The sequence below is a fragment of the Sedimentitalea nanhaiensis DSM 24252 genome, assembly GCF_000473225.1.
In the GTDB taxonomy this organism is placed as follows: Bacteria; Pseudomonadota; Alphaproteobacteria; order Rhodobacterales; family Rhodobacteraceae; genus Sedimentitalea; species Sedimentitalea nanhaiensis.
The window spans coordinates 2605936-2808767 of the sequence record NZ_KI421509.1 but is presented as its reverse complement, the minus strand read 5'-3'; the positions used below and the strand labels follow the sequence as shown (position 1 = coordinate 2808767).

Sequence of the window (202832 nt, the reverse complement as noted above, 5' to 3'; positions counted from 1 at the left end):
GTGTTTTGCGCTGCTCAGACAGCAACCAAGCTGTCAGCTTCTCAGCATACGGATCCAGCTTGCTCGGCCGGTCCGGTCTCTGGAATTCGGGTTCGACAATCCCGGCCCGCAGATATTTCTTGATCGTGTTGCGAGACACGCCTGTTCGCCGCGCAATCTCGCGAATGGGCATCTTGTCTCGCAGCGCCCATTTCCGAATGACCCTCAAAAATCCCATGTCTACCACTCCAATAGCCCCCAGCTGAATCAAGCAGGGGCAAGGTTGCACATGGGTCAATTCTCAATGACAATTTCTGCAGTTGCCGGGTCAGTTCTCAGTGACAATCAACAGGCGGGGGTTTTGCTGGACGATCTCCTGCGGCTTGAAGACCGGCCGTTGACGCTGTTCGATGTGCAGAACCCAAAATCTCAAGCTCTTATGACCGCGCTCGATCAGGTGAACCGCCGCTTCGGGAAAAAAACGATGGTGCTGGCGAGTGAGGGTATGAAGCGCCCCTGGAGCTTACGATCGGATCATAGAAGCCCGCGATACACCACGCGGCTGTCCGATCTGCCAGTCGTCAGATAAAAAGACTCGGCGCATAGCGCGCGCCGCTTGATAGGCCTTGCACGGCGGATATACCATCCGCCCGACGCGCCAATCTTGCCAGAAATTCGCTTGTAGCTCCCATACATAATCCCCCTTCAAACCAAAGAAGCCTCTGAATCGCAGATCAGGCGTCATGCCGTAAGTGGCGGCGTGGTGCACCGCTTAACCATTGAGGACCTGAGCGAGGCCCTGGTCTGCTGGGTTGTGGATGTTTACCACCGCCGCCCCCACGTCGGGCTTGATGGCAAAACTCCGCGCAATTGCTGACACAGGTTGGTTGCGAAATATGGTGTTGCGCCCATGCCGTCCGTGGAACCGCAGCGCAAGGCGCTCGGCACGCGGTGGGAGAAAACGGTCACGAAGAAGGGGATCACCGTGCTGGGCATTCGTTACCATTCGGAGGTACTCGCCCGCTGGTTCATGCATGCGAGGTCAAAGAAAGTGCGGATCCGCTTTTATTCCGAGGATATTGGCGCCCTTGCCGTGGAACTGGATGGCAAGTGGATCGAACTGCCTTCGGTGACCAGCATTGACGATGACATTGGCCATCCGGCTGCAGGACGAAGAAGATTTCTGGTGAAATGTCCGACACGAGCCGCGCCCCGGCACTCAATACTGTATGGCTACTCGCCACGCTCTGAAGGCCACCATCAGAAACATGCCGTTTGCGGGCTGTAAAAAAATCTCTTCCGGCTCCGCATCATCACTCCCATATATCCGACAGGACGGACGCACAGCACGTGTCGGCCTTCTTGGAATTCAATTTTGCATACGGAAAGGAGGCAAGCTAAGCCGGTCGGTCATGATTGATTAACCCGGCGCAAAGACATTCGATGATCATCGCTGACAAACAGCGCGCTGTGGGGACTGATCATTCCCTCGATGCGATGATCTCCATGCCCAGTGGGCTGGAAGTCGAAATTCCAAGTGGAACCGAACCCGCTCAAATCCATCCCAGGAGGCTGACCATGGCAGACTCCGCCCCTTCAATCATCCACGAAGCAGCCAGATTTACACACAGTGGTGGCCTTCGACAGATAAAAGAGCAAAGCGGACCCGGAAACTTCCGAAATCCAAATATAACCTCGTCCGCGAAGCGAACGGCGACTCAAGTCAATGCCTTGGCGCAGGGCTAAGCATGCTATCGGTGTCGAGCGACAGCGCCGATTGCCATAGCGGAGTCTTGAAGCACCTGTGTGCTGCCCGCCCCTTTTCGGTTGCCTCATGGATGGACAACAATCCAGCCCATTCGAGTGGCTTCAGCACGCATTGAGAGACTGCGGCCATCTCCCGCCAGCCATCATTGTCCCAACCGGAACTCCGGCCGTAAAATGCATCAAAAAGGCCGCGCTCGCTGGCCCGATTTTCAACTTCGACATTCAAGACATTCAGCCAGACGTCCCAGTCACCAATGGGACGATCCTGGAAGCACCCATACCGCCGCGGATATTCCCCCCATGCCCATATACGACAAACACCATTGAAAGCCTCAACCGCGTGATCCGCAAACCGATCAAGACACGGGGCTCGTTCCCGACGGACGACGCGGCCGCAAAGCTGATCTACCTCGCAATCCGTAATTTTGAAAAGGATGGACGGAATCTCCGAGAGTGGTATGCCGCCCGCAACCAATTTGCTATCATGTTCGAGGAGCGCTTCAATGCGTGACCGTATCAGAAACCGGCATGGGCTGGGCCAGATACACAGGCTTCATGACACTCCCCGGAAAACGGTCCTTCGCTGCGATGCATGCGAATGGCCGCTTCCGCAGCAAGTTCAACAATCGACCTCGGAACCGGCGGCGCGACGCTCGAAGCGACTTATCATGGTGGTAATGTCGGCATCGCCAAGGCGGGCCTCTGCGGCCTTCAGCTCATCCATCGCAGCGTCGAAAAAGCTGTATGACCCCGTGCGACGAAGATATTCCAAACCCAATTCTGCATAAGCGGAAAGGATACTTTTGTTGTTTGGGAACCTGGCAACACCTGTGGAAGCAAGCTCCTGAGCCTGCTCAAGAATCGCAATTCTATCCTCATCAAGTAGACCGGGAGCGCGCGCCGCCCGTGCAACCATAAGTTTTATCTTGTAGCGATGAACAGGCCCATCAGAGCCGAAGTCGTAATTGAAAACACGGATTTCAGTTTCAGCCTTTTCGAACTCTCCTTGATCGATGAGATTTCGTATCAGTCGATGACGTGGAACCCGTTCGCCCGGCGCCATGGATATCATGCGTCTCAACAATCGGTTTTGCTCTTTCTTTTCAGGAATCCTTGATAGTCCGCCATCGAGATTGCAAAGCTCACGTAGTGTCCTGACCTCGATGTCATATGATGGAGATATATTGTCGATTACTCGGTCGAGGAGAGCGATGATCTGCTCAAGATCGCCAAACTTATACCGCGTAACGATCTCCGAAATCACGCCATGTCTGCATTTCCAGCCGAAAATGCCATGGCGCTTTTCGATGGGATACTCCTCTACGATGTCATCGAGAGATTCCAAAATGCTTGCGATTCTGCTTGGTTCAATCTTTAGCATTCGTATGGCAAGTTGCCGATGAACGCGGACACCCAGTGTTTCCATTGCGGCGACGTGCTTATAAATATCTTGGGGGCCGCCATCAAGGCCGGCGAACTCCCGAAGAATAATATCGTCGAAAGATTCCGAGGCAAAAATATTTTTCAAGCAAACAAACATGTCTGCCTCACACCTATGTACTAAACGGCGTCTACGTTCCGCCTTGTTGAAGCCGCTAAAGGAATCTTCGACGAGTTCACGGATGCGAGGTTGTCGATCGATTAAGTTAAGGAGCCGATCAATTTCCTCACTCGAAAGCTTTGAGAGCCAAAAGTCTTTCCCGCAACGGTTAAAATTCGGCGTTCTGCTCCGAGGGATCCAATTATTCTTCGTCGAAACCGCCAAAATTTTGAGATGAGGATTATCATCTGCTACAAGTAGATCCATCAGCTCATTTAGCTGGTGCAAGTGCGAGTGGGCTTCGTCGACTAATAGGACGCCGACGAGTTCATGCTCCTTGAGATTGGCAGCGATCTTTCTCCAGTTGGACACACTTAATGTGTGTTCATTTATGTGCTCCCAAGCCCTGAAGCCGGCTCTACGAAGAAGCTGGAGTGCTTGCCGCGCTGCTGTCGACTTCCCGACACCGGCAGCGCCAAGAACTACCCCGGAAAGGATACCCGGCTCTTCAAAGTGCTTCGCAATCTCACGTGAAATGTCTCTTTCGAAGGTCAGTCCCGCTTCGATCTCCATGTGAGACGCGGGCCAGCCATTGAACATGGAGCTCACATCCGCTTCGGCGCCATTCGAAACTTCCGAAACCTCAACTACAGAATTAAGGATATGGGTGCCGGTCAGGACGTCGTCACTTTGCAAAGCAAGTGACGAAACAACTTTCGGCGGTCTCTTGGCGAGCTCCGAGAAGAAGTCATCTACGCCGCCAAATACAACACGCAAACCTTTTCTCTCTTGAAGCTGAGCCCGGCTCTGATTCTCGGTGTAAATCAGCAGTGTAATCTGTCCAGGCGAGAGACAGTTGGCATTGATTTTCGCTGCACGCTTTACCAAGGCATCCATGTCTGGATCGGATAGTGATTGCCCGATTATCACGAGATCGGCACCAGCAAGGTCTCCTCGCATCCGATCGTAGAGTTGCTCACGAAAATCTTCGGTCTGATCGTAGTCATCAACCGTTAGGATAATCCTACTTTGATTGCCGTCTGACACATCCTTATCTATTGTGCCGTGAATCTTGAAAAACTCGCAATGGAACTCTTCCTCATCAATGTGGAAGTCAAAATTGGAAGAGTACACTCTGCATTTTTTGTTCGCGCGCTCGAACGCTTGCTCTACTAAGGTATCGTAATTTGTTGTATAAATACCCTTCCATCTCCACCGCGGGATTTTCAGGAGCCCACCTTTTGGCTTCACGTGTGGGAAAAACCGTCTTAGGTCAGTTATAACTTTTCGTCTGCTGGTTTTCTTTTCAGCCAAAAATGTTATTTCAGCTAAGTCCAGTTCATGGTCTAAATCATACTTATCGGCGAAGTGCTTGACCAAAGCATCAACGCCTGGTGCTCCTGATGGGATGGATGCGCCCGCTCCAAAAAGAAGAACGGTCTTCTCAGGGTCAACTTGACCAATGAATTCTTTCATTGAGACTGGCAATGCTATGGTACCCTACATTTGTATTTTTCCCTGCGCGGGTCAGTCAACAAGAAAGGCGTGAAGGGTGCAAGCCTTGAACATCACCACCTTCACTGAAAAGCTAACGAGTGACATGGGACTGGGACAGACCTCCGGTCCTACGTGGCTGGCGGATAGATCCGAACGAAGCTACCCTTCGTCAAATTTTCTTGGGCGTCTCACCACCTTCTCGAAAACCTCCTTTCCTGACCATACCAAGCAACGCACAAAACCGACGTTCGGCTGGTTGCTTGGCATTGTCGGCTCAGGGCCGGTTGCAGACCGAGGCGGTTGGTAAAGAGATGAACCCTGAGGTAGTTCCAACTTGATGGCATGATCGGCCTCGCATGAGATGAGCTTGATCAAGACCAAGGCCCGGCTCGTCCGCGATTTTTGGTATTGGGAATACGACTGCCAGACATCTGCCGACCGGCGGTGCCCGAAGATCGCCCGCGTTGCGGTGCCATAGCACGCAGCGCAGCCACCCGATTCTCGGTCGCGGGATGTGTCGCAAAGAGACTGTCGTGTTTATGCGCGTGCAGCGGGTTGATGATGAACATATGCGCGGTCGCGGGGTTGCGCTCGGCGGCGTGGTTGTCGATCCGCGCCGCGCCCATGGCGATCTTTTCCAATGCCGAGGCCAGCCAGAGCGGCTCGCCGCAGATCTCGGCTCCGGCCTTGTCGGCAGCATATTCCCGCGTCCGGCTGATCGCCATCTGCACCAGCGCCGCCGCCATCGGCGCAAGGAACATCATCAGCAGCGTGCCGATCAGCCCCATCCGTTCGCGCGAGCCACCGAAGAAGAGCGCGAAGTTGGCCAGCATCGAAATCGCCCCGGCGAAGGTCGCGGTGACGGTCATGATCGCGGTGTCGTAGTTGCGGATATGTGCCAGCTCGTGGGCGATCACGCCGGCCAGCTCCTCCCGCGACAGGCTGCGCAGCAGGCCCGAGGTCACCGCAACCGCCGCGTTCGCGGGGTTGCGACCGGTGGCAAACGCGTTGGGCTGCGGCGTGTCGATCAGGTAGACCTTTGGCTCGGGCAGGCCCGCGTTCCGCGAAAGCTCGGCGGTCAGGGCATATAGGCCCATCCGATCGCCTGGGGGCACCGGCTGGGCGTTGTGCATACGCAGGACCATGCGGTCCGAGTTCCACCAGGTGAAGGCGTTCATCGCCGCTGCGACGACAAGCGCGATCAGCGCACCACCCGATCCGCCGATGAGGTAGCCCACACCCATGAAAAGCGCAGTCATCGCGGCCATCAGCATTGCTGTCTTTACATAGCCCATATTGGTCTTCCGAACTTCGAATTGAGGTAGTGAAGGAAATATGGGGAGGTTCCCGAACCGTGCAAGCATGGGCGCCAGACCGGACCTTCTTTCGGACGTGACTGGAATGACCAGTCCGGGCCGTTTGGAACTGGAGCTTGGGAATGACTTCAGTGGCGCCCAAACGATAGGCAGCATCACGTTTCCGGGCTACATATGGTAGATGTGAGTGAGACTGAGACGGATTGCGCCATGACGACGCTACCGGCCCTCGCAAACCAACCTTGGCGAATTGACACTATTAGGATGTGTTTAATCATTAAAACTACCTCCAGGATGGCCGAACTGCCAATGTGAAACGCAATCTGGCGTTGTCATGCCCTCTTCTTGTAGAGATGATTACGACAAACGGTGGCGAGGTAGTCCTTTGGAACGTATCGGAAATCTGGAACGACGGTTGTGGAGCTCAGCAGATGTGCTGCGGTCCACGTCGAATTTTGCGAGCAACGAGTATTTCATGCCCGTCATGGGCCTGATCTTCCTGCGCCATGCATATTCGCGCTTTCTGCGAGTCCGCGATGAGATCGCGCCGACCCTACCAACCCGGGGCGGTAAAACGCGTGATCTGACGAAGGCCGATTTTTCCAGCAGAAGCTCCATCTTCCTGCGGCCCGAGGCGCAGTTCGACTATCTGATCAGCTTGCCTGAAGATCAAAGCCCCTCGACGGCCGTCATTCACGCGATGGAGACCATCGAGGAAGATTATGAGAGCCTGACAGGTCTGCTGCCCAAGCAGGAATACGAGGAACTGGACGACGACGCCCTGCGCCAGGTTCTTCGCATCTTCAATGACCCGGCGCTGCAAAAGGCCGATGGCGATGTCTTTGGGCGCATCTATGAATACTTCCTCACCCAGTTTGCCGACCAAAAGGCGCACGACAACGGCGAATTCTTCACGCCAGTCAGCATCGTCGAAACCATCGTGAACGTGATCGAACCCACACGCGGCAAGGTCATCGACCCAGCCTGTGGCTCGGGCGGCATGTTTGTGCAATCGGCGCATTTCGTCGAAGCGATGCAGGCCAATCCAAACGAACAACTGACCTTTTACGGGATGGAAAAGAACCCGACCACGATCCGCCTCGCCAAGATGAACCTCGCTGTTCACGGGCTGGAGGGGGATATCCAGAAGGCGATCAGCTATTACGAAGACCCGCACAAGGATCAGGGGCCGTTCGACTATGTAATGGCCAATCCGCCCTTCAACGTGGATGAGATCGACGCCGAAAAGATGAAGGACGACAAGCGTCTGTCCTTTGGCCTGCCGGGTGTGAACAAGGCCGGCAAGGTCTCCAACGGCAACTATATCTGGATGTCCTTCTTCCATTCCTACCTGTCGGATCGGGGTAGGGCTGGCATCGTCATGTCGTCGCAGGCGTCTTCGGCTGGTGGGCAGGAGGCCAAGGTGCGCGAGGCCATGGTCAAGACCGGCGACATCGACATCATGTGCGCGATCCGGGGCAACTTCTTCTACACCCGCACGGTGCCTTGTGAGATCTGGTTCATGGACAAGGGCAAGCCCGAGCATCTGCGCGACAAGGTGCTGATGCTGGATGCGCGGCATGTGTTCCGCAAGGTGACGCGCAAGATCTTTGATTTCTCGCCCGAGCAGATGAAGAACCTCACGTCCATCGTCTGGCTCTATCGCGGGCAGGAAGGGCGGTTCGCGGGGCTGGTGCAGGAGTATCTGAACACCGCACGGGCCGAGGCGCAGGCGGCGGATTTTGCCGATCTTCTGGCAAGCTTTGACGTCGCGAACAGCCACTTTGCCAAGCACAGCGACACCGCGGACCTCAAGGCCGGTATCGCCAAGTTTCGGTCCGATGCCGAGGGCTTCATCGCGACCGCCGCTGCGCTGCCCGAGGTGGCGGCGGAGATCACTGCGCTAACGGCGGCGCAGGCGGCGATGCAGCCCATGGCGGATCAGGCCAAGGCACTGATCAGGGAAATCGACCATCTGGGCAAGCTGGCGCAAAAGGCGCAGGACGCGACGGTTGCGGGTGGTGCGAAGGCGGCAGAGGGTAAAAAACTGCTCACCACCATCGCCGAGGCCCGCGTGGCGCTGACCGGCGATCCGGAGGTGCATCTGACGGTAACTGGGGCGTTGAAGCGCGCGCGGTATTTCGAGGCGCAGGCCGAGTGGCTGCTGTCGCGCTTTCCCGAAGGGCGGCTGCGCGATGTGGAGGGGCTGGTCAAACTGGTGGACAGGGAGGAATTGGCCGCCAATGACTACTCCCTGACGCCGGGGCGCTATGTGGGCGTGGCGCCGGAAGTGGAGGATGAGGATTTTGATTTCGACGCGACGATCAAGGAAATCCATCTGGAACTGGAGACTCTGAACGCAGAGGCGGCGGAGCTGGCCGAGTTGATCGCGGCGAATTTTGAAGAGTTGATTGTATGAGTTGGGAAACAGTACCTCTTGGAGAGCTTATCGCGCCCAAGAAGGGATCGCTTGTTTCAGGGCCGTTCGGCTCAAATATTGGGTCACGTTTTTTCGTAGCGGAAGGCGTGCCAGTAATTCGCGGAAACAATATTACAAAAGGGGCGCAGAAGTTTATTGAGGAGGGATTTGTATACCTCACCGAAGAAAAAGCCTCAGAGTTTCCAAACTGTGTGGCTACAGAAGACGACATCATCTTCACCGCCGCTGGTTCGATCGGCCAAGTTGGCCTCATTCCTAAAGAGCGAAGATACAAAAACTACATAATCTCAAACAAACAGATAAGAGCACGGTTAGATACCGAAAAAGCCGACCCACTTTTTGTATACTACTGGCTTTCTTCCAAACGAATGGTCTCGTATATCGAATCCCAGAATAACGGAGGTGCGGTTCCACTATTGAACCTTGGTATTGTGCGGCGACTACCAGTGCCCCTTCCATCCAAGAACACCCAAGAGCGGATTGCGGCGATCCTCTCGGCCTATGACGACCTGATCGAGAACAACCGGCGGCGGATTGCGCTGTTGGAGCAGGCCGCAAGGCTGCTCTACCGCGAATGGTTCGTCCACTTCCGCTTCTCCGGCCATGAGACAGCGTCCTTCAAGGATGGGCTGCCGGAGAGGTGGGAAGTCAAGCAGGTCAAAGATCTATTGTTGAAGGTTAAAGCCAAACCCAAAGTCCGAAAAGATGAATACGAACAAGTTGGTTCATATCCTTGCGTCGACCAAGGGCAGTCATTCGTCGGTGGTTTCACCAACAATAGTGAAGCGATTTATAGGGATGAACTGCCACTTATAGTTTTCGGAGATCACACCCGAGCGCTGAAGTATGTCGATTTTCCCTTTGCAAGAGGTGCTGATGGCACGCAGATCATTAAATCAAACGACGATAGGCTATCACAGATTCAGTTTTACTTCGCATTGATCAACGTTGATCTTTCAAACTATGCTTATGCTCGCCACTTTAAGTTTCTGAAGGATCAAGAGATTATTCTTCCCGATGAGGGAACGGGTTCTCACTTTACCGAAATAGTGCAAACCTGGTTTATTCAAATGCAAAACCTTCGCGATCAGAACGCCCAACTCACCGCTGCCCGCGATCTTCTCCTCCCGCGTCTCATGGATGGACGTATTCCTGTTTCCATGTAGCCTTGCCCCCATGAGTGCAGACCGATGAATGATTATACCGAAGACAATCTTGTCCAGAAAACCATGGCCGATTACCTCGCCGAGACCCACGGCTGGCGCTCGGTCATGGCCTGGAACCGCGAGAGTTTCGGCCCCGAGGGCACGCTGGGCCGCCGCTCGGACAAGGAGGTGGTGCTGACGCGCTATCTGGGCGAGGCGCTGGTGCGGCTCAACCCCGGCCTGCCCGATGTGGCCTATCAGCACGCGCTGCGCGAGATCACCGACATCTTCGGCTCGCAATCGCTGATCCGCATCAATCAGGACAAATACGCCCTGATCCGCGATGGGGTGAAGGTGAAGTTCCGCCAGGACGGCGAGCAACTGATCGAACGGCTGCGGGTGTTTGATTATGACACCCCCGAAAACAACGATTTTCTCTGCGTGCGGGAAATGTGGATACGCGGCTATGCCCACCGGCGGCGGGCCGATATCGTCGGTTTCGTCAATGGCCTGCCGCTGATGTTCTGCGAGCTGAAGCGCCCCGACCGCGACCTGCGCCGCGCCTATAACGAGAACCTGTCGGATTACAAAGACACCGTCCCGCATCTGTTCCACTTCAACGCCTTTGTCATTCTGGGCAATGGCGAGCAGGCGAAAATGGGGTCAATCACCGCGGATTATGAGCATTTCGCCGATTGGCTGAAGGTGGATGAGAGCGACAGGCGCGACGCCATGCTGCCGATGGAGGCGTTGCTGAAAATCGTCTGCGACAAGCGGCGGTTGCTGGACCTGTTCGAGAATTTCATCCTGTTCGCGGATACGGCGGATGGCCCGGCAAAGATCCTGGCCAAGAACCACCAATATCTGGGCGTGAACCGGGCTGTTGATGCCGTGGAGCGGCGTGAGATTCTGGACCGCAAGCTGGGAGTGTTTTGGCATACCCAGGGGTCGGGCAAATCGTTCTCGATGGCGCTGTTCACCCAAAAGGTGCATCGCAAGCTGGGCGGCGATTATACCTTCCTCGTGCTGACGGACCGCACCGACCTGGACAACCAGATCTACAAGACCTTCGCCTCTGTCGGGCTGGCGAACAACGACAAGGACCCCTGCCGGGCTGGATCGGCCAAAGGTCTGCGGGGGTTGCTTGGCCAGCAGAAGAAGGTCGTCTTTGCGATGATCCAGAAGTTCACCGACACAGAGGCCGAGGGCGGGGTCTACTCGGAGCGGGACAACGTGATCGTCGTGACAGACGAGGCGCACCGCACCCAATACGGCACCCTGGCGCTCAACATGCGCAAGGGGTTGCCCAATGCCAGCTTTATAGGCTTCACCGGCACGCCCCTGTTCGCCAATGACGAGATCACCAAACAGGTGTTTGGGGCGTATCTGTCGACCTACGATTTTCAGGATGCCATTGCCGATGGTGCAACTCTGCCGCTGTTCTATGATGCGCGGGGGGACAAACTCCAGGTTTCCGGTAATGGCCTGAACGAAAAACTCGCCGAGGCAATCGCTGAGGCAGAAATCGACGACCCTGATGTGGCGGCCAAACTCTCAGACGAGCTGAAGCGTGAATACCATGTGGTGACTGCCGAACCCCGGCTTCGCCATGTGGCGCAGGATTTTGCATGGCATTTCTCGACCAATTGGGAAAGCGGCAAGGCCATGTTCGTGGCCATCGACAAGGTCACAGCCGTGCGCATGCACAACTACATTCAGGAGGCTTGGCAGGCCAGAATTGAGGCGCTTGAAGGCGAGCTGAAGGCGATTGCCGATGATCAGGAACGGGTCATTCGATTGCAGCAGATAGAGTGGATGCGCGAGACCCAAATGGCTGTCGTCGTCAGCGACGAACAAGGTGAAATCAAGAAGTTCAAAGACTGGGGCTTGGACATCATCCCACATCGAAAAAGGATGAAAGACGGGTTCACGGTCAAGGAAATAGTTGGAGGGCGCGAGGTTGAAAAGCGTCTGGATGTGGACAGCGCCTTCAAACGTGAAGATCACCCATTCCGCATCGTGATCGTCTGCGCCATGTGGCTGACCGGGTTTGATGTTCCTTCTCTCTCCACGCTCTATCTCGACAAGCCATTGCAGGCACATACGCTAATGCAGGCCATTGCCCGCGCCAACCGCGTTAAGGAAGGCAAGAACAATGGCCTGATCGTTGACTACTGCGGTATTTTGAAGAACCTGCGGAAGGCGCTCGCGACGTTCGCAGGGCATACCGGCGGGGGGGCGATGGGCGGCGATGATGGTGAAAGCCCCGAGGTCGATCCTCTCAATCCTGAGGAAAAACTGCTCGGTGAGCTTGCTGAGGCCATCGGACTGGTTCGGGAACGCCTTCGAGATGACGGCTACGATCTCGATCGAATGAAGACCGCCGCTGGGTTCGACAAGCTGAAAGCGCTCAAGGACGCGAAAGAGCTTATTAACACCAACGACGAGACCCGAAAAGGTTTCGAAATAGGCGCGCGCGCCGTGTTCCGCAAATACAAGGCGTGTCTGACCTTCGCGAAGGTGGAGATCTACAAGCCAGACCACCAAGCGATCAATTACATCTACAGCTCGTTGCAAGAGGACAAGGCCGCCGCTGACACATCGGCCATAATCCAGAAGCTGAACGCGATCGTTGCCGGAGCTATAGACATCCAACCTGACGGTGAAGAAAACCGGATATTCGACATATCCAAGGTCAATTTCGAGTTGTTGCGCAGAGAATTTGCCAAAAGTGAGCGCAAAGCCAGTGATCTGCAGGATCTGCGAAGTGTCTTACAAAAACGGCTCGCAAAAATGCTTGCTGATAATCCGACGCTGAATGATTTCCGCGAACGGTTCGACAAAATAGTCTCTGAGTATAACAAGGAGAAGGACAAGAATACCATCGAGGCAACCTTCGAAGCATTGATGCGCCTTACGGCCGAGATGGAAGCAGCGGCCCAGGCGCATGTGGCACTTGGCCTGACAGCGGAGCAAAAACCGGTTTTCGATTTACTGGTTCGCGCGGACCTGACGAAGGCCGAGATTCGTCAGATAAAATCGGCGTCAACAAGTCTCCTGATGGCGATCCGGAAAAAGATTGAGGAGGTTCAGGACATATTTCAAAAGCAGAGTACGAGAGACGGTCTTAGACAGGAAATTTATGACCTGCTCTATGATGAAAATACCGGCTTACCGGCAACAAAATACGACGATGACGCGTTAGATACTAAAACAGACGTGTTGTTTCAATTTTTCGAAACTCAATACAACATGAGCGATAGACCGTATGTATAGCTCGTCGGTGTGATTTGCGGTCCGGTCCTTCCTCGCGCCCCTGCGCTGGTGATTGATACCCTATAATCTTCTATGCGTTTCATCTGGAGCTAAAAACCATGGGTGACTGCGGTCAGGCATCGTTGGGGGGCTGCGGGTTTACTCGATGATCTCATGTGCGCCGCAGTGACGGCGGTCGCGACGCAATCAAGGGGAATTCTTAGATGCGAGCAACCGTGCTTCCCCCACCGCGATCAGACTTCGATTTATTGATCTAAAATTTCCTTATTCGTCAACGCCTTGCAGATATAGTTCCATTTTTGTTGCCTTTTTAGCCCCTTCTTGCTTCTGCAAATCCCAGTTCGACCAATTTCCTCCTTGAACCGGGCGCCCTTGTGATGGGGCCCGGAACAGAAGAGGAGCGAAGAATTGGAAGACCCCCTGAACGAAGCCGGCTTCGACTGGAGCCAAGCAGGCGATGGCAGTTCGCTGGCGGAGCTGATTGCCGCTGCCGCCAACGCGGACCCGGACGCCCTGCTGCCCGCCCGCCCTGTAACCGGGCGCAAGCCAGCCGTCGGCGCTAAGAAGCACTTCTCCTGCGCCTTTGTATATGGGTCGGATGCCGGGCGCGTGATGCACACCGAAAGCCTGACAGAAAAGCATGTGGCATTTGCACTGCTCGCCCGTCCCGATGTCGTGGAACTGAAGAACCAGGTATTGTTCACTTGGGATGCGGAGGACGGCTCCAAGAAGTGGCATCACTTCGACCTTTTCATTACGAAAACGGACGGCAGCCGGGTCGCGATCATGGTCAAATACGACGAGAAGCTCTCGTTCAAAGAGTTCCAGGCCGAGATCGTGGATATCGCGTCCCATGTGACCGCCGAGTTCGCGGATCGCGTGACGATCATGACCGAAAAACATCTCGACCCCGTCGATCTTCACAATGCGAAGCTCTTCAAGGCCGTTCGTCGGCGCGACCCCGAAGTGGACATGGCCATGCTGGATGCGGTCTCGGACCTGGTCGGCGCGGCGAAGATCGGCGATCTGGTCGCGCATACTGGCCTTGGCGGCCGCGGATTTCGGTCAATCGCCCGCCTCATCGGGGCCCGTGAACTCGAACTCCAGCGCCCGATGCGAATTGATTACGACACCCACATCATACGGAGGGCCGCCTGATGCTCGATATTCAACCCAGCCCGACCCTGCCCCGCTTCGCCTTCGGACAGTATGACGAGGTGATCATGGAGGGTATCTCCTACCGCGCCATCGATAGCACCGAGGATGGATACGTGTTCGCCCGCACAGATGGCACCGGCGTCTCGGAATCCTTTCCCCATGCGGTTCTGTCGCAACGCGTCACGCTTGGCGGGCTCGAACACCGCCGCGATGCCTTTCTTCCGGAGAGCGCGAAGCGGCGGCTGCGGGCTCCGGCACAAGAGCTTTCCACCCTGGCGCCGAAGCAACAGCAAAAAGCCAAGTACCATGAATCCCTTGTGCGCGCGTTTTTCGAAATGGAGGCCGAGGGGAAGGTCAAGCGCACGGAAACATCGGTAAAGTCCGCCTTGCCCGAGATTATGTTCAAGGCCGGGAAGTACCTGTCGGTTCCGAGTGAAGGCGATGTGATCGAGGCTGGCGGCAACAAGATGATCGTGCCGACCAAGATCAGCGCCAGCCGGCTTCTGAAACGCGTCGCCGCGTTCAGCCGCGATGGGATGGCGGCCCTCTATGGTCGCGGGTCAGGTAGTAGCCGCCCCCGCCGCATCGGACCCGACGAGTTAGCGCTCGTGTCCAAGACTGTCCGGAATTACCTGGTCATGGAACAACCCTCAATAGCCCAGGTGGTCGAAGATGTACGCGACGCCTTCATCGCCGAGAACCTTCGACGAGAGGAACTCCGCGAGAAAGGTGAGAAAGCCAAATCACCGCTGGTCATGCCATCGCGTGAAACCATCCGCCTCGAGGTGAAGAAACTCGATCCGTTCATCACCGACATTGCCCGCTTCGGGCTCGACGAGGCGCGCAAGCGCAATGCGCCTGCCGGCAAGGGTCTCGAACTGACCCGCCCGCTCGAGCGGGTCGAGATGGATGAGTGGAAGGTCGATCTCATGTCGCTTCTTGCGACATCCGGAATCTGGTCAATCCTCAGCGACGAGGAAAAAGCCAGCCTGGGCCTCGAAGACAGCAAGAAAACGCGCTGGTATCTGACCGCAGCGATCTGCACAACCACCCGCTGTATTCTCGCGATGAAACTCTCGAGGTCACCAAGCAGGCGCAGCGCGATGCAGACCATCGACATGATCGTGCGTGACAAAGGAGTCTGGGCCGATGCCGTAGGCGCACTGACCCCTTGGAACATGTCGGGCACCCCAGAACTCATCGTCACCGATTGCGGGTCCGCATTCATCGATTTCGACACCCGAATCGGCGCGACCGACCTCGGCATCGACATTGATCATGGGCCTGCCGGGATGCCCGAATTTCGGGCAAGGATCGAGCGCATATTCGGCACGATGTCGAAAAACCTCATCGGACGCTTTACCGGGTACACCTTCAGCAACACTGTCGTCAAAGGCGACTACGATGCCGAAGCGCGCGCCGCCCTGACCACCGAGGATCTGAGCGAAGCGCTGGTCCGCTGGGTTGTCGATGTCTACCACCGCCGTCCCCATGCCGGGCTTGATGGCGAGACCCCGCGCAATTGCTGGAACAGGTTGGTTGCGAAATATGGTGTCGCGCCCATGCCGCTCGTGGAACTGCGGCGCAAGGCGCTCGGGACGCGCCTGAAACGCACCGTCTCGAAAAAGGGGATCACCGTGATGGGTATTCGTTACCATTCGGAGGTGCTTGCCCGCTGGTTCATGCATGCCACGTCAAAGGAAGTGCGGGTCCGCTTTTATTCCGAGGATATCGGCGCCATTGCCGTGGAACTGAACAACCAATGGATCGAGGTGCCGTCGGTGTTCGAATGCTACCGCGGTGAACGCGCCCAAACCTGGATCCTGGCCGCGCAAGATATCCGCGCGTCGGTCGCCGCCCAGAAAAAGGTCGACGAGATGGTCATCTTCCAGGCGATGACCCGTATTCGGGAGATCAATGCCAACGCCCTGGCGCGGCAGGGGCTGCTGGTCGACGACTATTCGCAGGAGCGCATCGCGAAACTCGAGGACCAGATGCTGATCGGATTCGAGGTGGACGAAACACCGCATGAGGCTCGGATGCCTCCCGCTACGGACGGCCTCGGTCTGGAACTTCAGACCGCGTCGTCCCGCCCGGCTCAGACTGCAACGTCGCCGGAAACTCCTGGCGATACGGATGTCACCTGGTCCTTCGGCGAAAAGTAGCACCAAGGGTCCTGAACACGCACAGCCCCCGCAGTCAGTCGCGACTGCGGGGGCTTTTTTCTTTTCGCCGCCACCAGCCCTGTCATGAAGGTCGGGCTCGCGGATGGGTCAAAGCCAGCACAATCGGCGCGCCCCCCACCGAATGCATCCCGTCGGCTCCCCAATCCTCGTCCTTCCCCGGTGTGATGGAACCGAGGAAGGACAAGGATCTTCGGGGGTCATTTTACCCAAAAAAATTTCTTCGTGTTGGAGTAGATCGGCCAATATCAGAATCGACACGCCAGAAACACGGGCCGTGCAGCCCGGAAAGAACTGAAGGAGATCATCGAAACAACCATCTGCAGGCAATCTTGATGCTGCCACGAATGGCAGACGCGCAACAAAAAGGAGGACCAATATGCTGCGAAAGATTCCAACCCAAACCCTGTCTGCAGACCCACAACTCGCGACTGTCCGCGCTCACTTCGACGAGCACGGCACAGCGCTTTGCAACGCTGCTGCCCTGATCGGCGGAGGTGCCGGTATAGCACGCGCCCTGCGCCTGATGTCGGCGCTTCGCGAGGCCTCAAGGCTCGATCGGACAACGCGGCACAGGCTGGTCGATCTGCACCGGCTTCTCTCGCTCGATCCTGTCATGGATGGTTTTGAGCCGGACCTGACATCCTGGGTCCTGCTCGACCCTGCCAGCGCGGAAGTCGAGCAGATCTGCCTTCTCACCGATCAGCTCCACGCTCTGCTGGTGGAGATCGGAGAACGGGATGAACAGCAGGACGCGCTTGCGCTCGAGCCATGGTCGCAGACCGCAGCCTGAGATGACATGCCCACCCTGCGCTGCCGTCATGCCGCCAGGCCATTCCGCGTCACGAAACGAGAGGAAATTGCGATGAAATATTACGATCAGCTTACGCTCACAGAGCTCTGGACATGCGCGCTTCACGAACTCGACACCCTGCACGAAGAGGCCCAGCGCACGGATGTCGGCTTGTCCGCAACCGACACAATCACCCTGTCGCGGGCGCTCGCCGCCCTGCGCCAAGAGGGGCCGCTTTCAAGCTCCGCCATCGATAGCATCGGCTGGATCCAAGCGTTTCTCGACGCGGCCATCGCCCGCGAAACCCTCGGCCATCAGAACGTGTTCGACGGCAAAAATGATCCCGAACTCGGCGCGATCGGCCGGATAAGATCGGCACCCATCCTGTCGGAAAACGGGCGCGGCCTCGATCTGCTCCTGCAGCGTTTCAAAAAGGTTCTCGCGATGCGCGACCTCCTCGCCGCCCGCGTCGATGCCGAGCTTCAGATCGCCCGCCTGAAAGCCGCCTGACGCCTCGCAACCCGGTTGGCACCGACCACCGAACCACCAGTCACAAAAAGCAGAAGGCCGCGGAATTGCCCGCGGCCTTTGTCCTTTGCGGCATCTTCGCCAGGTATCGACAGACGTCAGAAACTCCTCCAACCCTCACAAAAATCTGCGCTCATCCTATGGCGAAAATCTTTGAGAAAACTTCAGTTTCCATTTCCGTTGACTGGCACCGGGACCCATGTTCCAATCAGGAAGCCAACTTTGGGCCGAAATCGCGAAGAGCAGTGAAAATCACGCTGCGAACGCGATTTCCCTCAATGGCCGTCCTTAACTTGTAGAATGGCCATTTTTTTCCGAAAATGGCCAAAATTAGCTTGTCGACATAACAAACTCGAAAAATACGTCGTCAACCACACTTGGAATGTCCGCAGCTACCGCAGGTCATGCAGCCTTCGATCATTCGCATCTCGAATTGGCCGCAACTGGGACAGGCGCGACCGCGCGGGCCGTCCATGTTCACCACCTGCGCTTGCGGGTCCGATTTCAGCCCCATGCCCTCGCCTTCGAGAAAGCCGATCGAGATCATGTGCCGTTCGATCACACCGCCGATCGCCGCCAGGATCGAGGGGATATACTTGCCCTGCACCCAGGCCCCGCCTCGCGGGTCAAACACCGCCTTCAACTCTTCGACCACAAAACTGACATCGCCGCCGCGCCGGAACACCGCGCTGATCATCCGGGTCAGCGCCACGGTCCAGGCGAAATGCTCCATGTTTTTCGAGTTGATGAAAACCTCGAACGGGCGACGGCGACCATTGATAACGATGTCGTTCACCGTAATGTACAGCGCATGCTCGCTATCGGGCCATTTCAGCTTGTAGGTGCTGCCCCCCAATTCGCCGGGACGGTCCAGCGGATCGGACATATAGATCACGTCGCCATGGGGGGTTTGGGGTTCGGCATCGGATTGGGCGACGATTTCGGGGGCGGATTCAGCCTTTCCAAATAGAAGCCATCCGGCCGGAACATTGAGAGCCTTGGCTGCTTTGACGGCAATCTCCTTTGAGAGATCACGTTTATTGTTGAGGATTAGGTTGAGCACTTGTTCTGACGCGCCTACGGCTTCGGCCAAAGCGCGCTTTGTCGGAAGTCCCGCGTATTCTCTGGCCCAATCCAAACGAGCAGCAACAGACGGAAGTTGTGGAAGTTCCTTCTTCTCCTCCGAAACACTCAACACAGACCCCGTCACATCGTTCGGCCGATAGGTGGTGCAGCCCTTGCAGCCCATATCCCAGGCCTGGACATACACATCCTTGAACGCGTCAAAATCGATGTCCTCGGGACAGTTGATGGTCTTGGAGATCGACGAATCCACCCATTTCTGCGCCGCCGCCTGCATCCGCACATGCTCGACCGGTGTCAGGGTCTGGGCGTTCACAAAATAGTCGGGCAAATCCACTTCGCCGAATTTATCGCGCCACATCTGCACCGCATAGTCGACCACTTCCTCCTCGGTGCGGCTGCCATCTTTCTGCAATACCTTGCGGCTGTAGGCATAGGCAAAAACCGGTTCGATCCCAGACGACACGTTGCCGGCATAGAGACTTATGGTACCGGTCGGCGCGATGCTGGTCAGCAATGCGTTGCGAATGCCATGCTCCCGGATCGCCTCGCGTACGTCCTCGTCCATCTGCTGCATCGTACCGCTAGCCAGATATTTCTCAGCATCGAACAGGGGGAACGCCCCTTTTTCCTTGGCCAATTGCACCGACGCCAGATACGCGGCGCGGGCGATCGCGTGCAACCAGCGTTCGGTCTGACGCGCCGCTTCCTCGGATCCATAGCGCAGCCCCAGCATCAAGAGCGCATCGGCCAGCCCGGTGACGCCCAGCCCGATCCGGCGCTTGTTGCGGGCCTCCTCGGCCTGTTGGGGCAGCGGGAATTTGGAGACGTCCACGACATTGTCCATCATCCGCACCGCAGTCGCGACCAATTCGCTCAGCGCGTCCTGATCCAGATGCGCATCGGCCTCGAACGGGGCCGCCACCAGCTGTGCCAGGTTAATCGACCCGAGCAAACAGGCACCATAGGGCGGCAGCGGCTGTTCGCCACACGGGTTGGTCGCGGCAATCGTCTCGCAATAGGCCAGGTTGTTGGCGGCGTTTATGCGGTCGATAAAAATTACACCCGGTTCGGCATAGTCATAGGTTGCGCGCATCATCTTGTTCCACAGGTCGCGCGCCTGCACCGTGTGATAGATCTTGCCGTCGAATTGCAGATCCCAGGGCGCGTCATCCTTGACTGCCTGCATGAAATCATCCGTCACCAGCACCGACAGGTTGAACATGCGCAGCCGGGCGGAATCGGATTTCGCCGTGATGAACTGCTCAACATCAGGGTGATCGCACCGCATGGTCGCCATCATCGCGCCCCTACGACTGCCGGCGGACATGATCGTCCGGCACATGGCATCCCACACGTCCATAAAGGACAGCGGGCCGCTGGCATCCGCCGCAACGCCTTTGACATCCGCACCCTTGGGTCGGATGGTGCTGAAATCATAGCCGATACCGCCGCCCTGCTGCATGGTCAGCGCCGCCTCTTTGAGCATCTCAAAAATGCCACCCATGCTATCTGGAACCGTGCCCATTACGAAACAGTTGAACAGGGTCACCTGCCGCGCGGTGCCTGCCCCTGCGGTGATACGCCCGGCGGGCAGATATTTGAAATCCTCCAGCGCGCCATAGAACCGGTCCTCCCAAATCTTGGGGTCCTGCTCGCCCTTGGCCAGGTCGCGGGCAATCCGTCGCCAGGTGTCCTCGACACTCTGGTCGATGGGCGTCCCATCCGCATTCTTAAAGCGGTATTTCATATCCCAGATCTGGTCTGCGATAGGGGCGGCAAAACGGCTCATCGGGTGATTCCTGATTTTTCTGAAGGCTCTCCAGACTAACCAAATCCTGCAGAACCTACAACAGTTGGCCTTCGTGAAGGAACGGCCTACAATATGGGCCAAACTCTGGGGACGACTCTGTGGATAAGACCATCAATCTGATCAAGCTGTCGGTCGGCACCGAAACGGTAGAGGGGCTGGCCGCGTGGCAACAGGATGCACGTGCGCGGGGCAAGGACGGTCTGCCGCGCCATATCACCCGCATGTGGCCCAAACGCGAGGCCAAGCTTCTGAATGGCGGTTCGATCTATTGGGTGATCAAGGGGCTGGTTCAATGCCGCCAGAAGATCCTGCGCCTGGATGAAGTGATCGGCGGCGATGGTATCCGGCGCTGCGCCATCGTCCTGCAACACGACGTGCACCGAACCCAGTCGGTGTTGCGAAGGCCCTTCCAGGGCTGGCGCTATCTGGCCGCCGAAGATGCGCCGCCCGATCTGCCCCATGGGCGCGATGACGAGGATGCCCTGCCTGCCGACCTGAACAGGGCGCTGGCCGAGATCGGGGTGCTGTAAACGCAAAAGGGTGAAATGCACCTGTCGCGACCGGGTTTTCTCGGCTAACATCAGTCCAAGTGCCAAAGGGCACGCCGGGCAAAGACCCGCATCGAGCAGGAGAGGAATATGCGCAAAGTGCTTCAGGCCATGCTGGCGATTGCTTTTCTGGCCAGTTGCGGCGGCGGTGTCGAACGTCGCCCCCCGGTGGTCCCGGCAACGGTGGACCCGGAAACCAATCTGCTGGTTTATCCCCGCTACGGCGATTCCAAACCGCACCCATGGGCGGGGCGTGCGCCCTATTCCTATCCGATCCACGGTATCGATGTGTCGCGATATCAGGGCGACATCGATTGGCGGCAAGTGAAATCCGCCGGGATCAACTTTGCATTTATCAAAGCCACCGAGGGCGGGGATTTCATCGATCCGATGTTCAAGGATCACTGGGCCGGGGCAAGACGGGCCGGCGTGCGCTACGGGGCCTATCATTTCTACTATTTCTGCCGTCCCGCCCATGAACAGGCGCGATGGTTCATTCAGAACGTGCCGCGCGGCACGTCCGATCTGCCCCATGTGCTGGACATGGAGTGGAACCATCAATCGCGCACCTGCCGCCTGCGTCCGGACGGCGACACCATCCGCGCCGAGGCCGAGATGTTTCTGGACATGCTCGAGGCACATTACGGCCGCCGTCCGGTGGTCTATACGACTGTCGACTTCTTTGCCCACAGCGGTATAGACCGGCTCAGGAATACCGAATTCTGGCTGCGCTCGGTCGCCGGACACCCGCGGCAGGTCTATCCCGGCGCGTTCTGGACCTTCTGGCAATATACCGGCACCGGCATTGTGCCCGGGGTCACTGGCCCGGTGGACCTGAACGTGTTCCGCGCCTCACCCGAGATCTGGCAACGCTGGGCAAGGTGAGCGCGCCATCACTCGACACGTTCGATCAACGCTTCGACGGTCCGTTTTTCCGCCGCCGTCACCGGTGCCGACCGGCTGCGCCACAGGGTCGCCTGGCTGCGCAGGATCGGGCTGTCGCTCAGCGGTTTCAGATGGTTGGCGCGCAGGGTTTCACCGCTCGAGGTGATATCCGCGATGGCCTCGGCGGTTTCGTTCATCACCGTACCTTCGGTGGCACCCTGGCTGTCGACCAGTTGATAATCCGCCACCCCGGCATCACGCAGAAAATCGCGCACCAGACGGTGGTATTTTGTAGCAATGCGCAGGCGGTGACCGTGAACGGCACGAAAGGCGGTCGCGACGGCATCCAGATCGTCCAGCGTGTCCACGTCGACCCAGCATTTGGGCACCGCCAGGATCAGGTCCGCATGACCGAAACCAAGCGGGGCGATTTCTTGCAGCTGCTGTTCCCACAGCGGCAATTTCTCAAGCACCAGATCGGTGCCGGTAACACCCAGATGGATACGCCCTGCGGCCAGTTCGCGGGGGATTTCCCCGGCGGACAACAGCACCAGATCGACCCCGTCGATACCGGTCACCGCACCGGCATACTCCCGGTCCGACCCGGTTCTGGCAAGCGAGATGCCGCGCTTTTCAAACCATTGGAACGTCTTGTCCATCAGCCGCCCCTTGGACGGCACGCCCAGTTTCACGCTCATGCCCCGGCCTCCGACAGTTCCAGCATCAAGCCCGGGCGCAATACGCCACCAACAGCGGGGATCTCGGCCCCACGCCCCAATTGCCGGGTCAACGCGTCATAGCGCCCTCCGGTTGCGATGGGCGGCAGGTCCGGGCGACGCTCGGCATAAAAACCAAAAACAAACCCGTCGTAATATTCCATCGAGGTCCGGCCATAACTGGCTTCAAAATCCAAGTTCTCGACGTCGATACCGCGCGCCTCCAACGCCACCATACGTGCCTCAAGCAAATAAAGCGCGGGGGTGATCGCCGGGAGATCCACGGCGATGTCGCGCAGATGCGCCAGCGCATAGGGCGCGGTTTCACGCACCGACAGCAATCCATCGAGCGCCGACATCTCGGTGGCGGACAGTGGCGGCACCGCGGCGTCTTCCTCCAGGGCGGCAACGCGGGCGGCGATTTCGGCGGGGCGACGGCGTCCGATCTGGGGCGCGGTGCAGTTCATCGGGTCGTCTGACGCCAGCAGCGCGGCGCGGCTGGGGGGCACAGGAAGCCGACCGGAAAAGCGATCCAGAAGCGCGCGAAACCGGCGCGGTCGCCAGATATGGCGCATCAGCGCCGCCTTGCGCCGCTCGGTCGTGCGCAGGCCCAGAACAGCAGCCATCAGAATGCCGATATCGCCGGTGGCGGCGCGCAATTGCAGCCCGGACAGAGCCTGCGCGATCAGGGCAAAGACTTCGGCATCCGCAGAGGCCGCGTTGTACCGGTCGAACACCTCGTATCCGACCTGGATGAATTCGCTGGACCGGTCAGGGTCATGCTCCTGACGGCGAAACACTTCGCCCGCATAGGTATAGCGTGCCGGTTCGGCCCCGTGTGCCATGTGCATCTGAACCACCGGAACGGTGAAATCCGGGCGCAGCATCTGTTCGCCCCGCAGCGCGTCGCTGGTGACATAGGCCCGCGCGCGGATGTCTTCGCCGTACAGATCCAGCAAGGTTTCCGCCGGTTGCAGGATCGGAGTTTCGATCGGCTGCGCACCGGCGGCTTCGAACTGGGCACGCAGGCGCGCGGCCTGCGCCAGGGTTTCGGCGCGGGTGGGCATCAGTCCTGTCCGATGCCGTGGCCGGCCAGGATCTCGCGCACCTTGGCAACCAGGTCGCCACGCGGAATTTCCACCTGGCTGGGGCGGTCTTTCCATTCTTCGAGCGTGGCGTTTTGCGCGATCTGCGCCCCCAGGATCAGATCCTTGACCTGCACGACACCACGGTCCTTTTCGTCGCCGCCTTCGATGATGGCGACAGGGCTGTTGCGGCGGTCGGCGTATTTCAGTTGGTTGCCAAAGTTCTTCGGGTTACCGAGATAAACCTCGGCCCTGAGACCCGCGCCGCGCAGTTCGGCCACCATCGACTGATAGTCGGCCATGCGGTCGCGATCCATCACCGTGATCACCACAGGGCCGTGCTCCGTGGCCGTGATACGCCCTTTTTCACGCAGAGCGGCCAGCAGGCGGTCGACACCGATCGAGATGCCGGTGGCGGGGACTTCCTGACCGGTAAAGCGTTTCACCAGATCGTCATAGCGCCCACCGCCCGCGACGCTGCCGAACTGACGCTTGCGACCCTTTTCATCGAAGATGTCAAAGGTCAGTTCCGCTTCATAGACCGGGCCGGTGTAATAGCCGAGGCCTCTGACAACAGAGGGGTCGATGACGATGCGGTCGGGGCCGTAGCCTTGTGCGGCAAGGAGCTTTGCGATCTGGCGAAGTTCTTCGATACCTTCGGCTCCAATTGCGGATTGACCGACTGCAGCCGTCAGGTTCTCGAGCGTTTGCTCGTTGTTGCCCCCCTTTGATGTTAAGAAAGCCAGAACGGGCGCGACATCTTCCATTTCTAGTCCAACACCGTCGATGAATGCACCCGACTCGTCTTTTCGACCCGTAGTCAGAAGCTCTCGGACGCCTACTTCTCCAACCTTATCGAACTTGTCGATCGTGCGCAGGACAGCATCTCGGTAAACTACTTCAACCGCATGAACGACCGCGTCCCTTCTGCTGGGTGAATTCGCCTCACGAACCCTTGGTTCCTCCATTTTGGCGAGTTCCATCATTTCCAGCACACCATTTAAAACTTTGCGGTTGTTGATGCGGATCACGTAATCGCCGCGCGCAATGCCAACCGCCTCAAGTGTGTCGCTCAGCATGGCGCAGATCTCGGCATCGGCGGCCATGCTGGCGCTGCCCACCGTATCGGCATCGCATTGATAGAACTGTCGGAACCGTCCCGGTCCCGGCTTTTCGTTACGCCACACCGGCCCCATCGCATAGCGGCGATAGGGGGTCGGCAGATCGTTGCGGTTCTGGGCATAGACCCGCGCCAGCGGCGCGGTCAAATCGTAGCGCAGCGCCAGCCAGTCGCCCGGCTTGTCGGCCTCGGCGTCCTCTTGCCAGGCAAACACGCCTTCGTTCGGGCGGTCCACATCGGGCAGGAATTTGCCCAGGGCTTCGACCGTTTCCACCGCCGATGATTCCAGCGCGTCGAACCCATAGCGATGATAGACACCGGCAATCTGCTGCAACATCTCGGTGCGCTGGGTGACTTCGGCACCGAAATAGTCGCGGAATCCCTTGGGCGTCTGGGCCTTGGGGCGGGGCTGTTTGCGGGTCTTGGCCATTTGGGGCGTCCTTGGGCAATCCGGTTGCCGCGCGGTCTAGCCCAAGGGCTGCACAGGGGCAAGGCAAGCCGATCCGGCATCGATGTCGCCGAAACGGCCGATACCGCGGACACCCGCACCCTTCAAGGTGATTGACCTGACCCTGGGCGACTGTATGACGGGCTGCAACGTTGGAGAGAAACACACCATGCAGCAGCTGGAAGAAAAAGTCGCCCATCTGATCCGCGCGGTGGACGAGCTGAGCGATATTGTCACCGCGCAGCAGGCCGAGATCGACCGCTTGACGAGACGGGTGGAAATGCTGATGCGGCGCGAAGGCGAACGCGAAGCGCAGAGCGGCGGTGGCGTCGTGCTGGGCGACGAGCGGCCACCGCATTACTGACCCAAAGACGCACCTGTGCTGCGCAGCAGCGCCCGCGAACCGACTGACAACGGCAGTCGGCCAAAACCAGGATTGTCGTCAGCGGCCCCCCAGGTTGCTGAAAACCGATAGCCTTCAGGCCAGGGGTCGGATGGGTCGAGCATATGTTGGTAGATGCCCGCGATCCATCCCCGGCCCGAAAGCGCCGTTCCGGTCGGAGACCGGTCCACTTTGCCGTGCCGATGGTGACGGCGGCCCTCTGCCTCGGGGTGTTTTGGCGGCACCAGCAGGTTCACGTGTCGAAAACCCCGCCGCGCGGCTCGTTCAGGACAAAATGCCGGAGCGCCTGATCATGGCGATCCAGCGTTTCCGCTCCCAGATCGTATCGCCGGGAGGTGGCGGAACGCCGCCAATAATCACGTCGCCTGCGGCAGGGGCGGAAATCACGCGGACCGTCTTCGTGGACCGCATTCAGAGCGCCTTTACCAGCCGCAGGGCATCGTAAACCGCAGCGTGGGTATTGCGGGCGGCGATGGCATCACCGATGCGAAAGAGTTGATAGGCCCCTTCTGGATTGCGGACGACATCCTGTGCCCGGCCTTCGATCAACGCTTCGTAATCGACCTCGCCCCGGTTCGTCGCGCCATCCAGCAGCTCGAAGTAGAGGTGGTCCAGCGGTCGCGTTCCGTGATTGATCACAACCTGATCGACCCGCCTTTCACGTGTGACCCCGCCATAGTCGCTGCCGATTGTGGCGACAAGCTCATTGCCATCGCGACGCACCGCGTCGAGCTTCCAGGTCACGGTGAAAGTAACGTCGCGCTGTTGCAATTCACGCATGGCGGGGGTGAGCGACATCGCCATGACCTCTGGTGCAAAGCTGCGGTCGCGGGTCATGATCTCGACCGACGCACCGGTTTCGGCAATCTTCTCGGCGGCCTGCAATCCTGCATAATCGCCCGCGTCGTCATAGATCAACACGTTGGAACCGGGGCGCACATCTCCCGAAAGGATGTCCCAGGTCGACACCGCAAGCGCATTGCCCACTTCGCACACTTCGGTGTGTGGCAGGCCTCCGGTGGCCACGATCACGACGTCCGGCGTGTCCGCCAGAATCATCTCCGCGTCCGCCAAGCTGTTAAAGTGAAAAGCCACGCCCATTCTGGTGCATTCCTCGAACCGCCACTGGATGAGCTGGATCATTTCCGCCCGTCGCGGGGTCTGAGCGGTCAGGCGGACCTGTCCGCCCGGATCGTTGGCGGCCTCGTGGACGATAACCTGATGGCCGCGCTCGGCAGCGACGCGCGCCGCTTCCAGGCCCGCAGGTCCGGCACCGACGATTACCAGCCGACGACGGGTGTCCGCTCTTGCGGCCACATGCGGTTCGGTCAGCTCGCGCCCTGTTGCGGGGTTGTGCAGGCAGAGGGCCATGCCCCCCTGATAGATGCGATCAAGACAGTAATTTGCACCGACACAGGGTCTGATGCGATCTTCCTCGCCACGCAGGATTTTGGCGACGATATGCGGATCGGCGATATGCGCGCGGGTCATGCCCACCATGTCGAGCTTGCCGCTGGCGATGGCGTGGCGTGCGGTCGCCACATCCTGGATCTTTGCGGCATGAAAGGTCGGGAATTTCGTCGCGGCGCGGATTTCACCGGCAAAGTCCAGATGCGGACTGGACCGCATTCCCTGCACCGGGATCACATTCGTCATCGCGGCATCGCTGTCGATATGTCCGCGGATCACATTCAGGAAGTCGACGAGCCCGCTGGCCTTGAGACGGTGCGATATCTCCAGGCCTTCCTCTTTTGTGATGCCACCGGCCATGTCCTCATCCGCGACATAGCGGATGCCGACGATGAACTCTGGGCCAACCCGATCGCGGATGGCCTGCAACACCTCCATCGAGAACCGCATCCGGTTTTCCAGACTGCCACCATATGCATCCTGCATAGAATTGGTCGCGGGCGACCAGAATTGGTCCAGCAGATGGCCATAGGATTGCAGCTCGATCCCGTCGAGCCCCGCCGCCTGCATGCGTTCGGCAGCATCGGCATAGTCCGCAGTAATCCGCTCGATGTCCCAAAACTCGGCCCGTTTGGGAAAGGCGCGGTGCGCCGGTTCGCGTTCATGACCGGCCGAGACCACCGGCAGCCAATCGGCCTTATCCCAGCGGGTGCGGCGGCCAAGATGGGTGAGTTGGATCATGACCGCGCAGTCATGATCGTGGCATTCATCGGCGAGCTTTTTCATCCAGCCGACCACCTCATCCTTCCAGACCAGGATGTTGTTGAAGACCGGCGGGCTGTCGCGGGCAACCGAGGCCGAACCTGCCGTCATCGTCATTGCAACACCGGCCCGGGCCCGTTCGACGTGATAGGCACGATAACGGTCCTTTGGCATGCCATCTTCGGGATAGGCCGGTTCGTGGCTGGTAATCATCAACCGGTTCTTCAGCGTCAGGTGTTTCAGCTTGTACGGCTGAAGAAGAGGATCGTTCGACATGGCACACCTCCGTTACGGTCCCACGAACATTTGCGATAATGTTCACTTATGTCAAGTCAAAGAGCATAGCTGCATATTCTTATTGCCGCTTATGGTGAGTAACCTTATGATTCAGCGCATGAGCACCGCACAGGACACCCAACCGCAAAAGACTTCGGGCTGGCGAGGCTCGCGCGAACTGTGGCTTGGAGCGGCAAAGCAGGCCTTCCTCGATACCGGGCTCAATGCGGTGAAAATCCAGCCTCTGGCGACACGCCTGGACATCTCGCGCACCAGTTTCTACTGGTTTTTCAAAGACCGGGATGCTCTGCTTGATGCGCTGCTCGAGGATTGGGATGCAAAGAACACGGGGGCCTTTGTCACAGCCTGCCATGGTTATGCCGAGACGATCGCGGAGGCACTCCTGAATCTGATTACGGTCTTTCACGACGAGAGTCGGTTTGAACCACAACTCGATTTTGCCGTTCGAGGATGGGCCCATCAGTCCGATCACGTCATGGCACGTGTCAATGCGGCAGACGCGCAACGGCTTGCGGCCATACAGGCGATGTTCGAACGCTTCGGCTTTGCCGTTGGAGATGCCGACGTGCGGGCGCGCACAGTCTATCTTGTGCAAATCGGCTATATCTCGATGCAGGTTCGCGAAGACCAGGCGACCCGCATGAAACGTGTGCCCGCCTATGTGAAAACCTTTTGCGGCGAAACCCCGACGGAAAGCGAGCTCGCCCGGTTTCACGCCGGGCTGGGGTTTATCCCCACCTAAAGCAATTCGCAAAATATCTGGCGTCAAAACAGGAGAGAGCCAGCCTGGTCTCAGAATGAAAGCCAGCGACAGGCCTCGTCAGGTCCCGGTGCGGCAATCTCTCAGACAGGCGACTTCCTCAAGCACCCGGTCCAGCACCGTCAGGAACATATCGACGTCTTCTGACTCGATGGTCAGAGGGGGACGAACCTTGAGGATGTTGTCAAAGGGGCCTTCGCACCCAATCAGGATACGGGTATCGCGCATACGGTTCTTGACGTATTCCGCGATCTCGGTTCCCGGTGTGCGCGCGACGGGGTCGGACACCAGATCGACCCCGAGAAAAAGACCATAGCCGCGCACATCTCCGATGATTTCGTATTTCTTTTGCAGATCCGTCAGACCTGCCTGCAACCGATCCCCCATGACACGGGCGTTTTCCATCAGCCCTTCGTCGTCAACGATATCCAGTACTTCTTTGCCCATACGGCAGGAAAGGGTCGAACCGCCAAAGGTCGAAAAATACTCGGGGCCCTCGGCAAAGCGATCCGCAATCTCTCGGGTGGTGACCACCACGCCCAGCGGGTGACCGTTGCCGATGGGTTTTCCCAGAACGACGATATCGGGGACCGCATCCTGCTGTTCAAAGCCGAAATAATATTCGCCCAACCGCCCCAGTCCGGTTTGCACCTCGTCCGCGATACAGATCCCCCCGGCACCCCGGATGCGGCGATACACAGCGTCCAGATACCCTTTTGGCGGAATGATCTGCCCGCCAACACTGGGAAAGGTTTCGGCGATGAACCCGGCCAGTTTGCCCCCGCGTGCCGCGATGGCGTCCAGCGCCGCATCAACCTGCGCGGCATATTTCTCGGCCCGGTCGGGATCATCGCGCCTGTGCCGCCCCCGGTAGTCGTCCGCCACTTCGATCAGATGGACCCAATCGGGCTGCCCGGTGCCGCCCTCGGCGTTGAATTTATAGGCCGAGATGTCGATCGCTCCGGTGGTGTTGCCATGATACCCGTGATCCGGTGTGATCATGTCCTTGCCACCCGTGGCCGCGCGGGCCAGCCGCAGCGCCAGTTCGTTGGCTTCGGATCCCGAATTGACAAAGAAACACACCGACAGCCTCTCGGGCAGCTTTGATACGATTTTCTGCGCGAATGCGTTTTGCGCCGGATGCAGATAGCGGGTATTGGAATTCATCCGCTTCAACTGATCGCTCGCGACCGCCTGGATGCGCGGATGGGCGTGACCGACATGTGGGACGTTGTTGTAGGCGTCCAGATACGGGCGTCCCCATTGGTCAAACAGATGATGCCGCCATCCGCGCACCAGCAGGACCGGATCGGCATAACTGAGCTTGAGATTGTGTCCGAACAGGCGTTCGCGGTCAGACCGCACAGCACTTTTGGAGGCCGGAGCATAAGCGACCTTGGTGTCGGGCAAATTCATCAGTGCCGCCGGATTTGGACAGATGGCACCCCAAAGGTACATCTCGTCAGGGTCGGCGGCACCGGGCCAATCCTCGCCCATTCCATCGGTGGTGAGAGCCAGCTGAAAATGGACATGCGGCGCCCAACCTCCCGACTGGGCGACATCGCCCAACCGCGCAAAGGCTTCGCCGCGGGCAAGGGTCTGGCCAACGCTCAAGCGGTCACAAACCTCTGGGTTCAAATGACCATAGAGGGTAAAAAACACATCGCCGTCAGGAGTTTCGTGCTGCAGGATGACAAGGCCACCATAATCCAGATGGCTGGTGCGGTTCTCGACTGTGTGGACTGTCGCTTCAAGCGGCGCGTGCAGCATCGTCTGCGACGGCGCAAAGGCATCAACCGCCAGATGGACGGTCCGCCGGTTTGAGGCCTTCCAAGGCCCGCGCCGAAATGCTGGAGCGGTGTAGATCAGGCGCGGTTCATTGTAATATCCCAGCCAGATGCGACCGTTGTCGTCGAACTCCTCTCCGATACGGGCCGCCTCTTTGGGTGGCAGATCGAACGGGTTCTGGGGGCAGGTCGCGTTTTCGACCGACAGAGACCCCATCCGTGCATCGCCCAGATCGGTCCCCATGATCGGGGCAAAACGGCCCCGCTGGCCATCCAGCCAGCCCAGAATGCGGGGAGCGGCCTCGGTCACCGGCAGACCGCAGGCGGCACGCAGCCGGGCATTGATCAGCCCGGCATTGACGCGCTCTTCTTCGAGAAAGGCCCAGGCCGGTTTCTGCGAGATCACCACATAGGGATCGTCGGGGTTTTCCACGGCCATCTCGGTCGAATTGACCACGCTGACCGCCAGCCGCATCCGCAGCAGCGGCCAGATCAGATCGACTTCGGTCGTGGTCAGCGGATGCGCCGAATGGTACCCGGCAACAACGGCCGCCAGAACCGCTTCAGGATCCTTCTGATCCAGAACCATGTAGGCGCAGGAAATCGCCAGATCGCAGATGCGCGGGCTGGCGCACATGTCGCCAAGGTCGATCAGCCCGGTCACATGCGGCGGCGTCGTCAAACATCCGTCGACTATGATATTGTAATCGTTCACATCGTTGTGGATCGCGACATCGGGAAGATCTGCAAGGACCGGCTTGATCGCGATAAAATCGGTAACGATATCCTGGATCAATGCACGGCGGTCCGGTTCGGCAATCACCTCAAGCCGCCCGGCGATCCAGTCCCCTTGCGGCAGGTTCCATTTGAAGTCGCGTGCCAGCGCGGGATGGGTAAAATCCGCCAAAGCCCTGTCCATCGCCCCGACAGCATGACCAACACCGGCCAACAAGTCCGGCGTATGGGGTTTGAAATTCGCGAAGGTCCGACCTTTGACCTTTTCCAGCACCCAAACCAACCGCTCCGCGCCGGTTTCGTCGGGAACCAGGGCATATAAATCCCCGCTGCTGGTTTTCACGATCCCCGGCACCGTAACCTCGGGCGCATGGGTGGCGACATGCTCAAAGGCACGGCATTGCAGGTCGATGAACGCGGTCTCGCACCCCGGGCGCATGACCTTGAGCACGTGGCCCGGCACACCGGACGCCAGAAAGTTCAGGTCATACTCGCCGTCAAGCGGCGACAGCTCTGCCGCGATACCCCAAAGATCCTGCAAGACCTTCTGCCAATGCGTTACCATGCGCGTTTCTCCGATGGTTTTCAGGTACGATCCGCCGCTGCCGTCAGTCGGCGGTCGGTCATCGGCCCCAAGAGTTTTGACAGATCAGATATCGAAGGAAACTCCCTGCGCCAACGGCAGTTCCGCGGAATAGTTGATGGTGTTGGTCGCGCGCCGCATATAGCCCTTCCAGGCGTCCGAACCGCTTTCACGTCCGCCTCCGGTTTCCTTTTCACCACCAAAGGCTCCGCCGATTTCCGCGCCGGATGTTGCGATATTGACGTTGGCAATTCCGCAATCTGATCCAGCGGCGCTGATAAAGGTCTCGGCCTCGCGCATGTCCATGGTAAAGATACAGGAAGACAGCCCCGCCCCGACGGCGTTGTGCCGTGCGATTGCGTCGTTCAATTCGGTGTACTTCATCACATACAGGATCGGGGCAAAGGTTTCCTCGCAGACCACCCCGGACTGCTGCGGCATCTCGACCAGCGCCGGACGGGCGTAATATCCGTCCTCTGCCCCGGCCACACTGACGCGTTCGCCGCCGGTCACTACACCGCCCAATTCACGCGCCGCCACCAACGCGGCCTGCATCGCCTCAAACGCCCCGGCATCGATCAGGGGCCCGACCAGCGCGTCGCTGTCCAGCGGGTTGCCGACCGAAACGCTTTCATAGGCAGCCCTGAGCGCCGGAACCAACTGGGCGTATACGGTTTCATGGACGAACAGGCGCCGCAGGGTGGTGCAGCGCTGACCAGCCGTGCCCATCGCGCCAAAGGCAACCGCGCGCAGCGTCATGTCCAGATCGGCACTGGGCGTGACGATCCCGGCATTGTTGCCCCCCAGTTCAAGGATCGAGCGCCCGAAACGTTCGGCGACTTTGGGTCCGACGATCCGGCCCATCCGGGTCGATCCGGTGGCCGAAATCAGCGCCACATCGCGGTTTTCCACCAGCGCCGCTCCGACATCGCCGCACCCGTTGATCAGCGAGACCAGCCCCTCGGGCGCATCGCCAAACCGGTCCAAAGCCCGTTTCAGAATTGCCATCGACCCCATCGCGGTCAGCGGAGATTTCTCGGATGGTTTCCAGATCACCGGATTGCCGCAAACGAGCGCCAGCGCCGCGTTCCAGGACCAGACGGCGACGGGGAAGTTAAAGGCCGAGATCACCCCGACCACCCCCAGCGGGTGCCATTGCTCCATCATCCGATGCCCCGGACGCTCGGTCGCTATGGTCAAGCCATAAAGCTGCCGCGACAGACCGACCGCGAAGTCGCAGATATCGATCATCTCTTGCACTTCGCCCTGCCCTTCGGACACGGATTTGCCTGCTTCGATCGACACAAGCCGACCCAGATCTTCCTTGGACGCGCGCAATTCCTCTCCCAGAAGGCGGATCAATTCACCCCGGCGCGGAGCCGGAACCTGGCGCCATGTGTCAAAGGCAGCCTTGGCCGCGGCCACCGCTCTGGCAACATCATCGGCAGAGTTTGCTTTAACCTGCGCGATCCGCTCGCCCGTCACAGGGCTGTCGATTGCAAGATCTCCCGCAGACCACGCCGCCTTGTCGACGCCCAGTCGGTTCAGGGTAGTTTCGGTCAGTGTCAACACGTTCATTGCAAACCTCATATCGATTACAGATGCTTAGCCACCGCCGGAACGGGCGTCATCGGGGACCAAGATGCCCCATGTTGAACCGGGAAAAAATCATTCAAACCGAATGAACGAATTCCCTGATGGAATGAATCACTCGCGGCCCACACAATGTTGCATCCACGCACAAAACCGCGCGACATGGGCGTTCTCGGTATTTGCGGGGGTAACAAGATAGTAATTGTTGCCAGTCGTGACCGTCGCCTGGTCAAGGGCAACCAGACTGCCGTCGGCCAACTCCCGTTCGATCAGGTAGGTCGGCAACAGGGCCGCGCCCAACGATGCGACGGCACCGGCGATGACCAGCGTGAATTGATCGAAATACTTGCCGCGACCGGCCGTCCGAGTGCCGACGCCTGCCTGTGCAAAATACGCCTGCCAGACCCCCGGACGGGTCTCAAGATGCAACAAAGGCACCTGCACCAGATCAGCTACGGTGCCAATGCCGTGGTGGGCGATGAACGCGGGCGAAGCGACCGCAATCATCGTTTCCGAGCACAACAGATCCATATCCGTGCCGGGCCAGTCCTGCTTGCCGAAGTGGATCGCCAGATCGAAATGTTCGCGATTCATGTCGAACGGCTCCAGCCGGGTGGCAAAGCTGATTTCGATATCCGCGTGTTGCGCCATGAACCCGGACAGCCGTGGAATCAGCCATCGGCTGGCAAAGGCGGGCAAGGTTGCCACGCGGATCGCAGCCCCGGTTGCACCCGCAGATATCGCCCGCATTACGGTTTGCCGGATGTTTTCCAGATCTATGGACAACTCGCTGACAAAATTCTTCCCTGCCGGCGTCAGAGCGACCCGCCGTCCGACCCGGCGAAACAGGGCTGTCCCGATGATGTCTTCCAACTCTTTGATCTGTCGGCTCACCGCGCTTTGGGTCAGGTGCAGTTCTTCTGCTGCAAGGGTGAAACTTTCATGCCGCGCCGCGCATTCAAAGCTGCGCAACACCGCATGAGACGGCAAGAACCGCCGCTGCAAGGCGGGATTTGGATTTGGCATTGTCATCCAGACTGTATCCAAAACAGGCACGTAAACAGATCGAGATCCTGCCTGCTACTTAGCGCCCGCCACAGTCCGGTTGCAACTCGCAACCCATGCATTCAACTCATCAAGCTATACCAAAAAACTGATTTTTTTGACTGCGTGACGCCTGTATGGCTTTTCTATTGCAGATCGGCAGAAGGATACGGGGCATGAAAGACGCAGCACCCAATATGGATTTCAAACGCGCTGATCGCATCGCGAACATTACCTTTTCCCAAATTGCACAGATTTCCGAGGCGGCAGCCCAGATGCGTGCCCAAGGTCAGGATGTGCTTGCCCTGGCAACGGGCGAGCCCGATTTTGCCACACCGGCCCATGTCTGCGACGCCGCTACTGCCGCCATGGCTGCGGGGCAGACCCGCTATACTCCCACGGCGGGCACACCGGCCCTGCGGGACGCCGTTGCCGAACGGGCCGGGGTCGATCGCGACAATGTCCTGATATCCACGGGCGCAAAGCAGGTGTTGTCAAACCTGTTTCTTGCCAGTCTCGATCCCGGTGACGAAGTCATCTGCCCGACACCGTGCTGGACCAGCTATCCCGATATCATTCGATTTGCCGGGGGCGTCGTGCGCGAGATTTGCTGCGGCGCCGATCAGGGCTACAAGATCACGGCGGCACAGCTCGAAGCGGCCATTACGCCCCGCACCCGTTGGGTGCTGCTGAACTCGCCCTCAAACCCCACCGGAGCGATGTATTCGCAATCCGAAATCCAGGCCCTGGGTGCCGTGCTGCGACGCCATCCACATGTCTGGATCGCTTCGGACGAGATCTATCAGCACATTGCCTATGCAACCTTTACTTCGGTACGCGACGCCCTGCCCGATCTGGTCGGGCGCACGGTGGTGATCAACGGCGTGTCCAAGGCCTATTCGATGACCGGATGGCGTATCGGCTGGGCAGTCGGCCCCCAAGCGGCGATCCTGGCGATGCGGGATGTGCAGGGTCAAAGCACCTCCGGGGCCTGTTCGATTGCCCAGGCCGCTGCCTGCGCAGCCTTGCTGGGCAACCAGGCCCTGCTCGCCGAGCGCGCCGCGATCTTTCGCAACCGCCGGGACCGGGTTGTTTCTGCGATCAATGCGACCCCCCTCCTGAGTTGTACGGTACCCGACGGGGCATTTTATGTCTTCGCCTCATGTCAGGCCACGCTGGGTCGGGTAACACCCACCGGGGATCGCATCGAAACCGATGTCGATTTCTGCCGCTTTGTTCTGGCCGATCAGGGTCTGGCGCTGGTGCCCGGCAGTGCCTTTTCGCTTCAAGATCACTTTCGCCTGTCCTATGCCTGTTCCGACGCAGACCTGACCGATGGCATGGCGCGTTTGCGCCGGGCAACCGAAAAACTGATACCACCTGCAGCGTGATCCGGCTTCGACCACCCTTGCCCTGACAGAAAAGACCCGAAACATGGACCGCGCCCAGATCGTTCACGAAAATTTCCTTCGCCGGGTCGCTCAGGCGGACTTGCCACAAGGCAAACCTGCGGCGCAGGGGCTGTCCGATCCTGCTGCGGTTGGCCTGTTTCGCAGCCAGTGCCTGAGCCGGGCACTGGACCGCCGCAGCCGCGCCATGCAGGCGGCGGGTCAGGGATTCTATACCATCGGATCATCGGGGCACGAAGGCATGGCGGCCATCGCGGCAGCGCTGCGCCCCACTGACATGGCGCTGTTGCACTACCGCGATGCCGCGTTCCAGATTCAGCGTGCCGAACAAGTCCCCGGCCAATCCGTCGCATGGGATATGCTGCTGTCGTTTGCCTGCTCAAGCGAGGATCCGATTTCTGGCGGCCGGCACAAGGTGCTGGGATCCGCCGCGTTGAATATTCCGCCGCAAACGTCGACCATCGCCAGCCACCTGCCCAAAGCGGTCGGGATTGCCTATTCTGTGGGCCTGGCACGACGGCATCCGCCCGAGTTTCGGCGTCTGCCCGACGACTCGATCGTGATGTGTTCCTTTGGCGATGCCTCGGCCAATCACTCGACCGCGCAGGGCGCGTTCAACACCGCCCAATGGACCGCCTTTCAGTCCGTGCCTCTGCCGTTGCTGTTCGTTTGCGAGGACAACGGCATCGGCATCTCGACCCGCACACCAAAAGGGTGGATCGGTGCCACCTTCGCAAATCGCGCCGGTTTGCGCTATTTCAGCTGCGATGGGCTGGACATCTACGATACATACCGCGCCGCGACCAAGGCCGCCGATTTTGTGCGCCATCAGCGCAAACCGGCGTTTTTGCATGTGCGGACCGTGCGGCTGTATGGTCATGCAGGGGCGGATATGCCCACCACCTATCTGCCCCGCACAGAGGTCGAGGCGGACGAGGCAAACGACCCGCTGCTGCACTCCGTGCGCTTGCTCGGTGAAGCCGGTGCGTTGGACCCGAAACAGGCGCTGTCCATTTACAACGAGACCAGCGAGCGCGTGGCGCGTATCGCCGAAAAGGTCACGCAACGCCCGCGCCTGACGACCGCGACCGACGTCATGGCCAGCCTGATACCTCCCCCCCGCGCGTGTAAGCCGACAAACGGTCCCAGCCCCACAGCCCGCGCGCAGGCGTTTGGTGGCGACCTTCGCGCGATGGACGAACCGCAGATCATGTCGCGCCTGATCAACTGGGCGCTGACCGACCTGATGCTTGAACATGGTGAAATCGTCATGATGGGCGAGGATGTCGGTCGCAAGGGCGGAGTCTATGGGGTGACCCAAAAGCTTCAGTCCCGATTCGGTCCGGACCGGATGATCGACACGCTGCTGGATGAGCAGTCGATTCTGGGGCTGGCCATCGGCATGGCCCACAACGGATTTGTTCCGATCCCGGAAATCCAGTTCCTGGCCTATCTGCACAACGCCGAGGATCAACTGCGCGGCGAGGCGGCCACCCTGCCGTTTTTCTCATGCGGGCAATACACCAACCCGATGGTGCTGCGCATTGCCGGGCTGGGGTATCAGAAAGGGTTCGGCGGGCATTTTCACAATGACAACTCGGTGGCGGTGCTGCGCGACATTCCCGGCCTGATACTGGCCTGTCCCAGCAACGGCAGCGACGCCGCGCAGATGCTGCGCGAATGTGTGCGCCTGGCGCGCGAGGAACAGCGGCTGGTGGTGTTCCTGGAACCCATCGCTCTGTACCCGATGCGCGACCTGCACGAGACCGGCGACAATGGCTGGATGCAGCGCTACCCCGATCCGACAGAGCGCATTGCGTTCGGCGAGGTCGGACAGGTCGGTACGGGCCGCGATGTCGCAATCGTCACCTTTGGCAACGGCACCTATCTGTCCTGTCAGGCACAAAAGACACTGGCGGAACAAGGAGTCGCGGCGCGCATCGTCGATCTGCGCTGGCTGTCGCCTTTGCCGGAACAGGCGATCCTGGACGCCATATGCGATTGCGGCGCTGTGCTGGTAGTGGATGAAACCCGCAAGACCGGTGGGCTGGCCGATGCGCTGGTGGCTCTGATCGCGGAACGTACCGCCCTGCCCCATGCCCGTTTGAGTGCCGAGGACAGTTTCATTGCAACCGGACCGGCCTATGCCGCCACCATGCCGTCGGCATCTGGTATCGTTCAGGCCGCCCGCGATCTGGTGGAGGCACAGAAATGACAACAGCCGTCGTCATTTGCCCGGGACGGGGCACCTACAACCGGGGCGAACTGGGCTATCTTGCGCGTCATTTTCCCGATCCGTCGCTGCTGGATGCCTTTGATGCACACCGCGCCGCTACCGGACAGGATGGCCTGCGCGCGCTGGACGGCCGTGACAGGTTTTCGGCTGCAACCCATACGCGCGGTGACAACGCGGCCGGGTTAATCTATGCCGCGACCCTGGGCGATTTCCTGTCGATCAAAAGGGACGAAATCGAGATCGTCGCGGTGACCGGCAATTCCATGGGCTGGTATTCGGCGCTGGCCTGCGGCGGAGCGCTGTCAGCACAGGACGGGTTCCAGGTTGCCAACACCATGGGCACGCTGATGCATCGTGCCATGATCGGCGGACAGCTGATACACCCATGGGTCGATGCAGACTGGCACCCCCACCCGGCCCGCAAGGCCGAGTTGATGGCGCTGGTCGGCACGATCAACCGCCGGGACGGGCACGATCTGTTCCTGTCCATCGATCTGGGCGGCATGCTGGTGCTGGCCGGAAACGAGCCGGGTCTCACCGCTTTCGAAGCCGCGGTAGAGCCGGAACAGGACCGCTTTCCAATGCGGCTGGCCCATCACGCAGCATTTCATACGCCGTTGCAGGCCCCGGTTGCGCAGCAGGGACGCGCGCACCTTCCGTCAGGGTTTTTCCGTCAACCGACCTTGCCCCTGATCGACGGGCGCGGCACGATCTGGTGGCCCGGAGCCAGCGACACCGAGGCACTATGGGACTATACATTGGGCGCGCAGGTGGTTCAGCCCTATGATTTCAGCCGTGCCATCACCATCGCCGCGCGCGAATTTGCGCCCGATCTGTTCCTCATTACCGGCCCTGGCACCACCTTGGGCAGCGCGGTGGCTCAGTCCCTGATCCTGGCGAATTGGCAAGGTTTGACCGACAAGTCGTCATTCCAGACCCTGCAGAACACAACGCCCGTCCTGTCATCCATGGGGCGTGACGATCAACGCGGATTGGTATGCATCTGACAACCCTCAGGCCTTGGCCAGTTCAGCGACCAGGGCATCGGTTGTCCTCTGGCGGCAATAACCGTTGATCGTGGAAATCGAATTCTCCTGTCGTGCCGGGCTATAGGTCAGGCAGGCATCCGTCACCTGCGTCACCAGATATCCCAGATCACAAGCATCCCGAATGGCGCTTTCGACACATTGGTCTGTGATCAGCCCGCTGATCACCAGTTGCTTGACCCCCAGGTTGCGCAGCACATAGTCGATATGGGTCGAGACAAAGACCGAGGACGAGGATTTCGGCAGAACGATTTCATCCTCATCGGGCTTCAGCGCGTCGATCACCTTGCCGTCCCAGGATCCTTTCGGCACATTGAAGCCCGTGATCTTGTAATCCAGGCTGCGGTCGCGCCCGTCCAGCGTCAGGCTTTCGATGGTGGTGTACATCACTTCAAGGCCGGCGGCGCGACAAGCGGTCTGAAGCCGCTGCATATTCGGGATCACCCGGTTGTCCAGTTCGTCGAAATACCAGCCGTATTTTTCGGTCATCTCGGCGTCGGACAGGTTTGCAAACTCGGCGCCCTTTCGGTCGGCGCTAAAGTTCTGCACATCGATGAACAGCAGCGCCGTGTGTTTCGGATCAAGCGGAATTTCCCGGCTGAGGGCCATGGTCGTCATCCTTTCAAAAGGTCGTCGATCGCAGCGCGCAACAGGTTGGCCCAGCGGGCCTGACCCTGGCGGTCGGCGATCAGATCATTGCGAATTTCGATCAGGCTGTGGGGCAGCCCGCTGGGTTCGCCGTGGCGGGGCACGAACCAGTCCGAGGCATCCTCGATTTGATAGGGCTGGTTCATCCCGATGGTCAGCCCGGGATCCAGCGCCAGCAGCGCCCTGCGCAGATGCGCGGGGGTTTGCGCATCGCCGCGAAACAGAAACGCCACATCCCATGGCCGCACCACACCGGCGAGCGTGGGTGTGAAACTGTGGATCGAAATAACGGCACGGCGCGCAGGATGCGCCAACGCGTGGGTGACGGCCGCCTGATAGGGCGCGAATATCTCGGCAATGCGGCGGTCGCGATCTTGCGCCGACAGGTGCCCGTTGCCTGGAACGGGGATTTCGTCACTGACGCCAGGCATTGCGTCCGGCGCGTCAGGGGGACGGTTGCAATCGATCACCAGACGGCTGTAATTCTGCAAGACCGCTGGCGCGCCCATCGCCCGCGCCATCAGGCAGGTCACCGCTGCGGCGCCGATATCCCAGCCGATATGCCGGTCCAGATCGCCCGGTGCCAATCCAAGACCGGCAAGCGCACGCGGAACCGCCTGTCCCGCATGTTCACAAACCAACAGAACCGGATGTTCGCTGGCTGCATTCACGACCGTGACGGGTGCCGGGTCATCGGCTGACAGCATCATGCTGTGTGTGGAGCTGACGGCCTGCCGGGTCACACTTTTTCCGCCTTCAATGCCGCCGAGGGGATGAGCCCGTTGGGTCTGAACAACAATACGATCACAACCAGACACAGCCCGATCGGATCTCGGAATTCCTGCAATTCCTGTGGCAGAAACGCCGCCAGATAGATTTCGATAGCCCCCAGAAGAAAGCCTCCTGCAACCGCCCCGCGCAGCGACCCCAACCCGCCCAGGATGGCGGCAATAAAGGCTTTCAGAACCGGGGTGAAGCCCATCAACGGATCGACCGATGCCCGTTGGCTCACCCAAAGAACCGCCGCCACCCCTGCCAACAGGCCAGACAGCGCAAACGCCCCTGCGATTACAGTATTTGCGCGAATGCCCATCAGCCGCGCAACCGAAAAATCCTCAGCCGAGGCCCGCATCGCGATGCCGGCCTTCTGGTGTTTCATGAACCAATCAAGAAAAATCAGCATCACAACCGTGGTGACAATCGCCCCGATCTTGTTGATTCCAATGATCAGCCCGCCGAACCGGATGCTGTCGGATAGGAACTGCGGCAGCAGAACCGCCTGCGACCGCGCCGAAATCAGGTTCTGAAACAGCACCTGAAGGATCATTGCCACGGCGAAGCTGGTCACCAACATGGTTGCGCCCGAGGCGTTGCGCACCGGACGAAAGGCGATGCGCTCCATCAATACGGCGGCAACGACTGCGGCGCTGATCGCCAGTGCAACCGAAATCGCAAAAGGCAACCCAGCCAGCCCGCAATACATCAGTACATAGCCGGAAATCGTCATCAATTCGCCATGGGCGAAATTGATCAGCCCCATGATCGAAAACACCACCGCCAGGCCAAGTGCCAACAACGCATAGGTTCCCCCCAGCGCAAAGGCATTCACGGTTTGCTGCAGAAACAGGTCCATATCAATCGGCTCCCAGGTATGCGGAATGAAGCGCATCGGAGTGCGCTAACTCGCCTGTCGTGCCCGAGACGACGAACTGACCGCCAGCCATCAGATAGCCACGGTCAGCAACCTCCAACGCCATGGCGACATTCTGCTCGACCACTGCCAGCGTCACCCCCTGATCGCGCAGCAGCAGGATCAATTCGAACACCTGCTCGACGATCTTCGGCGCCAGCCCCAGTGACGGTTCGTCCAGCAACAACAACCGGGGACCGCTCATCAGCGCGCGCGCGACCGCAAGCATCTGCTGCTGTCCCCCCGACAGGGTTCCGGCAAACTGGTCGCGGCGCTCGTGCAGGATCGGGAACAGGGAATACACCCGGTCCCATGCCGCCGCAATTGCCGTCTTATCTCGGATGCCATAGGCGCCCATCATGAGGTTTTCCGCCACACTCAGCGTCCCAAACACCCTGCGCCCTTCGGGTGAAAGGGTCAGGCCCGCAGGTGCCAGCGTTTCCGGAGCGTTGTGCGTGATGTCCCGGCCATCGAACACGACCTTGCCGCTGGCCACCGGGACAAGCCCCACCAATGCGTTCATGGTCGAGGACTTGCCCGCCCCATTGGCCCCCAGAAGGGCGATGATCTCGCCCTCCCGGATCTCGAAGTCGATGCCGCGCACCGCCTGGACCGGACCGTAATGGACATGAAACGACTGTACAGACAAAAGCGGTGCCACGGCGTCAATCCTTACTGCATGCGCGGCGCTGGGATCAGCGCGGCGTCCGGAGAAGGTTGACCCAGCAATTCGCGGTCGCCGTCCTTGACCCGGATCAGCGACACCTGACGCACAGGCATGCCATCGGTGCCCTTGTAGGTGATCAGGCTGGTGGCCCCCTGGACATTCTCGAGATTGGCGATGGCGTCGCGCAAAGCCGTCGGTTCGGTCGAACCGTCAACCGCCAGAACTGCAGCTTCAAGCACTTTGATCAGATCATATCCCACGGCGCTGAAAACCGTTTCAGGCGACTCGCCCCTGGCCGCCTCATAGGCCGTGTTAAAGGTTTCCAAAGAGCTGCCTGGCGTGGGATGGCCTGCCGTGGTGAAGACAAGTCCTTCGGCCACATCTCCGAGCGAAAACGTGGTCGGGCTGTCGATACCGTCCGAACCGATGATCTGGCCGGTCACGCCCGCCGCGCGCAGGGCCTTGATCATCGATGGGAAATCCGGCTCATATGCCGAGGTCATGATCACATCAGGCTGCGGATCCAGCGCCGCAACGGTCGTCGCAATCGCGGAAAAGTCCTGTTGCCCAATCGTATTTGTTGCCTGCCCCGCCATCGCGCCGCCCAGCTTTTCGAAAACCTCGGCAAAATACAGTGGCATGGTGGTGTACTGGGTGTCCGGCGAATAGATGATATAGGCGCTGCGGTGCCCCTGATCCCAGGCCCATTGCGCCGACACGGTGGCCTGTACATTGTCGCCGGGGAAGTTCGAGAACATGTACTCGCCGCCGATCATCGGCAAGGTGGGCGAAGACGCACAGGTTGAGATGGCCGGGATTTGGGCTGACGAAATTACGCCGATGGCAGCCAACGCCGGATCGGAATCGCAGGGTAACACAATCACCGAAACGCCCTGATCCACAAGCTCCTGTGTCGCGATCGACGTCTGCGCCGCGTCCGAACGCACGTCCTTTTCGATCAGTTCGATCGTCACCTTGCCGCCGATCCCGCCAGCGGCATTGATCTCATCGACCGCCAAATGCATGCCCACCGAAACCGGCACATCCGCATAGGCCAGCGCCCCGGTCTGGGCCGTAGCCACGCCGACGCGCAGTGTATCCGCAACCGCCGGCAGCGCCGCAAGCGTCGCTGCAATGGTGGTTGAAAGAAGAAGTTTTCTCATGGGTCGTCCTCCGTCTGTTGTCTGAACTGTCGGCTGGTGTCAGCCGGCCAGTTCGGTTGCAGGTCCGGGTTCATCCCGGTTCTTTGGTTTGGTTTTCTTGCCCGGCTTGCCGCGACCGAGATAGGCCTCGATCACCGCAGGGTCCTGACGTATATCGTCCGGCGTACCTTCGGCGATCAGACGGCCTTCGTTCAGTACGATGATGCGATCGCACAACTGGTTGATCAGGGTCAGATCGTGGTCAACCAGCAAGATCCCGATGCCCAGATCACGTGTCAGACCACGCAGGGTGTCCATCAAGGCATCGGTTTCCAGGCGGTTCATGCCCGCCGCAGGTTCATCCAGAAACAGCAGGCTGGGCCGGCAGGCCAGCGCGCGCGCGATTTCGACACGGCGCTGATCGCCATAGGACAGCGTGCCAGCACTCTCTCCGGCCAGTTGCGCGACATTCAACCGGGCCAGCGCCGCCCGCGCCCGGGAATCCGCATCCTCGCCGCCATGTGTCGAGAGGGCGGCGACAAGCACGTTCTGATGCACTGACAAATCCGGGAACAGGCGAATGTTCTGAAATGTACGCGCGATCCCGTGTTCGACGATCTTATGGGCGGGCACCCCGTTAAGTTTGTTTTGCCCCCGGATCGCGGCGCCCTTGCTGGGCCGCAACACGCCCGAAAGCATGTTCAGCAACGTCGTTTTTCCCGACCCGTTCGGTCCGATCAGGCCCAGGATCTCACCCGGCGTCAAGGTCAGGGAAACGTCGTTCACGGCCACCAATCCACCAAACTGCATAGTCATGTTGCTGGCTGTCAGACTGTCGCTAACGTGCACCTCTTGCAGCGCAGGTGCGGACCCGGAGGGCGGGCGCTTGGGGAACACACGTTCCTCCCATTCCTTAAGCCCCGCCAGACCGTCGGCCTTTCGAAACATAGCATACAGGATGATCAGGCCAATCCCGATCTGCGTGGTGCCAAATACCGAAGGAACATCAAAACCGGCGATCGAAAACCCGCCCTCCAACCGGCGCAGAAACTCTGTCACCAGCGTGATGACCACCGCTCCTGTCACCGCACCGGTGATCGTGGTCATGCCACCGACGATCAGCATCGCCAGCAACAGGAACGTGTCGTTGAAAAAAAACTTCTTGGGGCTGAAAGCCCCCAGGAAATGGCCCAGAAGCGCCCCGGCCAGCGCCATGACCGCGCCCGCCAGAACAAACGAAATCAATCGCTCTCGCGGGATGTTCACCCCCACCGCCGTCGCCGCAATTGCGTTTTCGCGCCCCGCCCTCAGGCGCAGCCCAGACCGCGAGTCCCGATACAAACGGGCCAGCACAAGCGCCAGGATCACACCGATCACGGCCGCCCAGATGCCGGTTTCGCGCGGAACGCCAAAGAACGACTGCGCACCGCGCGTCACATCTCGCCACCCGATGATGACCCCATGCACGATGATCAGCAGGCCAAGTGTTGAAATTGTGGCCGCCGACCCTTCGAGCCGCCCGATTGCCGCCCCGACCAACAGCGCAACCAGCGCCGTGACCCCCATCGCAATGACGGTGGCAGGCAGCAATCCCATCTCGGTCGTCGCCAGCCAGTCAGGCAGCTTGGGCAAAGTTGCGACCTTTAGTTGGGCAGGCAAGGTCAGCAAGGCCGAGACATAGGCCCCGATGCCCATGAACGCGACATGGCCAAAGCTGAGAATACCACTGTTGCCGCTGTAGATCCCGATGCCAACCACTCCGACGAGCGTAATGAAGAAAACGGTCAGAATACGCTCGGCCGCGGCTCCGAACATCGATGCGATCAAGGCAGCGCCAACGACGCCAACGACGATGGCCGAAATCGCGGCAAAGATCTGCAGACGTGGCGACGTGATCATGGGCAACCCTCGGATGAAGCCTCTTACAAATCTGATAGTATTTTTTCAAAGTCAATGTTTTTTTAAATATTGACTTTTTTCTTTCATCGTCGTTTCTGATGCCATGGATCAAAATCTGCCAGTCAAGGCACGTCTCGAGGCGATGTCGGATACGCTCACCGCAACCGAGCGCAAGCTGTGCACGGCGCTGTTGTTGGACTATCCATTTGCCGGCCTGGACCCCATCCAGATCCTGGCGAAAAAAACCAAGACCTCGCCGCCTTCGATTTCCCGGTTTGTCAGCAAGCTGGGTTTCTCGGGGTATCACGATTTTCAGCGTCAACTGATTGACGAGCTGAAAGACGGAAATCGTTCGCCGCTGGACCTGCATCAAAACAACCGCGCCTTGAAAGGTGCGTTCCTGGAAGATTTCGTGACCCGCGCCACAACCTTGCTGGCTGACTCGACATCGGCGATCACCCAGGTTCAGTTCGAACGGGTTTGCGCCCTGTTCGCCGATGAAAAACGCAACATCTATGTGATCGGCGGGCGCATAAGTGACGCCATCGCCCTTTATCTGTCGCGGCATCTGCGCCAGATACGCGGCAACGTTTTCCATTTGCCCGCGGACCCGGAAATCTGGCCCGAGTATCTGTTGCGGATGAAACCGCGCGACGTATTGTTCATTGTAGATTTTCGCCGATATCAGCCGAGTCTTGAAAAGCTGGCCGAGCGGGCGACGACCCGGCAGGGCGCGCAGGTGGTTGTGCTGACCGACAAATGGCTGTCGCCGGTGGCCCGGACTGCAAGCGAGGTGATCGCCACCCCAATTGAAAGCGGCACGGTCTGGGACAGCTATGCCGGGGCGCTTGTGTTGTTAGAGGCGGTCGTGACACGGATCGCAGAGGGCAACTGGGACAAGGCCAGAAAGAGAATTGAGCGCTGGGACGCCCTGCGTCTGGATCTTGGAGAAATGACCGATGATCAATAACCCGCTGGTATTCGTCGCAACGTCGGATTTTGCCGGAAAGCTGCGTGGAAAAAGCTTTCCGCTGCCGGACCTTGCAAAACGGTCGCAAAACGGTGTCGGGTGGACACCGACCAATGTGCAGATCACCTGTTTTGACAGGATCGCGGAAACTCCGTTCGGCTCACTGGGAGATCTGCTGCTTGTGCCGGATCCGGAAACGCTGGTGGATATAGACTATGCCGATGGTCATCTGTCGGATCGGTTTGTGTTGGGAGACATACTCGAACTGGATAGGACCCCCTGGAGCTGCTGCACCCGGTCGATCCTGAAACAGGCGCTGGCTCGGCTGGAACACGTGGGCGGTGTCAGCCTGGTGGCGTCATTCGAGCACGAGTTTCAGTTGCAAACCGAAACGCCAACCTTTGGCGAAGCGTATACCCACGCCGGATTTCACGCTCAGCGCAGGTTGGGGGAAACCCTGATGGCGGCGCTGAATGCCGCAGGAATGTCACCTGACACCTTCATGAACGAATACGGACCGGACCAATTTGAAGTGACGATTGACCCCGACGAGGCCTTGCGCGCCGCAGACAGCGCCGTAGCCCTGCGGGAGATCACACGCTCGGTTGCCCAAAGGCTGGGGGAACGCGCCAGCTTCACCCCGATCCGCGACCCTGAAAACGTCGGAAACGGTGTCCACATTCATATGAGCTTTACCGACACCCAGGGCGTTCCACTCACCTATGACGCAAATGGACCGGCGGGCATGTCAAAACTGACAGGTGCCTTTGTCGCCGGCATCCTGAAATATCTAGACAGCATGATTGCGCTGACGGCCCCGAGCGATGTGTCCTATCTCAGGTTGACGCCGCACCGGTGGAGCGCGGCCTACAACAATCTCGGCTTGCGTGACCGCGAGGCATCGCTGCGCATATGCCCGACGTCCGCGCAGGACGAAGCCGGCATTGCACGGCAATACAACTTCGAATTCCGCGCTGCGGATGCCGCTGCTTCGCCATATCTGGCGCTGGCAGCCATCGTCAACGCCGGTGTGCAGGGGATAGAGGAAGGGCTGGCTCCGCCGCCTGTAACGCAGGAAGACCTGTCGCTTCTGTCTGCAAAGGATCTGAGCGCCAAAGGGTTTGTCCGGCTGCCGCAAACCCTGCCCGAGGCCCTGGCGCGGTTCGAGAACAATCCAACTGTACGCGGCTGGTTTCCGGACGGGTTTGCAGAAATTTACCTGGCACATAAGCGCGGTGAACTGGCCTATCTCGGAACTATGACCGATAAAGAACGGTGCGCCGCATATGCCGGGGTCTATTGAACCGCTCGCCAGGCAGGAGCCATACTGAAAGGGGTGTATCCCCTTGAGATACGTTTCACTCGCAACTTAAGCCGGACCGGCGAGCCGCCCTGTTGTTTGGAAATGCCGCCCGGGAACCCGAACGCAAACAAGCGCCGCGATGCATTTGTTCGGCGTCGACATGCCAACGCCCAAATCATCCGCAACTTGCCTGCGTGCAAGCCCGCTGACCAGTCCGACCCGCCCCGCATCCTGGCGGAATTCATCCGTCGGTTTCAGCCCCATAGTTCGCGCATCTGCTGCAATAACTGTTTTCAAAAGAGCGGCAGCAAGCCGCGGCAGATCCAGATGGATGTTTCGGAAATAGTGCGCGCATCGTCATCCCTGAAGAACGGCTTGACCAAATCATCGCTACGGGTGACTGCTTGCTACCCATGTCCAGAGCATTCCGGCTTACATCTGAATCGTCTATCACTGCCTGAAATCAGGGACTACAACACGATAGATGAGAGCTGATGTCTCAGGTTAAAGGCCAAATGCCATCGACCACCCGCGACTGTGCCACGCAGGACGGGCAGAAAGGATACCAATGACCTATTCGCTTGCCATTCATGGCGGTGCCGGAACCATCCTGAGATCCGCCATGACGCCGCAAAAAGAAGCCGCCTTTCACGTCGCCCTGGCCACCGCCCTGGAGGCCGGTGAAGCTGTTCTGCGCGAGGATGGCAGCGCGATGGATGCGGTTGTGGCCGCCGTTTGCGTGCTGGAGAACGAACCGCTGTTCAATGCCGGGCGCGGTGCGGTTTTTACCGCGGAAGGCAAGCAAGAGATGGACGCGGCAGTGATGGACGGCCGCGATCGCCGCGCGGGGTCGGTCGCGGGCGTCTTTGGGCCGAAGAATCCGGTCCGCCTGGCCCGAGCAGTGATGGAACGTACCGAGCATGTGACGCTGATCGGCACAAACGCGCTGAAATTGGCGCAAGCGGCCGGATTGCCTTTTGGCGACAACGAGTATTTCTTTACCCAGACCCGATGGGATGCCCTGCAGGAAACCCTGCAATTGCGCGAGCGTGGAGAAGTCCCGGACGACCCCGCCCGGCGGCACGGCACCGTAGGGGCGGTAGCGCGGGACAGCCAGGGAAATGTGGCGGCGGCCACCTCGACCGGGGGAATGACCGCCAAGGCACCGGGCCGTGTTGGCGACACCCCGATGATCGGTGCCGGAACCTTTGCCGACAACGCCACCTGTGCGGTCTCGGCAACGGGCCACGGCGAGGTGTTCATCCGCTGGACCGCCGCCTCCGAGATCGCCGCCCGGATACGCCATGCGGGCGAGACCCTGCAGCACGCCGCGGATCATGTGGTGATGCAGGATCTGGCGCAAAACGATGGATCGGGCGGCGTCATCGCGGTGGATCGTCACGGCCATATCGCGATGCCGTTCAATTGCGAGGGCATGTATCGCGGTTGGGTGCAAAAAGGCGCGGATCCGGAAACGCGGATCTATTAAGTCACCCGTTTACAAGGCAGACTTAGCGCCCCTTGCCGACAGGGCACTGCGAACTGTTCTGTCATACAAGGCCCACGCGTTGGGACGACCCATACGATACGGGGCCAGGTCACTGTGCCCGATCAGGTGGACTTGCGTATGTCGCCCGCATCCAGAACCGGCGATGCGTCGATGTCTTCGGCATCCATCATCGTGGCCACACGTTCCAGAGAAGCCAGGATCATGGCCTGCTCCCAATCCTCGAGTGCTGCAAATTTGCGGACATACCTTTGCTGCAGGGGGTCGGGCGCGTCTTCGATCGTCTTGCGCCCCTGGTCGGTGATAACGATGTTCGTTTGACGGCGATCCGCCTCGGACTTTTCCCGCACGACCATGCCGGATTTCACCAACTTATCGACAAGCGACGTTACGGTGGCCTGCGACACCCGCATGCGCTGTGAAATGGCCGTAGACGTACAGTGCCCGGACTCCGCCACGACCTGCAGGACGCGGAACTGAACGGCCGTCAATCCGGCGGCTTGCGCAAGCTTTCGTCCGAACAGTTCGGTAGCGCGAATAATTCTGCGGAGAGCGATCAGGCTGCCATCAATCCGGTCCATACGGTTCCTTGCTCTGGTTGTGCGATGCACTCTACGCCGGAACCTGTGGAACGCGCAAACACAGCCTGCCGACCCAAACTAAGCTTATCTAAATATTATTTGCACTGCGACGCTTCAATATAATCTATATTTTTTAAGCATATGCACCCATATATAGCAAATCCCAATCACCAGTTGAAGTTTCTTGACTGATGCTTTACTTAGCCAAACGAAGCAAAAGGAGATTGTTGTCGAATGAAACACGCACTCGATCTGCACGGAAAGCCCTTGCCTGTTGTTCGCACCCCTCGGGCCGAAGACGGGGCGGCGATCTGGGAACTCGTGCGCGCGTGCAAACCGCTGGACGAGAACTCAATGTATTGCAACCTCATCCAATGCGACCACTTTCGCGAAACCTGTGTCGTGGCCGAACTTGGCCGCACCATCGCCGGCTGGGTTTCTGCCTACGTGCTGCCGGACGACCCGGCCACACTGTTTGTCTGGCAGGTCGCCGTATCACCGAATGCGCGCGGCCGCGGGTTGGGTTCGCTTATGCTGAACGGCCTGCTGCAACGCGATGCCTGCGCAGATATCGCCCGGATTCAGACGACGATCACGGCCGACAACGATGCCTCGTGGTCGCTGTTCCGGCGATTTGCAAACCGACGCGGTGTCAGGCTGGACGCCAAAGCCTATTACACCCAGGCGCTGCATTTCCGTGACCGGCACGAAACCGAACACATGGTTACGATCAACCTCAAAGAAAGCATGGAAAAGGCCGCCTAGACGCCTGTAGCGCCGCCGCTTTCCCGTCTCATACCCGAAGGACACCAAATGCCGACCGCCAAGTCAGCCGAAATTTCCGTATTCAAACGCCGTGAATCCGAGGCCCGTAGTTATTGCCGTGGCTTCGATACGGTTTTCACCCGGGCCTCGGGGTCGGAAATGACCGATATCAACGGGCGGGATTATATCGATTTCCTCGCAGGTTGTTCATCCTTGAACTATGGCCACAACGATGCCGACATGAAGGCAGCCCTGATCGAACATATCAGCGCCGATGGCATGGCACATGCGCTCGATTTGCACACGGATACCAAAGCCGCGTTTTTGGACGCTTTCGAGACGCATATCCTTGAACCGCGCGACATGGATCATCGCGTGATGTTCACCGGGCCGACGGGCGCGAATGCGGTTGAAGCCGCGATGAAAATCGCCCGCAAGGTCACAGGGCGCACCAACATCATCGCCTTCACAAACGGGTTTCACGGCGTCACTGCCGGGGCGCTGGCGGCCACAGGAAACAACTATCATCGCGGCGCGGCCGGGGTAACGCTGAACGGTGTGACGCGCATGCCATATGACAATTTCATCGGCAGCGAGATCGATACGGCGGACTATCTCGATGCGATGCTGACAGACCGCTCCAGCGGTGTCGACGCCCCCGCCGCGATCATCCTTGAAACCGTTCAGGGCGAAGGCGGGCTGAATGCCGCCAGCCCCGAATGGCTCCGGCAGGTGGCCGATGTCGCCAAACGACACGGTGCCCTGCTGATCGTCGATGACATCCAGGCCGGTTGCGGTCGATGCGGCACGTTCTTTTCGTTCGAGGATATGGGCATCGTGCCCGACATTGTCACTCTGGCCAAATCGATCTCGGGTTTCGGCCTGCCGATGGCGTTGATGCTGGTCCGCCCGCAGCACGATGTATTCGGCCCGGCAGAACACAATGGCACCTTCCGTGGCAACACCCATGCCTTTGTCACGGCGAAGGTCACGATCGAGAAATTCTGGAGCGATGACACCTTTCAAGAGGGATTAGGCAAGAAGGCCGAGATCCTGACAGAGGCCCTGCGCAACCTGGTCGACCTGGTTCCCGGCGCGCGGTTGAAGGGGCGCGGTCTGATGCTGGGGGTCGACGTGGGATGCGGCCACTTGGCCGGCGAGATCTGCGCACGGGCGTTCCGCAAGGGATTGATCATTGAGACCTCTGGCTCTGAAGGTCAGGTCGTCAAGGTTCTGGCGCCATTGACCACGCCGGAACAGCAGTTCCGCAAGGGGCTGAACATCCTGCTCGACGCAGCACGCGACGTGACCCAATCTACCAGATTTGCGGCGGAGTAAGACCATGATCGTCAGAGATTTCAACAAGATCATCAAGACCGAGCGCAACAGGGTTGTGTCGGATGCCAAATGGTCCTCGGTCCGGATGCTTCTGGCCGAAGACGGGATGGGATTTTCGTTCCACATCACGTTCCTGGATGCCGGATCCGAACACACGTTCGAATACAAGAACCATTTCGAGAGCGTGTATTGCATTCAGGGCACCGGATCGATCACCGACCTTGCGACAGGCAGGACACATCACATTCAACCCGGCGTCATGTACGCGCTGAACGACCATGACCGTCACACGCTGCGCGCCGAGGAAGATCTGGTCATGGCCTGTGTCTTTAACCCGCCAGTGACCGGCAGCGAAGTCCATCAGGCCGACGGATCCTACGCTCTGGAAGACAGTTGAAAAAGGCTTCGGCGCTGATGTCGGGCAGATACTTGTGACATTTCCAAAACATACCGTCGAGAAAATTGGCGGCACCTCGACGAGCCGCATCCGCGACCTATGCGACACCCTGCTGATTGGGGACCGTTCTGGATCCGGGCTCTATCATCGGATCTTTGTGTTTCCGCATTTGGCGGGATCACCAACCTGCTGCTTGAACACAAGAAATCCGGGCAACCGGGTGTCTATGCCCTGTTTTCAAATGACCACAACGATCATGGCTGGCTGAATGCGCTGACCAATGTCGCAACGGGCATGGCCGATGAATTCGTCCGCGAGCGGATCGAGGGCACCCGATCCTGTCTTTTCGATCTGCAGCGCTTGTGTTCCTACGGTCATTTTCGGCTGTCCGACCATATGGCCGTAACCCGCGAGCTTCTGTCTGGTCTGGGCGAGGCACACTCGGCCTTTGTCACAACGCTGCTGCAGCGCGCAGGGGTCAACGCCCGGTTCGTCGATCTCAGCGGCTGGCGCGGCGCACGCGAATGCACCCTGCCTCAACGCATTTCTCGCGGGCTGGACGGAGTGGATCTGGAAACAGAACTGCCCATCGTCACCGGATATGCCCAGTGCAGCGAGGGCCTGATGCAGAAATATGATCGCGGCTATTCCGAGGTCACCTTTTGTAACATCGCGGCCTATACCGGCGCGACCGAGGCCATCATCCACAAGGAATTCCACCTGTCTTCCGCCGACCCTAATCTGGTCGGGTCAACCAATGTCGGAAAGCTTGGCCATACCGACTATGATGTGGCCGATCAGCAGCTCAACATGGGCATTCCAACCTTCTCAGGGAAATTTCCGACACGAGCAGAAGCCAGCAACTGTATTTCTTAGGCAACCTGATTGGCAGGCACCCCACGCATCGGCGGACCGTCAATCGTGATTTCGCCCCGTCGGGGTCAGGCCCAGATCCTTGATCGCGACAAAACCGCCAAAACGTTTTTCAACGCCGCCGAGCGTAATGATCGGCTTATCTGTCATGGTGTTCCCCGGTCTGTGCGGCGGCAGAAGGACACGGCCCGCAAAAGCGGCCCGGCCGAGAACAGTGGCAATATGGAGCCCAACGCCAGGGTATTGGGAAACTTGGCGGGAAAGCGGATCTGGCTCCGGATATGGACCGGCAGCGCAGGCGGCTTTCTCGAGCAATTGATCGAATACCTCAAAAGCAGATTTCATGGTCAACACCGCGAATGGGATCGCCAGGAACACATGCCCCGGGATCGCGGTGCTCAGCAAGGATTTCAAACCTGCGCTGAGAAACGTCACCTGCATCGACGACGCAACGATGATGCACGGAATCGACAACGGCAGGGTGACCCGCAGGAAACTGCGCAGGCCGGTTGCGGCCTCCAGCAACAGCGGTCGACTGTCTGCGGCGAGACATACAGCGGCAAAATAGCGATCTCTGCCCAGGCATGGGCCAGCATCGGCACTACGGCAAACTGAGTGGAAAGCAGGAACGAAACGGGCTCGTGGATCGACCCAAGACCCATCGGGGCCGGTTTCAGAACCCCGTTAAAGCCAAGGATTGCTTCCACGAAAAAACCGCAGCAGATATCTGCTCCAGAAAGGGATGGCGATCGGCAGCAGCCAGAACGGCTTTTTCCCGGTTCGAAACGCGATGAAATGGGCGATCGGATAGGCCAGCGCCATTCAGGCAAGCCGTATTCTGCCGCGAAGCGCGCAATCGCACCGGGATTGGCCGCTATTCGGACACGCGCAACGACAGGGTGAGGGGCCCGATACTGGCCGCCTTCGAAAGCATTGCGCAGCAGATCGATCTCCCGAAGCCCCAGATCGCTGCAAGGGACGCGACCCACGGCATAATGGCACTGCTCGAAGGCATGTGGACGGATTATTTGCTCAAGCCGGGATCGTTCAATCGCACATCGGCAAAGCGCATCATTTTCCGTTTTTTGGGATCGCTTTTTCCGTTGAGCTTCTCGGAAAATACCCGCACCGGTTCAGCACGCCTGCAGACAGGCATCCATCGGGGCATGGTCGGCCACCCGCAGGGGGAGGTCCGCGATAATCTGCGATACAACATGCCAAGGTTTCTCTTGGCGCGGGCCATTGGCTTGGCTATGTCAGATGTCCCGGCCATCGACAGGAGGCGTCATTGAACACCGCTCAGCGCATCGTACGAACCATCGCGACCGAGATTGCAGCCCGCCCCGAACAGGTCCAGGCCGCAATTGCCCTGCTGGACGACGGTGCGACAGTGCCTTTTGTGGCCCGCTATCGCAAGGAAGCCACCGGCGGGTTGGACGACACCCAACTGCGCAACCTTGCCGAGCGGATGGGCTATCTGCGCGAACTCGAAGCGCGGCGCAGCACGATCCTTGACTCAATCCGCTCGCAGGACAAGCTGACCGATGATCTGGCCCGCGCGATTGCCGGGGCCGACACCAAGGCCGCGCTGGAAGATATTTATCTGCCCTACAAACCGAAACGCCGCACCAAGGCGATGATTGCGCGCGAAAAAGGGTTGGAGCCGCTGCTTGAATCGATCCTTGCAGACCGCAACGCAGATCCGGAAACCCTGGCCGCCGCCTATCTGAGCGAGGCGGTGCAGGATACCAAATCGGCATTGACCGGTGCGCGTGACATCCTGGCCGAACGTCTGTGCGAAGACGCCGAACTGTTGGGGGCCCTGCGCAATTTCATGCATCAGGATGCCGTGCTCAGTGCCACGGTGATTCCCGGACAGGAAGACAAGGGCGCCAAATTCTCGGACTATTTCCATCATCGCGAACCCTGGTCCAAGGTGCCGTCCCACCGGGCGCTTGCCATGCTGCGCGCGTCCAAAGAAGGGGTTGTGACGGTGGATATCGCCCCCGACACCGGTGCCGCACGGGCCGAAGCCATTGTCGCACGCCGCCTCAACCCCGCCGGTTCGGGTGCCGGCGATGTCTGGCTGCGGGCGGCGGCGGGCTGGACATGGCGGGTCAAGCTGGCGACGACCATGATGATGGACCTGTTCAGCGACCTGCGCAGCCGCGCCCATGACGAGGCGATTGCCGTCTTTGCCCGCAACCTCAAGGATCTGTTGCTGGCCGCACCTGCGGGGCCGCGCGCGACACTGGGGCTCGATCCGGGTATCCGCACCGGGGTCAAGGCTGCGGTGGTGGATGACACCGGCAAGGTGGTCGCGACCGAAACGCTGTATCCGTTCCAGCCCAGGAATGACCTGCGTGGCGCACAGTCCGCGATCTTGCGGCTGGTCCGGCAGCATGGGGTCGAACTGATCGCCATCGGCAACGGCACCGCCAGCCGCGAAACCGAGCGGATGGTCGCCGACACGCTGGCCCTGTTGCCCAAGGAACAAAAAGCCCCCAGCAAGGTCGTGGTCAGCGAGGCGGGGGCCTCGGTCTATTCTGCCTCGGAACTGGCCGCGCGCGAGTTTCCCGATCTGGATGTCTCGCTGCGCGGCGCGGTGTCGATTGCCCGTCGCTTGCAGGACCCGCTGGCGGAACTGGTCAAGATCGAGCCCAAATCCATCGGTGTCGGGCAGTATCAGCACGATGTCGATCAGCACCGGCTGGACAAATCCCTTGCCGCTGTGGTCGAGGATGCGGTGAACGCAGTGGGCGTGGATCTGAATACCGCCTCCGCGCCCCTGTTGGCGCATGTCTCCGGATTGGGTCCGGGCCTGGCCGAGGCCGTCGTCGCACATCGCGACGCAAAGGGCGCGTTCCGGTCGCGCAAGGATTTGCTCAAGGTTGCCCGGCTGGGGCCGCGCGCGTTTGAGCAATGCGCGGGTTTCCTGCGCATCCGCGATGGCCAGGAACCGCTGGATTCCTCGTCCGTGCACCCCGAGGCCTATGGCTTGGCGCGGCGTATCGTTGCCGCCTGTGGGCGCGATCTGCGCGCCGTGATGGCAGATCCGGCCGCGTTGCGGCGGCTGCGCCCCGAAGATTTTGTCGATGACAGCTTTGGCCTGCCCACCGTCCGCGACATCCTGGGCGAGTTGGAAAAACCCGGCCGCGATCCCCGTCCGGCCTTTAAAACGGCGGTGTTTGCCGATGGGGTCGAAGACATCAAGGATCTGAAACCGGGAATGCGGCTTGAAGGGACGGTGACCAACGTGGCCGCCTTTGGTGCCTTTGTCGATGTCGGCGTACATCAGGACGGGCTGGTCCATGTTAGCCAACTGGCCGACCGGTTCGTCAAGGACCCGCACGAGGTGGTCAAGGCCGGTGACGTGGTGCAGGTGCGTGTGACCGAAGTCGATATTCCACGCAATCGCATCGGGTTAAGCATGCGCAAAGACGGCGGTGCCACGGCTCGTCAAGACCGGGCCGAACGGGGCAACGCCCCCAGGGGCAAACCGCCGGCACGCGGCACCGGCAAGGCGCAACCGCCCTCCAAACCCGCGAGTCAGACCGGATCTCTGGGTTCGGCCCTGCTGGACGCGATGAAACAACGATAGGCGAAGCGTCAGGTCGGCGGAAACTGCCGCGCAACGGCATCCAGACCCTGTTGTGTCGCCACCAAGGCGCGTTCGATGTCGTCTTCTGTATGTGCGGCCGACAGAAACATGTTGTGCCATGGGTGCAGATACACGCCATGGCGCAGGGCGGTTACCGCGAACAGATTGCCCTTGGCAAAATCGGGATCGTCGTCAAACAGCATCAGCGGCATCTGTGGCGGCCCGCTTTGCCGCAGTCCCAGCCCCAGATCGTCGGCCTGTGCCTGAACGCCCGCCCGCAACATCCCGCCAAGACGGACCATATGGCGGATCGCATCGATCCTGCGCAATTTTTGCACTGTCGCCAGGGCCGCCGCCATTGCCCCCGCCCCGCACCAGAACGACCCGGTCACGAAGACCTGGCGCGCCGCATCGCGAAATCTGTCATTACCGGTGACCGCCGCGATCGGATGGCCATTGCCCAGCGCCTTGCTCCATGCGGACAGATCGGGCCGGACGCCCAATGGCTCCCAACTGCCTCCAAGGTCGATACGAAACCCCGCGCGCACATCGTCCAATATCAACGCCGCGCCGGCCGCATCGGCCAACCGCCGCATGGCACGCGCAAATTCGGGTGTCGGCATTTCCTGATCCCGGCGGATATCATGGCGAAAAGCCGATGTAACGATCCCAGCCAGATCCGGTCCGGCCCGTTCCATCGCCCGGTTCAGGGACTCCATATCGTTATAGTCGTAGTGAATCAGATGTGCCCGGTCCTCAAGGGTTGTCCCGGCGGGACGTGGCGTACACCAGGGCGCGGCCCCGTGATAGGCCCCGTTGGCCACCAGAATCTTGGATCGCCCGGTTTGCGCCCGCGCGATCGTCACACAGGCGGTGGTGGCATCGGTGCCATTCTTTGAAAACATCGCCCAATCCGCCGCCGGGATCAGCTCGACCAGCGTTTCGGCCAGATCCACCGTCACTTCGGCCGGTCCGTTTGCAATCTCCAGCGCCGCATGCTGAAGCCGGAACGCTGCTTCGACCTCGGGATCGTTATACCCCAGGATCATCGGCCCGTAGCCGCACATGAAATCGATATATTCGTTGCCGTCCACATCCCGCACCCGCGCGCCATCGGCAGAGGCAAAGAACTGCGGATAGCCCGCCGGCAGGGCGGCAACGTCCATGTGACCCCACATGCCCCCCGGGATCACCGCCTTTGCCCGGGCCCGGATTGCCTTGTCCCGGCTCATTCGAAGGTGACAAAGGATTTGGCGGTGTCGCGGCTGTACTGGCCACTGGCCGACAACAATTGCCGGGTATAGTCCTGCGTCGGCGTCCCGGACCGCAACTGTGCCGTGGTCAGTTCTTCAATGAACTGCCCCCGGTTCATCACCGCAACACGCTCGCACATATGCGCGACGACGGCCAGGTTGTGACTGACCATCAGATAGGTCAGGCCGCGCTCGCGTTGCAGCGTTTTCAACAAGTTCAGGATTTCCGCCTGCACCGAGACATCCAATGCCGAGGTCGGCTCGTCCAGCAACAAAATCTCGGGCTCAAGGATCAATGCCCGGGCAATGGCGATGCGTTGACGTTGACCGCCCGAGATCTGATAGGGATAGCGAAATCGCATCTCGATGCCCAGCCCGACCTCGTCCAGCGCCTGCAAAACCCGCGCCCCGCGCCGGTCCATGCGGTGAATCTCCAGCGGCTCCATAAGGATGTCGTTGATCGTATGGCGCGGATGCAGTGACCCGTACGGGTCTTGAAACACCATCTGCATCTGCCGGGCAGTCGTCCGGTCACGGCGGCGCCCCAATTCCGCGCCATCAATCCGGACCGTCCCGGTCCAGTTCCCGCTCAAACGCGAAATCGCCCGCAGGACGGTGGATTTGCCCGACCCGGACTCGCCCACCAAGCCAAAGGATTCGCCACGGGCAATGTCAAACGACACGTCCCGCACGGCGTGCAGCTCGGTGCGGCCCTGACCAAAGGTCACGTTGAGGTTCTGCACCTCGATCATCGGCCCCGCCGCGCTCATCCGGTCAACCAGGCTGGATCGCGCTGCAACACGGGCAGCATATCCTGCGGATGGTCAAGTTCGGGCACACAACTCAGCAGGCCACGGGTATAGGGATGCTGCGCGTTCTGCAGTTTGCCCGCCTCGATCACCTCCATCACCTGCCCGGCGTACATCACCAGCACCCGGTCGCAGAAGGACGCGACAAGGTTCAGATCGTGACTGATCAGGATCAGACCCATGCCGCGGTCGCGCACCATGTCGTCCAGCAGCGCCAGAACCTGCATCTGCACCGTCACATCCAGCGCCGAGGTCGGTTCGTCCGCGATGATGATATCCGGGTTCGGTATCAGCATCATCGCAATCATCACCCGCTGGCCCATGCCGCCGGACACCTGATGCGGGTACATCTGATACACCTTTTCCGGCTCGCGGATCTGCACCGTTTCCAACATCTCCAACGCTCGTGCGCGGGCCTGGCGTTTGTCGGCGGTCGAATGGATGCGAAAGGCCTCTGCGATCTGGTCCCCGACCTTCATCACCGGGTTCAGCGAATAGCGCGGGTCCTGCATGATCATTGAAATCCGTGCGCCCCGGATGGCGCGCAGGGTCCGCTCTGAGGCTGTCATCAGATCAATCCCGTCGAATTCCATCCGTTTCGCCGTGACCCGACCGTTGGCGGCGGACAGGCGCAACAAGGCGCGCCCGGTCTGGGATTTTCCAGAGCCGGATTCACCGACGATCCCCAACCGCTCGCGCCCCAGGTCAAAGGATACCCCACGCACCGCCTCGACCGGCCCGCGATGGGTGTCGAACGTGACCCGCAGATCCTGAACGGACAACAGCGGGCTCATGTGTCGGAACTCTTGGGGTCGAGCACGTCGCGCAGACCGTCACCCAACAGGCAAAAACCCAGGCTGACCAGAAAGATCGCGATGCCCGGCACTGTGGGCACCCACCATTGATCCAGCAGCAATTGCCGCCCCGTGGAAATCATCGCCCCCCATTCCGGGCTGGGGGGTTGCGCGCCCAGCCCCAAAAAGCCCAGACCCGCCGCGGTCAGGATGATCCCGGCCATGTCCAGCGTCAGGCGGATGATGACCGAAGCCAGGCACATGGGTACGATGTGGCGCCGCAGAATGCGAAAGGTCGACGCGCCCTGCGCCTGTGCCGCCATGATATATTCGGAATTGCGGATGGTCAGCACCTCGGCCCGCGCGATCCGGGCATAGGGCGACCAGGTGGTCAGCGCGATGGCCAGAACCGCGTTCTCCAGCCCCGGCCCCAGCGCCGCAACCAGTGCCAGCGCCAGGATAAGCCGGGGAAACGCCAGGAAAATATCGGTGAACCGCATCAGGGCATTGTCAACCCAGCCGCCCATATAGCCCGCGATGGTCCCGATCGCGAGACCGATAGGCACCACAATGACCGATACCAGCCCGACAATATACAGCGTGATCCGCGAGCCCCAGACAATGCGGTCATAGATGTCGCGGCCCAGCTGGTCGGTGCCCAGCCAGTGCTCGGCGCTGAACGGTTGCAGGCGGTTCGGCAGATCCGGCTTCAGCCCGTTGGTTGCGGTCAGCAGCGGCGCAAAGATCGCCATGAACACCAGCGTGCCAACGATGAACAGGCCGGTCATGGCAATCGGATTGGACCGCAGCGCCAGCCAGCCCAGATAGGCGCGCTGGCACCGCGCCTGCAGGGTCGAGCCGGGCGACGGCGACAGCAGCCAGCCGCGCAATCCGGCGGCGCCGGAAGTTGGTGTCGTTTCACTCATGTCCGCGCCCTTGGATCGACCAGTTTGTACAAAAGATCCGACAGCATGTTGATGCCCACAAAGCAGGTTCCGACCACGACCGTGCCGCCCAGAACCGCACTCATGTCGGCGTTGAACAGCGAGGTGGTGATATATTGCCCGATGCCCGGCCAGGAAAACACCGTTTCGGTCAGAACCGACCCTTCCAGCAGCGAGGCATAGGTCAGCCCGATGATGGTGATCAGCTGCACCAGAACATTGCGAAAGGCGTGACGCCAGACCACCCCCGGTTCGCTGACACCTTTGACGCGGGCCGTCAGGATGTATTCCTGGTTCAGCTGGTCGAGCATGAAACTGCGCGTCATTCGTGCGATATAGGCCAGCGCAAAGGCCCCCAGGATCGAGGCCGGCAAGATCAGGTGCGACACCGCGTTGTCGAATATGTCCCATTCGCCGGCCATCGCGGCGTCGATCAGGATGAATCCTGTCACCGGCTCGACCACCCCGTCGAAATACACGTCCAGCCGCCCCGGTCCGGCAACCCAGCCCAGGTTGCCGTAAAAGATCAGCAGGGCCACCATGCCCAGCCAGAACACCGGCACCGAATAGCCGATCAGCCCCAGCACCCGAACCACATGGTCGATCAGCCTGCCCTGATTGACCGCCGCCCAGACCCCCATCGGCACACCGATCAAAACCCCCATCAACGTTGCGATGGTGGCCAGTTCCAGCGTGGCGGGAAAGAACCGTTTGATGTCCTCGATCACCGGGCGCGATGTCATCACCGAGGTGCCCAGATCGCCCTGGGCCAATTCGACCAGATAGCGCCCGTATTGCGCATAGATCGGGCGGTCCAGCCCCATCTCGGTGTAGACCTTGTCATACGCCTCTTGCGAGGCCCGGTCGCCGACAATGGCCAGCACCGGATCGGCGGGCATCACCCGCCCGATGGTAAAGGTCACCGCAGTCAGCCCGACAAAGGTCAGAACCAGCGTCAGCAGCATGTTCAGGATCGACTTGACGGGTCCTGGCAGCGACAGGAAAGGCCCCGTCGCTGCCCGAGATGTGGTATTTGCCAAGGCCCGCGCCTACTTGGTGATCCCGCGATAATAGATCATGTCGAAGGTCGCGCCTGATACATAGCCTTCGACCTCTTTGCGGATCGCCGATTGCTCGGTCTGCTGGAACAGGATCGCATAGGGCGAATTCATCTGCAGATCGTGCTGAATTTCCTGATACAGCGCCTCGCGCTTGTCCAGATCCAACTCGTTGCGGGCCGCGACAACCTTGGCATTGGTGGCTTCGTCCGCCCAGGCATTGCGCCAGGCCAGAACACCGGTCAGCTTGGCTTCGGGGCGGTTGTCCGGGTTATGCGCAAAGGCATCCAGATTGGAATGCGGGTCGGTGTAATCCGGCGACCATTGCGCCAGGATCAACTGGTGCTTTTGCGCGCGGTACATCGGCCACAGGGTCTTGCCCTCGGCGGTTGTGATGCTGGCCCTGATCCCGGCCTGCGCCAGTGTCGCCTGAACCGATTGGGCGATCTGCGGATAGGGCGAACTGTTCAGCGTATCGATCTTGATTTCAAAGCCATCGGGATATCCCGCCTCTGCCAGCAACGCCTTGGCCTTTTCAACATCAAGGGTGAACGGGGTTTCGTCATAGGCCCCCCACAGACCACCGGGCCACGCCGCCTGATGCACTTTGAACTGCCCTTGCAGGAAGCTGTTGGCCATGCCTTGATAATCGACCAGATAGCGCAGTGCCTCGACCACCTTCGGGTTGCCCAGTATCGGGTCGCTGGCATTGGCCGCCAGATAAATCAGCGCGCCCTTGGGGTCGGCCTGAATTTTCAGATCTTCATTGCTGGAAATGCCCTCGATCTGGTCCGGTGTCAGGTCACGCGCCAGATCGACATCGCCTTTTTCAATCATCAGCCGCTGGGCCGACGGTTCGGCGATATGGCGGATGATCACCCGCTTCACGCCCGGCGCACCATGGCGATAGTCGGGGAAGGCTTCGAGCGAGACCAGTTCGTTGGCCTTCCACGATTTCAGCATGAACGGGCCGGATCCGGCGCTGTTGTTCTTGAGCCAGCCATAGCCCATGTCGCCATCGACCTCATGCGCCATGACCTCTTTCATGTCGACAATCGAGGCGATGCCCGCCGACAGCGCGTTCAGCACCAGCGCGGGCGAGAATTCTTCGGTGATGGTGATCTTGGCCTTGTCGCCATCCACGACAATCAGCTCGTCCACATTTTCCGGGGTCCAGCCGAACTGGGTGATGATGAACGACGGTGTCTTGCCCAGCTTGACCACCCGGCGCAGCGAATACACCACGTCTTCGGCGGTGACCGGGTTGCCGGAATGAAAGGTCATGTCGGGCCGAATGGCAAAGGCGATGGTCTTGCCATCCTCGCTGATGTCCCAACTCTCAGCCACGCCGCCGACCAGCTTGGTCAGGTTTTCCGGCTCGAACATCATCAGCTTGTCATAGATGTTGGCGATCATTTCGCCGCCGGAAAACTCGAAAACCTCGGCCGGATCCAGTGTTATGATATCGCTGATATCCTTGGCCATCACAAAGGTATCCTTGGGCGGCGCAGCCTGCGCCGACGTACCAATGGCAAGGGCGGTCGCAATAGCCAGGGGCCAGGCGAGCAGATGCCGTCTTGAAATTTTCATGTTTGAATCTCCCTTTGATCCCGCTGTTTGTCACGGACCGGGTCCGGTGCGGGCGCTTTGTATGGCCTTGAAAGCCGGCCTGCCTTTAACCTTGAAGAAAATTCGCCTTCGGTCAACTCTTGTGTTCCTGGCCCGCGCCCGGGCCGTCGCGCAGGAAAGGGTTCGTTTTCATTTGCCCAAGAGCGCCGGTTTCCACTCCGGCGGATCCTCGCCATAGGGGCTTCTCATTTGGAGTGCCTTGGCCCAGAGTGCGCCGATAGACCCGTGCGGCGACAGTGCCGGCGCTTGCAATTAATTCAGTCAGGAGCCCTGAATGCACGAGAAAATCACCGTGTTCGATGGTCACAATGATTCCATTCTCAAACTGGAAATCGCGGCGCGGACCGGCACAGCGCTGGACTTTTCCGGTCCCGACCCGGCCCTGCACATCGACATTTCCAGCGCACGCAAGGCGGGGTTTTCAGGCGGGTTGTTCGCGATGTTCACCCCCTCGCAACCGGACCGGCTGGGCCAGGAGTTCGACCCCGGCGACCCGGCGAATTTCGCCCCGCTCGATCAGCCCACCGCGCTAAAATTCACTTTGGCGATGTTTTCGCGATTGCGCCGCCTGGCCCGAGACAAGCCCGAAGATCTGGCCCTTTGCACCGATAGCGGGCAGGCACGGGCCGCCATGGGCACGGACAGGATCGCCATCGTGCCCCATATCGAAGGGGCCGAGTGCATAGATACCGATTTCAATGCGCTTGAAATTCTGCATGCCGCCGGTTTGCGATCTCTGGGACCGGTGTGGTCGCGCGACAACGTCTTTGGCCATGGCGCGCCGATGGCCCGCCAGCCCGATCTGGATCCGGGCAAGGGTCTGACACCGGCTGGCGTCGAACTGGTGCGCGAATGCAACCGGCTTGGTATCCTGGTCGACCTGTCGCATCTGACCGAGGCCGGGTTCTGGGACGTTGCGAAATCGACCTCGCGGCCTCTGGTCGCCTCGCATTCCAATGCGCATGCGATTTCGCCCAGCGCGCGCAACCTGACCGACCGGCAACTGGCCGCCGTCGCCGAATCCGGCGGGTTGGTCGGACTCAATTTTCACGTCGCCTTTCTGCGCCCCGATTGCCGCCACGACCGGAACACACCGCTGGACCTGATGATCCGGCATCTCAGCCATATGCTGTCGATTCTGGGCGAGGACGGAGTCGCACTGGGGTCCGATTTCGATGGGTGTATGCTGCCCGATGCAATTGGCGGGGTCGGAGGGCTGCCCGATCTGATCGATGCCATGCAAAAGGCGCAGTTCGGCCAACAACTGATCAGAAAAATCTGTTTTGAGAATTGGCTGGTGGCGCTGGATCGCGCGGCGGCCTGATCGATCCGCCGTCGACGTCAGATGCTCTGTCGCTGCGGACGATTCCGGCCGGTGATGGCGAATGTCATGCAACTCAGCAGGGCTGTGGTCGTTCCCATGCCGGTATAGGCCAGCATCGATTCCAGAACCGAACCGCCTGTGTACAGCGTCGTGGTCCCCGCAATCAGGCCGCCCAAGGCCCCCAAAATGACAAATGCAACGATCACGCCGACCAGGCTCCCTTAGGTTGCGAATGCTTCAGTTCTTGCACTCTACTCAAGATTGCACCGCCGCCAAATCCTTTGGCATCTCGTAAGCCAATTTTCACCGAATCCCTGAACCCTATAGGCGGATCCCTGCCGTCGGCGCCCGGCCACGCGATCTGTTGCAGGATCGGCACGCACCGGCTTTCGTTTGGCAATCGCACCAAGCCAAACCGTGAAATGCCTTCCGAACGGTTGTAAAACCGCGTAAAACGCCGCAGGGGCGCTGAGAATTGACCACATAGAGAAAGCCCAACATGAAACGGTTTCTATTACTTTTGACTTCCCTGCTGATCGTGCCGCTGGCCGCCACGCAGGTGTTGGCGCAGGACACTTACCGGATCAAATCGGGCGATGTTCTGCGAATCGAGGTTCTGGAAGACTCCAGCCTCAACCGCGAATCGCTTGTTCTGCCGGACGGCCGGGTTTCGGTTCCGATGGTTGGCAGCGTTCGGGTCGGCGGGCGCAGCGTTGACGAGGTCCGCGCCGACATCATTGCACAGCTGCGGCCAAACTTTGCCTCTGACCCGACCGTGTTCGTGTCGTTGGCGCAGCTGGCACCGCCACGTCCCAGCGGCGGCGGATCGGGTACCGTCAGCGGCGTTACGGTCTATATGCTCGGCGAAGTCGCGACACCTGGCGCGATGGAGGTCAAGCGGGGCACCACGTTTCTGCAGGCCTTGGCCCAGGGCGGGGGAGTGACCCGGTTTGGCGCCACCAAGCGTCTGCAATTGCGTCGCGCCGGGGCGAATGGCCAGCAACAGATCTATACCTACAACGTCAAGGATATTATTGACGGAAAATCCAGCATCCGCACGCCGGTGCTGCAAGAAGGCGATGTAATCATCGTGCCGCAACGACGGCTGTTCGAATAACATCCCGGGCAAGGGGGCAGTGGTGAACAAGGGACTGATCGCAAGCGCCGCCTTGGCTGGTGGCGTCCTCGTGGCATTGAGCCCTGCGCTGGCGCAGGACGAAGAGGAATTCGGCACCCTGCGCCAGAGGCTGCGGGTCGAACAGGAATTCGGCGTCGGCGAAAACCTCGGTCTGGAGGTTCCCAGCGAAGGCAGCACCTCGCTGTCGACCACGCGTCTGACCTATGGTCTGGAAACCAAGACCCGCATTCAGGAACTCGCCCTGACCGTTGGTGGCGCGCTGCGCTTTGGCAGCGTGGCCGAAGGCAACACGTTGCAAACCGGGTTCACCGATCCCCTGATCGGACTGCGCTATCTGCGCGACACCGGCAACGCCGATTTTTCGGTGGATCTGGATTATCGCCAATCCGATATTTCGCTGACGGCACCGTTGTGGACGTTTCTGGATCAGGACGGCATCATCCGTCCGCCGCGGGATTTCGGCAATATCCGGGGATCAGGGGAACGGCGCGCCTATAATGTCGACACTCAGCTTGAACTCGGCAAAAATGCCCCGGTTGGCCTTCGGTTCACGGCGGGAACCAATGGCGTCAACTATATCGATGCGACCGACACATCGCTGACCGACTCCGACTACAATAACCTGGGGCTTTCGGCATTATTCCGTTTCAACCCGGTCACGACCGGATATATAGACCTGTATTACCAGACCTATAAAAACAAGGACACTCTGAGCACCGATCGGGTGACTGAAACAGTACAGGCCGGCTTCGACCGCGTGCTGTCGGCGCGTTCATCTCTCGGCTTTCGCTTCGGCTATACCGATGTTGACACCACCACGACCAACCCGTTCACCGGCATCGACTCGCTGGCAAAACAGTCCGGTCCCAGCGGCAATATCAGCTATGTCACCGAATTGCCCAATGGTGACTTTGCCACCACCTTCGACCTGAGCCAGAATTCCGAAGGCCAGCGCGGCACCTTGCGCTTCTCACGCAGCATGGCTCTGCCGACCGGCAGCCTGTCCGCCAATGTCGGCCTGACCAGCTTTGACAGCTCGGACCCGCAAGTCATTGGCGGTATCACCTGGCTGCACGAAATGCCCAGAAGCTCGTTCAACCTCCGCCTAAACCGCGACGTGTACACAGACGAAAATGACGAGGACCGGTTCAGCAACTACCTGGTGGCCGGATACAAGCATGACATCAACGCGGTCTCGTACCTGACCGCCGACCTGTCGCTGAGCTATAACGAATCCACCGCATCGCAAGAGGCGACCCATCGTGCGACCGCCGTTCTGGTCTATAATCACACCCTCACACGGGACTGGAGCATGAACGCCGGCATCGAATACAACATGCTCGACGAAGACCCCCAGGGACGCGCGGATTCCACCGCCGTGTTTTTTGGCATCGCACGCAACTTCGACCTGAGCAACTGACGCCGCACTGCTACGGAGCGGCGAGATCTTTCAGGATCGGGCAGTCCGGGCGGCGGTCCCCGGCGCAGGCGGACACCAGCCGCGACAGGGTATCGCGCATGCCCTGCAATTCCGACAGCTTGCGGTCGATCTGGTCCAACTGTGCGAGCGCAACGCGTTTGACATCGGCGCTGGCCCGGCTGTCGTCTTCGTACAGGGCCAGCAGGGTGCGGCAATCCTGAATCGAGAATCCCAGTGCCCGCGCCCGCCCGACAAAGGCCAGCTTGTGGCAATCGGTATCGTCAAAGGCGCGATAGCCATTGGTGTCGCGTGCGGGGCGGATCAGGCCGATGTCCTCGTAATAGCGGATGGTTTTCGCCGGAAGACCTGTCTTGCTCGCAACCTCTCCGATATTCATGCGCGTCTCCTAATATGCATATGCCGCCACCGGGCGTGGATTCGGCGCAACCAGCGCCGCGCCACGCGCAAAATATGCACCCCATTCACCCCGCGGCCAGATCGCCCGAGACCGGCATCACATCGGCGCTTTCGATGGCAACGCATGATCATCGCCACCCGCACGGGCGCATATTGGCGTCTTGCGGCCTGTGCCGCGGCGCTCAGCGCTCGGACGGGTCGGTCTTGTCCAGCTCGTTCAACAGGTCCAGCAGCATCTCGTAGCGGTCCGAACCGATCTGCTCGCGCACATTTTCGAGCAAGGCGAGGCTTGTGGTCAAATGCTCTTCGATCAACGCGGTGCCCAAGACGGTGATCTGGACAATCTGCTTGCGCCGATCCACTTCATCCCGCCTGCGGTCGATGAACCCTTTGTCTTGCAGCTTTTGCAGGATTCGGGTCAGGCTGGGCAGAAGCAGACAGGCCTTTTCCGAGATCCGTGTCGGCTCCATCGGGCCTTCTTCTTCCAGAACCCGCAGCACACGCCATTGCTGTTCGGTGATACCCACGCCGGACAACATCTCACGGATTGGCCCCATCACCCGTTCGCGGGCACGCAGCAGGGCGATTGGCAAGGATCGCGATGTTCGCAGTCGGGATTTGCTCATATAACTTTTGTGCCCTGCTATTCTCCAAAGCGCAATTGCATCAACTGCAATCCTTGTCCAGTGTGGCAGTCCTGTTGCAAAGCGCCGCAAAATTGATAACCCTTTTAACAAAGCAACCACTCGAGACACCCGCGCTCCGGAAACGCCGGTTTGGCCGAGCATTTTCCAGATCCCGGCCAGCCATCCGGCACCCAAAGGAAATTGACATGAACTGGAGCGAATTTGGGACCTGGGGCCGTCGCGTTGCCGATTGGGCACAGAATTACCACCTGACCGTCGGCACCCGGCCGGTGCGGGCCAAAACCAAACCGGGCGACATCCTGAACGCCCTGCCGGTCATGCCACCGGAAACGCCCGAGGATATGGAGCAGGTGTTCCAGGATTTTGAGCGGATCGTCATGCCCGGCATCACCCATTGGCAGCATCCACGATTCTTTGCCTATTTCAACGCAAATGCCGCCGCGCCGTCGGTTCTGGCCGAATTCCTGGTCTCCGCCATCGCACCGCAATGCATGCTGTGGCAAACCTCGCCTGCGGCTACCGAGATGGAAACCCGGATGATGGACTGGCTGCGCCAATCTCTGGGCCTGCCCGACGGGTTTTGCGGGGTGATCCAGGACAGTGCCAGCAGCGCCACCCTGGCCGCCGTGCTGACGATGCGCGAAAAGGCGCTGAACTGGACCGGAAACAGCGCCGGGCTGGCCGGGAATGCGCACTTGCGGATCTATTGCTCCTCCGAGGTTCATACCTCGGTCGACCGGGCGATCTGGGTGTCTGGTATCGGCCAGGACAACCTTGTGCGCGTGCCCGTACAGGGCGATTGGCGCGGGATGGACCCCGCCGCGCTTGAGGCCGCGATTCAGGCCGACATCGCCGCCGGGCTGAGACCTGCCGGCGTGATCCTCTGCGTTGGCGGCACCAGCGTCGGGGCAACCGATCCAATCGCTGCCTGTCTGGACGTGGCCGCGCGCCATGACCTGTATACACATGTGGACGCGGCCTGGGCCGGATCGGCGATGATCTGCCCCGAATTCCGCGACTATTGGCCCGGCATCGAGGGCGCCGACAGCATCGTGTTCAACCCGCACAAATGGTTGGGGGCTCAATTCGACTGTTCCGCGCATTTCCTGCGCAACCCTGACGATCTGGTACGCACGCTGGCGATCAGCCCGGAATACCTTAAAACCCACGGCCATGACGGTGTCATCAACTATTCCGAATGGTCGGTGCCGTTGGGCCGACGGTTCCGGGCGTTGAAAATCTGGTTCCTGATCCGCGCCTATGGGCTGGAAGGGCTGCGCACCCGCATCCGCAACCATGTCGCGTGGTCGCGTGCCCTGCATGACCGGCTGGCGGCGACGCCCGGTTTCGAAATCGTGACCCCGCCGATGTGGTCGCTGTTCACCTTCCGATATGCACCGGCCGACACATCGGATCTGGACGATCTGAATCTGCGGCTGGTCAACGCAATCAACGACGATGGCCGCATCTACCTGACCCAGACTCGGGTCGATGGCGAACTGGCGATCCGGTTCCAGGCCGGACAGTTCGAGACCACGCAACAGGATGTCATGATGGCCCATGACGTGATCACGGAAATCGCGGACCGGCTGGCGCGCGACAAGCCCCTGACTTAATAGTCCCAGACAAAGGAACGCACCATGCCCGCCCCCACCAACACTCTCAAACAACGGTTCAAGGCCGGCGACACGACTTTTGGCTGCTGGCTCAGCTTTGCCGAGGCCGCCCCGACCGAGGTCGTCGGCACTGCCGGCTTCGACTGGCTTGTGATCGACGGCGAGCATGCCGCCAACGATATCCGCTCGATTCGCGATCAGTTGATGGCGCTTCAATCCAGCCCGTCACAGGTCATCGTACGCATCCCGGTGGGCGAGCCGTGGATCGTCAAACAGGTGCTGGATGTGGGCGCTCAGACGATTCTGGTGCCGATGGTGGAAAGCGGTGCGCAGGCGCAACAGATGGTGCGGGCCTGCACCTATCCGCCGCACGGTATTCGCGGTGTTGGTGCCACCGCCACGCGGTCGTCGCGCTTTTCGACCCTCACCGACTATACCCGGACGGCCGACGACCAGATCAGCCTGATCGTACAGGTGGAAAACCGTGCAGGGCTGGCCGCGCTGGATGACATTCTGGCGGTCGAGGGCATCGATTGCGTGTTCATCGGCCCCGCCGATCTGGCCGCCGACATGGGTCACCCGGGCGACATGACGCATCCAAAAGTGCATGCTGCGATCGTCGATACGTTGGGGCGCATTCGCGATGCGGGCAAGGTGCCGGGCATCCTGTCCCTGTCTGACGAGTCGATCGAGGCCTATCTGGATGCAGGCGCACGGTTTGTCGCCGTGGGGATCGACGTCATCACCCTGGCGCAGGCCGCCCGCGCCACGGCGGACCGCTGGATCAAATCGCAGCGCCCTTGATCTGCGCCGCTGCCCGGGTATAGCCACCCGAGGCCCCGTCGATCAGGTGGATATGGTTATCCTGCGTGATCGACGGCACGAAACAGGTGATCAGCGCCTCGTCCTGCGCAAACAGGCCGAATTGCAGGATACCATCGCGACGCGCACGCTCCAGGATCTGCTCGATCCGGCGCTGGGTGACGGCATCGCAATCCAGAGTCATCTTCAACCCGTCGTCGAACTTGCGATAATCCGCATTGCTGCTGACAGTCGCGGCATAATGCACGGGATCGAACTCGCCCGCCTTGAGGCCGGTCTTGAAAAATACCCACGCGATCAACGTGTCCCTGAGCAATTGCATCTTGCGCCGCACCAGCGACATCCGCCCCCGCGAGGCATGGGCCTCGAGCGTCAGGCCCGGCGGTGGCCACCGCAGTCTTGGCCCCTCCGGCGGCACAGGATGCCCCGCCCGTCGCAGCTGTTCGGCGACCGCCACGACCTGCCGCGCCACGTTGGCAAAGGCCCGCGGCGCCGCACCGGGCGCAGGCTCCACCACCACCGACAGGATGGTGCCATTCTGTGCCTTTGCATTGCTCCAGCGGCACGACAGGCCGGTCAGATCCGGAACCGCCCCCGGCGCGGCGGCGGGGATGCCGAAAGCCCCCTGCTTCATCCGCGCTTCGGACCACGACAGCCCGCCCCCGCCGAACATGGCGTAATCCACCCCGGACGCAGCCTGAAAGCGCGCCACGGACACATCGTGCCCGGCGGCGCGGATATCGGCCAGCGGCACCTGGGCAACCCGCAGTTCCATGCCGAATTCCTCGGCCGCCCAGCGTTTCATCACCCCCAAAATCCGCGCCGATCGCGCGGCCTGGCCGGGACCGCAGGCAAAGGTCGTGCCATCGCCACCGAACACATAGGGAAAGGCCTGCCCGTCGCTGGCGTTGATCTGCGACGATATCACCGCCGCGCCGATCATGTTAACGGTCTTGTATCGCCCTGCCGCAATATGGCCGGTCGAGCCAACAATGTCTGCGGTTCCGATCGCCCAGCCATCGGGCAGCGGTGTATAGCTGTCCGGATCCGACATCGCGCCAAACGACGCGATGCGCGGCAAGGTACAGTAAAACGCATCGCTGTCGGATCCCTGATTCATCCCGCACCCTAGCATCGGCGTTGCGTCGTTGGATACACGTCACCGCGGAATCCCCGCTTGCACCGGCCCGCACCCCGTGTCACCCAGTCGCAACTGCGATGAGAGGGTTCATGCGGACCGGATTGATCATGCTTTGCCTGGCCTATGTGCTCAGCCAGTTTTTCCGCGCCTTCCTGGCCGTGCTCAGCGGTGCCCTGGCACGGGATATCGGCACCGGCCCGGACGATCTGGCCACGGCCTCGGGCCTGTGGTTCCTGGCCTTTGCGGCGATGCAGCTGCCCGTGGGCTGGGCATTGGACCGAATCGGGCCACGGCGCACGGCAGCCACTTTGCTGCTGCTGGGCGGCGGCGGGGGCGCGGCCCTGTTTGCGCTGGCAACCTCGCCCCTGCATATCAAGCTGGCCATGCTGCTGATCGGCATCGGCTGTTCGCCGGTGCTGATGGCCTCGTACTATATCTTTGCCCGCGAATTCCCCCCTGCGCGCTTTGCCACTCTGGCGGCGCTGATGCTGGGGGTGGGATCGGTCGGCAATCTGGTGGCGTCCTATCCCACCGCGCTGGCCGTCGATCTGATCGGATGGCGCGGCTCGCTGGCGGCCTTGTCCGGCCTGTCCATCGCCGTGGCGGCCGGAATCCTGCTGACGGTGCGCGATCCGGTCACCATTCACCATGACCACAAGGGATCGGTGTTCGAATTGCTGAAACTGCCGGTGATGTGGGCGATCCTGCCGATGATGGCGGTCAACTATGCCCCCGCCGGGGCGCTGCGCGGGCTGTGGGCCGGCCCCTATCTGAACGATGTATTCGCAATGAACGCGGTTCAGGTCGGTCAGGCCACCCTGATCATGGGCGTGGCGATGATCGCCGGCACGCTGTGCTACGGCCCCATGGACAGGATCTTTGGCACCCGCAAATGGGTGGTTTTCTTTGGCAATATCGGCTGTTTTGCCGCCCTTGCGGCGCTGATCCTGTTGATTTCCGATAACGTCGTGCTGTCCATCGCGTTGATTGCGCTGATCGGATTTCTGGGAGCCTCGTTCCCGCTGATCATCGCCCACGGGCGCGGTTTTTTTCCCGACCATCTGGTCGGGCGCGGCGTGACGCTGATGAATCTGTTTGGCATCGGCGGTGTCGGGCTGATGCAATTTGCCTCGGGGCGCATTCACCAGGACATGGTCGGCACATCGCCCACCGCCCCTTATACGGCCATCTTCGGCTTTTTCGCCGTGGCCCTATTGGCCGGAACGCTGATCTATCTGTTCAGCCGCGACAGCGCGAACTGATCTGCCCCCCCTTTTCCCCGGACCACTTTACGGCTATGACGCCGCAGCCGGTCCTGCGCCGGCACAAATCTGGAGAAAGAAAATGGGTTACCGCGTCGCCGTCGTCGGCGCCACAGGCAATGTGGGCCGCGAAATGCTGAACATCCTGGCCGAGCGTCAGTTCCCGGTCGATGAGATCGCCGTTCTGGCGAGCCGAAAATCGATGGGTTCCGAGGTGAGCTTTGGCGACAAGACCCTGAAAACCAAGGATCTGGACACGTTCGATTTCACTGGCTGGGACATGGCGCTGTTTGCTGTGGGGTCCGAAGCGACCAGTATCTATGCCCCCAAGGCCGCCGCCGCCGGGTGCATCGTGATCGACAACAGCTCGCTCTATCGCTACGATCCCGACGTTCCGCTGATTGTGCCCGAGGTCAACCCCGAGGCCATCACCGGCTATTCCAAGAAAAACATCATCGCCAACCCGAACTGTTCGACCGCGCAGATGGTTGTGGCACTCAAGCCGCTACATGACCGCGCGCGGATCAAGCGGGTTGTCGTCAGCACCTATCAGTCCGTGTCGGGCGCGGGCAAAGAGGGTATCGACGAGCTGTGGGATCAGACCAAGAGCATCTATAATCCGGTCGATGACAAGCCTGCAAAAAAGTTCACCAAGCAGATCGCCTTTAACGTGATTCCGCACATCGACGTGTTCATGGACGACGGGTCGACCAAGGAAGAATGGAAAATGGTCGCCGAGACCAAAAAGATCGTCGACAAGGCCATCAAGGTCACCGCAACCTGCGTGCGGGTGCCGGTGTTTGTCGGCCATTCCGAGGCGATCAACATCGAGTTCGAGGATTTCCTCGACGAGGACGAAGCCCGTGACATCCTGCGCGAGGCCCCCGGCGTCATGGTGATCGACAAGCGCGAAGACGGTGGCTACGTCACGCCGGTGGAATGCGTCGGCGATTATGCCACATTCATCAGCCGCATCCGCCAGGACAGCACCATCGACAACGGGCTGAACCTGTGGTGCGTCTCTGACAACCTGCGCAAGGGCGCGGCGCTGAACGCGGTTCAGATCGCCGAAACCCTGGGCACGCGGGTTCTGAAAAAAGGCTGATCCCTCGGCCCGCCGCATGACCCATGTGGCGGGCGCGTCCCCTATCGGTTATGGGTCAGACCGGCAGGAATTTCTGCGCCGCTGGGTCATAACATTCCAACCCGCCTTCACCGATGTCGGTCCACAGCCCGTGCAGGCTCAGCTCGCCGCTCTCGACGGCACTGGCGACAAAGGGAAAGCTCATCAGGTTCTCAAGCGAGATGACCACCGAGTGCCTTTCCAACTGCCGCGCCTGAGCCTCTGAATCGTCGATATCGGCCACAAGGTCGTATTTGGGTCGCAGGATATCCATCCAGCGCCCGACAAAACTCTCCTTGGCCTCCATTTCGGGCGCGTTCCCCTTGCACATGTCGATACATCCCGCCACGCCGCCGCATTGCGAATGGCCCAACACGATCAGATGCGCGACCTTCAGCACATTCACCGCATATTCCACCGTGGCACTGGTCCCGTGGTGATCGCCATCCGGCTCGAACGGCGGCACCAGGTTGGCGATATTGCGATGGATAAAGAACTCGCCTTGGTCGGCACCAAAGATCGACGTGACATGCACGCGGCTGTCACAGCACGAAATCACCATGGCGCGCGGGCGCTGGCCCTCGTTGGCCAACCGTCGGTACCAGCCGCGATTCTCCTGATACGAAGTGGCCTTCCAACCGTGATAGCGTTGCACGAGATAGGCGGGCAATGGCTTGGCTGATTTCATCTCGGTGTCCCTGTACGTCGCTGTGGGCTTCGCCCCTACTAGCCCCTTGCTTAGCCGGAATTCTACCAAAATTCGAGCCATTCCCGCCGTCAGTCGAAACCTTTTGCAAACCTGTGTCGGCCAGAGTGTAGACAGCCGTGGGGGCGAAATAACTTTTGGGTGAAAACTTATGACTCTTGTAGCGACGCTTGTTCAGACGGAAACGGTCCGGCTCAATCAGGATCAGTTGGCCGCGCTGTACCAGCAATTGGGCCATACCGGGGCCGAAGATGTGGTTTGCCGCGCCATCGAGGAATTGGCCGTGCGGCTGTCCCATTGCGAACGGCTCTGGCGCGAAAAGGACAACGCGGCCCTGCGCAAAAGCGCGCGATCCCTGATCGCGATTTCCGAACAGATCGGCATGAACACCTTGGCGCGCGTCGCAGGGGATGTCACCGGTGCCGTGGATGCCGGTGATTCGGCCGCCGTGGCCGCGACCCTGTTCCGCCTGATCCGGATCGGCGAACGCTCGTTGACCGCGGTTTGGGATCTACAGGATCTTTCGGTCTGAGGGGGCTTGCAGGTCGCCGCAGTGTGGCTAGGCTGCGGCCCAGTTTCCTTGACCCGAGAGTGACCGATGCCCGCCAGTTTTTCCGACTCCGATACAGACGCGATTGCGTTGCACATCATCGAATCCACTGCATTGGAGCAGTGGTTGCAAAACCAGGAGTCGACCGTCGCAACCTGGGTCGCCAGAAACGGCTTTGCGGCCAATCTCGGCGAGACGCTGCTGATTCCCGCCGACAATGGACAGGTGCGGATGGCCGTCACCGGCTATGGCACCGCAGCCAAACGCGCGCGGGTGCATTTTCCGCTGGCGCATGGCGCGGTGAACCTGCCTGCCGGCACCTATCGAATCGCATCCGGCCTGCCTGCGGATGTGGCGGAAACCGAATGTCTGGGCTGGCTGCTGTCGGGCTATCGCTTTGACCGTTACAAGGCCCAGACCGGCAAAGACCGACAGCTGGTCGTACCAGAGGGGGTCGACCGGGCGCGCGTCGAAATCCTGGCGCGGGCAGAATGTCTGATCCGCGATCTGGTCAACACGCCAACCTCGGACATGGGTCCTGACAATCTGGCGGATGCCGCCGAAACACTGGCCCGCGCCCATGGGGCAACCATCCAGACCATCGTCGGCGACGATCTGCTGGCACAGAACTTTCCACTGATCCACACGGTCGGGCGCGCGTCGACCACCGCACCACGGCTGATCGACCTGCACTGGGGCACATCGGGTCCGAAACTGACGCTGGTGGGCAAGGGCGTGTGTTTTGACACCGGCGGGCTGAACATCAAGCCCGGATCCAGCATGGGATTGATGAAAAAAGACATGGGCGGTGCGGCCACGGTACTGGGGCTGGCCCAGATGATCATGGAACTGAACCTGCCCCTGCAGCTGCGGGTGCTGGTCCCGGCGGTCGAGAACGCAATCGCGGGCAACGCCTTTCGGCCCGGCGATGTGCTGACCTCGCGCAAGGGGCTGACGGTGGAAAACAACAACACCGATGCCGAAGGTCGGCTGGTGCTGGCCGATGCCCTGGCTCTGGCGGACGAAGGCACGCCGGACCTGATCGTGTCGATGGCGACCCTGACCGGTGCCGCCCGCGTTGCCGTGGGCCCGGACCTCGCGCCGTTCTACACCGATCAGGACGCCGCTGCGGCGGCATTGTCCAGGGCCGCGGGCCAGGTGGACGATCCGGTCTGGCGGATGCCGTTTCATGCGGCCTATGAGGCCAGGATCGAACCGGCGATTGCCGATCTGGACAATGCGCCCAGCGGCGGTTTTGCCGGGTCGATCACCGCCGCGCTGTTCCTGCGCCGCTTTGTGACGGACGCACCCTATATGCATTTCGACATCTACGCCTGGCAACCCGACAATGCCCCCGCCCGGCCCAAGGGCGGTATCGGTATGGGCGCGCGCGCACTGCTACAGGCGCTGCCCGACCTGCTCCGGCTGTGAGCGATCCGCGCATAACCCCGGTCAACGCCCGCGTGGCCGCCGCGCATCTGCCGGGCGCGGCACCGAACCTGCGCCGCGTGACGCCAGAGCCGCTGCGGGTGACGCGCCCGGTTGTCGACCTGCTGCGTGCCCCCGGCGGCGCGCGCGACCGTCAGCTGCTGTGGGGCGAAGCGGTGGACAGGTATGAAGACCATCAGGGCATCAGTTTTGTTCAGGCGCGCAGGGATGGTTATGTCGGCTATCTGTCCAGCGACGCGCTGGGGCCGGAACGGGCCGCGACCCATTGGGTCAGCGCACCCGCAACCCATGCCTATGCGGCGGCGGACATCAAATCGCCCGACCGCCACATGCTCAGTTTCGGCAGCCGGCTGACCGCGTTGTCGGAAACCGAAAAATTCATCGAAACCGATGCCGGGTTTGTGCCGCGCGCCCACCTGCATCCGATCAATGGCCGCCTGGACGACCCAGTTGCCGTCGCCGAACTGTTCATCGGCACCCCGTATCTGTGGGGTGGCAACAGCCGGTCTGGCATCGACTGTTCCGGTCTGGTGCAGGCGGCGCTGCTGGCCTGCGCTCACCCTTGCCCCGGCGATACCGACATGCAGGAAACCGAGGTGGGGCATCGGGCCAACGAAAGCCCGCAGCGCGGCGATCTGCTGTTCTGGAAAGGTCACGTGGCGTTGGTGGTCGATGTGGATACGATCCTGCATGCCAACGCGTTTCACATGGCCGTCAGCTACGAGCCGATGCGGGCCGCCATCGCCCGCATTCAGGATCAGGGCGACGGCGCGGTGACGGCGCACAAGCGGTTATAGCCGTTATTCGACCGCACGGATCAGCTTGCGTTCCAGCACCCGCAACACATTTTTCAGATCCGGACCCCGTTTCAGGATCTGCCCGTCCATCCCGACCACCGCATACATGCCCTGCCGATGACGCAGCTTGGGGCGTTTTTCAATCCGGTACAGCGGGTTTTCCGCAGTCCGGCGAAACACCGAAAACACCGCCACCTCGCGCAGACAGGAAATGCCGTAATCGCGCCAGTCCCCGGCGGCGACCATACGGCCATACAACGCCAGGATCACGGCCAGCTCGCGCCGGTCAAAGGCCACCTGGACCGGAATCGGACGCGGGGGAAACGGATTGGGGGGTTGGACCGTCATGACGACAGGTTTGCCTCAAAATGAGGTCAAATCAAGCCTTTCGAGAGGCGCGAAACCGATTATCGGCATCGATTGTGGCTTTTGGCATCGGTTTCTGCCCCCCGATTTCACTGTCCAGCCAGGCTTCGGCCAGCGGGGTCAGCGCGGCATAGGCCCGCGCGACTGCGGCGCGCGGATCTCTCAGCGGGGCATCTTTAGGCAGCAATTCCACAGCCAGATCCGGAAACCGCAGCACGATGCGCCGCCAGCGATGGATCAGCAGAAGACGTGCCGCCGCCGCATCCAGCGGAGCAATGACCGGTTTGTCCAGAGCCCGCAGATCCAGGGCCAAAGCCGCCAGAGAAGCCCGATGCGCCGGATCCAGCATAGCGCTGCGAAACCGGTCCGACACGGTCGTCAGCTCGCCCACAACCCGGCAATCCCCCGCCTCGTCCACCTCGTCCGCAGGGCAAATGCGGACCGACTGCGCGCCGGAACCCGTCAGGGTCATGATCGCGGCCCATTGCGTGACCGGTCCCTCACGCGGGGGGGCATAGATGCGGGTCGTGGCCGGGGCAAACCGCGCAAGACCATGCGCGCTCAGCCGATATTGGCTGGTGCGGCCCATACGTTCGCTGGTGACCCAGCCATCGCTACCCAGGCGCGACAGGGCGGTGCGCAGCGCGCCCTGCTCGACCCCGACACGCCCCAACAGCGCGCGCAACCGGGCCGTGGACACCTGCCCGCCGCGATGCTGCACCAGATCGCCGAAAATCGTGATCACCAGCGACCACACCCGCAGGCGGCCTTCGGCGTGCAGGGCGTTGATCAGAGGCGCAAGCGGGTCCATCCGCAAGGCTACCGCGTATAGGCCACCATGGTCAAAAGCTCGTATTGCGCCACCTGTTCGCCCTCCGGATTGGTCAGGGTCACGTTCCACGCGACTTCGCCATAGCTGCCGGTGCGCCGGGTCTTGCGTTTGCAGGTCAGGCGCACCTTGATGCTGTCGCCGGGGCTGACCGGTTTCTGAAAACTCAGCTCGTTCAGCCCGGTATTGGCCAGCACCGGCCCCGGATCGGGCTGTACGAACAGCCCGGCGGCAAAAGACAGCAACAGATAACCATGCGCCACCCGTCCCGGAAAGAACGGGTTCGCCCTGGCAGCATCCTCATCCATGTGGGCATAGAACGTATCGCCGGTGAATTCGGCGAAATGCGCGATATCCTCCAGCGTCACCTCGCGGGGTTTTGTATGCAGGGTTTCGCCGATTTCAATCTCGTTGAACGTGCGCTGAAACGGGTGTTGCGGTCCTTTGATCTCGGTCGCGCCCGGCTGCCATTGCCCGGTGATTGCGGCAATCACATCGGGGCTGCCCTGCACGGCGGTGCGTTGCATGTAATGCAGCACCCCGCGCACGCCGCCCAGTTCTTCGCCGCCCCCGGCGCGGCCGGGACCGCCATGCACCATATGCGGCAGCGGCGCGCCGTGGCCGGTGGCCTCGACGGCGCTGCTGGCCCCGTTGATATACAGCCGCCCGTGCCAGGCAGCACTGGCCAGCGTCACCTGACGCGCCACCTGCGGATCGTCGGTGACCAGCGACGCCACCAACGAGCCGCCGCCACGATTGGCCAGCGCCGCTGCATGATCCGTGTCGCGATAGGGCATCAGGGTCGACACCGGGCCAAAAGCTTCGAGTTCATGCACTGCGCGGGCCGCGTCGGGATCGTCGCAGCACAGCAGGGTTGGCGCCAGAAACGCGCCATCCGGCCCCGCGCCAATCAGATCGACCGCTTCGGGATTGCCGGTCAACCGTCGGGTTTCGCCCGCCAATGCCGCCAGCTTGTCCAGCACATCGGCCTTCTGCGCCGCGCTGGCCAGCGCCCCCATGCGCACGCCTTCGGCCGCCGGGTCGCCCACTGTGGTGGCCGCCAGCCGCGCCATCAGCGCCTCGCTGACCGCATCCATCGCCGATTGCGGTACGATAATGCGCCGGATGGCGGTGCATTTCTGACCCGCCTTGGTGGTGATCTCGTTCGCCGCCTCCTTGATAAAGGCCTCAAAGGCCACCGATCCCGCGCGGACATCGGGGCCAAGGATGGTGGCATTCAGACTGTCCTGTTCGGCATGAAATCGGACGGAATTGCGCATCAAAGCCGGGTTGGTCCGCAGATGCAGCGCGGTCTCTGCCGAGCCGGTAAAGCTGACCACATCCTGCGCGCCAAGCCGGTCCAGCATGTCGCCGGTGCCACCGATCACCAGCTGCACCGCCCCCTCGGGCAGGATGCCCGATTCGACGATCATGCGAAAACAGGCCTCGGTCAAATAACAGGTCTGCGTGGCCGGTTTCACGATCACCGGCATCCCCGCCAGAATCGCCGGGGCGAGTTTTTCCAACATGCCCCAGACCGGAAAGTTGAAGGCATTGATCAGCACCGCAACCCCCTGAAGCGGCACCGCGATATGCTGACCGATGAATGTGCCGCCGCGCGACAACCCCTCGGCGGGGCCATCCACATAGACCTGTCCATCGGGCATTTCGCGCCGCCCCTTGCTGGCGATCACCATCATGGTACCGATGCCGCCGTCAATATCGATGCCCCCGTCGCGCCGGGTGGCTCCGGTCAGCGGGTTGATCGCATACAGTTCCTCCTTGCGCGCGCCCAGATAGACCGCCAGCGCCTTGATCAACCGGGCGCGGTCATGAAACCCCATCGCCCGCAGCGCCGGGCCGCCCACGGTGCGCGCCCAGTCCAGCATGCCCTGAACATCCAGCGGCGCGCCGCCCGCCCGGGCAATCAACGCGCCGGTCACCGGCCCGTGCACCGCCCGCGCATCGGCACCCGGTTCGATCCATTTGGCCATCCCATAGCTCGCCGGTCTCAACATCGAAGTTCTCCCCATCGGTTCTCCGCCATCATGCCCTGCCTCGGGCGCCAAATCAACACTATTGACCGCTTGGTCGGTTTTGTGCAGTGTAAGCACACCCTGGGAGGAGGTTCAAATGACGCCGCAACAACGTGCCGAACGCAGCGCCGCCGCCATGTGGGCCACCGATTCGGCCTCGCAATGGCTGGGCATGTCGCTGGACGCGGTCGGACCCGGCACCGCCACCATGTCATTCACGGTACAGGACCATCATCTGAACGGCCACCGCATCTGTCACGGCGGATATATCTTTACCCTGGCGGACAGCGCCTTTGCCTTTGCCTGCAACAGCTACAATCAGGTCACCGTGGCGCAGGAAAATTCGATCACCTACCTGACGCCGGGCCAACCGGGCGAGCGGCTGACCGCCACAGCGGTCGAATCGGCCCGAACCGGACGTTCAGGCGTCTACGATATCACCGTCACGGGGGCGGATGGCCGCAAGGTCGCCCTGTTCCGTGGCCTGTCCCGGACCATCAAGGGACAGAATTTCCAAGAGGAGACCCCATGAGTCACGCTTTTCTCTGCGACGGGCTGCGCACGCCCATCGGCCGCTATGGCGGTGCCCTTTCATCGGTGCGCCCCGATGATATGCTGGCGCATGTGATCCGGCAGTTGGTCGCCCCCCATGACGGGCTGCGGATCGACGAGGTTCTGGCCGGTTGCGCCAATCAGGCCGGCGAAGACAACCGCAACGTGGCGCGCATGTCCGCCCTGCTGGCCGGTCTGCCCGACACCGTGCCCGGCGGCACCATCAACCGGCTGTGCGGCTCGGGTCTGGACGCGATCGGCTCCGCCGCCCGCGCCGTGCGCTGTGGAGAGGCCGACGTGGTCATTGCCTGCGGTGTCGAAAGCATGAGCCGCGCGCCGCTGGTGATGCCCAAGCCCGACGCGGCCTTTTCCCGCAAGGCCGAGATCTATGACACCACCATCGGCTGGCGCTTTGTCAACCACGAGATGCACAAGCATTTCGGCACCGATTCGATGCCCGAAACCGCCGAGAACGTGGCATCCGACTACACTATCGAACGCGCGGCGCAGGACGCCTTTGCCCTGCGCTCGCAGGACCGCGCGGCGGCGGCCATCGCCAACGGCCGGCTGGCGCAGGAAATCACCCCGGTCAGCATTCCCCAACGCAAGGGCGATCCCAAAATCGTGGACACGGATGAACATCCGCGCCAGACCACGCTGGAAAAGCTCGCCAGCCTGCCAACCCCGTTCCGCGCGGGCGGATCGGTCACGGCGGGCAATGCCAGCGGCGTCAACGACGGGGCTGCGGCGGTGATCGTCGCCTCGCAGGCCGCGGTTGAAAAATACGGCCTCACGCCCCGCGCGCGGATCGGCGGCATGACCACTGTCGGCGTGCCGCCCCGCATCATGGGTATCGGCCCCGCCCCCGCCACCGAACGGCTGATGGCGCGGCACGGTCTGAGCATCGGCGACATCGACACCATCGAGCTGAACGAGGCCTTTGCCGCCCAGGGTCTGGCCGTGATGCGCCAGCTGGGCCTGCCCGACGATGCCGACCATGTGAACCCCAACGGCGGCGCGATTGCCCTGGGGCACCCGCTGGGCATGTCCGGCACCCGTCTGGCCCTGACCGCCTCGCTGAACATGGTGAACAACGACCTGAACCGCGCCATCTGCACCATGTGCATCGGCGTCGGGCAGGGCATCGCCCTCTTGTTGGAGAAAGCCTGATGAAAGACCTGTCCCCGCGTCCCGGCGATCTGGACCCGATCGAAATCGCCAGCCGCGATGAAATCACCGCCCTGCAGGTCAAGCGCCTGAAGTGGTCGCTGAACCACGCCTATGACAACGTGCCCTTCTACAAGGCCAGCTTTGACGCCGCCGGGGTGCACCCGGACGATGTGAACACGATGCAGGATCTGGCCCGCTTCCCGTTCACCGTCAAACAGGATCTGCGCGACAACTATCCGTTCAACATGTTCGCCGTGCCGCGCGAGAAACTGCGCCGGGTGCATGCGTCGTCCGGCACCACCGGGCAACCCACCGTCGTCGGCTATACCCAGGGCGATCTGGACGTCTGGGGCGGCGTCGTGGCGCGCAGCCTGCGTGCCGCCGGTCTGCGCAGCGGCGACATGCTGCACAACGCCTATGGCTATGGGCTGTTCACCGGCGGGCTGGGCATCCATCTGGGCGCGGATTCGCTGGGTCTCTCCACGGTGCCGGTGTCGGGCGGCATGACCGAACGGCAGGTGCGCCTGATCCGCGATTTCACCCCCAAGGGCATCACCGTCACCCCGTCCTATGCGCTGTCGATTCTGGATGAATTCGCCCGCGAAGGGCTGGATCCCCGCGACTGTTCGCTGCAGGTCGGCATATTCGGCGCCGAGCCCTGGACCAACGCAATGCGCCAGGAAATCGAAGCCGCGTTCGACATGCATGCGGTCGATATCTACGGGCTGTCCGAGGTCATGGGTCCGGGCGTGTCGATGGAATGCGTCGAAACCAAGGACGGGCTGCATATCTGGGAGGACCACTTCTATCCCGAGATCATCCACCCCGAGACCGGCGAACTGGTGGCGGATGGCGAGCAGGGCGAACTGGTCTTCACTTCGCTGACCAAAGAGGCGTTTCCGATCATCCGCTACCGCACCCGTGACCTGACCCGGCTGCTGCCCGGCACCGCCCGCAGCATGCGGCGAATGGAAAAGGTCACCGGGCGTTCCGACGATATGATCATCCTGCGCGGCGTCAACGTGTTTCCGACCCAGATCGAAGAACAGCTGATGACCGTGCATGGCCTCTCGCCGCATTTCCAGATCGTGCTCTCGCGCCCCGACCGGCTCGACGAAATGCAGATCCTGGTCGAAGCCGCCGAAGGTTTCACCAGCGACGAGTCACGGGTGCATGCGGCCGCCGATCTGAGGGCCAAGATCAAACGCAACGTCGGCGTGACGGTCAAGGTCGAACTGGCCGAACCGGGCGGTGTCGTGCGCAGTCAGGGCAAGGCGGTGCGCATCATCGACAACCGCCCCAAAGCCTGATGCCGCGCGGAATCGCCAGGGATCACGACAAGAAACGCGCCGCTCTGCGGCGCGGCGCGGCGCGGTACTTTGCCCAAAACGGCTATGACCGCGCCTCGATGACCGGCGCGGCGCGGCAATGCGGTGTCTCCAAGGCGCTGATCTATCATTATTACGACAGCAAGGAGGCGCTGTTGTCGGACATCCTGCAGGCGCATCTGTCCGATCTCGTGCAGGATGTCGAAGCCGCCGGTGCCAAAGGGCTGCCGGGTCTGATCCACGCCATCCTGTCGGCCTATGCCGATGCGGATGCCGAACACAAACTGCAACTGGATGCGCTCTCCACCCTGCCGCCCGAGATGCAACGACCGCTGATCGACCTGCAACGGCGGCTGGTGACCATCATGTCCGATGTCATCGCCGCCGAGAACCCGAACCTGGGCGGCGATCGCCTGCGGGCGGTCACCATGTCGGTCTTTGGAATCCTCAACTGGTTCTACATGTGGAACCGCCCGGGCAAGGGGCTCAGCCGCGCGGAATACGCCGATCTGGCTGCCGATTTCGTGCGTGGCGGACTGACCGCGGTCTGATCCTCTTCTCCCGAAGGTCCCGGCCCCAAAAAGTGGGGATTCGATATATTGAAATCCCGTTGGCAGCCAAATGTTCACTATTTGCCTCCTACAATCTGCGCGTCGGACATGTCGAGTGGATTGCGGGGCAGACGGAATGAAACATGTGCATCACCCGCAACGCCTGAGCTTCGGGGCCGTTCTGATCGCTCTGGTCGTGGCCACGGCGGCCCTGGCCCAGACCGGGCAGATCAGCCAGGTCGAGAATCGCGGCGTGCAGAAACGCATGGCCCTGATGAATATCAACAACACGGCCCTTGGCACGCTGACGGACATGATGGGCGGGCGGGCGTTTTTCGACAAGGCCCGCGCCCGCGCGGCGCGCCGGTCCCTGATCTCGGCCACCGGCGACATCCCCTCGGTGTTTCGCAAGCAGCATACTGACCCGTTGTCCCGTGCCCGCCCCGAAGTCTGGCTGCACTGGCGCGACTTCAAGGATCACGCCAAGGCTGCCCAACGTGCCGCGCGCAGGCTGGACATCGATTCGCTGCCCGATCTGCGCCAGACCCTGCCCTCGCTGATTTCGGCCTGCCTGCAATGCCACCGCAGCTATCGCAAACCGATGTGATCGTGGTCCGGCATCGCAACGGGGCTTGAAATCCGGCCTCCTCTGGATCAGGTTCCGCCGCGTAACAGCAAAGGAAAACAAGATGCGGACGCGAGCAGCGGTGGCGGTTGAGGCCGGCAAACCACTTGAGATCATGGAAGTAAATCTGGACGGCCCGCGCGCGGGCGAGGTTCTGGTCGAGATCAAGGCCACCGGCCTGTGCCACACCGACGAATTCACCCGCTCGGGCGACGACCCCGAGGGGATCTTTCCCGCCATCCTGGGCCACGAGGGCGCCGGCGTCGTGATCGAGATCGGCGAGGGCGTCACCACGCTTGAGGTCGGCGACCACGTCATCCCGCTCTACACGCCGGAATGCCGCGAATGCGAATATTGCCTGAACCCGAAAACCAACCTGTGCCAGGCGATCCGCAGCACCCAGGGCGCGGGGCTTTTGCCCGACGGCTCGACCCGGTTCTCGATGCTGGACGGCACCCCGATCCACCACTACATGGGCTGCTCGACCTTTGCCAACCACACGGTTGTGCCGGAAATCGCGCTGGCCAAGGTGCGCCGCGACGCGCCGTTCGACAAAATCTGTTACATCGGCTGCGGCGTGACCACCGGCATTGGCGCCGTGATCAACACCGCCAAGGTAGAGATCGGGTCGCGCGCCATCGTGTTCGGCCTTGGCGGCATCGGTCTGAACGTGATCCAGGGCCTGCGGCTGGCGGGGGCGGACCAGATCGTCGGCGTCGACCTGAACGACGGCAAGGTCGATATGGCCACGCGGTTCGGCATGACCGATTTCGTCAACCCGTCCAAGGTCGATGGCGATCTGGTGGCGCATCTGGTCGAGCTGACCAGGGGCGGCGCGGATTACACCTTTGACGCCACCGGCAACGTCGGCGTGATGCGCACTGCGCTCGAGGCCGCACACAAGGGATGGGGTGAAAGCATCATCATCGGCGTCGCCCCCGCAGGCGCGGAAATCTCTACCCGTCCGTTCCAGCTGGTCACCGGACGGTCCTGGCGCGGCACCGCGTTTGGCGGCGCGCGCGGCCGCACCGATGTCCCCCGGATCGTGGACTGGTACATGGACGGCAAGATCGAAATCGACCCGATGATCACCCACAAACTCTCGCTGGATCAGATCAACGAAGGCTTCGAGCTCATGCACCAGGGCAAATCCATCCGCGCCGTCGTCGAGTATTGAGCGTGGCGGGCGCACTCACCCTGCGCCCGGTCACATCCGGCGATGAAAACGCCCTGTGGGCCATGCTCCGCCCGGTGTTCCGGGCGGGCGACACCTATGCGGTCGATCCCGGCATCAGCCGCGCGGATGCCCTGGCCTATTGGACCGGGGCGGATCGCGGCACATGGCTGGCGCAGGCCGATGGGCAGCCACTGGGCAGCTATTACCTGAAAACCAACCACCCCGGCGGCGGCGCGCATGTCTGCAACTGCGGCTTTGTCACCGCCCCGGCGGCCCGCGGTCTGGGCATTGCGCGGCAGATGCTGGATCATGCATTGAACCGGGCCCGCAGCGCCGGATTTCTGGCAATGCAGTTCAATTTTGTCGTCGCGACCAACACCCGCGCCATCGACATCTGGACCCGCGCCGGGTTCGATACCGTCGGCCGCCTGCCAGCTGCCTTTCGTCATCCGCAACAGGGACTGGTTGACGCGCTTGTAATGTATCGCCAGTTGTGAGCCGACCCTCCCTGCGATAGGCAACATCATGGCAAACCCAAACAAACCCCCGCTTCTGGCCGTTCTGATCGACGCCGACAACATTTCGGCCAAATATGCCGAGGCCATGTTCGAGGAAATCGCATCCTTGGGCGAGGCCAGCATCCGTCGCATCTATGGCGATTTTGCCGGCGGTGGGCCGCAGGGCTGGAGCAAGGACAAACTGGCCGCGATGGCCATCGTGCCGCACCAGCAATTTGCCAATACCACGGGCAAGAACGCCAGCGATATCGCCCTGGTGATTGATGCCATGGACATCCTGCATTCAGGACGGTTCGACGGCTTTGTTCTGATCTCGTCGGACAGCGATTTCACCCGTCTGGCCAGCCGTATCCGCGAACAGGGGCTGGACGTGTTCGGCATGGGCATGCGCAAGACCCCGGCGGCGTTTGTGAAGGCCTGCAAGCGGTTCATCTATGTCGAGAACCTGATTTCGGAACCCGCCAAGGCCAAGCCGAAACCACCAAAGGTCGAAGACGTCAGCCAGGCCCCGGCCCAGCTGGAAGACCCGACCAAGCTTGTGATTCGGGCGATGGACGCGATCAATCAGGACGATGAATGGTTCACCCTGGGCCAGATCGGTCAGTTCATCAGCGCCGCCAACCCGGATTTCGACACCCGCAGCTATGGCAAACGCAAGCTGAGCGACCTGATCGCGACACTCAGGATCTTTGAAACCAAACCCGGCGAAGGCAATCAGATCCTGGTACGCCGCATCGACTGAACATACTGGACGAATACAGCTGACAAACAGAGTAAAGCGAGAGCTGAACCGGACCGAGGTGACCGGAAAGACCTTCAGCGCGCTCCTCTGGCTCGGCGTGGAAACACGCCACGACGCAGAAGACAACGGCATCTTCTTCTCTGACCTCTACGTGCCCAGCCACACCCTTTCTTCAGAGATCCAACGAGAGGCCCGCAAGCACGGTATGCCCGCCTACACGGAACTCGGTTGCGGTCAGGAACTTAATGGCAAACCGGTCTGCGCAAATGGTGCAATTCCGCCGGTCTGACAGCCTGCGCATCGCACGGTTTGCGAAAAGCTTGCGCCACACGTTTGGCTGAGGCTGGCGCATCGGAACGTGAAATCATGGCGTGGACGGGTCGTACATCGCCGCAGATGGTTCAGGTTTACGCGGGCAAGGCGGCGTGGCCTTATGGCGGATCAAGGTTTTGCCAAGCTGCGTCAGAACGAAACGGGTTCGAAACTTGACGAACCCAAAGAAGAGGATTCGACAAAACGACAAATACTCTAAGCGAAAACAATCGCTTGGTTGATGTAGAACGACACGTAGTTTGGCACCTCTAGCAACTGTATTGTTCATTCTGGATGAGGCGTCCATTTTTGCCCTGATTTGACGAGGGCATTTGCGATGGTCACAAGCTTTCGGGCGACGGCGACAATGACGACCTTGTGTGGTTTACCTGCGGCACGCAGACGATCCGCGAAGGTTTTCAGGACCTGATTGTGGTGGCTGGCAACGAGGGCCGCCTGGAATATTACGTGCCTGAGCAGTCGTCGCCCTCCGCCGATAGCGCGCTTACCACGCATCGCTCCGCTGTCGTGTGCAATCGGTGCGAGGCCCGCGAGCGCGGCGGCCTGCTCGCCTGTGATCTGACCAAGTTCTGGCATCTCGGCGATCAACATCGAGCTGGCAACCGGGCCGACCCCGGGGACGGACCGCAGGATACCGGCAGTTGCGGCCAGTTCATCGTCTGCAGCGATGGTCTGTTCAATCCGCGCCTCCAGATCCGCGATTTGGCGGTCGAGAAGCGTGCGCCGCTGGTCGTCCATACTCGCGAACATCTCGGCAGATCCCAGTTTCCCATGCGCCTTTATCTGTGCCAGAAGGCGTTTTCTGCTCTCAACGAGCTGCCCGCGCTTTGACGTCAAGGCTCTGAGAACCCGCAGCTTTTCATGTGGCAGACTGCGCCCGGCACCGGGCCGGAACATCATGAACCGGGCGATGAGTTCCGCATCTATCCGATCCGTTTTGGCCCGTGTGCCCCGGCTTGCGGCGAAGGCCTTGATTTGCGCTGGCGGCAATTGTCGCGTCGCCACGCTGGCGGCCTCCAGCGCCGCCCATAAACGCCATTCCTGGCCTCCGGTTGCCTCGAAGCAGACCAGGCCGTTGACGTCCCGAGCCAACCGCACCAGCTGTTCGTGCCCCTCATCCGCGTTCGGCAATCTCAACCACTTGCCATCCGGCAGGCAATGAATGTCCAGCCAATCCCGCGAGACATCTATGCCGATGATCCGGTCGTGTGCTACCGTTTCCATGCTCTCTTCCTTCTGCTTCGTGGTCCTGATCGGCCACATTCAACTGTTCGAGACGATGAAGAGAGACGGTGCTGGCTCGCTAGCAAACGTGGTCAGGCCACAAGGCTCAGACGCCATACACCGTCCCACCACCGGCCTCGGCCAAGGTCGGTGGTGGGAGGAGATTAGCAAAGCGCAGATACAGAAGGGTCAGGACTCGTTCTTGTTTCATAGCCAGAACATGACGATGGCTGCGAGAGCGATGGCGGAGAGGAAGACCTTCGGGCATCTATCATATCGTGTTGCCACACGCCGCCAATCCTTGTGGCTGCCGAACATGATCTCGATCCGGTTTTGGCGCTTGTAGCGGCGCTTGTCGTATTTCACCGGTTTCTTCCGCTGATCCCGACCGGGGATGCAGGCGCGTATGCCTTTGTCTTTCAACACTTCTCGGAACCAATCCGCATCGTAACCTCGATCTCCGAGCAACCGATCCACGTTCGGCAGGCTGCCCAGCAATGCTCGCGCACCGATGTAGTCCCTGACATGTCCGGCGGTGACGAACAGGTTGATCGGGCGCCCCTGGCTGTCGCAGAGGGCGTGCGGTTTGGTGTTCATGCCGCTCTTTTTGCGCCCGATCAGGCGTCCACGCGCCCCTTTTTCACGCCCGTGCTGCTCGCGGTTCTGTGGCACTTGAGATAGGTTGCGTCGATCGTGACGGCCTTCGTCTCGCCGTGCTCGGCGGCCAAACCAGCCATCATCCGGGCGAAGACGCCCTTGTCGCGCCACCGATTCCAGCGATTGTAGAGCGTCTTGTGCGGGCCGTATTCCTTGGGCGCATCGCGCCACCTTAAGCCATTGCGATCGATGAAGATAATCCCACTCGACACGCGCCGGTCGCCAACGCGCGGTTTGCCGTGAGGCTTCGGGAAGTATGGTTTGAGACGTGCCATTTGCGCGTCGCTCAGCCAGAAAAGATCAGACATGTTCACCGCTCGTTTTCAGACCGTGAATCACGCAGCCAGGCGGAAATCAATGGGTCCTGACCCTTCTGTATCTGCGCTTTGCTAATCTCCTCCCACCACCGACCTTGGCCGAGGCCGGTGGTGGGACGGTGTATGGCGTCTGAGCCTTGTGGCCTGACCACGTTTGCTAGCGAGCCAGCACCGTCTCTCTTCATCGTCTCGAACAGTTGAATGTGGCCGATCAGGACCACGAAGCAGAAGGAAGAGAGCATGGAAACGGTAGCACACGACCGGATCATCGGCATAGATGTCTCGCGGGATTGGCTGGACATTCATTGCCTGCCGGATGGCAAGTGGTTGAGATTGCCGAACGCGGATGAGGGGCACGAACAGCTGGTGCGGTTGGCTCGGGACGTCAACGGCCTGGTCTGCTTCGAGGCAACCGGAGGCCAGGAATGGCGTTTATGGGCGGCGCTGGAGGCCGCCAGCGTGGCGACGCGACAATTGCCGCCAGCGCAAATCAAGGCCTTCGCCGCAAGCCGGGGCACACGGGCCAAAACGGATCGGATAGATGCGGAACTCATCGCCCGGTTCATGATGTTCCGGCCCGGTGCCGGGCGCAGTCTGCCACATGAAAAGCTGCGGGTTCTCAGAGCCTTGACGTCAAAGCGCGGGCAGCTCGTTGAGAGCAGAAAACGCCTTCTGGCACAGATAAAGGCGCATGGGAAACTGGGATCTGCCGAGATGTTCGCGAGTATGGACGACCAGCGGCGCACGCTTCTCGACCGCCAAATCGCGGATCTGGAGGCGCGGATTGAACAGACCATCGCTGCAGACGATGAACTGGCCGCAACTGCCGGTATCCTGCGGTCCGTCCCCGGGGTCGGCCCGGTTGCCAGCTCGATGTTGATCGCCGAGATGCCAGAACTTGGTCAGATCACAGGCGAGCAGGCCGCCGCGCTCGCGGGCCTCGCACCGATTGCACACGACAGCAGAGCGATGCGTGGTAAGCGCGCTATCGGCGGAGGGCGACGACTGCTCAGGCACGTAATATTCCAGGCGGCCCTCGTTGCCAGCCACCACAATCAGGTCCTGAAAACCTTCGCGGATCGTCTGCGTGCCGCAGGTAAACCACACAAGGTCGTCATTGTCGCCGTCGCCCGAAAGCTTGTGACCATCGCAAATGCCCTCGTCAAATCAGGGCAAAAATGGACGCCTCATCCAGAATGAACAATACAGTTGCTAGTTCCCCGCACATGGGGGCGCTGAACTATTGAAATCGCGGCGTCTATTTCGGCGTCCTTCGCTCATCTACCTTTTCTTCACAAGGCAAGACATCTCGTGAGGAAAAGAAATGGCACAGCAGGCACCACAAACCCCCGACCTGAATACCTTGGTTGACGAACGCGAAGCGGCGTCGATCCTTTGCTATTCGGTGCGGGCATTGCAGAATTGGCGGCATCGCGGTGGCGGGCCGGACTTTGTTCGGGTTTCGTCCAGGTCGATCCGGTATCGCCGCGCCGATCTGTTCGCATGGATCGCACAGCGCACGGTTTCGAACACCTCGCAACCCATCTGACATTCAGTTTTGCCCCAAGGCGGTTGGTAGCAGCCTTGGGGATTTTGGGGCCGGACGGCCTTCAAACGGGGCGCGGTGCAAATGCGTGTCGCGCCCCATCATGGCTGCCGCTCAAACTGAAAGGAAAATCACATGAGCACCCAACCCGCATACAAGGTCAGGCTTGGCCTTATCACCGCAACCGTCTGGGACAATGACGGCTTCTATTCCGTCGATATTGCCCGGTCCTACAAGAACAACGAAGGCCAATGGCAAAGCACATCCAGCTATTCGCATTCCGACCTGCTCAATGTCGCAAAATGCGCTGAGCGGGCGGAAATCTGGATCGGGAGGAAGATCAATGCAGCCTGATTGCATCAACGCCGGACGACCCGTCCGGCCCCAAAACAAAAGCTACCCCGCCGGAGGCATCCACCGGCGGCAATCCGCACCTGCGTCGGCGCTGGATCGCGGGCAAAGGGGGGTGATTGTAGCACCCCCCTCTGGAAATACACCGCCCCCTGAAACCGCAGAATATCAGGTTCTGCACAAGGGGTTTGACACCTTCGCCGTATCCATTCAGGCCAACATCCCGTCCGATCTGTTCGACCATCTGGAAGGCGAAAAGGAACGCGCCGACAAGGACCGCCAAGACGTTCTGGTAGACTACAACGGCGTTCAACTGCACCTGAAAGCACATGGCGGCAACGGCTATCGGTTCATCGCCAGCGGCGGCCCCTATGGCGCGACCTGGTTCTTCAAGAAACCCAACACCCGTGACAAATGGGGCATTCGCGTATCTTTCGGATCGTTCTATCTGGCGTTCTTCGGCATCGCCGCCGCGCGGCAACATCTGGACGACACTTTGGCCCGGTTGGGCGTTCGGTTCACCGACGACGATGTGAGCATTTCGCGGGTCGATTTCTGCGTCGATGTGCTGGCCCCCGGTTTCGACCTGGCCCCGGAACAGTTCGTCATGCACTCGGGTGCCAACCGGCGGGACTATGTGACCGGGTTCGACAAGAGCGTGAACGGCAAATCCGGTCGCGTCACATCCGTGACCATCGGCGGGCCGCGCAATCGGCAGGTCATCATCTATGACAAACGCCGTGAAATCATCGCATCCGGCAAGGATCACTGGTGGACGATCTGGAACCATAGCCTGAAACGCCAAGGGTTGCCTCCGCTCGATCCGAACGCGCCTGAAAACAGCATCTGGCGGGTCGAATTCCGGGCGGGCAAGGATTTGCTGAAAGATACATGGAACATCCGCACATGGGCGCAATTTTACGACCGGTTCGGGGATTTGTGCCGCCATTCGGGCGAAGTTGTGCGCTATGCGACACCCAGCCCCACCGATCCGAACCGGGCCAGATGGCCCAATCATCCGCTTTGGGAAACGGTATGTGCCGACATGAATGACGATCTGTGCGACATGCGGTCAGGCTGTGATCCGAACCCGATGAAAGAGGTTCATCGCGAACAGCACATTTCCGTGCTGACCCGCAACATTCTGGGCAGCACCATCACCTTGGCGGCTTTGCGCGGTATTGGGCAGGAAGGGTTGGAAACGTTCTTTTCCGTCACCGCCAAGGATTTGTCGGGCATGGTCAGAAAAAGCCCGGAAAAGACGGCAAAACAGTTGGAAAACGCCAAAAACCGCTATGTGTTTCTGGATGCCCGGTAATGCAGCGGAATGCCATGAAAAGTAACGAAAAGGCATGGGTATTCCATGTCTTTTCATGACCTTCTCGGAACCGCGAAAGCACAGGAATGTACGGGAAAGCCCGGTTTTGCACATGATTTGCCATGACAGTTCAGTTCATGTTCGGATCCAATCGCTATCCCAGCAACATCCGGTCGAAGACAAATGACAGCAGTGCGGACAGGCTGTGTGAAAACTCGGGGCAGGAATTTCTGTCGTCGCACTGGTATCGGCGAAGTGTAGAAAAGCCCGTCCAGTTGGACGAGAGAATGACGTTATCAGGAGTTCTCGACCGCTCGCAGTCGACCGGCGGAGTTTTCAAACAGCCTCCGGAAATTCCTGACGTTCACCACGTCTACGCTGACGGTGATCCCATTGTTGCCCGCCGCCGCCAATACGCGGTACTGCACAACCCCTTTTCCGGCAGCCCTTGACGTGGATCAAGGTGATCTGGCCACGCGCGACCCAGACTTTGTTGATAGTTCCGGCTTTGCGGTCTGACATCTTTCCAATTAGCGGAGACGCCAATTGAAGCTTATGAGTTCTGAACGACATCACAGGCCGCACGGTGCTGAGACGTTCGATGGCAAATGGGAAGGAACACATATGTTGCTCAATCGTGTTATTTCGACCGTTCTGGTGAGCTTTGCTGTTGGTGGACTGGCTGAACCGGTCTTTGCGCAAAGCACATCTGGAGTTCCAAACGCGACCAGAACGATAAACGGGCTGCAATTGCCGCCTCCGCCTGTTCAGTTCGGCGGCGAGATTGGAACTCTGGCACGGGATTCGACCCAGTGGTGGACCCCGCGCGTCGTTCCGCCGGAAGACGCGCCGAACGTGTTACTAATTATTACCGACGATTCCGGCTGGGGTATCCCAAGCACCTTTGGCGGCATTATTCCTCATCCGACGATGGACGCGCTCGCCGCTGACGGGCTTTCTTTCACGAGTATCCATTCGACAGCACTCTGTTCGCCGACACGGGCGGCGCTGCTTACCGGACGCAACCATCACAACGCTGGGTTTGGGGTGATCTCGGAGCAGTCGACCGGTTACCCCGGCTACAACAGCATCATCGCTGAAGACAAGACGACGGTCGGGCGCATCCTGCTCGACAATGGCTACAATACTTCGTGGTTCGGCAAGAACCACAACACGCCTGCATTCGAGGCAAGCCAGAGCGGCCCGTTTGACCAATGGCCGACGGGCATGGGTTTCGAGTATTTTTATGGCTTTGTCGGCGGCGACGCCAATCAGTGGCAGCCAAATCTCTTCCGCAATACCACGCAAATCTATCCGTTCGAGGGCAAGCCCGGGTGGAACCTCATGACCGGCATGGCAGACGACGCCATCGACTGGATCAGGCGGATGCACCAAACAAACCCGTCCAAACCGTTTCTGGTCAAGTTTGCGCCCGGTGCCACTCATGCGCCGCACCATCCGACACAGGAATGGGTCGACAAGATCAGCGCAATGCATCTCTTCGACGAGGGCTGGAACAAAGTGCAAGAGGCCATCTTTGACAGGCAGAAAGAGATGGGCTTCTTCCCCGAGGATGCCAAGATCACGCCTTGGCCCACCGACTACATCAAGGAATGGGACAAGCTCACGGATGTCGAGAAAAAACTGTTCATTCGCCAGGTGGACGTTTTTGCCGCGTACTCCGCATATATGGACGATGAGATCGGACGGGTCGTCCAGGCGCTCAAGGATATCGGCGAATACGACAACACGCTGATCATCTACATCAATGGCGATAACGGTACGAGCGCCGAAGGCGGACTTCTTGGCACCCCGAACGAAGTCGCATGGTTCAATGGCGTGAACGCGATCCCCGCAGAAGAGCAGATGAAGTGGTATGATGTTTGGGGAACCGAGCACACTTACAACCATATGGCTGTGGGCTGGGTCTGGGCCTTCGACACTCCTTATCCTTGGATGAAGCAGATTGCGTCGAAACTCGGCGGAGTCAGGCAGAACATGACGGTCACCTGGCCCGCAAAGATCACTGACAAGGGCGGCAAGCGCGACCAGTTCCTGCACGTGATTGATGTGATGCCGACAATCCTGGAAGCAGTCGGAATCACGGCTCCGCAATCCGTTGACGGGATCACGCAGGCCCCGATAGACGGCAAAAGCTTTGCCTATCTTTTCGATGCCAAGAACGCCGATGCGCCACCACCGCGAGATACTCAGTATTTTGAAATGATGGGGCAATGGGGACTGTGGCACGATGGCTGGTTCCTCGGAACCAAAGTGAACCGGGCACCATGGGAAGGCTTTGCGACGCCCAATCCCGATCCATTGAACAACCAGGTGTTCGAGCTTTACAATCTGAAGGACGACCCGACGCAGAGCACGGATATTGCGGCGGCTCACCCGGACATGGTGCAAAAACTGAGGGAGACTTTTATCCGGGAGGCCACGAAGTACCAGGTCTTCCCTCTGGACGCTTCGGTCGCCGCACGGATGGCGGCACCGCGTCCGAACATCACCGCCGGTCGCGACGAGTTTGTCTATACAAGCCCGATGGTCGGGCTGCCTCAGGGCGACTCCCCGTTGCTGCTCAATACGTCCTATACGATTACCGCTGAACTTGATGTGCCTCAAAGTGGCGCCGAAGGCATGATTCTGACGTCCGGCGGGCGGTTCGCGGGGTACGGCTTCTACCTTCTGGAAGGCAAGCCGGTGTTCCTGTGGAACATGCTCGACCTCAACCGTATCAAATGGGAGGGCAAGGAGGCGCTAAGCCCGGGCAAGCACACCGTCGAGTTTGATTTCGTCTATGACGGGATCGGCAATGGGACACTCGCCTACAACAACCTCAGCGGGGTCGGTCAACCGGGAACCGGAACCCTCAAGGTGGATGGCGACGTGGTCGACACCAAAAAGATGGACAAGACCATTCCGATCATCCTCCAATGGGACGAGTCGTTCGACATCGGTTCGGACACGCTGACGGGTGTGAACGATGCCGACTACAAACCACCCTTTAGCCTGACTGCCAAGCTCGAAAAGCTGACCGTAAGAGTAGACCGGCCCCAGCTTTCCGATGCCGACAAGGTGAAACTGCAGGCAGCACTGCAGAAGGCCAGTGATTGAACATCAAGACCGCTAAGTTGCGGAATTCGGTCTCCGGCGCCCCTTGGGTCGGTCGGGGACCAAGCATGACCGGTGGATCGCCGAGGCTCTATGTGATCATCCGGGATGGAACAATTAAGTAAGTCCGCTTCCGGATAATGCGCCCCTCGCTCTTGCACCTGCAGCGAATTCACACTTTCCGCCCTTTGCGTGGCGGCGACCCCACTCCGTCATAGCTGAAAGGTCAATCCGGGTCGGCGGCGGTGGGGCATATGCTCTGCGGCCATAGGGCGGTCCTTCTGAGTTTAGGAAAGATTGGCAAGGCCGTCACTCTTAGGCAGCCCACTCCGCGAGAATGTCAGCCTGGCTTGTAATGAAGCAATATGGACCACGGCCACGATTGAACTGGAACAGAATCCAGAGCGTTGCGAGAATGCATCTGTTCGGGGCAACTCATTTCTTCTGCACCGTGGTTCCGTATTGCTTCCAGCGAACCGAAACACGCGATGGTCCATATTTGGACATCGCGCAATCAGTTGAACTCAAAGAAAAAAGTGGTGAGCCGTGCAGGATTCGAACCTGCGACCCACTGATTAAAAGTCAGTTGCTCTACCAACTGAGCTAACGGCCCACTCTTTGCGGTAACGGTTTCCCGATCCCTTGGCGCTCTCTATGCCAATTGGTCCAACGGGATCAACCACCAAAATCGCGTCATTCCGTCCAAATCGCAATTTCTTGGACCCGAACATGGCGGCCTTCCTAGAAAAGTCATCGGGCGGGGTCAAGCCCCTGTTACAAGTTTCGCAATGATACTCTGGATTCGCTGCCCCGGCGGCGCTATATCCGCGCTATGCAGGACCTTCAGAACAGCGGTTTGCCCTTCATGAAAATGCACGGGCTGGGAAATGACTTTGTCGTTGTGGACGCGCGCGCCCATGCGCATCAGGTGACCCCGGCCCTGGCGCAGGCCGTGGCCGACCGCCATTGCGGCATCGGTTTCGATCAGCTTGCCGTCATCACACCGGGCACGGGAGATGCCCATCTGACCTTTTACAATGCCGACGGCTCGACCTCGGCGGCCTGTGGCAATGCCACCCGCTGCATCGCGCGCATGCTGATCGTGCAAACCGGGAAAACCGAACTGACCCTGACCACCGACCGCGGCACGCTCTTGGCATGCGATGCGGGCGACGGGCTGACCTCGGTCAACATGGGTCAGCCGCAGCTGGACTGGCGCGACATTCCGCTGGCCGAGGAAATGGACACGCTGGAACTGCCGATCGAGGGCGGCCCCACCGCCACCGGCATGGGCAACCCCCACTGCACCTTTTTTGTACCCGACGCCGAGGCGATCCCGCTGTCCGAGTTCGGCGCGCGCTATGAACATCACCCGCTGTATCCACAGCGCACCAACGTGCAGGTGGCCCAGATCATCGGCCCCGACCACATCCGCATGCGGGTATGGGAGCGCGGCGTCGGCATCACGCTGGCCTCGGGCTCGTCGTCCTGTGCCACCGCCGTGGCCGCCGCCCGACGCGGGCTGACCGGGCGCGCGGTGCGTATCGACCTGGACGGCGGCACGCTGAACATCGACTGGCGCGACGACGGCGTCTGGATGACCGGCCCCACGATGCATGTCGCCTCGGGCACCCTGACGCCCGAATTCCTGGCCAGCCTCGCATGAGCGCACCCAAATTCACCACGCTGGGCTGCCGCCTGAACGCCTATGAAACCGAGGCGATGAAGGATCTGACCGCGCAGGCCGGGCTGGAAAACGCCGTCATCGTCAACACCTGCGCCGTCACCGCCGAGGCGGTGCGCAAGGCGCGTCAGGAAATCCGCAAGCTGCGGCGCGAAAACCCGCAGGCGCAGATCATCGTCACCGGCTGCGCGGCCCAGACCGAACCCGACACCTTTGCCGCCATGGCCGAAGTCAACGCCGTCATCGGCAACACCGAGAAAATGCAACCCGCCACCTGGGCGGGCCTTGCCGGGGACTTCGGCACCGAGCCGGTGCAGGTCGACGATATCATGTCGGTGACTGAAACCGCCGGCCATCTGATCGACGGCTTCGGCACCCGCAGCCGCGCCTATGTGCAGGTCCAGAACGGCTGCGATCACCGCTGCACCTTCTGCATCATCCCCTATGGGCGGGGCAATTCACGCAGCGTCCCCGCCGGTGTGGTGGTGGACCAGATCAAACGCCTGGTAGAGCGCGGCTATAACGAGGTGGTACTGACCGGTGTCGACCTGACCAGCTGGGGGGCCGACCTGCCCGCACAGCCGCGCCTGGGCGATCTGGTGCTGCGCATCCTGCGGCTGGTGCCCGACCTGCCCCGCCTGCGCATCAGCAGCATCGACAGCATCGAGGTCGACGACAATCTGATGGCCGCCATCGCCACCGAACCGCGCCTGATGCCGCACCTGCACCTGTCGCTGCAGCATGGCGACGACCTGATCCTGAAACGGATGAAACGCCGCCATCTGCGCGACGACGCCATCCGCTTTGCCGAAACCGCCCGCGCCCTGCGCCCGGACATGACATTCGGGGCCGACATCATCGCCGGTTTCCCAACCGAGACCGACGCACATTTCGAAAATTCCCTGAAACTGGTAACAGACTGCGACCTGACCTGGCTGCATGTCTTTCCCTATTCCCGCCGCGACGGCACCCCCGCCGCGCGCATTCCCAATCAGGTCGACGGCAAGACCATCAAGGCCCGCGCCGCCCGCCTGCGCGCCGCCGGCGACGCCCAGGTCACCCGCCACCTTACGGCCCAGATCGGCCTGACCCACCGCATCCTGATGGAAAACCCCCACATGGGCCGCACCGAACAATTCACCGAAGTCACCTTTGCCGCGCCCCAGCCCGAGGGCCAGATCGTCACCGCGACGATCACGGGCACCAGCGACCGCCAGCTGACGGCGTGATCCGCGCGCCCTGAAGCACAGCAGCGGCAACGACAGCCATGGCAAGAAACCGGCCTTCGCGGCGACGGGACCCTAAGTCAAAAAAGCGGACTTTACCAACCTATGCATCAGAACTCCCAAAGTCCGCTGTTGGAGGGCGTTAATATAGCGATCATTCTTCCAGTTCAGCATTCAATTTAGCAGCTAAGTTAAAGAATCTTCGCCTCACATCTTCGGCGTACGGGTTCGCTTTTTCAATAGCTTCGAAGACTTCCGGAGCATCGTTCTGGACCATAGAAATCCCCTCGCTGAGTAAGTCGAAGCTCTTTGTCGTCATGCGTGACGGCAACGGTTCCATGCTCAGCAAGACTTTTGCAATGAGATGTGTGAGGCCCTGCACAATGGCTGCGTCCCGATCATGCTCGTCGGGCGTCGTTATGATGACCTCTAGCCCAAGTTCCTTGCGAAGAAATGCTGCAAATCGGGAATGGAGCTTCCCCTGGATGGGACAAATGGCAATCTTGAGACCTCGTACACCGTCTTTTGCGCTTTGCGGGCCGAACAACGGATGCGTTGCTATGATGTTAACATCGTCAGGCAACAACCGTTTCATGATCTCAGAAGGTTGCGTTTTGACTGACCCAACATCGACTATGATAGCCCCGGGGCGACAGACCGCGGCAATCGACGTCACGACGCGTTCAAAAGTTGCAACCGGTGATGCGATAACAACGATATCGCTTTGCGACACCACATTGAGAGGTCCCGAGGAAACTCCAAATTCCGCGGCAACATCCGCAGGAATTGGTGACGGATCATACGCAATCAACTCGAAGTACGCATGCAAATGCAGGCCGATCAGCTGACCAAATGCCCCGAATCCAATGATTCCGAGGGTCTTTCGAGTTTTTCTGGTATTCTGTCTATTCATGTCCATGACCTCTTAAGTTGCCACCCGGCAGAAGGTCATGCTTTGTGAAGACCGCTGTCAGAGCAGCGGAAATTTCACGATGAAGTGCCCGCAGCTATCCAAGCCGGAGGTAATAGTCCTGCATTGAAAAAAACGGTTTCATCATGCGCAACGGTGTAGAGTAGCAAGAAGGGCCAGGTCAACCAATTGCACTTATCGGTCGTTCGAAACGGGCGCAGCATTTGGAGCTCTGGGCTCGTTCCCGCCTTCCGCCATAAATTTCCCCGAGGTCCGGACAGAACCCCTTCCGACGGTGGGTGCGGGCGCGTCTTCCGGTCACCGCCTTTGACACCTGCCTCCGGCTCTTAGCGCTCGGGCAGGATTCTGGTCCGCACGGTGGGTTAACCGACTGATTCCGCCCAAATCCGCCCGCTGCGTATGTACCCGGTATGTACGCCTGCCATACTCGTCATCCTCAGCAAAACAAGGGGGGTTAACGCCGGAATCCGGCGATCTTCTGTTGCGTCCGCTCCGCGCAAACGAAAACCCCCGCGCCGGGGCACGGGGGTCAACACGTCAGAAAGGTCGATGCGATCAGCTGGTCTTCTTGCCCTTGATCGGCGCCCAGATCCGCTTGTTGGTCAGGTACAGCAGTACCGACAGAACCGTCAGAAACAGCACCCCGACAAAGCCCGCCTGTTTGCGCGCCATCATCTTGGGTTCGGCGGCCCACATCAGGAACGCGGCCACGTCCTGCGCCTCGTTGCGCAGATCGTTGCTGTGCCCATCGGCAAATTCGACATCCTCACCCGCCAGCGGCGGTGCCATGCTGATCCAGCCGCCGGGAAAGGCAGTGTTTTCATACAGGATCGAACCCGCTTCTTCCTTCTCCTCGCCGGTGTAGCCGTTCAGCAGCGAGGCAATGTATTCCGCGCCGCCCATGCCCTTGAACAGCTGGTTCATCCCCAGCCCGTAGGGGCCGTGAAACCCGGCACGGGCCTTGGCCATCATGCTCAGATCCGGCGCCCCCGCAGCGGTGTTGGCCGGGAAATGATCCACCGGGATAGCCGGGCGGTCGTCTTCCAGTTCCGGGTCATAAACCGAGAAATTCTCAGCCGCATAGGCACGGACCTGATCGGCAGGCAGCTGTGGCCCGCCTTCGTCGCCCAGGGTCCGCAGCGGCACGTATTTCAGACCGTGGCAGGCCGCGCAGACCTCGGTATAGATCTGTAGACCGCGCTGCAGCTGGTTCTGGTCGTAGGTGCCGAACGGGCCTTCGAACGAGAACGCGAAATCCTCGATATGCTGTTCGCCACCTGCCGCCATGGCGGCAGGTGCAAGCGCGACGGCAAAGGCGGCACTGATTGCAAGTTTCTTGAACATCTGTCCCGATCCTTTTCTTACTCGGCGGGCGCTGCGGCGGCGTCGCTGCCAGCCTCAGCCTTCTTGCCGTAATGCGCCTCGAAATCCTCTTCGATGGTCGCAGGCGGCGTGTCCGGCTTTTCGATCACACCCAGCAGCGGCAGGATCACCAGGAAGTAGGCGAACCAATAGGCCGACGCGATCAATGCAAAGCTGGCATAGGGTTCCTCGGCGGGCATTGCCCCCAGCCACATCAGCGCGACAAAGTCGATCACCAGCAGCCAGAACCACCACTTGAACATCGGACGATAGCGGCCCGACCGCACGCTGGACGTATCCAGCCACGGTACCAGCGCCATCACCGCAATCGCACCGAACATGGCCAGCACGCCGAAGAACTTGGCGTCAACGATACCGCCGGTCACGAAGGACGCGATCTGAACGACCCAGACTTCCGAAGTAAAGGCCCGCAGAATGGCATAGAACGGCAGGTAGTACCATTCCGGAACAATATGCGCAGGGGTCACCAGCGGGTTGGCTTCGATATAGTTGTCCGGGTGGCCAAGATAGTTCGGCATGAACCCGACCACAGCCCAGAAGATCGCCAGAATCACCGCCAGGGCGAACAGATCCTTGATCACGAAATAGGGCCAGAACGGAACCGTGTCCTTTTCCGCCTCGGCTTTGGATCCACGGCGCACCTCGACCCCGGTGGGGTTGTTGTTGCCGGTGGTATGGAAGGCCCAGATATGCACCGCGACCAGCGCGGCGATCACAAAGGGCAGCAGGTAGTGCAGGCTGAAAAAGCGGTTCAGCGTGGCATTGTCGACAGCCGGTCCGCCCAGCAGCCAGGTTTGCAACGGCTCGCCGATAAAGGGGATGGCGCCAAACAGGCCGGTGATCACGGTTGCACCCCAGAACGACATCTGACCCCAGGGCAGAACATAGCCCAAGAAGCCGGTCGCCATCATCGCCAGATAGATCAGCATACCGATGATCCAGGTGATTTCGCGCGGGGATTTGTAGGACCCGTAATACAGGCCACGGAAAATGTGGATGTAGACGGCCACAAAGAACAGCGATGCACCGTTGGCATGCAGATACCGAAGCATATAGCCGCCGTTCACATTGCGCATGATGTGTTCGATGCTGGCAAATGCCATGTCCACATGCGGCGTATAATGCATCACCAGAACGATGCCGGTGATGATCTGCAGCACCAGACAGAAGGTCAGGATGATGCCCCAGATCCACATCCAGTTCAGGTTCTTGGGCGTGGGGATCATGATCGTGTCATACAACAGACCCACGATAGGCAGGCGGCTATGCAGCCACTTTTCACCACCGGTCTTGGGTTCGTAATGATCGTGCGGAATTCCGGCCATTTTATGTTTCCTTATCCCAGTTTGATCATGGTGTCGTCAGAGAACGACGCGACCGGAATGTGCAGGTTTTGCGGTGCCGGTCCTTTGCGGATGCGGCCAGCCGTATCATAGTGCGATCCGTGGCAGGGGCAGAACCAGCCTCCGAAATCGCCCGATCCCTCACCGATGGGAACACAGCCCAGGTGGGTACAGACACCGATCATCACCAGCCACTCTTCGCGGTCGCCGATAACACGGTTACCGTCAGACGCGTCGGTGCCCGGCTTGTTCGGGTTTTCCGAGGTGGTATCGATCAGCTCGTCAATTGGGACGGCCTTGGCGGCGTCAATCTCTTCCTGTGTGCGGTGCCGGATAAAGACCGGCTTGCCCAGGTATTTCACGGTCAGCTGAGTTCCGACATCGACATCCGAGATGTCGACGAGAATCGAGGACAAGGCCTGTACATCTGCGGACGGGTTCATCTGGTTGACCAGCGGCCAGACGGCGGCCCCTGTTGCGACAACTCCGGCGCCAGCGGTGGCATAGTAGAGGAAGTCTCTCCGGGTGCCTTCGTGATCTTCTGCGTGGGACACGAGGTTTACTCCAATTCCTGGGCCCTGAGACGGGCAAACGTGCATAAGGGCCGCAGACTGGTGCGGCTTCTCATGGCGGGTATTACCGAGGTCGATTTGGTTCGTCCAGCGGTCATAGGCGCGCAGGAGCTCGCTACTGTGCGCCTGTGTCGCAACTGCGTCGCTTTAAATACACTCATGCCGTCCCCAAATACCTCCGATGGCGTATTTTTCGCCCCTGTCATGCCACCGGCGGGCGGGTGGCCTGCATGCTCGGACGTGATTCGAACCCGGCGAACCACTCTGCCAGCCCCGCATTGTCCTTGCGCCAATCCCGCTGTGGATGGCGAAAATCGACATAGGCCAGCGCACAGGCAACCGAGATATGGCCCATGTCCAGGGCACCGGACAGGTGGCTGATCCAGCGCCCGTTCAGGACCGAAACCGCCCGCGCGATCTTGGCCCATTGCGCTTCGATCCATTGGCTCGATTGCTGCTCGGGCGGGCGCAGGCGGGTTTCATAGGTCATCGACACCGCGCACTCCATGATGCCGTCGCCGGTGGCCTCGAGTGTCAGAGCCTCCCAGCGGCGCGCGCCCGACGGGTACAGCGCCCCGGCGAACCGGTCGTCGAGATAGGCACAGATCACCCGGCTGTCATAGAGTGTCGGGCCGTCCGACCGCTCCAGAGCCGGAATCTTGCCCAGCGGATTGCTCGCGATCAGGACTTCGGACGAGTCGAATGCCGTGGTTGCCACCGGTTCGAGCGCAACCGCGTCGGTTTTCTGCAATTCATGCAGAAGGACACACACCTTGCGGACAAAGGGCGATGCGGGCGAGTGGTACAGTTTCATGGAGCGTTCCCGTGCAGTGACCGCGTGACCCTAGCACGGATGTCAGCCCTGTCCACCGGCCCCACGCATGAGCGCCGCCAACAGGCGCGGCTCGGCCCCGATGCCATGTGCCTCGACCTGATCCGCCGCCGCCTGACGTACTGCGTCGGGCTTGTTCTGACTCAGCTTCCAGGTGCCATCCACATCCGTGACCTGCATTCGGCACGGCACGATCAACCGCATCATCCGCTCCAGCGCGGTTTCGTCCATCTTGCCGGTGGTCCATGGCGGCTTGGGTGCAAGCCGATCCTCAAACAGCGCCGATTGCCGGTCCAGCAGATCGCGCAATTCCGTTTGCGGACGCCGTTCCAGCACCCCGGTCAGATGCACGGCGATATAGTTCCATGTCGGCACCTGATCCACGATCCCGTACCAGTCCGGCGAGACATAGGCATCCGGCCCGCTGACCGCGATCCTTGCCGCCAACGGGGTATCCAGCGCGCGCGCCATCGGATTGCTGCGCACCAGATGCAGGTCCACAGTCGTCCCCTCCAGCAGAAAGGGCACATGCGACAGCATGGGCGCGCCGTCGCCTTGGACTGACAGCACGCCAAATGCCCGTTCTCGTGCAAAGGCCAGGTTGCCTTTTGCCTCTGCCGTATGAAAAACCGGGTTAGGATGCATTGCGTCTCTCCATCGCTTCTACAGGCTCTTGCAGAAACCTGAGGATATTGGCAAGACTGACACCGTTCTCAGGGCGGGGCGAAACTCCCCACCGGCGGTATGCAGATCCGATCTGCGAGCCCGCGAGCGCAACGGGGTTCGTACTGGAAATCCGTTGGTCAGCAGATCTGGTGAGACGCCAGAGCCGACGGTTACAGTCCGGATGAAAGAGGACGAGCATGCGTGCCGCGCCAGCGGTACGAATGCCCGTGATCGCCTTGGGTGAACGTGTCGCAACCAAAGGAGATCACCGATGACACTCACCCGCTATGCCTTTGCCAAGGCCCAATGGCATGCCGATATCGTCGACCGCGCGCTGACCGGGTTTTGCGACCTCATCCCCGCCGCGCAGGTCGATGTCTTCGACGTGCCAGGCGCATTTGAGCTGCCGCTGATGGCACGCGACCTGGCAATGACCGGGCGCTATGGTGCCGTCGCCTGTGCCGCGTTTGTGGTCGATGGCGGCATCTATCGTCACGACTTTGTCGCCCAGGCGGTTGTCGATGGCCTGATGCGCGCGGGGCTGGACAGCGGGGTGCCGGTTCTGTCCGTGTCCCTGACCCCGCACCACTATCAGGACACCGACCATCACAACGCGATCTACCGGGCACATTTTGTCGAAAAGGGACGCGAAGCCGCCCGCGCCGCACTGGCCATCACAGAATCGCGCGCGCAAATCGCGGCCTAACCCAGATAGTCGCGCAACGCCGGGGGCGGGTTGTCCAACAGCCCGCCCGTTTCCTGCGGCGGATGCGCCATCCCGCCTTCGACCAGGACCACCTGATCGGCAATACGGCGGGCATCTTCGGGGGCGTGGCTGACCATCAACAGGGTCGCACCGCTTTCGCGCACCAGCTCATCCACCAGATCCAGCATCTCGTTCTTCAACGCCGGCCCCAGCGCGGCAAAGGGTTCGTCCAGCAACAACAGCGGCCGCGCCTGCACCAGAACCCGCGCCAGCGCCGCGCGGCTTTGTTGCCCCCCCGACAACTCGGCCGGTTTGCGATCTGCCATCGAGGCCAACCCGACCCGCGAAATTGCATTTGACACCTGTTCAGACTGTGCGGCAGTCAGCCGCAGATCCGGGTTCAGCCCCAGACCGACATTCTGCGCCACGCTCAGATGCGGGAACAGATTGCCGTCCTGAAACAGCATCGCGACCGGTCGCTTGCCCGGTTCAACGGCGTTCAGCACGTCGCCGCGCCACACCAATCGTCCGCGCACCACCGGGTGAAATCCCGCAATCGCACCGATCAGGGTCGACTTCCCGGCACCGGACGGTCCGATCACAGCGATTTTCCGCTCCGCGGGCACCACGAAATCCGCACGCATCAGAAAGCCACCATTGTCGATTTCGAGCTGTTCAAGCTTCAGCATGCCACCGCCCTCCGCGATCCAGACTCCAGAACAACGCCATCGACAGCATCAGCAGCAACAACGCCGCACCGGCGGCCGCCTGCATCTGATAGGCCCCCATCAATCGATACACCTGCAATGGCAGCGTCGCCCGCTCGGGGTCGGCGAACAGCGCGATCACGCCCAGATCGCCCATCGACAACGCCGCCGACAGCCCTGCTGCAAAGCCGATCTGCGCTCGCATCCGGGGCAACAGGACGCGGCGCAGGAACGGTCCACCCGCCATGTCCAAAGACAGCGCCAGCGGCCCATACCGCGTCACAACCTGCCGCGCACGCGGCACCAGAATACGCAGCGCAAAGGGCAAGGCCATCACCGCATTGACCAATGCCGTCACCGGCAGGGCCAGCGCAAACGGGTCGGCCAACGGGTACAGGATCACGAACAGCCCGGTCCCGATGACCAGCGGCGACGCAGCCAGGCCCAACAGCCCGGCCAGTTCCACCAACCGTGCCCGCCCCAATGCGACGGCAATCGCCATCGGGATCGCAAGCGCCAGGGTCGCACCTGTGCTGAGCACGGCAACCAACAGCGAATTCATCGTCGCCACAAAAACCGACCCGGGCAAAAGAGCAAGGCCCGGCACGCCAGCCATCACAATGGCCGCCAAGGGCATCAACAGGAACAGCGTCACCGTTCCGATGATGCCACCATCCATCAACCGCGCACCGGTGCTGTTCGCATCCCACCGCTGAACCGGGCGATCCAGTCCGCTGCCGAACCCTTCGCCCTGCGCCGCCCGCAACGCAATGAGCGCGGCGCATCCGGTCAGTACAATCTGAACACAGGACAACATCGCCGCCCGGGCCAGATCGAAATCGAACCGGAAAGCCTGATAGATCGCCAACTCGATGGTCGTCGCCTTGGGGCCTCCGCCAAGCGTCAGAGCCACCGCAAAGCTGGTCAGACAAATCGCAAAGATCACCGCCAGCACGCTGGGCACGATACGCAGCAGCATCGGCCACTCCAGCAACCGCCATATGGCCCGCGACCCCGCGCCCAGCTGTGCCGCCAATCGAAACCGTTCCGCCGGAATTTCCTGCCAGCCCTGCAAAATCAGCCGGGTCGCCAGCGGCAGGTTAAAAAACACATGCGCCACCACAACCCCGTGCAACCCATAGATCGACACCGGCGGCAACCCGACCCATCCCAGCGCCATGCTGATCCAGCCATTGCGCCCGAACACGGCCAGCAGCCCCAGCACCGCAACAATCACCGGCAAGATAAACGGCGCGCCCAGCAGCGCGATCAACAGACGCCGTCCCATGAAACGCCGCCGCGCCAGGGCGCGGGCCAGCGGAACCGCCAGCGCCACACTGAACAGGGCCGACAACGCCGCCTGCCCCGCCGTGAACCGCACTGCCGCCCAGTCTGACGCTCCCATCCCGCGCCCGCTCTCGGCGCGCAAGGCAACGGCAAGCAAAGCGCCCAGGATCAGCGCAGCCACCAGAGCCGCCGCACCAAGTCCGGAGCCGGACGTTATTGGCTGAGCGCGCTCAGCCATTCCGCCAGTGCCTCATCGCGCAGGCCCGCAGCCTCGGCAGCGGGGACCAGCAGCGCCTTGTCGGGCTGCACCAGCGTTTCGAATCCATCCGGCAGCCCCCCCGCCGGCGTGACCGCCGGGTACATCCAGTTGGTGGTCGGAATTACAGACTGGAACGCATCGGAAACGACAAATTGCAGAAACGCTTCGGCCAGTTCGGGTTGATCGCTGTTGGCCAACCGCGCGGCGACCTCGATCTGCAGGTAATGCCCCTCGTCAAACTCCGCGGCCGCCTTGCCATCGTCCCCTTCGGCGATCAGGTGATAGGCGGGCGAGGTGGTATAGGATAACACCATGTCTGCCTCGCCATCCAGAAACAGGCCGTAGGATTCGCTCCAACCCTTGGTCACGGTAACGATATTGTCGGCCAGATCCGCCCAGATTTCCGGAGCCTCGTCGCCATAGGCCGATTTGACCCACAACAACAGCCCCAGACCGGGCGTCGAGGATCGCGGATCCTGAATGACGATCTTGGTATCGCTGGCCGCAAGCGCCTTGAAATCGCCCGGCACGTCCGTGTCGGCATTGTGGACAAAAGCAAAATAACCCCAGTCATAAGGTACAAACGTGCCGTCCGACCACGCCAGTGGCAAATCGTAATCTGCGGTCACACCACTAGGCGCGAACAGCCCGGTGTCCTGTGCCGCCTGCGTCAGGTTGGTGTCCAGCCCCAGCACGATATCGGCATCGCTGCGCGCGCCCTCCAGCCTGAGCCGCGCCAGCAGAGCCGCACCGTCCCCTGCACCGACCAGTTTCACGTCGCAGCCACAGGTTTCCTCGAACGCTTTCTCGATCACCGGGCCGGGACCCCATTCGGAAACAAAGCTGTCATAGGTATAAACGGTCAGTTCCGGTGTCTCGGCGTTGGCCGCCGTGGCACAGAAAACGCCCGCTGCAATCGCAAGATACTTCATGGCATCCTCCTATTGCGGCGACAGGGCAAGGATGGAGGCTGATCCAGACCTTCCCTACGCCGGTGTTAGCCGGGTCAGGTTCAACGGGTCCGCGTCAGCGTCTCAGCCAATCAAGGCTCCCCGAGGTGGGACGACACCTAGTTCGCGCCACTTGGTTTGACAAGTACCCACCTCTTCCTCTTGCCCGAAATACTCCGGGGGAGTCGCCCGCAGGGCGGCGGGGGCAGCGCCCCACTTCGCGACAATCGCTTGCGGCATATCCATCCCGCCGCTAAGCACAGGCGCAAAAGGAGTTCTCCCATGTCGATCAACAGTTTTGGCCACCTGTTTCGCGTCACCACATGGGGCGAAAGCCATGGTCCTGCCATCGGGGCCACCGTTGACGGTTGCCCGCCGGGCGTTGCAGTTGACGAAGCGATGATCCAGCATTGGCTGGACCGGCGCAAACCGGGCCAGAACAAATACACCACTCAGCGCCGTGAACCGGACCAAGTCCGCATTCTGTCCGGCGTGTTTGAAGGAATCACCACCGGCACTCCGGTGCAGCTAATGATCGAGAACACCGACCAGCGCAGCAAGGATTACGGCGATATCAAGGATAAGTTCCGCCCCGGTCACGCCGATATCACATACTACCAGAAATACGGCATCCGGGACTATCGCGGCGGCGGACGCTCCTCGGCCCGTGAAACGGCTTCGCGCGTCGCTGCCGGCGGCTTGGCACGCGAGGCGATCAAGACCCTGGCCCCCGACCTCCGGATTACCGGTTACATGGTTCAGATGGGGCCGCATCAGATCGACCGCGACCGGTTCGACTGGAACCAGATCGAACAAAACCCGTTCTGGGTGCCGGATGCCAATGCGGCGATGAAATGGGCCGATTACCTCGACAGCCTGCGCAAATCCGGCAGCTCGGTCGGTGCCGTCGTCGAAGTCACCGCCCGCAACGTCCCGCCGGGATTGGGCGCGCCGGTTTATGGCAAGCTGGACACCGATCTTGCCGCCGCCATGATGAGCATCAACGCCGTCAAAGGTGTCGAGATCGGCGAAGGCATGTCCGCCGCAATGCTGACCGGCGAAGCGAATGCCGACGAAATCTTTATGGGCAATGACGGCAAGCCGGCCTATTCCAGCAACCACGCGGGCGGAATTCTGGGTGGTATCAGCACCGGGCAGGACGTTGTGGTGCGTTTTGCCGTCAAGCCGACAAGTTCCATCCTGACCCCGCGCAAGACAATCACCAAGGCGGGGGCCGAAACCGAAATCATCACCAAAGGCCGCCATGATCCCTGCGTGGGCATCCGCGCGGTGCCGGTTGGCGAAGCGATGATGGCCTGTGTGCTTCTGGACCACATGCTGTTGCATCGCGGTCAGGTCGGCAAGAATCGCGGCCGGGTCGGCTGAAACACATCCTTCCGGCGCATCTGTTCCCGGCCTCTTCAACATATCGCGCGACACCATGAATCCTCCTCCGGCACGCCGGAGGAGAAAACTGGATGCGCGGGTCCGGCTGAAATCTGGCCGGGCCCCGGGAATACAGAGACAGGCGCATCGTTTCTGAGTGCTGAGCCTCCTATCGGAGCGGCGTGGACCGGAAAATAGCTGGAGGCACCTGGCACCCACGCCTCCGATGGAAAGCCGATGAACGTCGTCCAATGGGTTGCCTGCTCGGAACAGGAGTACCAAAAAGTCGTTACACCGAGTCCGGCGGAAGCATGGGACGGCGCGATCCCACATTATGAGCGGGTGACAAACGGTATGAAATACAAGGCTCGATGCTCACTCGAGGCTGATCTACCGACCCATGCTCTCTGAGCGGCTTGCTCGGATTGGTCCAAACGAGATTGAACCGTCGCCGCCCATTGCGGCGGCTTGTCTTTTGCCGGGCAAAGGCGCAAACCACTGTGCATGGTGAAAACCTTAACATCGCATCGACCCGGACTCGCTGTCGTGCTGAAACTCAGCGCGATCTTTCTGTTCACAATCATGTCCGCGCTGATCAAGGCCACTGCGGATGACGTGCCACCGGGCGAGGCCGTGTTTTTTCGCTCGTTTTTTGCCATTCCGGTGATTCTGATCTGGTTGATTGCACAAGGGCAACTGCGCCAGGGATTGCTGACCAAAAATCCGATGGGGCATTTCTGGCGCGGTCTTCTGGGCACCTGCGCGATGGCCATGACATTTGCCGGTCTGGGGCTTTTGCCCCTGCCCGAAGTTACCGCCATCGGCTATGCCACCCCGATTTTCACCGTGATCCTGGCCGCCGTGATGCTGGGTGAAACGATCCGGCTGATCCGGATTTCGGCGGTTCTCGTCGGCCTGGTTGGCGTACTGATCATGGTCTGGCCCCGCCTGGGCGGCGATGCAGGCCTGGCGGATGGGGCACCACTGGGGGCAATGTTGATCCTGGGCGCGACCATGGCGCGCGCGCTGGTACAAATCCACATCCGACAACTGGTGCAAACAGAACACACAGCCGCCATCGTTTTTTATTTCTCGGCCATTGCTTCGGCGATCTCGCTGCTGACCCTTCCCTTTGGTTGGGCCATACCGGATGCGGGCACCCTTGCGTTGCTGGTGTCGGCAGGGTTGATCGGCGGGGTGGCCCAAATCCTCGTTACATCCTCCTATCGCTTTGGCCCCGCATCGATGCTCGCCCCCTATGACTATGCCTCGATGATCTTTGCCATCGTCATCGGCTATGTCTGGTTCGGAGAATTGCCGACCACGGTCATGCTGATCGGTGCCGCGCTGGTGATTGGGGGCAATATCCTGGTGATCTGGCGCGAGCATCAACTCGGGCTGGAACGCGGCAAGGCCCGTTCGGTTACGGATCCCAAAAGCTGACACGAATCCATGGCCCCATGGGTGCAGAAAGACCCCGGAACATTTCCGGGGCCTTTCTGTCTGCGACTGTGATCGGTCGGTCAGAACGCGGCAGAGACCGGATCCAGGGTTACGGACCACAGTTCGGTATCCGCGCGGTCCATCAGCCGCACTGTCATCTGTTGCGTCGCTCCGTCGATGTCCACGATACCAAAGAACTGCAGACCGGCGCTGGGGGGCAGGTTCACGCCCTGCTCCTCGGTTGGGGCCTTGACGTATTTCACCTCCGGACCAAAGGTCGCGTCCAGCGCGTTAGGGCCGAACGTGCCCGCATGCAGCGGACCGGATACGAACTCCCAAAACGGTTCGAAATCCTGGAACTGGGCCTTGTTGGGGTCATAGTAATGGGCCGCAGTATAGTGCACGTCGGCGGTAAACCAGACCGTATTGGTGATGCCGGCGGACTTGATGAACCGCAGCAATTCAGCGATTTCCATCTCGCGCCCCTTGGCCGCCCCATCGTCGGCATTGGCAACGGCTTCGAACTTGGTGTCGCCATCGCGCACCACCAGGCCAATAGGCATATCCGACGCGATCACCTTCCAGGTGGCGCGGGACTGGGCCAGTTCGCGCTTGAGCCAGGCCATCTGTTCCTGTCCCAGTATCCGGGTGGCGTCGGACATTTCAGTCTGGAGATTTTCGGTGTTGCCGCCGCGATAGCTGCGCAGGTCCAGAAAGAAAACGTCCAGCGTCGGACCATAGGCGATCTTGCGATAGACCCGGCCCGGCTCTTGCGGAGTAAAGCGGATCGGGGTCATTTCGTGAAAGGCACGGGCCGCGCGCGATTGCAGCACGAAGGCCGATTTTTCAGTATATCGGTCATCCGCCGTCAGATCCTTGGTGGACGACCAGTTGTTGACCACCTCGTGATCATCCCACTGAAAATAGGTCGGCACGATGGCGTTCAGCGCACGCACGTGTTCGTCCATCATGTTGTATTTCCACTGACCCCGGAATTCATCCAGGGTTTCGGCAACCTTGCGCTTTTCGTCGATCAGAACCGTGTTGTTCCAGGTCGTGCCATCGGCCAGGTCGACCTGGTCCTGCATCGCGCCGTCGGCATAGATCGTGTCGCCCGAGTGGATGAAGAAATCCGGCTGGTGGCGGGCCATGGTCGCATAGGTTGCCATGCCATCCTCATCAATACCCCAGCCCTGACCGGCAGTATCCCCGGACCAGACGAACCGCACATCACGGCGCGCGGACGGCGCGGTGCGGAAGCGCCCGACAAGAGGTTCGCTTACCGCGTTGATGTCGTTCAGATCGGCAGCGGTAAAGCGATAGAAGATATCCTGATCCGAAGGCAGCCCGTCCACCAGCCGCTTGACGGTCATGTCGCTGGTCGGAATCGCATCCAGCGACGCCAGGCGGCGCACGTTTTCAAAGCTCTCGGTGGTCGAGACCTCCATCGTCACACGGGCGGGACGATCGGTGCGGGTCCATATCATGCCGCTGGACATGTCGACATCGCCGGACTGAACGCCGTGGGTAAAGACCGGGCGCGCCGCGGCACGGCTGATCGCGGGCAGGGCCAGGCTGGCGGCAAACGCGGTGCCACCGGCCAGGACGGCGCGGCGAGAAGGACGGATGAGTTTTGTCATGGCTGCTATCCTTGCTTGACAGTATAGCCCGGCAAGAACAGCAGCCATGTAATACTTTGTCGGCGGCCGCATGAAAGATTTGCAACATTCGAAACGCGACGCAGCCACCTGACGATCAGGCGCGCACCAGCTTTTCGTATCCCAGCGCGATGTCGCGGGTCAGCGCGCCAACTTCAAAATTGTAATCGCCGATCTGACCCACCGGTGTGACCTCGGCGGCCGTACCCGTCAGCCAGCATTGCTCAAAGCCTTCCAGCTCTTCCGGCATGATATGGCGCTCGTGCACTTTGATCTGGCGATCCTTCAACATGCCAATCACGGTCTGCCGGGTAATGCCGTTCAGGAAACAATCGGGATCCGGTGTGTGCACCTCGCCATCCTTGACAAAGAATATGTTTGCCCCGGTCGCCTCGGCGACATATCCGCGATAGTCGAACATCATCGCATCCGAGCATCCCTTGGCTTCGGCCGCGTGTTTGGACATGGTGCAGATCATATACAGACCGGCTGCTTTGGCATGGCTGGGAATGGTTTCCGGACTGGGACGTTTCCATTTCGAAATATCAAGCTTGGCGCCCTTCATCTTGGCATCGCCGTAATAGGCACCCCATTCCCAGGCTGCGATCGCCATACGTACCGGATTGCGCGCGCTGGCAACTCCCATGTCTTCGCCAACGCCGCGCCACGCAACGGCGCGAACATAGGCATCGGTCAGCCCGCTGGCAGCCAGAACCTCGACCTTGGCGGCTTCGATCTCGTCAACGGTATAGGGAATCTCGAAATCGATCAGATTGGCCGATCTGCGCAGACGTTCGGAATGTTGGCGCGATTTGAAGATCTTGCCATTGTAGGCCCGCTCACCTTCGAACACCGAACTGGCATAGTGCATGGCATGGGTCAGGATGTGCACGTTCGCATCCCGCCAGTTGATCATTTGCCCATCCATCCAGATTTGGCCGTCACGGTCGTCATATCCCGACATCATTCTTACTCCTGCGAAGCTAGAGATTTTCATTTATTGCGGTATTATGTCCACTTCGGACATAATATTACGCCAAAACTGCAATTCGATACCGCTTCGCCCTTGGAATGTCAACAAGGCTGACGTATGCTGAAACAAACTAGGGATGAGGTCGACAATGTCCGACGGACGCGCTGCGCAGATCTATGGCGGTGAAAGCCTGCTGTTTCTGACAGACGAACAATTGCGGCAGGGCATCGAAGCCATGTTCTTTGCCTATCGCGGCTTTACCGCCGATCCCGACCGTATTTTGGCGGATATGGCCTATGGGCGGGCGCATCACCGCGCGATACACTTCATTAACCGCGCCCCCGGCACGACAGTCAACAACCTGCTCGCCATTCTGGGGGTGACCAAGCAATCGCTGAACCGGGTGCTGCGCACACTCGTGGCCGATGGGCTGGTGGAAAGCCGCGTCGGGACCAGCGACAAACGCGAACGTCATCTGTTCCTGACCGAAGCCGGCCAGTCACTTGAGAGCCAACTGAGCGATGCGCAGCGCGCCCGCATGCGGGCCGCCTTTCGCGATGCTGGTCCCGAAGCCGTGGCCGGTTTCAAACAGGTGCTCGAAGCGATGATGGACACCGACATGCGGCGCGCCTATGTCAAACTGCGGGATGGTTCGTGATGGCTGACCTCGATGCGCATCTTCTGATCGTCGACGATGACGAACGCATTCGCGAACTGCTCAAGAAATTCCTGATGCGACATGGGTTTCTGGTGACGGCCGCACGCGATGCCGCCCATGCCAGGCGGGTTCTGGCCGGGCTGGATTTTGACCTGATCGTGATGGATGTGATGATGCCGGGCGAAGACGGTGTCAGCCTGACACGCAGTCTTCGTGAAACCCACACGACCCCGATCCTGTTGTTGACGGCGCGCGGCGAGATCGAGAACCGGATTGCCGGGCTTGAAGCGGGGGCGGACGACTATCTGCCCAAGCCGTTCGAACCCAAGGAACTGCTGCTGCGGATCAATGCGATCCTGCGGCGCATGCCGGAAACGCCGGTCCAGGACACCGTACCAAAAATTCTACACCTGGGATCGATCCGCTATGATATCGAACGCGGCGAGATGTGGCAGGGCGACGAGCTGGTGCGACTGACCGCAACCGAAAGCCAATTGATGCGGATCTTTTCCGCCTGCCCGGGCGAACCGGTTACCCGCAACAAGCTGGTCGAGGATCTGGGCCGCGACCGCGGTCAGGCGCAAGAGCGGGCAGTGGACGTGCAAATCACCCGCCTGCGGCGCAAGATCGAAGTCGACCCCAAACAGCCGCGCTATTTGCAGACGGTGCGCGGTGCCGGCTATATGCTGGCGCCGGACTGACAGGCCAGTGCCGCCTTCGGCGAGAGTATTTTTGGCAAGAGGAAAACAGTCGTGACATCGAAAACCGCTTTGCTCACCCATGCCGATTGTCTGGCCCACGTGACCCCCGATGGACATCCCGAACAGGTGGCCCGGCTGGAGCATGTGCTGTACGCTCTGCAACCCCTTGAAGTGGCGCGCATCACTGCGCCACTGGCCGCAGACGACGATATCCTGCGCATTCACCCTGCAAGCTATCTGGCCGAGTTGCGCCGCGCATCTCCAAGCGAAGGACACCGGGCACTGGATGCCGACACATGGATGTCGCCGGGGTCGCTGGATGCGGCGTTTCGCGGCGCAGGTGCGATGGTGCGCGCGGTGGACATGGTACTGGGCGGTGAGGCCCCCAACGCCTTTGCCGCTGTTCGCCCGCCGGGCCACCACGCGGAAACGGACACGCCGATGGGGTTCTGCCTGTTCGGCAATGCGGCTCTGGGGGTCAAGCACGCGCTGGATCATCATGGGCTGAACCGCGTGGCGGTGGTGGATTTCGATGTGCATCACGGCAATGGCACTCAGGATCTGTTATGGGACGAGCCGCGCGCCCTATTGATCAGCAGCCAACAGATCCCGCTGTTCCCCGGCACCGGCCGCGCCAGTGAAACCGGGGCCCATGACAATATCCTCAATCTGCCGCTGCCACCCGAATCAGGCGGCGCGCATATGCGACGCGAATACCAGCACAAGGCCCTGCCGCGACTGCGCGACTTTGCGCCCCAGTTGATCATTATTTCTGCCGGGTTCGACGCCCATGCCGACGATCCTCTGGCGCAGCTGAATTGGAGCACCGAGGACTTTGCCTGGCTCACCGCCGAGATCTGCGAGATTGCAGCAGATGTTTGTCAGGGCCGGGTGGTCTCGACTTTGGAGGGAGGCTATGATTTGAACGCGCTGTCCGCATCCGTTCGGGCACATGTACAAGAACTGATGAAGGCCGCGACATGACCGACACCCCCGTATCCGAAATGAGCTTTGAACAAGCGATGAAAGAGTTGGAAACGGTGGTCGACCAGTTGGAACGCGGCGACGTGGCGCTGGACGCATCAATCACGCTGTATGAACGCGGGGCTGCGCTGAAGAAGCGCTGCGAAGACGAATTGAAGCGGGCCGAGGAAAAAGTTGCGGCGATCACGCTGGACGGCGACGGCAACCCGGTTGGAACCACGCCCGTCGAAGGGTTGTAAATGTTCCGCCACAGACTGGCCGATGCCGCAGGGCGGATCGAGGCACAATTTGCCCATGTTCTTGGCAAACTCGATCCCGTGCCGGTGGTGCAGGCGATGGGCTATGCGATGCGGGGCGGCAAGGGGTTGCGCGGATTTCTGGTGCTGGAAAGCGCGCGGTTGCATGGTATCGAAGCCGATCGGGCGATCTGGCCCGCCACGGCAATTGAGGCGTTGCACGCCTATTCTCTGGTACATGACGACCTGCCCTGCATGGATGACGACGACCTGCGCCGCGGCCAGGCGACGGTGCATGTCAAATGGGACGAAAGCACAGCGGTTCTGACGGGCGATGCCCTGCATAGCCTGGCCTTTGAACTGGTCAGCCATCCGAACTGTGGCCCCGCAGCGGTTCGGGCGGAGCTGACGCACAGTCTGGCCAGGGCCAGCGGCGCACAGGGCATGGTGCTGGGCCAGGCGTTGGATATCGCGGCTGAAACGGCCGATATCCCTCTTTCGCTAGACCAGATCACTGCGCTGCAATCGGGCAAGACCGGAGCACTTATTGAATGGTCGGCCTGCGCGGGCGCGCTGTTGGCACAGGCCGATCCGGAATTGCTGCGCCGATATGCGCAGGCCATGGGGCTTGCCTTTCAGATCGCCGATGACATTCTGGATGTCGAGGGTGACGCCGAAAAGGCCGGGAAACGCCTGCAAAAAGACGCCCGGGCGGGCAAGGCGACCTTTGTGTCACTGCTGGGTCTCGAGGGAGCACGAAGCCGGGCCACCGATCTGGTGGATCAGGCTTGCGATACGCTGGCACCATATGGCGCTCAGGCGGAAACCTTGCGCGACGCCGCCCGTTTCGTTATTGCGCGCGACAACTGACGCAGCCCCGCAAGGAGGCACCAATGTCCGATACACCTCAGACACCCCTGCTTGACCAGGTGGACCGGCCCGCCGACCTCAAACGGTTCAGCGATGCGCAACTGATCCAGTTGGCGGGCGAATTGCGCGCTGAAACTGTATCGGCCGTGTCGGTGACCGGTGGTCATCTTGGTGCCGGGTTGGGCGTTGTCGAGCTGACCGTGGCCCTGCATGCCGTTTTTGACGCCCCGCGCGACAAGATCATCTGGGACGTCAGCCACCAGTGTTACCCCCACAAAATCCTGACCGGACGCCGCAACCGCATTCGCACCCTGCGGATGAAAGACGGGCTGAGCGGCTTCACAAAGCGCAGCGAATCTCCTTATGACCCCTTCGGTGCCGCCCATTCCAGCACATCGATCAGCGCCGCGCTGGGGTTTTCCGTGGCGCGCGACCTCGGCGGAATGACGCCCGAAGGGTTGGGCGACGCGATTGCCGTGATCGGCGACGGCGCCATGAGCGCGGGCATGGCGTTTGAGGCAATGAACAACGCCGGGCACCTGAACAAGCGGCTGATCGTGATCCTGAACGACAACGAGATGAGCATCGCCCCCCCGGTCGGCGCCTTGTCCTCGTATCTGTCGCGGCTCTATGCCGAGGAACCGTTTCAGGACTTCAAAGCCGCCGCCAAGGGGGCGGTATCGTTGTTGCCCGAACCCTTCCGCGAAGGCGCGAAACGCGCCAAGGACATGCTCAAAGGGCTGGCCGTAGGCGGCACCCTGTTCGAAAAACTGGGATTTTCCTATGTTGGCCCGATCGACGGGCATGACATGAACCAGCTGTTGCCGGTTTTGCGCACCGTAAAGGCCCGCGCGCAGGGGCCGATCCTGATCCATGTTCTGACAAAAAAAGGCAAGGGCTACGCGCCCGCCGAACAGGCCCGCGACAAGGGTCATGCCACAGCCAAGTTCGATGTGATCACCGGCAAACAGAAAACGACTCCCAGCAATGCGCCCAGCTATACCAGCGTATTCGGTAAAACCCTCACGCAATTGGCAGGCCAGGATGACCGGATCGTCGCCGTCACCGCTGCGATGCCCGATGGCACCGGCCTGAACCTTTTCGCCGAACGCTTTCCCAGCCGCTGTTTCGATGTCGGCATCGCCGAGCAACATGGCGTGACCTTTTCTGCCGCGCTGGCGGCTGGCGGGCTGCGGCCATTCTGCACGATGTATTCCACCTTTCTGCAGCGCGGCTATGATCAGGTCGTTCACGATGTGGCCATTCAACGTCTGCCTGTGAGATTTGCGATCGACCGGGCCGGGTTGGTCGGCGCGGATGGCGCAACCCACGCCGGCAGCTATGACATTGCCTATCTGGCGAACCTGCCGGGGTTTGTGGTGATGGCAGCGGCCGATGAAGCTGAACTGATGCACATGGTCGCCACGGCGGCGGCCCATGACGACAGCCCCATCGCATTTCGATATCCCCGCGGTGAAGGCGTTGGCGTCGAATTGCCCGAACAGGGCGAGGTCCTCGCAATCGGCAAGGGTCGGATGATTCAACAGGGCAAGCGGGTTGCACTCCTGAGCTTTGGCACCCGTTTGGCCGAGATCCAGAAAGCCGCCGAAGCGCTGGCGGCGCGGGGCATCACACCCACCATAGCCGATGCCCGATTTGCCAAGCCGCTGGATCGCGACCTTATCCTGTCGCTTGCCTCCGACCACGAGGCACTGATTACCGTTGAGGAGGGTGCCGTCGGCGGATTCGGCAGCCATGTGGCCCAGCTGCTGGCCGAGGAGGGCGTGTTCGATACCGGGTTGAAATTCCGCTCGATGGTTCTGCCTGACACGTTCATTGATCAGGCCAGCCCTGCCGATATGTACGCGGTTGCCGGTATGAATGCGGCGCAAATCGAAGCCAGGGTCCTCGCGGTGTTGGGCGTGGCCACCATCGGCGAGAAACGCGCCTAGAGCGCTTCGTGCCAGACCTCGGGCTGTTGCGCATACGCGATATAGAGGGGATGTTTCGGGTGTCCTGCCTTGCTGAGACCGAGGTGGTACAAGGATTTACCGCTGCCGCGCAGCAGGGTTTCGACCTGGGGGCCACGCGCCAGATGGGCACCGTGGGTCCCCCAGGCGGCGATCACCTGATCGGCCCAATGTGCACCGGTCAAGATTGCAGCGTCATTTTCGGGACCGACTGGATCGGCAACAGCGCGCATCTTGCGTGGATCGGTATCGCGCCAGGCAAATATATTGGTCACCTGAAATGCCCCGAACCCCAGCGCGCGCGCGCGCCGTTCGCACCGTTCGACCGTCGGATCGTTTTGCACTTCGGTCGCCGTTGACGGGTTCAACATCACAAACAGGGCACGGCGGCCATCCGCATCCCAGATCCGGGTCAGGCTGTACCGGTAGCGTTCGCAGTCGGAATAGATCGCCGTCGACGGGGCGTCACCCTTGGTATGGGTTCGGGTGATCATTTCAATGCTCTGCCTCGCTCCCGGCCCATGTTCTACATGCCATCCCCGCCCCTGGCGTTGAAAACCCGGTTGGGGTGCAATTCGCCCGCCTTGTAGACCCCCACGGCCACCGCGCGACCGTCCTGCGACGCCCAGCATTCATCGCCATAGTCCACATCGGCCGCAAAAACCATACCGGGGTTGCCGTTGCGCAAACGTGCGGCCCCTTCGGGGGTACAACGCAGCTCGGGCAGGTCTGTCAGCCCCTCTTCCAATGGGCGCAGATACTGATCCAGTTTCTCGGTTCGCGCCATGGCTTCGATCTGTTCGATGCTCAGTGCATCGGCGGCGTCAAACGGACCCGACCAGACCCGGCGCAGGGACTGGACATGCCCATAACACCCCAACGCCTGCCCCAGATCGCGTGCGATGCTGCGCACATAGCCGCCTTTGCCGCAGGTCATTTCCAACGTCACGTGATCGGCATCGGGGCGATCCACCAGGATCAGCTCCTCGACCCAAAGCGGACGCGCCGCCAGTTCCATTTCTTCACCACTGCGGGCGCGTTTATAGGCCCGTTCGCCGTCGATCTTGACGGCCGAGAATTGCGGCGGCACCTGCTGGATCTCGCCGATGAAGCGGCTCAATTCTTCTTTGATCGCGGCGTCATCCGGGCGCAGATCGCTCTGCGCGATAATCTTGCCCTCCGCATCGTCGGTGTTGGTCGCCTGCCCCAGCCGGATGGTAAAGCGATAGGCCTTGAGCGCATCGGTGATATAGGGAACCGTTTTGGTCGCCTCCCCCAAGGCGATGGCCAGAACGCCCGTGGCGTCAGGGTCCAGCGTACCCGCATGCCCGGCCTTTTGCGCGTTCATCGCCCAGCGGACCTTGTTGACCACAGCGGTCGAGGTCGGACCCGCGGGTTTGTCGATCACCAGCCAGCCGGAAATATCGCGGCCTTTGCGTTTACGTCCCATGATGCCTCGTGTCTCTTGTGAAGGCGGCGGCCTATCGCACGCCGCAGAGCCTGTCAAATGCCCTGACGCCTATTGCGCGTCCACCACCACACCGACCATCGGTCCCATGCGGAACCCGGCATCGTTTCGCCCCAACTGCGGCGCATACAAGCGCGAGATGTTGCCATCGAAATACAGCGCATTGGGAAGGCCTAGCAGGTCCCGGAAAAAGCTGCCAAATTCGTGAAACGTCACCCGGCCGCGCGACATGACGAACACCGCGCGCGATCCGTCGGCGCTGGTGCCAACGCCATTGCGCACATAGCGCGACGTGCTGTCGGCCAGAAACCGGGGATGCAATTCTCCGTCGATCACCAGCATCGGACCCGATTGGCTGGCATAAACGCAGGCGGGGGCCGCCCCTAGAAATGCGTGGGTCTCGATCACGTCGGCCCTCCCCTGACGCAGGCAGAACACACCGTTGGGCACCAGCCCAAAATTTCCGGGTCCTGGGTTGGGCACGACGTGCATGACCTCGGTCCCGTTTTCGAGGTAATATCCGACCGGAGACCGATCATCGTGATACATCCCCGCATTCATCGCGAAACTCAGCCGCTTGCCTTGCTCGGCCAGCATCGTGTCAATCGCGCCGAACTGTCCCAACAGCGCCCCGTCGGCGTCGTTCAGAAACAGCCGCAGATCTGCCGTGGTGGCGTCCACCTCGCACATGGTGAACCCGTTGCCATTGAATTCAACATCGCTGCACTCCTGCGCCATGAGTGGCGTAGCTGCAAAGGCCCACAGCAACAGGAGCGCGCGGCGGATCACTCGTCCAGATCCCGCCGCACCGCATCCTGATCCAGCATCCGGCGCGTATCGTCCATCCGATCAAAAGTTTCATCGAGCTGGAACCGCAGATCCGGTGCGAATTTAAGAGCCAGTTTCTTTGACACCATCCGGCGCAGTTCGCCCTTGTTGCGTGCAAGCAGTTTCAGCACATCCTCTTGCCCCTGCCCGCCCAGCGGCAGAACATAGGCCGTCGCGACCCGCAGGTCCGGCGAAGTGCGCACTTCACCCACGGTGATCGACAGGCGGTTCAGATCGGGGTCATGCACATCGCCGCGCATCAAAACCTCGGACAAGGACCGGCGAATCAACTCACCGACGCGAAGCTGGCGTTGCGAGGGACCGGGTCCGTCATGGAATTTGTTCTTTGCCATATCCCTGATCTAGGCTGAATGGCGGGCTTTGCCAAGCGGGTCGCGAACAGGTAACCAGCACGGGAACACAGGAGAGACTTGCCAATGACACACAAGCCGGGAATCGTGGTGACCGGGGCGTCGGGCCGGATGGGCCAGATGCTGATCCGTACCATTACCGAAAGCGACAGGGCCCATCTGGTCGGTGCGGTCGAACGCAAGGGGCATGCCTGGGTTGGCCAGGATGTCGGTAAGGCCATGGGCGGAGCCGACCTGGATGTGGTCGTGACCGATGATCCGCTCGAAGCATTTGCCCGCGCACAGGCGGTGATCGACTTTACCGCCCCTGCAGCGACGCTGGAATTTTCAACACTCGCCGCGCAAGCCCGTCTGGTCCATGTGATCGGCACCACCGGGCTCAGCGAAGAGCAGATCGAACAGTTGCAGCCCGCGGCGCGCCACGCGGTGATCGTGCGCGCCGGAAATATGAGCTTGGGCGTGAACCTGCTGACCCGGTTGACCGAAAAGGTCGCGGCGGCGCTGGACACGGATTTCGACATCGAGATCGTCGAGTCCCACCACCATCACAAGGTCGATGCCCCCTCGGGCACCGCCCTGATGCTGGGCGAAGCCGCTGCGCGGGGCCGGGGCGTATCCTTGTCCGATGTCGCGGATCGCGGCCGCGACGGAATGACCGGCGCACGCAAGAAAGGCGATATCGGGTTTGCGGCGATCCGTGGCGGCGACATTGTCGGCGAACACGACGTTCTGTTTGCGGCTCCCGGAGAACGCATCGTTCTGCGTCACATCGCGACAGATCGGGCGGTCTTTGCACGCGGTGCGCTGACAGCGGCGCTCTGGGGTCAGGGAAAGGCGCCGGGCGCCTATAATATGGTTGACGTGCTGGGTCTCTGACCTGCACGCCACCCTGCTCTGACCGAAACGGCCCGCGTGTCTGCGTTCAGGCCGAGCGCAGCAACACCTTGCTGGACCCAAGCGCATCGGCAATGCGGCTGTATTGCAACGCCTTGCTCTCCGAGCTTTCGGCACTGCGCAGCAGCAGGGTCTGGGTGTTGTCCAGAATTGCCCTGGCTTGTCTGTTGACATCGGGCAACGACGACGGCTTGACGGGATTCAGCGGTCGTGACGTGGAAACCGGAATCTCGCCCTTGCTGACCGCCCGCCCACGTACCTGATTCGGATCGCGGTTTGCCTTGGCCAGATCGGACAGCTGTTTAGACGTGTCTGCGAGAATCTGCCGAACCTCTGCATAGTCGCTGTCCTTGGGGATCTCCTTGGCAATCTCGCCCAACCGCTCGGCCAGACAATCGACCTTGTAGGAATCGTTGTCGATCTCGGCGCAGAACGCCTGAGCGGCGGCTATATTGCTCGTAACTACTTCGGTATAGTTTTTCGAGCCGAATTCGCCCGCAGGCAGAATTACCGTGTACAGCGCCTGGGCTGAAACCGCCCCCCCCGACAACGAAAGCGAACCAGCGGCGACAGCGATACACAGACCGTGCAATACGATTTTCATGAAATGGTCTCCTGTTGCAAAATACTTAGCGTCACGCGTCACGTTGCCCAAGACGACAGTTCGCGCTATTGTGCCTTGTATTGTAACAGGATTCGATTGTGGGGCCATGGGCAAAATTCTGAGATTGATCGTAGCGGGCGCAATGGTGGCAGGATCTACTGCCCAGGTAAGCGCTCAGGGCGTTGGAACGGCTGCATCCGAAGCGCGGGTCAGGCTGGCCTGCGGCACCGGACGGGTTGTCAGCGCAGAGACGCTTGCCAACGGGTCCATTAAGGTGACATGCGAACAGCAAGCCCGGCTGCCCAGCCAGTTGGGGCTGGCCGGCCTGACACCGGAAGCAACCGCCGCGATCATTGCAACCGTGGTTCTGTTGCCTCTCATTCTGAATGACGACGATGATGGCACCAACGTCACAACAACCTCGACGACGCCCGGCGAAGGTCCATAAACGCTTTCTGAAGAGTGAGTGAACGCGCCGCCCCGCCTGGGGCGGTCACCTGACTTGCAGCACCTTCCAGACCGAAACAGGCCCACGGGCTGGGCCGATCCGGTGCGCAATATGCATTAGAAGTCGATCGCCAGGCCCTTTTTTTCCCAATCGCCGTAGCGGACCGGGTCCGGACCGTCGCGCCCACCCAATTCTTTGGGCAGCGAACCGGCATTTTCGGCCGCCTTGCGCCGTTCTTCGGCCTCGGCCAATGCCCGCTGTGCTGCGGGCGGGAGATCGTGCCGGTCAATCTGGGTCATCGCGGGTTCCTTTGTGCCACAAGCGTGATATACGCCCCCCGCCACCTCATGCAAGTGATGTGGACCCCCGGAACAAGGACAATACGGATGACGGATACAGGTCTGAGCGCGCGGCGCAGTGCGGTTCACCTGCTGGATCAGGTTCTGGGCGAGAACCGCCTTATGGCCGAATGCCTGTCCGCCGGAGCTCTGGATCATCTGCCCGCCGACGACCGTGCCCGTGCGCAGCGGCTGGCACTGGAAACCCTGCGCGGACTGGAGCGGGCCGACCGTCTGCTGCAAAAACACCTGCGCAAGCCCCCGGCGCTGCATATCCGCAACGCCTTGCGGCTGGGCACCGTCGAATTGTGTCACGGTGCCGCCGCGCATGGTGTGGTCAATGCGATGGTCCAGATCGTAAGCGCGCACAAACGTCACGGTCCGCTCAAGGGGCTGGTCAATGCGGTTCTGCGCAAGATCGCGGCGGATGAACCCGAACAGGCCTGGAGCCATCTGCGTGCGCCGCGCCTGCCGAAATGGCTGCGCGCGCCGCTGGTTCAGGCCTGGGGCAGCGAAGCGGTCAGCGCAATGGAGCTTGCCCATCTCGCGGGTGCCCCGCTGGACATCACTGGCAAACCGGGTGCGGACCTGGGCACATTGGGGGGCACCAAATTGCCCACCGGTTCGGTGCGGCTGACCAATCCGGGGCAGGTGACGGCCTTGCCCGGATATGATGACGGACGCTGGTGGGTCCAGGACGCCGCCGCCGCGCTGCCGGGCCGCATCCTGAACCCCGAACCCGGAATGACCGTGCTGGACCTGTGCGCCGCCCCTGGCGGCAAAACGCTGCAACTGGCGGCGGCTGGTGCCATCGTCACCGCTGTGGACAGCTCGGAACAGCGGATGAAACGGCTGCGTGAAAACCTGGCCCGCACCGGGCTGACCGCCGACTTGCGGGTTCAGGACGCACTGCAGACCGAGGGCACGTATGATGCTATTTTGCTGGACGCCCCCTGTTCAGCCACCGGCACCATCCGCCGCCATCCCGATCTCCCTCATGCCAAGGACGGCTCGGAATTTGGCGACCTGATCGCGCTACAGGCACACATGCTGGCCCATGCCTGGACGCTGCTGCGTCCCGGCGGGCGAATGGTGTTCTGCACCTGTTCGCTGCTGCCGGACGAAGGCGAAGTGCAGATCGACGAGGCCCTTGGCGCCCATCCGGACATGACGGTGGACCGCGATGCGCTGGCACGACCCGGGGTTGACGCGGCCTGGATCACCGAAGAGGGCGGATTGCGCCTGCGTCCGGACTACTGGCCAGATCTGGGCGGTATGGATGGCTTTTATATCGCATGCCTGCGCAAAGACGCATGAGCCCATTGTTTCGACGGTGACTTGCCGGATCACGCGACTTATCATCTCTGCAAACGCCTAAAGAGCGTAGAGGCAGAGCGCATGTCGACCCCGGAAACACTCGCGAACCGACGTGACCGGTTTCTGAACCGTCTGTATGCCCGGCTGTCCACCCGGCAGTCCGCCGCGATCGGCTTTGTCTCGCAACCCGAACCCCGCACCATCGGCACTCTGGCACGAGGCCGTCAGTTGATCGCCGGCAACCTGATGTTCGCCGGCTACCTGATTCAGGCCCCGGACTCGAACCTGTGGGAAGAACCCGCGCCCGATCTGTCCTATGACGCAGAACGCCACGGCTTTGCCTGGCTGGACGATCTGGCCGCAGTTGGCGACACAAAGGCGCGCGATCTGGCGCAAACCTGGCTAAGGAGCTGGATAGACAACTTTGATCGCGGTCAGGGGCCAGGCTGGACGCCGGACCTGACGGGTCGGCGCATAATCCGGTGGATCAATCACGCAATTTTTCTGCTGCGAGGTCAGGACAAGACCACCAGCGATGCATTTTACCGGTCGTTGGCCCGGCAGAGCTGGTTCCTGTCGCGGCGCTGGCATAGCGCTGCGCCGGGTTTGCCCCGGTTCGAGGCGCTGACCGGACTGATCTATGCCGGTCTGTCGCTTGAGGGGAAAGAGGCGCTGGCAGATCCGGCCGTGCGGGCGCTGGCCCATGAATGCGAAACCCAGATCGATGCCCAAGGCGGTTTGCCCACCCGCAACCCCGAGGAATTGCTCGAGGTTTTCACCCTGCTAACCTGGGCCGCTGCCGCCCTGCACGAGGCAGGGCGCGGCGCACCCCATGCCCATTCGGCCGCGATCGAGCGCATCGCCCCCACCCTGCGCACCCTGCGCCATGCGGATGGCGGTTTGGCCCGGTTTCACGGCGGCGGGCGCGGGCTCGAGGGGCGGCTGGATCATGCGTTGGCGGCCAGCCACGTCAAACCTCAACACTCTCTCGCCCCCGCCATGGGGTACGTACGGCTGTCTGCCCGCCGTACCAGCATCATCATCGATGCCGCGGCGCCACCAATCCGCTCTGCATCATTCAACGCCCATGCCTCGACCTTGGCGTTCGAGTTGACTTCGGGCCGCCGTCCCCTGGTGGTCAACTGCGGCTCGGGCGCGTCCTTTGGCCGCGAGTGGCGCCGCGCCGGGCGTGCCACCCCGTCCCATTCCACCCTGTGCCTGAGCGGGTATTCCTGTGCACGACTGGCCGAACCGACCCGTGGAACCGGACACGAAGCATTGATAGATGGTCCGAGTTGTGTGCCCATCGAAATCTCGGAACAGGCGGATGGCATCAGCTTTCAGGGCGGGCACGACGGATATGCGCAGCATTTCGGTCTGACCCACGCACGCACACTGGATCTGACCTTTGACGGGCGCGGCCTGGCGGGCGAGGATCTGTTGCTAGCGATGGACGCCGCCGCCAAACGACAGTTTGACATGGCGATGGACCGGGCCAACCTGGCCGGAATTGCCTTTGATATCAGGCTGCATCTGCATCCCGACGTCGACGCGACGCTGGACCTGAGCGGCACGGCGGTCTCGATGTCGCTGAAAAGCGGCGAGGTCTGGGTGTTCCGCCATGACGGGCAGTCCCGGCTGGCCCTGGACGCCAGCGTCTATCTGGAAAAGGGCCGCCTGAAACCACGCGCAGCCAGGCAGATCGTGCTGTCGGGGCGGGCGGTTGATTATTCCACCCGCATACGCTGGTCCCTGTCCAAAGCACAGGAAACGGCGGTCGCGGTGCGCGATCTGGTGCGCGACGAGGTGGAATTCGAGACCTGAACCGGCCAGCGGCCACGATTTGCACCCATCGCGACAAAACGGGCGGTTCTATCCAGCTCGGAATTGGACTATGCCGCGCCCATCTGCTGTATCACCAAGGATCCATCATGACCGACTCGCGCCCCATCCGCCGCGCCCTGCTTTCTGTCTCGGACAAGACCGGGCTTGTCGAACTGGGCCAGGCCCTGTCGACGCGCGGCGTCGAATTGCTCAGCACCGGGGGCACCGCGACCGCCCTGCGCGACGCCGGGCTCGACGTGATCGATGTGGCCGAGGTCACAGGATTTCCGGAAATGATGGACGGGCGGGTCAAGACCCTGCACCCGATGGTGCATGGCGGTCTGCTGGCATTGCGCGACAACCCGGCGCACCAGGCCGCGATGGAGCAGCACCGGATCGGCGAAATCGACCTGCTTGTGGTCAACCTCTATCCGTTCGAAGCAACAGTGGCGGCCGGGGCCGACTATGATACCTGCATCGAGAATATCGACATCGGTGGCCCGGCGATGATCCGCGCCGCGGCCAAGAACCACGCCTTTGTCAGCGTTGTCGTCGATACCCAGGACTACAATGCGCTGCTTGCCGACATGGATCAGAACAACGGTGGCACCAGCGCCGAATTCCGCCGCCAGTTGGCACAGACGGCCTATGCCCGCACTGCCTCGTATGATGCTGCAGTCAGCACCTGGATGGCCGATGCCATCGGTGCCACCACACCAAGACGGCGTGCGATCAAGGGAACGCTGGCCCAGACCCTGCGCTATGGCGAAAACCCACACCAGCAAGCGGCATTCTACACCGATGGCAGCGACCGCCCCGGCGTGGCCACCGCAACCCAGCATCAGGGCAAGGATCTGAGCTATAACAATATCAACGACACTGACGCGGCATTCGAACTTGTCAGCGAGTTCGCCCCCGAAACGGGGCCGGCCTGTGCGATCATTAAGCATGCCAACCCATGTGGCGTGGCGCGCGGGACCTCGTTGAAACAGGCCTATCAACGCGCATTCGATTGCGACCGGACCAGCGCATTTGGCGGAATCATCGCCCTGAATCAGCCGCTGGACAAGGAAACCGCCGAAGAGATCACCGGTATCTTCACCGAAGTTGTCATCGCGCCCGATGCAGACGCCGACGCGCGCGCGGTGTTCGCCGCCAAAAAGAACCTGCGCCTGCTAACCACCGGCGGGCTGGCCGATCCGCGCGCCGCAGCCCTGACCGTGCGGCAGGTGTCGGGCGGGTTTCTGGTCCAGGACAAGGACACCGGTTTCGTCACGTCAGACGATCTGAAAGTTGTCACCAAGCGCGCACCAACCGAACAGGAATTGGTCGACCTGATGTTTGCCTGGACCGTCGCCAAACACGTCAAGTCCAACGCCATCATCTATGTCAAGGACGGTGCCACGGTCGGCGTCGGGGCGGGCCAGATGAGCCGGGTGGACAGCACCCGCATCGCCGCGCGCAAGGCGGTTGACATGGCGGACGCGCTGGGGCTGGCGGCACCGCTGACCCAGGGATCTGTCGTGGCATCGGATGCGTTCTTTCCCTTTGCCGATGGGCTGGTAACCGCGGCCGAGGCCGGGGCCACCGCGCTGATCCAGCCGGGTGGGTCGATGCGCGACGACGAGGTGATCGCCGCTGCGGACGAGGCCGGACTCGCAATGATCTTCACCGGCATGCGCCACTTCCGACACTAGGAGGTCCAATGACACGCACAGCTCTGGTTTGGGCGGCACTTGCGGCCTTTCTGGTAGATCAGGCCAGCAAATACGTGGTGATCCACATCATGAGCCTTTGGCGTCTGCTGTCGATCGACATTCTGCCCCCGCTGCTGAATTTTCGCTATGGCGAAAACCGGGGAATCAACTTTGGCCTTCTGGATGGCGATTCGGACCTGACGCGATGGCTGTTGATCGGCTTTTCGCTGATCGTGATTTTCGCGGTATGGATTTGGGTGCGCCGCGCACATGCGGCTTCGGTTCCCATGCAGATTTGTGCAGGTTTTCTGATCGGCGGTGCCCTTGGCAATGTGGTCGATCGGCTGCTGTATGGCTATGTTCTGGATTTCCTGAACATGTCCTGTTGCAACATCAACAACCCTTTCGTGTTCAACATGGCGGATGTGTTCGTTTTTGCCGGGGCCATTGGGCTGGTTGTCTTTGAGCCTGCCAGCCGCGCCCAGAACGCGTGATGACAGCGCCAAGACACGCAAAAAGGTGTCGTGACGCCGCCGACCGAATAGGATAGAAGCCAATCAAACAGGCAGGAGACGAACCGTGCGACTAGCGCTGGGTCTGATGATTTTGGGAATTGGCGTGGCACTTGGCGGATGCGGCAAGAAGCCATTGCACAACCTGCGCACAAATTCGCAGGGTCCGGACGAATTCATGGTTCTTCCGGTCAAACCGCTGACCGCACCGCGGGACTATGCCGTGCTGCCTGCCCCCACACCGGGTGGAACGAACCTTGTCGACCAAAACCCCAAGGCGGATGCGGTCGCGGCCTTGGGCGGGCGACCTTCTGCGCTGGATGCCAACGGGGTGCCCTCATCGGACAGTGCGCTGGTCGCCACGACCAGCCGCTATGGGGTCCCCTCGAATACACGCGCCGCACTGGCTCAGGCCGACCAAGAATTCCTCAAACGACAAGGCCGGTTGAGCGGGTTCAAACTGTTCCCGGTCGATCGCTACAGCCAGATTTACAAACGCGAGTCGCTGGAACCCTTCTATGTCAATGAACGCTTTCGGCGCTCGGGCTTTGGAACCCCCACATCTCCACCTGCCAATCAGTGAATCCGCTCACGTTTTTGCCATGCCTGCTTGAACCGCGCGAACGGGTGCGTAGGTTGTTGCCAAAATAGACGGAGGAAGCCTCATGGCTCGCGTTCATTCCCTTGTGGCGGCGGTTTGCCTGCTCGCATTGCCGCTCTCGGCTGAAAGCATCAATGACGCCGTGACCAGTTTTGAGCTGGACAATGGCATGCAGGTCGTCGTGGTGGAAGATCACCGCGCTCCGGTGGTGCAGCAGATGGTCTGGTACAAGGCCGGCTCTGCCGATGAACCGATCGGATCCTCGGGTGTGGCGCATTTCCTGGAACACTTGCTGTTCAAAGCCACCGACACGCTGGACTCCGGCGAATTTTCGGCCACTGTCGCGGCCAATGGCGGGCAGGACAACGCCTTTACCAGCTACGACTATACCGCTTATTTCCAACGGGTTGCGGCGGACCGTCTGGAACTGATGATGCAGATGGAAGCAGACCGGATGGTCAACCTCCGCCTCACCGAAGACAATATCGCAACCGAGCGGGACGTGATCCTGGAAGAACGCAATATGCGGGTCGAGAACAATCCCCGCTCGCTGTTCAACGAACAGCTCAACGCGGTGCAATATTACAACCACCGCTACGGCGTGCCCATCATCGGCTGGAAGCACGAAATGGAAACGCTCAGCCTTGAGAATGCACTGGCGTTCTATCGCACCTATTACGCACCCAACAACGCCATCCTGGTGGTATCGGGCGACGTGGATCCCAACCAGGTGCGGCGCATGGCCGAGGCGACCTATGGCCTGGTCCCGGCCAATCCGGATCTTCCGGACCGTTTACGCACGCAGGAGCCACCGCAATCTGCGGAACGCCGGTTGATTTACAAGGATCCAAGGGTCGCCCAGCCTTATATCAGCCGGTCGTACCTAGCACCGGAACGCAACAGTGGCGCACAGGAAAAAGCCGCCGCGCTGGAGCTTCTGGCCACGATTCTGGGTCATGGCACCACGTCCTTTTTGACCGAAAAACTGCAGTTCGAACAGCCTGTGGCAGTTTACACAGCGGCGTTCTACAGCGGTACGTCGCTGGATGAAACCACGTTCGATTTTCTGGTCGTCCCCAGCGAGGGCGTGTCAATGGGCGATGCCGAAGCGGCGCTTGACGTGGCCCTGAACAAATTCCTGCGCACTGGCGTGGATGCCGAGCAGTTGGAGAGGATCAAGATGCAGATGCGCGCCGCTCAGATCTATGCCCGCGACAATGTGGATGGCGTCGCCAATCGATACGGCCGGGCCCTGACCACCGGGTTGACGGTCGAGGACGTACAGGCCTGGCCCGAAATCCTGCAAGCCGTGACCGCCGAGCAGATCATGGCCGTAGCACGCGAGGTTCTGCGCCCCGAAAGCTCGGTTACCGGCTGGCTCATGAGCGACGACGAGGTAACACAATGAAACTGGTATGCGCCGCTCTGGCATGGCTGGCCCTGTCGCTTCCTGCGTTGGCCGAGGTCAAAATTCAAGACATCACCACCCCCGCGGGAATCGACGCCTGGCTGGTCGAGGAACATTCTATTCCGTTCACCGCGCTGGAGCTTCGCTTTCGAGGCGGCACCACGCTGGATGCCCCTGGAAAGCGTGGCGCGGTCTATCTGATGACCGCTCTGCTGGAGGAAGGCGCCTCGGAACTGGATTCGCGCGAATTCGCCCGCGCTCTGGAATCGCTGGCCGCCTCTTTCAGTTTTGATGCCAGCGACGATTCCGTATCGATTTCGGCCCGTTTCCTGACCGAGAACCGCGATCAGGTGTTGGCGTTGCTGCGTGATGCGATCCATTCGCCCCGGTTCGATCCGGACGCCGTCGAACGGGTCCGGGCGCAGGTGATCGCGTCGCTGCAGAACGATACCAAGAACCCTGACAGCATTGCGCGCCAGACTTTCTCCAAACGCGCCTTCGGTGACCACCCCTATGGCTCGGACGGCGAAGGTACGATCGAGTCGGTTTCGGCCCTGACGCGCGAGGATCTGCAGCAGGCGCATCGTGACGTGTTTGCCCGTGACCGTCTGTATATCGGCGCGGTGGGTGACATCACGCCCGAGGAATTGGGGGCGCTGATCGACAAACTTCTGGGCGATCTTCCGGCCACCGGCCGCGCGATCCCCGGCGCTGCCGATGTTCAGCTGACCGGCGGCGTCACCATTGTCGATTTTGACACACCGCAATCCGTCGCCATTTTTGGCCAACGCGGTATCGAGCGGAAGAACCCGGATTTTTTCGCGGCATATGTACTCAATCAGGTGCTGGGCGGCGGCTCGTTCGAAAGCCGGCTGATGAACGAGGTGCGCGAAAAGCGCGGGCTGACCTATGGCGTCTATTCCTATCTCGCCCCCAAAGATCTTGCAGCGGTCTACCTTGGCAGCGTGGCCTCGGCCAATGACCGGATCGGCGAGGCGATGAGCGTGATCCGACAAGAGTGGATCAAGGCCGCAACCCAAGGCGTGACCGAGGAAGAAGTCGAAGCCGCCAAGACCTATCTGACCGGTGCCTATCCGCTGCGTTTTGACGGCAACGGACAGATTGCCAGCATTCTGGCCGGGATGCAGATGGACGGCCTGCCCATCGACTATATCGCGACACGCAACGATCAGATTGATGCGGTGACGGTCGAAGATGTGAACCGCGTGGCTGCCGAGTTGCTCGACCCTGACGGGCTACGGTTTGTCGTGGTCGGTCAGCCTGTCGGCATCGAGGAAACCACCAACTGAGACAGGTGCCAGATCAGTCGGTGCAAGTGTCCGGCATCGCGCACGGCATGTCGCCCATATGCCTGCCCAGCCAGCCCGCGCCACGTTCGCTGAGCGCGCCATCGACCGGCAGCACTGCGCCGCAGACATAGGCCGCCATGTTCAGGCGGGAAACTTGTCCGCAGCACAGGAGAGACCAGAACATCGAAGTCGCCCGGGGCGGCGTGAAATTAGGTCAGTCCGGCGGTCAGGTGGATGCGTCGCCACATCAAAGTTCGTGCCAATGGCCTCGGGTGCGCCGGCGGTTTTCAGGACTGCAACCGTGACATTCACCTTGCCCCGACTGCGGCTGGCGGCGCTGTCTGGTCCGCAAAGTCCATTGTCAGGGTCGCCTACCCCTCACATTCATTCGCCGTAAGGCACCCAGATGGTCTTGATCTCGGTTGCCTGGGCCAGGAATTGCGCGGTTCGGGGTTTGAACCAGTCCACAGCCTGCCCGTTGTTCACCCAGGTCCGTTTCAGATTGCCCGCGCTTGCCCGTTCGATGTCCGCCGACAGGTCGGTCGAGGAAAAGCTCCAGACTGCATCCACGTTCAGGTGCGCGGCCAGCGTCGGGGCCAGATCCGCATGTGCGCCAGTCAGGATGTTGACGACGCCACCCGGTACGTCAGAAGTGTCCAGAACCTGATAGAAATCCGTCGCCGCCAATGGGTATGGCTCGCTGGCCGCCAGAACCACACGGTTACCCATGGCGATGGCCGGGGCCATCACCGAAACCAGACCCAGCAGCGGGGCCTCGTCCGCGCAAAGCGCACCGATGATACCCACCGGCTCTTTCATGGCCAGCGCGACACCGCGGATCGGCACCGAATGCACCTGACCATCGTATTTGTCGGCCCAGGCCGCAGCGGAAAACAGGCGCTGAATGCTGGCCTCAACCTCTTTTGCGCCCTGCCGTCCGCCTTTCATCGCGTCGATACGACTGGCGAATTCATCGGCCCGCGCCGCAAGGTTCTCGGCGATGTAATACAGGATCTGCGCCCGCAGGTGACCGGTGTTCCCGCCCCACCCCGCTGCGCCTTGCGCCGCTTCGACGGCATTGCGCACATCCTTGCGGCTACCTTGCCCGACATGGCCCAACAACGCGCCGGACTTGCCGAAAACCGCGCTGGAATACCCGCTGTCGGGGCGGGCCTGCTTGCCGCCAACATACATCTTGGCGGTGCGGTCAATGATATCCTGCGCGGCACCCGCACCGTTAAGGGGGGCGATCCGGGTCAGCGCCCTGGTCTTGTCCTTGGTGCGGGTATAGGCGCGCAGCCCTTCCCATCCGCCTTCTCGGCCAAAACCGCTTTCGCGCACACCCCCGAACCCGGCCGCCGCGTCGAACAGGTTCGTTGCGTTGACCCACACCACCCCGGCCACCAGTTTCGGTGCGATGTCCAGCGCCAGATTGACGTTTTCCGTCCATAGCGTCGCGGCCAGCCCATAGCGCGTGTTGTTGGCCAGCGCCACGGCTTCTTCGGGCGTGCGAAAGGTGCAACTGACCAGAACCGGGCCAAAGATCTCTTCCTGCATCAGCGGGTCGGCTGGCCCCAGCCCCGAGATCAGCGTGGGCGGATAGAAACACCCCTTTTCGGGCAACGGTACCGCCGCGACATGGCGGTGACCGGCTGTATTTTCCGCAACCATCTGCGTGATCGTGTCCAGTTGCACCGGATCAACCACCGCACCGACGTCGATACATTTGTCCAAAGGATCGCCAATGCGCAGCTTGTCCATGCGGGTGCGCAGGCGTTTGTGGAACTCTTCGGCGATGCTTTCCTGCACCAACAGGCGCGATCCGGCACAGCAGACCTGACCCTGATTGAACCAGATCGCATCGACCAACCCCTCGATGGCGCTGTCGATATCCGCGTCATCAAACACGATATACGGGCTCTTGCCACCCAGTTCGAGCGTCAGCGCCTTGCCACTGCCCGCAGTCGCCTCTCGGATCTTGCGCCCGACCGAGGTCGAGCCGGTAAAGGCGATCTTGTCCACATCGGAGGCCACGATCATTTCGCCCACCGCCCCGTCGCCGGTGACGATATTGACCACGCCCTTTGGCAGGCCCGCCTGCTGACAGATCTCGGCAAACAGCAATGCGGTCAACGAAGTGTATTCCGCCGGTTTCAACACCACCGTATTGCCCATCGCCAGCGCCGGGGTGATTTTCCAGGACAGCATCAGCAAGGGAAAGTTCCACGGGATGATCTGTCCGCAGACGCCCAGCGGTTGGGCAGCGGGCAGGGCCTCTTCCATCAACTGCGCCATGCCGGCGTGGTAATAGAAATGCCGCTGCGCCAGGGGGATGTCGATGTCGCGGCTTTCCCGGATCGGCTTGCCATTGTCCAGCGTTTCCAGAACCGCGAACAGGCGGCTGTGTTTCTGCAACAAGCGCGCGATGGCGTACAGGTACCGCGCCCGACCGTGCCCACCCAAAGCGGCCCATTTGCCTTGCGCACGCCGCGCAGCAACGACCGCCGCGTCCACATCGGCCTGTGTGGCCTGGGTCAACGTTGCCAATACCTCGCCGGTGGCCGGGTTGCGACTTTCCAAGCCGTCGCCAGGCACGGTAAAGGCACCGTCGATGAAATGCCCGAACTGGCCCTTTTTCGCCAGCCAACTCATGGCCTCGGATGCGCTTTCGGGTGCCGGGCCATAGTCCATGGTTTCAAAGATGTCTTTCACACTCATGGCGTCATCCGGGTCCTAATTTGTCAAAATCCAGCATTCCGCGCGCAAGCTAACCCATTGCATGGCGGTAACTCGCCGAATAGGTGCCGGTCACGTAATGCTCCAATTGGCGCTCGATGTCGCCCAGTAGCGACGAGGCCCCAAAACGAAACAGATCCGGTTGCAGCCAGCGATCGCCCAACTCGTCCTTGATCAGGGTCAGATAGACCAGTGCATCCTTGGATTTGGATATTCCGCCCGCAGGTTTATAGCCAATGCGAAAACCGGTGCGATCATAGTACTCGCGGATCGCCCGGATCATCACCAAGGTCACCGGCAAGGTCGCATTCTCGCTTTCCTTGCCGGTCGAGGTCTTGATGAAATCCGCCCCGGCCATCATGCAGACCAGACTGGCCCGCGCCACATTGCGCAATGTGCCCAACTCACCCGTGGCCAGGATCGCCTTGACATGCGCCTCGCCACAGGCGTGACGGAACGCACGCATTTCATCATACAGCGCCTGCCAATTGCCCGACAGCACGTGGCGGCGCGAAATCACGATGTCGATCTCATCCGCCCCCGCGGCCACGCTTTCACCGATCTCGGCCAGCCGAAGGTGAAAGGGCGACAGACCGGCGGGAAAACCGGTGCTGACCGCAGCGACCGGAATACCCGACCCCTGCAGACTGGCTACGGCGGTTTCGATCATGTCGTGATAGACACAGATTGCCCCGACCGTCAGTCCCTGCATGTCCAGAGCCGACAGGATATCGGCCCGCACCGGTTGCCGCCCCTTGGCGCACAGGCGGCGCACCCGCTCGGCCGTGTCATCCCCGGACAGGGTCGTCAGGTCGACGCAACTGATAGCACGCAATAACCACGCGGCCTGATAGTCCTTTTTGACCGACCGCCGCCCCGGCAGGGTGGCGGCACGGCGTTCGATGGCAGAGGTATTGGCCTGCACCGCCCGCACCCATTGCATGTCCAGATCGATGCCAGGATTGCGGGGTTCGATCACCTGCGGCAAATGCGTGGTCGTCTGGGTCTGCATCGCGGTTCCTCGAAAGCAATAGGCCAGCAAAATCGCACGGGCATCCGCACTTGGCAAGCACGACGGATCAGGATGGTTGGGCCGCGCCCCCCTCCAGCAGTTGAAAAACCGCATCCCGTTCCGCCAAAACCAGCAACAACGCCAAATCGCCGGGTTGCAACTGTTGCAAGATGAGTTTCACCCCCTCCAAGGGCGAGCGAGCCCGCAAAACCTGCGCGCACGTCATCCCGGCATTCAGCGCGGATGTTTCGATCAGATCGGGCACTTCGCCCAACTCGCGCCCGCGCAGATAGCCGGCCAGTTCCGCCGCCACCACGACATCGGGATGGAATTTCAAAGCGGTGGCGGTCATATCGCGGATGTCGGAATCCGAGCGATCCCCGGCATGGCTGAGCAGGATGAACCGCCGTCCCGACTCCAGCGGCGATAGCGCTTTGCAGACCGCAGCGACCGAATGAGGGTTATGCGCAAAATCCACGAACACCCGCGCGCCGCCATGGGCAAATTCGTTGCAGCGGCCCGGATTGTCGCGGGCGTCGGGCTGAAACCCGGCAAGACCCGACCGGATCGCCGCACCTTCCATCCCCAGCGCCTTGCTCGCACAGAGAGCGGCCAGCGCGTTCTGCACGTTATACTGCGCCGCACCGTTCAGGGTGATCGGCACCTGCTGCACCGACGTGATTGTTTCCGCCGCCTTACCATCAAAGAATATCAGGTCGGTGCCATCCAGATAGGCACAGGGCCGACCTGAAGCGCACGCGCCCGCGATTTGTGGATTGTCTGGCGACAAGGCGAACCAGCAGATTGTCCTGTCGACATTGGCGGCCTCGGCGACCACATGGGCGTCATCCGCATTCAGCACCAGTACGCCGTTTTCGCCCAACGTCCGATGCACCGCAAACTTGGCCTGCGCCAATTCCGGAACGGTGTTCACCCCGTATTGGCCCAGATGATCGGCGGCGACATTGGTGACCACGGCCACACGCGCCCGCCGGGTTGGCAACCCACGCCGCAGGATGCCACCGCGCGCCACTTCCAGACAGGCGATCTGAACCCGCCGGTCGCGCAACAACATGCGCGCACCACCGGGGCCGGAATAGTCACCGCGATCCAGAATGTCATCGCCGACCCGCACCATATCGGTCGAAGTCAGCCCCGCGACCTTGCCCGCCGCCGTTGCAATGGCGGTACACAGCCGCGTCGTGGTGGTCTTGCCATTGGTGCCGGTGATAAAGGCCACCGGAACGTCATGAAGGGTCGGCCAATCGACTTGATCCGGCTCGGGCAATCCATCAACAGACCAGACCCGCGACCCGGTGCCGTGACCCAACGAGATCTCGTCATCATCACACAGAATGTCGATGCCATGCTCATCCGCCGCCCCGATCAGCCGGATCAGCGCAGGATTGGCCTCTTGTGCCATCACCCTGCGGATATCGGCAATCATTGTCTCAAAAGGGTCCGGCTCGGCCCCCAGCAGCTCGGCGGCACAGAAATGCCAGGCACCCTGGACGGCAAAAATGGCCGAATAAAGCTGATCCATCGGCGCGGAAATCGCCAGGTTGCTTCCGCCCTGGAAATGGCGGTGTATGACATGCTCGCCCTGCCAGCCCAACGCATCCAGCACCCGCCGCGCGTGTCGGTGCCACAGATCCGCCACGGTTTCTGGATCGATCTCGTCAAAAAACACATCCATCACGGCGCCGGGATAATCCCACAGCAGTCCGGGACCGGTCAGGCGGCGGACATCTTCCACCCGGATTGTATCGGTCTGCGCACTTGTGATCTGCAGCGCGTTCTCAAGCTGTTCGATTCGATCCATCGGCACACCCGATCAATCGGCGTTTTCGCTGACGTCACGGGCCAACCGAACGCCGCGTTCATCACGCACCAGAGCCTGATCGGCTTCGAACATCTCTTCGAAAGGCACCGGCACAGTTTGCGCTGCGGGCTCTGCTGCGGCTTTCTTCTGATTGGCGGCGTTGAAATAGATGATCTGCTTCCAGCACCGTGGGCTGTCATCGCCAAAGATCATCAGAAGATCGCCGGGTTCAGCCATTTCGAGTGCGGTTGCGACCGCTGACACTTCGTCTGGTATGACTGTGATCGCGTCCTCGGAAACCCCGTTGGCGATCAGTTCCCGCCGCAGCATCTGCGGGATCTCGTCCTCGCCGCGCCCGCGACGGTTGTCATCAGCCTTGCAAATATACCGATCGAAATGCCCCGCAAGAATCCGCGCCGCGTCGGCCACATCCTGGTCACGGCGGTCGCCGGGCACGGAAACCACAACCATCCGGCGCCCCGCCACATCCATCCGCTCGACCATATCGGCCATTACACCAAAGGCAGCTGGGTTGTGCGCATAGTCCAGGATCACCTTGAACGGATGCTCATCAAACACATTGGTCCGGCCCGGAGCCTGGAAATAGCTGGTGTCGAATGTGCGCAACCCGTGTCGGATGTTGTCCAGATCGACACCGAAACTATAGGCCATGGCGGCGGCGAACATGGCGTTTTGCACATTGTGCATCGCCTTGCCTTCCAGAGTGGACGGCATCAGATGCGACCACAGCACCGGCATGTGCAGTCCCTTGTCATAGATCGTCAGCATGTCGCCGTTCATGCCCTGTTCAAGCACGATCGCCTTGCCGCCCGTCTTGATGTGCTCCTTGACCAGACTGTGAGCCGCGTTCAGCGTGACATAAAAGATCGAGTCCACATCCGCGTAATCCGCCATTTTCAGACAGTTGATGTCATCGGCGTTCAACACGGCGGTCTCCGTGGCGCTTTCCACCACCACGCGCTTGACCACGGCCAGTTCCTCGACGGTTTCGATCCCGCCCAGACCCAGGTGATCGGCAGACACGTTCAGACAGGCCGCCACGTTCGAGCGCTGATACCCCAACCCGCTGCGCACCAGCCCCCCGCGCGCGGTTTCCATCACGGCAAAATCCACCGCCGGATCGCGCAGTACGATCTGGGCCGATTTCGGCCCGGTCATGTCGCCCTTCACGCTCAGCTTGCCGTCGACATAGACCCCGTCGGTCGAGGTCATTCCGACGATCTTGCCGCCGGCCTTCATGATATGGGCCAACATGCGCGACGTCGTGGTCTTGCCGTTGGTGCCCGTGATCGCGGCAATCGGGATGCGGGTCTGCCGCCCCGGCGGGAACAGCATGTCGATTACCGCACCCGAAACATCGCGCGGCTGGCCCTCGGACGGGGCGACATGCATACGAAATCCAGGCGCAGCGTTCACCTCGACGATGGCGCCGCCGATATCCTTGTAGGATTCGGTGATATCGTCGATCAGAAAGTCGACTCCGCCGACGTCCAATCCAACCGCCATGATCGCCCGTTCGGCCATATCGCGGTTGTCCGGATGCACCACATCGGTCAGATCGATCGCTGTCCCCCCGGTGGACAGGTTCGCTGTCGAGCGCAGATAGAAGACTTCGCCATCCGGCAGAACCGAGTCCGTCGTCAGACCCGCCTCATCGATCAGCCGCTTGGCCTGATTGTCGATCTCCAGCATGGTCAGCACCTTTTCGTGTCCGATGCCGCGCCTAGGGTCCTGGTTCACGATATCGACCAGCTCGGAAATCGTATGCGTGCCATCGCCGACCACATGGCCGGGCACCCTCTTGGCCACGGCGACCAGTTTATTGTTCACCACCAGCATGCGGTGATCGAACCCGGTGACAAAGCTCTCGACCAGAATGGCACGGCTGCGCGAATGCTCTTTGGCTTCGGCGAAACCGGCTTCGACCTCTTCGTCGGTGTTCAGATTGATCGACACGCCACGGCCGTGGTTGGCATCCAGCGGCTTGATCACAACCGGGTGCCCGATCCGTCGCGCGGCCCGAACCGCTTCGCTGGCGGAATAGACCATGCGTTGCTGGGGCACCGGCAGGCCGAGATCGTTCAACAGGTTGTGGGTATCTTCCTTGTCGCAGGAAATTTCGACCGCGATGTGTTTGGTTTCCGAAGTGATCGTGGCCTGGATGCGCTGCTGGTATTTGCCGTGACCAAATTGCACCAGAGAGCCTTCGTTCAGCCGGATCCAGGGAATGTCGCGATCCACGGCAGCCTTGACCAGCGATCCGGTCGAAGGGCCGAATTCCTTGCGCTGCGCCCGCAGTACAAAGCTGCGCAGTTCATCCTCCCAATCGAAATCAGAATCAAAGTCATATTCGACCTGTTGCCTGATCGCCGGTGGCAGCAGATGCATGAGCAGCCGCATCGCCAGCTTGCCCGCTTCCAGGCCAACATCGCGCTGCCGATACGCGTAGACCATGTTGTATTGCCCAGGCACGCCGGTGCCGCGGGTCCGCCCAAAGGTCACCTCTGTACCGGCGGCATTCTGCACTTCGATAGCGCAATGCTCAAGCACATGGCCCAGCCAGGTGCCTTCGTCTTCTCGCAGCCGGCGGATGAAACCACCGGGTTCGCGATAGGAACACCCATGTTCAGCCAGGCCGGGAAGAGCCGCGACCAGGGCGTCGATATAGTCTGAACCAATCTTCGCCGAAGGCCAGTCTTCCAGCGCGCCCAAATCGATGACATGCCGGATAACCGGGAAACTCGCCCAGACATTCGGGCCGACAAAAACATTGGTAGAGACGATTTTCATGCAGGTTCCCCGTTCAGTTTTCAGGACCCTGCCTATGCGGTGTTATCACCGTCTGTCACTGGCAGGGCACACAGTGCCAGGTGCTCATCCGGCGGATAAGCCATGTGGGCCGTCAGGTCATAACGGCATCCCTCGTTCAGAACGTCAAGGCGAAGACCCAACAGGCTGAGCGCTTCGCCCGGGCGCGCATCCCACATCGAAGAGTGCGTCAGCTGACTGGCATCCACCACGGTCACAGTACCGCTGCCGACAACTTCCAGCACATTTTCCGGTCCGATAAAGGCTGCAGTGTCTTCATCGATGCCCAGCCCGATCAGGAAAGGGTTGTAGGACGAAGCAGTTAGCAGGCGACCCAGCCGATTTCGCTGGGTAAAATGCTGGTCGATGATGACGGCATTCGTCAGCCCGATTCCCGGTGCCAAGGTCACGTTACCCTCAGCTGGCGCCGTGCTGCCGCTGCCGCCCGCGACCATGTGTTCAGACATGATCGACGCCCCCGCGGACGTACCCGCCACCGGAACCCCGGCGGCATTTCGACGGCGAATCCGCTGCGCCACAAGCGTGCCGCCCAGAATTGCAGACAGGCGCAGCTGATTCCCACCGGTGATGAAAATACCGGTGGCATTGTCCAGCATTTCGGAAAATTCGGGGTTGTCGCAGTCGGAGCGTTGCGCAATCGGCAGGAATTCCACCTTGCCCGCGCCCAGTTCGGAAAAGATCCGGTGATAGTCGGGACCGGTTTCTTCCAGCATCGAGGCGGTCGGAATGACAACGATATCCGCATCCGGCCCACCTGAAAGCTCTACAAACTTGCGGTGGATTGCCATTTCCTTGACCCGGTCTTCACCGCCGCCAATCGGGATGATGAACCCGCGTTTACCGTCGTCTTCTATGGGTGCTGGGCACATGCCGTTTCGCTGTCCTCTGATAATCCGCGCTGCGGTGTCCATTCGTATCTGCCCGCCAGGGCGACGTTACTGCCGCCAAGCCCCACGAGCCATCGCCCCAATGATACGAGACCGGCTTGCCGCAAACGGTGGCGGTTCACCGAACCCATATCACAAAGGCAGGGCTCACGGCATTCTGGATCAAGGCTGTGAAAGGGCGCATCCGGCAACCGATTGTTCCGCTGCATTAACGGGAAATGCATCCATGTTCAAACATCATCCGAGATAACTTGCCCGGTAAAATGGTGGGTGATAAGAGATTTGAACTCCTGACATCTTCGATGTGAACGAAGCGCTCTACCACTGAGCTAATCACCCGTGCAGCGGCCTTCTAGCGTCACTTTTGCACCTCTGCAAGGGGCAACCCCACGTTCTTGCCGCGCACTGTCGAGCCATTGACCGGCGGTCGATTGCCTTGCACGGCATGGATCGCGTATGCCTTTGAGGTCAGACCCGACCGGAGCCTTACCCGATGATCACAACCCGCCTGCACGGGCGACTGGGCAACCAGATGTTTCAATACGCCGCTGCGCGCGGGCTGGCGACACGGCTGGGCACACAGGTTGCGCTGGATGCGCGACTGGCGCAATCGCGCGGCGAAGGCGTACTGACCCGGGTATTCGATCTGCCGCTGGTGCAACCGCAGACGCTGCCGCCGCTGAAACAGGACACGCCCCTGCGCTATGGCCTGTGGCGGCTGACCAGTCGGCGGTTTCAGCGCGAACAGGGTCTGGGATATAATGCTGGGTTCGAACGTTTCCCCGATGGCAGCTATCTGCACGGCTATTGGCAGTGCGAACGCTATTTCTCCGATGCTGCCGATCAGATCCGGCAGGATTTTCGGTTTCCCGAATTTTCCTCGACCGCGAATGCCGAAATGGCGGCGCGGATCGGCGGCGGCCTTGCCGTATCGCTGCATGTCCGGCGAGGCGATTATGTGACGCTAGGGGCGCATGTGCTTTGCGATCAGTCCTATTACGATGCCGCCCTGTCACAAGTCCTGAGCGGCCTGGACGGCGATCCGACGGTGTTTGTTTTCTCCGATGATCCGGAGTGGGCCAGGGAAAACCTGCCCCTGCCCTGCGCCAAGACGGTCGTGGATTTCAACGGACCGGACCATGATTTCGAGGACATGCGCCTGATGTCGCTGTGCGATCACAACATCATCGGAAATTCCTCGTTTTCATGGTGGGGGGCCTGGCTGAATGCCAATCCGGGAAAACGCGTCGCCGGTCCGGCAAAATGGTTCGGCGATCCGAAACTGGCGAATCCGGACATCCTGCCACCCGACTGGCTGCGAATCGACGTCTGACCGGTCTCTGCTCCGCGCCCGCGACCTAGAAGTCGGCAGCGAATCGCAGCTTTACCGACGCGCCGCTGTCCGGGTGCTTGATCCGCAATTCCTCGGAATGCAGCATCATCCGGTCATGTTCGGCATCAATGCCTTGCGCATACAGCGGATCGCCCAGGATGGGATGGCCCAGCGCCGCCATATGGACCCGCAATTGATGCGTCCGACCGGTTTTTGGCCCAAGCCGTATCCGGGTTGTGCCGTCCTGATACCGCAGCACCCGCCAATCGGTCACGGACGGCTTGCCGGTGTCATGGCACACCTTCTGGCGCGGGCGATTGGGCCAGTCCACGATCAGCGGCAGATCCACGGTTCCGGTTTTGGGCGTCAATTCCCCAGCCAACCGCGCCACATAGATCTTGCGCGCCTGCCGCTTTTCGAACTGTTGGCCCAGGTGACGCTGTGCATGGGGCGTCAGGGCAAAGACCATCACCCCGGATGTGTCCCTGTCCAGCCGATGCACCAGCAGAACATCGGGAAACACGGCCTGCAGCCGCGACAACAAACAGTCGGCCAGATGCGCGCCGCGCCCCGGAACACTGAGCAGCCCCGCAGGTTTGTTCACCGCGATGATCTGGGCATCGTCGTGCAGAATGTCCAGCGGACCGTCGGGCGGGGAATAGTCAGAGGATACCGTCATCGCGCCTGCCTATCGCCAAGCCAGCCTGCCGGCAAGTTCACGTGACGTCGCGCTTGCCGCCCGCAGGTCACAGACGCAACTGTGGTGCAACGAAACCGTGAAAGGATCCAGGGCATGCACCCCACCATCACCAGGATGCAAGAGGTCGTCGCCAAAGGGGACGACACCAAGATCGCAGAGATATTGGCCGAAGATGTGACGTTTATGCCGCCGACCTATTTCGCGACCTGGATAGGGCGGGCACCGGTGGCGGCGGTGCTGGGCCATGTCGGACAGGTGTTCAGCGATTTCAAATATCGCCGGGTAATGGGCGACGGCCACGACTGGGCGTTGGAATTCCAGTGCAAGATCGGTGATCTGGATGCGGTCGGTGTGGACCTGATCACGCTGAACGACGACGGGTTGATCCAAAAATTCGAAGTGGTCATGCGCCCCTACAAGACCATCGGCGCGCTGCGCGACGCCATGATGACCCCGCATTTCCACCGATCCGCGTTTCCAAGAGTACCGCAAAGCGCTGGCATGACCACGCCTGATTGCATCCTGGGTGCCGGACCGGATGACACCCAGGATGCAATCAGACGAGCCTAGCTGCGCGCCCGTTCGGCTTTGGGGTCATACATCGGTTTCAACGACGCCTCTGCCGCAACCCGAACCCCGGCCACATCGATCTGATAGGACGAGGCCAGAACCTGCGCGGTCGTTTCGCCCTTACATGGCACGTACCCCATCCCGATCGCCGCCCCCAGATGGTGCCCATAGGCCCCAGAGGACAGATAGCCGACGATCTCGCCATCGCGCAGGATCGGTTCGTTATGGTACAACAGAGGCTCGGCATCGCGCAGCTTGAACTGCACCATTCGTGCATCCAGCCCGCTTTCCTTTTTCGCCAGCACCGCCTCGCGCCCGATAAAGTCCGGTTTGTCGGTCTTGACCGCGAACCCCAGACCGGCCTCGAGCACGTGATCCTGACAGGTGATGTCGTGGCCAAAGTGACGAAACCCCTTTTCGATCCGGCAGGTATCCATCATGTGCATGCCACACAGCTTCAGCCCCATGTCCCGACCGGCGGCATACAAGGTCTCAAAGGCATGTTGCGCCATGTCGGATGAGACATAGATCTCCCACCCCAGTTCGCCCACATATGTGACCCGGTGCACGCGGGCCAGCCCCATGCCCAGTTCAATGTCCTGCGCAGTACCAAACGGATTGACTGCATTGCAAAAGTCATTGGGCGATACCGCCTGCATCAGCTTGCGGGCGTTGGGCCCCATGACGGCCAATACACCTTCGCCAGCGGTAACGTCGGTCAGGACAATATTGAAATCACCCTTGTGGCGCTGCATCCAGACCTGATCGGCCTGTCGTGTCGCCGCCGGGGTCACCACCAGATAGGCGGTTTCGGACAGGCGGGTCACGGTCACGTCCGCCTCGATTCCGGCCCGGTCATTCAGAAACTGGGTATAGACGATCTTGCCCACGGGTACGTCATATTCACCGCCGCCGACATAGTTCAGAAACGCGCAGGCATCCGGCCCCTCGACGCGGATCTTTCCGAACGAGGACATGTCGTACATCCCGACATTCTCGCGCACCGCACGATGTTCGGCGGCGACATTGTCAAAGAAATTCTGCCGCTTCCAGGAATAGGCATAAGACGCTTCCTGCCCCGGATTCGCGTACCAATTGGCGCGTTCCCATCCGGCCAATTCGCCCATGACCGCGCCGTTTTCCAGCAGTTGATGATGGAACGGCGTGCGCCGCACGCCTCGCGCGGTGGCCTTTTGCCGATAAGGGAAATGGTCGGCATAGAGCAGGCCCAGCGTTTCGGTCGAGCGATCTGCCAGATAGGTCTTGTTACCCTGAAACGGCTGCATCCTGGAAATATCCACATCGCCCAGGTCAAAGGGCTTCTGCCCGTCCTCCATCCATTGCGCCAACGCCATACCCGCGCCGCCGGCGGACTGAATTCCGATCGAATTGAACCCGGCGGCGACCCAGACATTGTCCATCTCGGGTGCCAGCCCCAGGTGATAGGCATCGTCGGGGGTAAAGCTTTCCGGCCCGTTAAAAAACGTGTGGATCCCGGCATCTGCCAGCATCGGCAACCGGTTCACCGCATGTTCAAGGATCGGCTCGAAGTGGTCGAAATCTTCGGGCAGCTGATCGAACTCAAAGTCTTCAGGAATCGGCCCCCATGGTTTTGACACCGGCTCGAACGCACCCAGCATCATCTTGCCGGCATCTTCCTTGTAATAGGCGCATTCGTCCGGCACCCGCAATACCGGCATCTGGGTCAGCCCGGCGATAGGTTCGGACACGATATAAAAATGCTCGCACGCCTGCAGTGGCACATTGGTGCCCAGCATGCGCCCGACCTGATGGCCCCACATGCCTGCACAGTTGACGACCTGTTCGCAGGCAATGTGCCCCGGCCCATCGGGTCCGTCATAGGACACACCGGTGATGCGACGCCCCTCGCGCGTGATCCCGGTGACCTTGGTGCGTTCAGCGACCACCGCGCCCCGCTGGCGCGCGCCCTTGGCCATCGCCAGTGCAATATTGGCCGGATCGCCCTGCCCATCCGTGGGCAGCCATACCCCCGCCTTGACGCCATCGAGGTTGATATGCCCGTAACGCTCTTTGACCTCGGCGGGCGAGATTTCCTCGACCGGCACCCCAAAGGCCCGTGCCATGGCCGCATTGCGAAACAACTCTTCCTTGCGCTCGGCCGTCAACGCAACGGAAACCGACCCGACCTGGCGCAGCCCCGTCGCCACGCCGGTTTCCGCCTCCAGCCCCGCATACAGTTCGGCGGAATAGCGCGCCAGCTTGGTCATATTGGACGAGGCCCGCAGTTGCCCGATCAACCCGGCCGCATGCCACGTCGTGCCGCTGGTCAGTTGCTTGCGTTCCAGCAGAACCACATCCTGCCACCCCAGCTTGGTCAGGTGATAGGCCACCGAACATCCAATGACACCGCCGCCAATGATTACCACGCGAGCCCGGCTGGGAATTTCCGTCATTTCACTTTTCTCCTGTCGTCGCAAAGACGCGCATTGGTTTCAAACAATTTTGTGTCCGGCCGCGCGCAGTTGGCGCGCCAGTTCAGCGATATGATCCGGGCCAACCTCGCAGCACCCCCCGACAATGGTGGCCCCCTGTTTCACCCAACCCATCGCGTGTTCTGCATAGGGTTCAGGCGCCAGATCAACACGGCGTTCCAGACTGTCCACAGTCGGGGCATCCTTGAGAAATTCGTCGGCAATCCCGGCGAAACCGTTGGCATATGCCCCAAAAGGCCAGCCGAAATCCGTGACGATGTCCAACCCCTGGCTCACCGCTTCGGGGCGCGAACAGTTCAGGAGCACGGCGTCTGGGTTGAATCGGTGCAGCATAGGCACGATCTGGGTCAGCAACTCGCCGGATCGCAAGCGCGTGCCATCATCATCCTGAACCGTCAATGCCAACCAGACCGGCTTGCCGCAATCCTCGGTGGCGCGCAATGCACCTTCGGCCTCTTGTATGGACGACACGGTTTCGATCAGGAATAGATCGACGCGGGGCCGCATCAATCGCACCAGTTCGCCGAATTTCAGCTCGGCCTCTTCGGGGTCGGGGTTCAGGTCGGGCCGATAAGACGCAAACAGCGGCCCCAGCGATCCTGCGATCCGCCCGCCGCTAAAGCGCTCGCGCGCCATTTCGGCCTGCGTGAGCGCCGTGTCGGTCAGGGCGGGCACCCGATCTTCCAGCCCGACACGCGCCAGACGGCTGCGATGGACCGCATAGGTGTTGGTGGTTGCCACTGTAGCGCCGACCGCAAAGTAGTCCGAATGTAGCGCCCCGACCAGGTCGGGATCGTCCATCATCACCCGCGTCGACCACAGCGGCGTCGCCCGGGTGCCGCTGCGCCTCACGAGTTCCTGCCCGATCGAGCCATCCAGCAGGGTCACATCGGTCATGCCCTGAGCCTTTCGTTCTCGGGATCCCACAGAGGGCGGTCGGGCTGAACGATGGCGCGGCAACGGGTGCCGTAAATCTCGACTTCAATTTCGGTGCCCGGAGCCGCCAGATCTGTCCTTAACATCCCAAGCGCAACGGAACCGTTGACCCGATATCCCCAGGCACCCGATGTGGTTTCGCCCACAACCTGACCATCATGCCACAGGGTCGACATATACGGTGCATCGGCTTCGTCCGCGTCCACCACGAGGGTGACAAAGCGTTTTGGGCTGCCCTGTTGGCGTTCGTGCAGCAAAGCGGCCTTGCCCGGAAAATCCTGTGGCTTGTCGAATTTGACAAACCGCTCCAACCCGCCTTCGAGCAAGGTGTAATCGGTCGACAAATCGCCTTTCCACGCGCGGTATCCTTTCTCGATCCGCAGCGAATTCAACGCCCACATGCCAAAGGGTGTGGCCCCTGCCGACAGTACAGCATCGTAAATTGCGGGCATATCGGCATTGGCGGCATGGATTTCCCATCCCAACTCGCCGGCAAAGCTGACCCGTGCGAGGGCTGCGTTATGTCCGGCGACCTGCGCGGCCTGATGCGACAGCCATGGCAATGTCAGGTCGGCCTGTGGCGAAAGGGTTTCAAACAACGCACGCGATTTCGGGCCGGTGACGATCAGCGTCGAATAGTCGGCGGTGTGATCGGTCAGGCTCAGATGATCGGGCAACGCGCCCATCAGCACATCGCGGTCATGCCATTGCGCAGTCGCGGCGGTAATCAGGGTGAACATATCCTCGCGATGCCGCAGCACGCTCATCTCGGTCAGGATGCGTCCGCGATTGTCGGCGAAATAGGCCAGGTTCATCCGTCCGATCCTGGGCAAGCCGCCGGCGATACGTTCGCGCAGCCATTCCGCCGCACCATCGCCCGACAGGTTGAACCGCGAGAATCCCGGCAGATCCAGCACACCGACGCCATCGCGCACCGCCAGGCACTCCGCGCGAATGCGGGCCTCCCAGGGGCCCGAGCGTTCCCAAGTGCGGGTGCTGTCTTCCGAGGTGTCGTCGCCAGGCTGCGCGAACCAGTTGGCCCGTTCCCACCCGTTGTAAGCCCCCATGACGCCGCCCAACTTCTTGACCTTGTCATGCACCGGCGACAGCTTCTTGTCGCGCCCGGCGGGCCATTCGTGCCACGGAAAATGCATGGCATATTCGTGACCATAGGTCTCCATGCCCTTGGCGATACAATAATCGGTGTCGGTGTAATCGGTATAGCGGCGTGGATCGACTGCCCACATGTCCCATTCGGTCGCGCCTTCGGTGATCCATTCGGCCAGCACCTTGCCTGCACCACCGGCCTGGGCGATGCCAAAGGTGAACACACAGGCTTCGAATGCATTTGGCACGCCGGGCATTGGTCCGATCAGCGGCAAGCCGTCGGGCGCATAGGGGATCGGGCCGTTGATGACCTTGTTGATCCCCGCCTGCCCCAAAAGCGGCACCCGCGCCATCGCGTCCTCGATATACCATTCCAACCGTTCCAGATCGTCAGGGTACAGCTGAAAGCTGAAATCCTGCGGCATCGGGTCGTCGGGCGCGATCCAATGCGCCTTGCAGTTACGCTCGTACGGGCCGAGGTTCAGACCGGCCTTTTCCTGCCGCAGGTAGTACGAGGTATCGACATCGCGCAGCAGGGGCAGCTTGCCGTGTTCCCTGGTATAGGCTTCGATTTCCGGAATCTCGTCGGTGAGCATATACTGGTGGCTCATTACCATCATCGGCACTGTGCGCCCGCCAAAGGGCCTGAACCACTCGCCGACCCGCTGGGCATAATATCCGGCGGCGTTGACCACGTATTCGCAGCGAATATCGCCCTTGTCGGTCTGCACGATCCATTCGCCGTTTTCACGGCTGACACCGGTGGCGGGACAGAACCGCTCGATCCGCGCACCCAAATCGCGGGCTCCCTTGGCCAGGGCCTGGGTCAGCTGACTGGGGTCGATGTCACCGTCATGGGGGTCGTACAGAACCCCCTGCAAATCATGCAGTTCCATGAAAGGATAGAGGTCCTGCGCCTCTTTGGGCGACATCATTTCGATATCCATGCCCTGATAGCGCCCCATACCCTTGGCGCGTTCGAATTCCTGCACTCGCTCCTTGCTATGCGCCAGACGGATCGAGCCGGTGACATGATAGTTCATCGGGTAATCGACCGCTGCGGCCAGACCGCGATACAGCTCGGTCGAATACCGCTGCATGTTCATGATCGACCAGCTGGTGGAAAATGTCGGTACATTGCCTGCGGCATGCCATGTGGACCCGGCGGTCAATTCGTTCTTTTCCAGCAAGACGCAATCCGCCCAGCCCGCCTTGGCCAGATGATACAGCGATGACGCACCAATCGCGCCGCCGCCGATAATGACCACACGGGCCGTGGTTGGAAAATCCGCCATATCTGTATCTCCCTATTGCGCGTTTTGCGGCAACTCGTCTGTTATGTCGTAGTAATCGCCCTTGTCGGCGACAAAGATATGGCGGGCGAGCCGCAGTTCGGTGGGGGCCTCAAGCGCTCCCATCGCGACCGAAATCGTATCTTCGTCGTTATGTTGCCAGAACAGGAACGCCCCGCAGGTGCCACAAAATCCGCGCCGGGCCGTATCACTGGCGCTGTACCAGCGCAGACTGTCCTGCGCGGTCAGGCGCAGGTCGGCCTGATGTGTGACTGCCGACGCCCAGACGTGACCCGATTGCTTGCGGCACTGGCCGCAGTGGCAGACGCTGGGCGGTTGCAGGGGCTCGGCGATCTGAAAAGCGACGCCGCCGCAGTTGCAGGATCCTTTTTGCATGGTCATCTCCCGGTTTGGGGCGCGGCGCTGGTGCCCAGCAGCACACCATAAGTGATGAAACACACCGCCATCACCCGGCGCACCCAGACATTGAACACCGCCCCCAAAGCGGCACGACCAAGAACCGCGCCCAATATCGTAAAACCGGTATAGCTGAGCGCGGTAATGATCAGCGCAGTCGGCATGATCACCACCATCTGGTTCCAGATTGGCACGTCGGGCTGCACGAATTGCGAGAATGCGGCCAGGTATCCCGCAACGCTTTTGGGATTTATCGTGGCGATCGCCAGCGCGTGCAGATAGACATGCCGCGCAGGGCGTGCATCGGCCAGAACCGGTGTCTTTGCGCGAATCCAGCCACGAATCCCCAACCAGATCAGAAACCCGGCACCGATCAGCTTGGCGAAAAAGAACCCGGTCGGCGAAGTGGCGATAAGCGCGGTCACCCCCAGCGCCGACAGGATCAGAAACAGGCTGGCCTGGGTCAGGATCGCCGACACCCCGACCATGGCGCGGCCAAACGGCAGGCTCATGCCATTGGTGATGCAGTTCACTGCGTTCGGCCCCGGTGTGGTCACGAAAACCACCCAGAATAGCGCAAATATGGTCCAGGCCTGAAAACTCATCGCGTCAATACACCGGAGGGGCGATCACCCAGATTGCGACGGCGGGTGCATCATGGGGATTCATCCAGCGATGCGGCTCGCCGCGAATACGAAAGCTGTCGCCCGGCAGGATAGTGAAACGCCGCGCGCCGATCTCCAGGATCAGCTTGCCCGACAACAGATACCCGACCTCTTGTGTCGGACGCGTGGTCACGGCCTCGATTTCGCTGTGTGGCTCAAAGGTCGAATGGACCATCTCGAAATCATCGGTCAGATCCGGCGACAGCAATTCCTCGACCAGACCTGCGGCACCGCTGCCAATCTTGCGTCGCGCCGCTTTGCGCACCACGTACCCGGCCTCGTCGGCAGGGGCAGTGGCCTGTCCGAACAGCATCGACAAGGGCACGGCCAGTTGTTTGGCAATCTGGCGCAGATCCGCAATGGACGGTTCGGAGAGGTCGCGCTCGACCTGGCTGAGCCAGCCCACCGATCGTCCAAGCGCCTCGGCCATTTCCGCCAGCGTCAGCCCGCGCGACTTGCGCAGGGCACGCAGATCCGCGCCCAGTGTCGCGCTGTGGGTGGGGTCGGAATACAGCATGACGCGCCCGTGAATTAATTGCCTGTTTTTTCACGTTGCCGCGAGTCGGTGAAATTTTCAAGAAAAATTTCACCGGATTTAACCTCAGCGCGCGAATACCGATGCCAGGATCGTCGCCAGCTGGTCCGCGTCGGTTTGGGTGAACGCATCCGGCTGATCGCTATCGATATCGAAAACCGCGATCAGATCGCCGCCGGCGTCATGCACTGGCAAAACCAGCTCCGAGCATGTCGAGCTGGCACAGGCGATATGATCGGGGATCGCATCCACATCCGGCACCAGCTGCACTTGGCCGGTGCGCGCAGCGGCACCACAAACCCCGCGCGAAAACGGAATAGTCAAACAGCCATGCCCGCCCTGATAGGGTCCGATCTTGAGCAGTTCCGGCCCGACAACCCGGTAAAACCCGGTCCAGTCGAACCGCTCGTCCGCATGATGCACCTCGCAAACGACGGTGGCCATCAACGCAATCCGATCGCTTTCGCCCTCGGTCAGCGCAGCAATACTCTGGGCAAGGGCGTGATAGTCGGCCATCGGGCAGGGCATCCTTTGTCGACCGGCTGGCGCAAGCCAGACCGGTTTTGGCTTGTCTCGAAACAGGATCAGATCCGCTCGATCGCGATAGCCGTCCCTTCGCCGCCGCCGATACAGATGGCCGCGACACCGCGTTTCAGCCCACGCTTTTCCAGCGCATTCAGCAGCGTCACCATAATCCGTGCCCCCGATGCGCCAATCGGATGCCCCAGCGCACAAGCGCCGCCATTAATATTCACGATGTCACGAGACAGCCCCATTTCATGCATGAAAGCCATGGGCACCACGGCAAATGCCTCGTTGATCTCCCACAGATCGACATCGTCCTTGCTCCACCCGATCCTGGCCAGCAGCTTCTGCGCCGCCGGCACCGGTGCCGTGGTAAACAACCCCGGTGCCTGTGCATGGCTGGCGTGACCCAGTATGCGGGCCCGCACGGTCAAATTCTGCGCTTCGGCGGCTTCGGCCGAGGCGAGAACCAGGGCAGCTGCGCCGTCCGAGATTGACGAGGAGTTGGCCGCCGTGACCGTCCCGTCCTTGCGGAACGCGGGCTTCAGCATCGGAATCTTTTCAGGACGCGCCTTGCCCGGCTGCTCGTCGGTGGTGATCACCGCCTCGCCCGACCGCGAATGCAGGGTGACCGGGGCGATCTCGTCGGAAAAGGCACCGCTGCGCTCGGCCTCCAACGCGTTGGACAATGACGCCAAAGCGTACTGATCTTGCGCTTCGCGGGTGAACTGGAACGCCTCGGCGCAATCTTCGGCAAAGGTCCCCATCAGGCGGCCTTTATCATAGGCATCTTCCAGACCGTCCAGAAACATATGGTCGATGACCTGGGCGTGACCGATCCGCGCGCCGCCACGCATCTTGGGCAGAAGATAGGGTGCGCCCGACATGCTTTCCATGCCACCGACAGCCATCACATCTGTCTGACCCAGAGCGATCTGATCGAAGCCGATCATCGCGGCTTTCATCCCCGAGCCGCACATCTTGTTCAGGGTGGTGGCGGGCACCTTTTCGTCCAGCCCGGCCGCAAACCCGGCCTGACGCGCCGGAGCCTGCCCTTGGCCAGCTGGCAGAACGCAGCCCATCAGAACCTCGTCGACAGTTTTGGCACCGGCACCGTTCAGCGCCGCTCTCAGAGCAACACCCCCCAGCGCGGCGGCAGTCACAGTGTCGAACACGCCCTGAAAGCCCCCCATCGGCGTCCTTGCCGCACCTGCGATGATTACGTCTTTCATAGCCAGCCCTCCATGCTTTGACGCATGCATACCGAATGGTAAGGATTAACGTCTAGCTTCGGCGTGTAAAAAAGTGCCGTCGAAAGGAATAATCCCGTGAGCTTGACCAGTACCGTAACTGATTCGGCCCAAATCGTGACAGTCAACACCGACCGTATCGATGCCGCCATGGCGATCCAGTTCAAGGAAGAGATGCGCGCGCAGACCAGCGCTGGACCCCAGCGCGTGATTCTGGACCTGTCCACCGTGGATTTTATTGATTCCAGCGGTCTTGGGGCGATTGTGGCAGCAATGAAACAGTTGGGCGAAGGCCGGAGGCTGGACCTTGCCGGACTGACACCAACCGTCAGCAAAGTGTTCCGTCTGACCCGAATGGATACGGTTTTTAAACTGTTTCCGTCTCTGGATGATGCGGTGACGACGAAGGTCGGCTGACAGGGACCAACCCCGGGGATGACTTGATGTGACCGACACGCCAAGCAGTTTCACACATTCGTTCACCGCGAGCGAACTGGGCACGCGAAATGCCCTCTACGAGATCATGACCCGGATCCGCAAGCTGGGCGTGGCCGAAGATCAGGTCGGTGGGGTCGAGATCGCCCTCGCCGAAGCCGTCAACAACGTGGTCGAACACGCATATGCGAACATGGAGGCTGGCGACATCCTGATTCGCGGGCAATTGGACAAGCACGCCCTCAGGTTGCGGGTGACCGATCATGGCCGCCCCTTGCCCGACGGGGAATTGCCAAAGGGCAATCCAGCCGACATTGGCGGACCGCGCTCAGATCTGCCCGAAGGCGGCTTTGGCTGGTTCATGATCCGGACCCTGGCCCGTGACATCCGGTACATGCGCGAAAACGGCAGCAATCACCTACAACTGACCTTTGATCTGATCCCCCCAGCCCGCTAGGCGCGCCATGCCGCAAAACTGCCTCAATCCGTCCAAATTGCTGACGAATTGACAGCGCATACACAGGCTGTAGCTGCACAAAGCTTCCCTCGGCGTCGCGTGTCATTGCCCCCACCCAGTTCGCGGCGCCGAGGACCTTCCCCTGATCTTGTCCCCGTCTTGGCATTTCCTCGTGTGCCTCTTACATTCATCCGGCAAGGACTAGGGGAAGATGCAATGCGGGATTTTCAGGCGCCGGGCCGTTCGGCCGTATTGGCCACTAACGGGATGTGCGCGACGTCGCACCCTTTGGCGGCACAAGCGGCCATCGACATTCTGAAACGCGGCGGCAACGCCATGGATGCCGCCATCGCAGGTGCCGTACTTCTGGGTATTTGCGAACCGCAGATGACCGGGATCGGCGGCGACTGTTTCGTTCTCTATTCGCCACCTGGCAGCGAAGATATCAAGGCAATCAATGGATCGGGGCGCGCACCCGCGCTGGCGGATGCGGACAAACTGCGCTCCCAGGGTGTGACGGAGATTCAGCAGACCAGCCCAGACGCGGTGACAATTCCCGCCGCTATTGATGCGTTCTGCCATTTGGCGGACACAGTCGGTAACATCGGGCTGGATGCGATCCTGCAGCCCGCGATCCACTATGCCGACGCCGGTGTACCCGTGGCACCACGCGTGGCTTTTGACTGGTCCAAGGACGCCCCGGCCCTGAACCCACGAGCCCGCGAAATCTATCTGCTGGATGGCAAGCCCCCCCAACCGGGTCAGATCTTTCGCGCGCCCGGGCAAGCCGAAGTACTGCGACGCATGGCACAACATGGGCCCGAGGCGTTTTATTCCGGCGAAGTTGCCGAAGACATGGTCGCAACCCTGAACCGACTGGGCGGTGTGCACACTTTGGAAGATTTTGCCGCAGCCCGATGCACGGAAACGACTCCGGTCAGCGGAGCCTACAAGGGCATCGAGCTGGTCGAGCATCCACCCAACGGGCAGGGGGCAACCGCAATCCTGATGCTGAATATCCTGTCCCATTTCGACATTGCCGGGATGGATCCCTTCGCTGCACAGCGCGCCCATATCGAGGCCGAGGCCGCCAAATTGGCATATGACGCGCGTAATCGATTCATCGCAGATGCGGACCATACTGATCGGCTGGATCACATGCTGGCCCCGGAAACTGCCGCAAAACTGGCCGCGTTGATCGACCCCAACCGGGCCATGGCCGCACCAGCGCCCATTAGCGAGGCGGTGCACAAGGACACGATCTATATCACCGTGGTCGACAAGGACCGCATGGCGGTATCGCTGATCTATTCGATCTTCCACGGCTTTGGGTCAGGCATCGCAAGTGATCGGTTCGGTATTCTGTTGCAAAACCGCGGGCAGGGATTCACCTTGGAAAAGGGTCATCCCAATGAACTGGGCGGCGGCAAACGGCCGATGCACACCATCATTCCGGGAATGCTTCGGGAAAATGGTCGCGTCGCCATGCCATTTGGGGTGATGGGCGGGGCCTATCAACCCTATGGCCACGCGCGCGTGCTCAGCAACCTGTGCGACTTTGACATGGAGCCGCAGGCGGCACTGGATGGGCCGCGTTGTTTTTCGGACAACGGCGACATGAAGGTCGAGCGCGGCTATTCCGACACGGTGCGACAGCAACTTTCAGACATGGGCCACAATGTTTCGGTGCCCGATACCGCCATCGGCGGAGCCCAGGCGATCCGAATTCGCGAGGATGGCGTGCTGGAAGGTGCGAGCGACCCACGCAAAGACGGCTGTGCGCTGGGGTACTAGTGCGTATTGCGGCTGACCCGGTTCTCTGGGCCTGGCACCGCAGCGCAAGTCAGTTGAGTTGAAAATGCAAGGGATAGGCACCGTCCTGAAACGGGCCGAACATATCGGGGATGTCGGGATGATCCACCGGCTCGCCGGAGTAATCGGCAACCAGGTTCTGCTCGGACACATAGGCGACATAGTAGGATTGATCGTTTTCCGCCAGCAGGTGGTAAAACGGTTGCTCACGCGCAGGACGACTGTCCTCGGGAATAGCCTGATACCATTCCTCGGTATTGGAGAACTCGGGATCGACATCAAAGATCACACCGCGAAACGGGTGTTTCTTGTGCCGGACGACCTGTCCCAAATGATATTTAGCGCGTATTTTCAGCATTTTCTTGCAGCCCCTACCCTCCAATATTAGCCGCTGCAAGGCCTTGTTGTCCAACGGTCTCGCGGAATTTCCAGGAAACAGTCTGTGAACAGGGATTAACAGTGCATCTATCCGCCCCTGCCCGGGCGCCGAAACCGGATCTGTAGGACCGTCGCAACACACTCGGTGGGAACTCTGAACAGGTCGCGTGGATGAGGCAAATGTGATTCCATCCCAGCCCAAGTTGCGCTAGAGTTCGGAAAAAATATGCGAGAGGCAAATGAGCAGAACTCTTCGCGCAATGTTGTTGATGCTGTTGCTGGCATCCTGTGGCGGCGGCTCGCACACACCGCCACGCAACCTGAACGATGCATGCAGCATCGCTCAGCAGCGCCCGAAATACGTCAAGGCCTTTAAGGCAACCGAGCGTCGCTGGGGTGTCCCTGTGCACGTGCAGATGGCAACGATCTATCAGGAAAGCAAGTTTCGCGGTGATGCGCGAACGCCCAACAACTATGTGCTGGGCGTCATTCCGATGGGCCGCCAAAGCAGCGCCTACGGTTACAGCCAGGCGCTGGACGGGACCTGGGACGAATATCGTAAGGACACCGGGCGACGCAGTGCCAAGCGGGACCGGATGCAGGACGCAAGCGATTTCATGGGGTGGTATATGAACCAGAGCCGGGAAAGGAACGGGATTTCACTGAGCGATGCGCGCAACCAGTATCTGGCCTATCACGAGGGCCAATCCGGATATGCACGTGGGAGCCATAACAGTAAGAGCTGGCTGCTGCGGGTTGCCGGGCAGGTCGACGCACGGGCAAACCTGTATCAAGCGCAACTGGCCAACTGCCGCGCCTTCCGCCGTTAATGCAGCAATGCCCTAGCGGTTGGTTCCGCGCCCGCTTCCACCGCCCTGATGGCTGAACAGGTTGCTGCTCAGCCGCCCGCCCTTGTCCAAGGCACCCAGAACCACAGTGGTCTGCCCGCCGCCGTTATCGTGGATCACCCACTTTCGCAGCTCGATCGGATCACCGCCGAACAACAGATCTATACGGCCATATTCCGGATTCTCGGGATCCTGGGCGCTTACAACGGTCGATGTTCCGTCAAAGCTGTGGCCAACCACCATGTTGGCGCGACTCAGGTTCACATTGCGATCCAGAATCAGCGACAGGGGCGTGCGCTTGAGCGGATAGCTTTCCGGCGGCTGGTTGGACTTCGGATCGTGGATCACCACCGCACCGGCCCCTGCCACCACGGTTGCCGCATCGGGCGGGTCGTATTCGAACCGCATCCGCCCGGGGCGGTGCAGATACACTGTTCCTGTCGAACGCGATCCGTCGTCGTTATATTGGGTGAACGGCGCCACCACCGTGCTCAGTCCGTTCAGATAGGACGAGATTTCAGGCAGTGACAGTTTGCCGCCCGCCCACGAGGCAGTGGCGGCCAGACTTAGCGCTAGGGCACAGATAAAAGGTCTCATACTGGGTACATAGGCGTTTGCGCGGCAATGTGAAGTCACGCCCGTTACTGTTCCGGCACAAGAATTTCACGTTTGCCTACGTGATTGGCCGGCGAAACCAGCCCTTCGTCCTCCATCTGCTCGACCAGACGGGCGGCCTTGTTGTAGCCAATGGCCAGTTTGCGCTGAATATAGCTGGTCGAGCACTTTCGATCCTGGATCACCACCTGAACCGCCTGGTCATACAACGCGTCCTCGCCAGTGGTGTTTCCGCCCAGACCCAGAACCAGATCGATGTTGCTTTCCTTCTCCTCATCCGGACCTTCGACCACGCCGCTCATATATGCGGGCGGGCCAAATCCCTTGAGGTGATTGACGACTTCTTCGACTTCCTCATCCGAGACAAACGGGCCATGACAGCGGGTGATCTTGGCTCCCCCGGCCATATACAGCATATCGCCCATCCCCAGCAGTTGCTCGGCACCCATTTCTCCCAGAATTGTGCGGCTGTCGATTTTCGATGTCACCTGGAACGAAATCCGGGTTGGAAAATTGGCCTTGATCGTGCCGGTGATCACGTCGACCGACGGGCGCTGGGTGGCCATGATCAGATGGATACCGCTGGCCCGCGCCATCTGCGCCAGCCGCTGGATGCAGGCTTCGATTTCTTTTCCCGCGACCATCATCAGGTCGGCCATCTCGTCGACAATGACCACGATAAAGGGCATAGCTTCGGGCGCGAATTCTTCGGTTTCGAACACCGGATCTCCGGTTTCGTCGTCGAACCCGGTCTGCACCGTGCGGCTGAACATCTCGCCCTTGGCGAGCGCCTCGCGAACACGGCCATTGTAGCCTTCGATGTTGCGCACCCCCATCTTGGACATCTTGCGATAACGGTCTTCCATTTCGCCCACGGTCCACTTCAGCGCAACAACCGCCTTTTTCGGGTCGGTCACAACCGGCGACAGCAGATGCGGGATGCCATCATAGACAGACAGTTCCAGCATCTTCGGGTCGATCATGATCAGGCGGCATTCCTCGGGGGTCAGCTTGTACAGCAAGCTCAGGATCATTGTATTGATCGCGACCGATTTACCCGACCCCGTGGTCCCGGCAATCAACAAGTGGGGCATCTTGGCCAGGTTGGCGACCATGCTGTCGCCACCGATATCCTTGCCCAGGGCCAGCGGCAGACTCATGGTGCTGTCTCCGAAATCCCGGCTGGCCAGGATCTCGCGCAGAACCACCTTTTCGCGACTCTCGTTGGGCAGTTCGATGCCGATGACCGACCGGCCCGGCACTGTCGAAACCCGTGCCGACAGCGCCATCATTGAGCGGGCGATATCGTCCGCCAGGCCGATCACGCGCGACGCCTTCAAACCCGGCGCAGGCTCCAGTTCATACATGGTAACAACCGGACCCGGACGCACGCTGACGATTTCGCCCTTGACGCCATAGTCGTCCAGCACGCTTTCCAGCATCCTTGCATTCTCTTCCAGAGCCTCATCACTCAGCACAAGCCTTTGAATCGAAGACGGGTTCGTCAGCAGATTCAGCGGCGGCAGCTCGAATGCCGAATCTTCCTCTTCGAAAGCCAGCGCCGGCTGTGCCTCGGCCTCGGCACGCCGAGACGGGGCCACGGCCTTGCGGGGCAGGTTTTTTACAACCTTGCGTGGTTCCAGCGCCGGGATAATCGGCGCGGCGGGCTTTGGTTCGACCAGGGGCAGTGTATCGTCAGCTTCATGCTCTTCCAGAACCTCACTCTGAAATTCCATCATGACCGGCGGGCCCTCGGGTGCGACATGGGCAGAGGTCAACGGCGGTTCTGGCCGCAACCCGGCGGTATCCAGCACCAGCGGATCCGGGCCACGCCCCCTGCCCCGCGTCAACGGTCGGCTGGGGTCTTCCTTGGGCTCGTCCGGGCGAATACGGGCCCGCACTGCGTCGGCGATCCGGGCGCGAATGCGGTCGTCTCCGGGCATGTCGTCATACCCTTCGATCTCTTCAGGATCGACCAGCTCCGCCTGCGGCATCGCTTCGGGGCGGCGGATCAACGATGGCATCCGGGACAGGAACCCACTGCGTTCCCCGGTGTCTTCAATCTGCTCACCGATTTCAGACTGCGCGAAATCAGCAGGTGCCGATACGGCCAGCGCATCGTTTGTCGCCTGATACGCCATTGCCGCCTCGGCGCGGACCTGACGGGCCTCATCGCGGCGTTCCTGCAATTGCGCATGCTTGTCGCGCGCCCGTTCCATCACTGTACTAGCGCCTCGGCCCAGCAGCGTCGCCAGCGCGCCGTAAGCCATGACCAACCCGATCAGCGTTGCGCGGATGCCGCGCCCGATGTCGGCCCGGGTAAACCCAAGAACAAACGCTGCCAAAACCACCATGCCCACCGCCGTTAACAGCGACAGCAGCTTTAGCGCCAGATGCGAGCCAATGGGCAGCAACGTCAGCAGCGCGCCCATCACGGTGTCGCCAAACAACCCGCCCAGCCCAAAGCTGTGGGTCGCGCGCCATGTGGCATCCGGAACCAGCGTCGCGGCATAGATCGACGCGACGGCAATGGCGATCGGGGCAAAGATCAGCCGCCCGACGGCGCGCTCTTCGCCGCGATGAAAAGCAAAACGCACGCCCCAGACCAGGCAAACCAGAGCGATGCCCCAGCTGCCCCAGCCGACGATCATGAACAGCGGCGCCGCGACCGAGGCACCGATGCGCCCCATCCAGTTCTGCACCGGGGCGTCCGTCGATACCATCCAGTTGGGATCGTCCGGTGTATAGGACGCAATCATCGCTGCAGCCGCCAGACCCAGACAGATCAGTACGATGCCGATCAATTCCTTGCCGCGTTTCTCGATGGCCGCCTGCATGTTGCTGTCGAGCAACGGATCGCGGCTGCGTGAATGATATGCCATGCCTACCCTCGGTCTACCTGTACAAGCAGTCGCGCAGCCTTGTCAGCCCGTCCTGCATTTCTGTTTTTGGGGCCACCATCGCGACCCTGATATATCCTTCTCCGGGGTTTTGACCCGGTCCGCCCTGCGCCAGATAGGCACCCGGCAATACCCGCACCCCGGTCTCTTGCCACAATTTCAACGCCGCAGCCGTGCCATCCTCGACAGGCAGCCACAAAAAGAAACCCGCTTCGGGCGGCTGATAGCCCTGCACTGCCCCCATCACCTGGTCCGCAACCGCATATTTCTCACGATACAGCGTCCGGTTCTCGACGACATGCGCCTCGTCCGCCCAGACTGCGGCGGCGGCGGCCTGCAACGGTCCCGGCAGAGGTGCGCCCGCATAGTTGCGCAATTGCTTGATCTGTCGGATCGTCTCGGGTCCACCCGCCACAAAACCCGACCGCAGCCCCGGCAGGTTCGATCGTTTGGACAGCGAATGAAAGATCGTCACCCGCTCCGGATCGGCCCCGACGTCACGGGCCACCTGCAACGCGCCAACGGGCGGAGTATCGCGGTAGATTTCCGAATAACACTCGTCCGCGAAAATGCGGAAATCATAGTGTTCGGCCAGCGCAATCAGATCGGCCCAATAGTCGCGCGTGGCCACCGCGCCCTGCGGATTGGCGGGCGAGCAGACATAGACAATAGCGGTGCGGTTCAGCACCTCTGCCCCGACCGACGCAAAATCCGGCAAATGTCCTGTGGCGGCTGTGGCGGAAACAAACACCGGTTCGGCTCCAACCGAAAGCGCCGCGACCATATAGACCTGATAGAACGGATTTGGCGTCAGGATGGCGGGTTTCTGGCCGTCCTTCTCTTCGGGGCACAGGGCCATTGCAGCATTGTACAGCCCTTCACGCGTTCCGTTCAGCGCCATGACCTGTGTGCCTGCATCCAGCGAAACGTCGTACCGACGCTGGACCCAATCGGCTATCGCACTGCGCAATTCGTCGGTGCCATCATTCTGCGGATAGGAATTGAACCCTGCCGCGTTCTTTACGATCACGTCCGTGACCCAGGCCGGAAACGCATGTTTCGGCTCGCCAATGGTCATGTGAACCACGTCGCCGCCGGGCGCGTGCACATCCAGCAACCCACGCAGACGCGGAAAAGCATATTCCGGCAGGTTCAAGAACCGATCGGGTAAAATCATACTGCAGCCTCAAGTCGGGATCATTTTTGCCCCGTTAGGCAACAGGTTACAGAGGAGCCCCTGTCCCGTCCAGAGAAACAGGACCAAGCGGAGCAAGTTGTGTCTTTCAGGCCAACGCTCGTTCCGCTGCGGCCCCAAGGCGCAACAACGCCTCTTCGCCGTCCGGTGCGCCCATCAGGGAAATGCCGCAACTGGGCGTCCCGGTCGGAAGCGTCAGGGAACAAAGCCCCATCAGGTTGCCGATGCGGGTGTTGCGCAGGGTCAGCAGGTTCTCGGTCACGTAATACTCGCGATCCTCGTGCAGCCGCTGAACATTGGGCGGCAGGTTCGGCGCTGTCGGGCACAGCACCGCGTCATATCGTGCAGTCGCCTGATCCCACGCCATGCGCACCGACCGCAGTTTCGCCCACGCGGCAACATAATCCGGCCCCGAGAACTGCGCCCCGGCGCGAAACCGTTCCAGAATGGGTTCGTACATCAGCTGCGGGTTGGCCTCGATCACATCGCGCCACAGCCCATAGGCTTCGGCGGTGTAGAGCACCCCGCTCAGGGGCATTGCCTCGTCCAACTCGGGCACCTCGATGGGCGCGATGATGGCCCCGGCATCGGCCAGCCTGTCCACCGCCCGGTCAAATGCCGCGCGCGGTTCCGGCCGGACATCCTGCAACGCGGCGGTCTGCAGCACCGCAAGCCGGCGGCCTTGCAGCGATGCGCCGCGCAGATCGACAGGCTGTCCGCCCTCAAGCGCCGCCAGCATCAGCGCCGCATCCTCTACCGTGCGGGTCAGCGGGCCAATGGTGTCAAATTCCAGACACAGCGGCACCACACCTTCCAGGCTGATCCGCCCCGAGGTGGTTTTTAGCCCCACCAGGTCATTCCAGGCCGCCGGGATCCGGACCGATCCGCCGGTATCCGACCCGATGCCGCACGCCGCGAGGTCAAATGCGACCGAAGTCGCAGCCCCCGAAGACGATCCGCCCGGCACCGCATGAGTATCGTTGACACAGGGCGGGGTCGCGGTGATCGGGTTCAAACCCAAACCGGAAAAGGCCAGCTCGCTCATGTGGGTCTTGCCCAGACAGACGGTGCCCATGCCGGTGGCATTGCGCAGCACCAGCGCATCGTCCGCAGGCACCCGGTCTTTCAACAGGGCGGAACCGGCTTCGGTTTGCACGTCGGCGGAATCGACCAGATCCTTCCAACTGATTGGCACGCCGTCCAGTGGGGACAACCGCCGCCCGACCTGTGCGCGGTGGCGGGCGGCTTCGGCCTCGGCCAAGGCGCGGTCCTGGGTGACCCGGGCATAGATTCGGTCGCGCAGAGGGTGGGACTCAATCGCCGCCAGATAGGTCCGGGTCAGTTCGACCGGGTCGATTTCGCCCGCGGCAATCCCGCGCCCCAGATCCGCCGCGCTCGTTTTCAACCAGTCCTGCATCCTGCTCTCCGTTTCTGGAATGGCCAGACCCTAGCGACAGCACCGCGCATGGACAATCCCGCCAAGCCGACCATATTGCGTGTCATGACACCGGATTCCGATATTATCATCGTGGGCGGCGGGCTGAATGGCCCGGCCCTGGCGCTGGCGCTGGCACAAACCGGCCAGCGCGTCACCGTCATCGACACGCTGCCCGCTGCGACGCGCAAGGATGCAGATTTTGACGGACGCGGCTATGCGCTGGCCCTGACGTCGCAACGCCTGTTGTCGGCGATCGACGTTTGGCCGCTGGTTGCCGACAAGGCCCAGCCAATGCTGGAAATCACCGTGACCGACGGACATGCGGGCAGCGGGTCCTCACCGCTGTTTCTGCATTTCGATCATGCCGAGATCGAAGAAGGCCCGATGGGATACATGGTCGAAGACCGCCATTTGCGCCCCGCCTTTCTGGACGCGATGCAGGCCGCGCCTCTGATCACCCAGATCAACGGCAAGACCGTGGTCGATCAATCGGTCGGCCCAACGGGCGCAATGGTGACCTTGGATGACGGCAAGACGATAAGCGGTCGTTTGCTGGTGGGATCGGACGGGCGCAACAGTGGCACCGCCCGCCGCGCCGGGATCAAACGCACCGGATGGGATTATGGCCAGACCGCTCTGGTTTGTGCCATCGCGCATGAAAAGCCGCATCATGGCATCGCGCATCAGTTCTTTATGCCACCCGGTCCGCTGGCGATCTTGCCGCTGACCGGCAATCGCAGTTCAATTGTCTGGAGCGAACGTACCGAAACTGCGTTGTGGATCAACACATTGGACGATGCCGGATACATGGCGGAGCTGCGCCCGCGATTCGGCGATTTCCTTGGCGAGCTGGAACTGGCGGGCCGACGATTCACCTATCCGTTGAATCTGACCATCGCCAACAGTTTCATAGCCGAGCGCCTTGCGCTGGTCGGGGATGCGGCACATGGCGTTCACCCGATTGCCGGGCAAGGGCTGAATGCCGGATTGCGCGATGTTGCCGCTCTGGCCGAAACCGTGACGCTGGCCGCGCGCCGTGGCGAAGACATCGGCGCACAGACAGCCTTGCGGCAGTATCAACAATGGCGGCGTTTTGACACGGCCACGCTGGCGTTGGCGACGGATACGTTCAACCGGCTGTTTTCCAATGATAACCCTTTGTTGCGCCTGGGCCGGGACCTGGGCTTGGGGCTCGTGAATGCGATGCCGGGACTGCGCCGCAGCTTTATTCGCGAGGCCGCAGGATTGACGGGCGATCTGCCGCGACTGCTGCAGGGCAAAGCGATCTGAGGCAGGATCAGTCGAGCGCGCGCGCTTCGTCGATCAGCATCACCGGAATACCGTTGCGGATCGGAAAAGCCAGCCCGGCGGCCTTGGATACCAGCTCCTTGCGCTCGGCATCATAGCTGAGCGTGGTTTGAGTCTGGGGACAGATCAACGCTTCGAGCATGCGTCGGTCGAAATCCGGTCGGGCATCCATCATTGCAGGGTATCCTCGTTTTTGCCGCCGCGCAGGCCGTATTCGATCAGCGTCACAAGTGTCTCGCGTCGCGTTGTAAGGCAGGGCGCTTCCAGCAGAGCCTGTTTGTCTTCGAGGCCAAAGTCCAGAAGCATGGACAGCGAATTGATCAATAATTCGTCCTCTGCATCCTTGATCGAGTCCCAGTCGGTAGACAAGTGTTGCGCCGAAAAATAGCGGTCCAGCAGATTCATGAAAGCCCGACGGTCAAAGCGGGGGTCGGTTTCCGTTCGCCCAAGGTCGCGGCCAAAGCCGTCCCAGCTGACATCGCAGCGGCGATAGGGCTGGAATCCCTCGCTCTCGTTCAGGATGCGAAATCGCGAGATACCGCACAGGGTAATCATATAGCGACCGTCTTCGGTCTCGGAGAACTGGGTGATCCGGCCCGCGCAGCCAATGCTGTGCAGCCGGTCCTCGCGGCCCAGCATCGGATCTGGCTGCACCATGCCGATCAGCCGCTGCGAGGTTTTCAGCGCATCTTCGAACATCTGCAGATAACGTGGCTCAAAAATATGGAGGGGCAACCGTGATCGGGGCAGCAACAATGCCGACGGAAGCGGAAATACCGAGATCGTATCCGGCAGGTCTGGAGTATGCATCATGCAAACAAACCTAGCCTTGATTGTCGGCTAGGCAAATATCATCGAACTCAGCTTGCGCCGACCATTCAGAACCACCGGGTCATTGGGCTTGAGCGCGTCGAAAATGGTAAACAGTTGCGTCTTTGCCGCGCCCTCGTTCCACTCTCGGTCGCGGCGGAATATATCCAGCAACTGGTCTACGGCCTCTTGAACCTGTCCGTTGGCATGCAGCGCCAGCGCCAGATCGAACCGGGTCTGATGATTGTCCGGCTCAGCGTCCACCGCCGCAATCAGATCGGCCACCGGACCGGCATCGGCGGCCTGGCGGGCCAACTCCAACTGGGCATGCGCGGCTTCCAGTTCTGCGCTTTTTAAGATTTCAGCGGGGGCACCATTCAGGATCGCCTCCGCCTGGTCCAGATCGTCCATCGCAATATGAGAGCGCACAAGGCCACCATAGGCCCCGGCATGATTCGGATCTTCGGCAAGAATGGCGGCAAAGGTCTGAGCCGCGTCCACAGCGGCACCTTCGTTCAGCATCTCTTCGGCGGCCGCAACGGCATCGTTCAACGTATCACCGGGTGCATCGCCGCCTGCCGCCGAAATGACCCGATCTACAAATGCCTTGATCTCGGACTCAGGCAGCGCCCCCTGAAACCCATCCACCGGCTGGCCCTTTAAAAAGGCATAGACCGTGGGGATCGACTGGATCTGCAACTGACCCGCGATCATCTGTGCCTCGTCGATGTTGACCTTGACCATCCTGACCGCGCCCTTGGCCGCCGTGACGGCTTTTTCAAGCATCGGGCCAAGCGTCTTGCACGGGCCGCACCACGGCGCCCAGAAATCCACGATGACCGGGATCTCGTTGGAAGCCTCGACAACGTCGGCCATGAAAGTGGCCTCTGTCGCGTCCTTGATCAGGTCTGCGGGAACTGCGGTTGCGGTGGACAGTTCAATCATCGAGTCATCTCCTTACGGCTTGGCGCTCTATATGGAAGCAGACGCGACGGAAACCAAGAGCAGAGTTTAGAAAACCCGATCTAGAGATCAAAGCAGGCAAAGACCGGAGCGTGATCGCTGGGCTTTTCCCAACCGCGCGCATCGCGCAAGACCCGGCTGGAATGCGCCGCGTTACTGATGTCAGGTGTGGCCCAGACATGGTCCAACCGCCGTCCCTTATCCGCCGCAGACCAGTCCCGCGCACGATAGGACCACCAGCTGAACAGGGGTCCGTCGGGAATATCCTGCCGGGTGACGTCAACCCATCCGCCCGCATCCTGAGTTTCGGCCAGATGCGCGACTTCGGTGGGGGTATGGCTGACGATCTTGAGAAGTTGCTTGTGGTTCCACACATCGTCTTCGCGCGGGGCAATGTTCAAGTCGCCCACAAGGATGGATTTCCGCGGACGCTCAGCGCGAAACCAGTCGCGCATTTCGGTCAGGTAATCCAGTTTCTGGCCAAATTTTTCGTTGACTTGCCGGTCCGGCACATCGCCGCCTGCGGGTACGTAAAAATTGTGGATGGTAACCCCGTTGTCCAACCGCCCAGCGATGTGGCGGGCATGTCCCAGCGCGGCAAAATCCTCGGACCCAACCTCCTCTATAGGCATGCGCGACAGGATCGCGACGCCGTTGTATCCCTTTTGCCCACGCGCAATCATGTGGGTATAGCCAAGCGCGGCAAAACCTTCGGTCGGAATCTTGTCGACCGGGGACTTGCACTCCTGCAAACACAGCACGTCGGGTGTCTGTTCCTGCAGCAGCTTCAGAACGATGGGTTCGCGCAAGCGAACCGAATTGATGTTCCAGGTCGCAAGGGAAAAGGTCATGGCATTCTCAAAGGTTTGGGACGATGCGCCGACCCTATTCATGCGCGCGCGTCTTTGCCAGAGCCGATTCCCGCTTCTCTGGCTCGGAAATCCGCTGGCTGTCCATACTTGCCACAGACGCCGGTCCAGGGCCGCTGTCCCGCCCGAGGTTTCGTCAGTGTTGCCCTATCGGAACGCCAGGAAGCGAAATCCACACGCTGCGGACAAAAACTTCGGAGACGGGCCCCAGAAATGCCCACTGCACGCGCTTATGCGCCAAACCCCCGCCATCGGTGCCTGCTCCTACGGTTCGGATCCGGCCCGTGTACAAGTGCAACAATGGCCAAACAGCACTGAAATCTCTAGGCGCGCGCCGGAACATTAACCGTCAAATCACCTTGGACAAAAAAAGGCCGGGCATTTGCCCGGCCAAGTCCAACAGGGAGGTGTATGTCATAACCCGGACATACGCGGGGTAGGTTTATTATTCAGGCAATCCGCGAGTACGTCTTCGATTCAGATCACTTTTATCAACCATAACGTGTGCAGCTTAACTTGTAAATCTTAACCTTCACGCCACCAGTCGATAGCCTCCGGATTCCGTGACCAAAAGACGGGCGTTGGACGGATCTGGCTCGATCTTCTGCCGCAACCGATAGATATGGGTTTCCAGGGTGTGGGTCGTCACACCGGCGTTGTATCCCCAAACTTCGTGCAACAGAACGTCACGCGGCACCACACCGTCGGTCGAACGGTACAGGAACTTGAGAATGTTGGTTTCCTTTTCGGTCAAGCGGATCTTGCGCTCGTCCTCGGTGATCAACATCTTCATCGCGGGTTTGAATGTATAGGGTCCAAGGGCGAAAACCGCGTCTTCGGATTGCTCGTGCTGGCGCAGCTGGGCGCGAATCCGGGCCAGAAGAACCGGGAACTTGAACGGTTTGGTGACGTAATCATTGGCCCCGGAATCCAGCCCCAGAATGGTATCCGCATCGCTGTCCTGCCCCGTCAGCATAAGGATAGGAGCCTTCACGCCTTGCTTGCGCATCAGACGGCACAATTCGCGTCCATCTGTGTCCGGCAGCCCCACATCCATGATGATCAGATCGTACAGTGCCTCTTTCGCACGCTCCATCGCGCCCTGTCCGTCACCGGCCTCGAACACGTCAAAATCTTCGGTCATGATCAACTGTTCGCTCAGCGCCTCGCGCAGATCCTCGTCATCGTCAACCAGCAATATCTTTTTCAACTGCGCCATGGGCATACTCTCCTGTCGTGTCATTCACAGATGTGTGTGCAATCGTGTCCGCACAAGGAATGCTGCATTGGTTCACACGGTCGTGTCCACGGCAGGGGAAATGTTTCACATTCCGGTAAAGAGCACTTAGGTAGAAGCCAAATCTGAGCAGGAAGACGAAAATGAGCCTAGTGCCGAACATAACCGAATTGTTGGCCCGGGCGCGGGCCGATCTGCGGATGGGTGTTCCTGTCGTGCTGACCGACTCCGACGGGGCTATCTTGGCCATGGCCGCCGAAACCCTGAACGCGGAACGTCTGTCCGATCTTCGAGCGGTAGATCCGGCACCGTTGATCGCCATCACCGTGCGCCGGGCTGAAACGCTCAAGGCGCGAGCCTATGACGGCGACCTGGCACGGGTGGAAATCCCCCGCGATGCCGACCCGGCCTGGGTGCGTGCCATTGCCGATCCGGCAAACGATTTGATTGCGCCGATGAAAGGCCCGCTGGCAACCCGGCGGGGTGGCCCAACCTTGTTGCACAGAACCGCGCTTGCCCTGACCAAGGCCGCCCGCCTGCTTCCTGCCGTGGTTACCGTCGCGCTGCGTGACGGTACGGGTTTCACCAATGACCACGGCCTGACCCGGATCGATGCGATGCTGGCGGCTCCGCATCTGGCCGACCGAAGCCCTCTGTTTTCAGTTGTCAGCGCCCGTCTGCCAATGCAGGTCTCAGAAGCAGGCCGGGTGCATGTGTTCCGCCCCGAGGACGGCGGCGAAGAGCATTATGCGGTCGAGATCGGCCGCCCCGACCGGCAAAAGCCAGTATTGGCGCGACTGCATTCCGCCTGTTTCACCGGCGATCTTCTCGGCAGCCTGAAATGCGATTGCGGCCCGCAGCTGCGCGCCGCTCTGGCGCAGATGGGCCAGCAGGGAGCGGGCGTGTTGCTGTATCTGAACCAGGAAGGGCGCGGAATTGGGCTGGCCAACAAGATGCGCGCCTATTCCCTGCAGGATCAGGGGTTTGACACGGTTCAGGCCAATCACCGTCTGGGTTTTGAGGATGACGAGCGGGATTTCAGGCTGGGTGCGGACATCCTGAAATCGATGGGGTTCTCGGCCGTCAAATTGCTGACCAACAACCCGGCCAAGATCGCAATGATGGAAAAGTCCGGCGTTCAGGTAACCGAACGTGTGCCGCTGAAAGTGGGCGAAACTGCGCATAACCGTGGGTATCTGGCGACCAAGGCCGCCAAGTCCGGGCATATGCTTTGACCCCAGCAGACATGGTTCTGACGCCGCGCGGCCTGCGATTTCGCGGCCAGCTGTACCCCTGCAGCATCGGGCGCGGCGGCGTATCGGCGACCAAATCCGAAGGCGACGGAGCAACCCCGACGGGGACACATCGCATCACCGGCTTGCTGTATCGCCCGGACCGTTTGGCGCAGCCAGCCCCTTGGGCGCGCGCCATTCGGCCTACGGACCTGTGGTCGGACGATGTGGATGATCCGTACTATAACCAACTGGTGCACGCACCACACAGGTACAGCCACGAGCACCTGCGGCGCGCCGATCCGCTGTACGATCTGGTGCTGCTGACCGACTGGAACTGGCCGGATGCGCAACCGGGCCGCGGTTCGGCCATCTTCGTGCATCAGTGGCGCCGTCCCGGATATCCGACCGAGGGTTGTATCGCCTTGGCCCGCCCGATTTTGCGCCGGATTGCCCGTCTGGCCCCGCCGGGCACCCGTCTCACCGTCCCGCTGATATCTTTCCGGTCCTGACCCCCGGCGTTTCAGCCCACCGGAGCCGCGGCTCGTTCGCCAAATATCGCAGAACCGACCCGAATATGGGTCGCACCCAAAGCAATCGCGGTTTCGAAATCCGAACTCATGCCCATCGAAAGGCCGGACAGCCCATTGCGTTCGGCGATCTTGGCCAGCAGGGCAAAATGCAGCGCCGGTTCCTCATCGACAGGAGGAATACACATCAGACCACGCACCGGAAGATCCAGGGCCAGACAATCGGCGACGAATTCATCGGCCTGGGATGGTAACACCCCCGCCTTCTGCGCCTCTTCGCCGGTGTTGACCTGGATGAACAGGTCGGGGCTGCTGCCGCGTTCTTGCGCCAGCCGGGCCAGCGTATTCGCCAGTTTTGGACGGTCCAGCGTATGGATTGCATCGCACAGTTCAACCGCCTGGCGGGCCTTGTTGGTTTGCAGCGGCCCAATCAGATGCAATGCGACCCCGTCGAACCGCTGACGAAAGGTCGGCCATTTGCTGGCCGCCTCTTGCACCCGGTTTTCACCAAAACAACGATGCCCTTGTTCCAGGACCGCCTGAACCCGGTCGTTGGGCTGCACCTTGGATACCGCGATCAATACCGTCGAGCCGGGGGCACATCCGGCGGCGGCTTCTGCGGCAGAAATGCGGGTTTGGATGTCTTGCAACGGCATCGGATCCTCTTTGGCAGCTTGTGCACCAGAAACACCAGACCGGCGCAAAAGAAAAGGGCGGGCCACAAAGGCCCGCCCGAATTTCAGGTCAAACGTGTTTCAGCTTAGAAGCTGAAGTACACACCGGCCTGGAACTGGCTGTTGTTGCTGTCAGCAGCCGATTGAGCGTAACCCGCAACGAATGTGCTGCCGCCACCCAGGTCGTACTGATAGTTGATGCCGAACGCGGTACCGTCCACCTGTCCCACGGCATTAGCAAAGCCGACAATGCTTTCATTATTTGCATCAAGCAGAGCACCATCTACGTCAGTGCTGTTGACCCAGGCCAGGAGGTTGCTGGCGGCACCAATGTCCATGTTGCCTTCCAGCGTCCAGGAGTCGGCCACATCGTTGGAACCGTAGGCCAGCTTGGCACCGAACTGGCCCCAATCAGCACCAGCAGCCAAGAAGTACATTCCGTCTTCTTGATCATAGGCCCGGCCGTTGACGTCGGTGTAAACGAGCGGATTGTTATCAACAGACTGGTACGCACCGGTGACATAGTAGTCACCGAAGCTGTAAGTCAGCATGATGGCCAGACGGTCTTCACCGGTAACGCCGGGGCCGTAGTCATTGTCTTGGCTGAACGAGACATGGCCAGTGAACCCACCGACAGTGTACAGTGCTTCAACACCATTTGCACCAGCGCTAGTCGAGCTGTACGCATCCCAGCCGAACGTTGTGCCAGGTGTCAGGAAGTTGCTCGAAGTCGGGTCGACGTTGATACCCTTGATCGGCAGCGACATGAAGTCCATGCCGTCAATACCAGTGCCGGCCGAACGGGTGCCGGTGGTGTACAGGCCGGGTGCGTTTTCAACCGCGCCGATGATGTTGCCGACGTTGACGATCAGGCCGCCATAGGTCACGCCAAAGCGTGCGCCGTTGAACACTGCGCCGCCTGCGCTACCGTCACGGCTTTCAGCCTGGGCCCGGAAGCGCGCGTTAAAACCAACACCGCCGTCGGTTTCAGTCGACATATCCACCTGCAGACGCAGACGCGATGTGATGTTGGTTTCAGAGACCCCGTTGTAGTTGGGGTTGTTGCCATTGTTGTAGTCAGAATCATTGGCTTGGTTAAAGTCCAAACCAAAACGGCCGTAACCGCTCAGGCGAACGTCTGCTGCTGCCATGCTGCCCAGAGCGATCAGCGCAGTCGTCGCGAAGAGAACTTTTTTCATCGTTTTTCCCTCGGTTTTCAAATCATACGCCCAAACCGGGGAATCCGGCGTGGGTATGGAGAGGGGTTTCGCTCTTTCCGGCCCATTTTGGCAAGTGCTCGCAGTTGGGTGGCCGCAAAGTCGTATAAATTGGTGCAGCTTTGCCACAGTCCCGTTTTCCAAACTTCCCGCGACCCGACCCTGGTTCGCCTCGCAGCACCGGCATCCGCTCAGGCCTGTCTGACTAAGCTCTTGCCCCACATTGCTTGCTTGGGTAGGAACCTGTGCAACTGTTTATCGGGATTTGGTGATGGCGCTGCATAACGGACTGAAGGTTATACTGGTCGTATCGATCTGTCTGGGGCTGACGGCCTGCGGCAATCGGCGTTCCGCTGACGGCGGAGCACCGGTGAGCCCGCCACTCTCGGATTTCGAAAGCAACAACCGCGAATCGGCGGGCTTTACCGGGGCAGGCGGCTCGACGATCTGGGACGCATTCGGACCGAACAAGACGGAACAGACAGTCAATGTGAACCGGTATCTCTGGGCCGCCTCGCTGGATGTGCTCAACTTTCTGCCGATAACGGATGTCGATCCTTTCACCGGCGTCATTATCACAGGATACGGAACCCCGCCGGGCGGTGGCCGCAGTTATCGCGCCACGGTGCATATCAAGGACCCGGCGCTGGACGCGCGGTCGCTGACGGTCGCGCTGCAAACCAAGGGCGGCCCGGTCAGTGCCGGAACCACCCGCGCAGTCGAGGATGCAATTCTGTCGCGCGCCCGGCAGATGCGGGTCAACGACAGCCGTCTCTGAAACGCCGGACGCCACCATAACAAATACGCGCCGGGTCCTTGCCCGGCGTTTTCAGTCAAAGGACCGTTTTCATGTCGCGATACAGCGCCGCCGAAATCGAAGCGAAATGGCAGAACGCCTGGGATCGGGCGGGGATTTTCAAAGCGACCCGAACCGCAGATCGCCCCAAGTACTATGTGCTTGAAATGTTTCCATACCCCTCGGGCCGCATTCACATGGGCCATGTGCGTAACTATACCATGGGCGACGTGATCGCACGCTACAAGATCGCGACCGGGCACAACGTGTTGCATCCGATGGGGTGGGATGCCTTTGGGATGCCGGCCGAAAACGCCGCAATGGCCATCGGCGGTCATCCCAAGACCTGGACCTATGATAATATCGCCGACATGCGCGCGCAGATGAAACCGCTGGGCCTGTCCATCGACTGGTCCCGTGAATTCGCCACCTGTGACCCGGAATATTACGGCCAACAACAGGCGCTGTTCCTGGACATGCTGCAGGCCGGGCTGGTCTATCGCAAGAACGCGGTGGTCAACTGGGATCCGGTCGACATGACGGTGCTGGCCAATGAACAGGTGATAGACGGCAAAGGCTGGCGCTCGGGCGCCGATGTGGAACGGCGCGAGTTGACGCAGTGGTTCTTCAAGATTTCAGACATGGCCGAAGAACTGCTCGAGGCGCTGGACGGGCTGGACAACTGGCCTGCAAAGGTGCGGCTGATGCAGGAAAACTGGATCGGCAAGTCGCGCGGGTTGGAGTTTTCGTTCGAGCGTACCGATGGCGGTGATCCAATCACGGTCTACACGACCCGCCCCGATACATTGATGGGGGCGTCTTTCGTCGGTATATCGCCCGACCACCCTATCGCTCACCAACTTGAGGCTCAAAACCCAGAAGTCGCAGATTTCGTTGCCAAATGCCGCAAGGGCGCCACCACTGAGGAGGCGTTGGAAAAGGCCGAGAAACTGGGCTTTGACACCGGTCTGACGGTGAAGCACCCGCTTGATCCAAACTGGGAACTGCCGGTCTGGATCGCCAATTTCATCCTCATGGATTATGGAAGCGGCGCGATCTTTGCATGCCCCGCCCATGACCAGCGCGACCTCGATTTCTGCCGCAAATACGACCTACCGGTGATCGAAACCTTTCGCGATTTGGGGGCACGGCAACAATCGGACCATGAGCTAAGCTCTTTTCCTTCGGAGGAATTCTTTGAAAATAGTCCCGTCTTCACAGACTACGAGAACCGGTTTGGTGACGAAGACAAGAAGATACAGAAATTTCAGAAGGTGACAGTCACTGCGTATGTGCCCCCAAAGACAGAAAAAGTTGCTTACCTGAGCAATCCCTTTGGATTGGGAACCACAACCGGTCAAGAGGCTGTCGACACCACCATCGACCTTGCCGAACAACAGGGCTGGGGCAAAAGCAAAACCCAGTATCGGCTGCGCGACTGGGGGCTTTCCCGTCAGCGCTATTGGGGCTGCCCGATTCCGGTGGTGCATTGCGACAGCTGCGGTGTCGTGCCGGAAAAGAAAGAGAACCTGCCGATCCGACTGCCCGACGACGTGACGTTCGACGTGCCCGGCAATCCGCTGGACCGGCACCCCACCTGGCGCGACTGCGCCTGCCCGTCCTGCGGCAACGCGGCAAAACGCGAAACCGACACCATGGACACCTTTGTGGACAGTTCGTGGTATTTCGCCCGCTTTACCGCCCCGGATGCGGATACGCCGACCCGGATGGAGGACGCCGAATACTGGATGAATGTGGATCAGTATATCGGCGGTATCGAACACGCGATCCTGCACCTGCTGTATTCGCGGTTCTTCGCCCGCGCCATGCAGATCACCGGCCATTTGCCGAAAAAGGCGATCGAGCCGTTCGATGCCCTGTTCACTCAGGGTATGGTCACGCATGAAATCTATGTCACGCGCGACGACCGCGATCGTCCGGTCTATCACCTGCCCGAAGACATCGAATGGCACGAAAGCGGCGCGCGACTGGGCGCGACCGGTAAGCCGGTGACCGTGATTCCATCGGCCAAGATGTCGAAATCCAAGAAAAACGTGGTGGACCCGATCAATATCATCAGCGCCTATGGCGCGGACACCGCGCGCTGGTTCGTGCTGTCCGACAGCCCCCCCGAGCGGGATGTGGAATGGACGGCATCAGGTGCCGAGGCCGCGTTCAAGCATCTGAACCGTGTCTGGTCGCTGTCCGAACGCATCGCCGAAATGGACGACGATGCAAAGGGCGACGGAGACGACGATCTGTTGCGCGCCATGCACAAGGCGACCTTTGACGTGACACAGGGCATAGAGAGCTTTGGGTTTAATGCCGCCATCGCCAAACTCTACGCCTTTGCCAATACGCTGGCCAAATCCAGGGCCGGAAAGGCAGCGCAACAACAGGCTGTCAAGACTCTGGCACAGCTGATGTCACCGATGACCCCCCACCTGGCCGAGGACATCTGGGCCCGTCAAGGCGATGCGGGTCTGGTGGCCACCGCCCCCTGGCCAGTGGCAGACGAAGCGTTTCTGGTCGAGGATTCGGTGACCTTGCCGATCCAGATCAATGGCAAGCGCCGGGCCGAAATCAACGTGCCGCGCGACATGACCAAGGACGAGGTCGAAAAATCCGTCCTGGGCATGGATGCGGTACAAAGGGCGCTGAACGGGTCGGCACCGAAAAAGGTGATCGTGGTGCCCGGCCGGATCGTAAATGTCGTTGTTTGACCGCCGCTCTGTCCTGTTCCTGCCGCTGGCGCTGGCCGCCTGCGGGTTTGAACCGGTCTATGCTCCGGGTGGCGCGGCCAATGCGTTATACGGCAAGATTCGGGTGGATGCCCCCGAAGGCGTGAATACCTATCTGCTGGTCCGACGCCTGGAAGAGCAACTGGGGCGCGCGCAGGTGCCGGATTATCGCCTGTCGATCGTGCTGGAAACCGGGATCCAGGGCCAGGCGATCACGGCCTCGGGCGACATCACCTTTTACAGTGTTCTCGGGTCCGCCCGGTACCGGCTGCTGCGGATCGACACCGAAGAGTTGGTTGCCACGGGATCGGTGGACAATTTCACCGGCTACTCCGCCACTGGCAACACCGCCGAAACACTGGCCGCTCAGCGTGACGCCCGCGAGCGTCTGATGGTGATCCTGGCCGACCAGCTCGCCCGCGACCTGTACATGACAGCGGATGTATCGGAATGAAACTGGCCACCCGCGACGCCGACCGCTACTTTGCCAAGCCCGATCCGGAGCGCGCGGGTCTGCTGATCTATGGTGGCGATGCGATGCGGGTGGCCCTGAAGCGCCAACAGGTCATCGCCGCCCTTCTCGGTCCTGCCGCCGAAGAAGAAATGCGCCTGACCCGTATGCCCGGATCCGATTTGCGCAGTGATCCCGCGCAGCTTTTGGATGCGGTCAAGGCAGTGGGGTTCTTTCCCGGACCGCGCGCGGTTTTTGTCGAGAGCGCAACCGATACGGCCGCCCCGGCAGTCCAGGCGGCGTTGCAGGACTGGCAACCGGGCGACGCCCAGATCATCGCCACCGCAGGTGCGCTCAAGGCCAGCTCGAAACTGCGCAAGATCTTTGAAACCAACCGCAACACCTATGCCGCGGGGCTGTATGACGACCCACCTGGACGGGCCGAAGTCGAGCGCATCCTGACACAGGCCGGGTTGCGCGCGATTCCTGACGACTGCATGGCCGCGCTGACGGATCTGGCTGCCGCAACAGGACCGGGCGATTTCACGCAAACCGTTGAAAAGCTGTTTCTTTTCAATCTGGGAGACAACAACCCCATGACCCTTGAGGATATTGCCGCTTGCGCGCCGCAATCGACCGAGGCGGGGCTGGATGAGGTGCTGAATGTGGTGGCGGACATGCGCGCGGGCGAGATAGGCCCGCTGATCCGCCGCCTGCAGGCGCAGGGCAGCAATGCGGTCGGCCTTTGCATCGGTGCGACCCGGCATTTTCGCAGGCTTTACAGCGCTGCGTCAGATCCCGGCGGCGCGGCGGCGGGGGTGGGGCGCCTGCGCCCACCGGTCTATGGCGCGCGCCGGGGTCAGATCGTGCGCCAGGCCCAGTCCTGGGGACCGGACCGCTTGCAAAAGGCGCTGACGCTGTTGACCGACACTGACCTGCAACTGCGCTCGGCCGGACAGACCGCCCCGGCAATGGCCGTGATGGAACGCGCGCTGATCCGCTTGGCGATGCTGGGAAAGGCTCGCTGACAGCGTCTGAACGGGAACGACAAGGATTACGATCACCCCGCCAAAACGGCAAAAGGAGCATATGAATGTACAAAGTATACGGCGGTATCGCCAGCCGGGCGTTCCGGGTCCTCTGGTTGCTCGAAGAACTGGGGCAGACCTATGAACTGATCCCCAGCAAACCGCACGACAGCGCTGTCATCGCGCTGAACCCGTCGGGCAAGATTCCGGTTCTGCAGGACGGCACAGCGGCGCTTACGGATTCGACCGCGATCCTGACCTATCTCGCGGACAAGCATGGCGGGTTCACCTATTCCGCAGGCACCATCGAACGCGCTCGTCAGGACAGTTTGACCCACGCGGTGCTGGACGAACTGGATGCTGTTCTGTGGACTGCGGCCCGGCACAGTTTTGTGCTGCCCGAGGAACGTCGGGTACCGGATGTCAAAGATAGCCTGAAATGGGAATTTGCCCGCAATCTGGACCGTCTTGCCGACCGGATAGAGGGGCCGTTCCTGATGGGCGAAACCATGACGATCGCCGATATCATCGCCACCCATTGTGTGAATTGGGCCATCGGTGCGAAATTTCCGGTCGAAAACGCAGCGATCTCGGATTATGCCGCCACGATGCGAGACCGCCCGGCGTTCAAGCGCGTGAGGGAGTTCCAGGCTGCATAACCCGCGAATGGGCGGCGGCTGCGCGCCCCGCCCAACGTCCGGTGGCCAGGCAGGCGGTCAACAGGTACCCACCCGTTGGCGCCTCCCAATCCAGCATCTCGCCGGCACAGAATACTCCGGGAAGGGCGCGCAGCATCAACCCGTCGTCCAGCGCCGCGCGCGAAACCCCACCTGCTGTAGAAATCGCCTCGTCCAGTGGGCGCAACCCGGCGTGGCGAACCGGAAGCGCCTTGATCGCATCGGCCAGCCCGACCGCATCGGCGGGCAACGGGCGACCGAATTCCTGCAATATGGCGGTGCGTGCCGGACCCAATTTCAGTACACGGCGCAAATGGTTCGACCAGCTGGTCTTGCCGCGCGGTCTGGACAGGCGCTCGATCAGGTCGGGCACGCTAAGGTCGGGCATCAAGTCCAAGGTCACCGCAGCACCTTGCCGCACCGCTTTGGACACGGCATAAACGCCGCCGCCCTCAAGACCACGACGCGATATCACCGCTTCGCCGCGCGTGCGCAGATGGCCTGCTGACAATGCAACCCCCTTGAGCGGCTGGCCCAGAACCGATTGCATATGATCAGACCAGTTCACCTGCAGCCCGGCGTTGGCGGGCGCGAACGGTGTCATCTCTACGCCCTGTTCCGCCAACAGTCTGGCCCAGGCGCCGTCCGATCCCAGCCGCGACCAACTGGCCCCGCCCAGGGCCAGCACGGTGACATCGGCGGGCATCGCAACCGGGCCGTGCAGCGTTTCGAACGTCGGTGCATTGCCGGCCGTCCAGCCCGTCCAGCGCCAGCGCGTATGCCGGGTGAGGCCCTGCCCGTCCAGCCGTTCGAGCCAGGCCCGCAACAGCGGGCTGGCCTTCATCTCTTCCGGGAACACCCGCCCGGTGCTGCCGGTAAACAGAGTCTGTCCCAGATCACGCGCCCAGCCCTGTACCGCCTCGGCGTCAAACTCCGCGATGATCGGTGCCAGCCAATCCGCCGCCTCGTCATAGGCCGCCAACAGCTGATCGCGTGGCGCGTCCATTGTCAGGTTCAGCCCGGACTTTCCTGCCATCAGAAACTTGCGCCCGACGGATGGTTTGGCCTCGGTCAGGGTCACAGCACAGCCCGCTCGCACCAATTCCTCGGCGGCCATCAGCCCGGCGGGTCCACCCCCGATCACCAGCGCGGTTGGCCGGCTCATGAGCTGATGCCCGGCAGTCCACCCTTCAGTGCGACCACAAGATTCGGGTACGGAATCCCGATGTCGTTGTCCTTGAGCGCGTTCCGGACCGCGACCAGCGCCTTGGGGCTGAATATACGGGCGAGCAACGGCAAGACCGGCGGCGCAAAGGACAGCACGAACCTGCGCGCGGTGTCGATCAGAGCCGGAAGACAGGCGGCGACCAGCAACCCGAATTGCATCCAGGCCACCGGCCTCAGCAGCCAGCCTTTGGCAAGGCTCCAACCTTGCAGTGCATGGCTCGCCACCTGCTGCACGATTCCCGGTTGGCCTTCCAAATCAAATTGCATCATTCTTGCCTATGTCGTGTATGCAATATCCCATGCCCGACCACACCTGCGGGATCAAGTTCGATGTTGATTGCACCACAGGACTGAATCTGCCCGTTGACCTGCCACAGGATATTTCCTCCGCCGTTGATTTGAGTCCACCCCAACCCCAACGTGAGGACGGAGAATGAAGCGAACGGGATCTGCGGACGAACAGATCAGCGGCATTGTCTGGCGGTCCTTCAGCGCAAGCCGGTTGCGCCCAGGAACGGCGCCCCCTTGCCGCGACACGCTGGACGCTCTTGAGCTGGGCGGTGGACGAGACACCGGCCTGGGGTCTGGGAAAGCCCGTAATCGTGGTATGCACGATCTGATTCCTGCGGCCCGGCACGCTGCACGAGCGGTCACAATCAAAGAGGGAACCCGGTTTGATTGTGACCGCTCGTGCAGATACGGTGTTGCCGGGTCGTCCGGTGGCATCGCTGTATGAAACGGATTTCGGCGTTTTGACCCACGACGGACGTCCGTGGGCGATCTCCGGCTAAAGGTCAGCCGACAATGCGATGAGATGGTTGTCGAATTGCAGATCCACTGCCTTCCGACGCAGGCCGGACACGCCGAGACGTCCGGCTCCGGTGGTAAAGATCAGCCCCTGTTCGGCCCCGGCGACACCGCAGATATCCGGCTCGTCCAGCAGCGAGACCATTTTTCCGGTATCGGTGTCAAACACCGCCATAAGCCCACCGCGCGGCGCGGTGAGAGCGACCTGTTTGTCGGCGCCAAAGGCGATGCTTCCGCCATAACCGCGCAACCTGCGCTGCACCTGGGGGATCGCCTTGAGCAGGCGGGCGTTTTGCCCCCGGCGATGCAACCCCAACAGCGGCGGATGAACAGTCGCGTCGCCCTGCCATTGCATCGCAAATCCCACCAACCCGTCATGCCGTGCTGCGAGATGCCGGATCGAATTCCGGCGCAGTTCGGGCAATTCCACCTGCTCCAGCACCGCCCCCGCGGACGAAAGATAGGTCAGGTTCGGGCGCATGGTCGGCAGGTTCAGCTTGGCCCGACCGCTGTCCGGATGGGTTTCAATTCCGCCATTTGCCACCACCAGATCATCCGAACCGGGCATGCGCCGGATTTCATGCGGACCGACCCCGCCCGAGTCGATCTCGCCCAGTCGGCGATACTCCGCGCTCACATCCCAGACCCCGATACATCCTCGCGCCATGTCAAAGTCGTTTTCGGTGGTGTAAAGTCGGCTGCCATCCCGCGAAAACGCGCCATGACCGTAAAAATGCCGCCCCTGAGGCGCGTTCAACCGGTGCAGAACCGCACCCGAACCGCAGTCGATGACCAGTGCATAAACACCTGGACGACGGGCAAAGGCCACCGCTTCGGCCCGGTCGGGGTGGGCAGCAGCGGCATGCCCGCGCGCGGGCAGCACAACCCGAAACAGTTCGCTCAGATCCGCGCCCAGACCAACAATCACATAGGTCCCCGAAGCCTCCCGTGCGGCGCTGAGATACCGAGGCGACCCCACACTGGCCCAGCCGGTCGCAGGCACAAACCCGGCAGCGCACAGGCCCGACAAAAAGGCACGACGCCCCGTTTTGAACTTGGATGGTTCTAACATGGCTAATCGATGCCCCCGGTGCCGGATCCGCTTCCAAACACGAGGAAACGGAACGACGTTAGGCCCCGCACACAAAAATGCAAAGCGTCAAATGTGCCTGTTTATGCGGCTACTCGCGCAGCGCTGATTGATTTTACCGCCAAAAAATCCGTGCGTCACGGGCATTAGGTCTCAGCGGCACAGGGCTGCGTTCGCGCAACGCCCGATCACCGCACGCTTCGACGGCAATCTGGCTCCCCTGCGCGATCAAATCGTCATTGCCTCCCCGCTTTCGCCTATTGTGGCCCGATCTATTGAGCCCGATGGGGACCGCATCCGAATACGTGACAAGCCCGCCGGGGCTTTCCCGAGCGAGCGTGGGTGATAGAAGGAACCTGACCCTGAGTCGCGAACTTTTGATCGGTAGAAACAGCCGCCATATCTAAAGAGGATAGACACCGATGTGTGCAACAGCCACGTTTCACGACCTTCAGGACGCCTCCGTCTTTATCACTGGCGGAGGCTCGGGCATTGGCGCATCCTTGACCGAGGGTTTTTTGCGTCAGGGCGCGCGCGTGGCCTTTGCCGGACGCTCGGACGCCACTGAATTTGTTGAACGGATGCAGCGGGAGAGCGGCCAGCGCCCGCTGTTCATCCAATGCGACATCACCGATATTGACGCGCTGAAGGTCGCCATCGCACAGGCATCTCAGGCGCATGGACCGATCAGGGTTCTGGTCAATAATGCGGCCAACGACCAGCGCCACAGCACCGAGCAAGTGACAGAAGAGTTTTGGGACCGGGCGCAGGATATCAATCTGAAGGCCCATTTTTTTGCCTGCCAGTCGGTGGTCCCGGCTATGACGAAGGCGGGCGGCGGGTCAATCATCAATTTCACCTCGATCAGCTACATGATGGGAAACGCCGGGTATCCGGCCTATGTCGCCGCAAATTCCGCGCTGAACGGCATGACACGCGCATTGGCGCGTGAATTCGGTCCAGACGGCATTCGCGTCAACGCGCTCGCCCCCGGCTGGGTGCTGACCGACAAGCAGTTGGACAAATGGGCTACCCCCGAGGCACTGGCCGCGCATCTGGACCGTCAATGTCTGAAAGCGCATTTGAAACCAAAGGATATCGTCGATGGTGTCCTGTTTTTGGCCTCAAACACCAGCCGGATGATGACCGGACAGGCGCTGGTGATTGATGGCGGCGTGGTGGTAACAGGATGATCGCGGATGTGACCAAAAATTTGAACTGGATCGCGGTCGATTGGGGCACATCGCGTCTGCGCCTGTGGCTGATGGATGCCGCCGGAAAGATCCTCGATCATCGGACCTCGGATCAGGGCATGGCATCCCTGTCGCCGGATGGGTTCGAGCCCGCGCTGTTGGCTTTGTTGGGCGATGCCCTGCCAGAAAACGGCCACGTGCCGGTGATCTGCTGCGGCATGGCCGGGTCGCGTCAGGGTTGGGCAGAAGCGCCCTATGTGCGGACCCCGTGTGCGCCCCCGTCCATCGGCAATGCAACCCAGGTCGCGACCGGAGATCCGCGGTTGCAGGTTTTCCTATTGCCCGGTCTGGAACAGCAATCGCCCGCCGATGTGATGCGTGGCGAAGAGACCCAGATCGCCGGATTTCTGTCGACCGAGCCGGATTTTGACGGCGTTCTCTGCCTGCCCGGCACCCATTGCAAATGGGCGCATATCAGCGCTGGCGAAGTGGTCAGCTTCCGCACTTTCATGACCGGCGAACTGTTTGCCTTGCTCAGCGGCCAATCCGTATTGCGCCATTCGGTTTCGACCGGCGGTTGGGACGACGATGCATTCAGGACCGCCGTAGGCGAAGCGATGGCGCGACCGGCCGCTGTATCGGCCAGCCTGTTTTCGATCCGGGCCGAGTCGCTGTTGAACGGAATGCCCGCCGATACGGCACGCGCGCGCCTGTCGGGACTGCTGCTGGGCCTGGAACTGGGCGGGGCGCGGCCCTATTGGCTGGGCCGTGATATTGCCGTTCTGGGCGAAAGCGGAATCGCAGCGGCCTATTGCAACGCGCTTGCCGCTCAGGCAGCCCAGGTTCGCAGCGTTCCCGGCCAGCACATGACCCTGAATGGTTTACGGGCCGCACGGGCGCACATTGGAGAATTCAAGCCATGAAGCGTGAAATCATCGCCATCCTGCGAGGCATCGAGCCGCACGAGGCCCGCGCCATCGCTGATACGCTGATCTCCGCCGGGATCACCCGTATCGAGGTGCCGTTGAATTCGCCCGACCCGCTGAACAGCATCGCGCAGATGCTTGATCAGGCCAAAGGGCGGGCTGTGATCGGTGCGGGCACCGTTCTCGACGCCCAGGACGTCGCGCGTCTGGCGGCGATTGGCGCGCAAATGGTGGTATCGCCAGATTGCAATCCCGAGGTCATTGCCGCCAGTAAATCTGCGGGCTTGCTGTCGTACCCCGGTGTGCTGACCCCGACCGAGGCCTTTGTCGCACTGCGGGCGGGGGCCGACGGGCTCAAGCTCTTTCCCGCTTTCAAGGTGGGGCTGGACGGGCTGTCCGCCCTCAAGGCTGTGCTGCCGCCGGACACCAAGACCTATGCGGTTGGCGGGGTTGGGCCGGACGGGTTTGCCGACTGGCGCAAGGCCGGAATCACCGGGTTCGGCATCGGAACCGGTATCTACAAACCCGGATTTACAGCCGGCGACGTTGCCGCCCGCGCTGCCGATATCGCGTCTGCCTATGACGCGGCCTTTGGATGACCGAGGCGCAGACCTTCAGCGATACGGCCTGTGCCCTGGGCGAAGGCCCGCTCTGGCATCCCGAACGCGAGCAACTGTTCTGGTTCGACATTCTGGGCAAGCGGCTGCTGACGCGGACCCAAGCGGGCGAACATCATTGGCAATTCGATGAATGCGTTTCGGCCGCAGGCTGGGCGGATCGAGACATCTTGCTGATCGCCAGCGAAACCGGGCTGTATCGCTTCGAAATCGAGACCGGGCATCGCGACCTTGTTATCGCGCTGGAGGCAGAAAATCCTGTCACCCGCAGCAACGATGGGCGCGTGGACCCCTGGGGCGGGTTCTGGATCGGGACCATGGGGTATGACTCTGAACCGAAGGCCGGGGCCATCTACCGCTGGTATCGGGGCGAATTGCGCAAATTGGTTGATGCGGTCACGATCAGCAATGCGATCTGCTTTGCCCCTGATAAAAGTTGTGCCTATTTCACCGACACGGCAGATGGCCGGATCCTGCGCCAGCCATTGCAAGCCGCGGACGGCTGGCCTGACGGCGAAGCCCAGGTGTTCCTGGATTTTCGCAACGACCGATTTTGTCCCGATGGCGCGGTTGTGGACGCCGACGGTTGCCTTTGGAGCGCCCAATGGGGTGCCGGGCGCGTCGCGCGCTATGATCCAGATGGTCGATTTTTGTCTGCCGTAACCGTACCCACACCACAAACCTCCTGCCCTGCCTTTGGCGGTGCCGACCTGACAACACTATACATCACCACCGCTGCAGTCGGAGTGGATCAGCCACCCGCCGGCCAGACCTTTGAATATGCGTCCGGTATCGTCGGACAACGCGAACATCGGATCATTCTCTGAGCCCCCCAACGCTGCGTACACTGGGCATATGTCACTGGGCATATGTGGCTAATTCGAACTTTGACCGAGCGCGATTTGATCGCAAGACGCCCGGGCAATGGATCGCGGCTGAGGTGCTGGGGCTGGCCGAGCACGCCCACCTTGCGCATGATCCAAGCAATGGATTAAAAAATCGGCCACCGCTCAAGTGCGAGGGGCATCCGGCCCGGTCGGCGGACGAAATCGAGGCGTCCGCGCGTTCTGGCCTTTCGGTTCTATTGCGCGGGCGTCTGATGCCGGGTGCTTGGACCGGGGAATGCTGACCGGAGGGCTGGCAAACCTTCCACAAGCAGAAAACCGGCGGCGAGGAAATTCTGAATGCCCCAAAACACCCATGTTTTTATGGTGACCCCGGCAGGACTTGAACCTGCAACCTATCCCTTAGGAGGGGATTGCTCTATCCAGTTGAGCCACGGGGCCATCTCGATCTCTCTTAACCCGGAAAATCCGGATTGTCATGAGCATTGCAGTAAGGTTGATCCCAATCCATTGTTCGCGATAACATCTCTGCAACACTATATGGAAAGCCCAGCCTGTGAAGCTTGAAACCAAACGCCCGTTGACCCTGCGCGATGTCTCTGAAGCGTCGGGGGTTTCAGAAATGACCGTCAGCCGCGTACTGCGCAACCGGGGCGATGTATCGGATGCAACTCGGGCGCGGGTTCTGGCCGCTGCCAAGGCGCTGGGATACGTGCCCAACAAGATTGCAGGGGCCCTGGCAAGCAACCGGGTGAACCTGGTTGCGGTGGTCATCCCGTCGCTGTCCAACATGGTGTTCCCCGAAGTTCTGACCGGGATCAACCAGGTGCTCGAGGACACTGAACTGCAACCCATTGTCGCCGTCACCGACTATATGCCCGAGAAAGAGGAAAAAGTTCTGTACGAGATGCTGTCCTGGCGGCCCTCTGGCGTGATCATTGCCGGGCTTGAACACTCCGACGCCTGCCGGGCCATGCTCAAGGCCGCCGGTATTCCGGTGGTCGAGATCATGGACACCGACGGCACACCGGTGGATTCGATGGTGGGAATTTCTCATCGCCGCGCCGGGCGCGAAATGGCTCAGGCGATCCTGAAGGCCGGGTACCGCCAGATCGGATTCATGGGCACCAAGATGCCGCTGGACCATCGGGCCCGCAAACGGTTTGAAGGGTTCACCGAGGTGTTGGCCAAGAACGGTGTCGAAATCCAGGATCGCGCATTCTACTCGGGTGGCTCGGCGCTGGCCAAGGGGCGTGAAATGACCCAGGCCATGATGGAACGTTCGCCCGATCTGGATTTCCTTTATTATTCCAATGACATGATCGGTGCCGGCGGGCTGCTTTTCCTGTTGGACCAGGGCATAGACGTGCCGGGGCAGATCGGGCTCGCCGGGTTCAACGGGGTCGAGCTTTTGCAGGGCCTGCCGTGTAAACTGGCCACGATGGACGCCTGCCGGCTCGAGATCGGGCGCAAGGCAGCGGAGATCATTGCCGCGCGCCTGTCTGAACCGCCTGTAGACACAGAAACAGCAATCACACTGACCCCGACCATTGCCTTTGGCGACACCCTGAGGCGGCGCTGAACAGGGTGGCGGTTACCCAACTCGCCAACCGCGAGGCCCGGTTGCTGTTCATGGATCGGCATGCGCTGGCAGAATCTACGGCTGGTCAGGCATGGGGCGAGGATTTGTTGGCGCTGATTCACCGGTTGGGTTTTGTTCAGCTGGACAGCATCAACACCGTTGCCCGCGCCCATGACATGATCCTGTACTCAAGGCGGCCCGCCTATCGCAGCGACAATCTGAAACGCCTCTATGAGTCCGATCGCGCCTTGTTCGAGCATTGGACCCACGATGCGGCGGTGATTCCGATGGAGTTCTACCGCCATTGGCATCTGCGGTTTCAACGTGACGCCGAGCGGCTGAAAGCGCGCTGGTCCAACTGGCGGCGCGACGGGTTCGAGGCCCGGTTTGACACGGTATTGGCCCATGTGCGCGATCACGGACCCGTGTGTTCTTCGGACGTGGGCACGGACGAGAAGAAGGGCAGCGGCGGCTGGTGGGACTGGCACCCTTCAAAGACCGCGCTGGAGTACCTGTGGCGCAGCGGCGCCCTGACCGTGATTGGGCGAAACGGCTTTCAGAAACGTTATGATCTGACAGAACGGGTGATCGAAACCGGCTTGCAACCGTCAACTGACCAACGGGATTCTTCGGAAACTATCGACTGGTGCTGCAATGCCGCGCTGGATCGGCTGGGATTTGCCACATCGGGCGAGTTGGCCGCGTTCTGGGCTACGGTCACCCCGACCGAGGCGCGCGACTGGTGCGCGGCGGAATTGGCGGCGGGGCGGATCATACCGGTCGATATAGCCTGTACCGATGGCAAGACGCGGCGCTGTTTCGCGCGCCCGGACGTGCGGGACCAGGCGCGGTTACTTGCACCGCCTCCGGGCCGGATCCGGGTGCTCAGCCCGTTCGACCCCGCCCTGCGTGACCGCAACCGGGCGCAGCGATTGTTCGGGTTTCACTATCGGATCGAAGTTTTTGTCCCCGCTGCCAAACGCACCTATGGCTATTACGTCTTTCCGCTGCTGGAAGGCGACCGGCTTATCGCGCGTATCGACATGAAAGCGCAGCGCGACACCGACCGGTTGGCGGTCACCGCCCTTTGGCCGGAGCCGGGCGTCCGCTGGTCACCGGCACGCACCCGCCGGTTGGAGGCCGAATTGCAACGCGTTGCCCGGTTCACCGGCCTGGCGCGGGTTACATTTGCCGATGGCTGGATGCGTGACCCGGTCCGGCAGGCCAGAGCGCCCTCAGCCCGGTAACAGAAACAATGTGATCGCCGGGAACAGCACCAGGATGACCACCCGGACCAGATCGGATCCGACAAAGAACATGACCGCCTTGTAGGTTTCGATCATCGAGGTCTGACGATCCATCGCATTGATGATAAACAGGTTCATCCCCACCGGCGGCGTGATCAGGCCGACCTCGACCACGATCAGAACGAGAATCCCGAACCAGATCGCCAGATGCTCGGGGCTGAGCCCGAAATCAAGCACGCTGATCACCGGAAAGAAGATTGGGATGGTCAGCAGGATCATGCTGAGACTGTCCATCAAACATCCGAACAGCAGGTAGAAAACCAGAATCAGCGTCAGTACGGTCCAGGGGCTGAACCCTTGGCTGACAACATAATTTGACAGCTCCTGCGGCACTTGGGTCAACGCCAGAAAGCCGTTGTAGAAACCCGCACCCAGAACAATGAAGAAGATCATCGCGGTGGATCGCGCTGTAACGTAAAAGCTGTCCATCAGGGTCGACCACGTCAGCCCGCCATTCAGCAGGGCGATGATCCCGGTCCCTGCGGCGCCGACCGCAGCGCCCTCGGTTGGGGTGAACCACCCCGCATAAATGCCACCGACGACCAGAAGAAAGACCAGAAGGACCGGCCAGACATGAAAGAGGGCCGCGAACCGTTCGGCCATGGGCACCGGCGGGCGGGTTCCTGCGGCTTCGGGATGCAACCGCACATAGATCGAAATCGCAATGACATAGCCAAGCGCGGCCAAGAGACCGGGAATGAAAGCCGCGAGGAACAGTTTCGCAATGTTCTGCTCGGTCAGGATGGCATAGATCACCAACACGACGGAGGGTGGGATCAGGATGCCCAGCGTCCCCCCGGCGGCCAGAGTCGCGGTCGAAAATCCGCCAGCATATCCATATTGCTTAAGCTCGGGCAGCGCGACCCGCCCCATGGTGGCCGCAGTTGCAAGCGAGCTGCCGCAGATTGCACCAAACCCCGCGCAGGCGCCGATGGCCGCCATGGCCACACCGCCCTTGCGATGTCCCAAAAACCCCTCGGCCGCTTTGAACAGGGCCGAGCTCATCCCGCCCAGGGTCGCAAAATGGCCCATCAGCAGGAACATCGGCACGATGGTCAGCGAATAGCTGGAAAAGGTGGTGAAAGTTTCGTTCTTGAGACGGGAAAAAGCCATGTTGGTGCCATCGGTGACGATGATCAACCCAACCAGCCCGGTCAAAAACATCGACAGACCAATTGGCACCCGCAGAAAAATCAGCACCATCAACGCCGGAAAGGATGCGATTCCAATCTCCAGCGCGCTCATGATCCAGTTTCCACGCCGTCCCAGATGACAATGCGGCCTGTACCGAATTCATAGATCCGAACCGCCGCCACATAGGTACCGACAACCGCCGCAACCACGGCCCCGAACAGGCTGGCGGCATAAGCCCACCAAATCGGAAATTGCAGCAAAAAGCTGGTTTCATTATAGCGCATCTTGGATAGCATCCCGTCATAGAGTTTCCATGCGATCAGGATCAACACTGCGGCAAAGACGATCTCGGTGATCATGCGCAGAAACCTGTTCACAGCTGCGGAAAACCTGTTGGTCAGAATATCGACCGAAGCATGTCCGGCCGTGATCTGGCACAGCGGGATGAAGGCAAAGATGGCAAAGGCGACGCCGGATTCGACCAGTTCGAAATCGCCGTTCACCGGGCCGACACCCAGATCGATCATCCATCGTGCAAATCCGGGCGCCATGGTTTCCATCAACGGCCCGTGAAAAAAGCCATTCAGCAAGCGGCCCAGAATGGAAATGCAGGTCAGCACGATCAGCAGCGTCAGGACAAATCCGCCCAGCAACGCCATGAATCGCGCCAACCCCATCATGAAATTCTTCATAGGCCTATCCTGGCTGTTTCCCGGCACGTCAGGGCCGCAACGACTGGATCGTCACGGCCCCCCACTGTCGAATGACACCTATTCGGTATACTTGTCGATCAGCATCCGCGCTTCGTCGATCAATGCCTGACCGTCGATACCCTTGCTGTCCATATCGGCGATCCAGGCATCGTAGATCGGCTGGCTGGCTTCTTTCCAGACCGCTGTCTGCTCTGCGTCCAGGGTGATGATATTGTTACCCAGATCGACTGCGATCTGACGTGCCGGACCATCCGAGTCGGCCTGGGTTCCGCCGGCAAAAACCGAAAACTCCAGCCCCGAATTGTCATCGATCACCTTTTTAAGATCGTCAGGCAAACTTTCGTATTTTTCCTTATTCATCGCCAGAACGAATGTCAGCACATACAGCGCATTGCCGGTGAATTCGGTATGGTTGCGCACAAGCTCCGGAACCTTCAGCGCCGGTGTTACCTCCCACGGGATGGTCGTGCCGTCGATCACACCCTTGGACAAGCCTTCGGAAACCGCTGGCACGGGCATGCCCACAGGCGTTGCCCCCAACTCGGTCAACAGCGAGTTGATCGACCGCGATCCACCACGGATTTTCATGCCCTGCAGGTCTTCGGGTTTTTCCACCGGCTTGTTGCTGTGAATCATGCCCGGGCCATGCACCCAGGTTCCAAGGATATGCACATCCTTGAAATCTGTATCCTTCCAGTGTTTCTCGAACATATCCCAATAGGCATGACTGACTGCGCGCGCATTGGTCATCATGAACGGAAGCTCGAACACTTCGGTGCTGGGGAAGCGCCCCGGTGTATAACCGACAACCGTCCAGACAATGTCAGCGACACCATCGACCACTTGATCCATCAGTTCCGGTGGACGTCCTCCCAATTGCATCGACGGATAGCGATCCACCTTGATCCGTCCTTGCGAATCCTTTTCGACATTGTCCGCCCAGACGTCCAGGATCAATTTCGGCACATTGGCCTGGGCTGGCAGAAACTGATGCAGCTTCAGCGTCACTTCCTGCGCTAGCGCCGATGTTGTCATGAACCCGGTGGCCAGCGCGGCAACCGCTGCCGCCCCCGCCAGGCCCAAGAGCTTTCTCCGATAGGTCATGTCGTTCCTCCCTGTCTGACCACTTATTCTATTAATAGAATGGTTTTGCCAAAAACAGCAACGCCCAGCTCGCTCTCGGTCATGGCGGCAGCCGTTTCCATACGCACAGGAACGCCTGCCCGCTCACATCCGCGGCACAATGCGCGACGGTTCGAACCGGTGTGGCGGGAGAGACAGTGTGCCGGCCAATGTGGCGAAAGGCAGCCGGGCGTTTGCGTTTCGGCTATTCCGGTCGCGTCAGGGTCAGAGATATCGGATCCAATCCGTCGATGCCGCCGGTGATCGCGTCACCCGCCACAACTGGCCCAACCCCTGCAGGTGTCCCCGTCAAAATCAGATCTCCCGGTCGCAAATGATAGAAACCGGACAGATGCACAATGATCTCATCCAGCTTCCAGATCAGCTCGGCCAAGGTCCCATCCTGCCGGATCTCGCCATTGACCGAAAGGTGAATACGCTGATTGGTGATGGGCGTCATGTCGTCAGCCTTGGTCATTGGCGCAAAAACGGCGGAATTCTCGACATCCTTGCCCAGCGACCAAGGGCGTTGCTTCGCCCGTTCGCTGAGTTGCAGATCGCGGCGCGTCATGTCCAGTGCACAGCAATACCCATAGATTGCAGATCGCGCCTGATCCGTGTCGGCCCGAAACACCGGGCGACCGATCGCCAGGGCCAACTCCATCTCATAATGGTAATTTTCCGTACCCGGCGGATAAGGCACATGCGCGCCGCTCGACACGGCCGCCGCCGGAGATTTGGTGAAATAGAACGGCTTCTCCCGATCGACCTCGACCCCCATCTCGGCAGCGTGGGCGGCATAGTTGCGCCCAACACAGAATATCCGACCGATGGGATAGGTTGCAGTCTCGCCGTTGACCCGGATTCCGGGCACGACTGGAATATCAAACAGGCTTGCAGTCATTTGTCGCCGTCCTCATTTGCGTCTGCCAGTCATGCAGGAGCGCAGATTGCCATGCAACGGTTGTCCGCCCCAGCCTGCCCCTTGGTTGGAACGGCCGGGTCAAGTTCACTCGGCCGCAGTCACTTCCGGCGCTTCCGATTTTCTGACGTTGCACGCGGCGAATTTGAATTCTGGGATTTTGCCGTACGGGTCGATTGCGGGGTTTGTGAGGGTGTTGGCGGCGGCTTCGACATAGGCGAAGGGGACGAAGACCATGTCGGTGGCGATCGCGCGGTCTGCGCGGGCCATGATGTCGATGCTGCCGCGGCGGGTTTGCAGGGTGATCATGTCGCCGGGCGCGACGCCGAGCCTGCGCAGGGTGGCCGGGTGCAGCGAGGCGTTGGCTTCGGGTTCGACCGCGTCCAGCACGCTGGCGCGCCGGGTCATCGAGCCGGTGTGCCAATGTTCCAGCTGCCGCCCCGTGGTCATGATCATCGGATAGTCGTCGTCCGGGGCCTCGTCAGGTGCGATCACCTTGGCCGGGGTGAACCGGGCGCGGCCCTCGGGGCGCGGGAAACCGTCGCCGAACACCACCGCCTGACCCGGGTCTTCGGGGCTGAGGCTGGGATAGGTCACGGCCTGGGTTTCCAGCCGCTGCCAGGTGATGTTGTCCAGGCTGCGCATGTTTTGCGCCATTTCGGTATAGATCTCGCCGGGGTGGGTGAAGGTCCAGTTCAGCCCCAGGCGCCTGGCCAGTTCGACCTCGATCCACCAATCCTCGCGCGCCTGTCCCGGTGGACTGACGGCGGGGCGTACCATCTGCACCTGCCGGTTGGTGTTGGACACGGTGCCGGTCTTTTCATACAGCGTCGAGGCCGGCAGCAGCACGTCGGCGTAATTCGCCGTCTCGGTCAGAAAGATATCCTGCACCACCAGATGCTCGAGCTTGGCGAACGCCTCGCGGGCGTGGTCCACATCCGGGTCCGACATCGCCGGGTTCTCGCCCAGGATATACATCGCTTTAGTGTGCCCGGCATGGATGTCGTCGACGATCTCGGTGACGGTCAGCCCCTTTTCATTGCTGAAGTCGCCGCTGCCCCAGACATCGGTAAACGCGCGGCGGACCCCGTCGTCGGTGACACTCTGGTAGTCGGGCAGAAACATCGGGATCAGGCCGGCATCGCTCGCCCCCTGCACGTTGTTCTGGCCGCGCAGCGGATGCAATCCGGTGCCGGGGCGGCCGATATGGCCACACATCAGCGCCAGGCTGATCAGACAGCGGGAATTGTCGGTGCCATGGATATGCTGCGACACCCCCATGCCCCAGAAGATCATCGCCGATTTTGCCCCGGCAAAGGTACGGGCCACGTCGCGCAGCACCTGCGCGTCGATGCCACAGACCGGTGCCATCGCCTCGGGGGTAAAATCGGCCAGATGCGCCTTTTCCGCTTCCCAGTTCTCGGTATAGGCGTCGATATATTGCTGGTCATACAGCCCTTCGGTGACGATCACGTTCATGATCGCGTTCAGCATCGCCACATCCGCGCCGGGGCGGAATTGCAGCATGTGCGATGCAAACCGGCGCAGGCCCACCCCGCGCGGATCCATCACGATCAGCTTGCCGCCGCGCTTGGTGAACTGTTTGAAATAGGTCGCCGCAACCGGATGGTTCTCGACCGGGTTGGCCCCGATCACGATCGCCACATCGGCATTTTCGATCTCGTTGAAAGTCGCCGTCACCCCGCCCGAACCGACATTCTCGATCAGCGCAAACACCGAGCTGGCGTGGCACAGCCGGGTGCAGTGATCGACATTGTTATGCCCGAACCCCTCGCGGATCAGGCGCTGGAACAGATAGGCCTCTTCGTTGGTGCATTTGGCGCTGCCGAACCCGGCCACCGCCCGCCCGCCATGGGCCTGGGCCAGCCGGGTCATGCCACCGGCGGCAAAATCCAGCGCCTCTTCCCAGCTCGCCTCGCGGAAATGGGTCGACAGGTCGCCCGGATCCACGTTCAGACCCTTGGGCGGCGCATCCGCACGCCGGATCATCGGCCTGGTCAGCCGGTGCGGGTGGTGGATGTAATCATAGCCGAACCGGCCCTTGACGCAGAGCCGGCCTTCGTTGGCGGGGCCGTTGATGCCTTCGACATATTTGATCCGGCCGTCCTTGACCTTGAGGCTGACCTGACAGCCGACGCCGCAGAACGGGCAGACGCTGTTGACCGCCTCGTCGTAATCGGCGCTGTCGCCGACCTGGTCCGCATCGACCACGCTGGCGGGCATCAACGCGCCGGTCGGGCAGGCCTGAACGCATTCGCCGCAGGCCACACAGGTGCTTTGCCCCATCGGGTCGGCAAAATCAAACGTCGGCCAGGCATCGTGACCCCGGCCCGACATGCCGATCACGTCATTGACCTGAACTTCGCGGCAGGCGCGCACGCACAGCCCGCACTGGATGCAGGCATCCAGGTTGACCGACATCGCCACGTGGCTGTCATCCAACAGCGGAATCCGCCCCTCTTCCAGCTTGGGAAAGCGGCTGGTCTGCACCCCGTTCAGCGCCGCCATGTCCCACAGATGGCTGGATTTGTCATGCGCCACCGCCGGTTCCGGCTGATCCGCCACCAGCAGTTCCATCACCATCTTGCGGGCGTTTTTGGCCCGCGCCGTGGCGGTCTTGACCACCATGCCGGGGGCCGGTTCGCGGATACAGCTGGCGGCCAGCACCCGCTCGCCTTCGATCTCGACCATGCAGGCGCGGCAATTGCCGTCCGGGCGATAGCCGGGGGCCGGTTTGTGGCACAGGTGCGGGATCGTGAGACCGCGCCCGTTGGCGACTTCCCAGATCGTCAGGCCCGCCTCGGCGGTGACCTCTGCGCCATCCAGGGTAAAGGTGACTGTCTCGCTCATGGCTCAGACCTCGTCGGCAAAATGTTTCATCGTCAGCAGGATCGGATTGGGCGCCGCCTGCCCCAGCCCGCAGATGCTGGCATCGACCATCACCGCGCAAAGCTCGTCCAGCAACGGTTTGTCCCAGGTGTCGGCCTGCATCAGCTTGACCGCCTTTTCGCAGCCCGCCCGGCAGGGGGTGCATTGGCCACAGCTCTCGTCCTCAAAGAACCGCAACATGTTCAGCGCCGCGTCCCGCGCCCGATCCCGGTCGGACAGGATCACGATCGCGGCCGAGCCGATAAAGCTGCCATGCGGTTGCAGCGTGTCGAAATCCATCGGGATGTCATCCATGCTGGCCGGCAGCAGCCCCGCCGACGGCCCGCCCGGCTGATAGGCCTTGAACACATGACCCTCGGCCATACCACCCGCCGCCGCGATGATGTCGATGATGGTCGACCCCGCCGGCAGCAGGTGCACCCCCGGATTGCGCACCCGGCCAGAAACCGAAAACGACCGCAGACCCTTGCGCCCGTTCTTCTCGGTGCCGCCCAGAACATCGGGGCCCTCGCGGCAGATCCGCGCCACCCAATGCAGCGTTTCCACGTTATGCACCAGCGTCGGCCGACCGAAGATCCCCACCTGCGCCACAAACGGCGGGCGATGGCGCGGCATGCCGCGCTTGCCCTCGATGCTTTCGATCATCGCGCTTTCTTCGCCGCAGATATAAGCCCCGGCACCGCGGCGCAGGTCGATATACCCTGCCGGCACCAGCCCGGCGGCTTCCAGCGCGGCGATCTCCTGGGCCAGGATCGCCAGCACGGCGGGATATTCGTCGCGCATGTAGATAAAGCATGTTTCCGCCTGCACCGCCCAGGCCGCGATCAGCATGCCCTCAAGGAACAGATGCGGAGTGCGTTCCAGGTAATAGCGGTCCTTGAAGGTGCCCGGCTCGCCCTCGTCCCCGTTGACCGCCAGGTAACGCGGCCCGGCCTCGGCGCGCACAAAGGACCATTTCTTGCCCGACGGAAACCCGGCTCCGCCCAGGCCCCGCAACCCCGAGGACAGCACCCGCTCCTGCACCGCATCCGGCGTCTCGCTGCCCGCGCGCAGGGTTTGCAACTGCTCATAGCCGCCGCCCGCGCGATAAGCCGCCAGGTCCTCGTAATCAGGCACATGGGCATGGGTATCGTCTGCCGCGATCGCCGCCGCGACCTTGTCCGGCGTGGCACAATCGATGTGGTTGTGGCCGATCTCCAGCACCGGCGCCGTGTCGCAACGCCCCATGCAGGGCGCGCGCAACACCCGCACCTGCGCCGGATCCAGCCCGTCCTGCAACGCCGCGCGCAGCTGCTGCGCCCCGGCCAGCTCGCACGACAGGCTGTCGCAAACCCGGATCGTCAGCGCCGGAGGCGGCGCCTCGCCTTCCTTGACCACATCGAAATGCGCGTAAAACGTCGCCACCTCATAGATCTCGGCCTGGCTCAGCCGCATCTCCTCGGCCAGCGCCCGAAGATGCCCCGCGCTCAGATGGCCATACCGGTCCTGAATCAGATGCAGATGCTCAATCAGCAAATCCCGCCGCCGGGGCAAATCCCCCAACAAATCCCGAACCGCCTCAAGCGCATCGTCCTCGTACTGACGACCCTTCGGAAAAACACGACCACGCCCGCGACCACTCTTCCATATGCCGGGTTTCGCGTTCGATACGTTCATCTGCCACACTCCGTTTGTCTAAGCACATGTTTCAGAATTTCTTCATCGCATCAAATCGCGATTTTTGAACGCATCATATGATTTGCTTATAATGAATACCCAAGACCCTCTTACAGAGACCGTCGGACTGCCTTGCGAAACGCCGCAATAACCGGTGGGACCGGGTTCTGCTCCTTGATAAGCAAGCCTATGGCTTGGGTAAGGGCCGGTTCGATCAACTCCAGTTTGACCGAAGCCTGCGCTGAAAAATACGTTTCGGCAACGATTCTCGGCGCAATGGTGGCGGCATTCCCTCTCGCCACCTGGACCAGAACGGCGGTGAATCCATTGGCTTCCATCACTACGGTCGGACTGGCGCCGATGCGGCGAAACACATCATCGACAAATTGACGGTTTCGCATATCCGGCGTCAGCAGACAAAGCGGCAGTTGCGCCGCTTCCGCCCAGGTCGCCTGACCCGATTGCCGTGGCGCCAAATGGTCTGGCGCAATCAGCACATAGCTTTCATCATAAAGGCGTTCGATATTGTTCGGGCCCGCACCCTGAACATAGGTGATGCCCGCGTCCAGCGAATAGTCATTCAGACGGATCTCGATCTGCCGGGAAGACAGCGATTGCAGTTCAAGCGACAAATCCGGATGGGCAGCGCGCAGATGCGACGAGACCAACGCGGCGAAAGGCAAGGCTGTCGGAATAGTTCCGACCACGAGTTTGCCGCTCATGTTGTTTCGCAGCGCATCGATCTCCTGCCGCATTCCTTCTGCATCGTTGAGCAGCCGACGCGCCCATTTCAGGACCACTTCACCCTCGCGGGTGAAGCCAAGAAACTTGTTCCCACGCCGGACCAGCGGTATGGAAAATTCATGTTCCATCTTGCGAATACGGGCCGAGAACGCGGGTTGAGAAATACCGCAATCGTCCGCAGCCCGCGAAAAATGTTTGTGATGCGCCAGGGAAACCAGAAGCTTCAGGTCGCGGATCTCGGACATTGCCTCTCCTGAATGGTCCCACGTCAAAAGGCCTCAAGCGAGCCCATTTGGCCCGCAGGCTAAGTTCCGCAGTCAGACAGTTCCAGAGAAATCGCACATTCGCCCAAGGCGCGCAACATGGCACGACGCGCGCGCAAGACCGAAAAACAAGATCAGGGAAAGTAACTCCGCACAAGTGCGCTGGCAATCAGGCTCCAACCATCGGCGACGACGAAGAAGGCCAGCTTGAACGGTAGCGAAACGATTGCGGGAGGGACCATCATCATGCCCATCGACATCAGAACTGCGGCCACAACGAGATCGATGATCAGAAATGGCAGAAAAACCAGAAACCCGATCTGAAATGCACGGGCGATTTCGGACAGCAGGAAACTGGGCACCAGAACCGACAGGGGGGCGTCGGGGCCGGACCGGATCGATTCAGCGTCAGGCCGCAGCTCGGCCATCGCCCCGAATGTGTCCGGATCCAGCCGAGCGGCCATGAAAACGCGGAACGGCTCGAGGCTGAGCCCTATAGCGGTTTCAATATCGATTTCCTCGTTCATTAGGGGCCGTATTCCTGTTTCCCAGGCCTGCGTGAACACGGGCTCCATCACAAAATACGTCAGGAACAGGGCCAGGCTGACAATCAGCATGTTTGGTGGCGATTGCTGCAGGCCGATGGCCTGGCGCAGAATAGCCAGAACCGTCACAAGAAAGGGGAAACAGGTGATCATGATCGCAAGCCCCGGGGCAATGCTGAGCACCGTGATCAGAATAATCAGCTGAATCGACCGCGCAGAGATCGAACCATCATCCCCCAGAGACAGCGTCATTTCCTGCGCAATGCCCGCGTGTGGCAAGGCTGCGGCACCAACGGCAATCGCCAGCGTTACTGCGATCCGATGTCCTGATCTCATCCGAGGCCGTTCTGAAAATCTGCGATTTCAGTCAGCCTGACCGCGAGTTGCCCGGCTTGGTCACCGCTCAGTTCCTCCAGTTGACCGCGCGCGACGAGGCGATCACCGACAAACAGTTCAACCGGATCCTCGACCCGCTTGTCCAGCGTCAGGACCGCGTTTTCACCAAGATTGACAAGATCCCGGATCAGTGGGCGAGCCTTGCCGACGGACACCGTAATTTCGATCGGGACGGAAACGAACGGATTGGGTTGCTCGTGTGCAGCCGCACCAGTTTCGGATTGCTTATCCATGGACAGTCGCCTTTGTTGTGTCGAAGAAGAATGCGTCGATTGAACTGCGCAGGTTTGTAAGAAGCTGACCGCAATCGATCTCGCGTTCTCGGTCGCCGACTTTCAACCAGACCTGACCCGGTCCCATGTCTTCACTCTCGACAATCTCCACCTGCATCGAAAGATTGCGCTGTAGGGCCGGCTGAATTGCATTTGCCGCCCCTGGCGGCACCAGCAGCGAGACCGGCTGGGCGACCTGCCCCATGGCCATTTCACAGCATTGCTCGACGATCTGTTCTCCGACGCTTTGCATGAGCGCCTCGGGCAGCACTGTCTCGACAAGGCCACGAAAGACGGGCTCGACAGCGGTCATCATCTGCACCAAGGCCTCTTGATAGGTAAAGGACAGATCCTCGAGGTTATTACCCAAGGCACCCGTGATCCGCGCCTGATCGCTGGCCTGAGCCCGGATCGCATCGTCCCACCCCGCAGTATACCCTTGCTCGAAAGATGCCAGCCGAAGATCTTCCAGGCCGTCCTCGCTCATGAGCTGCAAGGGCTCAATAGCATTGTCCGGGACACTGAAATCTTCGAGCAAATGCGATATCGTCATCATGCATTCTCCTCATTTTCTTCGAGCCAGCTTCGCAAAATTTCCACAGTTTCCTCTTGACGTTCACCGATCATGGAACGAAGGCGTTCAACCGGTGAAGGCCCGTCATCCGAGAGCGCCGCAACGCCCGTGCCCGCGGCCCCCCCCCGTGAATCCAATCTGGCAGTGGATGTGTATTCGCCTGATTCGTCAGCGATTTCACCGGTCAGCACCGGCCCCGACTGCGCTGACAACTCCGCGCCGTTTCCGGACAGCGCCCCCGTATCCGGTGCCGGCAGGGCAACTGGCTTGGACAGGATCGGACGGACAACGAACAGACCTAGAATCATCGCCACGACAGCCAGCGCCGCCATCTGGATCAGCGACATCACATCCAGGTTCAGGCTCTGGAAAAAGGTCGGACCTGCCGCTGTTCCGAGCGGGGCGATGGAAGGCAGCTCCATGGATTTCATGGTGATCACGTCACCCACGTTCGGCATCGAACCCGACGGCCGACGCGACAAGGTCGTGCAACGCCGAAAGTTCCTCTTCAGGGCGCTCCAGAAATGTCGGGACACCACCCTCTGTGGGTGTGCTCAGCCCGTTCACGAGGACCGCGACAGTCAGCCGTTTGATTGCTCCGGGCACGCGGGTAATCTCGAGCTCTGTCTGAGAGACTTCATAGTTGATCCGCTCTCGAACCTCGCTGGCCTTTGCTTGCGAGCCCTCGCCTTCTGCGGCGTCGCCATCCGGCAAATTCGAGGCAACTGTAACGTCGCCTCCGGCAGCATTCTTGGACGAATCGGTACGCTCTTCGGTGTCGGTGCTGATTGCGACCCGGCCTTCTGGGTCGAACCGGCGTTCGCGAATGGATTCTGTCTGGGTCACGATGTCGACACTGACTTCGACCACGGCATTGCCCGCGCCCACCCGCGCTTCGACCAACCGCAAAATACGCTCTTTCAGCATTTGCGCCCGGTCATCGGCCGTGCTGGGTCCAGCAGCGGGATCGGACGGACCAACCAAGCTGCCGTTTGCATCGATAACGGCAACGTTCTCGACCGTTAGCCCGGCCACGGCCGAAGAAATCAGAAACCGTAACGCATTTGCCTGTGTCGGCGTGATAGGGGCACCCGCTGGCACGATGGAAACCGATGCCGTGGGTTCGACACTGCGTTGGAACGGGCTGGATCCATTGTTGGCGATATGAACCCGTGCCTGCGCGACATGCGCACTGGCGACAATCGTGCGCGCCAACTCGCCTTCTTTTGCACGCCAATAGGCCGCATCAAACATCTGCGAGGTCGTTCCAAACCCGGTCAGAGAATCCAGCAGCTCGTATCCACGACCTCCGTTGGCGGGCAATCCCTCGCTCGCCAAGGTCATGCGCAGCTCGTCACGCTGATTCGCCGGGACATAGATCGATCCGCCGCGCACATCAAAAACCGTTCCGCGCTGTTCCAGCGCACGTATGACTTCGCCCGCCGACCCGTTTTCCAGCCCGGCGTATAAAAGCTTCATGGTAGGGGTCGCTGCCATTCGCGACATGACGACAAGGGTCGCAAGCATCGCCAGTGCCGCCAAAACGATCACCAGCTGTTTGCGCCTGTCCAGTCCGACCCACACGGTTTTGATCTGCTGCACGATGTTCTCCGAATTGCCGACGTTCTGCCAACGTTCCGCCATGTTTGGTCGATTGGCCTTAACAATCGGTTAGTTCCTGCAGGGTTATGAAGATCTCGAACGAAACGATGGGATCCGCCATGTCCGATGCTGTAGCCGACGCTCCGATAGAACCGTCCAAGTCCAAAAAACTAAACATGATTTTGGCCCTGGTCCTGGCTTCGATTGGGGCTGGTGGGGGGTTCTACGCGGTGTCTTCAGGCATGTTTTCGTCTCATGGCAATACGGACGATAAATCCGGGCCGGCCCAGCATGTCGAAATGTTGCCAGCTATCGCATTTGTCGAGATCGAACCGATTCTGATCTCACTAAGCGGTGGCCAGCATGTTCAACACCTGCGCTTCCGTGCCCAGCTCGAAGTCGCCGAAGCATATCAAGCTGATGTTGAACATATTCTTCCTCGAATCGTCGATGTTCTCAACAGCTATCTCAGGGCGCTGGACTTAGAAGATCTCGAGGACCCTCTGGCCCTGACCCGCTTGCGTGCTCAGATGCTGCGCCGCGTACAGGTTGTGGCAGGTGCCGGGCGTGTGCGTGATTTGCTGATCATGGAATTTGTACTGAATTAGGAGGCAATTATGGAACTGATTGCGGATATACTCATGGTTGCCGGCGCCCTTGGCGCAGGGTTCTATTGTTTTATTCTGGCGCGGCGCCTGAACCGGTTTAATAACCTTGAGAAAGGTGTCGGTGGCGCGGTAGCGGTCTTGTCCGCACAGGTTGATGACCTGAACAGCACCTTGATTGCTGCACGCGATGCAGCAGACAATTCAAACGCGTCTTTGACAAATCTGACGGTTCGTGCCGAATCGGTGGCTGCCAGGCTGGAACTGTTGATGGCATCGATGCACGATATTCCAGAAGCCGAAGACCCCAAACCAGAAGCCGAAACGGCGAAACCGGTTGAAGCAAAGCCGAAGCAGCAGACCGCACCCACAACCGCTGGTCCCATGTTCATGCGCCATGAGCGCACGAACCAAGGAATCGCGCAATGATCCCACAACCAGCTATAGTGAAGAAGGCGAAGGTGCGCGGCAGTGCGCTCTTGGTGATTTCTATACTGATGATCAGTTCGGCCGCACTGCGAATTGGATTGCAGGCGGGACCTGCCTTCGCACGGGAGTCCGCTCCAGAAGGCGCTAATGATGCATCGCAGA

At 60.8% G+C, this 202832-nt stretch carries 183 protein-coding genes, 3 tRNA genes, 8 pseudogenes and 2 riboswitches (1 of these 196 running past the window's edge); of the genes and pseudogenes, 95 read left to right on the top strand and 99 right to left on the bottom strand.

Going from position 1 to position 202832, the window contains the following annotated elements:
• Positions 1-217, bottom strand: a 217-nt coding sequence (locus NANH_RS26355; protein ID WP_036049918.1) for a helix-turn-helix domain-containing protein, incomplete at its 3' end; no start/stop codon positions are given.
• A gap of 51 nt (positions 218-268) precedes the next feature.
• Here NANH_RS26355 and NANH_RS29705 point away from each other — a divergent pair.
• The 3 genes and pseudogenes from NANH_RS29705 to NANH_RS0115580 form a co-directional block, all read left to right on the top strand.
• The gene (locus NANH_RS29705) at positions 269-568 is read left to right on the top strand and encodes a DUF4113 domain-containing protein (protein ID WP_322786818.1); all 300 of its coding nucleotides are present in this window, start codon (positions 269-271) and stop codon (positions 566-568) included.
• A 321-nt stretch (positions 569-889) separates the two neighbouring features.
• Entirely contained in the window at positions 890-1267 is a 378-nt protein-coding gene (locus NANH_RS0115585) for a Mu transposase C-terminal domain-containing protein (RefSeq protein WP_074920641.1), read from the top strand.
• A 786-nt stretch (positions 1268-2053) separates the two neighbouring features.
• A pseudogene (locus tag NANH_RS0115580) lies at positions 2054-2257 on the top strand (transposase); the annotation flags it as partial.
• Between the two features lie 108 nt (positions 2258-2365).
• Here NANH_RS0115580 and NANH_RS0115575 read toward each other — a convergent pair.
• Both NANH_RS0115575 and htpX read right to left on the bottom strand, forming a co-directional pair.
• Positions 2366-4762: an SIR2 family protein gene (locus NANH_RS0115575; protein WP_036049915.1), complete on the bottom strand. Its 2397-nt coding sequence runs from the start codon at positions 4760-4762 to the stop codon at positions 2366-2368.
• A 392-nt stretch (positions 4763-5154) separates the two neighbouring features.
• The gene (gene htpX / locus NANH_RS0115570; protein ID WP_027262880.1) at positions 5155-6078 is read right to left on the bottom strand and encodes a zinc metalloprotease HtpX; all 924 of its coding nucleotides are present in this window, start codon (positions 6076-6078) and stop codon (positions 5155-5157) included.
• A gap of 406 nt (positions 6079-6484) precedes the next feature.
• Between htpX and NANH_RS0115560 the strand changes: the two genes are divergently transcribed.
• The 7 genes from NANH_RS0115560 to NANH_RS0115530 all read left to right on the top strand — a co-directional run bounded on the left by NANH_RS0115560 (position 6485) and on the right by NANH_RS0115530 (position 17604).
• Positions 6485-8518: an N-6 DNA methylase gene (locus NANH_RS0115560; protein ID WP_027262879.1), complete on the top strand. Its 2034-nt coding sequence runs from the start codon at positions 6485-6487 to the stop codon at positions 8516-8518.
• Positions 8515-9705, top strand: a complete 1191-nt coding sequence (locus NANH_RS27485) for a restriction endonuclease subunit S (RefSeq protein ID WP_051372447.1) — start codon at positions 8515-8517, stop codon at positions 9703-9705. The genes NANH_RS0115560 and NANH_RS27485 overlap by 4 nt, the downstream gene beginning before the upstream one ends.
• A 24-nt stretch (positions 9706-9729) precedes the next feature.
• Positions 9730-12960 (top strand): type I restriction endonuclease subunit R, encoded by a 3231-nt coding sequence (locus NANH_RS0115550; RefSeq protein ID WP_027262878.1) that lies wholly within the window; start codon positions 9730-9732, stop codon positions 12958-12960.
• A 408-nt stretch (positions 12961-13368) separates the two neighbouring features.
• On the top strand, positions 13369-14118 hold the full coding sequence (locus NANH_RS0115545) for a hypothetical protein (RefSeq protein WP_027262877.1): 750 nt from the start codon (positions 13369-13371) through the stop codon (positions 14116-14118).
• Positions 14118-16283 (top strand): Mu transposase C-terminal domain-containing protein, encoded by a 2166-nt coding sequence (locus NANH_RS26345; RefSeq protein WP_051372445.1) that lies wholly within the window; start codon positions 14118-14120, stop codon positions 16281-16283. The genes NANH_RS0115545 and NANH_RS26345 overlap by 1 nt, the downstream gene beginning before the upstream one ends.
• A gap of 397 nt (positions 16284-16680) precedes the next feature.
• On the top strand, positions 16681-17094 hold the full coding sequence (locus NANH_RS0115535; protein ID WP_027262876.1) for a hypothetical protein: 414 nt from the start codon (positions 16681-16683) through the stop codon (positions 17092-17094).
• Between the two features lie 72 nt (positions 17095-17166).
• Entirely contained in the window at positions 17167-17604 is a 438-nt protein-coding gene (locus NANH_RS0115530) for a hypothetical protein (RefSeq protein ID WP_027262875.1), read from the top strand.
• A 385-nt stretch (positions 17605-17989) separates the two neighbouring features.
• On the opposite strand, the gene NANH_RS0115525 is transcribed toward NANH_RS0115530, so the two are convergent.
• A complete protein-coding gene (locus tag NANH_RS0115525; RefSeq protein WP_027262874.1) occupies positions 17990-20497 on the bottom strand; it encodes an adenosylcobalamin-dependent ribonucleoside-diphosphate reductase in 2508 nt (835 codons plus the stop codon).
• A 119-nt stretch (positions 20498-20616) separates the two neighbouring features.
• Here NANH_RS0115525 and NANH_RS0115520 point away from each other — a divergent pair, with 119 nt between their 5' ends.
• On the top strand, positions 20617-21048 hold the full coding sequence (locus NANH_RS0115520) for a DUF1489 family protein (protein ID WP_027262873.1): 432 nt from the start codon (positions 20617-20619) through the stop codon (positions 21046-21048).
• Positions 21049-21156: 108 nt separating this feature from the next.
• Positions 21157-21951 (top strand): glycoside hydrolase family 25 protein, encoded by a 795-nt coding sequence (locus tag NANH_RS0115515; RefSeq protein ID WP_027262872.1) that lies wholly within the window; start codon positions 21157-21159, stop codon positions 21949-21951.
• 8 nt (positions 21952-21959) lie between these two features.
• Here the strand turns inward: NANH_RS0115515 and hisG are convergent, their stop codons facing one another.
• From hisG to hisS, 3 genes are read right to left on the bottom strand one after another with little or no spacing between them, the layout of a single operon-like run.
• Complete coding sequence (gene hisG, locus NANH_RS0115510) at positions 21960-22649, bottom strand: ATP phosphoribosyltransferase (RefSeq protein ID WP_027262871.1); 690 nt, start codon at positions 22647-22649, stop codon at positions 21960-21962.
• Positions 22646-23734, bottom strand: a complete 1089-nt coding sequence (locus tag NANH_RS0115505) for an ATP phosphoribosyltransferase regulatory subunit (protein ID WP_027262870.1) — start codon at positions 23732-23734, stop codon at positions 22646-22648. The genes hisG and NANH_RS0115505 overlap by 4 nt, the downstream gene beginning before the upstream one ends.
• Entirely contained in the window at positions 23734-25302 is a 1569-nt protein-coding gene (gene hisS, locus NANH_RS0115500; protein ID WP_027262869.1) for a histidine--tRNA ligase, read from the bottom strand. Before hisS ends, NANH_RS0115505 begins: the two co-directional genes overlap by 1 nt.
• A 187-nt stretch (positions 25303-25489) precedes the next feature.
• Between hisS and NANH_RS0115495 the strand changes: the two genes are divergently transcribed.
• Positions 25490-25684, top strand: a complete 195-nt coding sequence (locus NANH_RS0115495; protein ID WP_027262868.1) for a SlyX family protein — start codon at positions 25490-25492, stop codon at positions 25682-25684.
• A gap of 236 nt (positions 25685-25920) precedes the next feature.
• On the opposite strand, the pseudogene NANH_RS29825 reads toward NANH_RS0115495, so the two are convergent.
• Positions 25921-26134 (bottom strand): annotated as a pseudogene (locus tag NANH_RS29825) (proline racemase family protein); the annotation flags it as partial.
• Entirely contained in the window at positions 26135-28171 is a 2037-nt protein-coding gene (locus tag NANH_RS0115480; RefSeq protein WP_027262866.1) for an NADH:flavin oxidoreductase, read from the bottom strand.
• Between the two features lie 118 nt (positions 28172-28289).
• Here NANH_RS0115480 and NANH_RS0115475 point away from each other — a divergent pair, with 118 nt between their 5' ends.
• The gene (locus NANH_RS0115475; protein ID WP_027262865.1) at positions 28290-28934 is read left to right on the top strand and encodes a TetR/AcrR family transcriptional regulator; all 645 of its coding nucleotides are present in this window, start codon (positions 28290-28292) and stop codon (positions 28932-28934) included.
• Between the two features lie 78 nt (positions 28935-29012).
• Here NANH_RS0115475 and NANH_RS0115470 read toward each other — a convergent pair whose 3' ends face one another.
• The 3 genes from NANH_RS0115470 to NANH_RS26340 form a co-directional block, all read right to left on the bottom strand.
• Positions 29013-32039 (bottom strand): aminotransferase class III-fold pyridoxal phosphate-dependent enzyme, encoded by a 3027-nt coding sequence (locus tag NANH_RS0115470; protein WP_027262864.1) that lies wholly within the window; start codon positions 32037-32039, stop codon positions 29013-29015.
• Between the two features lie 84 nt (positions 32040-32123).
• On the bottom strand, positions 32124-33635 hold the full coding sequence (gene amaB, locus NANH_RS0115465; protein WP_027262863.1) for an L-piperidine-6-carboxylate dehydrogenase: 1512 nt from the start codon (positions 33633-33635) through the stop codon (positions 32124-32126).
• A 129-nt stretch (positions 33636-33764) separates the two neighbouring features.
• Positions 33765-34682 carry a LysR substrate-binding domain-containing protein gene (locus NANH_RS26340; protein ID WP_211237095.1) on the bottom strand — a complete coding sequence of 306 codons (918 nt, stop codon included), beginning with the start codon at positions 34680-34682 and terminating at the stop codon, positions 33765-33767.
• Positions 34683-34870: 188 nt separating this feature from the next.
• Here NANH_RS26340 and NANH_RS0115455 point away from each other — a divergent pair, with 188 nt between their 5' ends.
• Genes NANH_RS0115455 through NANH_RS0115445 form a run of 3 tightly spaced genes read left to right on the top strand, consistent with a single transcriptional unit; the run spans position 34871 to position 39346 of the window.
• Positions 34871-36085, top strand: coding sequence for a pyridoxal phosphate-dependent aminotransferase (locus tag NANH_RS0115455; protein WP_027262862.1), 1215 nt, complete (start codon positions 34871-34873; stop codon positions 36083-36085).
• 43 nt (positions 36086-36128) lie between these two features.
• Positions 36129-38318, top strand: a complete 2190-nt coding sequence (locus NANH_RS0115450) for a dehydrogenase E1 component subunit alpha/beta (protein ID WP_027262861.1) — start codon at positions 36129-36131, stop codon at positions 38316-38318.
• Positions 38315-39346 (top strand): ACP S-malonyltransferase, encoded by a 1032-nt coding sequence (locus NANH_RS0115445; RefSeq protein ID WP_027262860.1) that lies wholly within the window; start codon positions 38315-38317, stop codon positions 39344-39346. The genes NANH_RS0115450 and NANH_RS0115445 overlap by 4 nt, the downstream gene beginning before the upstream one ends.
• A gap of 6 nt (positions 39347-39352) precedes the next feature.
• On the opposite strand, the gene NANH_RS0115440 is transcribed toward NANH_RS0115445, so the two are convergent.
• Genes NANH_RS0115440 through NANH_RS26330 form a run of 6 tightly spaced genes read right to left on the bottom strand, consistent with a single transcriptional unit; the run spans position 39353 to position 45431 of the window.
• The gene (locus tag NANH_RS0115440; protein ID WP_027262859.1) at positions 39353-39994 is read right to left on the bottom strand and encodes an isochorismatase family cysteine hydrolase; all 642 of its coding nucleotides are present in this window, start codon (positions 39992-39994) and stop codon (positions 39353-39355) included.
• A gap of 5 nt (positions 39995-39999) precedes the next feature.
• Positions 40000-40776: an N-formylglutamate amidohydrolase gene (locus NANH_RS26335; protein WP_245601460.1), complete on the bottom strand. Its 777-nt coding sequence runs from the start codon at positions 40774-40776 to the stop codon at positions 40000-40002.
• Entirely contained in the window at positions 40773-41666 is an 894-nt protein-coding gene (locus NANH_RS0115430; RefSeq protein ID WP_027262858.1) for a branched-chain amino acid ABC transporter permease, read from the bottom strand. The genes NANH_RS26335 and NANH_RS0115430 overlap by 4 nt, the downstream gene beginning before the upstream one ends.
• A gap of 1 nt (position 41667) precedes the next feature.
• Positions 41668-42384, bottom strand: a complete 717-nt coding sequence (locus NANH_RS0115425; protein WP_027262857.1) for an ABC transporter ATP-binding protein — start codon at positions 42382-42384, stop codon at positions 41668-41670.
• Between the two features lie 11 nt (positions 42385-42395).
• Positions 42396-43553, bottom strand: a complete 1158-nt coding sequence (locus NANH_RS0115420; RefSeq protein WP_027262856.1) for an ABC transporter substrate-binding protein — start codon at positions 43551-43553, stop codon at positions 42396-42398.
• Positions 43554-43592: 39 nt separating this feature from the next.
• Positions 43593-45431: a branched-chain amino acid ABC transporter ATP-binding protein/permease gene (locus NANH_RS26330; protein ID WP_051372441.1), complete on the bottom strand. Its 1839-nt coding sequence runs from the start codon at positions 45429-45431 to the stop codon at positions 43593-43595.
• A 103-nt stretch (positions 45432-45534) separates the two neighbouring features.
• Here NANH_RS26330 and NANH_RS0115410 point away from each other — a divergent pair, with 103 nt between their 5' ends.
• Positions 45535-46401, top strand: a complete 867-nt coding sequence (locus NANH_RS0115410) for a MurR/RpiR family transcriptional regulator (protein ID WP_036049910.1) — start codon at positions 45535-45537, stop codon at positions 46399-46401.
• Positions 46391-47704 carry a glutamine synthetase family protein gene (locus NANH_RS0115405; protein ID WP_051372439.1) on the top strand — a complete coding sequence of 438 codons (1314 nt, stop codon included), beginning with the start codon at positions 46391-46393 and terminating at the stop codon, positions 47702-47704. Before NANH_RS0115410 ends, NANH_RS0115405 begins: the two co-directional genes overlap by 11 nt.
• Before the next feature lie 132 nt (positions 47705-47836).
• On the opposite strand, the pseudogene NANH_RS26325 reads toward NANH_RS0115405, so the two are convergent.
• Positions 47837-47968: pseudogene (locus NANH_RS26325) on the bottom strand (IS3 family transposase); the annotation flags it as partial.
• Between the two features lie 304 nt (positions 47969-48272).
• Here NANH_RS26325 and NANH_RS0115395 point away from each other — a divergent pair.
• Positions 48273-49193 (top strand): isoaspartyl peptidase/L-asparaginase family protein, encoded by a 921-nt coding sequence (locus tag NANH_RS0115395; protein ID WP_027262853.1) that lies wholly within the window; start codon positions 48273-48275, stop codon positions 49191-49193.
• Positions 49194-49315: 122 nt separating this feature from the next.
• Here the strand turns inward: NANH_RS0115395 and NANH_RS0115390 are convergent, their stop codons facing one another.
• Positions 49316-49792 carry a MarR family winged helix-turn-helix transcriptional regulator gene (locus NANH_RS0115390; protein WP_027262852.1) on the bottom strand — a complete coding sequence of 159 codons (477 nt, stop codon included), beginning with the start codon at positions 49790-49792 and terminating at the stop codon, positions 49316-49318.
• Between the two features lie 234 nt (positions 49793-50026).
• On the opposite strand from NANH_RS0115390, the gene ectA reads away from it, so the two are divergent.
• From ectA to NANH_RS26320, 4 genes and pseudogenes are all read left to right on the top strand, one after another.
• Positions 50027-50557 (top strand): diaminobutyrate acetyltransferase, encoded by a 531-nt coding sequence (ectA, locus tag NANH_RS0115385; RefSeq protein WP_027262851.1) that lies wholly within the window; start codon positions 50027-50029, stop codon positions 50555-50557.
• Positions 50558-50605: 48 nt separating this feature from the next.
• Entirely contained in the window at positions 50606-51895 is a 1290-nt protein-coding gene (gene ectB / locus NANH_RS0115380) for a diaminobutyrate--2-oxoglutarate transaminase (protein ID WP_027262850.1), read from the top strand.
• A gap of 4 nt (positions 51896-51899) precedes the next feature.
• Positions 51900-52292 carry an ectoine synthase gene (locus tag NANH_RS0115375; RefSeq protein WP_027262849.1) on the top strand — a complete coding sequence of 131 codons (393 nt, stop codon included), beginning with the start codon at positions 51900-51902 and terminating at the stop codon, positions 52290-52292.
• A gap of 34 nt (positions 52293-52326) precedes the next feature.
• Positions 52327-53129, top strand: a pseudogene (locus NANH_RS26320) (aspartate kinase); the annotation flags it as partial.
• A 78-nt stretch (positions 53130-53207) separates the two neighbouring features.
• Here the strand turns inward: NANH_RS26320 and NANH_RS26315 are convergent.
• Positions 53208-53690, bottom strand: coding sequence for an ABC transporter permease subunit (locus NANH_RS26315; protein ID WP_027262848.1), 483 nt, complete (start codon positions 53688-53690; stop codon positions 53208-53210).
• Between the two features lie 159 nt (positions 53691-53849).
• A complete protein-coding gene (locus tag NANH_RS28625; protein ID WP_154665582.1) occupies positions 53850-53987 on the bottom strand; it encodes a hypothetical protein in 138 nt (45 codons plus the stop codon).
• Positions 53988-54013: 26 nt separating this feature from the next.
• On the opposite strand from NANH_RS28625, the pseudogene NANH_RS27480 reads away from it, so the two are divergent.
• Both NANH_RS27480 and NANH_RS0115350 read left to right on the top strand, forming a co-directional pair.
• Positions 54014-54457, top strand: a pseudogene (locus NANH_RS27480) (TetR family transcriptional regulator C-terminal domain-containing protein); the annotation flags it as partial.
• Positions 54454-56766: a Tex family protein gene (locus NANH_RS0115350; protein ID WP_027262846.1), complete on the top strand. Its 2313-nt coding sequence runs from the start codon at positions 54454-54456 to the stop codon at positions 56764-56766. The pseudogene NANH_RS27480 and the gene NANH_RS0115350, both read left to right, overlap by 4 nt.
• An 8-nt stretch (positions 56767-56774) precedes the next feature.
• Here NANH_RS0115350 and NANH_RS0115345 read toward each other — a convergent pair whose 3' ends face one another.
• The 6 genes from NANH_RS0115345 to NANH_RS0115320 are packed head-to-tail and all read right to left on the bottom strand — an operon-like array spanning position 56775 to position 63214.
• A complete protein-coding gene (locus NANH_RS0115345; RefSeq protein ID WP_027262845.1) occupies positions 56775-57998 on the bottom strand; it encodes an aminotransferase class III-fold pyridoxal phosphate-dependent enzyme in 1224 nt (407 codons plus the stop codon).
• Entirely contained in the window at positions 57995-58789 is a 795-nt protein-coding gene (locus tag NANH_RS0115340; protein ID WP_027262844.1) for an ABC transporter ATP-binding protein, read from the bottom strand. Before NANH_RS0115340 ends, NANH_RS0115345 begins: the two co-directional genes overlap by 4 nt.
• On the bottom strand, positions 58786-59622 hold the full coding sequence (locus NANH_RS0115335) for an ABC transporter ATP-binding protein (protein WP_027262843.1): 837 nt from the start codon (positions 59620-59622) through the stop codon (positions 58786-58788). The genes NANH_RS0115340 and NANH_RS0115335 overlap by 4 nt, the downstream gene beginning before the upstream one ends.
• Complete coding sequence (nikC, locus tag NANH_RS0115330) at positions 59619-60548, bottom strand: nickel transporter permease (RefSeq protein WP_027262842.1); 930 nt, start codon at positions 60546-60548, stop codon at positions 59619-59621. The genes NANH_RS0115335 and nikC overlap by 4 nt, the downstream gene beginning before the upstream one ends.
• Positions 60545-61606 (bottom strand): ABC transporter permease, encoded by a 1062-nt coding sequence (locus NANH_RS0115325; protein WP_074920644.1) that lies wholly within the window; start codon positions 61604-61606, stop codon positions 60545-60547. Before NANH_RS0115325 ends, nikC begins: the two co-directional genes overlap by 4 nt.
• Positions 61607-61615: 9 nt before the next feature.
• Entirely contained in the window at positions 61616-63214 is a 1599-nt protein-coding gene (locus NANH_RS0115320; RefSeq protein WP_027262840.1) for an ABC transporter substrate-binding protein, read from the bottom strand.
• A gap of 313 nt (positions 63215-63527) precedes the next feature.
• On the opposite strand from NANH_RS0115320, the gene NANH_RS0115315 reads away from it, so the two are divergent.
• On the top strand, positions 63528-64577 hold the full coding sequence (locus NANH_RS0115315; protein WP_036049905.1) for a dipeptidase: 1050 nt from the start codon (positions 63528-63530) through the stop codon (positions 64575-64577).
• Between the two features lie 17 nt (positions 64578-64594).
• Here the strand turns inward: NANH_RS0115315 and NANH_RS0115310 are convergent, their stop codons facing one another.
• Positions 64595-64783, bottom strand: a complete 189-nt coding sequence (locus NANH_RS0115310) for a hypothetical protein (RefSeq protein ID WP_027262838.1) — start codon at positions 64781-64783, stop codon at positions 64595-64597.
• Between the two features lie 293 nt (positions 64784-65076).
• On the opposite strand from NANH_RS0115310, the gene NANH_RS0115305 reads away from it, so the two are divergent.
• Positions 65077-65694, top strand: a complete 618-nt coding sequence (locus tag NANH_RS0115305) for a polysaccharide biosynthesis/export family protein (RefSeq protein ID WP_027262837.1) — start codon at positions 65077-65079, stop codon at positions 65692-65694.
• Between the two features lie 22 nt (positions 65695-65716).
• Positions 65717-67135 carry a hypothetical protein gene (locus NANH_RS0115300; RefSeq protein WP_139236450.1) on the top strand — a complete coding sequence of 473 codons (1419 nt, stop codon included), beginning with the start codon at positions 65717-65719 and terminating at the stop codon, positions 67133-67135.
• A gap of 10 nt (positions 67136-67145) precedes the next feature.
• Here NANH_RS0115300 and cueR read toward each other — a convergent pair whose 3' ends face one another.
• Positions 67146-67532: a Cu(I)-responsive transcriptional regulator gene (cueR, locus tag NANH_RS0115295; RefSeq protein ID WP_027262835.1), complete on the bottom strand. Its 387-nt coding sequence runs from the start codon at positions 67530-67532 to the stop codon at positions 67146-67148.
• 202 nt (positions 67533-67734) lie between these two features.
• Positions 67735-68178 (bottom strand): homoprotocatechuate degradation operon regulator HpaR, encoded by a 444-nt coding sequence (hpaR, locus tag NANH_RS0115290; protein ID WP_027262834.1) that lies wholly within the window; start codon positions 68176-68178, stop codon positions 67735-67737.
• Positions 68179-68384: 206 nt separating this feature from the next.
• Here hpaR and NANH_RS0115285 point away from each other — a divergent pair, with 206 nt between their 5' ends.
• Positions 68385-69815 carry a pyridoxal phosphate-dependent decarboxylase family protein gene (locus NANH_RS0115285; RefSeq protein ID WP_027262833.1) on the top strand — a complete coding sequence of 477 codons (1431 nt, stop codon included), beginning with the start codon at positions 68385-68387 and terminating at the stop codon, positions 69813-69815.
• 24 nt (positions 69816-69839) lie between these two features.
• The gene (locus NANH_RS0115280) at positions 69840-70619 is read left to right on the top strand and encodes an HpcH/HpaI aldolase family protein (RefSeq protein ID WP_027262832.1); all 780 of its coding nucleotides are present in this window, start codon (positions 69840-69842) and stop codon (positions 70617-70619) included.
• On the opposite strand, the gene NANH_RS0115275 is transcribed toward NANH_RS0115280, so the two are convergent.
• A complete protein-coding gene (locus NANH_RS0115275; RefSeq protein WP_027262831.1) occupies positions 70600-71757 on the bottom strand; it encodes a DUF3095 domain-containing protein in 1158 nt (385 codons plus the stop codon). The two genes, NANH_RS0115280 and NANH_RS0115275, sit on opposite strands and share 20 nt — an antisense overlap.
• A gap of 110 nt (positions 71758-71867) precedes the next feature.
• Here NANH_RS0115275 and NANH_RS0115270 point away from each other — a divergent pair, with 110 nt between their 5' ends.
• Together NANH_RS0115270 and NANH_RS0115265 are read left to right on the top strand one after the other, a co-directional pair.
• Positions 71868-73040 (top strand): MFS transporter, encoded by a 1173-nt coding sequence (locus NANH_RS0115270; protein WP_027262830.1) that lies wholly within the window; start codon positions 71868-71870, stop codon positions 73038-73040.
• Positions 73041-73122: 82 nt separating this feature from the next.
• On the top strand, positions 73123-74145 hold the full coding sequence (locus tag NANH_RS0115265; RefSeq protein WP_027262829.1) for an aspartate-semialdehyde dehydrogenase: 1023 nt from the start codon (positions 73123-73125) through the stop codon (positions 74143-74145).
• Positions 74146-74200: 55 nt separating this feature from the next.
• On the opposite strand, the gene NANH_RS0115260 is transcribed toward NANH_RS0115265, so the two are convergent.
• A complete protein-coding gene (locus NANH_RS0115260) occupies positions 74201-74851 on the bottom strand; it encodes a carbonic anhydrase (protein WP_027262828.1) in 651 nt (216 codons plus the stop codon).
• 169 nt (positions 74852-75020) lie between these two features.
• Between NANH_RS0115260 and NANH_RS0115255 the strand changes: the two genes are divergently transcribed.
• The 3 genes from NANH_RS0115255 (at position 75021) to NANH_RS0115245 (ending at position 77665) form a co-directional block, all read left to right on the top strand.
• A complete protein-coding gene (locus NANH_RS0115255) occupies positions 75021-75401 on the top strand; it encodes a hypothetical protein (protein WP_051372437.1) in 381 nt (126 codons plus the stop codon).
• Positions 75402-75467: 66 nt separating this feature from the next.
• The gene (locus tag NANH_RS0115250; protein WP_027262826.1) at positions 75468-76850 is read left to right on the top strand and encodes a leucyl aminopeptidase family protein; all 1383 of its coding nucleotides are present in this window, start codon (positions 75468-75470) and stop codon (positions 76848-76850) included.
• Positions 76847-77665, top strand: a complete 819-nt coding sequence (locus tag NANH_RS0115245; RefSeq protein ID WP_027262825.1) for a C40 family peptidase — start codon at positions 76847-76849, stop codon at positions 77663-77665. The genes NANH_RS0115250 and NANH_RS0115245 overlap by 4 nt, the downstream gene beginning before the upstream one ends.
• Before the next feature lie 3 nt (positions 77666-77668).
• Here NANH_RS0115245 and NANH_RS0115240 read toward each other — a convergent pair whose 3' ends face one another.
• Genes NANH_RS0115240 through paaZ form a run of 3 tightly spaced genes read right to left on the bottom strand, consistent with a single transcriptional unit; the run spans position 77669 to position 80878 of the window.
• Positions 77669-78013, bottom strand: a complete 345-nt coding sequence (locus tag NANH_RS0115240; RefSeq protein ID WP_027262824.1) for a DUF2794 domain-containing protein — start codon at positions 78011-78013, stop codon at positions 77669-77671.
• A 31-nt stretch (positions 78014-78044) separates the two neighbouring features.
• Positions 78045-78842 carry a PaaX family transcriptional regulator C-terminal domain-containing protein gene (locus tag NANH_RS26300; protein ID WP_051372435.1) on the bottom strand — a complete coding sequence of 266 codons (798 nt, stop codon included), beginning with the start codon at positions 78840-78842 and terminating at the stop codon, positions 78045-78047.
• 8 nt (positions 78843-78850) lie between these two features.
• On the bottom strand, positions 78851-80878 hold the full coding sequence (gene paaZ / locus NANH_RS0115230) for a phenylacetic acid degradation bifunctional protein PaaZ (RefSeq protein WP_245601459.1): 2028 nt from the start codon (positions 80876-80878) through the stop codon (positions 78851-78853).
• Between the two features lie 115 nt (positions 80879-80993).
• Between paaZ and paaI the strand changes: the two genes are divergently transcribed.
• The 10 genes from paaI (at position 80994) to NANH_RS27995 (ending at position 88048) form a co-directional block, all read left to right on the top strand.
• On the top strand, positions 80994-81428 hold the full coding sequence (paaI, locus tag NANH_RS0115225; protein WP_027262822.1) for a hydroxyphenylacetyl-CoA thioesterase PaaI: 435 nt from the start codon (positions 80994-80996) through the stop codon (positions 81426-81428).
• Entirely contained in the window at positions 81425-82618 is a 1194-nt protein-coding gene (gene pcaF / locus NANH_RS0115220) for a 3-oxoadipyl-CoA thiolase (RefSeq protein WP_027262821.1), read from the top strand. The genes paaI and pcaF overlap by 4 nt, the downstream gene beginning before the upstream one ends.
• On the top strand, positions 82618-83928 hold the full coding sequence (gene paaK / locus NANH_RS0115215; protein WP_027262820.1) for a phenylacetate--CoA ligase PaaK: 1311 nt from the start codon (positions 82618-82620) through the stop codon (positions 83926-83928). The genes pcaF and paaK overlap by 1 nt, the downstream gene beginning before the upstream one ends.
• Entirely contained in the window at positions 83928-84497 is a 570-nt protein-coding gene (locus NANH_RS0115210) for a TetR/AcrR family transcriptional regulator (RefSeq protein ID WP_027262819.1), read from the top strand. Before paaK ends, NANH_RS0115210 begins: the two co-directional genes overlap by 1 nt.
• A gap of 136 nt (positions 84498-84633) precedes the next feature.
• Positions 84634-85104, top strand: a complete 471-nt coding sequence (locus NANH_RS0115205) for a cytochrome c (protein ID WP_051372434.1) — start codon at positions 84634-84636, stop codon at positions 85102-85104.
• 82 nt (positions 85105-85186) lie between these two features.
• Positions 85187-86299: an S-(hydroxymethyl)glutathione dehydrogenase/class III alcohol dehydrogenase gene (locus NANH_RS0115200; protein WP_027262817.1), complete on the top strand. Its 1113-nt coding sequence runs from the start codon at positions 85187-85189 to the stop codon at positions 86297-86299.
• A gap of 2 nt (positions 86300-86301) precedes the next feature.
• Positions 86302-86796 (top strand): GNAT family N-acetyltransferase, encoded by a 495-nt coding sequence (locus tag NANH_RS0115195; protein ID WP_027262816.1) that lies wholly within the window; start codon positions 86302-86304, stop codon positions 86794-86796.
• 28 nt (positions 86797-86824) lie between these two features.
• Positions 86825-87559: an NYN domain-containing protein gene (locus NANH_RS0115190; RefSeq protein WP_027262815.1), complete on the top strand. Its 735-nt coding sequence runs from the start codon at positions 86825-86827 to the stop codon at positions 87557-87559.
• A gap of 58 nt (positions 87560-87617) precedes the next feature.
• Positions 87618-87848, top strand: coding sequence for a hypothetical protein (locus NANH_RS28620; protein WP_139236700.1), 231 nt, complete (start codon positions 87618-87620; stop codon positions 87846-87848).
• 20 nt (positions 87849-87868) lie between these two features.
• Positions 87869-88048: a site-specific integrase gene (locus tag NANH_RS27995; protein ID WP_074920847.1), complete on the top strand. Its 180-nt coding sequence runs from the start codon at positions 87869-87871 to the stop codon at positions 88046-88048.
• Positions 88049-88156: 108 nt separating this feature from the next.
• Here the strand turns inward: NANH_RS27995 and NANH_RS0115175 are convergent, their stop codons facing one another.
• Together NANH_RS0115175 and NANH_RS27990 are read right to left on the bottom strand one after the other, a co-directional pair.
• The gene (locus tag NANH_RS0115175; RefSeq protein ID WP_036049687.1) at positions 88157-89116 is read right to left on the bottom strand and encodes an IS110 family RNA-guided transposase; all 960 of its coding nucleotides are present in this window, start codon (positions 89114-89116) and stop codon (positions 88157-88159) included.
• A 207-nt stretch (positions 89117-89323) separates the two neighbouring features.
• A protein-coding gene (locus tag NANH_RS27990; RefSeq protein WP_154665569.1) for an IS5 family transposase occupies positions 89324-90081 on the bottom strand; the annotation gives its coding sequence in 2 pieces (ribosomal slippage) (positions 89324-89748 and positions 89748-90081; 759 coding nt in all).
• A gap of 249 nt (positions 90082-90330) precedes the next feature.
• Between NANH_RS27990 and NANH_RS0115155 the strand changes: the two genes are divergently transcribed.
• The 6 genes from NANH_RS0115155 to NANH_RS0115135 all read left to right on the top strand — a co-directional run bounded on the left by NANH_RS0115155 (position 90331) and on the right by NANH_RS0115135 (position 96425).
• The gene (locus tag NANH_RS0115155; RefSeq protein ID WP_036049701.1) at positions 90331-91290 is read left to right on the top strand and encodes an IS110 family RNA-guided transposase; all 960 of its coding nucleotides are present in this window, start codon (positions 90331-90333) and stop codon (positions 91288-91290) included.
• Between the two features lie 124 nt (positions 91291-91414).
• Positions 91415-91639: a helix-turn-helix transcriptional regulator gene (locus NANH_RS0115150; protein ID WP_175543413.1), complete on the top strand. Its 225-nt coding sequence runs from the start codon at positions 91415-91417 to the stop codon at positions 91637-91639.
• Between the two features lie 132 nt (positions 91640-91771).
• Positions 91772-91990, top strand: a complete 219-nt coding sequence (locus NANH_RS0115145) for a hypothetical protein (protein WP_027262813.1) — start codon at positions 91772-91774, stop codon at positions 91988-91990.
• Positions 91991-92102: 112 nt separating this feature from the next.
• Positions 92103-93305 (top strand): hypothetical protein, encoded by a 1203-nt coding sequence (locus NANH_RS0115140; protein WP_139236395.1) that lies wholly within the window; start codon positions 92103-92105, stop codon positions 93303-93305.
• A gap of 122 nt (positions 93306-93427) precedes the next feature.
• Positions 93428-93757: a hypothetical protein gene (locus NANH_RS28615; RefSeq protein ID WP_139236393.1), complete on the top strand. Its 330-nt coding sequence runs from the start codon at positions 93428-93430 to the stop codon at positions 93755-93757.
• Between the two features lie 172 nt (positions 93758-93929).
• Positions 93930-96425: an arylsulfatase gene (locus tag NANH_RS0115135; protein WP_036049899.1), complete on the top strand. Its 2496-nt coding sequence runs from the start codon at positions 93930-93932 to the stop codon at positions 96423-96425.
• A gap of 534 nt (positions 96426-96959) precedes the next feature.
• On the opposite strand, the gene NANH_RS0115130 is transcribed toward NANH_RS0115135, so the two are convergent.
• A tRNA-Lys gene (locus NANH_RS0115130) sits at positions 96960-97035 on the bottom strand.
• 219 nt (positions 97036-97254) lie between these two features.
• On the opposite strand from NANH_RS0115130, the gene dapF reads away from it, so the two are divergent.
• Both dapF and mtaB read left to right on the top strand, forming a co-directional pair.
• Positions 97255-98088 (top strand): diaminopimelate epimerase, encoded by an 834-nt coding sequence (gene dapF, locus NANH_RS0115125; protein ID WP_027262810.1) that lies wholly within the window; start codon positions 97255-97257, stop codon positions 98086-98088.
• On the top strand, positions 98085-99335 hold the full coding sequence (gene mtaB, locus NANH_RS0115120; protein ID WP_027262809.1) for a tRNA (N(6)-L-threonylcarbamoyladenosine(37)-C(2))-methylthiotransferase MtaB: 1251 nt from the start codon (positions 98085-98087) through the stop codon (positions 99333-99335). Before dapF ends, mtaB begins: the two co-directional genes overlap by 4 nt.
• Positions 99336-99486: 151 nt before the next feature.
• Here mtaB and NANH_RS0115115 read toward each other — a convergent pair whose 3' ends face one another.
• From NANH_RS0115115 to NANH_RS0115090, 6 genes are all read right to left on the bottom strand, one after another.
• Complete coding sequence (locus NANH_RS0115115; RefSeq protein WP_027262808.1) at positions 99487-100245, bottom strand: prephenate dehydrogenase/arogenate dehydrogenase family protein; 759 nt, start codon at positions 100243-100245, stop codon at positions 99487-99489.
• Between the two features lie 573 nt (positions 100246-100818).
• Positions 100819-101607: a cytochrome c1 gene (locus NANH_RS0115110; protein WP_027262807.1), complete on the bottom strand. Its 789-nt coding sequence runs from the start codon at positions 101605-101607 to the stop codon at positions 100819-100821.
• A gap of 17 nt (positions 101608-101624) precedes the next feature.
• Positions 101625-102971, bottom strand: coding sequence for a cytochrome b (petB, locus tag NANH_RS0115105; RefSeq protein WP_027262806.1), 1347 nt, complete (start codon positions 102969-102971; stop codon positions 101625-101627).
• An 11-nt stretch (positions 102972-102982) separates the two neighbouring features.
• Positions 102983-103543: a ubiquinol-cytochrome c reductase iron-sulfur subunit gene (petA, locus tag NANH_RS0115100; RefSeq protein ID WP_027262805.1), complete on the bottom strand. Its 561-nt coding sequence runs from the start codon at positions 103541-103543 to the stop codon at positions 102983-102985.
• A 220-nt stretch (positions 103544-103763) separates the two neighbouring features.
• On the bottom strand, positions 103764-104375 hold the full coding sequence (locus tag NANH_RS0115095) for a glutathione S-transferase (RefSeq protein WP_027262804.1): 612 nt from the start codon (positions 104373-104375) through the stop codon (positions 103764-103766).
• Positions 104376-104417: 42 nt separating this feature from the next.
• A complete protein-coding gene (locus tag NANH_RS0115090) occupies positions 104418-105038 on the bottom strand; it encodes an FMN-binding negative transcriptional regulator (RefSeq protein WP_027262803.1) in 621 nt (206 codons plus the stop codon).
• A 60-nt stretch (positions 105039-105098) separates the two neighbouring features.
• Positions 105099-105256, top strand: a riboswitch (FMN riboswitch).
• Positions 105257-105327: 71 nt separating this feature from the next.
• On the opposite strand from NANH_RS0115090, the pseudogene NANH_RS0115085 reads away from it, so the two are divergent.
• Positions 105328-105765 (top strand): annotated as a pseudogene (locus tag NANH_RS0115085) (6,7-dimethyl-8-ribityllumazine synthase); the annotation flags it as partial.
• Here the strand turns inward: NANH_RS0115085 and NANH_RS0115080 are convergent.
• Genes NANH_RS0115080 through thiB form a run of 3 tightly spaced genes read right to left on the bottom strand, consistent with a single transcriptional unit; the run spans position 105762 to position 108950 of the window.
• Positions 105762-106454, bottom strand: a complete 693-nt coding sequence (locus NANH_RS0115080; protein ID WP_027262801.1) for a thiamine ABC transporter ATP-binding protein — start codon at positions 106452-106454, stop codon at positions 105762-105764. The pseudogene NANH_RS0115085 and the gene NANH_RS0115080 overlap by 4 nt on opposite strands.
• Entirely contained in the window at positions 106441-107997 is a 1557-nt protein-coding gene (locus NANH_RS0115075; RefSeq protein ID WP_027264255.1) for a thiamine/thiamine pyrophosphate ABC transporter permease ThiP, read from the bottom strand. The genes NANH_RS0115080 and NANH_RS0115075 overlap by 14 nt, the downstream gene beginning before the upstream one ends.
• Entirely contained in the window at positions 107973-108950 is a 978-nt protein-coding gene (gene thiB, locus NANH_RS0115070; protein ID WP_027262800.1) for a thiamine ABC transporter substrate binding subunit, read from the bottom strand. The genes NANH_RS0115075 and thiB overlap by 25 nt, the downstream gene beginning before the upstream one ends.
• 34 nt (positions 108951-108984) lie before the next feature.
• Positions 108985-109083: riboswitch (TPP riboswitch) on the bottom strand.
• A gap of 167 nt (positions 109084-109250) precedes the next feature.
• On the opposite strand from thiB, the gene aroC reads away from it, so the two are divergent.
• Complete coding sequence (aroC, locus tag NANH_RS0115060; protein ID WP_027262799.1) at positions 109251-110354, top strand: chorismate synthase; 1104 nt, start codon at positions 109251-109253, stop codon at positions 110352-110354.
• Positions 110355-110858: 504 nt separating this feature from the next.
• The gene (locus NANH_RS0115055) at positions 110859-111797 is read left to right on the top strand and encodes a DMT family transporter (RefSeq protein WP_027262798.1); all 939 of its coding nucleotides are present in this window, start codon (positions 110859-110861) and stop codon (positions 111795-111797) included.
• A gap of 80 nt (positions 111798-111877) precedes the next feature.
• Here NANH_RS0115055 and NANH_RS0115050 read toward each other — a convergent pair whose 3' ends face one another.
• The gene (locus NANH_RS0115050; RefSeq protein WP_027262797.1) at positions 111878-113437 is read right to left on the bottom strand and encodes an alkaline phosphatase D family protein; all 1560 of its coding nucleotides are present in this window, start codon (positions 113435-113437) and stop codon (positions 111878-111880) included.
• Between the two features lie 115 nt (positions 113438-113552).
• Entirely contained in the window at positions 113553-114422 is an 870-nt protein-coding gene (locus NANH_RS0115045; protein WP_027262796.1) for a branched-chain amino acid aminotransferase, read from the bottom strand.
• Between the two features lie 154 nt (positions 114423-114576).
• On the opposite strand from NANH_RS0115045, the gene NANH_RS0115040 reads away from it, so the two are divergent.
• Genes NANH_RS0115040 through dxs form a run of 6 tightly spaced genes read left to right on the top strand, consistent with a single transcriptional unit; the run spans position 114577 to position 119829 of the window.
• Complete coding sequence (locus tag NANH_RS0115040; protein ID WP_027262795.1) at positions 114577-115086, top strand: MarR family winged helix-turn-helix transcriptional regulator; 510 nt, start codon at positions 114577-114579, stop codon at positions 115084-115086.
• Entirely contained in the window at positions 115086-115787 is a 702-nt protein-coding gene (locus NANH_RS0115035) for a response regulator (protein WP_027262794.1), read from the top strand. The genes NANH_RS0115040 and NANH_RS0115035 overlap by 1 nt, the downstream gene beginning before the upstream one ends.
• 51 nt (positions 115788-115838) lie before the next feature.
• Entirely contained in the window at positions 115839-116771 is a 933-nt protein-coding gene (locus NANH_RS0115030; protein ID WP_027262793.1) for a histone deacetylase family protein, read from the top strand.
• A complete protein-coding gene (locus tag NANH_RS0115025) occupies positions 116768-117010 on the top strand; it encodes an exodeoxyribonuclease VII small subunit (RefSeq protein WP_027262792.1) in 243 nt (80 codons plus the stop codon). Before NANH_RS0115030 ends, NANH_RS0115025 begins: the two co-directional genes overlap by 4 nt.
• Positions 117011-117877, top strand: a complete 867-nt coding sequence (locus NANH_RS0115020; protein ID WP_027262791.1) for a polyprenyl synthetase family protein — start codon at positions 117011-117013, stop codon at positions 117875-117877.
• Between the two features lie 23 nt (positions 117878-117900).
• On the top strand, positions 117901-119829 hold the full coding sequence (gene dxs, locus NANH_RS0115015) for a 1-deoxy-D-xylulose-5-phosphate synthase (protein WP_027262790.1): 1929 nt from the start codon (positions 117901-117903) through the stop codon (positions 119827-119829).
• On the opposite strand, the gene NANH_RS0115010 is transcribed toward dxs, so the two are convergent.
• The 4 genes from NANH_RS0115010 to rbfA all read right to left on the bottom strand — a co-directional run bounded on the left by NANH_RS0115010 (position 119826) and on the right by rbfA (position 122496).
• On the bottom strand, positions 119826-120341 hold the full coding sequence (locus NANH_RS0115010) for a DUF1643 domain-containing protein (protein WP_027262789.1): 516 nt from the start codon (positions 120339-120341) through the stop codon (positions 119826-119828). The two genes, dxs and NANH_RS0115010, sit on opposite strands and share 4 nt — an antisense overlap.
• 32 nt (positions 120342-120373) lie before the next feature.
• The gene (gene truB, locus NANH_RS0115005; RefSeq protein ID WP_027262788.1) at positions 120374-121297 is read right to left on the bottom strand and encodes a tRNA pseudouridine(55) synthase TruB; all 924 of its coding nucleotides are present in this window, start codon (positions 121295-121297) and stop codon (positions 120374-120376) included.
• Between the two features lie 69 nt (positions 121298-121366).
• On the bottom strand, positions 121367-122104 hold the full coding sequence (locus NANH_RS0115000) for a phosphodiester glycosidase family protein (protein WP_027262787.1): 738 nt from the start codon (positions 122102-122104) through the stop codon (positions 121367-121369).
• A complete protein-coding gene (rbfA, locus tag NANH_RS0114995) occupies positions 122101-122496 on the bottom strand; it encodes a 30S ribosome-binding factor RbfA (protein ID WP_027262786.1) in 396 nt (131 codons plus the stop codon). The genes NANH_RS0115000 and rbfA overlap by 4 nt, the downstream gene beginning before the upstream one ends.
• An 84-nt stretch (positions 122497-122580) precedes the next feature.
• Between rbfA and dapB the strand changes: the two genes are divergently transcribed.
• Positions 122581-123390, top strand: a complete 810-nt coding sequence (dapB, locus tag NANH_RS0114990) for a 4-hydroxy-tetrahydrodipicolinate reductase (RefSeq protein ID WP_027262785.1) — start codon at positions 122581-122583, stop codon at positions 123388-123390.
• Between the two features lie 46 nt (positions 123391-123436).
• On the opposite strand, the gene NANH_RS0114985 is transcribed toward dapB, so the two are convergent.
• Positions 123437-124012 carry a hypothetical protein gene (locus tag NANH_RS0114985; protein WP_027262784.1) on the bottom strand — a complete coding sequence of 192 codons (576 nt, stop codon included), beginning with the start codon at positions 124010-124012 and terminating at the stop codon, positions 123437-123439.
• Positions 124013-124118: 106 nt separating this feature from the next.
• Between NANH_RS0114985 and NANH_RS26290 the strand changes: the two genes are divergently transcribed.
• On the top strand, positions 124119-124460 hold the full coding sequence (locus tag NANH_RS26290; RefSeq protein WP_051372432.1) for a hypothetical protein: 342 nt from the start codon (positions 124119-124121) through the stop codon (positions 124458-124460).
• Between the two features lie 116 nt (positions 124461-124576).
• Here NANH_RS26290 and NANH_RS0114975 read toward each other — a convergent pair whose 3' ends face one another.
• A complete protein-coding gene (locus NANH_RS0114975; protein WP_027262783.1) occupies positions 124577-124759 on the bottom strand; it encodes a DUF1674 domain-containing protein in 183 nt (60 codons plus the stop codon).
• 87 nt (positions 124760-124846) lie between these two features.
• Between NANH_RS0114975 and NANH_RS0114970 the strand changes: the two genes are divergently transcribed.
• From NANH_RS0114970 to NANH_RS0114940, 7 genes are all read left to right on the top strand, one after another.
• Complete coding sequence (locus NANH_RS0114970; protein WP_027262782.1) at positions 124847-126115, top strand: RsmB/NOP family class I SAM-dependent RNA methyltransferase; 1269 nt, start codon at positions 124847-124849, stop codon at positions 126113-126115.
• Positions 126116-126196: 81 nt separating this feature from the next.
• Positions 126197-127939, top strand: coding sequence for a heparinase II/III family protein (locus NANH_RS0114965; protein WP_027262781.1), 1743 nt, complete (start codon positions 126197-126199; stop codon positions 127937-127939).
• A 107-nt stretch (positions 127940-128046) separates the two neighbouring features.
• A complete protein-coding gene (gene purH, locus NANH_RS0114960) occupies positions 128047-129636 on the top strand; it encodes a bifunctional phosphoribosylaminoimidazolecarboxamide formyltransferase/IMP cyclohydrolase (RefSeq protein WP_027262780.1) in 1590 nt (529 codons plus the stop codon).
• 8 nt (positions 129637-129644) lie between these two features.
• Positions 129645-130130, top strand: a complete 486-nt coding sequence (gene lspA / locus NANH_RS0114955) for a signal peptidase II (protein WP_027262779.1) — start codon at positions 129645-129647, stop codon at positions 130128-130130.
• A gap of 85 nt (positions 130131-130215) precedes the next feature.
• Positions 130216-130731: a DUF3035 domain-containing protein gene (locus NANH_RS0114950; protein ID WP_027262778.1), complete on the top strand. Its 516-nt coding sequence runs from the start codon at positions 130216-130218 to the stop codon at positions 130729-130731.
• A gap of 82 nt (positions 130732-130813) precedes the next feature.
• Entirely contained in the window at positions 130814-132157 is a 1344-nt protein-coding gene (locus NANH_RS0114945) for a M16 family metallopeptidase (protein WP_027262777.1), read from the top strand.
• Complete coding sequence (locus NANH_RS0114940) at positions 132154-133467, top strand: M16 family metallopeptidase (protein WP_027262776.1); 1314 nt, start codon at positions 132154-132156, stop codon at positions 133465-133467. The genes NANH_RS0114945 and NANH_RS0114940 overlap by 4 nt, the downstream gene beginning before the upstream one ends.
• A gap of 13 nt (positions 133468-133480) precedes the next feature.
• On the opposite strand, the gene NANH_RS28610 is transcribed toward NANH_RS0114940, so the two are convergent.
• The 7 genes from NANH_RS28610 to NANH_RS0114905 form a co-directional block, all read right to left on the bottom strand.
• Positions 133481-133651, bottom strand: a complete 171-nt coding sequence (locus tag NANH_RS28610; RefSeq protein ID WP_154665581.1) for a hypothetical protein — start codon at positions 133649-133651, stop codon at positions 133481-133483.
• A 200-nt stretch (positions 133652-133851) separates the two neighbouring features.
• Positions 133852-136185, bottom strand: coding sequence for an aldehyde dehydrogenase family protein (locus NANH_RS0114930; protein ID WP_027262775.1), 2334 nt, complete (start codon positions 136183-136185; stop codon positions 133852-133854).
• Positions 136186-136234: 49 nt separating this feature from the next.
• Positions 136235-137215, bottom strand: a complete 981-nt coding sequence (deoC, locus tag NANH_RS0114925; RefSeq protein ID WP_027262774.1) for a deoxyribose-phosphate aldolase — start codon at positions 137213-137215, stop codon at positions 136235-136237.
• Between the two features lie 67 nt (positions 137216-137282).
• Positions 137283-139037: a Mur ligase family protein gene (locus NANH_RS0114920; protein WP_051372431.1), complete on the bottom strand. Its 1755-nt coding sequence runs from the start codon at positions 139035-139037 to the stop codon at positions 137283-137285.
• Positions 139038-139049: 12 nt separating this feature from the next.
• Positions 139050-141848 (bottom strand): cyanophycin synthetase, encoded by a 2799-nt coding sequence (gene cphA, locus NANH_RS0114915; protein ID WP_027262772.1) that lies wholly within the window; start codon positions 141846-141848, stop codon positions 139050-139052.
• 32 nt (positions 141849-141880) lie between these two features.
• Positions 141881-142756, bottom strand: coding sequence for a cyanophycinase (locus NANH_RS26285; RefSeq protein WP_051372634.1), 876 nt, complete (start codon positions 142754-142756; stop codon positions 141881-141883).
• A 282-nt stretch (positions 142757-143038) separates the two neighbouring features.
• A tRNA-Val gene (locus tag NANH_RS0114905) sits at positions 143039-143113 on the bottom strand.
• A 154-nt stretch (positions 143114-143267) separates the two neighbouring features.
• Here NANH_RS0114905 and NANH_RS0114900 point away from each other — a divergent pair.
• Complete coding sequence (locus tag NANH_RS0114900) at positions 143268-144107, top strand: alpha-1,2-fucosyltransferase (RefSeq protein ID WP_027262771.1); 840 nt, start codon at positions 143268-143270, stop codon at positions 144105-144107.
• A gap of 25 nt (positions 144108-144132) precedes the next feature.
• Here NANH_RS0114900 and NANH_RS0114895 read toward each other — a convergent pair whose 3' ends face one another.
• Positions 144133-144786 carry an RluA family pseudouridine synthase gene (locus tag NANH_RS0114895; RefSeq protein WP_027262770.1) on the bottom strand — a complete coding sequence of 218 codons (654 nt, stop codon included), beginning with the start codon at positions 144784-144786 and terminating at the stop codon, positions 144133-144135.
• A 114-nt stretch (positions 144787-144900) separates the two neighbouring features.
• Here NANH_RS0114895 and NANH_RS26280 point away from each other — a divergent pair.
• Positions 144901-145312, top strand: a pseudogene (locus tag NANH_RS26280) (nuclear transport factor 2 family protein).
• Between the two features lie 61 nt (positions 145313-145373).
• On the opposite strand, the gene NANH_RS0114885 reads toward NANH_RS26280, so the two are convergent.
• The 8 genes from NANH_RS0114885 to NANH_RS0114850 form a co-directional block, all read right to left on the bottom strand.
• On the bottom strand, positions 145374-147812 hold the full coding sequence (locus NANH_RS0114885) for a GcvT family protein (RefSeq protein WP_027262769.1): 2439 nt from the start codon (positions 147810-147812) through the stop codon (positions 145374-145376).
• 39 nt (positions 147813-147851) lie between these two features.
• On the bottom strand, positions 147852-148748 hold the full coding sequence (locus tag NANH_RS0114880) for a homocysteine S-methyltransferase family protein (RefSeq protein WP_027262768.1): 897 nt from the start codon (positions 148746-148748) through the stop codon (positions 147852-147854).
• Positions 148745-151189, bottom strand: coding sequence for a GcvT family protein (locus NANH_RS0114875; RefSeq protein ID WP_027262767.1), 2445 nt, complete (start codon positions 151187-151189; stop codon positions 148745-148747). Before NANH_RS0114875 ends, NANH_RS0114880 begins: the two co-directional genes overlap by 4 nt.
• A 12-nt stretch (positions 151190-151201) precedes the next feature.
• Positions 151202-151582 (bottom strand): GFA family protein, encoded by a 381-nt coding sequence (locus NANH_RS0114870; RefSeq protein ID WP_027262766.1) that lies wholly within the window; start codon positions 151580-151582, stop codon positions 151202-151204.
• Between the two features lie 2 nt (positions 151583-151584).
• Positions 151585-152208: a LysE family translocator gene (locus NANH_RS0114865; RefSeq protein WP_027262765.1), complete on the bottom strand. Its 624-nt coding sequence runs from the start codon at positions 152206-152208 to the stop codon at positions 151585-151587.
• A 4-nt stretch (positions 152209-152212) separates the two neighbouring features.
• Entirely contained in the window at positions 152213-152785 is a 573-nt protein-coding gene (locus NANH_RS0114860; protein ID WP_027262764.1) for a helix-turn-helix domain-containing protein, read from the bottom strand.
• Positions 152786-152869: 84 nt separating this feature from the next.
• On the bottom strand, positions 152870-153319 hold the full coding sequence (locus NANH_RS0114855) for a GAF domain-containing protein (protein ID WP_036049892.1): 450 nt from the start codon (positions 153317-153319) through the stop codon (positions 152870-152872).
• Between the two features lie 68 nt (positions 153320-153387).
• Positions 153388-154560 carry an acetyl-CoA C-acyltransferase gene (locus NANH_RS0114850; protein ID WP_027262762.1) on the bottom strand — a complete coding sequence of 391 codons (1173 nt, stop codon included), beginning with the start codon at positions 154558-154560 and terminating at the stop codon, positions 153388-153390.
• A gap of 96 nt (positions 154561-154656) precedes the next feature.
• On the opposite strand from NANH_RS0114850, the gene NANH_RS0114845 reads away from it, so the two are divergent.
• The 3 genes from NANH_RS0114845 to NANH_RS0114835 all read left to right on the top strand — a co-directional run bounded on the left by NANH_RS0114845 (position 154657) and on the right by NANH_RS0114835 (position 157264).
• Positions 154657-154995: an STAS domain-containing protein gene (locus NANH_RS0114845; RefSeq protein ID WP_027262761.1), complete on the top strand. Its 339-nt coding sequence runs from the start codon at positions 154657-154659 to the stop codon at positions 154993-154995.
• A gap of 28 nt (positions 154996-155023) precedes the next feature.
• Positions 155024-155470, top strand: a complete 447-nt coding sequence (locus NANH_RS0114840; protein ID WP_027262760.1) for an ATP-binding protein — start codon at positions 155024-155026, stop codon at positions 155468-155470.
• A gap of 216 nt (positions 155471-155686) precedes the next feature.
• Positions 155687-157264, top strand: a complete 1578-nt coding sequence (locus tag NANH_RS0114835; RefSeq protein WP_027262759.1) for a gamma-glutamyltransferase family protein — start codon at positions 155687-155689, stop codon at positions 157262-157264.
• A gap of 49 nt (positions 157265-157313) precedes the next feature.
• Here the strand turns inward: NANH_RS0114835 and hspQ are convergent, their stop codons facing one another.
• The gene (hspQ, locus tag NANH_RS0114830; RefSeq protein ID WP_027262758.1) at positions 157314-157640 is read right to left on the bottom strand and encodes a heat shock protein HspQ; all 327 of its coding nucleotides are present in this window, start codon (positions 157638-157640) and stop codon (positions 157314-157316) included.
• Between the two features lie 259 nt (positions 157641-157899).
• Here hspQ and NANH_RS0114825 point away from each other — a divergent pair, with 259 nt between their 5' ends.
• Complete coding sequence (locus NANH_RS0114825) at positions 157900-158490, top strand: transglycosylase SLT domain-containing protein (RefSeq protein ID WP_027262757.1); 591 nt, start codon at positions 157900-157902, stop codon at positions 158488-158490.
• A gap of 12 nt (positions 158491-158502) precedes the next feature.
• On the opposite strand, the gene NANH_RS26275 is transcribed toward NANH_RS0114825, so the two are convergent.
• The 4 genes from NANH_RS26275 to NANH_RS0114805 all read right to left on the bottom strand — a co-directional run bounded on the left by NANH_RS26275 (position 158503) and on the right by NANH_RS0114805 (position 164635).
• Positions 158503-159105 (bottom strand): LolA family protein, encoded by a 603-nt coding sequence (locus NANH_RS26275; RefSeq protein WP_036049889.1) that lies wholly within the window; start codon positions 159103-159105, stop codon positions 158503-158505.
• Positions 159106-159149: 44 nt separating this feature from the next.
• A complete protein-coding gene (locus NANH_RS0114815; RefSeq protein ID WP_027262756.1) occupies positions 159150-162005 on the bottom strand; it encodes a DNA translocase FtsK in 2856 nt (951 codons plus the stop codon).
• 13 nt (positions 162006-162018) lie between these two features.
• Entirely contained in the window at positions 162019-163200 is a 1182-nt protein-coding gene (locus tag NANH_RS0114810; RefSeq protein WP_027262755.1) for an aminotransferase class I/II-fold pyridoxal phosphate-dependent enzyme, read from the bottom strand.
• Positions 163201-163306: 106 nt separating this feature from the next.
• The gene (locus tag NANH_RS0114805) at positions 163307-164635 is read right to left on the bottom strand and encodes an amidase (RefSeq protein WP_027262754.1); all 1329 of its coding nucleotides are present in this window, start codon (positions 164633-164635) and stop codon (positions 163307-163309) included.
• Between the two features lie 48 nt (positions 164636-164683).
• Between NANH_RS0114805 and NANH_RS0114800 the strand changes: the two genes are divergently transcribed.
• Positions 164684-165946 (top strand): FAD-dependent monooxygenase, encoded by a 1263-nt coding sequence (locus tag NANH_RS0114800; RefSeq protein WP_407694959.1) that lies wholly within the window; start codon positions 164684-164686, stop codon positions 165944-165946.
• A gap of 7 nt (positions 165947-165953) precedes the next feature.
• Here the strand turns inward: NANH_RS0114800 and NANH_RS0114795 are convergent, their stop codons facing one another.
• The 5 genes from NANH_RS0114795 to NANH_RS0114775 all read right to left on the bottom strand — a co-directional run bounded on the left by NANH_RS0114795 (position 165954) and on the right by NANH_RS0114775 (position 169825).
• Positions 165954-166139 (bottom strand): Trm112 family protein, encoded by a 186-nt coding sequence (locus NANH_RS0114795; RefSeq protein ID WP_027262752.1) that lies wholly within the window; start codon positions 166137-166139, stop codon positions 165954-165956.
• Positions 166136-166777, bottom strand: coding sequence for an LON peptidase substrate-binding domain-containing protein (locus NANH_RS0114790; RefSeq protein ID WP_027262751.1), 642 nt, complete (start codon positions 166775-166777; stop codon positions 166136-166138). Before NANH_RS0114790 ends, NANH_RS0114795 begins: the two co-directional genes overlap by 4 nt.
• A 27-nt stretch (positions 166778-166804) precedes the next feature.
• Positions 166805-167719: a thioredoxin gene (gene trxA / locus NANH_RS0114785; RefSeq protein WP_027262750.1), complete on the bottom strand. Its 915-nt coding sequence runs from the start codon at positions 167717-167719 to the stop codon at positions 166805-166807.
• An 80-nt stretch (positions 167720-167799) separates the two neighbouring features.
• Positions 167800-168588: an exodeoxyribonuclease III gene (locus tag NANH_RS0114780; protein ID WP_027262749.1), complete on the bottom strand. Its 789-nt coding sequence runs from the start codon at positions 168586-168588 to the stop codon at positions 167800-167802.
• A gap of 550 nt (positions 168589-169138) precedes the next feature.
• Entirely contained in the window at positions 169139-169825 is a 687-nt protein-coding gene (locus NANH_RS0114775; protein ID WP_027262748.1) for a response regulator transcription factor, read from the bottom strand.
• A gap of 161 nt (positions 169826-169986) precedes the next feature.
• Here NANH_RS0114775 and ribA point away from each other — a divergent pair, with 161 nt between their 5' ends.
• Positions 169987-171078, top strand: coding sequence for a GTP cyclohydrolase II (gene ribA, locus NANH_RS0114770; RefSeq protein WP_027262747.1), 1092 nt, complete (start codon positions 169987-169989; stop codon positions 171076-171078).
• Between the two features lie 11 nt (positions 171079-171089).
• On the top strand, positions 171090-171587 hold the full coding sequence (locus tag NANH_RS0114765) for a L,D-transpeptidase family protein (protein WP_027262746.1): 498 nt from the start codon (positions 171090-171092) through the stop codon (positions 171585-171587).
• Positions 171588-171598: 11 nt separating this feature from the next.
• On the opposite strand, the gene NANH_RS0114760 is transcribed toward NANH_RS0114765, so the two are convergent.
• Entirely contained in the window at positions 171599-172261 is a 663-nt protein-coding gene (locus NANH_RS0114760; RefSeq protein WP_027262745.1) for a YggS family pyridoxal phosphate-dependent enzyme, read from the bottom strand.
• 104 nt (positions 172262-172365) lie between these two features.
• Positions 172366-173478, bottom strand: coding sequence for a porin (locus NANH_RS0114755; protein ID WP_036049884.1), 1113 nt, complete (start codon positions 173476-173478; stop codon positions 172366-172368).
• 289 nt (positions 173479-173767) lie between these two features.
• Here NANH_RS0114755 and NANH_RS0114750 point away from each other — a divergent pair, with 289 nt between their 5' ends.
• The 5 genes from NANH_RS0114750 to NANH_RS0114730 all read left to right on the top strand — a co-directional run bounded on the left by NANH_RS0114750 (position 173768) and on the right by NANH_RS0114730 (position 179171).
• Complete coding sequence (locus tag NANH_RS0114750; RefSeq protein ID WP_027262743.1) at positions 173768-174274, top strand: DUF3576 domain-containing protein; 507 nt, start codon at positions 173768-173770, stop codon at positions 174272-174274.
• Between the two features lie 71 nt (positions 174275-174345).
• Positions 174346-177015 carry a leucine--tRNA ligase gene (locus NANH_RS0114745; protein WP_027262742.1) on the top strand — a complete coding sequence of 890 codons (2670 nt, stop codon included), beginning with the start codon at positions 174346-174348 and terminating at the stop codon, positions 177013-177015.
• Complete coding sequence (lptE, locus tag NANH_RS0114740; RefSeq protein WP_027262741.1) at positions 177002-177487, top strand: LPS assembly lipoprotein LptE; 486 nt, start codon at positions 177002-177004, stop codon at positions 177485-177487. Before NANH_RS0114745 ends, lptE begins: the two co-directional genes overlap by 14 nt.
• A complete protein-coding gene (holA, locus tag NANH_RS0114735; RefSeq protein ID WP_027262740.1) occupies positions 177484-178512 on the top strand; it encodes a DNA polymerase III subunit delta in 1029 nt (342 codons plus the stop codon). Before lptE ends, holA begins: the two co-directional genes overlap by 4 nt.
• A gap of 65 nt (positions 178513-178577) precedes the next feature.
• Positions 178578-179171, top strand: coding sequence for a glutathione S-transferase family protein (locus tag NANH_RS0114730; protein WP_027262739.1), 594 nt, complete (start codon positions 178578-178580; stop codon positions 179169-179171).
• Here the strand turns inward: NANH_RS0114730 and NANH_RS26270 are convergent.
• The 3 genes from NANH_RS26270 to NANH_RS0114715 all read right to left on the bottom strand — a co-directional run bounded on the left by NANH_RS26270 (position 179140) and on the right by NANH_RS0114715 (position 182295).
• On the bottom strand, positions 179140-180354 hold the full coding sequence (locus NANH_RS26270) for a TIGR03862 family flavoprotein (protein ID WP_036049881.1): 1215 nt from the start codon (positions 180352-180354) through the stop codon (positions 179140-179142). The two genes, NANH_RS0114730 and NANH_RS26270, sit on opposite strands and share 32 nt — an antisense overlap.
• Entirely contained in the window at positions 180351-180683 is a 333-nt protein-coding gene (locus NANH_RS0114720) for a hypothetical protein (protein ID WP_139236391.1), read from the bottom strand. The genes NANH_RS26270 and NANH_RS0114720 overlap by 4 nt, the downstream gene beginning before the upstream one ends.
• Before the next feature lie 520 nt (positions 180684-181203).
• Positions 181204-182295: a DUF1513 domain-containing protein gene (locus NANH_RS0114715; RefSeq protein WP_027262737.1), complete on the bottom strand. Its 1092-nt coding sequence runs from the start codon at positions 182293-182295 to the stop codon at positions 181204-181206.
• 440 nt (positions 182296-182735) lie between these two features.
• On the opposite strand from NANH_RS0114715, the gene NANH_RS0114710 reads away from it, so the two are divergent.
• Genes NANH_RS0114710 through NANH_RS0114695 form a run of 4 tightly spaced genes read left to right on the top strand, consistent with a single transcriptional unit; the run spans position 182736 to position 185876 of the window.
• Positions 182736-183506 carry an SDR family NAD(P)-dependent oxidoreductase gene (locus NANH_RS0114710; RefSeq protein ID WP_027262736.1) on the top strand — a complete coding sequence of 257 codons (771 nt, stop codon included), beginning with the start codon at positions 182736-182738 and terminating at the stop codon, positions 183504-183506.
• A complete protein-coding gene (locus NANH_RS0114705; protein ID WP_027262735.1) occupies positions 183503-184429 on the top strand; it encodes a 2-dehydro-3-deoxygalactonokinase in 927 nt (308 codons plus the stop codon). Before NANH_RS0114710 ends, NANH_RS0114705 begins: the two co-directional genes overlap by 4 nt.
• Entirely contained in the window at positions 184426-185031 is a 606-nt protein-coding gene (locus tag NANH_RS0114700) for a 2-dehydro-3-deoxy-6-phosphogalactonate aldolase (protein ID WP_027262734.1), read from the top strand. The genes NANH_RS0114705 and NANH_RS0114700 overlap by 4 nt, the downstream gene beginning before the upstream one ends.
• Positions 185028-185876, top strand: coding sequence for an SMP-30/gluconolactonase/LRE family protein (locus NANH_RS0114695; protein ID WP_027262733.1), 849 nt, complete (start codon positions 185028-185030; stop codon positions 185874-185876). Before NANH_RS0114700 ends, NANH_RS0114695 begins: the two co-directional genes overlap by 4 nt.
• 382 nt (positions 185877-186258) lie before the next feature.
• On the opposite strand, the gene NANH_RS0114690 is transcribed toward NANH_RS0114695, so the two are convergent.
• Positions 186259-186335 (bottom strand) — tRNA-Arg (locus NANH_RS0114690).
• A gap of 115 nt (positions 186336-186450) precedes the next feature.
• On the opposite strand from NANH_RS0114690, the gene NANH_RS0114685 reads away from it, so the two are divergent.
• Positions 186451-187476, top strand: coding sequence for a LacI family DNA-binding transcriptional regulator (locus tag NANH_RS0114685; protein ID WP_027262732.1), 1026 nt, complete (start codon positions 186451-186453; stop codon positions 187474-187476).
• Between the two features lie 5 nt (positions 187477-187481).
• Entirely contained in the window at positions 187482-188723 is a 1242-nt protein-coding gene (locus NANH_RS0114680) for a winged helix-turn-helix domain-containing protein (protein ID WP_027262731.1), read from the top strand.
• Here the strand turns inward: NANH_RS0114680 and NANH_RS0114675 are convergent.
• The 11 genes and pseudogenes from NANH_RS0114675 to fliF all read right to left on the bottom strand — a co-directional run bounded on the left by NANH_RS0114675 (position 188712) and on the right by fliF (position 201678).
• Positions 188712-190028 (bottom strand): TRAP transporter large permease, encoded by a 1317-nt coding sequence (locus NANH_RS0114675; protein WP_027262730.1) that lies wholly within the window; start codon positions 190026-190028, stop codon positions 188712-188714. The two genes, NANH_RS0114680 and NANH_RS0114675, sit on opposite strands and share 12 nt — an antisense overlap.
• Positions 190025-190609 carry a TRAP transporter small permease gene (locus NANH_RS0114670; protein ID WP_027262729.1) on the bottom strand — a complete coding sequence of 195 codons (585 nt, stop codon included), beginning with the start codon at positions 190607-190609 and terminating at the stop codon, positions 190025-190027. The genes NANH_RS0114675 and NANH_RS0114670 overlap by 4 nt, the downstream gene beginning before the upstream one ends.
• Before the next feature lie 78 nt (positions 190610-190687).
• A complete protein-coding gene (locus NANH_RS0114665) occupies positions 190688-191734 on the bottom strand; it encodes a TRAP transporter substrate-binding protein (RefSeq protein WP_027262728.1) in 1047 nt (348 codons plus the stop codon).
• Between the two features lie 223 nt (positions 191735-191957).
• Positions 191958-192656 (bottom strand): fumarylacetoacetate hydrolase family protein, encoded by a 699-nt coding sequence (locus NANH_RS0114660; protein WP_027262727.1) that lies wholly within the window; start codon positions 192654-192656, stop codon positions 191958-191960.
• Positions 192657-192761: 105 nt separating this feature from the next.
• On the bottom strand, positions 192762-195545 hold the full coding sequence (gene fdhF, locus NANH_RS0114655; protein WP_027262726.1) for a formate dehydrogenase subunit alpha: 2784 nt from the start codon (positions 195543-195545) through the stop codon (positions 192762-192764).
• Between the two features lie 3 nt (positions 195546-195548).
• A complete protein-coding gene (locus NANH_RS0114650; RefSeq protein WP_027262725.1) occupies positions 195549-197240 on the bottom strand; it encodes an NAD(P)H-dependent oxidoreductase subunit E in 1692 nt (563 codons plus the stop codon).
• Positions 197241-197350: 110 nt separating this feature from the next.
• On the bottom strand, positions 197351-198229 hold the full coding sequence (locus NANH_RS0114645) for a LysR family transcriptional regulator (RefSeq protein WP_027262724.1): 879 nt from the start codon (positions 198227-198229) through the stop codon (positions 197351-197353).
• A 152-nt stretch (positions 198230-198381) separates the two neighbouring features.
• Positions 198382-199128: a flagellar type III secretion system pore protein FliP gene (gene fliP, locus NANH_RS0114640; protein ID WP_027262723.1), complete on the bottom strand. Its 747-nt coding sequence runs from the start codon at positions 199126-199128 to the stop codon at positions 198382-198384.
• Complete coding sequence (locus tag NANH_RS0114635; protein WP_027262722.1) at positions 199125-199421, bottom strand: FliM/FliN family flagellar motor switch protein; 297 nt, start codon at positions 199419-199421, stop codon at positions 199125-199127. The genes fliP and NANH_RS0114635 overlap by 4 nt, the downstream gene beginning before the upstream one ends.
• Positions 199414-200016 carry a hypothetical protein gene (locus NANH_RS0114630; RefSeq protein WP_051372429.1) on the bottom strand — a complete coding sequence of 201 codons (603 nt, stop codon included), beginning with the start codon at positions 200014-200016 and terminating at the stop codon, positions 199414-199416. The genes NANH_RS0114635 and NANH_RS0114630 overlap by 8 nt, the downstream gene beginning before the upstream one ends.
• Positions 200013-201678: pseudogene (gene fliF / locus NANH_RS26265) on the bottom strand (flagellar basal-body MS-ring/collar protein FliF). The gene NANH_RS0114630 and the pseudogene fliF overlap by 4 nt, the downstream one beginning before the upstream one ends.
• 77 nt (positions 201679-201755) lie before the next feature.
• Here fliF and NANH_RS0114620 point away from each other — a divergent pair.
• The 3 genes in view from NANH_RS0114620 to NANH_RS0114610 are tightly spaced (at most 9 nt apart) and all read left to right on the top strand, a layout consistent with a single transcriptional unit that may run on beyond the window.
• On the top strand, positions 201756-202244 hold the full coding sequence (locus tag NANH_RS0114620; protein ID WP_027262720.1) for a flagellar basal body-associated FliL family protein: 489 nt from the start codon (positions 201756-201758) through the stop codon (positions 202242-202244).
• A 9-nt stretch (positions 202245-202253) separates the two neighbouring features.
• A complete protein-coding gene (locus tag NANH_RS0114615; RefSeq protein WP_027262719.1) occupies positions 202254-202670 on the top strand; it encodes a hypothetical protein in 417 nt (138 codons plus the stop codon).
• Positions 202667-202832: the 5' end (the start) of a MotE family protein gene (locus NANH_RS0114610; protein ID WP_027262718.1), read on the top strand. Its footprint extends 440 nt past the window's final position; the window shows 166 of its 606 coding nt (coding positions 1-166); the start codon lies at positions 202667-202669; its stop codon lies beyond the right edge, outside the window. Before NANH_RS0114615 ends, NANH_RS0114610 begins: the two co-directional genes overlap by 4 nt.

Bases quoted from the DNA above. Each gene is read 5' to 3' on its own strand.
- NANH_RS29705 (WP_322786818.1), top strand. From the start codon at position 269: ATGGGTCAATTCTCAATGACAATTTCTGCAGTTGCCGGGTCAGTTCTC.
- NANH_RS0115585 (WP_074920641.1), top strand. From the start codon at position 890: ATGCCGTCCGTGGAACCGCAGCGCAAGGCGCTCGGCACGCGGTGGGAG.
- NANH_RS0115575 (WP_036049915.1), bottom strand. From the start codon at position 4,762: ATGAAAGAATTCATTGGTCAAGTTGACCCTGAGAAGACCGTTCTTCTT.
- htpX (WP_027262880.1), bottom strand. From the start codon at position 6,078: ATGGGCTATGTAAAGACAGCAATGCTGATGGCCGCGATGACTGCGCTT.
- NANH_RS27485 (WP_051372447.1), top strand. From the start codon at position 8,515: ATGAGTTGGGAAACAGTACCTCTTGGAGAGCTTATCGCGCCCAAGAAG.
- NANH_RS0115550 (WP_027262878.1), top strand. From the start codon at position 9,730: ATGAATGATTATACCGAAGACAATCTTGTCCAGAAAACCATGGCCGAT.
- NANH_RS26345 (WP_051372445.1), top strand. From the start codon at position 14,118: ATGCTCGATATTCAACCCAGCCCGACCCTGCCCCGCTTCGCCTTCGGA.
- NANH_RS0115535 (WP_027262876.1), top strand. From the start codon at position 16,681: ATGCTGCGAAAGATTCCAACCCAAACCCTGTCTGCAGACCCACAACTC.
- NANH_RS0115530 (WP_027262875.1), top strand. From the start codon at position 17,167: ATGAAATATTACGATCAGCTTACGCTCACAGAGCTCTGGACATGCGCG.
- NANH_RS0115525 (WP_027262874.1), bottom strand. From the start codon at position 20,497: ATGAGCCGTTTTGCCGCCCCTATCGCAGACCAGATCTGGGATATGAAA.
- NANH_RS0115515 (WP_027262872.1), top strand. From the start codon at position 21,157: ATGCGCAAAGTGCTTCAGGCCATGCTGGCGATTGCTTTTCTGGCCAGT.
- hisG (WP_027262871.1), bottom strand. From the start codon at position 22,649: ATGAGCGTGAAACTGGGCGTGCCGTCCAAGGGGCGGCTGATGGACAAG.
- NANH_RS0115505 (WP_027262870.1), bottom strand. From the start codon at position 23,734: ATGCCCACCCGCGCCGAAACCCTGGCGCAGGCCGCGCGCCTGCGTGCC.
- hisS (WP_027262869.1), bottom strand. From the start codon at position 25,302: ATGGCCAAGACCCGCAAACAGCCCCGCCCCAAGGCCCAGACGCCCAAG.
- NANH_RS0115495 (WP_027262868.1), top strand. From the start codon at position 25,490: ATGCAGCAGCTGGAAGAAAAAGTCGCCCATCTGATCCGCGCGGTGGAC.
- NANH_RS0115480 (WP_027262866.1), bottom strand. From the start codon at position 28,171: ATGTCGAACGATCCTCTTCTTCAGCCGTACAAGCTGAAACACCTGACG.
- NANH_RS0115475 (WP_027262865.1), top strand. From the start codon at position 28,290: ATGAGCACCGCACAGGACACCCAACCGCAAAAGACTTCGGGCTGGCGA.
- NANH_RS0115470 (WP_027262864.1), bottom strand. From the start codon at position 32,039: ATGGTAACGCATTGGCAGAAGGTCTTGCAGGATCTTTGGGGTATCGCG.
- amaB (WP_027262863.1), bottom strand. From the start codon at position 33,635: ATGAACGTGTTGACACTGACCGAAACTACCCTGAACCGACTGGGCGTC.
- NANH_RS26340 (WP_211237095.1), bottom strand. From the start codon at position 34,682: ATGACAATGCCAAATCCAAATCCCGCCTTGCAGCGGCGGTTCTTGCCG.
- NANH_RS0115455 (WP_027262862.1), top strand. From the start codon at position 34,871: ATGAAAGACGCAGCACCCAATATGGATTTCAAACGCGCTGATCGCATC.
- NANH_RS0115450 (WP_027262861.1), top strand. From the start codon at position 36,129: ATGGACCGCGCCCAGATCGTTCACGAAAATTTCCTTCGCCGGGTCGCT.
- NANH_RS0115445 (WP_027262860.1), top strand. From the start codon at position 38,315: ATGACAACAGCCGTCGTCATTTGCCCGGGACGGGGCACCTACAACCGG.
- NANH_RS0115440 (WP_027262859.1), bottom strand. From the start codon at position 39,994: ATGGCCCTCAGCCGGGAAATTCCGCTTGATCCGAAACACACGGCGCTG.
- NANH_RS0115430 (WP_027262858.1), bottom strand. From the start codon at position 41,666: ATGGACCTGTTTCTGCAGCAAACCGTGAATGCCTTTGCGCTGGGGGGA.
- NANH_RS0115420 (WP_027262856.1), bottom strand. From the start codon at position 43,553: ATGAGAAAACTTCTTCTTTCAACCACCATTGCAGCGACGCTTGCGGCG.
- NANH_RS26330 (WP_051372441.1), bottom strand. From the start codon at position 45,431: ATGATCACGTCGCCACGTCTGCAGATCTTTGCCGCGATTTCGGCCATC.
- NANH_RS0115410 (WP_036049910.1), top strand. From the start codon at position 45,535: ATGGATCAAAATCTGCCAGTCAAGGCACGTCTCGAGGCGATGTCGGAT.
- NANH_RS0115405 (WP_051372439.1), top strand. From the start codon at position 46,391: ATGATCAATAACCCGCTGGTATTCGTCGCAACGTCGGATTTTGCCGGA.
- NANH_RS0115395 (WP_027262853.1), top strand. From the start codon at position 48,273: ATGACCTATTCGCTTGCCATTCATGGCGGTGCCGGAACCATCCTGAGA.
- NANH_RS0115390 (WP_027262852.1), bottom strand. From the start codon at position 49,792: ATGGACCGGATTGATGGCAGCCTGATCGCTCTCCGCAGAATTATTCGC.
- ectA (WP_027262851.1), top strand. From the start codon at position 50,027: ATGAAACACGCACTCGATCTGCACGGAAAGCCCTTGCCTGTTGTTCGC.
- ectB (WP_027262850.1), top strand. From the start codon at position 50,606: ATGCCGACCGCCAAGTCAGCCGAAATTTCCGTATTCAAACGCCGTGAA.
- NANH_RS0115375 (WP_027262849.1), top strand. From the start codon at position 51,900: ATGATCGTCAGAGATTTCAACAAGATCATCAAGACCGAGCGCAACAGG.
- NANH_RS28625 (WP_154665582.1), bottom strand. From the start codon at position 53,987: ATGGCGCTGGCCTATCCGATCGCCCATTTCATCGCGTTTCGAACCGGG.
- NANH_RS0115345 (WP_027262845.1), bottom strand. From the start codon at position 57,998: ATGAGCCGGGACAAGGCAATCCGGGCCCGGGCAAAGGCGGTGATCCCG.
- NANH_RS0115340 (WP_027262844.1), bottom strand. From the start codon at position 58,789: ATGAGCGCGGCGGGGCCGATGATCGAGGTGCAGAACCTCAACGTGACC.
- NANH_RS0115335 (WP_027262843.1), bottom strand. From the start codon at position 59,622: ATGAGCCCGCTGTTGTCCGTTCAGGATCTGCGGGTCACGTTCGACACC.
- nikC (WP_027262842.1), bottom strand. From the start codon at position 60,548: ATGAGTGAAACGACACCAACTTCCGGCGCCGCCGGATTGCGCGGCTGG.
- NANH_RS0115320 (WP_027262840.1), bottom strand. From the start codon at position 63,214: ATGAAAATTTCAAGACGGCATCTGCTCGCCTGGCCCCTGGCTATTGCG.
- NANH_RS0115315 (WP_036049905.1), top strand. From the start codon at position 63,528: ATGCACGAGAAAATCACCGTGTTCGATGGTCACAATGATTCCATTCTC.
- NANH_RS0115305 (WP_027262837.1), top strand. From the start codon at position 65,077: ATGAAACGGTTTCTATTACTTTTGACTTCCCTGCTGATCGTGCCGCTG.
- cueR (WP_027262835.1), bottom strand. From the start codon at position 67,532: ATGAATATCGGAGAGGTTGCGAGCAAGACAGGTCTTCCGGCGAAAACC.
- hpaR (WP_027262834.1), bottom strand. From the start codon at position 68,178: ATGAGCAAATCCCGACTGCGAACATCGCGATCCTTGCCAATCGCCCTG.
- NANH_RS0115285 (WP_027262833.1), top strand. From the start codon at position 68,385: ATGAACTGGAGCGAATTTGGGACCTGGGGCCGTCGCGTTGCCGATTGG.
- NANH_RS0115280 (WP_027262832.1), top strand. From the start codon at position 69,840: ATGCCCGCCCCCACCAACACTCTCAAACAACGGTTCAAGGCCGGCGAC.
- NANH_RS0115275 (WP_027262831.1), bottom strand. From the start codon at position 71,757: ATGAATCAGGGATCCGACAGCGATGCGTTTTACTGTACCTTGCCGCGC.
- NANH_RS0115270 (WP_027262830.1), top strand. From the start codon at position 71,868: ATGCGGACCGGATTGATCATGCTTTGCCTGGCCTATGTGCTCAGCCAG.
- NANH_RS0115265 (WP_027262829.1), top strand. From the start codon at position 73,123: ATGGGTTACCGCGTCGCCGTCGTCGGCGCCACAGGCAATGTGGGCCGC.
- NANH_RS0115260 (WP_027262828.1), bottom strand. From the start codon at position 74,851: ATGAAATCAGCCAAGCCATTGCCCGCCTATCTCGTGCAACGCTATCAC.
- NANH_RS0115255 (WP_051372437.1), top strand. From the start codon at position 75,021: ATGACTCTTGTAGCGACGCTTGTTCAGACGGAAACGGTCCGGCTCAAT.
- NANH_RS0115250 (WP_027262826.1), top strand. From the start codon at position 75,468: ATGCCCGCCAGTTTTTCCGACTCCGATACAGACGCGATTGCGTTGCAC.
- NANH_RS0115240 (WP_027262824.1), bottom strand. From the start codon at position 78,013: ATGACGGTCCAACCCCCCAATCCGTTTCCCCCGCGTCCGATTCCGGTC.
- NANH_RS26300 (WP_051372435.1), bottom strand. From the start codon at position 78,842: ATGGACCCGCTTGCGCCTCTGATCAACGCCCTGCACGCCGAAGGCCGC.
- paaZ (WP_245601459.1), bottom strand. From the start codon at position 80,878: ATGTTGAGACCGGCGAGCTATGGGATGGCCAAATGGATCGAACCGGGT.
- paaI (WP_027262822.1), top strand. From the start codon at position 80,994: ATGACGCCGCAACAACGTGCCGAACGCAGCGCCGCCGCCATGTGGGCC.
- pcaF (WP_027262821.1), top strand. From the start codon at position 81,425: ATGAGTCACGCTTTTCTCTGCGACGGGCTGCGCACGCCCATCGGCCGC.
- paaK (WP_027262820.1), top strand. From the start codon at position 82,618: ATGAAAGACCTGTCCCCGCGTCCCGGCGATCTGGACCCGATCGAAATC.
- NANH_RS0115210 (WP_027262819.1), top strand. From the start codon at position 83,928: ATGCCGCGCGGAATCGCCAGGGATCACGACAAGAAACGCGCCGCTCTG.
- NANH_RS0115205 (WP_051372434.1), top strand. From the start codon at position 84,634: ATGAAACATGTGCATCACCCGCAACGCCTGAGCTTCGGGGCCGTTCTG.
- NANH_RS0115200 (WP_027262817.1), top strand. From the start codon at position 85,187: ATGCGGACGCGAGCAGCGGTGGCGGTTGAGGCCGGCAAACCACTTGAG.
- NANH_RS0115190 (WP_027262815.1), top strand. From the start codon at position 86,825: ATGGCAAACCCAAACAAACCCCCGCTTCTGGCCGTTCTGATCGACGCC.
- NANH_RS0115175 (WP_036049687.1), bottom strand. From the start codon at position 89,116: ATGGAAACGGTAGCACACGACCGGATCATCGGCATAGATGTCTCGCGG.
- NANH_RS0115155 (WP_036049701.1), top strand. From the start codon at position 90,331: ATGGAAACGGTAGCACACGACCGGATCATCGGCATAGATGTCTCGCGG.
- NANH_RS0115150 (WP_175543413.1), top strand. From the start codon at position 91,415: ATGGCACAGCAGGCACCACAAACCCCCGACCTGAATACCTTGGTTGAC.
- NANH_RS0115145 (WP_027262813.1), top strand. From the start codon at position 91,772: ATGAGCACCCAACCCGCATACAAGGTCAGGCTTGGCCTTATCACCGCA.
- NANH_RS28615 (WP_139236393.1), top strand. From the start codon at position 93,428: ATGACAGTTCAGTTCATGTTCGGATCCAATCGCTATCCCAGCAACATC.
- NANH_RS0115135 (WP_036049899.1), top strand. From the start codon at position 93,930: ATGTTGCTCAATCGTGTTATTTCGACCGTTCTGGTGAGCTTTGCTGTT.
- dapF (WP_027262810.1), top strand. From the start codon at position 97,255: ATGCAGGACCTTCAGAACAGCGGTTTGCCCTTCATGAAAATGCACGGG.
- mtaB (WP_027262809.1), top strand. From the start codon at position 98,085: ATGAGCGCACCCAAATTCACCACGCTGGGCTGCCGCCTGAACGCCTAT.
- NANH_RS0115115 (WP_027262808.1), bottom strand. From the start codon at position 100,245: ATGAATAGACAGAATACCAGAAAAACTCGAAAGACCCTCGGAATCATT.
- NANH_RS0115110 (WP_027262807.1), bottom strand. From the start codon at position 101,607: ATGTTCAAGAAACTTGCAATCAGTGCCGCCTTTGCCGTCGCGCTTGCA.
- petB (WP_027262806.1), bottom strand. From the start codon at position 102,971: ATGGCCGGAATTCCGCACGATCATTACGAACCCAAGACCGGTGGTGAA.
- NANH_RS0115095 (WP_027262804.1), bottom strand. From the start codon at position 104,375: ATGAAACTGTACCACTCGCCCGCATCGCCCTTTGTCCGCAAGGTGTGT.
- NANH_RS0115090 (WP_027262803.1), bottom strand. From the start codon at position 105,038: ATGCATCCTAACCCGGTTTTTCATACGGCAGAGGCAAAAGGCAACCTG.
- NANH_RS0115080 (WP_027262801.1), bottom strand. From the start codon at position 106,454: ATGCTGAAGCTTGAACAGCTCGAAATCGACAATGGTGGCTTTCTGATG.
- NANH_RS0115075 (WP_027264255.1), bottom strand. From the start codon at position 107,997: ATGGCTGAGCGCGCTCAGCCAATAACGTCCGGCTCCGGACTTGGTGCG.
- thiB (WP_027262800.1), bottom strand. From the start codon at position 108,950: ATGAAGTATCTTGCGATTGCAGCGGGCGTTTTCTGTGCCACGGCGGCC.
- aroC (WP_027262799.1), top strand. From the start codon at position 109,251: ATGTCGATCAACAGTTTTGGCCACCTGTTTCGCGTCACCACATGGGGC.
- NANH_RS0115055 (WP_027262798.1), top strand. From the start codon at position 110,859: ATGGTGAAAACCTTAACATCGCATCGACCCGGACTCGCTGTCGTGCTG.
- NANH_RS0115050 (WP_027262797.1), bottom strand. From the start codon at position 113,437: ATGACAAAACTCATCCGTCCTTCTCGCCGCGCCGTCCTGGCCGGTGGC.
- NANH_RS0115045 (WP_027262796.1), bottom strand. From the start codon at position 114,422: ATGATGTCGGGATATGACGACCGTGACGGCCAAATCTGGATGGATGGG.
- NANH_RS0115040 (WP_027262795.1), top strand. From the start codon at position 114,577: ATGTCCGACGGACGCGCTGCGCAGATCTATGGCGGTGAAAGCCTGCTG.
- NANH_RS0115035 (WP_027262794.1), top strand. From the start codon at position 115,086: ATGGCTGACCTCGATGCGCATCTTCTGATCGTCGACGATGACGAACGC.
- NANH_RS0115025 (WP_027262792.1), top strand. From the start codon at position 116,768: ATGACCGACACCCCCGTATCCGAAATGAGCTTTGAACAAGCGATGAAA.
- NANH_RS0115020 (WP_027262791.1), top strand. From the start codon at position 117,011: ATGTTCCGCCACAGACTGGCCGATGCCGCAGGGCGGATCGAGGCACAA.
- dxs (WP_027262790.1), top strand. From the start codon at position 117,901: ATGTCCGATACACCTCAGACACCCCTGCTTGACCAGGTGGACCGGCCC.
- NANH_RS0115010 (WP_027262789.1), bottom strand. From the start codon at position 120,341: ATGATCACCCGAACCCATACCAAGGGTGACGCCCCGTCGACGGCGATC.
- truB (WP_027262788.1), bottom strand. From the start codon at position 121,297: ATGGGACGTAAACGCAAAGGCCGCGATATTTCCGGCTGGCTGGTGATC.
- rbfA (WP_027262786.1), bottom strand. From the start codon at position 122,496: ATGGCAAAGAACAAATTCCATGACGGACCCGGTCCCTCGCAACGCCAG.
- dapB (WP_027262785.1), top strand. From the start codon at position 122,581: ATGACACACAAGCCGGGAATCGTGGTGACCGGGGCGTCGGGCCGGATG.
- NANH_RS0114985 (WP_027262784.1), bottom strand. From the start codon at position 124,012: ATGAAAATCGTATTGCACGGTCTGTGTATCGCTGTCGCCGCTGGTTCG.
- NANH_RS26290 (WP_051372432.1), top strand. From the start codon at position 124,119: ATGGGCAAAATTCTGAGATTGATCGTAGCGGGCGCAATGGTGGCAGGA.
- NANH_RS0114975 (WP_027262783.1), bottom strand. From the start codon at position 124,759: ATGACCCAGATTGACCGGCACGATCTCCCGCCCGCAGCACAGCGGGCA.
- NANH_RS0114970 (WP_027262782.1), top strand. From the start codon at position 124,847: ATGACGGATACAGGTCTGAGCGCGCGGCGCAGTGCGGTTCACCTGCTG.
- NANH_RS0114965 (WP_027262781.1), top strand. From the start codon at position 126,197: ATGTCGACCCCGGAAACACTCGCGAACCGACGTGACCGGTTTCTGAAC.
- purH (WP_027262780.1), top strand. From the start codon at position 128,047: ATGACCGACTCGCGCCCCATCCGCCGCGCCCTGCTTTCTGTCTCGGAC.
- lspA (WP_027262779.1), top strand. From the start codon at position 129,645: ATGACACGCACAGCTCTGGTTTGGGCGGCACTTGCGGCCTTTCTGGTA.
- NANH_RS0114945 (WP_027262777.1), top strand. From the start codon at position 130,814: ATGGCTCGCGTTCATTCCCTTGTGGCGGCGGTTTGCCTGCTCGCATTG.
- NANH_RS0114940 (WP_027262776.1), top strand. From the start codon at position 132,154: ATGAAACTGGTATGCGCCGCTCTGGCATGGCTGGCCCTGTCGCTTCCT.
- NANH_RS28610 (WP_154665581.1), bottom strand. From the start codon at position 133,651: ATGTTCTGGTCTCTCCTGTGCTGCGGACAAGTTTCCCGCCTGAACATG.
- NANH_RS0114930 (WP_027262775.1), bottom strand. From the start codon at position 136,185: ATGAGTGTGAAAGACATCTTTGAAACCATGGACTATGGCCCGGCACCC.
- deoC (WP_027262774.1), bottom strand. From the start codon at position 137,215: ATGCAGACCCAGACGACCACGCATTTGCCGCAGGTGATCGAACCCCGC.
- NANH_RS0114920 (WP_051372431.1), bottom strand. From the start codon at position 139,037: ATGGATCGAATCGAACAGCTTGAGAACGCGCTGCAGATCACAAGTGCG.
- cphA (WP_027262772.1), bottom strand. From the start codon at position 141,848: ATGAAAATCGTCTCTACCAATGTTTTTGTCGGCCCGAATGTCTGGGCG.
- NANH_RS26285 (WP_051372634.1), bottom strand. From the start codon at position 142,756: ATGTGCCCAGCACCCATAGAAGACGACGGTAAACGCGGGTTCATCATC.
- NANH_RS0114900 (WP_027262771.1), top strand. From the start codon at position 143,268: ATGATCACAACCCGCCTGCACGGGCGACTGGGCAACCAGATGTTTCAA.
- NANH_RS0114895 (WP_027262770.1), bottom strand. From the start codon at position 144,786: ATGACGGTATCCTCTGACTATTCCCCGCCCGACGGTCCGCTGGACATT.
- NANH_RS0114885 (WP_027262769.1), bottom strand. From the start codon at position 147,812: ATGACGGAAATTCCCAGCCGGGCTCGCGTGGTAATCATTGGCGGCGGT.
- NANH_RS0114880 (WP_027262768.1), bottom strand. From the start codon at position 148,748: ATGACCGATGTGACCCTGCTGGATGGCTCGATCGGGCAGGAACTCGTG.
- NANH_RS0114875 (WP_027262767.1), bottom strand. From the start codon at position 151,189: ATGGCGGATTTTCCAACCACGGCCCGTGTGGTCATTATCGGCGGCGGC.
- NANH_RS0114870 (WP_027262766.1), bottom strand. From the start codon at position 151,582: ATGCAAAAAGGATCCTGCAACTGCGGCGGCGTCGCTTTTCAGATCGCC.
- NANH_RS0114865 (WP_027262765.1), bottom strand. From the start codon at position 152,208: ATGAGTTTTCAGGCCTGGACCATATTTGCGCTATTCTGGGTGGTTTTC.
- NANH_RS0114860 (WP_027262764.1), bottom strand. From the start codon at position 152,785: ATGCTGTATTCCGACCCCACCCACAGCGCGACACTGGGCGCGGATCTG.
- NANH_RS0114855 (WP_036049892.1), bottom strand. From the start codon at position 153,319: ATGGCCGACTATCACGCCCTTGCCCAGAGTATTGCTGCGCTGACCGAG.
- NANH_RS0114850 (WP_027262762.1), bottom strand. From the start codon at position 154,560: ATGAAAGACGTAATCATCGCAGGTGCGGCAAGGACGCCGATGGGGGGC.
- NANH_RS0114835 (WP_027262759.1), top strand. From the start codon at position 155,687: ATGCGGGATTTTCAGGCGCCGGGCCGTTCGGCCGTATTGGCCACTAAC.
- hspQ (WP_027262758.1), bottom strand. From the start codon at position 157,640: ATGCTGAAAATACGCGCTAAATATCATTTGGGACAGGTCGTCCGGCAC.
- NANH_RS0114825 (WP_027262757.1), top strand. From the start codon at position 157,900: ATGAGCAGAACTCTTCGCGCAATGTTGTTGATGCTGTTGCTGGCATCC.
- NANH_RS26275 (WP_036049889.1), bottom strand. From the start codon at position 159,105: ATGAGACCTTTTATCTGTGCCCTAGCGCTAAGTCTGGCCGCCACTGCC.
- NANH_RS0114815 (WP_027262756.1), bottom strand. From the start codon at position 162,005: ATGGCATATCATTCACGCAGCCGCGATCCGTTGCTCGACAGCAACATG.
- NANH_RS0114810 (WP_027262755.1), bottom strand. From the start codon at position 163,200: ATGATTTTACCCGATCGGTTCTTGAACCTGCCGGAATATGCTTTTCCG.
- NANH_RS0114805 (WP_027262754.1), bottom strand. From the start codon at position 164,635: ATGCAGGACTGGTTGAAAACGAGCGCGGCGGATCTGGGGCGCGGGATT.
- NANH_RS0114800 (WP_407694959.1), top strand. From the start codon at position 164,684: ATGGACAATCCCGCCAAGCCGACCATATTGCGTGTCATGACACCGGAT.
- NANH_RS0114795 (WP_027262752.1), bottom strand. From the start codon at position 166,139: ATGATGGATGCCCGACCGGATTTCGACCGACGCATGCTCGAAGCGTTG.
- NANH_RS0114790 (WP_027262751.1), bottom strand. From the start codon at position 166,777: ATGATGCATACTCCAGACCTGCCGGATACGATCTCGGTATTTCCGCTT.
- trxA (WP_027262750.1), bottom strand. From the start codon at position 167,719: ATGATTGAACTGTCCACCGCAACCGCAGTTCCCGCAGACCTGATCAAG.
- NANH_RS0114780 (WP_027262749.1), bottom strand. From the start codon at position 168,588: ATGACCTTTTCCCTTGCGACCTGGAACATCAATTCGGTTCGCTTGCGC.
- NANH_RS0114775 (WP_027262748.1), bottom strand. From the start codon at position 169,825: ATGGCGCAGTTGAAAAAGATATTGCTGGTTGACGATGACGAGGATCTG.
- ribA (WP_027262747.1), top strand. From the start codon at position 169,987: ATGAGCCTAGTGCCGAACATAACCGAATTGTTGGCCCGGGCGCGGGCC.
- NANH_RS0114765 (WP_027262746.1), top strand. From the start codon at position 171,090: ATGGTTCTGACGCCGCGCGGCCTGCGATTTCGCGGCCAGCTGTACCCC.
- NANH_RS0114760 (WP_027262745.1), bottom strand. From the start codon at position 172,261: ATGCCGTTGCAAGACATCCAAACCCGCATTTCTGCCGCAGAAGCCGCC.
- NANH_RS0114755 (WP_036049884.1), bottom strand. From the start codon at position 173,478: ATGAAAAAAGTTCTCTTCGCGACGACTGCGCTGATCGCTCTGGGCAGC.
- NANH_RS0114750 (WP_027262743.1), top strand. From the start codon at position 173,768: ATGGCGCTGCATAACGGACTGAAGGTTATACTGGTCGTATCGATCTGT.
- NANH_RS0114745 (WP_027262742.1), top strand. From the start codon at position 174,346: ATGTCGCGATACAGCGCCGCCGAAATCGAAGCGAAATGGCAGAACGCC.
- lptE (WP_027262741.1), top strand. From the start codon at position 177,002: ATGTCGTTGTTTGACCGCCGCTCTGTCCTGTTCCTGCCGCTGGCGCTG.
- holA (WP_027262740.1), top strand. From the start codon at position 177,484: ATGAAACTGGCCACCCGCGACGCCGACCGCTACTTTGCCAAGCCCGAT.
- NANH_RS0114730 (WP_027262739.1), top strand. From the start codon at position 178,578: ATGTACAAAGTATACGGCGGTATCGCCAGCCGGGCGTTCCGGGTCCTC.
- NANH_RS26270 (WP_036049881.1), bottom strand. From the start codon at position 180,354: ATGAGCCGGCCAACCGCGCTGGTGATCGGGGGTGGACCCGCCGGGCTG.
- NANH_RS0114720 (WP_139236391.1), bottom strand. From the start codon at position 180,683: ATGCAATTTGATTTGGAAGGCCAACCGGGAATCGTGCAGCAGGTGGCG.
- NANH_RS0114715 (WP_027262737.1), bottom strand. From the start codon at position 182,295: ATGTTAGAACCATCCAAGTTCAAAACGGGGCGTCGTGCCTTTTTGTCG.
- NANH_RS0114710 (WP_027262736.1), top strand. From the start codon at position 182,736: ATGTGTGCAACAGCCACGTTTCACGACCTTCAGGACGCCTCCGTCTTT.
- NANH_RS0114705 (WP_027262735.1), top strand. From the start codon at position 183,503: ATGATCGCGGATGTGACCAAAAATTTGAACTGGATCGCGGTCGATTGG.
- NANH_RS0114700 (WP_027262734.1), top strand. From the start codon at position 184,426: ATGAAGCGTGAAATCATCGCCATCCTGCGAGGCATCGAGCCGCACGAG.
- NANH_RS0114695 (WP_027262733.1), top strand. From the start codon at position 185,028: ATGACCGAGGCGCAGACCTTCAGCGATACGGCCTGTGCCCTGGGCGAA.
- NANH_RS0114675 (WP_027262730.1), bottom strand. From the start codon at position 190,028: ATGAGCGCGCTGGAGATTGGAATCGCATCCTTTCCGGCGTTGATGGTG.
- NANH_RS0114670 (WP_027262729.1), bottom strand. From the start codon at position 190,609: ATGAAGAATTTCATGATGGGGTTGGCGCGATTCATGGCGTTGCTGGGC.
- NANH_RS0114665 (WP_027262728.1), bottom strand. From the start codon at position 191,734: ATGACCTATCGGAGAAAGCTCTTGGGCCTGGCGGGGGCGGCAGCGGTT.
- NANH_RS0114660 (WP_027262727.1), bottom strand. From the start codon at position 192,656: ATGACTGCAAGCCTGTTTGATATTCCAGTCGTGCCCGGAATCCGGGTC.
- fdhF (WP_027262726.1), bottom strand. From the start codon at position 195,545: ATGAGCGAGACAGTCACCTTTACCCTGGATGGCGCAGAGGTCACCGCC.
- NANH_RS0114650 (WP_027262725.1), bottom strand. From the start codon at position 197,240: ATGAACGTATCGAACGCGAAACCCGGCATATGGAAGAGTGGTCGCGGG.
- NANH_RS0114645 (WP_027262724.1), bottom strand. From the start codon at position 198,229: ATGTCCGAGATCCGCGACCTGAAGCTTCTGGTTTCCCTGGCGCATCAC.
- fliP (WP_027262723.1), bottom strand. From the start codon at position 199,128: ATGAGATCAGGACATCGGATCGCAGTAACGCTGGCGATTGCCGTTGGT.
- NANH_RS0114635 (WP_027262722.1), bottom strand. From the start codon at position 199,421: ATGGATAAGCAATCCGAAACTGGTGCGGCTGCACACGAGCAACCCAAT.
- NANH_RS0114630 (WP_051372429.1), bottom strand. From the start codon at position 200,016: ATGATGACGATATCGCATTTGCTCGAAGATTTCAGTGTCCCGGACAAT.
- NANH_RS0114620 (WP_027262720.1), top strand. From the start codon at position 201,756: ATGTCCGATGCTGTAGCCGACGCTCCGATAGAACCGTCCAAGTCCAAA.
- NANH_RS0114615 (WP_027262719.1), top strand. From the start codon at position 202,254: ATGGAACTGATTGCGGATATACTCATGGTTGCCGGCGCCCTTGGCGCA.